Source organism: Glutamicibacter sp. NPDC087673, from assembly GCF_044743255.1.
Classification (GTDB): domain Bacteria; phylum Actinomycetota; class Actinomycetes; order Actinomycetales; family Micrococcaceae; genus Glutamicibacter.
Genome location: NZ_JBIUWB010000001.1, coordinates 113,414 through 341,003 on the forward strand (window position 1 = coordinate 113,414; position 227,590 = coordinate 341,003).

Consider the following 227,590-nt stretch of genomic DNA (forward strand, 5'->3'; position numbering starts at 1 on the left):
CCTTGGACGTCCTGATGGTTCGCGGCCTGTAAGGCTGGCGCAATAAGCTTTCGCGGCCGGTTCCCCCCTCCTAAACCTCCAGGGAACCGGCCGCGAGTGCATTTAAGTGTGCTGTCGGCTTCTTGCCCTAGCCGCCGGCAATAAAACCCTTCAGGTCCGCCTCTATTCGATCGCGCGCGGCAAAAAAGCGAAGCCGGCAGTCCAGCTTCGAACATTTCGCGGAAGCGCACCGGTGGCATGGAAACGCTCAAGCCCGCGATGACTTCCCTGGCTCCATCGTGACGGCAATCCGTTATGCTTCCCTTGCCTCGGATTTTCATCACCGGAGATATCTGGCGCACCCAGCCCGCCAATCCTGTCCAGGCTTGGACGTGTCCACGGCGCTGCCGCTGGACGCGACCGGTGAGTTGGGCGAATTCTTCGCTCAATTCATGACTGAATCACCGGTAACTGCCTAGCTGCCGATGCGTCATCTGCCCGTGGCAGCTGTCATCCAAAACAGCATCAGCGGGCAGATTCTGATTACATGGATAGGCAGGCGGAAGATTCTCACTTGAAGGGCCGGGATGGAGAAACAACAGGACCTTCGGATTTCGGTACGCACCATTCCCGATTCGGCTTTGCGCTTCGTCGGCTTCCTTTCCTTCTTCGACCGCTATGGCACCCCTCCCATGCTGGTCGCACTTTCGCTGGGTACCTCGCTCAGTTTCGCCCAAGCCGTCCAACTGGTAGCTTCCTATGCCTTGTTCTATGCCATAGGCCAGCCGATCTGGGGCGTGCTTAGCGATCGTTTCGGGCGTCTTGCGGTATTGCGCGCGGCGCTCATCGGCGCTTGCCTCGGCGCGGTCGCCAGCATCATGTTCACCGACTATTTGCCGCTACTCATTGCCCGCTCCGTCACCGGGTTCATGTTCGGCGCACTGTATCCAACCCTGATGACGCTCCTGGGCGATACCCGTACCGGGGTGGAACGCGCTCGCGGCTTATCTGATTTGCAGATCTATTCCTCGCTGGGCACCACCCTGGCGACATTAGCTTCAGGAGCATTGGCAACATACGCGAACTGGCGGCTGGTGTTCCTGTTGCCTGCACTGGGTTGCGTAGCGGCCCTGTATAGCTTGCGGAAGGCGGCAGAGCCCGAGCATTCGCGTTCCGGATTCAAATTCCGTGCAGCTTTGCGTCCCATGAATTTGGCCCTTTATGCCATCGTCTTCCTCGAAGGCGGGCTGCTCATGGGATTGCTGACCTATATCGTTCCCGCCTTGCAAGAATCCGGTGTCGCTATTGGCTTGGCAGGAGCGCTAGGTTGCGCTTTTGCCCTGGGAGTCATTCTGGGTGCACGCTTGATGCGCCGATTGGTGGCACGCATTGGACGAACGTGGCTTATTGGCGGTGGAGGCCTGCTGCTTTGCGCAGCTTTCCTCCCTTCGGCGTTCGCCCCCTCCCCTGCCTCTTACACCCTCACCGCGTTCTTCCTGGGTGCCGCGAACGCGATCATGCACTCATCAATGCAGGGGTGGGCGACCGATATCTCGCCTGACGCGCGGGCCACCACCGTTTCACTATTCGTTTTTGCCCTGTTCGCCGGGGCATCTGCGGCGACCTACCTAACTGCAGATCTAGCGCAGAATGGCCACTACGGACAGATCTTCGGGATCGGCTTGGCACTGAGCCTATTACTCGTGGCGTTGGCGACAGGCACTCATGCGCTGTGGCGCAGAATGCATCCTGCCAGCTGATGTCTCGCGCAGCTGCAAGGGATCCGCGCAAGAGTTCTTCTAGAGATTAGATGTTATTGCCGGTTGCATGTGAGAATCTTGAATTAAGCGAACGAGCCTCACAAGCGGAAAGCAGGTTGCCATGACCAGTCCAGGCGAAGAACCACGAAACCCTTATTCTTCAGGGCATCAGGGTCAGAACCGGCAGTACCAGCAGCCTGGTTCCTACGATCTCAACGGCGTCCCGCAACAGCCTTACTACAATCAACAGGCACATGGCGAACCGGGCCAGTATCCCCCGGGTAACTTCGGCTATCCGACAGCATCCCAATTTCAAGGCACCCAGCTGGCACAGACCTCGATGATTCTTGGCATTGTGTCAATCTTCGTAGCAGGCGTGATCCTTGGCCCGATTGCTATTTTCAAGGCCAATAAAGCCGAAAGGGAATTCAATACGGTATCCACGGTCGGCAAAGTGACCGGTTGGATCGGCACCATTTTGGGCGTGCTCTGGATCGTGTATGTCGCATTCCTTGTCATCGGTGCTATCGCATTTTCCGTGGACCCGTCGTTCACCGGGTCCTAGGCACGTTTTCCCTCGACTTTAACGACAAAGCCTCCAGCTCACTTTCGTGAGCCGGAGGCTTTGCCGGTATCGGCCCTTATCCCGTCATCCCCATGACGGACTTCGGGAAACTTTTACTCTGCGGTTGGCAGTACGAACGAAGCGTCGATTTCGATCTTGACCTTGTCGCTGACCAGAACGCCACCGGCTTCCAGTGCTGCGTTCCAGGTGATGCCGAATTCCTTGCGGGAGATGGTCGTGGATGCGAAGAAGCCAACGCGGGTTGCACCGAAAGCGTCTACAGCTTCGCCGCCGAGCTCTGCTTCGAATTCAACTTCCTTGCTCACGCCGCGGATGGTCAGATCGCCAACGAGAATGAACTCGCCAGCCTCGCCCTTGACCGCAGTGGACTTGAAGGTCATGGTTGGGAACTGCTCGGCGTTGAAGAAGTCCTCGCCCTTCAGGTGGCCGTCGCGGTTAGCGTCCTTGGTGTTGACCGATGCGATCTGGACGGTTGCCTCGACCGAGGAATCTGCCAGGGTTGCGCCGGTGGTCAGGGTTGCGTCGAATTCAGTGAAGCTGCCGCGAACCTTGGAGATGCCTGCGTGGCGAACCGAGAAGCCAATCTCGGAGTGCGATGCATCGAGGTTCCAGGTTCCGGTGGTCAGTGCAGATGCAGTCATGTCTAAATCCTTTCGTCGGGCCATCAAGTAGTTGACGCCTCAATTTGTTTTGTTGATACCAGTATGACACTAATGAAGTTGAAGCGTCAACCACTTTCCCTAAAAAAGTTTCATCTGACTCTTCAAGAGACCCTTATTTTGATACTGACTAGGAAAGTTTCCACTGAAGTAATTTTTCATGCACCCCTTTACTCCGACGTGTACATGGCTAGACTGAGGCCATGAACGCAAATGACCCAGTTCCCGATCATGCCCAAGAAGAAGCCGAGTTATCCGCAGAGCTAGAGGAAATTTGGCAGGAAGAATCCATCACTACCGCTGCCACGACCGAAATCGCCGATGAAGTCGAGGGCGAGCTAGGTACCCGGAATCAGCAATAGGTAGATGGCCTCCACCTATTTCCATCCTGCAAGCAAATCCATCCGAGAGAAACCAATCCCCAGTGAATCCTCGGCGACATTGAAATGGATCCCCGGCATCGCGATGCCGGGGATCCATTGCTTAATCCATGCAGTTTTCGTTGCCTCGGTTAGGGATTGGAGACCAAGCCTTGGCCAACCATCCATTCGAAGGCAACATCTGCCGGTTCACGGCCAACCACGTCCACCTGGTAATTCAGGTCCATCAAGACCTGATCAGTCAGCAACGGAGCGATCTTGTCCATGATCTGCTGGATTTCCGGGTGCTTTTCAAGGAATTCTCCGTTGAAAGCCGGGGCGGCGTTGTAGCTTGGGAAATACTTCCGGTCATCTTCCAGCACGGTCAAGTTAAGCGCCTTGATGCGCCCGTCAGTGGTGAAGACTTCACCGAAGTTGCACGCGCCATTAGCGGTTGCCTGGTAAATGGCACCCACGTCGTACAGACCGATATTGTCCTCAGCCACTTCTGAACCACGGTCGATATCGTAGTGTTCCAGCATTGGAGTCAGACCGTCTCGACGGGAATTGAATTCCGGGTCGACGCAGAACGTCAGATCTTCGGGGTCCAGCGTCTGCAGTTCGGAAAGCTTGGTGATACCCAGCCGCTTGGTCGTTTCTTCGTTCATCGCCAATGCGTAGGTGTTGTTCAACGGTGCCGGATTTCCCCAGATAATTCCATTGGCAACATCCTCATCGTGCACCGACTGCCACTGCTCTTCTTCACCCACAACAGGTGATTCGTGGCCCAAGTAGGTCAGCCACGCGGTACCGGTGTACTCCCAGAGCACGCTCGCGTCGCCGGAAAGCAGCAACTGACGTGCCGGCTGGGAGCCAGGAACATTGGTCAGGTCGGTGACGTCATAGCCGGCAGCCTTGAGCGCGATCACGGTGATCTTCCCCAGCAGCAGCTGCTCGGTAAAGGACTTGGACGTGACGGTCACGGTGGTGTCTTCAGCGTTTTCGACCAGCGGCTTGATCTCGGCGGGGCCGGCGTTGGGCACCGTCCCGGTCGATGGGCTAAGTCCGCACCCAGTCATTCCGATCAGCGCGGCCATGGATAGGACAGCTAAATTCAGTTTGCGGTTCACGAAAGTCCTCTCGGTCGTGCCACCTGTTCGACGACGCGGCCAAGCCAATCAATCGTCAAAGCCAGCAAGGCCACTAGCAACGAGCCGGCAATCAGCACCACATTCAGGTTCAGGTTCACTCCCGTAGTGATCAAGATGCCCAGCCCGCCGCCGTTGATAAAGGTTGCCAACGTCGCGGTGCCTACCAGCAGCACCAGGGCTGTGCGGATGCCCGATAGCATCACCGGGACGGCCAACGGCAGCTCGACCTTCAACAGCACGGACATCTGGCTCATGCCGATTCCCCGCCCGGCCTCCACCAGGCGTTCATCAACCTGCTGCAGGCCAACAATGGTGTTGGAGAGCACCGGAAGAATCGCATAGATCACCAGTGAGACAATGGCAGTTTTCGGGCCGAACCCCAACCAGAAGGCCAAGAGCACGATGACGCCAATGGCGGGTGCGGCTTGGCCGAAGTTGGCAATGGCGCGCACCGCCGGGGCTGCCTTGCGCAGTCCGGGGCGAGTGAGCAGCACGCCGAGCGGAATCGCGATCAGCAGAACGATGAGCGCCGAGATGACCGTGATCTTCAGGTGGTCGAGGGTGTAGCCCCAAATCGTTGCCGGATCCAGCGTTTGCTGTTCGGTCTCGGTCAGGTCGGCTGTCACCAGCCAACCCACCAAGATGGCGAAAGCAGCTGCGATTCCGGCGATCTGCCAAATCAAGCTGCGGGTTTCGGATCTCATGCCGATTCACCATCCTGCCCGGTGGCCGCACTGTCGATATTCACGACGTTGATGGCACCCGAGTTCAGGCCAACCGGCGCCTCGTGATTAGCATCCGTGGTGTTGTTCGCGGCCGCGATCGCCTCCATGACGGTCTGCACCGTGATGACACCCGTGAGCACATCACGGCGTCCCGTTACCAGGGCCGACTCGGAACTGGCCACCAGCATGGTGTCCAATGCGTCGTTCAAGGTGGCCTGCTCACCGACGACCGGCATGGATTCATCGTAGGTACCCTCGATGATCTGGGCACGCGACAGTTGCCGGCGGTCCATGCGGCGCAGCGGACGTCCCCGCGAATCAAGCACTACCGCGTATTTGCGTCCGGCGCCCTGCAGTTGCGAGAGCACCTCCGAAGCATTCTTGCCCGGTGTGGTGGTGATGGCTTCTCCCAGTTCCACTTCGTTCACCCGCGTCAGGGTCAGCTGCTTCAAGCCGGCACCCGAACCGATGAAATTCTCCACGAACTCGCTGGCCGGATTGGCCAGGATCCTTTCTGGGGAGTCGTACTGCTCCAGCTGCGCGCCTTCGTTGAAGATCGCAATCCAGTCGCCGAGCTTCACCGCTTCGTCGAAGTCGTGGGTCACGCACACGATCGTCTTCTGGACTTCAGACTGGATGTTCAGCAGCTCATCCTGCAGACGCTGGCGGGTAATGGGGTCAACTGCACCGAATGGCTCATCCATCAGCAAGACCGGTGGATCCGCTGCCAATGCACGGGCGACGCCCACACGCTGCTGCTGGCCTCCGGAGAGCTCCTTGGGGAAACGGGCCCGGTAAAGTTCCGGATCCAGCGAGACGAGTTCCAGCAGCTCGTCGACGCGGGCAGCGATCTTCTCCTTGGGCCAACCCAGCATCTTTGGAACCATGGCGATATTGGTCGCCACGGTCATATGCGGGAACAGGCCGCCAGCCTGGATCACATAGCCAATGCGGCGGCGCAGTTCATCACCGTTCATGCCGGTGACATCTTCGCCGTCAATGACGATCTTGCCGCTGGTCGGCTCGATCAGGCGATTAATCATCTTCAGGGTGGTCGTCTTGCCGCAGCCCGATGGCCCCACGAACATCACGATGGACCCGGCAGGGATCTCCAGGGTCAGGCCGCCTACGGCCGATTTCTTTTGTCCCGGGTAGGTCTTGGTTACTTCTTCAAGCATGATCGAAGCGCCGGTGACATTCTGGGCCACGGCATTTTCAGGGATCTTATGTTCAGACACGGATACCTCGCGGGGTAGTCAGTCGGCCAATGCCGAGCAAAATCAAATCAAGGATGAGCGCCAGGATCACGACGCCAACTACGCCCGTGATCACGGATTCCAGGGAGTTCGCGCCGCCCAGACGCGAGAGTCCTTGGAAGATGAACCCGCCGAGGCCAGGACCCAGGGCGTAGGAGACCACTGCGGCGACGCCCATCACCATCTGGGCTGAAATTCGTACGCCAGTCAGGATCACCGGCCAAGCTATGGGAATTTCTACTGATATCAGAGTCTTCAGCCGGCTCATGCCGATGCCGCGCGCTGACTCGATAATGGTTGGTTCGATGTTGTTCAGCCCAACGATCGCGTTGCGCAGAATTGGCAGGGCGGCGAAGAACGTCACCACGATGACTGCCGGAGTAACCCCGAAGCCCACGGGGACAATAAGCAAACCGATCAGGGCAAAGGACGGAATAGTCAGGCCGATGGCGCTAATGCCGTTAGCCAAGCCTGATAGGGGCTTGTTGCGGTATACCAATACGGCAATCAGCACAGCAATAATTGTCGCCAGGATCAAGCACTGCGCGACTAGCGAGAAGTGCTGCCACGAGGCGAAGAGGATATGGCGAGATCGCTCGCCAAAAAAGTCACCCACATTAAAACCTGCTTCACTTTAGTTTCGTATCTAGATCGTTATTTCAAGACTGGTCTCTGGGACCGTAGCTTGCCATGAGTTTATCCGGGTCAGCGGAGCATGGCCAAGCCACGTTTTCCAGATCAAAGCTCTGGCTCGGCCGTATTTAAGGCCAATTGCTATCAATTGCCGATCACGAAATATGGTGCACTTTCAGCGAAAAGTGTAGTGAGATAGATTCATGAAACTTGCAACGCTCCGCCTCGCCAGCGAACCAGGCCATACCACCGCTGCTGTCATTGAAGATGGCCGCGCCTACTACTTGGACAACCTCGATTCAGTGCAGCGTTTCCTGCGTCTTGATGACGCAACTCAGCAAGAAGTAGTTGCTCGCGCTTTGGTGGGTGATTCCATCGCCGAGGGCGAAGCCGACTACGCTCCGCTGATCCCCAAGCCGGAGAAAATCTACTGCATCGGGTTGAACTACAAGACGCATGCGGCCGAGGTCGGCGAAGACCTGCCGAAGTATCCGACGGTGTTCGCGAAGTTCGCTTCCACCCTATGCGGTGCCAAGGACACCATCGAAATTCCAGTGGAAGACCACCGGGTGGACTACGAAGCAGAGCTGGCTATCATTATCGGCAAGCCGGGTCGCCGCATCAGCCAGGAGGATGCTGCCGCGCATATTGCCGGCTACGCCGTGGCCAGCGATGTGTCGATGCGCGGCTACCAGGGCCGCACCCAAGAGTGGCTGCAGGGCAAGATCTGGGATCGTTCCACTCCCCTGGGCCCGTGGCTCGTGACCCCGGATGAGCTGGATCCCGCCGCCCGCATTACCAGCACGGTCAATGGCACCGTGGTGCAGGACGAACAGATCGATGATCTGATTTTCTCGGCTGACGCCTTGGTTTCCTACCTCTCGACATTCAATGAATTGCAGCCAGGCGACGTCATCCTGACGGGTACGCCCTCTGGTGTTGCGTTGGGCCGCCGCGACGAGAATGGGCGTCACCCGTGGCTCAAGCACGGCGATTCACTTGAAACTTCGATCGAAGGCCTGGGTACCTCTGCGGTAGTTTTCAACGCGCCGCAGAACTGATATTCCTTGTCGCTTCCGGGGGCCTGTCCGCATTGGCGGGCGGGCCCCCGAGACGTTAAGCCCCGTTCCCAATTTTGCTATTGAGACTCATTCTCATATAAGCTTGAACGCGTGAATCTCATCGTTCTCTCCGCACTTGATACTTCCAGCCGCGACTCCGGCCTCAGCCACCTGGGACACCACCATCCTGACGCCGTCATCTTGCGCTATGACTTCGTCGACGGCAATCGGCTGGTGCGCCACGTCTCCGGATCTGCAGCCGCAGAACATGCCGAAACCGTTCTTGGGCACCCCTGCATCGGCTGTGCCACGAAGTTCGAGATCCTGCCGACGATCCAACGCCTGGCCCCCGAAGATTCCGAGGCCACAATGATCCTGGCGTTGCCCGCCACATGGCATAGCGGAACAGTGCTGGACATGCTCGGGACAAAGCTCGAACCACTGGAAATCCGGATCAGCAGCATCGTCTTGTCCCTGGATCCCGCCGAATTGGAAAACCAGATGTGGGACCGGCACACCCTCTGGGAATCGGGATTCAACGCCATGGAACGCGATGCGAGGACGTCGGGAGAGTTCTTCTTCACCGAATTGATGCAGGCAGATACCCTCATTCCGGTCGAAGGCCTGGAAACCCAGCTGCTCGAAAGCGCCACCGGTCCACGACGCGCTGGCGGCGCCGACTATGAAGCCGGCCTAGAATTAGCTCGGCAGATGGCACCGCATGCGCATATCTGCGTGCACGAAGAAGGACTCGGCTCCTTCCACCCCGGAGCAGCGCGCCAACGCACCAGGGCCGGGCACCTGCCGCGAACAGCAACCAATGCCCGCACTGCGCCGATCCGCCTGCATGCCGAACGTCCGCTTCATCCCGAGCGCTTCCGCAAAGCCCTGCCGTCCCTGGCTGAATCCTGCACCTGCATCCGCGGAATCCTCTGGGTGGCTAGTGCCCTCAGCGAGCGCGTCGCCATCGGCGGAGCCGGTCCGCGCATCTGGATGGAAAACACCGGCGCGTGGAATTCGAATATCGCCGTCTCGGAATTGCTGCTCTACGGATCCGAACACGAAGCTTCGCAGATCGAGACGGTCTTCGAGCAATGCCAGGTCACCGAAGAAGAACTCAAGGACCTGTTCAGCTCCGCACATCATGAAGGAGGTGAATGGCATGAAAGTTAGGAATTCCATCCGCGCATTGAAGAAGGCGCCCGGCTCCCAGGTAGTCAGACGACGAGGTCGCGTCTTCGTGATCAACAAGCAAAATCCGCGCATGAAAGCGCGGCAAGGCTGAAGCCCGGAAATTGCCGGCGTCCACTTCGGTGGACGCCGGCAATGCAGCAGCCAGCCCGAGCCCCGGGCCTGATCGTGAAATAAAGTTAACAAACCGGACATGGCATCCGCCAGCGCGCTTTGTGACACAGTTCTCCCCTTGCCATATGATGGCACTCACATAAGGGGATCGGCTTCTCGCCTGAAACTCTTCATCATCAGTCACTCGCACATAAGGATATTGAGTCCATGGACGCTTTGGGCGATCTCTTCGGGGACATCTCCTCCGTCATTTGGGGACCGTTTGTCCTCATCCCGCTACTTTTGGGTACTGGCCTGTACCTGACCATCCGCTTGGGCGGCCTGCAATTCTTCAAGCTCGCTGCCGCATTGCGCCTGGGCCTGCTCAAGCGAAAGGATGCCGAGGCAGAAGGCGACATCTCGCAATTCCAGGCACTGACCACAGCGCTGGCCGCCACTGTCGGAACCGGTAACATCGTCGGTGTCGCAACCGCCATCGGCATCGGCGGCCCAGGTGCCCTGTTCTGGATGTGGGTCACCGGCCTGCTGGGCATGGCATCGAAGTACACCGAGGCCTATCTCGGCGTGCGTTACCGCGGCACCGACGCCGCAGGCGAAAAGTCCGGCGGTCCGCAGTACTACTTGGAACGCGGCGTCAAGGGTCCGTTGGGCAAGTTCTTGGCCCTGTTCTTCGCTATCGCTGCCACCCTGGCCAGCTTCGGCATCGGCAACATGACCCAGGGCAACTCGATTGCCGCCAACTTGGATAATTCCTTCCATGTGACCCCTTGGGTTACCGGCGTTATCCTGACCGTGCTGTCCATCGCCGTATTGGTTGGCGGCATCAAGTCCATCGGCCGCGTTACCGCTGGTTTCGTTCCAGTGATGATCGTCTTCTACGTAGCAGCATCGATCTACATCCTGATCGCCAATGTGGGCGGCATTCCTGCCGCCTTCGGCGAGATCTTCACCGATGCCTTCACCGGCACCTCGGCAGTGGGCGGCTTCGTCGGCTCGGCCATCATCATTGCTATCCAGTATGGTGTGGCCCGCGGCATCTTCTCCAACGAGTCCGGCATGGGTTCAGCAGCGATCGCCGCCGCTTCGGCACAGACCACCCACCCGGTTCGCCAGGGCCTGGTCTCCATGACCCAGACCTTCATCGACACCATCATCGTTGTTACTTGCACCGGCCTGGTCATCATCACGACAGGTACCTGGAAGATGCTCGATGGGGAAACCGGCGAGCAGATCTCCGCTGCACTGATGACCGGCCAGGCATTCACCAATGGCCTGCCCGGACAGTGGGGCCACTGGATTGTGACCGTCGGTCTGGTCATGTTCGCCTTCTCCACCATCCTGGGCTGGTGCTACTACGGCGAGCGGAACATCGAGCGCCTCTTCGGCCGCAAGCTCGTGATGCCGTTCCGCATCGTGTTCTCGCTGGTCGTCTACGTAGGCTGCACCACCGAGCTGACCGCCGTTTGGAACTTCTCGGACATGATGAACGGCCTGATGGCGCTGCCGAACCTGATCGGCCTGCTAATCCTCTCGGGCATGGTGGCCCGCGAAACCCGCTGGTACCTCAAGCATGACCCGAAGCTGGAAGCCAACAAGGCGCAGATCGAGGACTTCATGAATGAGCGTCCGGGTTGGGCTGAATGGAAGGCTGGCGACGTCGTCGGTTCCTCGCGCAACCGCGGTGCCCACGAGGCATAGGCTCCGCAAACAGCAAAGAACCCGTCCAGCATCTGACTGATTCCAGATGCTGGACGGGTTCTTTTCTATTGGAAGACAGCTAAAAGCTTAGGCGTTCCACAGGCCGTAGGAGTCGGCCAGGTCGGCAATCTTCTGGGCACGGGCCAGACGCGGCAGGTATGAGCCATCGCCCACCGAAGCGCCGGCAGCGTGCGCTTCGAGCAGTTCCATGGCCCAAGACAGCTCGTCTTCACTGGGTGCCAATGCGGCGTTGATGCCATCAACGTGATCGGTGGACAACGACAGCTTGCCGGTCATGCCCATGGAGGCGGTGATGCGAGTTTCCTCCGTCACCTTGGCGGCGTCGGCACCTGCCGGTGGAGGTCCGTCGATAGCGCCAGGCAGCTTGCCTACACGCGAAGCGATCACGAGCCGTCCGCGTGCGTAGGCCAATGCCATCGGGTCGTCGGAGACACCGGTGTCCTTGCGGAAGTCGTTGATGCCGAACGCTAGGCGGAAGGTACCCGGGGCCGAAGCGATCTGCGTAGCATTCTCGATACCCAAAGCGGTTTCGATCAAGGCCAGGACGGGAGTACCCGCGCGAAGCCGCATTGCGCTGTAGGTAACCTGTTCAGGCTGCTCGGTCATGGCCAGCATGATTCCACGCAGGCCGGGCGTTCCCGACAGCGCGGCAAGATCATCGGCCCAGAAATCAGTGTCAATGCCATTGACGCGTACCCACGCAGTCATGCCATTGGACAGTGCTCGCACTACGTTGTCGCGAGCCTGGATCTTCTGGTCGTCAGGAACGGCAGCTTCCATGTCAAAAATCACCGAGTCCGCTTCACAAGCCAGTGAAGGAGCGAAAGTTTCCTCCTTGGCCGCATTGACCAAGAGCCAGGAACGGGACAATTTTGCAGGAAGAGCCGCAGCTCGACGATTTCGGAATGCCATACGTCCTACACTACTCACTCGGCCCTCCAAGCTTCCACTGGCCATGTACAGTATTTGCTTCAAGTGAACCGAAAGGCGCGGAATGCAGCACTGGAGCAGTCCGGATGCACGGCACCAACCTGAACCGGGTAGCCTTCTGCGCAGTGGAGCTGAGCATGGATGCAGTGTTGCCTGCGGCGCTCCACGGGCTCCCGCGTTCTGCCATTTCCGAAATCCTACCGCAGGCTGGAAACGCGGGAATTGATCATCGGTGGTTCTGATTCTGCAGATCAACTGCCTCCCGCTAACTCCATTCGCCGGAACCGGAGGATTTCCTTCGCATAGTTTCCCGCGGCTTCATTCTCGGACACAGGCTGCCACCCGGAGGTCCAGCAGCAACCAAATGCCCCATTCAAGTGCAGGTTCAGCCCATCTGGCCACTGCGCGAAGCAGCGGACTACCTACCCGAATCCAGTGGCGTATAACCAACTTCACAACTGTTAAGCTTGCTCGCAGTCCAAGGTGACGAACAAATATAGCTGGTCAATATATCTGCGATAACCTCTTTCAGCGGTCTCGTTCTCCTTCGAAGCAGGCCGTCTCCTTCGAAAAACCGAAGGGATCTGCTCATGAAAGGTGCAGCCGTGGCGATCGATTCCACGCAACTGAAAACCGTTTCCGATGGAACGAATCTTGAGCGCGGACTGTCCAGCAGGCACATCCAGCTCATGGCGATCTCCGGAGCGGTCGGCACCGGATTGTTCATGGGCTCCGGCAAGACCATTTCCGCTGCTGGTCCGTCGGTCATCTTCGTATACATGATCATCGGCTTCATGCTCTTTTTCGTCATGCGTGCCATGGGCGAGATCCTGCTCAGCAACTTGAACTACAAGACCTTCGCAGATTTTGCCGGCGATCTCTTGGGACCTTGGGCTGCCTTCTTCACCGGCTGGACCTATTGGTTCTGCTGGGTCGTCACCGGCATTGCGGACGTAGTCGCGATCGCCCAGTATGTCGCCTACTGGTGGTCCGAGATCCCGCTATGGCTCCCGGCGCTATGCTGCATCCTGCTATTGGTCGGGCTGAACCTGCCCACCGTCAAGGCTTTTGGTGAAACCGAGTTCTGGTTCTCATTGGTGAAAATCGTTGCAATCCTGGCATTGATCGTTTGCGGCTTGGCAATGATTGCCACCGGATTCAGTTCTCCCGAGGGAGACACCGCTTCTTTCGCCCACTTGTGGGCGCACGGTGGCATGTTCCCCACTGGTTTCATGGGCTTCGTCGCAGGCTTCCAGATCGCCGTTTTCGCCTTCGTCGGCATTGAATTGGTAGGTACGGCCGCGGCTGAAACCAAGGATCCTGAAAAGAATCTCCCGAAGGCCATCAATTCCATTCCGCTGCGCGTGATCCTGTTCTACGTCGGTGCCTTGACCGTCCTGATGGCCGTCACCCCCTGGTACAAGTTCTCCGCGGATGCATCGCCATTCGTTAGCATGTTCTCGATGGCTGGTTTGGCCGCAGCTGCGGGTCTGGTCAACTTTGTCGTGCTGACGGCCGCCACTTCAAGTGCAAATTCCGGGATCTATTCAACATCGCGCATGCTGTACGCCCTGTCGCAAGACGGAGACGCTCCGCGGAAGTTCAGCAAGCTTTCTGCCACGCAGGTGCCACGCAATGCGTTGCTGTTCTCCTGCATTTTCCTTCTTGCTGCCGTCGTGCTGTTGTACGCGGGTGACTCCGTAGCCCAGGCCTTCACGTTGGTGACCACGGTGTCTGCCCTGTGCTTCATGTTCGTCTGGTCAATGATCCTTATCAGCTATTTGGCCTTCCGCAAGCGCCGCCCGCAGCTGCATGATGCCTCCAAGTTCAAGGTCCCCGGCGGCATGGGAGCCCCGTACATGGTCCTAGCTTTCTTCGTATTCGTCCTGTGGGCATTGACCACGCAGGCCGATACGCGTGCTGCGTTGCTGGCTACGCCCCTGTGGTTCCTGGTAGTTGGAATGTTCTACCTGAAGGTGCGCAAATCCGATGGCCATCAGGCTCTGCGCGCAGCACATCGGGCAAAAGTCCGCGCGGAGAACGAGGCCGCTGCAATCCATCGGCGAAGCTAGGCCCTTGGCAAAGGATGCCAAGGGCCTAATTGTGCCGGGCAACTACATATTCGTAAGGGATATCCCTGCCGACGAGTAGGACTTCTAGCAGCCCCAGGCTTTCTCCGTATCTCTGATAAGCCAAGGGCACCTGCTTGCGGATCCCGGTACTGATCTTGGAGAAGTACAACAGTGTTCCGTCCTTCCAGCGGCCGGTGTGCCCGTGGGCGAAAACCTCATTCCATTCCAGCACGGACGCAGAAAATCCGTTGAGCATCTGGATGCTGTCATCCATGTCCAGCCCTCGAACAAGGAATTCTGGGTGCCCGATGCGACTCAGGCCAACGGTGTAGGCAAGCGATGGGCTGATCCGGTCCGACTCAACAAAAATCACTTCATGTCCGTAGTCGCGGATCCGCTGGTCGATCAGGGCTTCCAGTTGCTTGCGTGTCATGTCATTGCACATATCGCACATGGTCAGGTTCCTCTCCTCGGCCTGCTCATCTTTTGACGATGCGGCGCGGTTCCTAGTGAGCAGACTGTTTCTGGATCACGGCGAAGTCCCTGGGTTCCCTGCAATGCAAGGTTCTTATCGGGGTGTCGCCAAGGATCAGACTGGTGAGTGGAAGAGTGTGCAGTTCCGCCTCTGGCTCCGAGAAAATGAGCTCGCTAAATAGCGATGTGTTGTGGGTACCCTCGGAAAAGACTTGTTCGTGCTCGACGACTTGTGACGCCAGATGCGCGAGAAGCCCGAAAACATCATCTTCGTCTCCACCGATACTGACGATTTCAGGATGCCCTCGTTTGGCCAATCCCAGTGTGTACCCCAGGACCTGTTGCTGCTTTGCCATAGTGCTGAGCACTACGACATACCCCTTCTCTGATATTTCGCGCAGCGCAACAAAGCCAAGTAGCTGCATTTCGGGCAACGAGCTGCGGACACTGAGATGGACGCCTTCAGGATTACTCATCGCATTCCTCCTTGGTTGATCTGATGCCAGCAAGTGTGGCGCGAATTCATCGCCCCGGCAGGAACTTTCTACGATTGTGGATATCCCAAGACAACGGCCTCAGAACAGCCCGGCGCATGAAAAAAGCACTGCCCGCAACGAGTCGTTGCAGGCAGTGCTTTTTCGCCAGCTTTTTCTACTTGGCCTTTTCTGCTTCCGCAGCCACAGCCGCGGCTACAGCAGGCATCACGCGGTCATCGGTTGCCGAAGGAATGATGTAATCCGCTGCCAGATCATCACCAACCAGGTTGGCAATGGCATGGGCCGCGGCGACTTTCATGCCCTCGGTGATCTTCTTGGCACCCGAGTCCAGGGCGCCGCGGAAGATGCCCGGGAAGGCCAGCACGTTATTGATCTGGTTCGGGAAGTCGCTGCGGCCAGTGGCCACCACGGCTGCATACTTCGCGGCAGCATCCGGCATGATTTCCGGGGTCGGGTTGGACAGCGCGAAGATGATGGCGTCCTTGTTCATCTTCGCCACGGCAGCTTCTTCGAAGGTCGATGAGGAAAGTCCCACTACGACATCCGCGCCGTCCAGTGCCTCAGCCAGGCCACCCATGACATCTTCACGGTTGGTGCGGCTGGCCAGGTCGGCCTTGACCGGATTAAGGTCGTCTCGTTCGCGGTGGATGGTGCCACGCGAGTCGAGCACGATGACGTCATCCACGCCGGCCGAAAGCAGCAGGTTGGTGACGGCGACGCCAGCCGAACCGGCACCGGAGATGACGACCTTCAACGAGCTGATGTCGCGCTTGGTCTGGCGGGCCGCGCCGATCAGAGCTGCCAGCACCACCACCGCGGTGCCGTGCTGGTCATCGTGCATAACAGGGATATCCAGCGCCTCGATCAGGCGCTTTTCGATTTCGAAGCAGCGCGGGGCGGAGATGTCTTCCAGGTTCACGGCGCCGAAGCTCGGACGCAGGCGAATGACGGTTTCGACGATTTCATCGACGTCGGTGGTGTCCAATACCAGCGGGATCGAATCCAGACCGCCGAATTCTTTGAACAGGGCGCTTTTGCCTTCCATGACCGGAAGCGAGGCAGCGGCGCCGATGTTGCCCAGGCCCAGCACCGCGGTGCCGTCCGAAACGACAGCGACCAGACGGGAGGCCCAGGTGTGGGTGGCGTGCTTGGCTGGATCATCTGCGATGGCCTGGGATACCTTGGCTACACCCGGCGTGTAGGCAATGGACAGGTCGCGCTTGGTGTTCAGCGGCATTTGCGATGAAACGGAAAGCTTGCCGCCAAGATGGGCGTCGAAAATCTCTTCGTCGGTGATGGTGGACAGGTCTTTAGTGGATTCAACAGACATTGAATAGCTCTTCTTTCAAGAAAGTTCTGATTGACGAAAACGCAGTACCCACGAAATTGGTGGCAGAGCGTAGGAACGCGCATGACCATTCATCCGACCGCAATGGAGCGTGACCCACAGGCAATTAAGGAGGGCGTCAGGCTTCCATGTACACAATTCCCAGAGGGGCTCCGCCGGGTGAGGCTGAAGGATCCGTCATGGTGTGCCGGAAGATGGCTGGTCAGTACTTTCTTTAGACCTACGTTTTCCACCATACGGGAACCGCTCACCGTGTGACAAGACCGCTTATCCCGGATATGGAACATGAACGGCGGAGCATGCAGCAATCGCCGACAGACCCCGCCGCCCTTAGAACACTTCTATTTACGCCGCGAATTCAGGCCTGACCTGATCTGAAGCTAGATTCACTAGTTGTTCGCCGAGCGCGGATTCCAGAGTCTGGAGCAGCTGCTGGCCCTGCTGTAACCCGGCGAGATTTTCTAATTCGTCATAATCGCAGCGGTGGTCATAAAGCTCGTAATCGCTGGTGCCGAAATACTTCGTTAGTCTTCCCTCTGCGGTGACCACCGAACGGATGCGCACAGGAGCGCGAAGTCCATCCAGAGAAAATGGCTGGTCTTCCTCAATCAGCAAGGCTCTATTCTCCTTCCCCAGCCCCAACTGGCCTTCTTCCACCAAGCTCTGGCCCTGGATGCCCCTGAAACCCGGGACCTGCGCGAGGTCCATGAAGGTCGGCGCCAAATCGGCACTGGATACGAGCTGATTGCTACGCCGTTCCGTGGCCTGTCGAGGCATGTGGATCAGCAAGGGCACGCGAGTTACTGCGCGGTAGTGGACGAAATGCTTGAGCATCAACCCATGATCACCGAAAAGGTCACCATGATCCGAGGTGAAGACCACGATGGTGTTTGCAGCTTGGCCGGTTTCTTCCAGGGTATCCAGCACTCGTCCGACCTGCTCGTCCATGAATTCGATCAGGCCGTATTGCGCCGCGGCCGCCAGACGGTACTGCTCCTCGGTCACCGCAAAAGACATAGTCGGGTCAGCGTTGGGCTCTCCCCGGCGCTCGAGCATTTTTTGGATATGCGCCGGCGAGCGCGAGTGGTCCTGGTCGAAGCCCACCGGCAATGAAAGGCTCGCAGGATCGTAACGGTGCGCGTATTCATGCGGCGGGGCAAATGGATGGTGCGGGTCCGGGAAGGATACGAACATGAAGAAGGGATCCTCCTGCTCCGCTGCCTGACGGATCCTGCCGGCGGCCTTGTCCCCGATATATCGGGTAGGGTGCACCTCAGCGGGAATCGAAGACGCGTACACCTGCTCCCAGCTTTCCAAGACCTTGCTGCCAGCCACAGGTCCCCCCAGCTGGTCAGGGTCGACACCGCGTTCGCGGGCCCAGTGCTCCCAGTGCCCGCCCGGCGCGTCTCCGTGCCCGATGACCAGATCGACATCCTGGTAGCCGTAATAGTCATCGGGCAGGGGCAGGAAGCCAGCTGCATGGCGCGCGCGGTTCTCCCATTGGTCCCAGCCTGCTTCGCGCCGGCGCGAATAGGCATCCGCGACGCCCGTGTCCATCAGCTTGGGTGCGCTGGCTTTGATCTGGTCAAGTTGCTCCGGTTCGAAATCCCAGCCCATGCTCTGGTGGTGCAGCTTGCCCACGGCCGACGTGCGGTAGCCGCAACGGGCCAGCTGGCGTACGAAAGTGGATGCTTCGGGGTCCACTGGGATCCCGTTGTACTGCGTGCCATGAGCACTGGGCCAGCGTCCGGTGAGCAAACTGGCGCGGTTGGGCATGCAGGTAGGGTTCGCCACGTGCGCGTTCTCGTACACCGTGGAGCTCTGCGCCAGACGATCCAAGTTCGGCGTGCGCACTTCACTGTTACCGTAGGCGCCCAGATGGTCGGCTCGCAGCTGATCGGCGATGAACACCAGGATGTTCGGGCGCGCAGCCCGCTCCGGGCTCATGCTGCGGACTTCCGGATAAGCGAGAGCACTTCGGTGCGCAAGCCGGAGAAGGCCGGTAAGGCCCGGGTGCCGATCTGGTCACGGGGTTGTGGCAGTTCAACCGGCAGAATTTCCAGGACGCGGGCCGGTTTGTTCCCGATGGCGACAATCCGATCGGAGAGGTACACCGCTTCGTCGATATCGTGCGTGACCAGCAGAATCGTCATGCCCAGCTCGTCTCGGATTTTCAGGCACAGGTCCTCGAGTTCGAAGCGGGTCTGCGCGTCCACCGAGGCGAAAGGCTCGTCCATGATCAGGATTTCCGGGCGATAGGCCAGGGCGCGGGCGATGGCTACGCGCTGCTGCATGCCGCCGGACAGCTGCCAGGGATATCGTTTGGCCGCGTGGGACAGGCCCACCTCGTCCAGCGCCTCCTTGGTCCTGGAGCGCATTTCCGCGGCCGGCAGATGCAGGTGGCGCAGGGGCAGCTGCAGGTTTTTCTCCACGGTCAGCCAAGGCATCAGGGATCGGGAATAATCCTGGAACACCAAGGCCATTTCAGGTGGCGGGCCGGAAACCTGGCGCCCGTCGATCTTCATAGTCCCGCCACTGGAGGGTTGCAGGCCGGCCAAGCATTTGAGCAGGGTCGTTTTGCCGACACCAGAGGGGCCGACGATGCAAACGACTTCACCGGCATTGACCGAAAAAGTCAGGTCCTCGATGACTTCAACGGCCTTCGGACCGGAGCCGTAGGTCTTTGCCAGTCCTTGGACTTCAAGCCGGGCGACGGCCGCTTCAGCGGATTCGGTTTGCGCTGGGGTGTGGATGGTGGAGTTCACGATACTTTCTCCATTTTCTTGGAACCGATATACCAGGCCAATGCCCGGTTCTTGACGAGGTCGAACAGGATGTTGCCCAGGAAGCCGACTAGCCCGAGCAGCAGGATCCCAGCCCACATGTCGGCGGCCATGAAGGTCTGCTGCGCCAGCAGGGTCATCGCTCCGATGCCCTGGGCGGTGCCCATCATTTCCGAGGCGATCATGACGATGAAGGCCACCAGCAAACTCACTTGCATGCCTGCGGCGATCTGCGGTCCGGCCGAGGGCAGATAGACGGAGAACAATCGGTCCTTGCGGTCCAGCTGGTAGACGGTGCATACATCCTTAAGCGATGAATCCACTGCCTTGATCCCGTCCATCGTGGCGATCAGCGTCGGGAATACCGCTGCGATCACAATCGACGAAATGCGCATCTGATCGGTGAAACCTACCAGCGTAATCAGGATCGGCACCAGCGCTACCGGCGGGATTCCGCGCAACAGGTGCAGCGAGGGTTCGAACAGGGCACGCAGCAACGGCACCGTGGCAAGCACGAAGCCGAGCACCACGCCCAGCACTGCGGCCAGCAGGAAGCCGAGCACCAAATTGCGCAGGCTCGGGACGATGTCGCTGGCGAAATGCTCGAAGAGCCATAAATCAGCAAAGTGGGCCAGAATCTCGCCAAGCGGCGGGAAGAACGGGCTGGTCGACTGGCTGGAGAGCTTGAACCAGGCCAGGATCAGCAGCAGCGGCGTCGCGATGGACAAGATGATATTGAACAGGTGGCGTTTCATTTCGCTTCCTTCCGGAACGCGGGGTGCCAATGCAGCACCCGCCGCTCGATCGCGCCGGACAGGTTCTGGGCCAGCAGACCGAGCACCCCGAGCACCAGCACCAGGGCGTAGGTCCGAGGGAAGTCCCCTGCGGCTTGGGACTGGTAGATGGCACTGCCAAGTCCCGGGGCACCACCCAGCAGGCCGGCGACCACGACAATAATCAGCGCTGCCGGAGCTCCGATGCGCACCGAGGTGCCGATATAGGGAGCAGCCGAAGGCAAGGTGATCCGCAGCAGCCGCTCGGCGCGGCCCATTCCGAAGGAACGCGCGGTATCCATGGCTACCGGGTCAGTGTCGTTGACTCCGGCGACAACCTGGATGGTGGTGGCCAAGACGGTGCCAATCATCACCAGCACCAGGGCCATGGTGCTGGTCGGCCCCCAAATCATCACGCACAGCGGCAGCACGACAATCGGCGGGATGGGCTTGAGGAATTCGGTCATTGCTCGGGAGGCATGGCGCAACCAGTCGACGGTGCCCAGCAGCAACCCGAGCAGGATCCCGGCGGCCAACGCGATCACCATGCCTAATGCGGCAAGCCAGATAGTTGTTGCCGTTTCTGCCCAGAATTCGGGATCACCGATCAAGCGGGCCAGCTCGCTGGCTGTGGCACCGACGCTGGGCAGGCCACTGCCGAAGGTCCCGCGTAGTGCAGCCAGTTGCCAAAGGCCCAGTAAAAGCAGCGCGCCGAGCAGCCCCAATCCGAGCTTGATTGGCGCCGACTCGTAGTCCAGCTGCCAGACCGCGGTGCGCGGGCTACTCTGATTCGAAGATAAGCGATTCATCGAGACCCACCTCCTGTTTCAGGTAGCCGAGCTTTGCCAGCTTCGCGTCGACGCGTTGCAAGTCGGCGATGTCCACCTCGGTTGGCCAGTAGGAATCGGCACCGTTCTTAATGGTTTCCAGATCGATGCCGGTGATCTCGGCCGCCTTGGACTTCATTTCTTCCATGTTCTCGTTGGCGTAGGCATTCGCCTTGTAGATGGCCCGCTGGAATGCGGCCATGCGTTCACCATCGCCGCTGACCTGCCCGGCTCCGGCTACCCAGAGGCCTACCGCGCCATCTTCGAAGAACTCGACTCCCGGGCTACCTAGCAGCTCCATGCCCTCGGACTTTGCGTTGTTGGTAAAAGGAGCTACCAGCCCGGCTGCGTCAACGCGGCCTTGCTGCAGGGACTGCAGGGAACTGGCCGGGTCCAGCACCATCCAATTAATGCTCTCTGGGTTTCCCCCGTCCTTTTCCACCATGTCGGCTACGGTAACCTCGATCTGAGCCTTGCGCGCCGGCACGGCGATCTTCTTGCCAGCCAGGTCCCGGGCCCGGGAAATGCCGCTGTCCGGCTGGATGTACAGCCCGGTGTCATCCACCGAATCGGACTCCATGGAATCAACGGCGCCTTCAGCGTAGCCATCCGCTGCGGCGATGACCGACAGCTTGACATCCTGCGACAGTGCATTGAGCAGCGGGATGGACGGAGTGTAGGCCACATCCAGTTGCCCGGATTGAGCCGCCGCGATTCCGGCAGGCGGATTGGCGACGACCGTGGTTTCTACTTCCAAGCCTTCTTCTTTGAAGTAGCCCTCGTCAATCGCGGTCTGGATAGCTGCATCGGAACTAATGCCGATGATGCCGATAGTGAGCTTCTCGTTGTTGTTGCCGCTGCCGCTATCAGCGGAGCAGGCAGCCAGGGAGGTAGTGATGGCGAGCAGGGCGGCTGCTGCCAGAGTTCGTTTTTTCATGTCATTTTCTCCGGATATTTCTCAGTTGGGCGAGTCGAGCCGATGCACTATGTCGCCATTGACGATGGTGTGGGTCGTGGGATTCTGATGTAGTTGGCGCACATCCTCGGACAAGGGGTCTCGCAAGATGCACAGGTCGGCGAGCTGGCCGACCGCAATCCGCCCCTTGTCGTTCTCTGCATGGTCCTGCCATGAGGGAGTCTGGGTCATCATAGCCAGCGCCTGGGCCAAATTGATCCGCTCAGCTTCTCCTGTGCCAGCGCCTGCACTCGTATCCCGGGTAACGGCCGCGATGACACTGTTGCGCCAATCCGGATCGGTAACCGGTGCATCCGAAGCCAGCGAGGCTGCGACGCCCAGCTCGGCCGCGGTTGCCAGCGGCTGCTGCTGGGCGAAGCGCTCCGGGCCGAGCAAGGCAAGTTGCAATGCCCCCGCATCTGCGCGGATCTTGGGATTGGTGCTGTACCCCATCCCCGCGCGCTGCACCCGTTGGAGCAGCTCCGGCTCGCGGAAGGCTCCGTGAATGATGTAGTGCCTGCGATCCCGGACCTGCCCTGCGTCGCCGAGATGCTCCACCGCCTCGATAAGCGCTTCTGTGGCAGCATCGCCAGTGACGTGCACACCCGCTTGCAGACCAGCCGCATCGATCTCGGCAATGATCTGGCGGAATTCGGCCACTTTCTGCTCGTCGTCTTCGCCCTGCAGGACCAGAGCGCCGTGCCCGTGCCCGCAAGGCAGCTGGTATTCGTCGTGGAACCAGGATGTACCCGAGCGCGGGATGCCGTCGGCGAAGACCTTGACCCCGGCAATGCGCAGGCGCAGCGGGTCGATGCCGTCGGTGGCAGTCGTCAATTTGCTGGCCAACCCCCGGCGCACCGCCTGCAACGATTCGCCACCGGTGCCGGTGAACAGCAGCAAGGCATTGATGCGCAAGCTCAGTTGCCCGTCCCGGGCCATGCTCGCCAGAATCTCCAGGGACTGGGTGCTGCAGCTGGCGGCCATCAATGTCTTGCCGCCCGGCCCGAGGCCCGGCTCGGTGAGCGAAGTGATCCCGCAGGCGTGCAGCTCCTGCTGGTGCTTGGCAAAGGCCTCGCGCAATTGCTCTTCTGCGAATTCCGGCAACCCGTTATTGACCAGTTGCATGGCGGCATCACCAAAGAGCCCACTAGGCGACCCATCGGGCAGCCGTCCGATAACGCCGCCGGGAACAGGTGCTGAGATGCGTTGGAGCCCTAGAATCCCAAGAGCCACGGCGTTGACCATCACCTGGTGCCCGGTCTTGTCGAAAGCGACGACCGGCCAGCGCTTGTTGGCCGCGAGGACGGCACTCGCTCCGTCGGAGCCCAGGCTGGCTTCATCCCAGTGCGCGGCCCTGATCCATCCGCTGGCGTCGGGTTCGGCATTCTCCAGGAGGTCGGCCACCTCGTCCCAGTCCGCGGCACCGGCCACCGAAAGGTGTGCGTGGCGGATCATCGCGCTGGCCGAGAAATGCAGGTGGCCGTCGTTCAGTCCTGGAAGGATGGCTCCGCCCTGCGCATCGATCACCATAGTTTCCGGGCCAGCCAGCTGGAGCAGCTGATCGTCGCCCACGGCGATAATCCGCCCGTCGCGAATTGCTACGGCCGTGGGACGCCCGACACGTTCGACTGCATCGCATTGTGCCGACAGCCCGATATCCGGGACGACTCCCGAATGGACTATCAGCTGGGCAACGTGATCGACCATGATTCCCTCTCCTTTGAAGACTGCGCCAGCATGTGACTTGCGCAACAACTTCAAGTAGTATGTCGTATGACTTAGTCATTTGACCAGCTTTGGCAACAAATTAATTTATTTGACTTCCACGAAGGGCTTAGGCCTATCGGCTAGAGTCCAAATGGAGAGTAGTTTTCGGGACGGGAATCATGGCGCGCATATCAGTAGAAGACCGCAGCAGGCAGTTCATCGAGGCGGCCGCACGCGTGATCGCTTCTGAAGGAATTGCTGCTGCCACTACCCGGCGCATTGCCACTGAAGCTGGCGCCCCATTGGCGGCCTTGCACTACTGCTTCCGCAGCAAGGATGAGCTGTTGGACGAGGTATACAACCACTTGAGCCGGGACTATGCACGCGAGCTCGATCCAATCCCGGAGAATGTCGGCTTAGCCGAAGCCGTAGACTTGCACATCCGCCGCGTTTGGCGGCGCATGCTCAACGCCCCGCACGAGCAGGTCACCACCTTCGAACTGTTGCTGCGAGCTACCCGGCTGGCCGATCCAGAAGAGATCGAGAAATCGAACAGGATCAACCGGTCGATGTACGACGCTTGGGTCTGCTCGACCAGCGCCGTTTTCCGGGACGCGGCCGAGCGTTCCCAACTCAAGGTCAAGACGGATCTGGACACCGTAGCGCGGATGCTGATCGCCAGCATCGACGGGATCAACCTCCAGCACATCTCCGATCCTGATCTGGAACGTTCCGCCCGGCTCATCGACCAGCTTTGCACGAGCATCAAGCACATGCTGATCCCTGCCAACCCAGAGCAGATAGCATGAGCGCCTGCTGCGCTCCGCAGCGGACTGGATCGCAGCCCGGAAACCACCCAGGGCCCACTGCCGAGGAATCCGGAACGGATACGGCGCCCCGATCCACTGGCCTTATCAGCCTTCCCGGCGGCGAGTTCATGATGGGCGACCATTTCGACGAAGGCTACGCGGCCGATGGCGAACTGCCCGTGCATCGGGTCAAGGTCGATGCATTTACCATGGATGCCACTCTTGTCACCAACGCCGAATTCGCCCGTTTCGCGGACGCCACCGGCTACCGCAGCGAATCCGAGCGGCTGGGCTACTCCGCGGTTTTCCACGCCTATCTTGCAGCACCCCGCCAAGACGTGCTCGGCCCAGCCGGAGGTGCGCCATGGTGGCTCGGTGTCCGCGGTGCCAGCTGGCGCAACCCCGCCGGCTCCCAGTCGAATTGGCAGGATATCCCCGAGCACCCGGTCGTGCAGGTTTCTTGGAACGATGCACAGGCCTATTGCAAATGGAGCAGGCGTTCCCTGCCAACGGAAGCGCAGTGGGAGTACGCCGCTCGTGGCCTGGTCCCCGGGCAACGCTATGCCTGGGGAAATGAGCTGGCTCCAGGGGCGGTGCACCAGTGCAATATCTGGCAGGGCAGTTTCCCCGAATCAAACACCTTGGAAGACGGCTATTTGGGTACTTCCCCGGTGGGCACCTATCCGCCAAACCCGGTGGGCCTGTTCGATATGGCAGGCAACGTCTGGGAGTGGTGCCAAGACTGGTTCCTGCCCAAGTACTACCGCAACAGCCCGGTGGGCAATCCCCAGGGGCCGACCATCGGTCAAGGCAGGGTCATGCGCGGAGGCTCGCACTTATGCCATGACTCGTACTGCAACCGGTACCGGGTTTCGGCGCGAAGCAGCAATACTGCCGATTCTGCTAGCAGCAACACCGGTTTCAGGACCGTTGGCTCGGGACCTTAGTCGCGCGTCTCGCCAAGATCGGCAGGTCTCAGGCAAAATGAAAGCATGGCATCACCAACTTCAGCACTGGGCAGGGTCCGCACCTTCGAGGCGTTAGATGAGAAGACCACCGCGCGGCTACGCCGCGCGCTGGACGAGTCGGATGACACGACCGTGTTCGTCAACGGCACCGCGTTGAAGTTGCCCAAAGAAGCGCACCAGGCGCTGATCGAGGTGCTTTCACGGTTTGCAGATGGCGAGTCCGTCAGCATCGGCACACCCGAGCTGCTCCTTAATACTTCCCAAGCAGCCCAAATGGCCGGGATTTCCAACAGCTACCTGCGCAAGCTGGCCGATGCGGGGATTATTCCGGTGGAATACCGTGGAACGCATCGCCGCATTCGCCCAAGCGCCATCCAGTCTTGGCTGGATTCCCGCACCGAAACCGAGAAGTGAGCCAACCAGCCGGCGAATACGCCAGCGGCCCGCAGGAAGTCGGGTGATGGGATCGCCTGCTGATCAGGGTCCCGGATTATTCCCTGTTCGCATGGATGGGCGCCTCCCGGTCTTGGGTATTTCCGGGCTTCGGCGGGCTGCGTCGATTTGCTGGTCCTCTTGGTCCGGCAGTGCTGGCTGGCCGGGAGCTAACCGCGAAACCTTTCCGAGAAACTTCACGGCCGCGTCAATGCGGCGTTGGGCCAGCTGAAGATTGAGGAACGCAACGCCTCGCCTGGAGCAAAGAATCACGTGGTTGAAAACTCAGCTCTTGCCAAGCCTTGAATTTCCTGCTGGAATACCAAAGTATTCTATTTGAAAACAATTCTTGTGCCGCACCCAGCGCAGGAACCCCGCTCCCCCGCCCCGGGAGCCTTGCCGAGGAGAACCATGACCACCGCATCAGAACCGCTGACCACTTCGCACGAATCCTTGCTATCCGAGCGCGCGGCCGGAATCAAGCAGTCCGCGGTGCGCGACGTATTCGAGCTCTCCTTGGACCCTTCCCTGGTCTCCCTGGCCGGAGGCAACCCCTACCTGCAGCTGCTCCCGCTGGAAAAGGTCGGTGAAATGGCCCGGCGCATCATCGTCGAGCAGGGCCCCGAAGCATTGCAATATGGCTCCGGACTTGGCACTCCTGAACTGCGTGCACAAATTATCGATGTCATGGCAGCTGAAGGCATCACGAACGTGGGGGTCGAAGATGTCGTGGTCACCAACGGCTCCCAGTCAGCACAGGACATGGCCTGCAAGGTCTTCTGCAATCCCGGAGACACTGTGCTCTGCGAAGATCCGACCTACGTCGGGGCCCTGAATACCTTCGAGGCCTACCAGGTGCCCGCCCGCCCCGTGGGCACCGATGCAAATGGCTTGATTCCTGATGCCTTGCGTGCGCGCATCGCCGAATTGCGCGCCGCCGGCGAGCGCATCAAATTCCTCTACACCATCCCGAACTTCAACAACCCATCAGGGATCACTCTGGCGGCCGAACGCCGCCAGGAAATCGTGGACATCTGCCGCGAAGCCGGCATCCTGATCCTGGAAGACAACCCGTACGGAATGCTGCGCTACGAAGGAGCCCCTGCGCCCACCCTGCGGAGCCTGGACCCGGAAAACGTCATCTACATGGGTTCCTTCTCCAAGATCTTCGCGCCCGGCCTGCGCATCGGCTGGGCCGCGGTCCCGACCCACCTTTTCCGCCGCTTCTACCTGGCCGGCGAGGCGGTAGCCCTGTGCCCACCGACCTTGAACCAGATGATCATCAGCGCCTACCTCAACGAGCATGACTGGAAGGGGCAGATCACCAAGTACAACGACCTGTACCGTTCCCGCCGCGACGCGATGCTCGAAGCATTGGCCAAGTACCTGCCGGCAGGTGTCACCCACACTCGTCCCGAAGGCGGCTTCTTCGTCTGGTTGACCTTGCCTGAAGGCATTGACACCTACGCGCTGCTGCAGCAGGGCGTGAAGGCCGGGGTCATTTTCATTCCAGGCGCGGCATTCAGCCCGAGCGGGCAGGCCGACAACAAGCTGCGCTTGGCTTTCTGCTCCGTTGACGAGAGGACCATCGACGAAGGCGTCCAGCGTCTGTCGGGCCTGCTCAAGAACGAGATCTCCAAACTCTAAGTCCGGAGGCTTGTACCGGGAGCTCACGGCCCGGTACAAATGGCCGCTCTTTCATCCTTGATGGGAAGCTTGCTGTCCGCCTCCTGGCCAAGTCCGCACAGATCCAAGCCGGGGCTGGATCTCCGGCTAGCCCTGCGCAATCCGTGATTCCACGGAAATCTCAAGCAGCTTCTGCTCGGTCGCTTTCAAGACACGGTGCGCAGGCCATATCGCCCGCAGCTCGCGCAACAGCGCCGGCCCATCAAACGGGATCTCGACGAGCAGCCCCTGCTCCAACTGGCTCTCTACCGCCAAATGGCTGAGCACAGCGGGCCCCATTCCGCGCGCCACGCACTGGCAAATCGTTGCGTTCGAGTTGAAGACAGCGACCGGATTCGGGCGTTCGGCATGGGCAATGTAATCCAAGAATGCCCGGGTGCCGGAGCCTTCCTCGCGTTCTATCAGCGCCGTGCTTTGCAATTCGTGCAGGCTCAGCGGTTCCTTCCGTTGTGCCCAAGCATGTGAAGGCGACGTGACCACGAGCATTTCATCGTGAAGTACCTGCCGGCTTTTCAGGCCCAGAGGAATGTGCGGGGTTTCCACGAATCCTAGTCCCAATTCCTCCTGCTGCACTGCACGAATAACGTCATGGGAATTCATGATCTTCATTCGAGGGATGACTCGTGGCAGGGCGCGATGCAGTAGTCCGATCCAATTTGGCGCCAAGAATTCTGCCACCGTCATGCTGGCTCCGAATTCCAGCTCTCCCTCTCCGGTTTCAGCCAGCGAGCGCGCGCCAGCGGCGAAGGCTTCCAGGCTGGACAGGACTTCACGAGCCCACTGGACAGTCAGCACTCCCTCTGCCGTCAAGCGCGATCCGGTGGTCTTGCGTGCCACAAGCTGGTATCCCAGCCGGCGCTCCAACGTTTTCAATGCGCGGGTCGCATTTGGCTGCGCCATCCCGGCCGCACGGGCACCGGCGCTCAGGCTCCCGTGATCGGCGATGCCGACCAGCAACTCCAATGAGGAGGGTTGAATCCAGCGGGCAATGTCTTCGAGAGATGACGAGCTGCTTTCCATATCATGATCATATGTCCGCGATAGCAAGAAGTGGTATACCGCAATTCGCCAAGCCGGAGAAGAATTATTTCCATGCACGACTCCACAAGTCCCGTCGAAGAATCTGCCATCTCCAAACCTGACCAGTCCGGACATCGAAAACCTGCTTCGCGTTTTGCTCCTGCTCTTCCGGGACTGCTCCTCTGCCTTGCCGCCGGCATCTTGTGCATGTTCGCCAGCCGCTACATCCATGGCCTGAGCGCCCTGCTGCTAGCTATCCTGCTCGGTGCGCTGTGGCGCAATCTTGCCCCGGTCCCGCAGGCTTTTGCCCCCGGCACGGCAATTGCCGGCAAGAAGCTGCTGCGCCTGGGCATTGTGCTGCTGGGCTTGCAGCTCTCGCTGGGCACCATCCTCGGCCTGGGCCCCGGGGTACTGCTGGTGGTGGCCCTCTCGGTTGGCATCACGTTCTTGGCCACCTTGTGGATCGGCAAGAAGCTCGGCATGGATCTGCCGCAGCGCCTGCTCATCGCCACCGGCTTCTCCATCTGCGGTGCCGCCGCGGTCGCAGGCGCAGAGAACGTCGTCAAGGCCAAGCAGGATCAGGTCGCCACCGCGATCGGGCTGGTAGTGCTCTTCGGGACATTGATGATTCCGCTCATGCCCGCGGTGGGCTTGCTGCTCGGGCTGGATGAACGCAGCATCGGCATGCTCATCGGCGCGTCCACCCATGAGGTCGCACAAGTCGTCGCCGCCGGCGGTTCGGTAGGTGCCGGCGCCTTGGCCGTGGCGGTGACCGTCAAGCTGGCCCGGGTGGTCCTGCTGGCTCCAATCATTGCCGGCGTCGGCGTCTACATGCGGCGGCGCCAATCGGTGCAAGGCGGCAAGAACCCGCCACTGGTGCCGCTGTTCGTGCTCGGGTTCCTGGCGGCAATGCTGCTGCGCACCACCGGGCTGGTTCCCGAGGCGTGGCTTGCAGTTGCGGCCAGCGCGCAGACGCTCCTGCTTGCCGCGGCCATGTTCGCCTTGGGGCTCGGGGTCCACCTGCGCAGCATCGCAAAAACCGGCGGACGTTCATTGCTGCTGGGGTTGCTGTCCACCGTGGTGATCATCGCCGTGTCGATCGGCGGAACCCTGCTGTTCCCGCCGGCCTAGGCATGGCAGCTAGGTGATCCCGCCGCACCTATTTCGCGCTCCAGCCGCCATCCATGGTGTAGGACGCTCCGGTCACCATGCCCGCGGCATCCGCACTGAGCCAGGCCGCCAGCGAAGCGACTTCCTCTGGCTCAACGAGGCGCTTGATGGCCGATTCGGCAAGCATGATCTCCTGGATGACATCCGACTCGTCAATGCCATGCGAATTCGCTTGATCGGTAATCTGCCGCTCCACCAACGGGGTACGCACATAGCCCGGGTTGATGCAGTTGCTGGTGATCCCGTAGTCGGCACCTTCCAATGCAGTGACCTTCGACAGTCCCTCCAACCCGTGCTTGGCCGCAACGTAGGCGCTCTTGAACGCACTGGCCCGGAGCCCGTGGATCGAAGAAATATTGATGACGCGGCCGAAGCCGCGCTCGCGCATGCCGGGCAGTGCTGCCCGGATCAACAGGAACGGCGACTCCAGCATGAGCCGATGAATCAGCCTCCAGGCTTCGGGGTCGTACTCATGGATTGGAGCCACCCTTTGCACGCCGGCGTTGTTAATCAGGATGTCGGTATCCACGCTGAGATCTTCCAGCGACGCGGTATCCGAAAGATCCACGGCCCATGCTTTTCCGCCAAGCTCGCGGGCCGCTTCTTCAGCGGCCTGTTCATTGAGGTCGGCAATCGTCACGGTGGCACCGGCGTCGGCCAATGCCCGGGCACTGGCCAGGCCTATGCCGGAGGCGCCACCGGTAACCAAAGCGCGGCGCCCCTTCAGCCCTTGGGGCCATGGGCCAATTTGTTCCGCCATTGCGCTCATCCTCTGCTCGGCTCCCCTGCGGCTTCCAGTTGCGATGCCCGCAGCTTCGCGCAGGTCTCTGTGATTCAAACTAGGCTCCGCCAGGAATCCGGTCAACGGCATTTGCTGTGCAGATTCCGCAGGTCAATGTGCAAGCATGCACAGCGGCTTCTGCCGGTTGCGCGTTTGCTGTGCGCTGGAAGCTAAGCTGGCTCTCGAAGGCTATTCTCACTTCCAAGAGCCAAGGACATGGTAGGCAATGACGACTTCCCCGATACCTGCGACTCCCGCCGAGGTCCCGATCCGCAAAGCGGCCAGTGTTTTGCTGCTGCGCGAGGCAGCTGGCGGGTTTGAGGTTTTCGTCCAGCATCGCGTGAACACCATGGACTTCGCAGCCGGCATGGTGGTTTATCCCGGCGGCCGAGTTGATGCCCAAGACGGCCAAGCGGTGGCGGCAGGAGAGCTGGATCCCGCCTTGCTCAGCGAGCACGCCCGGCAATGGGCGCGCACCTCGATCCTTGGGGAAGGACCAGATCGCGCGGAGCATCTGGCCGGGGAGATCCTGGCCGCAGCACGTCGTGAAGTCTTCGAGGAGACAGGGCTGCTGCTGGATCCTGGCCAACTGCGCCCCTGGGCCAATTGGGTCACCCCAGCCGGTTTCCCGCGGCGGTTCGATACGTACTTCTTTGTCGCGGCCTTGCGCCCCGGCCAGGAACCAGTCCACCAGACCACCGAAGCGGTGATCTCCACATGGATCAGTCCCCAGGAGCTCTTCGCTTCCCTGGAACGCGGCGAGATTAAAATGATGCGCCCCACCCAGCGCACCTTGCGGGATGCGATGGAGCAGGGCAGCATCGAGCAGATCATTTCCAGCGAGCCGGCCATCTCATCGGTTCATCCGGATCCCCGCGATTCCCTCTCGGGAAACGCTGTGCGGAATTCGGAAAAGCAGTTCAACGCCTGATTGCCACCGATCAGGATTCCAGCAGCGTGCGTCCGACGATGAGCGACATGATCTCGTTGGTGCCTTCCAGGATCTGGTGCACGCGCAGATCCCGGGTGATCTTCTCCATCCCGTAGTCCGCGAGGTAGCCGTAGCCACCGTGCAGCTGGATAGCGCTGTTGGCGGCGTTGAATCCGGCGTCCGTGGCCATCTTCTTGGCCATCGCGCAGAGGCGGACGCGGTCCGGGCTCTTCGCGTCCAGTGCGGCGGCGGCACGGCGCAGCAAGGAGCGGGCGGCTTCCAGCTCCATGTCCATTTCGGCCAGCTTGAAGACCAGCGCTTCCTGTCTGGTCAGCGGTCCGCCGAAGGCCTGGCGCTCCTTCAAATACAGCGCCGACTTCTCCAGCGCGCTCTGCCCGCCACCCAGCGAGCAGGCCCCGATGTTCAGGCGGCCGCCATTGAGTGCCTGCATGGCCATGGAGAATCCCTGGCCTTCCTCGCCCAGCAGGTTGGCGGCGGGAATGCGCACGCCTTCCATGATCACCTGGCGAGTGGGCTGCGCCTTCCAGCCCATCTTCTTTTCGTTCGGCCCGAAGCTCAGGCCCTCGGCATCCCCGGGAACAAGGAAGGCGCTGATGCCGCGCGAACCGGTATCAGCGGTACGGGCCATGACGATGTAGAGCGCCGAGCTTCCAGCTCCCGAGATGAATTGCTTGACGCCGCTGAGCACATACTCGTCACCGTCCTTGCGGGCACGGGTTGACAGGGCCGCCGCATCGGAGCCGACTCCGGGCTCGGTCAGGCAGTAGGAGCCCAGGTCGTCCATGGCGGTCATCGATGGCAGCCATTTGGCGCGCTGCGCGTCGTTGCCGAAGGTGTCGACCATCCACACGACCATGTTGTGGATGGAAATGTAGGCGGCCAAGGTCGGGTCGGCCTTGGCGAGTTCCTCGAAGACCAGCACCGCATCGCTGCGGCTCAGACCGGATCCGCCATGATCTTCAGAAACATAGATTCCGCCCATGCCCAGCTGTCCGGCTTCGGCCAGCACATCCACCGGGAAGTGCTGTTCCTGGTCCCACTTCAGGGCATTGGGAGCAATCCTGGTCTCGGCGAAATCATGGACCATCTCGATCAACGACTTCTGGTCTTCGCTTACTTCAAACAACACCGGCTCCTTTGCCTGCACCTTGCGTCTTTGACCTCAGTCTATGTGACGCAAGATACAACGAGGGCCAATAGGATGAGTTCCGAAGCATTCATTTCGAAAGAGTTGGGCTAACCGCATGCAAATCCGGACAAGCACCGCCGGGGATTGGCCTGGGATCTTCGGCTTCTACCGCAAAATCATGGATGAGGGACAGACCTACGCCTTCCCCCAAGGCCAAAACCTTGAAGAAGCCCGCCCCTGGTGGATGGAGACGCTACCAGGGCAAACGGTCGTTGCCGTGGCAGATGGCAGGATCATAGGCTCGGCCAAGATGGGGCCAAACAAGCCCGGACGGGGAGCCCACATCGCCACCGCGTCCTTCCTGGTCGATCCGGAATGCCGCAATCGCGGCGTGGGACGAGCACTGGGCGAATACGTGATCGACTGGGCCCGGCAGGAAAATTATCACGGCATCCAGTTCAATGCGGTCGTCGAGACCAATGAGGCTGCAGTGCGTCTATGGCAATCGCTGGGCTTCAAGATCCTGGGCACCATTCCGGGCGCCTTCAACCATCCGACCAAGGGGCTGGTGGGCCAGCACTTCATGTTCCTGCCGCTGCGTCCTGCTGCTCCACCTGGCCATTAGCCGCGCGCGTCGAACCGCTCACGGGCAGCGAGCACTTTGGGCACATGCTCCTCGGACCACAGGCGCAGGATTTCCATGGGTTCCAGGATCCCGCGTCCCAAATCAGTCAGCTCGTAGTCGACCCGCACCGGCACCTGGGCATATACGGTGCGCTGCACCAACCCGTCACGCTCCAGGTTGCGCAGGGTATTGGTGAGCACCTTCGGGGTGACCGCGCCGATGCGCTGGCGTAATGCAGAGAAACGTTGCGGGCCGCCAGCCAGGGACAAGAGGACCAGCGGAGTCCATTTATCGCCTAGGCGCTGCATGATTTCACGTGAAGGGCATTGCTGCACGAACACGTCAAAAGAGCCATGGCTATCCATGAGGAAACCTAGTTTCGTTGTAGTGGGCGGTATCTAAAAGATACCATTGTGCCGGACCCAATTTCCCAAGGAAAGAGAACACCATGAAGATTGCAGTTTACGGAGCTACCGGCATGGTCGGCTCGGAAGTCGTTGCCGAAGCCATTTCACGCGGCCATGAGGTCACCTCGGTCTCCCGTTCGGGCAAGGGAATCGACGGAAGCACCACCGTGGCCGCCGAGCTGGGCGACGGGGCAACCTACCGCGACCTGGGAAAGAACAACGACGTGCTCGTCATTGCCGTACCGCCATCGCGCACCGGTGGCGACCACCAGGAATACCTGGATGCCTTCGAGCAGATCACCGAAACCCTGGTCCCAGCCCGCCTGCTGGTTGTCGGCGGCGCCGGCGCTACCGAGGTAGACGGCGTCCGCCTGGTCGACACCCCGGGCTTCCCGGAGGAATACAAGGCCGAAGCCACCACCTGCGCCGAGGTCTACGACATGTTCACCTCGGTTTCCGGCATCACCTGGACCGTCGCGGCTCCAGCCCCGGTGATCATGCCTGCACGCCGCACCGGCAGCTACACCCTGGGCACCGATTCGCCAGCAGGCGACTTCGTTTCCTCCCAGGACTTCGCCGTGGCCATCCTCGATGAAATCGAAACCCCGGTCCACCAGAACCGCCGCATGACCGTGGCCAGCGAAAAGTAGATCCCTCGCGCAGTGCCGCTAGCCAGGTTTCGTCGGATCGGAGCGATTCGCTCCGATCTGACGAATGCGTTCCAGATGGCTAGAGTTGGTTTGGTCATCACCACTAGTTCATCGAGGTAAGCCCTTCCCCATGCAACGAAACTCGCGCGCGTCCAGGATCCTTGGCTGCGCTATCGCGCTCCCGCTCCTTGGATCCCTTCTAGCCAGCTGCTCGGCAGGTGCAGGACCCGATTCCCCCGCAGAGGAGGCGAAGCCGGTTGCCGGCGGCACCCTGGTCTATGCTTCGGGCGACGCCGAGCCGGCCTGCCTGGATCCGCATGTGGGCGGCAACTACCCGCAAGCCCTGGTAGCAAGCCAGTACCTCGAATCCCTGTTCACCAAGGATGCGGACGGGAAGATCATCCCGTGGCTGGCCGAAAGCACCGAAGTTTCCGAGGACGGCCTGACTCGCACCATCACCCTGCGCGATGGGATTTCCTTCACCGACGGCACGAAGCTCACCGCCAAAGCCATCGAAGCCAACATCGAGCACCTGAAGGATCCGAATACCGCGTCCTCCACCGGCTACCTGGCCGTGGGCAAGGTCGTGGATATCGAGATCGCCGATGAGCTCACCGCCAAGCTGACGCTCTCCGCCCCGGATAACGCGCTGCTGGAATCGCTGTCCATGCCATGGACCGCCATCGAATCCCCCAAGGCGCTGGAACGCGACCAGGCGACCAACTGCGCCTCACCGGTAGGCACCGGCCCGTTCAAGGTCGAATCCTGGGAGCACCAGAAGGCCGTGAACCTGGTCCGCAACGAAGACTACGTGCCGCCGGTCAAGAACACGGAGCGCTCCGATTCCAAGGCCTATCTGGAGGCCATCACCTGGCGCTTCATCCCTGAGGCCGCCACCCGCTACGCAGCCCTGGTCTCGGGCGAAGTCGATGTCATCGACAACGCGCAGCCGGACACCATCGCCACGGCAAAGCAGGACGGCTCGCTAGGCCATCTGGACGCCCCGCGCCCGGGTGCTTCCAACCGCCTGGAGCTGAACAGCTCCAAGGCGCCATTCGATGACCAGCGCGTGCGCGAGGCCTTCATCCGTTCCGTGGATGCCAGCGCCGGCGTCAAGGCCCTCTATTTCGGCACCACCGAGCGCAGCTACTCGCTGCTGTCGTCAGCCGAGCCGCTGGGCTACTCCGATGAATCGCTGTTCGGCACCGATGCGGCCAAGGCCAACGCGCTGCTCGATGAAGCAGGCTGGAGCGAACGCGACGCCGAAGGCTACCGCGTGAAGGACGGCAAGCGCCTGTCGCTGGACTTCCCGGTCTCCACCAACCAGTCGGTTCCTGCCGAGCAGTCCCTGTTCGAGCAGTTCCAGGCCCAGGCCAAGGCCGTGGGCTTCGAGGTGAAGATCCAGCTGCTGGACCTGTCCAGCTGGTACGGCGCCCTGGCCAAGCACGATTACAATCTGGTCTCGGCTCCCTACACCAAGGTCGGCCCGTCGGTGCTGCGCATCCTGTACCACTCCGACTCGACCGTCCCGGCGCCATCGGGCTACTTCGCCAACAACGCGCAGGTGAAGAACGAGAAGCTCGATGGGATCCTGGCCCAGGCCGAAGAGGCCAACGATGAAGCCCAGCGCGCTGCGCTGTACGAGCAGGCCCAGAAGCTGGTCCTGGAGGGCTACTACGTGCTGCCGCTCTACGACCAGCAGAACCACTTCCTCTACGGCAAGAACGTGCACGGCATCGGCGCCACCACCGCGGTGTCTTCGCCGGTCTACTACGACACCTTCATCACCAAGTAGCACCCCTTGGGCACGATTGCTTGGGCCGGGCGCAAGATCGGCGGCGCGCTGGTGGTGCTGTGGCTGGTGGCCACCGCCATCTTCATCGCCATCCGGCTGATCCCCGGCGACCCGGCCGAAGCAATCATGGGCGGCCCCGGTTCCCAGGCCTCGGCCGAAGCGCTGGCCGCGGCCCGCGCCGAGTACGGACTGGACCTGCCGCTCATCTCCCAGTACCTGATGTACCTGGGCAAGCTGGCCACCTTGGACTTCGGCACCTCGTATTCGCTCAAGCAGCCGGTCGCCGGCATCATGGGCGATCTCCTGCCCAATACCCTCTGGCTTGCGCTGCTGGCCCTGGCGGCCGCCTGGGTGCTGGCCTTGGGCTTCGCGGCATCGGCCATGCGGGCCAACCGCTTTGGCGCCTGGCTGGGAAATATCGTGGAGATCATTGCCGCCGCCGTGCCGCACTTCTGGCTCGGTGCGGTGCTGATCATGCTCTTCTCCTCGATGCTCGGCTGGCTGCCGGCAGTGGATAACGGCACCGCCCAGGGCCTGGTACTTCCCGTGCTGACCTTGGCATTGCCGCTGGCCGGGTTCCTCACCCAGCTGATGCGCGATTCGCTGAGCGCAGCCCTGGGCAGCCAGTTCGCGCTGGCCGCGCGTGCCCGTGGCGAAAGCCGGCTGGCGGTCTTCTGGCGCCATGGCTTGCGCCATGCCGCCTTGCCTGCCCTGGGCCTGACCGGCTGGGCTTTCTCCTCTCTGCTTTCCGGCGCGGTGGTGGTCGAGGCGATCTTCGCCCGACCGGGCCTGGGGCGCTCGCTGCTTTCTGCGGTGCTGGCCCGCGACATCCCGATGGTCACCGGCATCGCACTCTTCTCCGCACTGGTCTACATCGTGGTCATGGCGATCACCGAAGGCATCGAACGAGCCATCAATCCGGCAGGGGCGAGCTCATGAGCCGCACCGCAAAAATCTTCGCCGCCGCATTCATCGCCCTGTGGGTGCTCATCGCACTGGTTCCCTCGGTGCTGGCCCCGGGCGACCCATTGGCCATCAACCCGGCCGAGGCATTCAGCAAACCCGGCGCCGCGCATTTCTTCGGCACCGACGAATCGGGCCGCGACATCTATACCCGTGTCGTCCATGGTGCCCGCGACTCGTTGGCTATCGGCCTGGCGGCCACAGGATTGGGCATGGGATTGGCCATCGTCCTGGGCACAGTTGCGGCATTGTCCCCGCGCTGGCTCGACGAGATCATCCTGCGCGTGCTCGAAGCGCTCTACGCGATTCCATCCTTGCTGATGGCACTGCTGATCATTGCCTTCACCGGCCCCGGTGTCGGGCCGGCCATCGTCGCGGTGGGCCTGTCCACCGCACCGGGATATGCCCGGCTGGTGCGCAGCCAAATCCGCACGCTGAAGAGCTCGGAAATGCTGGAGGCAGCCACCGTGCTGGGCCGCGGCACGTGGCTGTTGGTCCGCAACCACTTGGTTCCCAACGCCCTCAAGCCACTGCTGGCACTGGTGACCCTGGGGATCGGCCAAGCCGTGATCTGGGCTGCTGCCCTGTCCTTCCTGGGCTTGGGCACTCCCCCGCCAGCTCCCGAATGGGGTGCCATGCTTTCGGCCGGGCGCACCTACCTGCACTTCGCGTGGTGGATGAGCTTGTTCCCCGGCTTGGCGATAGTTGTCGTGGCCGCAGGCGCCACGCTGATTGGCCGCGCGCTGGGCGGAAGGGCAAGGACTGCATGAACGAGCCAGCACTGATTACGGTCAAGGACCTTTCGGTCCGTTTCGGTTCCGCCGTGGCGGTGAAGAACATTTCCTTCACCGTCCAGGCCGGACGTTGCCTTGCATTGGTCGGCGAATCCGGGTCGGGCAAATCCGTCACCGCCCGCAGCCTGCTGGGACTGTCCGGAGGCATCGCGAAAGCCGACGAGCTGACTGTCTGCGGGCAGGACGCCTTGGAGCTCGCCGACCGCGGCTGGCAGCAGATCCGCGGGAATTCGGTGTCCATGATCTTGCAGGATGCGCTGATGGCGCTCGATCCGCTGCGCCCGGTGGGCCGGGAAATCGGTGATGCGCTCAAGGCGCACGGCAAGATGTCCAAATCCGAGCGCCAGCAGCGAGTGCTCCAGGTGCTGGAATCCGTGCGCATGCCCGAGCCCGGGCGCCGTGCCAAGCAGCGTTCCACCGAGCTCTCTGGCGGCATGCGCCAGCGTGCCCTGATTGCCCAGGCCCTGGCCGGCAACCCGCAGGTGGTCATCGCCGATGAGGCAACCACCGCCTTGGACTCTGCGCTGACAGCACTGGTCCTTTCGCAGCTGCGCGAGCTCAAGGAGCAGGGCCGCGGCGTGCTGATGATCAGCCACGATCTGGCCCAGGTAGCGCATTTGGCCGACGACATCGCGGTGATGCGCAACGGTGCAATCGTTGAGGCCGGCAGCACCGGGCAGATCCTGGGCGACCCGCAGCACGAGTACACCCGCCAATTGCTGCGGGCCGTGCCTTCGGGGATACCGCGCTTCGCCCCACTGTCGGCAGCCAGCAAGCAGTTAACGGCACCACCGCCAGAAGCACCCGCCACTACTGTCCCCGCGTTATCAGCCACGCAGCTGTCCAAAACGTTCGGCAAGCACCAGGCCGTGGATGCGATCAGTTTCGAACTGCCCCGGGGCAAGACCCTGGGCGTTGTCGGCGAATCCGGGTCCGGGAAGACCACCACCGCGCGCATGGTGCTGGGCTTGCAGAAGCCTGATGCAGGCAACGTCCAGCTGCTCGGCGAGCACTTTGCCCCGGCCCTCGAATCCCAGCGCCGAAAGCTGCGCGAACAAATGGGCGCGATCTACCAGAACCCGTTGGGGTCTTTCGATCCGCGCTATTCGGTGGGGCAGCTGCTGGCCGATGCGCTGAGCCGCGGCAAGTCCAAGCGCGCAGCCGAGTACCGCAAGCCGGTGGCTGAACTGCTCGAACAAGTGGAGCTGTCCACCGAATTGCTGGGCCGCAACCCGCGCGAGCTTTCCGGCGGGCAGCGCCAGCGCCTGGCGATTGCCCGTGCGCTAGCGCCCAAGCCGCAGGTGCTGGTCCTTGACGAGCCGGTCTCGGCCTTGGATGTATCAATCCAAGCCACGGTGCTGGACCTGCTGGATCGGATCCAGCTGGACACCGGAACCAGCTACCTGTTCATCAGCCATGACCTGTCGGTGATCGAGCACATGAGCGACTTGGTTGCGGTGATGCATGAAGGCAAGATCATCGAGCAGGGCTCTACTGACCAGGTCTTCGGCGCCCCGCAGCACGACTACACGAAACTGCTGCTTTCGGCGATGCCGCGGTTGCGCTAGACCAGATCCACCATCTGGTCCTTGACCTGCTTGCGCAGGATCTTGCCCAGCAGCGAGCGCGGCATCTCATCGATCTGCACGATGCGCTTAGGCACCTTGTAGGCGGCCAGCAGCTCGCGGCAGTGGGCGCGCAGCGCGTCCTCGTTCAGGCAGCAGCCCTCTTCGAGCTGCACTGCGGCAACCACCATTTCGCCGCCGCGGGCCAGCGGCTTTCCGAAGACCGCGGCATCGGCCACGTCAGCGTGCTGGCGCAGGGCGATCTCGACCTCGGTCGGTGAAACGTTGAAGCCGCCGGTGATGATCAGCTCCTTGGCGCGGTCCACCACCTGGGCGAAGCCGTCCTCGTCCACGGTGACCACATCGCCCGAACGCAGCCAGCCGTCCCCGGTCTTGGCCTTGGCCGTTTCCTCCGGGTTGTTCCAGTAGCCCTGGAACACCTGCGGGCCCTTGATCAGCAATTCGCCCGGTTCTCCCTGGGCCACTTCCCGGCTCGGGTCCTCCACGTCCACGACCTTCATCAGTGTCGAGGGGAAGGGCACGCCGATGGTGCCGGTGCGGCGGCTGGGGTGGAACGGGTTGCCCAAGGCCACCGGCGAGGACTCGGTCATGCCGTAGCCTTCCACCAGCAGGCCGCCGGACATCGATTCCCACAGCTCCACCACATGGTCGGGCAGGTTCATCGCCCCGGAGATGCAGTACTTGGCGCTCTTCAGCGAGACGCCGCGCTCCTTGGCCGCCAAGGCGGTGCGCTCGTAGATCGGCGGCACCGCGCAATACACGGTGGCCGGGGACTTCTTCCAGGCATCCAGGATCATCTGCGGATCGAACTTCGGGAAGAGCACCAGCAGGCCCTGCTTCTTCACACCGAAGGTCAGGTACAGGGTCATGCCGAAGGCATGGAACATCGGCAGGATCGCATAGAGGATTTCCTCGCGCTCCTGCGCCCCGAGCATCCAGGCCTCGCCCTGTAAGGCGTTGGAATAGAGGTTGAAGTGGGTGAGCATGGCGCCCTTGGGGTGGCCGGTGGTCCCCGAGGTGTACTGGATGACCGCCAGGTCATCGACATCCGGATGCGGGTGGTTCGCATCCAATTGCGCACCGGAGAGCAGGTCCTTCCATGCCACGGTGCCCGAGGTGCGCGCCGTGAGCGACGCCTTGGTCTCGCGCAGCTTCTTGACCGGCAGGTTCAGCGCCAGGCGCTTGACCGCAGGGAAGGCTTCCAGCAGGTTGACCGAGACGATCGAGTCCAGCTGCACGTCCTTGGGGAATTCCTGGACGTTGGCCACGACCTTGTCCCAGGCAATCGCGATGCGCGCCTGGTGGTCCTCGAACTGGTGGCGCAGTTCCCGCGAAGTGTACAGCGGGTTGTGCTCCACCACGACGGCGCCAAGGCGCAGGATCGCGTAGAAGGCGATCACGTGCTGCGGGCAGTTGGGCAGGATCAGCGCAACGCGGTCGCCGGCGCGCACGCCGAGCTTGCGCAGGCCCTCGGCGGCCTTGGCTACCTGCGCGCCCAGATCGGCGTAGCTGGTGCGGCGGCCGAAGAACTCGGTCGCCGGACTCTCGCCGGCTTCACGCACGGAGCGCTCGAACATGCGGCTGAGCGGTTCGGTGGGCAGCTCGATTTCGGCCGGGACTCCCGGCTGGTAATTTGCCACCCATGCGGGCGCAGCACTATTTTCCATACCTCCAATCATGCCCTGTTACGGGACATGGCGCGATTCCAGGTCTTCCCGGGTGCAAACGACGCGCTGCAGGTGGCGGATCCGCCCGCTGGCGTCAATGCCCCGGCACCGCACAGCTGGGATTTTCCTGCGAACACCCGGAGCAGGGCAGCGATCGGCGATAGCGTGTGCGTGATTGCACGGCTACGCAACTACCGGGAGGCATCCATGCCAGCACGCCGAAGCAAACGGCTTCCCATCACGCGCCGGCGCGCGGGAACCGGCTTCTTCTACCTGGAAGGGGCACGCACGGTGAAGGACCAGCACCTGCTGGATCGGATCAGGCAATTGTCGATCCCGCCGGCATGGAAACAGGTCCAGATCGCCGCCAGTGCGCGGGCCAAGGTCCAAGCTCGCGGAATCGATGCGGCAGGACGCACCCAGATGATCTACCACCCCGATTTCCGCGAGCGGCAGGATGCCGCCAAATTCGACCGGTTGCCGGCGTTCGGCCGCGCACTGCCCAATCTCCGCCGCCAGCTGCTGCGGGATCTGCGCCGGGGAAGAAACGACAAGGACAGGGTCACTGCGGCCGTGGTCCTGCTGCTGGATCTGCATCTGCTGCGCATCGGCACGCACGCCTACTCGCGTTCCAACCAATCGTTCGGGGCCGCTTCGCTGCGAGCCAAGCATCTGGAGGTCCAAGGGCATTGCGCCACCCTCGAGTTTCCCGGCAAGAGCGGCCAGCAGCAGCATGTGAAAATCAGGAGCCGGCGACTGGCACGGGTGCTGGTCCAATTGCGCGATCAGCCGGGCTACGAGCTTTTCCGCTACCTGGATGACGATGGGCACTCGCACCTGCTCCAGCCTGCGCAAATCAACCGGTACCTCGAGGAGCATCTGGGTAGCGGATTCACCGCCAAGGACTTCAGGACCTGGGGCGGCAGCTTAGCGGCTTTCAGGGCACTGATCGAGGCTCCCGCCTCGGCTATGGCTGCCGATGATGCCAGGAATCTGCGCAAGCTGGCCATCGAGCAGGCCGCCGGAAAACTGGGCAATACTCCCGAAATCGCGGCCGGCTCCTATATCGATCCCCGTGTGCTGGAGCTGGCGGACGATCCGGAAAAATTGGCGGCGCTGCGCCGTTCCAAACGGCAGCTGGGGACCAAGAACCATTTGGATCCGGCTTCGCGCTGCCTGCTGCGGTTCCTTGAAAGGGCCAGCTAGGTTCAGAATCTAGAAGTTCAGTCCGCGGGCCGCTACATCCCATACCTCGCTGGTGCCGTCCTCATGCACTGCCAGCACGTTGTCGACCAGGTTCACCGCGACGCAGACATGGTTCGGGATGACGTGGAGCTGCTCGCCGTGGGCCGGCAGGTCCAAGTGCTCGGGCCACAGCACGGTGGCGTGATGCTCCGATAGTGCGCTGATGCGGGCTTCAGGGCACTGGGCGATGCGCCCGTATCCGGTGGCCCAGGCCGGGCGGTCGCTTCCGAGCACCTTGCTGCCGGCGTCCAGCACGATGCGTCGGGGAATCTGCCCATCGCCTTCATGGCGGCTGATCACGGTGGAGGCGACGGTCAGGGAAATATCCTCCCAGCGCACGCGCCCCAGCTCGAACTGCTGCGCATCGCCGAAGACGTACACCCCTGGACGCACCTCGGTCAGCACCGAGTTGTCGCTCAGTTCGGCGGTCGGGGTGGAGCCCCCGCTGATGCGCTTGATGGCATGCCCGGCCTCGCGCAGCAGGCACGCCGCTTCGGCCAGGGCCTTGTGCTCATCGTTGAGTGCCGCGTCGATGCCGTCCGGCGAGTAGCTGTGGCCGGGGAAAGTGAAGATCCCATGCACGCGCATGCCTGCCGCACGGGCGGCATCGGCTATTTCCACCGCGCCTTGCGGGCTGGTGCCGCTTCGGTGATGGCCGCTGTCGATCTCGATGACGAGCTTGATCTTGGAGGCCTTCTCCCCCAGCATCCTGGCCATCTGCTGCACGGCCTGGACAGAGTCCGTGCCGATGCTCAGCTTGGCACGGCGCATCAGCTCCAGGATGCGTGCCGCCTGGGATTCATTGACCCACAATGGGTAGGCGATGAAGATCTTCGCGACCCCGTGCAGCGCAAACGCGAGGGCTTCGCCGACAGTTGCCACGGTGAGTCCGGCGGCACCGGCGTCCATCTGGCGTTCGGCGATTTCATGCATCTTGTGCGTCTTGGCATGCGGGCGCAGTTTCAGGCCCTGGCTCGCCACCCGGTGGGCCACCCGGTCAATGTTCTGCTGGAGCTTCGCTACGTCGACGATGACCTGCGGGGTGTTGATTCCGGCCGGGATAGTGCCCAAATTTTCCGTCCTTCTGCACTTGGCTGCGTCACGGGGAATCCTGGAAATAGGCATTCCCGCCGATCTGAAAGATTACCGCAGGAAGCTTTGTACAGGGGAAGGAAAAAACTAGCGTGGCAGCGTGCTTGACCGGGCCGACAGCTTGGTGGACAACTCATGCGCGTGGTGCAGCAGCAGGTTGCCCAGCTCTTCGCGGCGGTCCGCTTCAAAGCGCGTGTGGATCCCGGTCAGGCTCAGTGCCCAGGCAGGCTGTCCCGAGTTGTCGAAAACCGCAGCGCCCATGCCCCAGCTGCCCTCGACGATCAAGCCGGGGTTGACCGAATAGCCCAGCTGGCGGGTTTCGGCGACCTTTTTGCGCAGCTCTTCGCGCGAATGCGCCGGCCCATATCCTGGCTCTAGATCGGCATCGCGCAGGTAGCGCTCAATGCCCTGTTCAGGCAGGAAAGCAAGGATCGCGATTCCGGCCGAAGCGACTCCCAGCGGGAAGCGCCGTCCTTCATACAGCACGAACGAGCGGATGGGAAAGGCTCCATCCTGGCGCAGCAAGCACACGGTTTCGTCCCCTCGCCGCGCCGAGAGGAACGCACTTTCCCCGGTCGCCTCGGCCAGCGCGGCAACATGCTCGCGGGCCAATTCGCTGATGTCGTAGCGCTCGGCTGCCACCGCGCCCATGAGGTAGAGCTCGGGGCCAAGCAGCCAGCGGCCGGTGCGATGATCGTGGTCGCAGAATCCTTCGGTGGCCAACGCGCTGAGCAGGCGATGCACGGTGGGCCGGGCCAAACCGGTGCTCCGGGCGGTTTGCGTCGTGGTGATGCCCTCGGGCATTGCGGTGCTCACGGTGCGAAGCACGGCGGCCAGCCGCCCTACGACTTGGGTTCCAGCCGGGGAATTGCTCATGACCACATTATGGACGATCGGTTCCGGGCCGGATAATTCCCGCTTCATACTTTGTCGCCGTACCCCTGTTGCTATCGAGCTGGTCGGCGGATAATTCAGCACATGGAAAATACATGGCAAATCGTCATCGACTGCGCCCGCCCGCAAGCAATGGTCCGGTTCTGGGCCGAAGCCTTGCGCTACGTTCCCGAGCCCGCCCCGGACGGGCATCCCACGTGGCGCGCCTACTGGCAGTCCATGGGCGTGCCGGATGATGAATTGCCGCCCGGAACCGGTGATGAACCGGAGTCGCTGGTCGATCTGCAAGGTGGTGGGCCAAGGATTTGGTTCCAGCAGGTACCGGAGGCCAAGAGCATCAAGAATCGCCTGCATCTGGACTTGCTGGTCAGCGGCGGCCGCGGCGTTCGCTTCGAGGAACGCAGGCAAATCATCACCGACGAGGCAGAGCGCCTGGTGGCCCTGGGGGCCAAAGTCCGCACCGTTCACGACATGCCGGAGATGGGCCATTTCGCTATCTGCATGCTCGATATCGAAGGCAATGAGTTCGACATCGTCTAGCCCTCTCAGATGTGTCCATAATATGGACCGCTTGGCCATTCCTCCTCACCATCCGACCAGTTACCCGGCAATGCACCGGGTCTATTGCATGCTCACCTGCGACTACGTACGTTAGAGGATAAGCAGATCCGCGCTCCACATAGTGGACACATGGAGGAATCGATGACAACGAAGTTTCGGGATGACGCAGCCGCCGCCTTGGCTGCCGTCGTCAAGGATGGCATGACCATCGCAGTGGGCGGTTTCGGCCTCTCCGGCATCCCCAACCGCCTGATCACCGCACTGCGGGATTCGAAGGCAACCAACCTGACCATCGTGTCTAACAACATGGGCGTAGACGGCAAAGGGCTGGGCATCCTGCTGGAAAATAAGCAGGTCTCCAAGGTCCTGGCCTCCTACGTCGGGGAGAACAAGCTGTTCGCACAGCAGTTCCTCGATGGGGATCTGGAAGTTGAATTCTGCCCGCAGGGGACCTTGGCCGAGCGCTTGCGCGCTGGCGGGGTGGGCATTCCCGCCTTCTTCACCCCCACCGGCGTGGGAACTCCGATCGCCGAAGGCAAGGAAGTCATGGAATTCAACGGCAAGCCAGCGATCCTCGAGCGTGGAATCTTTGCCGATATCGCACTGGTCAAGGCGCACCAGGCCGACGCCGAAGGCAACCTGCGCTACCGGATGACCTCGAAGAACTTCAACCCGCTGGCTGCCATGTCCGGCCGCCATACCTTCGCCGAAGCCGAGGAAATTGTCGAGGGCTATCTGGATCCGTCGCTGGTGGAGAGCCCCGGCATCTTCGTGCAGACCCTGGTGCAGGCCGATGCGGTCAAGGACATTGAACAGCGCACCGTGCGCAGCCGAAAGGAGGCCTGAGCATGTGGACTCGCGATGAAATGGCGGCCATTGCCGCTAGCGAATTAACCGACGGCCAGTATGTGAATCTCGGTATTGGAATCCCCACGATGGTGGCCAACAACCTGCCGGAAGGCGTTTCGGTCAAGCTGCAAAGCGAAAACGGCCTGCTGGGCATGGGTCCCTTCCCCTATGAAGGTGAAGAAGATGCGGATCTGATCAATGCAGGCAAGCAGACCGTGACCATCCTGCCCGGCGGCAGCTTCTTCGATTCGGCGACCTCCTTCGGCATGATCCGCGGCGGCCACGTCCAGACCGCGATCCTCGGCGCCCTGCAAGTGGCCGCCAATGGCGATCTGGCCAATTGGACCATCCCGGGCAAGCTGGTCAAGGGCATGGGCGGAGCCATGGACCTGGTCGCCGGCACCCCGCGCGTGATCGTTCTGACTGATCACGTGGCCAAGGACGGGACGTCCAAGATTGTGGAGAAATGCGACTTGCCGCTCACCGGAGTCGGCGTGGTCAACCGCATCATCACCGACCGAGCAGTGTTTGATATAGAAAACTCGACCTTGACCCTGCGTGCAGTAGCCCCGGGTGAAAGCGTGGAAACCATCGAGGACATCACGGCAGCAGAATTTGCCGTGGATATTGTGGAGGATCTGAAAGCATGACCGCAAAGATTGTGGGCTACGCCCGTACCCCATTCGTGAAATTCAACGGCGCCTTCGCCGCTGTTCCAGCCACCGAGCTCGGCGCCCATGCCGGCAAGGCCGCGCTGGAACGTGCCGGAGTTGATCCCAGCGAGGTCCAGCAGGTCATCGCCGGCCAGGTGCTGCAAGGTGGCGCCGGCCAGAACCCGGCCCGTCAATCCGCCGTGGGTGCCGGCATTGCGCTGGACGTTCCGGCCATCGCCGTGAATGCCGTATGCCTCTCAGGTGCCGAGGCCGTTGTGGCAGGAGCCCGCCTGATCAATAGCGGCGAGGCAGACGTTGTCCTGGCTATCGGCCAGGAATCCATGTCGCTGGCTCCGCATGTGCAGCGCGCCCGTGCCGGAACCAAGTACGGTGCCATTGAACTGATTGACACCCTGGAATACGACGGCCTGACCGATGCTGCCGAGAAGCGTTCGATGGGCGCTTCCACCGAGGAGCACAATGCCAAGTTGTCGATGACCCGCGAGGCCCAGGATACGGTCTCGGCCGCATCCCACCAGCGCGCTGCCGCGGCCCGAGATTTCGCAGCCGGCGAGATTGAGCCATTTACCATTTCCAGCCGTCGCGGCGACACCACGATCAGCGAAGATGATGGCATCCGCGAAGCAACCACCGTGGAATCCTTGGGCAAGCTGCGTCCGGCCTTTGCCAAGGAAGGCACCATTACCGCGGGCAACTCCTCGCAGATCACCGACGGCGCAGCAGCCGTGGTGCTGGCCAGCGATGTGGCCATTGAGCGCCTGGGCCTGAAGCCGCTGGCCGAAATTCTCTCGCACGCTTTCGTTGCCGGCCCGGACCGCACCCTGCACGAGCAGCCATCCAATGCCATCAGCGCAGCCCTGGAGAAGGCCGGCGCCAAAGCCCAGGATCTGAAGGCCGTCGAAATCAATGAGGCATTCGCCGCTGTTTCGGTGCAGTCCACCAAGGCACTGGGTCTCGATGCCTCCATCGTGAATCCGCATGGTGGCGCGATTGCCCTGGGCCACCCGATTGGCGCTTCCGGTGCACGCATCATTGGCACGTTGGCCCGCCAGCTCCACGAGATGCCGGCCGGCTCGCTGGGCGCCATCGGCATCTGCGGTGGCGGCGGCCAGGGCACCGCAGTGGTGCTGCGTTCGCTGTAGCCGCTGTCCGATTAGCCGGTGCGGTTGGGTCTGTCGGGATCCAACCGCACCGGCTTTTCCTTTTACCGGTGAAGTGAAAGGCGGAACTCGCTCCTTAACCCGCCGCATGTTTCTTAACTGGACTTTGTTCTTCCACTTACTTGTTATGTAATTGGAAGGTCATATTCCAATTGTTCGACTTTAAGTTTCCAAGAACGCCCGGATGTGACGCCATCATCGCACCATGTGAGGACTCACCTTGGAAAATACGCAATTGCCTGATGATCCGAAGGTGCCACCGGCACCTTCGGATCCATTGCCAGCGCCGGCGGCACCGGCGAACCCGTTCCAGAATGCCGGGCAGAACCGGCAGGTCAGGAAATTCACCAACGCGGTCCTGGAACTGAAGTCCCGTGCCAGCCTGCAGCTTCTTGGATTCCAAGCCGGCGCCATTGCGGCCATTGGCATCGTCCTGGCTCTTTGCTACCTGATCCCCCTGGCCTCGATGGCCAAGGAGATCGGTGGCGGCAGCTCCGCTGAATTCAACGTGGCGTCCCAGCTCAATTCCTTCAAGGCCTTCATCATGGTCTTCGGTGCCGTCCTGGGCGGCGGGCTGAAGATCACCGGATCCGGAGGCGGATTCGGCATGTTCGGCGAGCTCAGCCTCGCATTCGCCCTCGTTTCGGTCACCTCCATCGTGGCAATCTGCGCCGCGAACTACCTGATCGTGCGCAAGCTGCGTCGTGGCGCACGCAACGGCGGTTGGAAGAGCGCTGCATTGGCCTCCGGACTGCACGCGCTGGTCCTGGCATTGGTCTTCCTGGTCATTGCGCTCTTCGGGAAGCTCAGCATCCAGGGTGGCGAATTCTTCTCCGCCGCGGTGTCCCCGCGATATGCAGGTGTCTTCTTCACGATTGCCTTGGCCGTTTTCTTCTCGCAGTTCCTTGCCACCGCACCCCAGCGCGCCAACGCCGGATCCCCATTGCTTACCGGCGTCCGCGAGGCCGTGGCCCTGGCCGTTTCGACCTTGGCGGCTTTCGCCTTGGTCGGCATCATTGCCGCATTCACCCAGCGTCCAGATGACATGCCCTGGAGCTTGGGCCTGATCCTGCTCCCGCTGCTGGGAACCATCGGTTCATATGTGGCAGCGTTGGGCTTCCTCGGGGCGCTGGCTCCGAATGTCTCCGGCATGGCCAGCTTCCTGGGCGAATACACCGCCGATGCCATGCCCGAATCCGTCCTGCGCATCTGGGATATCGCCGACGGCAAGGGTGCTTGGCTCCTGGTCCTGAGCGCCCTCCTCGTACTCCTGGCGGCTATCCGTATTGGCGTGCACCGTGGTCGGCTGGCCACTGGTTTCAACCTGCAGCGCGCTTGGCAGCTGCCAGTAGCGGCTTTGGTCCTGTGGATGATTCTTGCCGGGCTGACCAACATCTCCCTGGGTGGCGCCATCACCGCCAACGAGATGGGCAACATGAGCGGCAGCATGTCCTATGGCATCACCTGGTACTCGGTGATCTTCTTGGCACTCGGGGCCGCAGTTGTCTCGCTGCTGGCAGAAGTCCTGCCCCTGCAGGTCTATCGCTTCGCCCCATCCCTGCTGGCAGTGATTGCCGGCAAGGACGCCGCAGCGCGATGGATTTCCGGCCAGGCACCCGCCGTTGTTCCGGCTTCGCCGGTTGCAGCCGCACCCAGCCAGGCTGCTCCAGTTGCCGCCGCAGCCCAATCCACCCCTGCCGTGTCCGCCAACGGCCAGCCGATGGCTGGTGAACCGGCTCCGGCGCTGGCCCCGGCCTCGGAAGAATCCAAGAAGAAGGCCAAGGCCGTTGGCTTCTCGATTCTCGCGCTGGCAGTCATTGCCGGTCTGGGCTTCGGTGCCATCGCCTACCTGAACGGGCAGCGCAAGCCCGAAGCTGAAGTTGAGAAATACCTCGCGCTGCTTGCCGAGGGCCAGGCCGGCAAGGCGACCGAGATGGTCGACCCGGGGATCGACAACGCCTCGCGCGTCCTGCTCAGCGACGATGTCCTGGGCAACGCCAAGCAGCGCTTGGAACTCGTTGATGTCATCGAGGAATCCAAGGGCAAGGACTCGGCCCGTGTGCGAGCGATCTACTCCATCAACGGCGAGCGCCACGAACGCTCCTTCAATGTCGACGCGGGCGACAAGGACTTCGGCCTGCTCGATACCTGGGTGCTCAATGAAGCATTGATTGTTCCGGTGGAGATCACCTCCGATAAGAGCTCGGAAGTCACTGTCGGCAAGGCCAAGGTCAAGCTGCTTGAAAGCGAGGACTACTACGGCGAGGGACGTTCCTTCACCGGCAGCTTCTACGCCTACCCGGGCATCTATGATGTCTCAGCGCCTGGCAATGAATACCTGACGAGCGAAGCGCAGGAATTGCGCGTCAAGCATCCTGATTCGCAGCCGGCACAGGCGGCGCTGGTTACGACCACCACCGAGAAGCTCGACGAGCTGGTTCTGGATGAGGTCAAGAAGTTCGCTACTGCCTGCGTGACCGTTCCAACCAACCTCGATGACGGTTGCCCGAGCACCTTGCAGTCCAAGGACATCGCATCGTTCTCTGTGAAGTCGCATGCTGAAAGCGTGGCCATCGAGGAATCGGGCAGTTTCTCAAGCTCCGAGATCGTCTTCAAGTACAAGCTCAATGACACGGAGTTCATTGATTACGACGAAGAAGAGCTCACCCGCAGCTTCACGGGCAGCGTGGATTGGTACGGCGAGAAGCCCCAGGTCACCGTCGAAGGCGCATCCTGGTGGTAAGCCGCTGCTTCAGCTGTTGCTAGCCCGCCGCTGACTAGAACGCAAAGCCGCGTGCCGGCCATGATCCATGGCCGGCACGCGGCTTTGCTCTTTGCTTCCTAATGCCACAGCGGTTCGCGCGAGACGTGGTTGACCAGTAGCTGCGCATCCAGCTCGACATAGGTTCCATTGGCCATGCGCGGATTGCTTTCGCCGGTGAGCGCGGCGATTACCGAGCAGATCAAGGCGCTGTGGCTCACGACCATCACGTTCTGCCCGGGATGCTGATGGCAGATCTTGAACAATGCGTTCACTGCACGCCCCACCAGATGCTCTTCGGTTTCTCCGGTGCCAACCAGCAGTTGGCGCTGTTCGTCGGCGCCATCGGCCACCAGGGTGCCTTCGAGATCGCCGAAGTCCTGCTCCATCAGTTCCTGGTTTTCGTGCAGGGCACGGATGCCCAGGCTATTGGCGAGGATCTGCGCTGTTTGACGGGCACGGAACAACGGGGAGGAATACACTGCGTCCCAAGTGCCTTCGGGTGCCAGCTCGGTGGCCAGCTGCTGGGCTTGGCGGATGCCGGTATCGTTCAGTGGCAGGTCGCTGCGTCCATGCAGGCGTCCTGCCTTGTTCCATTCGGTCTGTCCGTGGCGGATCAGGATCAGTTTCTTTGCGCTCATCGTCTTCTTCTTTCTGGCATGCACCGAAGCAACAGGTGCCCGGTGCGAAGTAGTGTTCTGGAGTCAGTTGCCGGTCTGCGAACTCTTGACCGGCGCTGGCAGCGGGGTGCTCGCGTGCAGCGCGGCGTACTGGCCGCTGGATGCAGCGAACGCGTCGACCGATTTCGCCCCGACCTTGATGACATTGAATCCCGCTGCGGGCTCGTCAACGATCTGCGTCGGGGCAAATGGATTCATGTTGTAGGACACTGCAGGAGCCATGAACACCGGGGTGCTCAACAGCTGGCTGGTGGACGCCTGATGGTAGTGGCCGCAAAGGATTGCACGGATATCGCTTCCGGCGGCGATGGCCGCCAGCTCCATCGGGTTCTCCAGCCCGCGGCCGGCGCGGGCTTCATTGGCGGCTTCCACCGGAGGATGGTGCAGCAGAAGCAGGGATCCGCGCGGCGCCGGAACCGCCAGCAGCGAGGCAAGCCAATCGAGCTGCCGCTGTTCCAAGCGTCCCCGGGCCAACTGGAATCCCCCGCTGTCCAAGCCGATAATCCGAAGCCCCAGGACCTCGTGCACCGTGTCGGCTGGATGCGGACCGGTGGACAGACGCCTGGTGTTGAAGGATTCTCCAATCGCGCCCAACGGATCATGGTTGCCCGGAACGGTGATGACCGGGCAATCCAGTTCGCGCTGGGCCTGGTTGAAGATCCCTGCGGCCCGCTCATGGATGTCCGAACCGCGGTCTGCGATATCGCCGGTCACCACAATGGCATCCGGATCCAGGCACGCGGCTGCTTCCAGCGCCTGTTCTGTTCGTTGCCACGAATCAATGGATCCGTGAAGCAGCTGCCCTTCGGGACGCAGGTGGGTGTCGCTCAATTGGATTATCGTCAGAGGTTCCATTTTTTCCTCCTTCACGGCTGCTGCATTTCATCCCATTGAACGCCGGGGTTCTGGCCAGCAGGTGAACAGGGCGTCGACGCCATATGAAGTCCTGAAGAATCGGGGTTTTGCCGATAATCGGACAAATGGGCCATGGAAGGCAGGTAAAACTGGCTGACACATGCTTTCTGGCGCATATGAACGGCGAGTAGCATCCAAAACGACTAATCTTAGAAGAGAAGATTTGAATCCACCGAGGAGCTATATCCATGACCGGCAGCAAAGTCGTCGCCTTTGGCCACTTCCAGCCAGAGCGCATCGTCCCTAACACCGAGCTGGAAAAGTTGGTGGAAACCAGTGATGAATGGATCACCCGACGTGTCGGCATCGAAGAACGCCGCTGGGGAACCGGTGTTGAAACCGTAGACTCCATGGCCATCAAGGCCGCAGAGATGGCGCTGGGCAACGCAGCTGGCATCAAGGCAGCCGATATCGACATGATCATCGTCGCCACCTGCACCGCTACGGACCGTTCGCCGAACATGGCCGCACGCGTAGCTAACGCCCTGGGCATGGACCAAGGGCCGGCAGCGGTGGACGTGAACGTGGCTTGCGCAGGCTTTGCCCACGCAGTTGGCCTGGCCCAGGGCGCCATTGCCGCTGGCTCGGCGACGAATGCCTTGGTTATCGGCTCGGAGATGCTCACCGACTACACCGACTTCACCGATCGCACCACCTGCGTGCTGACCGCGGACGGCGCTGGCGCTTTCGTGATCACCGCATCGGAAGACAACGGCATCTCGCCGGTGGTCTGGGGTTCGGTTCCATCCCTGTCCGATGCAGTGCGCATCGAAGAGGAAAACAACATGAAGTTCGCGCAGAACGGCCAGAGCGTTTACCGCTGGACCGTCACGCAGCTGCCGAAGATCGCTTCGAAAATCATCGACCGTGCCGGCATGAAGCCTGAGGCGCTGGATGCCATTGTCCTGCACCAGGCCAACCTGCGCATCATCGAGCCATTGGCAGAGAAGATCGGCGCACCGAACGCGCGCGTGGCCACCGATGTGGTGTACTCGGGCAACACTTCGGCCGCTTCGGTTCCGCTGGCCCTTTCCAAGTTGATGGCTTCGGATGAGCCATTGCCTTCGGGTTCCAAGGCGTTGCTCTTCGCCTTCGGTGGCGGCCTGGCTTACGCCGGCCAGATCATCACGATCCCTTAAGTATTTTCGCCATGAGTGGGCGCTACGGCATTTTGCCGTGGCGCCCACTAGTGCTTTAACGGCGCCTTCCGCATCAGCCTAAAAAGCTGCTCCGAACCCCTTGCAACAACGCGTTAGTGACTGCTAACGTATTTTTCATGCTTGATCTACTGGAAGTCGCTTCCGAGCCAACGCGCAGGCGCTTGATTCAGTTGCTGGGTTCCGGGGAACGCACGGTGACGGAACTGGCCGCGAACTTCGCCGTCAGCCGCTCCGCCATCTCGCAACACCTGCTGCTGTTGATTGACGTAGGACTGCTGCAAGCCCGCAAGGATGGCCGCAGCCGCTACTACTCGCTGGACCCTGCAGGCATCACGAAGCTCAAGGCCCTCCTTGACTCGTTCTGGAATACCGAACTCGACCTGCTCGTTGCCGAGGCCGCCGAATTGGCGTCGTTCAATGGGCCACCGCACCAGCCACCAGGAGAAAAGCCATGAGCTTTGAACGAACAGTCATCCTCCCCGTTGACGCCGACACCGCCTTTGCACTGGTCACCAACCCGGAACGCCTTCGCCGCTGGCAAACCGTTGCCAACCGCGTTGACCTGCAGACCGGCGGCAGCTACCGCTTCACCATGGGTCCGGGCCACCAGGCCTCGGGCACTTTCACCGAAATCGAGCCCGGCAAGCGCCTGGTCTTCACCATGGGATGGGAAGGTTCGGATGCCGTTCCGCCCGGCGATTCGACGGTTTTCATCACCCTGGAACCGCTGGATCAGGGCACGGCCCTGACCTTGCGCCATGAGGGGCTGGACGCCGAGCAGTCCTCGGGCCACGCCGAGGGATGGAACCACTTCCTGGATCGGCTGAAGGAGTTTGCCGAAACCGGCGAAGCAGCCATCGACGAGTGGAACGCCGTGCCCGAGCCGCAGAATCCGATCGTTTCCGCCGAGGGCTCCGTGGCAGCCCTGCAGTTCATCCTGAACAACATCTGCGCAGCGGACCTGGCCAAAGCCACTCCCTGCTCCGAGTTCTCCGTGAGCGAGCTGCTGGATCACCTTGCGGGTTCGGTCTCGATGATCGGCGGTGCTCTGGGCGCTGCGGTATCCGATGACCCGGCCCTGGCGCCGGAAGCACGCATCGCCAACCTGGTGCAGCCGACCCTGGAGGCTTTTGCCGCTCGCGGCGTTGCCGGCGAGATTGATCTCGGATTCGCTGTCATGCCGGCTTCAGTGGTTGCCGGGATCCTGAATCTGGAACTGATGGTTCACGGGTGGGACTTCGCCCAGGCGACCGGCCAGGAGTTCGCGATCCATCCTGGCCACGCGGAATACGTACTGGGCTTGGCACGCAAGACTGTGGGACCGGCTCAGCGCACCTCCGGTTCCTTCGCGGAAGAAACCATGGTCGCCGAATCCGCCAGCAGCCTGGATCGCCTGATTGCGTTCACCGGCCGCGTTCCCGCAGGAGCCTGAGGACCTCCCATGGTTGACGTCTCCACGAGCATCGCTATCGACCGGCCACGTTCGGTGGTGGCCGGCTACGCGATGAACCCGCTGAACGCTCCAGCGTGGTACCGGAATATCCACTCGGTGCGCCGGCTGGATCCCCATGGCTTCGGCCTCGGATCACACACCGCCTTCGAAGCCAGGTTCCTTGGACGGAAGCTTTCCTACACCTACGAAGTCACCAGGTTCGCGGAGAACGAGGAACTGGTCATGGCCACCGCGCAGGGCCCGTTTCCCATGCGCACCACCTATCGCTTCGAAGCGATAGGGCCAACGGCGACCCGGGTCCACCTGCGCAATGACGGCGAGCCAACTGGCTTCGGCAAACTGGCCGGCCCGCTGATGGAAATGATGATGCGGCGAGCCAATATGGCTGATCTCCGGGCGCTGAAAAGCATCCTGGAGAAAGACTGAGGACCAGCGGCGAACACCGCGGATACCTTGCCTGTGGCATCGTGTCCGCGGTGTTCGCGCGTCACTGACCTGAGCATTCCCGATTGCTCCAGTTCTCGACTTGACGTTAAGTGGATCACACCCCAGACTGGTACACGTGAACCTGTCTGACAGCTGGACACCCGGACAGCAACCGATCGAACGACGATCCGCTGCCGAAGGCGTCTTCCATGCACTCCGCCTAGCCATTGAAGCCCAGGAAATCGCCATCGGCGCGAAACTGGGATCCGAAGCTGCCCTCGCGGCCGACTACGGCGTGAGCCGCTCGGTCATCCGCGAAGCGCTGCGCTCCTGCGCGGCCCTGGGCCTGACCCGCACCGAAACCGGGCGCGGCACCTTCGTGGTCTCCCACCGGCCCACCCGCGAGCTGAAACTGGGCACGTTCTCCTCCGACGACCTGCACGAAGCCCGTCCGCATATCGAGATCCCGGCTGCCACCCTCGCCGCCACCCGGCGCACCGCCGAGGACCTGGAGCGGATCAGCGGGCTGATCGAGGCGATGGAGCAGGAAGACGACCCGGCAGCCTGGGTCGAGCTGGACGCCGCCTTCCATGCCGCGATCGCCCAGGCCAGCGGCAACTCGGTGTTCTCCAAGGTCGTCGCGGACATCCGCGAGGCCATGGCCCGCCAGTCCGAGACCGTGAACCTGGTTGCCGGCCGCCGGTCGCCGTCGAACTCGGAGCACCAGGAAATCTACCAGGCCATCGCCGCCCAGGACCCGCAAGCGGCCAACAATGCGATGGCCAAGCACCTCAATGCGGTGCAGCAAGCAGTATCCACCATAGTCAGGAGCAAGAAGTGACCCCCGCCGATCCCCAGACCCTGCGCGCTTCGCTGGTCGTTGAGGCACTGCCGCAGCACGAACCGCTGGTCATCGCCACCCGCGGCGAGGCCGTGGAGTCCATCCACTACGGCTCGGCCGTGCTGCTGGATCCCGCCGGCTCCATCGCCGCCAGCCGCGGCGATGCCCAGGCCGCGTTCTACCCGCGCTCGGCGCTCAAGCCGCTGTTCGCCGTGGGCATGCTGCGCGCCGGACTGCAGCTCGACGACCAGCAGCTGGCCTTGGCCTCGGCCAGCCACTCCGGGAGCCCGCGCCACCTGCAGGTCGCCGAATCCACGCTGGCCGCCGCCGGCCTGGACCACACAGCGCTGCGCAATTCCACCGACCTGCCCTACGGCGTTGCCGAGCGCCAGGACTACCTGGCCGCTGGCGGCAAGGCCACCGCGCTCGCGCAGAACTGCTCGGGCAAGCACGCCGCACTGGCGGCCCTGTGCGAGCTCAAGGGCTGGGACACCGCCAACTACCTGCACGACGAGCGCCTCCTGCAGCTGCTGCAGGACACCGTGGAGGATCTTTCGGGCGAACAGATCTCCGGGGTGAGCACCGACGGCTGCGGCACCCCGGTCTACCGGATGACCCTGGCCGGATTGGCCCGCGCCTTCGGCAAGCTGGCCAGCGCCGCGCAAGGCACCGCCGAGGCACGCGTGGCCGCGGCAATGGCCGGCTACCCGGAACTGGTAGCCGGCGTTGGCCGCGATGTCACCGCCCTGATGCGCGCGGTGCCCGGCTCCGTGGCCAAGGACGGTTTCGAGGGCATCCAGGCCGTGGGCCTGCCCGATGGCAGCGCGCTGGCCGTGAAGATCGCCGACGGCTCGGACCGCGCCCGGATGCCGATCACCGCCAAGCTGCTCGCCGAGCACCTGGGCTCCGAGGCCGCATTGGCCCTTGAACCGCTGGCTACCAGCCCGGCCTTTGGCGGCGGTGCGCCCGTGGGCCTGCTGGCCGCACTGTAATTTTTTCCGTTCCAACCATTTCAACGAATCCTGGAGAAGAATCCACCATGCCTGAAACCTTGCTCAGCGGCCAGACCCGCAGCGAGCATGACCTGATCGGCGACCGCGATATCCCGGCGGATGCCTACTGGGGCGTGCACACGCTGCGCGCCAAGGAGAACTTCGACATCACCGGCACCGAGCTGTCCGGCAACCCGCACCTGATCCGCGCATTGGCGCGCGTGAAGCAGGCCGCGGCGCGTGCCAACCACGAGCTGGGGCTGCTGGACGCCCAGCGCGCGAACGCCATCGACCAGGCCTGCGAGGCCATCGCCGGCGGGGCGCTGCATGGGCAGTTCATCATCGACCCGATCCAGGGCGGGGCCGGCACCAGCACCAACATGAACGCCAACGAGGTCATCGCCAACCTGGCGCTGGAAATCCTGGGCCATGCCAAGGGCGAGTACCAGCACCTGCACCCCAACGACCACGTGAACCTCTCGCAGTCCACCAACGATGCCTACCCGACCGCGGTTAACATCGCCACGCACTTCGCCACCCAGCCGCTGCTGGCAGCCATCGAGGTGCTGCAGGATTCGTGCATCGCCAAGGCCGCCGAGTTCCGCACCGTGGTGAAGATGGGCCGCACCCAGCTGCAGGACGCCGTGCCGATGACCGTGGGCCAGGAGTTCCGCGGCTGGGCCGTGACCCTGGGCGAGGACCGGGCGCGGCTGGAAGAATCGCTGTGCCTGGTCACCGAGATCAACCTCGGCGCCACCGCCATCGGCACCGGGCTGAACGCCCCGGCCGGCTATGCCGAGGCCGCCTGCCGCCACCTGCGCGAGCTGACCGGCCTGCCGCTGACCACCAGCCCGGACCTGATCGAAGCCACTTCGGATGTGGGCGCGTTCGTGCACCTCTCGGGCGTGCTCAAGCGCGTGGCGCTGAAGATCTCCAAGATCTGCAACGACCTGCGCCTGCTCTCCTCCGGTCCGCGCGCTGGCCTGAACGACCTGCAGTTGCCGGCCGTGCAGTCCGGCTCCTCGATCATGCCCGGCAAGGTCAACCCGGTGATCCCGGAAGTGGTCAGCCAGATCGCCTACCAGGTGGTGGGCCACGACTTGACCGTGACCATGGCCGCCGAGGGCGGGCAGCTGCAGCTGAACGCCTTCGAGCCGGTGATCGTGCACTCCATCGGGCTCTCCCTTAAGCACCTGGCCAACGGCTGCCTGACCCTGGCGCACAAGTGCATCGACGGGATCACCGTGGACGAGCAGGCGCTGCGCCGCGAGGTGGAGAACTCCATCGGCCTGGTCACCGCGCTGAACCCGCGGCTGGGCTACGCGGCATCCACCTCGGTGGCCCTCGAAGCGCTGCACACCGGGCGCGGCGTGGCCGAGCTGGTGCTCGAACGCGGCCTGCTCTCGGCCGAAGACCTCAATGAGTTGCTCTCCCCCGAGCGCCTCGCCAACCTCACCGACTAGATCCGAGGAATCATATGGATAATTCCACTCCGCACGCCACCGCGGCGCACGTCCCCGATGCCGCGCTGACGGCCGGCGACAACGATTACCACAAGGGCCTGTCCTCCCGGCAGATGCAGATGATCGCCATTGGCGGCGCCATCGGCACCGGGCTGTTCATGGGTGCCGGCGGCCGGTTGGCCGAAGCCGGACCGGGCATTGTCATCAGCTACGCAGTCTGCGGCTTCTTCGCCTTCCTGATCCTGCGGGCGCTGGGCGAACTGGTCATGCACCGCCCGTCCACCGGTTCCTTCGTGTCCTACGCCCGCGAGTTCTACGGCGAGAAGGCGGCCTTCGCCACCGGCTGGCTGTACTGGTTGAACTGGGTAATGACCGCCATTGTCGATATCACCGCGGTGGCCCTGTACATGGGCTTCTTCGGCAAGTACGTGGGGTGGATCAGCTCGGTGCCCCAGTGGCTCTGGGCGCTGCTGGCGCTGGCCGTGGTGCTGGCCATGAACCTGATCTCGGTCAAGGCCTTCGGCGAGATGGAATTCTGGTTCGCACTGGTCAAGGTCGTGGCCCTGGTGGCCTTCCTGATCATTGGCTGCTACTTCGTCATCTTCGGCACGCCGCTGGCAGGACATGAGGTCGGCTTCTCGCTGCTCAGCTCCAATGGCGGGCTGCTGCCCAATGGCCTGCTGCCGGTGCTGGTGCTGATGCAGGGCGTGGTCTTCTCCTATGCTTCCATCGAGCTGATCGGCACCGCCGCGGGCGAAACGGAGAATCCGGAAAAGGTCATGCCCAAGGCGATCAACACCGTGATCATCCGCATCGCCGTATTCTACGTCGGCTCGCTGGTGCTGCTCTCGCTGCTGCTGCCCTACACCGCGTACAGCGCCGGGGAATCGCCGTTCGTGACCTTCTTCGGATCCATCGGCGTGCAGGGCATGGACGTGGTGATGAACCTGGTGGTGCTCACCGCGGCGCTGTCCTCGCTGAACGCCGGGCTCTACTCCACCGGGCGCATCATGCGCTCCATGTCATTGAACGGCTCGGCGCCGAAATTCGCCGGGCGGATGAACAAGGCCGGGGTTCCCTACGGCGGCATCGTGATCACCGCTGTGGTGGCCGTGTTCGGCGTGGTGCTCAACGCCGTGGTCCCGGCCAAGGCCTTCGAGATCGTGCTGAACTTCGCGGCCATCGGCATCATTGCCTCCTGGGGGATGATCGTGCTGTGCCAGATGGCGCTGGTGAAGTCCGCCAAGCGCGGCGAGCAGCAGCGCCCCGGCTTCCGGATGCCGCTGGCTCCGGTCTCCGGCTGGGTCACCCTGGGCTTCCTGGCCCTGGTGCTGGTGATGATGGCCTTCGATAATCCCATCGGCACCTGGACCATTGCCTCGCTGGTGGTCATCATCCCGTTGATCATCGGCGGCTGGTACTTGTGCCGCGGACGGATCAACGAGATCGCCAAGGCGCGGCTGCACAACGAGCAGCCGGCCAACCAGCGGTAGCAGGATCCCGGGACCGGCCCGGAAGCAGCCTCGAGCTGCTTCCGGGCCGGTCCTTTCTTGCGTGCCGGGCTTGGCCTAGCCCTTGGCCGGCTGGACGCTGAGCAGGATTTCGCGCACCAACGCATATTCCTGGGTATCCAGGAATTGCTGCGCCTGTTGCTTCACCGGGTCATCCGGGACGCCATGGTCTTCCAGATAGTCCTCTTCGACCCACATCATCGGCGACTGCTCGCCGACCTTGAAGAAGTTCAGATCCGGGTTCTCATTGCGCTGGGCGAGCACTTGGTCATCGACCAGGGCAATATCGAACCCGGAATCCTTCTCGCCATCCTCCTGGCTGGTCGATTCCCAGAACTCGGCAATGAAGCTGGCGGGATGGAAGCCGGTGCCAGCTCCGGGGTCCGGCAGCTCTTCGCGCTCCAGTAGCTCCCGCTCGTACAGCGACATGTCCCCATCCGGCGAGGTTGCCGTGGTGGGGATCAGCGTGAGCACATGCTTGCCCTGCGCGTCCTTGATCTCCCATTCATCCCATTCGGTGCATTCACCCTCGCAGTCATCCCCGGTGGCGGTCCACTGCTCCGGGGTCATGAACTGGATGCCATGCACTTCATGCTCCTGGCTCAGCTCGGGCGCCGCCGTGCTTGGCGCATCCGGGCTTTCGGCGCCTGGCGATGGGCTGGATTCGGGACTCGAAGCCTCCGGCGAGCTGGCACTTGCCGATGGCGATGCGCCGCTTGGCGCAGGTTCCTGGCTGGGTGTCGAGTCCGGCTGGGCTCCCTGGCAGGCAGCCAGCATCAGGGCTGCTGCGCACATCATCGGGAGCGCGCCGAGACGGGTTCTGGCACGGTTCATCTTTTCCAACTCCTTGATCCATGATCCGGTCATGCAGCTGACATCGCGAGCTCCCCCATTGAATTCATCCTCCACTCAATTGCAGGTTTTTCCAATGGCGGCGGCATCACGCCTTGGTTGCAAGTTGTCCCGATCTTGTTGCCGATGCCGGGTAATTTTCGATTTCCGGTAGTGCCCAGCCGCGAACAGTGGCAAGATATGTGAAGTGGAACACTCTAAGCATTCATTTCATAATTTAGATTCATTTATCGGCCTGGGCCGCCTCGGCGGCCTGGCGCTCTCCCCCGACGGCACCAAGCTCGTCACCACCCTCAGCGAACTTTCCGAGGACGGGACGAAATACGAAAGCGCCCTTTGGTCGCTGGATCCCAAAGGCGAAGCACCAGCACGCAGGCTGACGTTCGGCGAGCACGGCGAATCGCAACCGCAGTTCACCGCCAACGGCGACCTGCTCTTCGTGGCCAAGCGCTCGTCGAAGGAAGACGCCAAGGCCGAAGGCTGGATCCTGCCGGTAGCAGGAGGCGAAGCCCGCTCGGTGATTTCCCACCCTGCCGGGGTGCAGTCCTTGCGGATCTGCCAGCAGTCCCCGCAGACCATCGTGCTGCGCACCTCGGCTTTCTCCCGCGCCAAGGACCTGGACGCCGAAGCGGCACTGCGCACCGGCCGCAAGGACAAGAAGGTCTCGGCGATCCTGCACACCGGCTACCCGGTCCGCTACTGGGACGAAGATCTGGGCCCGTCCACCCCGCACTACTACACCGGGTCCCTGCCGGGCCTGCAGGACGCCACCAGTACCCAGCTCACCGACCTCACCCCGGGCATCGGCGCGAATCTGGAGGATACCTCCTACGACGTTGCTTCCAATGGCAGTTTCCTGGTCACCGAATGGCAGGTTCCCGAAGGCCGGGCTTCCTCAGCCCCGGGAGTGATGCGCATCGACCTGCACACCGGCGCCCACGAAATGCTGCTGGCCCCCGACGACACGTACGAATATACGCTGGGCAAGATCAGCCCGGATTCAACCCAGCTGGCCTACGCCCGCTGGGAGCGTTCCACCGCCGATACCGCCCCGGTCTTCGAGTTGTGGCTGATGGATCTGGCCGACGGCGCCACCCACCGGATCGCCGCCGGCTGGGACCGCTGGGTCAATGACCTGCAGTGGGTTCCCAACGGGCGCTCGCTGCTGCTGACCGCCGATGACAACGGCCACGCCCCGGTCTTCCATCTGAGCCTGTACAACGACAAGATCACCCGGCTCACCGATGACGGCGCGTACACCGATCTGGCCATCAGCAGCGACTCGCGTACCGCCTACGCGCTGCGTTCCAGCTACCTGTACCCGGCCGAACCGGTAGCCATCGACCTGGCGCATACCGGGGACCTGGAGCAGGGCGAATTCGCGGCCTTGACCGAACTGCGCTCCCCGGTCTCCCGCCCTACCCTGCCCGGAACGCTCACCGAGGTCTCAGCCACCGCCGAAGACGGGTCGAACATCCGCGCCTGGCTGGCCCTGCCCGCCACCGCTTCTGCCGCCGACAAGGCGCCGCTGCTGCTGTGGATCCACGGCGGGCCGCTGGGCTCGTGGAATGCCTGGAGCTGGCGCTGGAGCCCGTGGCTGCTGGTGGCCCAGGGCTATGCCGTGCTGCTGCCGGATCCGGCCCTGTCCACCGGCTACGGCCAGGAGTTCATCCAGCGCGGCTGGGGCCGCTGGGGCCAGGAACCGTACACGGACCTGCTGGCCATCACCGATGCCACCGAGGCGCGGCCGGACATCGATGAAACCCGCACCGCCGCCATGGGAGGCTCCTTCGGCGGCTACATGGCCAACTGGGTGGCTGGGCACACCGACCGCTTCAAGGCCATCGTCACCCACGCCAGCCTGTGGGCGCTGGAAGGCTTCGGCAAGACCACCGACGCCGCGTTCTACTGGACCCGCGAGATGAGCCCCGAAATGCGCGAGCAGAACTCGCCGCATCATTCGGTGGGCAGCATCGTCACCCCGATGCTGGTCATCCACGGCGACAAGGACTACCGGGTGCCCATCGGCGAGGGCCTGCGCCTGTGGTACGAGCTGCTAGCCGATTCGGGGCTGCCCCAGAAGGAAGACGGCAGCACCGAGCACCAGTTCCTGTACTTCCCGGATGAGAACCACTGGGTGCTGTCCCCGCAGCACGCCAAGATCTGGTACCAGGTAGTCACCGAGTTCCTCTCCCAGAAGGTGCTGGGCAACGCGCCGCAGGAACTGCCCGAGCTGCTGGGCTAGAACCGCGCAGTGCCGGACTGCCGGGGCGGAGTCATTGCCGCCCCGGCAGCTGGACTTCCGCCGGCGCATCCCCGCCGGCACCGCGGCTGGCCAGCACCAGCGCCTTGGCCCGCCGCGACACATCGGCATCGCGTTCGCCCAGCAGCGCTACCAGCCGGGCCAGATGCGCCGCACGCTGGGCATAGCCTGCGGCAAGCCGCTGGCCCAGGGTCATCGAGGATAACTCCTGGGCTTCGCGCCAAGCCATCATCAAGGCCCGCTCGAACAATCGCTGCCCTGCCTCGTCCGCATTCGGGGCCGCGGTCGCGCCGAGCACGGCCACCGCATTGATCTGCGAATCCTCCAAGCCCATGGCCAGCTCCTCCAGCTGCCGGCGCGAATGCTGGACGGACCGCGAGCCGCGGGAGAACCGGGTCAGCTGCGACGTCGCCCCGAGCAGGTACTGGAGGACCTGGACCACGTTGACCACCGTGAAGAACAGCATGAACACGAGCATCCAGTACAGCAGCGAGGTGCTGTAGTCCGGCTGCTCGTACCCGGCCTGCTTGAGCACCACGGCGAAGTCCTCGGCCGCGCTGGCAGCTTCCATGGCCGGATAGTTCGACTCGTAGATGCTTCCATGCTCCCACCCGCCGGTCGTGCCCCAGGAGGCGGTGCCGCTGATGACTGCCCCCGAGATCAGCCCGGGGACGATTCCCTTGCCCTCGTCGGTGATCAGCAGCGGGATGATCGTCAGGTCCTCGGGCAGCTCGCCGTTGGCCGGATCCGCGCGATCGGAGTATTCGTCCTTGATCCGCAAGATCGCTGTGCGCACGCTCTCGGGCGTCGAATCACGGTATTCCGAGCCGTCGAAGTGCTTGAGTTCCAGGTAAGCTTCGGCATCGCGCACCGCAACCAGGATCTGCTGCGGGGTGTCGAAGTCCTCTTCCATGTACCGGCGGATCTCGGCCTCGTCGACCAGCTTTCCCTGGTCATCGATGTCAAGTTCCATCCCCCGTCCGGACCCCTCATGGGTGCGCCCGGGCTCGTTGGCTACCGACGACACGATGAGCCCCGCGGCGATCAGGCTGCCCAGCAGCAGGGCAGAGAGCAGCCCCGCCGTCCACGCCCGGCGCAGCTTGGGCGGTTCATCGCCCTGGGTGCCCACGGTGCCGGCGAACTTGGCCAGCGCGCGCCGCCAAGCACCGGGCTCGCGCGGCATGCCGTCTGCCTCGTGGTCGGTCTGAAGCGTATCGCCGAGAATCCCGCGTGCCAGCGAGTTCGCCGTGGCGATCTGCGCCAGCGCACCCTGCTTGGATACCGGCGGCAAGCCCAGGCTGGAGCGCAGCTCATTGTGCTGGGCGCCGATCTGGGGCACCGGCTGCTGCAGGCCCCGCGGATACCGGCGCAGCCGGGCAGCGATCTTCCCGGCGAGCTTCGCCAGCCGCCGTTCGGCCTCGGCCCAGCGCTCGATGGCGGTGCGCTGGCTGGTATCGCCATGGGCGGCATTGAGCAGTTCGCCGAGGGCACTGCGGAAATCCGCCAGGTCCTTGCCGGCCACCATGGTGCCCGGGGCGGTGTCCAGCCGGATCAGCAGCGCCGTGGCCGCATCGTTGATCGGGCTGCTGAGCTTGTCGAAGGTGGATCCGGTGCCAGCCAGGTGCGCATGCACCGAGCCGGCGCCCATCAGCGAGTCGGCCAGTTCCGTCAGCTTGCGCGTGTCGGCCTCGAAGGCCGCCAGCTGCTGCCCGGTGCTCTGCTCCAGGCATTCAGCCCGGGTGAACAGCGAGCGCACCAAGGGCGCTTCGCGGCGGGCGGCATCCAGGGACAGGGATTCGAGCTGCCGCCACGCCTTGGTGAAGCCGGCAGGACGGCGCGATTGCTCGGTGGCCTGGTAGGTCGCTTCCAGTGCTTCGAGGTCAAGGAGCACGCGGGCCAGCTTGCGCTGCGCCGCGGCCAGCCGCCGGTGGCGCGATGCCCACCGCGAGCGGTAGCGCAGGGCGCTGGCCAGGAACGCGGCGGTGAGCATGGCGCTCGCACCCACGGCCGCGAACCAGAAGATCGCCGAGCTGCTGGGCGAATCGTCCAGCAGCACGGCGGCAGTATGCGCGGCGGCCACCGCCGCCTTGGGCCCATGGCCTACCGAAACGTTCTTGGTGAAGGCGTGCTCGATGTCGAAGCGCAGGTCGGTATGCGCGTCGTCGGATGCTGCAAGGCTGCGGTCCAGGCCCACCCCGGCGAAGCGCTGATCAGCGTCGCTTAGCCCGGGATCCCTGTTCTCCATCCTGGTCGAGACGATGATCTGGTTTTCCGGCACCTGCCCGCGCAACAGTTCATCACCCGTGAGCCAGCGGTCGGTGATGACCAGCTCCAGCGGGGCCGTGGCACGCACCGGGTGCCGGGCCAGCTCGGCGTCCACCGCCTGCTGGGTGATGTTGAAGCCGTTATCGCCGCGGACCACCACCTGGACCTCGTAGGGGTCCGGGACGTTGGCTGCCTGCACGGCCAGCACCGCGCGCACGCCCAGCGCGGTGGTCACCAGCGCCATGATGATGGCGGCGATGGCAGTCCAATGGAAGGGGCGGTGCAACCGCCGCCCGGTGGAATCGTGCATCAAGCGGGCCGGCATCAGCGGGTCCCGCTTCCTGGCGCGAAATTCCGGAGCACCGCGATGGGATCGTCCTCCATCGGATCGGTTTTCCGCTGCGCGCTTTCCATCGACTCGCCCAGGCCGTGGGGAATCTTCAGCCTCGCCTGGCCGGCTTGGGCCAGTGCATCGTGCAAGACGCCATCGAGTTCGTCGCGCAGTTCCCACAGCCTGTCCAGGATCCCCGGGGCCGTATCCGCGCCGCTACTCCTGCGGCTCAGGCGGGTGTGCAGCAGCTGCAGCTCATCGGTATGCGTGATGATCACGGTGCGCGCGGCCTGCGCGCAAGCCAGTTGCCCGGCACCGGGAAGATCGAGGAACAGCGCCAGGTCCTCCAGCCGCGCACGGTGGTATTCGAAAATCCGGTTCCAGGACTCGCGCGAATCCCGTGGCCGTGCCGTGAAGGCGTGGGCCAGCTGCACCGCTCCGCGCAGCAGCGAGAGCTCGTGCTCGCGGTCGCGCAGCTGGGCCAGCTGCGCTTCGGAGACCTGCTGCGGCTGCAGGGAATCCGGGGCCATACCCAATGCGCGCCAGGCCCCTGGCTGGGAGCCGGCCCGTTGCCTTTCAAGTTCTGCCATGACCTGCGCCAAGCGGCTCTCCCGCGTCAGGCCGGGATCGGGCACCGGATGGCGGTCCAGGTAAATGCTTGCCCGCTGGATCCGTGATTCGAGCAGCTCGGCCTGCTTGTTGCGATCGGCGGCGGCTGCCTGCCGGGCCTTGCGGCGCTTGGCACGCCAGGCCCATGCGAGCAGGAACGCAACGGCGGCGGCGAGCGCGCCCACGGCGATCACCTTGGCCAGTGTCCGGTCCGGCGGTGCCTGCAGCTGCTGGGTGGTGGCCAGCGCGACGGCGGTGATCCCCGCGGTGTAATCCCCGGCGGCGAACTCGCCCTGCCCTGCCTCCAGGATCCGCTGCTGGCTTCCCGGTGCGGTTTCGCGCACGTCGCGCCCGGGAACCACGGCGATTTCCACCGGATCCCCGGCTTTCTCGGGAAGCATCACGCCGATGGCGATCCAGCCTTCCCCGACATAGCCCAGGGTCTTTCCGTTCTCCAGCCAGTCATCGCTCAGCGCGTCGCTGTCGCCGAACATCAGCATCCCGCGCACCAGCTGCCCGGCGCCCTTGAGATTGTTGGGTTCCTGGTCCACCCCGAGCAGGATTTTCGCATCTTGGCCATCGACAGCCGCCCGGACCTGATCCATGATTCTTTCTGAATCCACATCATCGAGCGCCGCGTCGGTGACCGCCAGATAGAAGTTCCCCTCTTGGGAGCTCACCGAAGGAATGCGGACGGTGCCTTCGTCTTCGGAATCCCCGCCGGGTGTCGCCGAGGGGTAGACCGGTGCCGGCGATGGCGCCTCTAATTGGGCGGCTTGCGCGCTTGTCAAGGACGGGATGCTGCCCGCGCCGAGGCCAAGTCCGAGGCAGACCGCGAGCATGCTTGCCAGCAGGGCCCTGCGTGGTACCGGCGGTCCGAGGCGGCGGGGACGAGTCATGGAAACTACTGTATCAACAGGGGTTCGACTAATCTGGCTTCACGTGGAACAGCACGCATCTACCCGGTCAGCGGATCCCACCTGCTCCCCACCTGCCAGAGCTTGTCCGGATTCGAAACCTGCAAGATCGTTCGGATGGATCCCTCGGCCACTTCGATCGCGACCACGTCCTGCCGGTCCGCCAGCCTGAAGAGCAACGCAGGCTCCCCATTGACTCGGCCCATGAAGACGGTTCGCCCGGGATTCTTCCGCTCCACGCCCATCAGGAAGCGGGCGATGCGATGCGCTCCGATCACCGGGTTCAACGCGGCCCTGACCTTGCCGCCGCCATCGGAGTAGAGCACCGCGTCCTCGGCCAGCAAGCTGACCAGTTCCCCGGCATCAGCCGCGCGGATGGCCTCAACGATCTTCGAGAGCAGGGCTGACAATTGACCCGATTCCCTGCTTGGCGCCCGGGCCTGCCCGAGTTTCCGGCTGGCCCGGCTCAGCAGCTGCCGTGCCGCCGCAGGCGAGATCTCCAGAACCTCGGCAATGCGCACCGAGGTATACCCCAGCGCATGGTGCAGAACGTAGGCTGCTCGGGATGGGGCCGAGAGTTCTTCGAGCAGGAAGAGCACGCCCAGGCGCAGCATCGACGCGGTGACGGCTGCATCCTCGGGAAGCTCCTGCTGGTCCACCGGCTCGGGTAGCCATGAACCGGCATACTCTGTCCGCTGGTGCTGCGCCGAGCGCAGGACGTCAATGGCCCGGCGCGTGGTCAGCGTGGTGAGGTACGCCGGCCAATTGCGCACCTGCTGCGCGGCCGCTGGATCGAGCTTGAGCAGATTCTCGCCCACTTCGCTGACGACGTCTTCGGCCTGCGCCCAGGCTCCGAGCATGTTGTAGGCCAGGACCGTCAGCCGGCGCCGCTGCGAGTTCCACTGCCCGAGTGCGGCAGATTCCCTTGGTTCTTCCACGCGCCTGATTCTACCTGCGGGTCCTGGCACTATCAGCGCACCGGGGGTTCTAGCTGGGTGGTGATAGCGATGCGGTTCCAGACATTGATCGTGGCGATGGCCAGGATCAGGTTGCCCATCTCTTCTTCGCTGAATTCTTCAGCGGCGCTGTTCCACACCTCGTCACTCACCCCGTGCTGCGGGTCCAGCCGGGTGACCGCGTCGGTCAACCGCAGTGCGGCACGTTCGGCATCGCTGAATAATGGCGAATCGTTGTAGGCGGCCACGGCAAAGAGCTTCGCGGCGGAAATCCCCATCTCCAGTGCGTCATGGGAGTGCATGTCGGTGCAGAAGGAGCAGCCGTTGATGATCGAGGCGCGCAGCTTAACCAGTTCGTATAGTTCCTTGGGCAGCGATTGGCCGGCATAGGCTTCCAGTCCCAGTACCGCGGCGTAGCCCTTCTTGTGGGTCTTGCCCAAATTCATGCGCATGCTTTGCTCCAGTTTCTTCGTCGTTTCCCGGGCAGTGTGCTGCCCTTCAAAAGTACGTCGGATCCGGAGCTTAAACTGTGACACCCCAAGGAAAACTTTTTCAGGAGTTTTCCTTGGGGTGTCCGCCTCAGTCGCCTAGTCCAGCAGCATCGCCGGTTCCTGCAGGATCGACGCCACGTCGGCCATGAAGCGGGCCGAGAGGTCGCCATCCACCACGCGGTGGTCGAAGGAGCCGCCCAGGGTGGTGATCCAGCGCGGGACCACTTCGCCGTCGATGACCCATGGCTTCTGGCGGATCGTGCCGAATGCAACGATGGCTACTTCGCCCGGGTTGATGATCGGGGTACCCGTGTCGATTCCCAGCGCACCGATGTTGGTGATGCTCAGCGAGCCGTCGCGCATGTCCTCTGGACGGGTCTTGCCGGCACGAGCGGTGGTGGCCAGATCATTCAGGGCGATGGCCAGTTCCTTCATGTTCAGGTTCTGGGCGTCCTTGATATTCGGCACCAGCAGGCCACGCGGGGTGGCTGCGGCGATGCCCAGGTTCATGAAGCGCTTCTGGTGGATCTCGGCGCCGTTTGCGGTTTCCACCCAGCTGGCGTTCACCGAAGGGTTGCGGGCCGCCGCCCAGATCACGGCACGGGCCAGCACCAGCAGCGGCGAGACCTTGATGCCCTCGAAGTCGCGGGACTTCTTCAGGCGCTGCACGTATTCCATGGTTCGGCTGGCATCCACATCCACGAAGATCGAGACATGCGGTGCGGTGAAGGCCGAGTCGACCATGGCCTTGGCGGTGGCTTTGCGCACGCCGCGCACCGGGGTGCGTTCCACGCGGGCATCGGCCAGCTGGCCGTGGGCCCAATAGGTTGGCGCCGCTGCATGCTCGGCTTCGCGCTGGGCCTGGTAGCTATTGACGTCTTCGCGGGTGATCTCGCCCTGGTTGCCGGTGCCCACCACGTCGTTGATGTCGATGCCCAGCTCCTTGGCCAGCCGGCGTACCGGCGGCTTGGCCAGCACGCGGTCCACGAAGCTCGCCACCGCAGGCTTGCGGCGGTCGACTTCGCGGGTCACCGCGGTACCCAGGGACTGCGCGCGGCGCGAGATGGTCTCGGCCAAGGCGGAGCCGGAGGCGCGCACCGCTGCGGTTCGCGCACCGGCCGCCGAAGGAGCGGGGCGGGTGGTGCGTGCCCGGCGCACCGAGGCATCAGCGGTGGGGCCCGATCCGACCAGCGGGCCGGGTTCCTCCGAGGCCTGCGGTGCGGCGGTGCTCAGGGCTTCGGCTGCTTCGGGCACGCCGGTTGGAGGTGCCGCGTTGCCTTCTTCATCGATGGTGATCAGCGGGTTGTCCACGAGTACGGTATCGCCCTCGGCCGCGTGCAATGCGGTGACCACCCCGGCGAAGGGGCAGGGCAGCTCGACCAGCGACTTCGCGGTTTCGATTTCCACGAAAATCTGGTTGACCTCAACGGTGTCGCCCACCTTGACCTTCCAGGAGGCGATATCCGCTTCGGTCAGGCCTTCGCCCACATCGGGGAGATTAAAGACTGTCATTACTACTCCTTGGATTCCGCTTAGTAAGCGAAAGACCGGTCGAGGGCTTCAAGCAACTTGTCGATATCCGGCAGGTACTGGGACTCCACCTTGGAAATCGGGTAAGGCATGTGGAATCCGCCCACGCGCAGCACTGGGGCTTCCAGCGAGAGGAAGGCGCGCTCGGTGATGCGGGCCGCGATTTCGCCGCCCAGGCCGCCGAAGGTCGGCGCTTCGTGGGTGACAATCAGCCGGCCGGTCTTCTGCACCGATTCGGTAATGGTGTCGAAATCGATCGGCGACAGCGAGCGCAGGTCGATGACCTCGATGGACCGGCCATCTTCCAGCGCGGCATCAGCGGCAGCCAGGGCGATCGGCACCAGCGGGCCGTAGGCGACGATGGTCGCGTCGGTGCCCGGGCGGACCACCTGCGCCTTGAAGGCATCCAGCGCCGGGGTTTCGGTATCGACCTCGCCCTTGAGCCAGTAGCGGCGCTTGGGCTCGAAGAAGATCACCGGGTCCTGGCAGCTGGCTGCCTGCTGGATCATCCAGTAGGCGTCATGCGCGTTGGACGGGGTGATGATGCGCAGGCCCGCGGTGTGGGCGAACAGCGCCTCCGGGGATTCGGAGTGGTGCTCGATGGAGCCGATGCCGCCGCCGTAAGGGATGCGGATGACTACAGGCGTGGTCAGACGCCCCTCGGAGCGGGCGTGCATCTTGGCCAGCTGGGTGGTGATCTGGCTGAAAGCCGGGAAGACGAAGCCGTCGAACTGGATTTCCACCAGCGGGCTGAAGCCGCGCAGGGCCATGCCCACGGCGGTGCCGACGATGCCGGCCTCGCCCAGCGGCGAGTCGATGACGCGGTGCTCGCCATACTTGTCGATCAGCCCGTCGGTGATGCGGTAGACGCCACCGAGGCGCCCGATGTCCTCGCCCATCAGCAGAGACTTGCCATTGGACTCCAGCACCTTGTCCAGGCCGCTGGTAATGGCCTTGGCCAGGGTCATTGTGGTGGTCATTTAGTGCTCTCCCTCAGCCGCATCGGCGAATCCTGCTTCGTATTCCAGATGCCAGGCCAGTTCTTCCTGGATCAGTGGATGCGCTTCGGCGTAGACCTGCTCGAAGGACTTGGCCAGCGGCGGGACAGGGAAGGCCATGGCGTCTTCGCGGACCTTGGCAGCCATCGCATCAGCGTCGGCGGCCAGCTGCTCGAAGTAGGCGTCGTCAACCAGGTTGTTCTCGCGCAGGTAGGTTTCCAGGCGGATCAGCGGGTCCTTCGGGGCCCACTGGGCCTCTTCTTCGCTCATGCGGTATTTGGTTGGATCATCGGCGGTGGTATGCGCGCCGAGGCGGTAGGTGACGGCCTCGATGAGGACCGGGCCCTTGCCGCTGCGTGCGTGTTCCAGCGCCCAGCGGGTGACCGCCAGAACGGCCAGCACGTCGTTGCCATCCACGCGCACTCCCGGCATGCCGTAGCCTGCGGCGCGGTTGACCAGCGGCACCTTGGACTGGACCTCGAAAGGAACGGAGATCGCCCACTGGTTGTTCTGGCAGAAGTAGACCACCGGTGCGTTGAAGGAGCTGGCGAAGACCATGGACTCATGGGTTTCGCCCTCGGTGGAGGAGCCATCGCCGAAGTAGGCGACTACGGCGTTGCCCTCCTTGGCGCGACGGGCTTCATCCCAGCCGCGCTGTTCCATGTTCAAAGCCATTGCATAACCGGCGGCATGCGGCATCTGCGCTGCAAGCACCATGGTGTACATGTGGAAGTTGTTTTCCCGGGGATCCCAGCCGCCTCCGGAGATGCCGCGGAACAGGCGCAGCATTTCGGAGAAGGAGACATCGCGGGTCAGTGCCACACCGTGCTCGCGGTAGGTGGGGAAGATGTAGTCGCTTCGGCGGGTGGCACGGCCGGAACCGATCTGCGCCGCTTCCTGCCCGCGCAGCGGAACCCAGAGGCACAACTGGCCCTGGCGCTGCAATGCTGTGGCCTCTTGGTCGAATCGACGGGTCAATGCCATGTCGCGGTAGAAGCCGCGAAGCATGTCATCATCAACGTCACCCAGATACGCATCGTACGTTCCATGGGACTGACGCTGGCCGTCCGGAGTCAGGATCTGAATCAGATCCGGCTCCGTCGCCTCGGTCGCAGCACGCGTCATTTATCATCCTTCGGTCATAAATATGCCCCACACGGAATACATTCCGCATGGGACATATACGGCTTGTCTAATTTCTAAGCCTATAGGCACTGACCGCTAAAACGCGAGAAATCAGCACCAGTTGCCCCTATGCCAGGTCTAGTGATTCCTTGCACAGTTCAATAAAACGATCGTTTGCTTCAACTTCGCCGATGGAGACGCGCACTCCTTCGTTCGAGAAGCCGCGCACCGACAGCGCCACGGCGTTTGCCCGCTCGACGAACTCATCGGTATTTTCGCCCAGCGGAAGCCAGACGAAGTTCGCCTGGGTGGAAGGAATCTTCCAGCCCTGCCCGGACAGGGCCGAGGCAACTCGTTCGCGTTCCATGACCAAGCCCTCAACGCGCTCAAGCACCTGGTCGATGTGGGCCAGCGAAGCGACCGCGGCATCCTCGGCCACGCTGGAGACGGCAAACGGGGTGGCCACTACGCGGATGTTATCGGTGATCTCCGGGTGAGCCACCGAGTAGCCCACCCTGAGATTCGCCAGGCCGTGAGCCTTCGAGAAAGTGCGCAGGAGAACCACATTTTCGTTCTCGTTGTAGGTATGGATGCCATCCACCGATTTCTCGTCGCGGACGAACTCGGTGTAGGCCTCATCCAGGACAACCAGCACGTTCTTCGGAACCCGTGCCAGGAAGTCATCGACTTCGGCCTGGCTGAGTACCGGACCGGTGGGGTTATTCGGTGTGCACAGCAAGATGACTGAAGTATTCTCGTTCACCGCTGCGATCATGGATTCCAGATCGTGGCGCCCGTCTTCCAGCAACGGGATTTCAACGGGCAGCGCACCGGCAGTCTGCACGAGGATTGGGTAGGCCTCGAAGGAACGCCACGCATAGATGACTTCATCCTGGATGCCGTCTTCGTTCTGGCCCGCGAAGGCGTTCAGGATCTGCACCAACGCGCCAAGGGAACCGGCCCCGGTCACGATGTCTTCCGCAGGAACGTCCAAGTACTCGGAAAGTGCTTCGCGCAGCTTGGTCGATAGCGGATCAGGGTAGCGATTCAGGCTGGACTGCTCCACGACCGCCCGATGCACAGCGTCCAAGGGACCGAAGGGAATTTCATTCGATGACAGCTTGTAAGCTCTCGCGCCTTCAATAGGGGCAGGCGGCTTGCCCGCAGCGTATTTGGGCAAACGTGCAACTACAGAGCGTGGCTGCACCTGATCTTGGGTCACCGGGTTCTCAGTCATACCTCAAAGCCTAGCCCTCACTAAGGGTTTAGCGATATCTCCGGTTCATCCTAATCCCAGATTTCTATGCCAAAGTTAAGGCATGAGCTTTCTGATTCGAGTCATCGTCAATGCGCTTGCCCTCGCCGCCGCCGTCTGGATTGTGCCCGGCCTCAAGATCGTCGCGGCCGGCGAAGGTGCAGTAAGCACGGTCATCGCCTATTTGGCGGTTGGCGCAATCTTCGGATTGGTCAACGCCTTGGTCCGTCCGATCGTCAAGCTGTTCTCCTTGCCAATCACCTGCCTCACCTTGGGCTTGTTCACTATCGTGATTAACGCCCTGATGCTCCTGCTGACTTCATGGCTGACGACCTTCACCCCGATTGAACTGGTCATCGAGCAGTTCTGGTGGGATGCCATCGCCGGCACGATTATCATCTCCATCGTCTCTGCGGTCCTCGGATTGTTCGTCAAGAGCGAGAACGAGTAAGCGGTATTCGACGCAGTACAAGAAGAGGACGGCATCCGACAGGTGCCGTCCTCTTTCGTTAGTATCCGATTCGCCGCCCCCGATCAGCGTCCCATCTTCTGCCCTGATCCACAGCACCATTCATCAGCACGGTGATACCCGGTGATGCTGATCCGGCCGGCTGGTTGCAGTTCTTGAGCGCTTTAGTGGCGTGGTGCCATGTGCTTGAGCCGCTCCTTGTCTTCTTCCTTCAAGGGCGGACGTTCTTTTTGCTTGCGCTCCAGCTTGAACATGCGGATTTTCAGCGGGGATTCGGGAAGGTAGAACTGCTTCAGATGCTCTCTGATTTCCAGTTTCGGGTCCTCATCGAGTTCCAGGAGGTGGTCACCGTAATTCTTGAGATGATGCGACGGGCCAAAGAGCCCGTCTTCGGGCAAGATGTCCTGCATGTGCTCGCGCGGACCTGGGAAAGTGGTGGTGTAATGCTCGCCCTTGCGGGGATTGGGTCCGCCATCGGTGCCGGGCACCATATCTTTTCGGTCTTCTACGGATAGGCTGCGGATATCCTCTGGCAGATCAATAGTGCCGACGGGAGAACCAAGGGTCAGCACCTTGTTCAGCTTGTACTTGCGCTTCAAGAACTTGTTCTTCGTCAGCTGGGCTACGTGAATGCCTCCTTGCGAGTAGCCGGAGAGGATTACTTCATCGCCCTCTTTCGCTCCGCTGAGCCTTAATGCTTCATCGAGCGGTTCCACAAAATTCTCGGATTCCACCCCGAAGCCGTCAGCGATGCCTTCCGGGCCGAAAGGCGAAGGAACTTCGGCGTCATCCTGCGTCCCCGGAAAGAGCGCGATATAAGTATCATCGTCAGCTTCGACGATCATGATCTTTCCGTTGTTCTCCGTGCCTTCGCCCTCCAGCTTTTCGTGCAGCTGGAAATAGCTTCTCATCTTGCCATCCAGTTCAACCGTCTGAGCTGGATCTTGCCCTGCGAGCTCTATTTCGGTATTCCGGTTTGACCCCAGCAGCCGCATAATCCGCGACAGCGACTTGGCGGTACCTTCGATTTGCTCGGTCAAGGTCATATTCGGCGCCAAGGGCCAGTGCGGGATGTAGGACATCAGCAAGCGCAAAAAGGTCTCCATGCTTTCCCTCGGCGGACGCCAGCCGTTATCGCGGGTCTTGGATATGAAGTCCCCGACCAGTACTGCGCTGGTGCTTACGAGCATCATCCGTTCAACTGCGGCTTCGGCAACCTCATAATTCCGCATGGCCGCAGAGACCTTTCCGGTAAGTTCGAACGCTGTGATTTCGCCTTCCCTGGCCTGCTGATAGCTGTCTCTGATCAAATCGCCTAGATGCCCGATGCCATAGCCCCTGGCTTCAATGCCTGCCGCCATGCACTGCAGATTCAGGTCCCCCTGGCAACTGTCCGCAGCGTGCGCGGCCCTGAGTAAAGCGTCGGATATGCCATTGATGTCGCGAGCAACCCGCTGGCAGATTTCCCCTGCCTGGGCGTAATCCGGCTCGTTGTAATTGACTTCATATCCCATGGCTACGAGGCCATTCTCTGGTTCATGATTTGCGCTTCGAGGTTTTGGATCTCACGCATGGCAACCCCCAAGTACTCTTCAGCGTTGTTCAGCTCGCCATTGAGCATTTCCAGTCGCTGGCTCAGCTCCTCAACATTGTCTAGAAACGCCTTGCCAGCCTTTGAATTCCAAGTCAATGCCCGGATTGAACCCAACTGTGCGATGGCAAACTTAGTGGTTTTCTGGGCGTCATCGAGCTGACTTGCCACCGTCAGCAGCGTCGCTTGAAACATCATTTCCTTGCTCCGCATCCTTGAGAATTTGTCCACCATCATGGACAGCAACAATGGGGCACCAGCACGTTTGGCGACCGGTTGTGGAAACAGCAGTGAAGTAAAAGATGTGATGTAGCGCCGAGGATGGAAGAATATGAGTATGGCTGAGATTGCGCGCACTTCCCTTGCTAATGAACCACTGGCTTTGACTGCCCTCGACGGACGCTACCGCAGCGCCGTGGCACCGCTGGTCGACTACCTTTCCGAAGCGGCTTTGAACCGCGATCGCGTTCACGTTGAAATTGAATGGCTGATCCACTTGACCGATAACTCCGTTCTTCCAGGCACCTCCCCGCTTTCTGCGGAACAGAAGGCAGCACTGCGCAAGATCGTCACCGATTTCAACGCTGATTCCGTGAAGGAACTGGCAGAGATCGAAGCTGTCACCGTTCACGATGTGAAGGCTGTCGAGTACTACATCGCTAACCGCCTGGAAGCGATCGGCATTGGCAACCTCAAGCCGCTGGTGCATTTCGGTTGCACCTCTGAAGACATCAACAATCTGTCCTACGCTCTGGGCGTCCAGGGTGGCGTGCAGCAGGTATGGCTGCCGGCAGCCCGCGACCTGGTGGCACAGCTGGCCAAGATGGCCGAGGACTCCCGCGACGTGCCGATGCTCTCGCGCACCCACGGCCAGCCAGCCACCCCAACTACCTTGGGCAAGGAACTGGCAGTTCTGGCGTGGCGCCTGACCCGCCAGCTGGACCGCGTCGAGAAGACCGAGTACCTGGGCAAGATCAACGGCGCTACCGGCACCTATGCTGCCCACTACGCTTCGGTCCCTACCGCTGACTGGCAGCAGATCTCCAAGGGTTTCGTTGAGCACCTGGGCCTGACCTGGAACCCGCTGACCACCCAGATCGAATCCCACGACTGGCAGGCAGAGGTCTACGCAGACATTGCACGCTTCAACAGCATTCTGCACAACCTGTGCACCGATGTCTGGAGCTACATCTCCATCGGCTACTTCGCGCAGATCCCAGTGGCCGGCGCCACCGGATCCTCGACCATGCCGCACAAGGTCAACCCGATCCGCTTCGAGAACGCTGAAGCTAACCTGGAGATCTCCAACGGCCTGCTGAACACCCTGGGTTCCACCCTGGTCACCAGCCGCTGGCAGCGCGACCTGACCGACTCCTCTTCGCAGCGCAACATCGGTACCGCTATCGGCCACTCGGTTTTGGCGATCTCCAACGTTGCCAAGGGCTTGGATCGACTGTCTGTCGCCGAAGCCGTGCTGGCTGACGACTTGGACCACAACTGGGAGGTCCTTGCAGAGGCCATCCAGATGGTCATGCGCGCCGAGGCTATCGCCGGTGTCGAAGGCATGGATAACCCGTACGAGCGCCTGAAGGACCTGACCCGCGGCCACCGCGTGGATGCGGCCCGCCTGAAGGAATTCGTTGGCGAACTGGGCCTGTCGGCTGAAGCCGAAACCCGCCTGCAGTCGCTGACCCCGGGCAGCTACAATGGCATCGCTTCGCAGCTGGTTGACCACTTGAAGAAGTAATCCGGTGGCGCAAGCTTCCCGAACGACGGCTTAAACGAGTTCCGCCCCGGAGCAATCCGGGGCGGAACTTTTTAATACTGGGCATCCGTAGCAGCTTCAATTCGAATTTGCTTCTCAGCGCTGCAATTCCATGCCCCTGTATTAGCGAACGGGGGCACCCGGGCCCAACGGGATGCCCAGCGCCCACCATGCCAAGAAAAGTGCCAGCCAAACCACGAACATGATCACGGCGCAAGGCAGGGTAAAGGAGATCAATGTTCCTATGCCGGCCTTCTTGTTCAAGGTCTGCAGATACCCAACGCAGAGCACGAAACTGGTACTCATCGGAGTAATGGAATTGGTGCAGGAATCCGCAATCCGATAAAGCGCCATGGTCGTCGCCGGATTGGTGCCCAATAGCATCATCATGGGGACGATTACCGGTGCCACCAGTGCCCACAACGCTTGCCCTGAAGTAATCAGCAGGTTCAAGGTCGCAACGCCCAACACGACGATCAGGAACAGCCCGACCGTGTTGATCCCCAGCCCCTTGATCGTATCGGAGCCCATTACTGCGACCACGGTGCTGATTTTCGTGTACTTGAACAGGGCCAGGAATTGCGACACCGCGAAGAACAGGACAATCAATGGCGCGATGGCACGTACTCCGTCGGCCATGAACTGGGGAATGTCCGCATTGGACGCCAGCTGACCAGAGCTCTTGGCAAAAGCTGTCCCGATGGCCAGGAAGAACAAGGACAGGAAGAATGCTATTCCGTTCAAGAATGGCGACTCAAGGAACTCGCCGTTCTCGCCTCGCAGCGGTGACGCCGGAATCGCTACTGCCACAGCCAGCACGGCCACGAAAACCAATGCCACCACACCAGTGGTGCGAAGGCCACGACGCTCGGCCACATCGGTCAGGCGCAGTCCCGCTGCCCGGCTGTCGCCTGGCGGCACCTCGGTAGCTTCGACGATAAGCGTCCCTTCCCGCCGTTTCAGAATCAGCTCCGTAACCACGGTGACCGTGACCGCCAAGACCAAGGCCGAAACCGTGGTGAAGTACATATTATCCGTCGCACGAACAGTAGTTGCCGGGTCGATGATTTGTGCGGCTTCCGTTGCCACTTTGGCGAATACCACGTCGCCGGGTGCAATCAACGGATTGGCATCGCCGGCTGCATTAATCGATACGAACGCGACGATCATGCCAAGCATCGGAGAGCGGCCCACCGCTTTAAAAGCCACCGCACCCAAGGGAATCAGTACTACATAAGCGGAGTCCGAGAGGAACTTGGATAAGGCACCGCCTAATGCCACGGCGAAGACGACGTACCGCGGCGACACGTTACTCAATGCACGTCGTGCCATCACTTCGAAGAGTCCGGACCTGTCGGCAACAGCGACACCTAGCATCACGATCAGCACTGTGCCCAGCGGACCGAAGGTGACGAACGATTCTTCCGCGCCAGTTAGCAGATCCCGTATGGCACCTACCGACAACGCACTATTGACCCCCACCGTTTCGCCCGTCGCTGGGTCAACAACTTCGACCCCTGTACGGGAAAGTATCCAGCTGGCTACAGCCAGAACCGCGAACAGGATCCAAAACAGCCAAAACGGATGCGGCAGGGCGTTGCCCGCGCGTTCGAGTCGCGCCAGGAATCTGATTCCCAGCGGCTCTTTTCGGGTTATGGACTCAGTGATAGTCATGGTTCCTCCAGTAGCGGGTCCGTGCCAAGCTCCCATTGCGCTCGGTAACGATGGGGCGGATCGCCCACTAGTGATTTCTATTACAGATGTTGAGCTATATGAGGATGATTAACCAATTTCAGACAATCGTTAGCCGCCCTTTGGCCATGGCATTTTGCCCGGCCGCCGGTCACCGAGTCAGTGTGGACAAGAGATCCGGTCCAAGGCTGAGGACCGTCTTGGTGTCAATCCGGTGATACACAAGTTTCCCCTTGCGCTCCGAAACAACGAGGTCAGCCTCCCGCAGAACCCGCAAGGAACGGGAGATCTGCGCCGCGGGTTGTCCCATGCGCGATGCAAGTTCCGACGTCGTCATTGGTTCAGCCGAAATATGGCGGAACAATTCCATCCGGGAATCGGCGCTCAACGCTCGGAGCCGCTCGCGGACCTGCGTGATCTTGAGAATAGGATCCCTGTCCCGTTGCATCGGGAAGTGGACAATTACCGGGTAGCCGGGGTGATCCTTGACCGTAAGATGATTCCCAATCCATTTCGACGGGATCATCAGAAGTTCCCTGTGCGCCAAGGGCACGCTGCGTTGCTGGAGTTTATCGAAACGCACCTAAGCAACGCCAGGGAAAGCTTTCGCTGTGGCGCCTACTTCTGCAATCACAGAGGTCGGCTCAGAGCGCTTAAACTTCATTGTCAGTTGAGCGGCGGAACCACTTGCCTCCTGGTATAAGTTCTCCCACTCCGCCGCGAAGAAAGAGTTCCAGCATTCGATGCAGAACCGAATAATCCGGCTCCTGAATTTTTGCGGATCATTAACCAATTGTTCCGCCAGTTCAAAGCGGCTCGCAGAGCGTGACCGACAGGAATCCAGAAATTCCTGCTGGGCCTGGCTATCACTGAGCACATCGATGGCTATAGTTTGCACTTGGCTGAACCCCCTCAGCGCCTCAGCTGCCATTCCAGCGAAGGCACTCACCGGCATTGCTGCCAAAGCGGCTAGCTCGCGATCGAACAGGGAACCGGGCTGCAAACTCAGCGGGAAAAAGAATCGAGCCCTGAATCGTGCCCACAACGGTGAAAGCGCTTGGAATTCGCTGATCAGGGGTTCATCCGCGCCGCTGGCGAGGGCCTGGACAGCATCGGAGAATTCAAGGTGGTGATCGGGCTCGGCCCATACATGCAGCAGGGCCATCAACTCAGCCAGCGGTGAACTCGCCACTTTGAGGTCACTGGGGTTGAAGCCCGAAAACTGCAAGGCAATAGCCATTTTTCCCTCCCCAGACCCTGTACACAACAAACATTTGGCTAACTTGCGCCAATTGTCTCATGGACTACCTCGACGACGGATATCTTCGATTGTAGATAATTAGCCGCCGGTCAAGCCCGCAATTTTGATCGGCATTGAACGCGAAAAGAGTGAGCCTTGTCGATCCGAACTGGTGATATGACACCAATTCCAGAAGTTGCCGTGGAAATCCAGGAGTACATGGTGACTCTAAGCGATGGCGTCCAGCTGGCCACGGATGTTTACCGGAACAGCCAACATGAAGGGCCGCTCCCCGTGATTCTGGAACGCACCCCCTATGGCAAGCGAGCCATAAGGGATTCCGACCAGTCTGTTCGCCATAGCGCCGTTCCCATGCCGGAGGAGATTGCCGAATTTTTCATTAGCCGGGGCTACGTTGTAGTTCGACAGGATTGCCGCGGCAGAGGTCGTTCAGGCGGCGAATTCGTAAAGTACTTCAATGAGGGACGCGATGGTTTCGAGACCATTGCATGGATACGCGACCAGCCATGGTGCGATGGGCGTGTGCTCATGAATGGCGTTTCCTATTCTGCCCACGCGCAGACGGCAGTAGCGGCATTGTCTCCCGAATCGCTTGCAGGCATGTTCATGGACTCTGGCGGGTTCTCTTCAGCCTACGAAGTGGGCATGAGGATGGGCGGGGCCTTCGAACTGAAACAGGCTACTTGGGCGTTCCGCCACGCGGCCAGAAGTCCAGAGGCTGCCAGCAGCCCCGAGATCGCCGCGGGCCTGGCCAAGGTGGATCTAGCTGAATGGTTTGAACGGACCCCTTGGACCCCTGGCAAGTCCCCCCTGAGCCTGGCTCCCAGTTACGAAAGCTATCTGCTTGACCAGTGGTCCCGCGAGTCATTTGGGGAGTACTGGAGTCACCCGGCAATCTATGCTCGCGGGTATTATGATCGCTTTCCCGACGTGCCGTCTTTCCATATCTCCAGCTGGTACGATCCATATATTTCCTCAGCCATTGAGAACTTTCAGCAGTTATCTTCCATGAAAAGCAGTCCAGCGTATTTGCTCCTGGGCCCTTGGACCCATGGCAAGCGGTGCCAGAATTATGCCGGAGACGTGGATTTCGGAACCGGGGGCTACTTCGACGGTAACCTCGCACCGTCTTACCTGCACTTCCGGGCCGACTGGATGGATGAAGTGCTCGGCCGGGCTAGGAATGCAACTCCGCGCCACAAGGTCACGTACTTCATGATGGGAGGTGGTCCTGGGACGGCAACTGACGAAGGCCGCCTGTTGCACGGAGGACAGTGGAAGCACGCAACTACCTGGCCGCCAGAGACTTCGGCGAAGACAACCATGTACTTGCACCCGGACGGTGGCATGCGAGCGGACCCGTTCTCGGGCCAGGCCCATTCAACGCTGATTTTCGATCCTCATGATCCTGCACCGACCGTGGGCGGCCAAGTAACCAGCGGTGAGCCGCTCATGCGAGGCGGAGCATACGACCAAGTGGCACCGTCAGGAGCGCTCGACTCTGTCCCCGTCAGCCTGGCCGATCGTGCCGATGTCTTAGTATTCCGGTCGGCAGTGCTCGACACTGCCGTGAGTATCGCGGGCGACGTCACTGCCGAAATATACCTTTCGTCATCTGCACCTGATACCGACTTGACCATCAAGCTGATCGATGAGTACCCACCTAGCGCAGACTATCCGAACGGATTCGCGATGAATCTTACCGAGGGAATCATGCGGGTGCGTTACCGGGATTCGTACAAAGATCCGGAGTTGATGCAGCAAGGACAGGTCTACCGGGTAACGGTCGCTGCGCCGTCGACAGCAAACCTGTTCGCCGCTGGCCACCGTATTCGGTTGGACGTCTCGTCAAGCAATTTTCCCCGGTTCGACATCAATCCGAATACTGGAGGTTCCGCAGCCCGCGATAATCAAAAGCTCATCGCTGAAAATACTGTTCATTTCTCGACTGAGCACCCGACTTCGCTGTCGCTTCATATCCTGCCAAACGCCTGAAAACATACAACTCAGCTGCGTCGCAAGTGGGGTCTGGATCGTGCTGGCGGGTGAAGTTCAATGCATCGCGCCCAGATGCACCAGGAAAGTTCCATGGCCTGCCACATCCTGTGCACGTTGTCCGTGCCTGCGCTTGGAGAGCAATGGGCCGCAAGCCGTCGAGCGGGCGGGGTACCTGGCCCCGCCTCTCGCACCACCGGGCATGCGGGCCAGCATCCGGCGCTTCGCCACGTCACTGAATACGATCCCGAGCACGACTAAAGAACACCATGCCCAAAGCCTCCCAATACCCAGTTGGCAATTCACGAGGAACAACGGAAAATCGAATTACGCCAGTACTCGAGCGAACGTTTCCGACTGTTTATTTTCGTCCTTCGCAACACCAAACGGCGAAGGTCCGCCATCTGGGTCCGGGGACGCTTTCACACCATCCAAGGAATCTGACGCGACTGTCGCCTCACCCAGTCGTCAAGACCAGGGAACTTCCGGCTAATGCACATCCCCGCCGGTTGATAATGGAACAAATCTGGAGGAACTGGCTCCACAACCGCTTGCTGGCTTACCCCCGGTACGCATGCCGCTCATGAGATTCATATTCCTCAGCGCACAGTTCTGCCTCTGGCTTCCTCCCCACCCCCTAGCTGAGACGCAGTTGCCTTCATGCAGGAGTTGAACGCCCTCTTCCCTTGGGCATTTTCCCTGTAGCAAATGCCCACACTGGGCGTACACGAATAGAGGCGCCGCCACCCCGGACGAATTCCTGGGGAGGCGGCGCCTCTTGCACGTCATTTGGCGTAGCCGCTTGAATCAGAACTGAGTAGGTTTAGCCTCGAATGCGAGAGGGATGCCACGATTCTCGAATTGGTCTATTATCTTTTCGTAAAGGGCGCGGTACTCTACGGCAGGATAATGGCGGAGGGACACCTGAATATAGGGCTTTCCTTCCCTGAATTTTCCTGGTTGACCCTCCACGGGTTCGTGCAAATAAATCTCTAATGTCCGGTTCAGGTCCGCTCGATCCCATAGGACTTGGACCTTCGCATTGTTGACGTGCTCGACGCCCATGACCGAAGCAATCGAAGCCCAAGCGATCTTGTGCCCACCGCGAACTGTTAGGCCACTGGCCTTGACCTTCAGATCGATGGCATCGGCCGCTTTTCTACCGGCACCCTTCACTGCGCTGGCAAGTGCGACGGCGCCGAAGATCAGCAGTATGGAGCCCACTACGGTGGGGATACCCTGAAGGACAATTTGAGCAAGATAGCTTGAGGTTTCCGGCAAGTCGTTGGCAATCAGGTAGATGCCCATCAATAAGAGGATCATTCCAATAGCCAACAGGCTGAAGCCCTTGTCAATCCGCGGATAGAAATACAGCGAGGACGCCACGAATTCATTGTGCTCGGGCAATCTGGATCTAGAGGTCTTCATATGCTGCCTAATTCGCTTTCATGGTCAACGTTGTCGAAGATCACCGCATCGAAAAGATCGATCATCGGGTCCATCATGAAATTCAAAGTCGAGAGGTCGGAGTCGAACGCCTCGAGCAGGAAGAGCAGTCCATGTCCCCGCGCTACGGTTCTGACATGCCCGATGGCCGGCAGCACTGCTGATCCGTTTCCTTCCCGCTGCCCATCCAGCGCGATGACGGACGCCAATTGGATGATCTGTCCAAGTGACTCCGAGTGGTATTCGCTCATCTGGACCGGTGCCGCCGATTCGTAGTCCGGCTGGGCCAGTTCCTCCAAACTCAAGGCAGGGTCGTCATCCAGAACTATCAAATGGGCAGTGCCCAGTGCGTGTCCATCTTCAGGCGAATACCAGAGCGTATGCTCGGCTTCGGCTATTTGGTTGTTCGCCACGTCCAAAGCAAGCTGCTCATAGACCTTCCGCAGCTCAAGATCTTCCGGGATGGCCAATTCCGCAAGGTCCTGTGCCCATTGCTCTGCCGTATCCCAACTATCTTCAGGAAATGAGCGAGGTACCGGAATCCAAATTTCCAGATCCGGTTCAATCTCGTATGTTGTCACTGAATTGGCACCCACTTGAAAGTTCCCAGTATCGACAAGCCCAACGACTTTAATCCTTCGGAGAATGCCTCACCATTCTCCGACTCAACGTGCGCGTAGGAATAAAGCAGCCACAATCCGGCTTTTGGATCCGGATCGATGGTTCCATCTGGCAACGGACGAGGAACAACCATGTTCAGGCCATTGTTCTTGAGCTCTGGGGATTCGGCGGCTTGCTCTACGGAAGACCAGAGGTACCAGTCTGCTCCGTCGGCGTCTTCGATTTCGATCTGGTTGCCGCCTGCGGCCTTTCGCGCAGCTTCCAGCAGAGTGCCGGAGGATCCCACCTTGAGTGGGGTCATGATCACGGAAACCGGCATTCCCCCCTCGGCAAGTTTCTCTACCGGCATTGCGAAGCCAAGTGATCCGCGGCGCCTCAAGTACTCGAACGTCTGGTGCATTTGCCGTCGAAGCATCAATACCAGGTCTGCGCGTCCAAGTGCCTTGGGCTCTGCCGTCACCAGTTTCGTCAAAGCCTGCTCGTGCTCAACACTGGTGTTGAATTCGCGCCAACCTGCCGGATACAGCAAGCTGTATCCGATGCCTCGGGGACGCGCCTTCGACGCTGGTGGTGTTGCGCTCATCGTTTCTCCCGCAAATTCAATGTGTGGCTCGGATGTTCACTTTACGGATTGCTCCGCGCCGAAGCTACTTCTCGCGAGTCAGGTCCCAGAGGCTAGGAGGCGCGGTCACTATGACGTTGCCCCGGTCTTCCCAGTTCCCGTGCTTCGCAATCTTTTCCGCCCAGGCTCTGGCCTGAGGACCCATGTCGTCAGGGTTCTTCAGTATGTAGGCAGCCATTTCGCGATGCTTTGTTGCGCTTCCCTCCGAGATGTACTTCACGTATGTCTTCCAGTCGCCTTTGAATTCCTTGTTGAAGCCATCCAAATACTTGTTGGTCTTGCCGGAAACGGTCTGCTGGTACTTTTGCTCGATCTTGCGGTTATTTCGCCGGATCTTGGCTTTGGTCGGACGGTTTCCACGGATCGTAGTTTTCGGTGGGCGCTTGGTGCCCGACTTGATGGAAGACCTGACAATGCCGCGCCCCGTGCTGGAACGCGTTTTGCTAAAGGCCTTGATGATGTTCCGAGGTCCCGCTTTGGATCCTGCCTTGATCCCCGAGGGAAATGCCTTGCTTAAGCCGGAGAAGGCTTTTCCAGCAAAACGGCCGAAGGGGATAATTCCGACTACCGCTATCAGCAAACTGGTCCAGTCGCCATCGCCTTGGACCATCTTGATGACCTCGATTGCCACCACGGCAACGGCAGCGATCACCGCAATTGCTGATGCGATCGGTCCCCACACCGGCGAAGTGATGAACAAGGCCGCAATACCCACGCCCAAGGCAATCCAGCCTAGAACCGAACCCAGGGTGGAGAGGAACTTGTCATCGTTGTCCGCGGCTTTGAAGGCATCCTCGATTTCGCCGACTGCCTCATCGTAGGCATCTTCCCAATAGGAAACGCGACCGTCGAATTTGCCCCACAGCTCACGCAGTTCTTCTTCGGCTTCTTCGCGCGCAGCGGTTGCTTCTGTCAGGTCGCTTTTGGCTTCCGCTTTTTCCTCGTCGGTCCCTTCGCTGAAGCCGAGGAATCCGTCGGCATCATCTACCGCGCCTTCGGCGGTGTCTTCTTGGCTTCTCTTGGTTTGCACGCTCTGGTGCGCATCCTCGATGTCCGTGATCAGCGCGTTCAAGGTCGTGTACGAATCCACTCCGCCCTCAGCGGTGCACATTTGGAGCGCGCCTTGGACCCGGTCCAAAGCATAGGAATATTTCTTCAGGGCCTGGCCTGTGCCGTCGTATCGAATGGCCGCCTTGCGCAACTCGGGAAATACGTCTCCAGCGTTCTCACGCAGCTTGGCGATAGCTTCAGACTTCAGATCCGACGTCCCGTTACTGATGTCTTCCAGCCTGGCCGCAGAGCGTTCCATCTCCTCGCCCGAGGTGATCAAGTCCTTGGCGCTCCGGAGCAGGTCATCAGGATTTCCGTCGATGAGCTGCAGGGTTGTACCCTTTGGCGATTCCAAGGTCATGTCGTCAACTCTCTCAGTTTACTTAGCTTCTTTGGGGGCATCGGAAGCACGTGAATTCAAGAAGGCCTTCTTCGTTTCCAGATCCCACTCTTCGAATCCATCCTTGATGTCCTTCAACCCGGTATGCACTCCTTCAAGATTCTTGAGGAGGTCATCACGGGTATCGTTCCAGTTGTCTTCGAAGTCCTTGACTCGGTCTTTCAGATCGCCTTTGCCCATCGGGTCTCCCACTGAGCCGGCCATGCCCTTGGCAAAGTCAGACGCATTCTCGAAATCCTTAATACTATTGCCTAGCTCCGTGACAATTTCTTCCAGGCGCGCCAAATAGATTTCATCGGCCATAGTGCAAACGACTCCTCAGGTATCCAGCGACGACGCTGCAGGACAATTCGGTATTCAAGGATCAGGCGGTGCAAGAAAAATGTGGCCGCCCGTAATTTCCCAAGGCGGCCACATTACCCCGTAAAAAATGGTCCTACTTGCCAGCCATGGAACGGTCGGTGTCCTGGATCTGCTCCATCATGTCGCGCAGGGCGATGGCCATGTCATTAATGCCGTCGAAAGCCTTCTTCAAGCCATCGTTCAGGTCCTTGTAGCCTTCGCCGAACTGGCCCGAAGCGTGCTCGGTGGTGAAGTCTTCGCCCAGCAGCTTGTCCACGCCGGACTGCAGCTGCTCAAGAACGCCATCCAGGTCTTCGCGCCCGGTATCAAGCTTCGATGCCATGGCTTCCATTTCGCCGTAATTGGCCTTGAAATCAGTCACAACAATGCTCCTCAACTCGTCGACTGGCCCGCTTGCCGGGCCACTCTAGTTCGTTCACAGTCTAGAATAATGTGGCAGATGGCCTCCGTTCAATGGGGAGAACTCCCCGTGGCAGGCCAGCATTGAACTGAAGTAGAAAGGTCCCATGGACGTCGTTTCAGCAGCAGCCCTCGCCAAATCCTCCACCCTCGGAATGCGGCCGGCCGAAGCACGCCTGCGCATTTGGTCCTACCTTATCGACTACGCTATTTCGCTGGCTGCATTGCTGCCCGCCGGCATCGGCTACGTGATTTTCCGGGTGACTGGACAGTACTCCACCGTTCCGCTGGTCCTGTCCGCGGTCAGTGCCCTGCTATTGCTGGTCTACCTGATTGTCTTGCTCACGATGAACAGCCGCAAGGGCTCATCGCCCGGCAAGTCCGCGATGCGACTGCGCGCCACCGGACTGGGCCGCTTCGCCGCACCGGGTTTCCCCCGCGTTATGGTCGCGTCTTTCGCCTTCCTGCTCAGCCATCTCATCCCGCTCATCGGCCCCGTCCTGCTACTGGTCTCCTGCCTGTTCGACAAGGAGCACGGCCGCGGCTGGCTGGACAAGATTGCCCAGACCTATGTGGTCGATATCCGCAATGGACTGGACCCCACCAACCCGCGGGCGCTGGCCCGTGCCGAATACCTGCTCTCGCGCCCGGACCGGGACATTTCCGAGCATCTGCCGCCGCTGGGCACGATCGAAGATGACGCCGAGCGCGAAGAGGCCGCCGTGCCTTCGCGTGCCCGGTCCACCGCGGGCATTGTCGGGGCGCAAAACAGCGACTGGCATTCGCCTTCGGAGCAAGGTCTGGGAATCGTCCGCCGCGCGGCCTTCGCCTTCGACGACGGGTCCTACATCCCGGTTCCCGAATCCGGGCTGATCGGGCGTGCGCCCCAGGCCACCGCGGGCACCGGCAATGAACTGCTGGTCGCGCTGAAGGACCCGGAACGTCTGATGTCCAAAACGCACCTGGCCTTCGGCTGCGACGGGGCGAATGCCTGGATCATGGACCTGGGATCCAGCAATGGCACCCAGGTCATCGTCGCCTCCCGCGCCCCGCACAATGCACCGCCCCATGTCCGCCTGCATCTGAATGACGGTGACGTCGTCCAAGTCGGCAGCCGCACCTTCCGCATTACCTTCCAGGAGACCGCCAAGTGAAAATCAAGGCCACGCTCAGGCGACCGGACACCAGCACCGTGGACGTCATCCTGACCTGCGATGCGACCGCCACCGTGGGAGATGCCGCCCGCGCCTTGGCCGGGGAGCAGGTTCCCGAGCATCCCACGCTGCTGGCCACGGCCACCGGCACCGCGCCGGTGCAGCTCGATCCGCACACCCCGCTGGCCGAAGCGGAACTGGGTTCGGGCTTCACCATCGAAGTCGTGCCGACTACCGATGCCTTCGTCTCGGGCGGCTCGGCGGCCGCGGTGCTGCGAGTAGCCAACGGCCCGGATGCCGGCATGGCCTTCGCGCTGCCCGCCGGCACCTCCTATGTGGGGCGCTCGGAGAAGGCCACCGTGGTGCTCAACGACCGCATGGTCTCCACCCGGCATGCGCGCATCGAGGTGGGCAGCAAGATCGAGCTGGTGGACCTGAACTCCGCCAACGGCATCCTAGTGGATGGCGGGTTGGCCCAGCGCGTCTCGGTGATCCCCGGCCAGCTGATCACCCTGGGCGCCACGGATGTCTACTTCGAGCTGCTGCACGGGACCGCCACGGGGCAGTCCCCGGTCTACGAGATGGGCGGCTCGATCCTCTTCAACCGCTCCCCGCGGGTGGAGATCCGCTACCCCGGCGAGGAACTGCCTCGCCCGGCGATCCCGCAGGAAGCCAGCCCCAAGCTCTTCCCCTGGCCGATGATCTTCGCACCGCTGATCATGGGCTTGACCATTTTCTCGCTGACCCAGCGCGCGCTGTCGCTAATCGTGGTGCTGGTCTCGCCGCTGATGATGCTGGGCAACCTGATCGGCCAGCGCACCCAGAACAACAACAAGCTGCGCCTGGAAATCGAGACCTTCGAACGGCAATTCGAGGCATTGGAAGATGGCCTGCTGGCCGGGGAGGAAGCCGAACGCGCCCACCGGCGCAGCGAAGCCCCAGCCACCGCAACGGTCTTCGAGCAGGCCGAGTCCCTGGGCCAGCTGCTCTGGACCCGGCGCCCGGAGCACTGGAACTTCCTCTCCCTGCGGCTGGGCTCGGGAACCGCCCGCAGCCGCACCACCGTGGCCCCGCTGGCTGACCGGGCCGGGCTGCAGGAATACGTGGAACGGGTCGAAGAGCTCACCGAGCAATACCGGATGATCGACGATGTGCCGATCATCGAGCTGTTGCCCTCTGCCGGCGCCATCGGCATTGCCGGGCCCCGGCTGCAGTCCGCTGATGTCCTGCGTTCGCTGGCCGTGCAGCTTTTCGGCCTGCACGCCCCCAACGACCTGTGCACCGCCGCGATCATCGACCCGGCCTGGACCGGGGACCTGGAATGGTTCAAGTGGCTGCCGCACACCACCGGGCCGCGCTCCCCGCTGGCCCAGCTGGCGCTGGCCGATACGCAGACCTCGGGCACCGTGCTGCTCAACGCCCTGGAAGAGCTCATCGCCCGGCGCAACGACCCGGCTTCCTACCGGCTGGGCCCGCTGTCCACCCGCAATTCCTCCATGGAGCTGGGCAAGGAAGCCGGCGAGCAGAACACCAGCGTGCCGTTAGCCAAGGACCTCTCGCTGGTGCTGTTCGTCAGCAATGACGCCCCGGTGGACCGCGCTCGGCTCTCGCAGATCATCGAGCGGGGACCGGCCGTGGGCATCTACACGATTTTCGTGGCCCCCACCGTCCAGTCCCTGCCCGCGGCCTGCCGCACCTTCGTGGATGTCACCCGGGGCCTGGAGGATGCCCGCGTGGGCTGGGTGCGCGCCGGCGAAGAAGCCCGCCAGGTGACCGTGGAAGGAGTCTCGCGTGAGCATGCAGAGCACTTCGCCCGCCGGCTGGCTCCGATCGTTGACTCCAGCTCGCTGGTCCCGGACTCTTCGGATATCCCGGACTCGGTGTCGCTGCTGCGCATCCTGGGCACCGATCTGGCCGAAGCACCGGACGCGGTGCTCGAGCGCTGGAAGCAGAACAACTCGGTGATCGACCGCGCCTCCACCGGGCCCCGGCCGCGGCTCAAGCGCGCCGGAACCCTGCGCGCCTACATCGGCCAGAGCACCCCGGATGCGATGAGCCTGGATCTGCGCACCCAGGGCCCGCACGCCCTGGTAGGCGGCACCACCGGCTCGGGCAAGTCCGAATTCCTGCAGGCCTGGGTGCTGGCGATGGCCGCCGAATACAGCCCCGACCGGGTCACCTTCCTCTTCGTGGACTACAAGGGCGGCTCGGCCTTCGCCGACTGCGTGGAGCTGCCGCACTGCGTCGGGCTGGTCACCGATCTCTCCCCGCACCTGGTCCGCCGCGCGCTGACCAGCCTGCGTGCCGAGCTGCACCACCGCGAGAAGCTCTTCCACCGCAAGAAGGCCAAGGACCTGCTGGAGCTGGAAAAGCGCCAGGACCCGGAGACCCCTCCAGCGCTGGTCCTGGTGGTCGACGAGTTCGCCGCCCTGGCCGGGGAGGTCCCGGAATTCGTGGACGGCGTAGTGGACATCGCCCAGCGCGGCCGTTCATTGGGCATCCACCTGATCCTGGCCACCCAGCGCCCGGCCGGGGTGATCAAGGACAACCTGCGCGCCAACACCAACCTGCGCGTGGCCCTGCGCATGGCCGACGCCGCCGACTCCAATGACGTGGTGGAGGACCCCATCGCCGCCGGCTTCGATCCGTCGCTGCCCGGCCGCGGCATCGCCAAGACCGGCCCGGGCCGGCTGGTGCCCTTCCAGTCCGGCTACGCCGGAGGCTGGACCACCGATGAGCCCGAAGCGGCCGAAGTGCGGGTTGAGGACCTGCGCTTCGGCGGCGCGCGCGTCTGGGAGCAGCCTGATGCGGGGTCCGAGGAAATCGAGGAGAACAGCGGCCCGAACGACCAGAAGCGCCTGGTCTCCAGCTTCATCGCCGCATCCAACGGGGCCGGGATCCCGGCACCCCGCCGGCCCTGGCTCGATGACCTCTCGGCCACTGTGGACTTGCGCGAGCTCGCCCCGGATTCGGACTGCCGGATCCCGCTGGCCCTGGCCGACATCCCCGAGCACCAGGCCCAGGAAACTGCTTGGTTCGAACCCGATACCGACGGCCACCTGCTGGTCTACGGCACCTCCGGCGCGGGCAAATCGGCGGCCCTGCGCAGCATCGCGATCGCCGCGGGAGCCAACCCTTCGGCCGGCACCGCAGCGGTGTACGCACTGGAATTCGGCACCAGCTCGCTGCGGTCGCTCGATCCGCTGCCGCATGTCGGCGCGGTGATTGGCGGCGATGACGTGGAGCGCATCCAGCGCGTCTTCCGCATCCTGGCCGAGCACCTCGATGAGCGCTCGGCCCGGTACGCGGCCGCAAACGCCGCCTCTCTGAGCGAATACCGCCAGGTCACCGGGGACTTGTCCGAGCCGCGCATCTTCTTGCTGATCGACGGCTTCGGCCAGTTCCGCAGCGACTGGGAGCTGGGCCACGGCCGCGGCGAGTACTACCAGGTGTTCATGCGCATCGTGGGCGAAGGCCGCCCGCTGGGCGTGCACGTGGTCACCACCGCCGACCGCTTCGGCGCGGTGCCCACCGCGATCAGCGCGAACATCACCCAGCGCGTGGTGCTGCGCATGGCCGACGAGCAGGCCTACAACGTGCTGGGCGTGGCCAAGGATGTGCTGGGCGAACGCAGTGCCCCGGGTCGCGCCATCATCAAGGGCCACGAGGCGCAGATCGCCGTGCTGGGCGGCACCGCGAACGTGGCCGAGCAGACCGCGCTGACCACCAGCTGGGCCCAAGAGCTGGCAGCTTCCGGTGCCCCGCAGGCGGCCGGAGTCGAGTCGCTGCCGCAGGAATTCTCCGCGGCGGCGCTGCCCGACACGGTCAACGGGCAGCCGGCCATCGGCCTGTCGGATGCCACCCTCGCACCCTGCGGCTTCGAGCCCATCGGCACCTTCGTCATCGCCGGGCCGCCGCAAAGCGGGAAGACCAACACCATGCGCGCCATGGTCACCGCGCTGGAACGCGCCAACCCGGCCACCCAGTTCTTCCACATTGGCGGCCGGCGCGCCGAGCTGCGCGGCTGGCGGACTTGGAACGGCGCGGCCTCGGGCCCGGCCGAGACCCGGCAGTTCGCCAAGGACATGCTGGATCTGGTCGCCGACGATTCCATGCCGGGCAAGATCGTGTTCGTTGTGGAGAACTTCACCGAGTTCGCCGATTCGGATGCCGAGCGGCCGCTCAAGGAACTGCTCAAGGCCATCAACCGCTCCGACCACTTGTTGATCGCCGACGGAGACATCAACGCGTTCTCCTCCAGCTTCGGACTGCTCGGCGAACTGAAGTCCAACCGCCACGGCATCGCGCTCAAGCCCGACGCCTACGACGGGGACTCGCTGTTCAAGGTGCCCTTCCCGCGCGTCAAGCGCCACGAATTCCCGCCGGGCCGCGGATTCATGGTGCAAAACGGGCAACGCACCCTGGTCCACCTTCCACTCGTGGAACAGTAGGGCCGCAGGACTCTGCGCCGGTTCAGTTTCCCGCGAACGATCCCGCACTTTGGGCTTCACGCTGCGGGCTGAACACCCCAGCGCCATGGCGCCAGCGGTAATAGGCCAAGCAGGCAAGGGTGAACGGGACACCGAAGTACAGTGCTGGACGCTGCACTGGATCAAAAGCCACGCCCACCAGTGAAGCGCCAAGCAGCACCAAGGCGATGATCGGCAGAATCGGGAACAATGGTGCCCGATAGGGCAGGGAATCGGTGGATCCATGCAGGGCTACGTAGTGCCGGCGGAACGACAGATGCGATGCACAGATCACGATCCACACCGCTACTACCGCAAACCCGGCAATGGATACCAAAGCCATGAAGAGCGACTGCGCCGCGATGAAGCTGGAGAACAGCGATACCAGTCCGCCGAGGATCGACAGGCTCAGGGCCAGCATCGGAATGCCCCTGCTGTTGGTCTTGGACAGGGCTTTGGGCGCCTGGCCTGCGGCTCCCATGGAATGCAGCATGCGAGCGCATGAGTACAGTCCGGAGTTGCCTGCCGAGAGCAGGGCGGTGATGATCACGAAGTTCATGATGTCCGCACCGGCTGGCAGGCCGGCGACATCCAGGACCGTGACGAAGGGACTTTCATTCGCGCCCGCCTCGGCAAACGGGATGATTGCGGCTACGGCCACGATGGCACCGATGAAGAACACCGCCAGGCGAACCACGGCGGTGCGGATGGCCCGCGGAATGCTCAGCTGCGGGTTCTTCGCCTCGCCGGCAGCTACGCCGATCAGCTCGGTACCGCTGAATGCGTAGAACACCGAGAGGACGGTGACCAGTACTCCGGTAATCCCCGCAGGGAACAGTCCCCCTTCGGTGCTGAAATTGGACAGGCCAATCACGCCGGCGTCACTGGCCGGGTTGATGCCGATGATCGTGGCGGCGCCGACGACAATCACCAGCAGCACCGCCGCCACCTTGATCAGCGCAAACCAGAATTCGGTTTCTCCGAAGACTCGCGATGAAGTCGCATTCAGCGCAAACAGCAAAGCCGCGAAAACCAGTGAGAAGACCCAGACGGAAATCGAGGGGAACCAACGTTGCATCAGCAACCCGGCTGCGGTGAATTCGCTGGCCAGGGCTACCGCCCAGCACAGCCAGTAGAGCCACGCCGTGGCAAAACCCCACGCTGGTCCAAGATCACGGGTGGCGTGTGCATGGAATCCTCCTGCCACCGGATGCCGCGCCGACAGCTCTCCCAGCCCGCTCATCACCATGTAGGCCACCAAGGCTCCGACTGCATAGGCCAGCACTGCGCCCAGCGGTCCGGCTTGGGCAATGGTGTATCCGGAGGAAACGAACAGGCCCGAGCCGATCACCCCGCCCAAAGCGATCATCACCAGATGACGCGAGGTCATGGTTCTTAGCAGCCCGGAATCGGCTGGTGCAGTCTCGTTGGTGCTGACGATGCTCTCGGTCATGCGGCTCCTTGTGGAATGAATGCGCTTGCAGGATATCGAGCTTGGACGGCAGTCCCGGACGGGCATGTCATCTGTGGTCACACGGCGTCAAGGTCGGTCATCCAAGCACTCGGCGTGTACCCTCGATGACGTGCATATCCCAAACCACCCCAGCAATTTCCGTGACGCATTGCGCGCCGAAGGCAGCCCGCCAATCATCCTCGACGGCGGTCTCGGCACCCATCTGGCCGATCGCGGCAATGACGTGACCGGGCACCTGTGGTCAGCGCAGATCCTCATGGACCGCCCCGAAGAGGTCCGCGCGGCGCACCAGGACTTTTTCGCTGCCGGTGCCCAAGTTGCCACGACCTGCTCCTACCAGGTCAGCTATGACGGCCTGGCTCAGGTGGGCTCCGAGCAGAAGATGGAACAAATGCTGCGCACCAGCGTGCGCCTGGCGCGAGAAGCCTCCAGCGTTGGGAGCGCGGACGCAGCACGCTGGGTGGCCGCCTCGGTGGGTCCCTACGGTGCCGGACCGGGCGCCGGGACCGAATACGACGGCGCCTATCGCAAGACGGCCTCCGAGCTGGCCAACTGGCACCGCAAGCGCTTGGAAATCCTGGCTGACGCCGGTGCCGATCTGGTCATCTTTGAAACCGTGCCCAGCCTGGCAGAAGCAGAAGCATTGACCGTATTGGCTCGGGAGCTGCAGCTGCCGGCGTTGCTCAGCCTTGCGGTGCGCGCCGATGACCAAGGCCGAGTGGTTCTGGGCGATGGCACCGATCTTCGAGTCGTAGCCGGAATCGTTCAGGAATCCGGCGTGTGGGACGCAGTCGGCGTGAACTGCTGCCCGGTACCCCAAGCGGTGGCCGCGTTGCAGATTCTGGGAGAAGAAACCGGCTTGCCGCTGTCGGCCTACCCGAATAGCGGAGAAATTTGGGACCACGAAGCTCGTGTGTGGGTCCCAGGAACTGAAGGCAATGATTTGCCCGGAGCGGTTCCCGAACTCGTGGCCGCAGGCGCTCGCCTGATCGGCGGTTGCTGCCAGGTCACCCCGGGACAGATCACCCGGGTCCGCGAAGCCGTCCAGCTCGGCTAAAGCCCTTCCAGGCACTTCGGCTTCCGCTGAGCCAGCGGCTTGTCCGTAGCCCTGGACAGTGCGCGAAAAAGCCGGCAGCAACACGCAGTTGCTGCCAGCTTGAGACCAGTTACTAGAACTCGAAGTCGCCGAAGTCCCCACCGGCACCGCCGAGGAAGTCCCCGAACATGCCTTCGGCCTGGCCGCCCAGGCCTTCACCGGCCGCGGAGAGCTGTTCCCCGGCACCGGATACGGTATCGCCCAGGCCCTCGGCCATGGAACCGAACTCTTCGCCGATGCCGGCGAAACCATCAAGCAGCGGTCCAGCAATGGCGGTGCCGATGAACGCACCTGCCACGCCGCCGAGCAGGCCAACACCCAAGCCGCCGGCCGCGCCGGCAGCCATGCCCAAGCCCCGTCCCTTGCCGCCGGAACCCAAGATCTTGTCCATGAACCCGGGACGCGACATCTCCGCGCGGGTTGCCGAACGGGCCAGGTCCCTTGGGTCCTGGCTCATCGGGCGTTCTGCCGGCGGCAACTGCTCGGAGAGTTCATGATGCAGCAGTTCGCGTTGCTGCGGGGTCAGCCGGGCGAAAGCCTCGGCGTGGGCGCGTTCCATATCCTGCGGCGGAGCGGTACGGAGCATGTAGCGGTACTTCTCGATCGCGGCCTGATCCTCGCGCGACGGTGCCGAGGCCGGCTGGTTGCCGTAGCCGCGCTCGCCGTAGTTCTGCTGCTGGTAGCCGCCGGGATTCTGTTGGTAGCCGCGTTGCTGGTTATTGGAGCCGCGCTGATTGCTATTGGAGCCGCGCTGGTTGAGCTGTTCCCGGACGTACTCGCCGGCCATTTGCTTGCCCTTGCGCAGCAGCTTGTCGAACATGGACATGGAATTGGCCTCCTAGACGTTGCGGGCGCGGTGCACGAAGCACCGCTCTCCCCTGTTTAAACTCCCCGGCATTGCTCCTTGTTCCCCACGTTAGACAATTCTCATAATCGCCCGTCGGCCCCGCATCTAGGCGCTGCGCACCGGCTGCTTTGCCCCGGACGTGATCCTCGCCAGCAAGTCGGCAGCCACGGACACCGCAATCACCGCCGGCTGCTTGCCCCGCACCTGCTCGATCCCAATGGGGCACTGGATGGCCGCGATCTGTTCGTCGCTGAAGCCGCTGGCACGCAGATTCTTCTGGAAGCGGGCCCACTTGGCACTCGACCCGATCAATCCAATCGATCCCAAACCCGGGTGGCGCAACGCGGCATCGCACAGGTGGAAATCCTCGGCATGATCGTGCGTCATGATCAGCACATGCGTTCCCTCCGGCAGGCAGCTGAGCACCTGCTCCCCGAGCACCGCCACCGCCGAATGGATCCGCGCCACGCTCGGTTCTAGGACCGGCAGGTCCTCCAGGAATTCCGGGCGCGAATCAACCAGATGCAGCTCCAGGTCATGGCGGGCGAGAATGCGGGCCAATTCCATGCCCACATTTCCCACCCCGAAGATCGCCACCGTGGCAGGAACCGGCAAGGGCTCTAGCAGCACCGTGATCTCGCCGCCGCAGCATTGCCTGCCGTACTTGGCCGGGGCCTTGTCGCTGAGCTTCATGGTGATGCTCTGCGGCTGGTTCCCGCCCGCGCTGATCATCTGCCGGGCCCGTTCCATGGCCGCCATCTCCAGGTTGCCCCCGCCGATGGTTCCGAAGATCTCCTGGCTGGCAATCACCATTTTCGTGCCGGCCTCGCGCGGGGCATGCCCGCGCACCGCGGTGATGGTGGCCAGCACCGCGGGACGCCGTTCATTGCGCAGCGCGGTGACAGCTTCAATCCACGACAGCATGGCTACCTCTCCTCCCGCGCCGCTTCGATCGCCCAGAACACCGCTTCCGGAGTCGCCGGGGACGCCAGCGGCACCGAACGCCCGGAGCGGCCGAAGGAGGCAATGGCCTGACGCAGTGCCTCGCGCACCGAGAAGGCGAGCATCAGCGGCGGTTCTCCCACGGCCTTGGATCCGTAGACCGCGCCTTCCTCATGCGCCTTGTCCAGCAAGCTGACGTTGAAGACGTCGGGCATCTCGGAGAAGCTCGGGATCTTGTAGGTGCTCGCGGCTTGGGTGGCCACCCGTCCGCGGCCCGGGCCATCGGAGGTGTCCCAGCGCAAATCCTCCAGGGTCAGCCAGCCAGCCCCCTGCACGAACCCTCCCTCGATCTGCCCCAGATCCACCAGCGGCGAGAGGGAATCGCCCACATCATGGACGATATCCACGCGGCGCAGCACATAGGAGCCGTCAAAGCCGCTGACTTCCACCTCGCTGGCCGCCACCCCGTAGGAGAAGTACTTGAACGGGCTGCCCGTCATCCGCGACAGGTCCCAATGCAGCCCTTCGGTCCGGTAGAAGCCGGCGGCCGAAAGCTGGACCCGCTGGAAGTACGCGGCGTTGACCACGTCTTCCCACCCCAGCGATTCGCTCTTGCCCAGCGCGGTGACCCTGCCGCCGCTGAAGCGCAGGTCTTGCGCCGGAACCCCCAATTTTCCGGCGGCCACCTGCGCGAGCCGGCCGCGGATCTGCTCGCACGCATCCTTGACCGCGCCGCCATTCAGGTCGCTGCCCGAACTGGCTGCGGTGGCCGAGGTATTGGGCACCTTGTCGGTGCGCGTAGGGGCAATGCGCACCTTGGATAGCGGCACGCCCAAGGCGGTGGCGGCCACCTGCAGCATCTTGGTATGCAGGCCCTGTCCCATTTCGGTGCCGCCGTGGTTGACCAGCACCGAACCGTCCTTGTAGACCAGCACCAACGCGCCGCCCTGGTTGAAGGCGGTGAGGTTGAAGGAGATGCCGAATTTCACCGGCGTCATCGCCAGCGCCCTTTTGGCGTGCTCGTGCCCGGCATTGAATTCTGCGATCTGCTCCTCGCGCGCGGCGATATCTGCCGAGCCGAGCAGCTGGGTCCAAGCAGCCTCCAAGCGCTCGGGATGCCGGACCGGCTGGTAGTACGGGGTGTCCTGTCCCTGGGTGTAGAAATTGCGGCGGCGCAGTTCCCGGGCGTCCAATCCCAGCTGCGGGGCCACCCGGCCCAGGATGTCTTCCATGACCAGCATGCCCTGCGGACCGCCGAAGCCGCGGAACGCGGTCTGCGAGGTCTTATGGCATTTGGCGATGCGCCCGTTAACCCTGATATTCGGGATCCAATAGGAATTGTCGATATGGCACATCGCGCGGGTCAGCACCGGTTCGGACAGATCCAGGCTCCACCCGCCGTCAGCGGTCAGCTGGGCCTGCAGGGCCAGGATCTTGCCCTGATCGTCGAAGCCGATTTTCCAGGTTGCATGGAATCCGTGGCGCTTGCCGGTCATGGTCATGTCCAGGGTGCGGTCCAGCCGCACCCGCACCGGCCGTCCGGTGAGCACCGCACCGAGGGCCGCCACCGCGGCATAGCCATGGGGCTGCATTTCCTTGCCGCCGAAGCCTCCTCCCATGCGCAATACCTGCACGGTGACCTCGTGGGCACCAATGCCCAGCACATGCGAGACGATGTCCTGGGTTTCGGTGGGATGCTGGGTGGAGCAGTGGATCATGATCTGCCCGCTCTCATCCACCATGGCCAGCGAGTTCTGCGTTTCCAGATAAAAGTGCTCCTGGCCGGCGAACTCGAAATCGCCCTCGAAAACATGGGCCGCCTGCGCGAAGGCTGCCTCCGGATCTCCCTTGGAGATCTCGGGCTGGATGCCGTGGAAGCTGTTGGCCCCGATCGCGTCCTTGATGGTGACCAGCGAGTCCAGCGGTTCGTACTCCACGCGCACCGCCTTGGCCCCGGCCTTGGCAGCTTCCAGGTCTTCACCCAGGACCCACGCCACCGGCTGGCCGAAGAACATGACCTCGTGGACCGGGAGCAACGGCTCGTCGTGCTTGGCGCCCTGGTCATTGACCCCGGGGATGTCTTTCACGGTGATGACCCGGACCACCCCGGGTACCTGCTGCGCCGCGCTGGCATCCAGGCCCAGGATTTTTCCATGGGCGCAGGTGGACTGCACCGGGTAGGCATGCAGGACCCCGGCCAGGCGCGCAGCCAGGTCGTCGGTATACAGCGCGGTGCCGGTGACGTGCGCGGCCGCCGATTCGTGGCGGTGGCGCTGGCCGACTACCGGAGCGTCGGGGCGTTGGGATAGCTGGCTCATGAGTTCTGCTCCTGTCCTGCTTCAAAGCGGCGTTCAAGCTGCTGGGCATAGAACCGTTCAAGCGAGGAGGCCAGCATGGCCTTGCGGTAGTTGGCGCTGGCCCGATGGTCATCCATCGGGGTTCCTTCGGTGCCCATGGTGCGCGCGGCGGCCCGGATGGTTTCCAGGTTCCACGGCTGGCCTTCCAGCTCGGCTTCGGTGGCCACGGCGCGCAGCGGGGTGGCGGCCACGCCGCCCAGCCCGATCCTCGCCGTGGTAATCATGCCGTCCGACACCGTGAGCGCATAGCCGATGGCTACCGAGGAAATGTCATCGAAGCGCCGCTTGGAAATCTTCTGGAAGCTGGTCAGCGGTGCCAGCGGCAGCGGGATGCGGATCGCGGTGATCATCTCCCCCGGCTCGCGCACGGTCTGCCGGTAGCCGGTGAAGTAGCCCGAAAGCGCCACCATCCGGTTGCCGCGGATGCTGGAAAGCACCAGCTCGGCCTCCAGCGCCAGCAGCGCCGGCGGGGTGTCGCCAATGGGCGATCCGGTCCCCAGATTGCCGCCGATGGTTGCGCTATTGCGGATCAGCTTTGACGCGAACTGCCCGAAGAGCTGGGAGAGCAGCGGAACCTGCCCGGCGAGCTTGCGTTCCAGTTCGCTCAGGGTGCAGCCTGCACCCAATTCAAGGTACTGCTCGTTCCAGTGGATCTGGCGCAGCTCGGGCAGCCGGTCGATGGCCAGCACCGAGCGGGCGCGGGCGCCCTTGATGTTGACCTCCACGCCCCAGTCGGTGGCACCGGACACCAGTACGGTCTGCGGTTCGGTTGACAGGATCTGCAGTGCCTGGTCCAGGTCCGCCGGCCGGCGGAAGCGGCCCAGGTCCCCGGTAGGGGTATCGGCGCGCTGGATGTCGGTGGCCACCGGTGCCGGGGCCCGGTGCTGGGTCCGGGCAGTCAGCGGGTCATCCGGCTCAGGCTCGCCCAGCGCGTAGGCGGCGTCGCGGATCGGGCGGTATCCGGTGCAGCGGCAGAGATTGCCCGACAGCGCGTGCAGGTCGAATCCATTCGGTCCGCACTCGTGCTCCCCGCCATCACCCGCGCTGACTGCGGGATTGGCGGTCCGCTCGGGGCGGTAGTATTCGGCGGCCATGGAGCAGACGAATCCGGGGGTGCAATAACCGCACTGGGATCCGCCGCGGTTGGCCATCTCTTCCTGCACCGGATGCAGCGCCGCGACGCTGCCCAGCCCTTCGGAGGTGATGATTTCCTGGCCGTCGAGCGCCGCGGCCGGCAGCAGGCAGGCGTTGACCGCCGTCCACCTGCTGCCTTCCCCATCGCTGCGGGCCACCAGGATCGAGCAGGCGCCGCACTCGCCCTCGGCACAGCCTTCCTTGCATCCGATCAATTGCTGCCCGCGCAGGAAATCCAGCGCGTTGGTATGCGGCGGCCCGTCGAATTCCCGGACCTTTCCGTTGACCGTAACCTGGCATTTTGTCTCTTGCGTTGCCTCGGCGCTCATGCCGTTGACACCTCCTGCGCCCGGGTATCGCCCGGCGCACCATGAATGAATTGGATAATGGGTGGGATCTGGCGCCCTGCCGGAAGTTCCAGGCTCGTCCAGGGCGCCGCCGCGTGCTGCGGCGGGATCAGTTTCCGTGCGCTATCTGGCCCTTGGACCAGGCGAGGCATCCGCCCATGATTACCCTCCAGAATTCGGATCATTCACATCCATGCAAACCATCAAGGTGAGCCACCTCACCTCAGTGGATCCTTACTATAGCCCGTATCAGCTCAGGCCAGTAGGGCCGTGATCGGGCCCCGTGCGAAGTACACCAGGAAGCCCAGCGCCACCACCCACAGCAGCGGGTGGATCTTGGCGTACCGCCCGGCCGCGGTGTTCACCACCACCCAGGCGATGAACCCTGCGCCAATGCCATTGGCAATGGAGTAGGTCAGCGGCATGGTGATCAGGGTGAGGAACGCCGGCATGGCGCTGGAGAACCGCTTGAAGTTGATCTCGCGGATCTGCGCGCACATCAAGGTGCCCACCAGAACCAGTGCCGCGGCCGCCACCTCAATGGGAACCACCGAGGTCAGCGGCGTGAAGAACATCGAACCCAGGAACAGCACCCCGGTGATGACCGAAGCCAGCCCGGTGCGCGCCCCTTCCCCGATGCCGGCCGCCGAATCCACGTAGACGGTATTCGAGGAGGACGAGCCCATGCCTCCGGCCACCGCGCCCAGGCCCTCGACTACGAACGCGGCCTTCAGCCGCGGGAAGGTGCCGTCCTTGCGCGCCAGACCGGCATTCTTGGCCAGTCCGGTCATGGTGCCCATGGCGTCGAAGAAGTTCGTGAACACCAAGGTGAACACCAGCATCGTCGCCGCCAGCGCGCCGATCCGCCCGAAGGAGCCGAACAGGTCGAACTCCCCGGCCAGCGACAAATCCGGCAACGAAACGATATTTCCCTGCAGCACCGGCATGTTCAGGTGCCAGCCATGCGGGTTATCCGCGCCGGCTGGCCCGATCCTGAACACCAGCTCGGCGATCATCGCCAGCACCGTGGAGATCACGATGCCGATCAGGATCGCGCCCTGCACCCCGCGGGCCACCAGCGCGCCCATGATCAGCAACCCCACCACGAAGACCATGGTCGGGATCGAGACGATCGACCCGCCATCGCCCAGCTGGACCGGAGGCCCGGCGGCGGTACGGGTGACGAAGCCGGAGTCCACGAACCCGATGAAGGTGATGAATAGCCCGATGCCCACCGTAATGGCGGCCTTCAGGTCCTTGGGGATGGCCCGGAAGATCGCGGTGCGCACCCCGGTCATCCCGAACAGGACGATCAGCACGCCGTTGACCACCACCAGTCCCATGGCCTCGGGCCAGGTGACGTCCTGGATCACCGAGACGGCCAGGAAGGAGTTGATGCCCAGCCCGGCGGCCAGGCCGAAGGGCAGGTTGGCGATCAGCCCGAACAGGATGGTCATGGCCCCGGCGGTCAGCGAGGTCATGGCCCCGACCTGCGCGGCCGGAAGCCAGTTGCCGGCCACATCCACGGGTGCGGCCTCGGCGCTGAATCCGCCGAGGATCAGCGGGTTGAGGATCACGATGTAGGCCATCGTGAAGAAGGTGACGATCCCGCCGCGCAATTCCCGCGCCAGCGTGGACCCGCGTTCGGTGATGCTGAAGAACGCGTCCAGGATGCCGCCCGGCCCGCCCGGCCGGCGCGGCTTGCTGCCGCGCTGCGCGCCCTGGGGGCCAGCTGGCAAGCGACTTGTCGTGGTCATGGTCCTGGACCTTTAGTAGTCGGTCCGGGATTCTTGCGAATCCCATGCCTTGAACGGCAACAGGTGCTCGCCGCCTTCGGACTGGAAGCAGTTCACCGGCATCAGCGAGCGGTTGGATTTTGCTTCGAAATAGTCGTAGAACACCGCGTCGTCGAATCCGGCGGCAGCCGCATCATGCCTGTTGGCCGCGAAGAAGACCTTGCCGATGCGGGCCCACAGCGAGGTGGCCAGGCACATCGGGCAGGGTTCGCAGCTGCTGTAGAGCACGCAGCCGCTCAAGTCGAAGGTCCCCAAGGCGGCGGCCGCGGTGCGGATGGCCACCACTTCGGCGTGCGCCGATGGATCATTGTTGGCCGTGACGCGGTTGACCCCTTCGAAGACCTGGCCGTCGGGGGCGACCACGACGGCGCCGAAAGGCCCGCCGGCGTTGTGGACATTTGTGGTGGCAATATCGATGGCCATCGAAAGATAGTCTTGGCCAGTGGTAGTAACGCTCATCGCGTGGCTCCTCATGCTTTGGACAAGAGAACCGCAGCGCGCTGCTTGGCGCTAGCTACCGGTTGCGCTTGTCACCTGAAATCGATCAGTTGCATGCCCGGTAGATAGCGACCCATCAGGTGGGTGCCCGCCATAGACAGCTACGAGATTATCAGCGGATTGTGACGCACGCAACACTTCTTTTGAAATCTCTTTTTCGCATCATGAACAAAAACTTGCCGTCTTGCCGCTCATCCCCTCTCCCACTTGCAGCGATCCGACGGGACTGGCCCTCCCTCCAGCACCGCGACTCCCGAAGCTGGATCGTTGCCCCGGGGCTCGGGTTTCCAACACATTACAGCCGCCTATCGGCGCACCGATCCGGCGGGTGAATTTAAGTTCCCTTCGGCGCAACAACCTGAGCACCTAGGCGAAATACCTCTTTGAGAAGCTCAGATGCATCAAGTGCTAGAGAAGGGATCGGATAACGTGAGCGCACAGCTAGAAGCATCTGACACATCGCAGGCACTGCAAGTGCAACCGGGACGCTGGGTCAGCAATTGGACCCCGGAGGATCCAGAATTCTGGAAGCGCACCGGATCTGCGGTAGCCAGCCAAAACCTCAAGTGGTCCATCTTCGCCGAGTTCCTCGGATTCAGCGTTTGGCAGCTTTTCGCCATTGTCGTGGTCTATCTTCCAGTAGCGGGATTCAGCTACAGCACCACGCAGCTGTTCTGGCTGATCTCCATCCCGAGCCTCGTCGGTGCCACACTGCGCATCCCCTACACGTTCATGGTGGCCCGTTTCGGCGGGCGCAACTGGACGGTCATTTCCGCGCTGCTCCTGCTGATTCCGGCCGGCGGCATTTCCCTGGCCCTGGCTGATCCGTCCACGCCATTCTGGGTCATGCTCAGCCTTGCGGCGCTGACCGGCTTCGGCGGCGGAAATTTCGCTTCCTCGATGGCTAATATCACCTATTTCTACCCCGCTTCCCGCAAGGGATGGGCGTTGGGCCTCAACGCCGCCGGCGGCAACCTCGGCGCGGCGGTCGCCCAGCTGCTTGTACCGGTCATTGTCACGGTCTTCGCCGCCGGGGCGTTGCAGCTTCCGCTGGCAGGGATGCTCTGGATCCCGTTGATTCTGCTCTCCGCATGGGGTGCCTGGAAATACATGCACAACCTGTCGTCGGCCCGCTCAGATATCCGCGGCGCCATTGCCTGCCTGAAGGTAAAGCACCTGTGGATCATCTCCGCACTGTATGTGGGAACCTTCGGCTCCTTCATCGGATTCTCGGCAGTATTCCCCAAGCTGATCGTTGACACTTTCCCCGAATACGCGGCCTTGCCGTTGGGCACCGCAACCATCACCTTGGCCTTCCTTGGCCCGCTGGTCGCGTCCCTGGCCCGTCCATACGGAGGCAAGATCGCTGACAAGCTCGGCGGCGCACGCATCACCGTGGCGACTTTCGGAGCCATGGCCTTGATTACCGCTGCGCTAGTGCTCAGCCTGCCACGGGCCAACTTCTGGATGTTTCTATTCCTGTTCTTGCTGCTCTTCACCGCAAGCGGCATCGGCAATGGCTCGACCTACCGCATGATCCCGGCAGTCTTTGCCCTGAGCGACGAGGGAAAACAGGCAAGCCAGGTGGATTCTTCGCGCAAGGCGGCCGCCGCTCTCGGTTTGATCTCGGCCATTGGCGCCTACGGCGGCTTCCTGATTCCCCAGGCCTTGGGACTGTCCTTATCCAGCACCGGCGCCTACACCACGGCGTTCATCATCTTCATCGCGGTCTACCTGCTGCTCATGGCCACCGCATGGTTCGCCTATGCACGCTCAGGCACCCGTTTCGCCCAGCACGGAGTCTAGGATGACCGACACTCATTGCCCCTATTGCGCCCTGCAGTGCGGCATCACCTTGGAATCCAACCAGCAGGATCACGGCACCGAACCGGTGAGCCTGAGGGGACGGGACTTCGAGACCAATGGCGGGGCGCTGTGCCGCAAAGGCTATAGCGCCGCCACGCTGCTCGATCACCCAGAACGCCTGCAATCACCCCTGCTCCGCCAGCCCGATGGAAGCTTTGCCCCGGTTAGCTGGGAGCATGCGCTGGATCTGGTTGCCGAAAAGGCGCTGGGCATCCGGGCCGAATCCGGAGCCAACGCACTCGCGGTCTTCGGTTCCGGGTCGCTGACCAATGAAAAGGCCTACCAGCTGGGCAAGTTCGCGCGGCTTGCCCTGGGTACCTCGCGCATCGACTACAACGGACGGTTCTGCATGTCCTCGGCAGCCGCCGGCACCAACCGCGCCTTCGGCTTGGACCGGGGATTGCCTTTCCCGCTGGCTGATCTGGATTCGGCCGGGATGATCCTGATGCTCGGTTCCAACGTGGCCGATACGATGCCGCCCTTTGTCCGGCATCTGGCCGGAGCCCGTGAGAACGGCGGGCTGATCGTGGTTGATCCGCGCCGTTCAGCTACAGCCAAGCTCTGCGCCGATAATGCTGGCTGGCACCTGCAGCCGACCCCGGCCACCGACCTACCGCTGCTGCTGGGCTTGGCCCACGTGCTGGTGGCCGAGTCCCTGGCCGACACCAGCTACTTGGCCGCCCGCACTAACGGTTTCGATGCAGTGAAAGCCTCCTTGGCCAGCTGGTGGCCAGAACGCACCGCCCAGGTCACCGGCGTTCCTGCCGAGCAGATCCGGCACACCGCCCGGGCCCTGGCCCAGGCGGCCAGCGAAGCGAAGGCCGGCGGCAAGCCCGTCTACATCCTCACCGGCCGCGGCATCGAGCAGCATTCCAACGGCACCGATACTGTCACCGCCGCGATCAACCTCGCGCTGCTGCTCGGCTTGCCCGGAACCCTGGCCGGCGGCTACGGCACCATCACCGGCCAGGGCAACGGGCAGGGCGGTCGGGAACACGGGCAAAAGTGCGACCAGCTTCCCGGCTACCGCAAGATCACCGACCCGGAACACCGTGCGCAGGTAGCCCGCGTCTGGGGTGTTGACCCCGAAACCATTCCCGGTCCCGGGCTTCCCGCCGTTGAACTCCTCGACGCGCTAGGTACCCCCACCGGTCCGCGCATGCTGATGGTCCACGGGGCCAACCCGGTGATCTCCGCACCCGATGCGTCGCGCGTGATCCACGCACTGTCCAGGCTGGATTTCCTGGTGGTCTGCGACTTTTTCCTCTCGGAGACCGCAGCCCAAGCGGACCTGGTCTTGCCGGTGCTGCAATGGGCTGAAGAAGAAGGCAGCATGACCAACTTGGAGGGGCGGATCCTGCGCCGCCGCGCTGCCTTGGCGGCACCGGAACATGCGCGCGGCGAACTGTGGATCCTCGCCCAGCTCGCCCAGCGGCTGGATGCTCCCGGCCACTTCTCCCCCGATCCGCGGGAAGTTTTCGAAGAACTCAAATTGGCTTCGGCCGGTGGCCTGGCGGACTACTCGGGGGTGCGTTGGGATGACCTCGATGCCGGGGCGGCCATCTACTGGCCGTGCCCTGCAGGCACCGAAGTGAAGGCCGGGCGCGGCATCCGCAATGGAACCCCTCGGCTATTCCTTGACGGTTTTGCGCATGCGGATCGGCGTGCAGTGCTGGTGCCAGTTGCTTTCCAACCGGAACCCCGGAAGAACAACGCGGCCGTGTCCCTGGTGACCGGCCGGCTGCTGGAGCACTACCAGTCTGGCGCCCAGACGCGCCGGGTCCCCGAGCTGGCCCAGGCCGCTCCGGAACCGCTGCTGGAAATCCATCCGGCAACCGCCCTGGCCCACCAGATTGCCCAGGGGCAGAAGGTCGTGATCAGCAATGAACGCGGTGAAGTCACCGCCCGCGCGCTGCTGACCGCTGATGCCCGGCTGGACACGGTCTTCCTGCCCTTCCACTACCCGGATTCCGGTACCGCAAACCTGCTGACCGAGGCGAAGGTCGACCCGTACAGCAAGATGCCGGAATTCAAGCACGCCCATGTTTCGCTGAGCGCTGTGAAAGAGGAACAATGAACGAGCAACGCCCGCAACGCATTATCATCATCGGCTTCGGCCCCGTCGCCGCGTCCCTTGTCGAAGGGCTGCTCCCGGCAGCGGCGGCCGGCCACTGCGCCATCACCATCATCAGCGCCGAAGACCACCTGGCCTACAACCGTGTGCTGCTCGCTGAACTGGCAGTGGGAGCCGCCGAGTTCGGGCATTTGGGCATGGTGGATCCGCAACGCCTGGCCGATGCCGGAGTCGACGTGCGCTTGGGCGTGCAGGCTACCGGCATCGATCGCTCACGGCGCCGGATCCATCTGGGCGGCAATGACTATGTGTCCTACGACCGGCTTGTTTTCGCCACTGGCGCCCGAGCGGTGATCCCCACGCTCAACGGCCTGAATTTCGATCCGCACGCTGATGCTTCACTGCCAGCCGGAGTTTTCGCCCTGCGCACGGTGGATGACGCCCACCAGCTGCGCAAATCTATCGATCTTGGCCAGCGCATTTTGATTCTCGGCGGCGGTGTTCTGGGCATTGAGGCGGCGTTGGCCATTGCGCGTACCGGGGCGCAGGCGGTGCTGGTGCATCACGGTCCGGCCCCCTTGGGACGCGTCGTGGATGCGGATGGAGGGGCGCTGCTGACGCGTAATCTGCGTGAAGCAGGTGTCGAGGTGATCCCTGGTGCGAAGGCCAGTGGCATTCAGAAGGATGCACAGGGTTTCACCGGCCTGATGACTTCCGCCCACGGACTGATCCAGGCTGATGCCCTGCTCATTTCCACGGGTGTGAGAGCCAGAACAGAGCTGGCCTCGGGCTGCGGATTACCGGTGGGCCGCGGTATTAAGACTGATGAATTCCTTTGCGCCGATACCGAGCAGCGAATTTTCGCCCTCGGTGACTGTGCCGAAGTTGCAGGACAGCCACCGGTCGGATTGCTGGCCCCGGGCTGGGCCCAAGCCGCATGGTTGTCCCAGCAGTTGTTGCGGCTGGCTGGTTCCTCTGGCTCCGAGCCGCTTGCTGCCCCGGACTTCTCTGCTTCTGATGTATTGATGCTCAAGGGACAAGGCATCGAGCTGACTGCCGCCGGCGATATCAGCGCCGGTTATTGGGACGATACCGATCTGCAGGCAACCGTCTATGCAGATCCTGCGCGCGGACGGTACCTGAAGATCGTCACCCGGCAGGATACGGTCACCGGATTCCTGGCCATGGGATTGCCGCAAACCAGTGCCGAACTCGTGCTGGCCTATGAACGGGCCACCGCGTTGCCTGAAGACCGTTCGGCCCTCTTGCGGCTGGATGATCCGGCAACGGATCAAATCGCTGCTACCCCCAGCGATGATGATCAGCTGTGCCGCTGTTCGGGCGCTACCTACGGCCAGGTAGCCTATGCTGTAGGCGCTGGTTGCACCACCGTCGCCGAGGTCGGCGAGAACTGCCGTGCGGGCACCGGATGCGGCGGGTGCAAAGCGAAGATCGAAGAGTTGCTGGCCAAGGCGCCTGCCCTGGCGTAATGACTCCAATGGGCGGTCGGCTCCCAGCTAGCTGGCCGCCCTTGCCTATGCCCGGCCGGAACGCAAAATCGCAGGGACGAAAGCCGTGAGCTTTCGTCCCTGCGTTTGGATGATGATGCGAGTTGCCTTATTCTTGCACGCCACCGCTGGAAAATGCGATAGCCGGAGCTAGTTGGTTGCAAGCGAATCCGTCTCGTCGTTCAGTTCGTACCAGCCTTGCCAGGCCGAATGCTCGACGTTCAGGCTGCGATCTGATTTGATACTCATTTGCTCTGCTCCATCCATAGCTGTCCCTCGATTTCCATGAGCCGCTGCACTGGCAGCGGCAGCGAATCGGCGTTCAGGCATTCGCCGGTATCCAGTCGGTACACTTCCTTGTGCAGCGGGCAGGCAACGGTGGCCACGCTGGTTCCTTCGACCATGGTGTCGCCCAGAATGCCGCGGGCCATGACCTTCGCGCCGCTGTTCGGGCAGTGATGCGAGGTTGCGTAGAAGGCATCTTCTTCGGTACGGAACAGGGCTAGCTGTGTGGCCTCGAGCCACAGCGCTTCTCCCCATCCACGCTCCAGCTCTGCACTGCGGCAAAGCGGAGCCAAGCTCAAAGTAGCTTCACGGGTGTCTTCTGCAATTTGCGTGCTCATGAACGTAAGCCCTTCGTGGTTGGCATCTGCTGACATACCGAGCTTAGAAGCCGCATGTTTCGCCCGATGCTTCCAGCCGTTGCCAGTCCGTAAAGCATGCCTAACAGCAAAAATGGGCACCGTGAATCCTGGATTCTCCCGGAAATCCGCTGGTTTATCCTGTCCAATTGCCTTTGCGCAACGATTGCCCATTGCGAATGATTCGAATTTGTTTCAGCCGCTTCACCTGGCTTTCGTCTGATGGTGGAGAGAATTGCTCCGGCCGAAACACAAGGGTAATTGCGGCGCAAAGCATGCTTTCTACAGTGGACTCATCAGCCTGAAACTCACCGTTTCCCAGCGAAAGTCGAAATTGATCATGGGTACTCCACACAATGCACGCAACATCCTGGTTATCGGCGGCGGTCCCGCAGCCCACCGCTTCACCGAAGCCCTGGCCAGCCGCGCACCGCAGGATCTGAGCATCACGGTATTGACCGAAGAAACCCACCTTCCCTATGATCGCGTGGCGCTCTCCCAGGCGTTGACCAACCCCAGAGTCGATCTCACCCTCGGCGATCCGAAGCTCTGGGAAGCCGAGCATGTCACCTTGGAAACCAACGCCAAGGCCATCGCTATCGACAGCACCAAGCGCACGGTCACCACGGAAGACGGACGCATTTTCAGCTACGACGAATTGGTGCTGGCCACCGGTTCCAACGCGGCCACGTTGCCAATCGCCGGCAACGAGCACACCTTTGTGTACCGCACGCTGGAAGATGTCTGGTCCATCGCGCAGAAGGTCAAGGAACTTTCAGCTTCCCTGGGCCGCACCCCGGTGGTAGCTACCATCGGTGGCGGGCTGCTCGGTTTGGAAGCTGCCGCGGGTGCCCAAGCACTGGGTGCGGAGGCAGTGGTCATTGATGGCGGCAAATGGCTGATGGGCACCCAGCTGGATGAAGGCGCTGGCCAAGCCATGGGCCGGCTCATCGAGCAAACCGGATTCACCGTCCACAACGGCGTTTTCCCGCAGGAAATCCTGACCAGCCAGGAGTCCGGCAGCACGGCTGTCACCGGCGTGCTGATGGCTGATGAACGCACCATCGATGCGGATATGGTGGTCGTTTCGATCGGTGTTCGTCCCCGCGATGAACTGATCCGCAATTACAACGCGGCCCTTGACGAAGCAGGAAGCCCGGCACCCCGTTTCGGCATGGGCCCACGCGGCGGCGTGGTCATCGACGCGCATTGCGCCACCGATATCGAGCACATCTGGGCTATCGGCGAGGTCGCGAACTACGAGGGTTTCTGCATTGGCCTGGTCGCTCCGGCCAACGCCATGGCGGAAATCGTGGCCGAACAGCTGGCCGGGGGCGAAGCCGAATTCGCCGGCTTCGACACCGCCACCAAGCTCAAGCTCTCCGGTGTGGATGTGGCCAGCTTTGGCGATGGCTTCGCCCGCGCCGAGGGGGCGCTGGAAGTGGTCTATGCCGATGCCCCGCGCGGCCTGTACCAGAAGCTAGTGGTGTCCTCCGATGCCAAGACACTGCTCGGCGGCATTTTCGTTGGAGATGCCACCCCGTACCAGTCGCTGCGTCCTTTACTCGGACGGGAGCTGCCCGGCGAACCAGGCGCGTACCTCAGCGCCTTGGGCGGCGAAGCGCCGGAGGGCGAACTGCCCGATGATGCGGTGCTGTGCTCCTGCAATTCGGTCACCGCCGGCACCATCCGCGATGCCGTTTCCGGTTGCGGCTGCTTCGAGGGCGAAGCGCCGGTGACCACCGTTTCCGGGCTGAAGGGGTGCACCCGTGCCGGCACCCAGTGCGGGTCATGCGTGCCGATGCTCAAGAAGCTCATGGAAGCGCAGATGCTCAAGGACGGCGCGGAAGTTTCCACCGCCCTGTGCGAGCATATTTCCTTCTCCCGTCCGGAGCTCTACGAAGCCATCCGCGTGGCCGGGTTGCAGGCCTTCGGCGAGGTGATGGAACGCTTCGGCACCGGCCAGGGCTGCGATATCTGCAAGCCGGTGATCGCCAATATCCTCTCCTCGCAGACCAGCGCCCACCCGATGGATGCAGGTCTTGCCGGCGCCCAGGACACCAACGACCGCGTGCTGGCCAATATGCAGAAGGACGGCACCTACTCGGTGGTGCCGCGCATCCCGGGCGGGGAGATCACCCCCGAGAAGCTCGGCGTGATTGCAGCGGTGGCGCAGAAATACGGCCTGTACACCAAGCTCACCGGCGGCCTGCGCATCGATATGTTCGGCGCCCGCTTGGAGCAGCTGCCCGAGATCTGGCGCGAGCTGGTGGACGCCGGCTTCGAATCGGGCCAGGCCTACGGCAAGTCGCTGCGCAATGTGAAGACCTGCGTCGGTTCATCCTGGTGCCGATACGGCATGCTCGATTCCACCGCGCTGGGCATCGAAATGGAGCTGCGCTACCGGGGCCTGCGGGCACCGCACAAGCTGAAGATGGGCGTTTCGGGCTGTGCCCGCGAGTGCGCCGAGGCCCGCGCCAAGGACATCGGCGTGATCGCCACCACCGATGGCTGGAACCTGTATGTGGGCGGCAACGGCGGCGCCAACCCGGCCCATGCCCAACTGCTGGCCGGCGGGCTGGATGATCAAACGCTGTTCAAGTACATCGACCGCTACCTGATGTACTACATCCGCACCGCTGACAAGCTGCAGCGCACCGCGCATTGGCTGCAGGACCTGGATGGCGGATTGGAACGGGCCAAGCAGGTGGTGATCGAGGATTCGCTGGGCCTGGCCGACGAGTTGGAAGCGGCCATGGAAACCCACGTGGCCAACTACGAGGACGAGTGGGCCGCCACCTTGGCCGACCCGGTGAAGCTCAAGCGCTTCCGTTCCTTCGTGAACACCGCCGCACCGGATACCGAGCTGGAATATGTTTCCGAGCGCGGACAGCAGCGCCCCGCCGAGCCGGTGGCACTAGGTGCCAGCATCCCGGTCGGGGCGCCGCAAGGCTAGGAACGGCATCCCACCCGTGCTGCTACCAGCGCGGGTGGATCTGTTCGCGCAGCTTGGCGTCGTAGAGGTCGCGGACCGAGGTGTTGAAGCCCTCGGAGATCTGCAGCGAGCCGGCAGCCGCGTTGGCGCGGGCCTGCTGCGCATTGCGGGCTCCGGGGATGATGGTGCTCACCCCGTCCTGGGCGGCCAGCCAAGCCAAAGCCACCTGGGCACTGGTGGCTTCGGGCGCTTCTGCGGCAGCCAGCTTGGCGAACTCGCCAGCGGCTTGAAGACCGGTGGCGTAGTCCACGCCGGAGAAGGTCTCCCCGACGTCGAAGGAGGAGCCGTCGCGGTTGAAGTTGCGGTGGTCGTCCTTGGCGAACTCGGTCTGCAGGGTGTAGCGGTTAGTCAGCAATCCGCTGGCCAGCGGCACCCGGGCGATGATCCCCACCCCTGCCTCGCGGGCTGCCGGAAGCACGGTTTCCAGCGGCTTGTGGCGGAAGGCGTTGATGATGATCTGCACGGTGGCAATGTTCGGGCGGGCAATTGCCGCCAGCGCCTCATCCACGGTTTCCACCGAAACGCCGTAGTTGGCCATCCGGCCTTCATCCACCATGGTGTCCAGCGCATCGTAGATCGCATCGGTGGAGTACACCGGGGTTGGCGGGCAGTGCAGCTGGACCAGGTCCAGGGTGTCCACGCCCAGGTTCTTGCGGGAGCGGTCATTCCACGCGCGGAAGGCATCCAGGTTGTAGTTCTCCGGCAGCTGCTCGACACGGCGGCCCATTTTGGTGGCCACGGTGACCCCGGCATCCGGGTTGGCCTTCAGCCAAGTGCCGATCAGCTGCTCGCTGCGGCCATCGCCGTAGACATCGGCGGTGTCGAAGAAGTTCACCCCGGCTTCGTAGGCGGCATCGAGTACGGCTAGCGCGTCGGTCTCGTCTACCGAGCCCCAGTCAGCGCCTAGTTGCCAGGTGCCCAGGCCAATGGCCGACACGTTGCGGTGGGTACGTCCAAGTTCTCGTTTTTGCATGCCTCCGAGTCTAGTGCCCGCAGTGCATATTTCCGGTCGATGGCAGATCATTCTGCTGTGTTGCGGTGTCTGAATTTGTTCTCAATTATCTAAACGATAGAATATAAATTACCGTCACACCATCGAGGAGATCATGTTCCCCACTATTCTTGCGGTCATTTGCGCCGTCGTAGGATTGCTCGTCATGCTTGCCAGCAAATCCATGAAGCCAGAAAACAAGAACCGCTCTTCCACGCGCTTCACCGGAATCAGCATCTTCATCGTCTCGCTGATCGTGCTGGCCATCATGTCAACCACCATCGTGCAGCCACGCACTGTAGGCGTGAAGGTCGCGCTGGGCAAGCCGACCTCCGTGGTGAGCAACGGCTTCCACCTGAAGTGGCCATGGGAAAAGGTCGAGAAGCTGGATGGCTCGGTGCAGAACGACGTCTACTCCGCCAGCAGCGCCATCCCGGTTCGCCTGGGCAACAACGGCCGAGCCGACGTTGACGCCTCGATCCAGTGGCAGCTGAAGACCGACGATGCGATGGACGTGTTCCTGGATTACCGCACCTTCGAGGGCATCCAGTCCAACCTCGTCGACCGCAACTTCCGCGCCGCATTGAACGAGGTCATGGCCACCTATGATCCGCTGGAATACGGCGAACCGGCCAGCGGCGGCCAGGACTTGGAGGGCCTGGCGAAGTCCGTCCAGGAAAAGATGCAGGCCAAGGTCAAGACCCAGATCGAGATCCGCTCGGTTACCTTGCCGATCATCAATTTCGACGAGCCGACGCAGAACCGCATCAATGAACTGCAGGCGGAAACCGCCAAGACCCGCGTGGCCCAGCAGCGCAAGCAGACCAGCACCGCTGAAGCCGAAGCCAACAAGATCCTGGAACGCTCGCTGACTCCGGAAACCCTGACGTCCAAGTGCCTGGATATCGTCGCCGAATCCGGCCAGAGCCCTATCGGCTGCTTCCCGAATTCAGGGGTCCAGCCCATTACGATGACTGGCGAAAAAGACAGCAAATAGTCCCCCTTTGGTCATCGCCCCCGTCCACAGGACAGGGGCGATGACTAGCTTAATTTTGGACCTGCACTAATGAACTTCGTTGCGCTGGTGTTTACGGGGTGACTCGTGGGGAAAAGTTTTATGAATCGCTACTTGCTAATGAGATGAGCGGGTCAATTTTCTGAAACAGAGTCGTTGATGATCCCTAAATACTCTCAAGCCGCGAACCTGTCGGCGATGTCTGAGGCGTTTTCCACTGGCTGTTCAGCCGGGTCGTCTTAGAAGGTCATGTCGTGTTTTTCCGAGTCTCTTTCTATCAATTGGTTGGAAATCCTACACAGTTCATCTGACTGGCTTCGCGCGAGTGCAGGCATGGTTCAGATCCATCTCGAGTGAAAGCGCTGAAAGGGATCATCAAGACTGCACCATAGGAGAACACAGTATTTGATCTGGAGGAAGACCTGCTCTCCGCACGCCGGAGCAGGTGGCAGCCGATGAGGTCAATGAATTTGAGCACGCCCCAGCGCCAAGTTTCTACGACGCCGAAAATCGGCGTGACTCCTATGTGTTCGCATCTGAAACTGAAAGGTCAATAAGCGTGCGGGCGCGCTTCGAATTTGACTACACAAATGCTGCACTGATCTAGTCAGCTTCCAATAGGAGCAACAGAACCCCTAACCGTATTGGCTGGGGGATTCTGTTGTTCTCAACCACGTGATAGCCCAAGAAACCTTGGTCACACAACGGTCACTCGCAGCTTTGAGCTCGCCATTCGTAGCGGATATTTCCGACAGCAGAAAAGCTTTTCGACGATTTCAAATCTGTCTTATAAATGACCCGAAGCTGTGAAACTTCAGCGTTTTCCACACCATTCTTCACGGCACCCTCGAGACCTACCTGCACATTTTCCCCGGCAGGGACTTCGATGGGACTTTCTAAAGGTACTAATCTCTCAGCGATTTCTTTGAATTCTGCCTCTTTGAGGCTCTCATTAGTCCACGCCAACAAGCTAGTCTCACCTTCGGGTAGCAGTGCTGCCACGGATCGCTTTGATTCCCAGCCCGTGGCCTCTACAGCTTGCACGTCGGTGATCCATAGCGGATCCCCTGAGGTGCTGGATGCTACATCCCCGACGAAGTTCTGCTCGTGAAATATTCCGCACAAAGTGTTTTCGACGTCGCCTTCAGGAGCGCCTAGGGCCAATGCCCCAGTCTGCGTGGCTTGAACCCCGCCGCAAGCGGAAAGGGCACAAATAGTTGCTAAAGCAAGACAACCTGAATAGATCTTACGTATCATCATTTGAGCTAATGCTACCGGGATTCTGCGCCGGCCAATCGCGATGACCGCACGCGATTTATCTTTGATTAAAGTCATGTTCTTGTCGAATTTTAAACGTGGCTGAAATGTCCCACATTCTAGGCGAGCGCCAACGCGTCTGAAACCCTCAGAATCTACCAGAATCCGACCGATGAACGGCTTGAAAACTGTTCATACTCAAGGTCAGGATGAACGGCCATGCGCTCAATCCTCGATTCAGATTGGGCTCGGTAGACGAATACTTCCGCGGAGCTAGCCCTGCGGCATCGGACGATCACCGGCGTGGCCTGGCTGCTCCGAGATGACCTGGATTTCCAAGCCCTTGGAGTCGTACAGCTTGCCATCGATCAGGCGGTCGCCGTCTTCAAGGCCGGCCAGCTGGTACTTGTAGACGGTGCGCAGCGACGTTTCCTTCTTGCCCCAGTTCAGCTCGTTGAAGATGATGTTCAGCAGCACCGCCATGATGGTGGCCGAGGAGATGCTGGACTGGAAAATGGTGCCAACCCAGGCAGGGAATTCGGCGTAGAAGTCGGGCTTGACCATGGGAATGCAGCCGAAGGCCAGCGAGGTCGCTATGATCAGCATGTTCATGTTGTCATCCTTGGCCTTGGCCAAGGTGCGGATGCCTGCGGCCGCTACCGAGCCGAACAGCACCACGCCGGCGCCTCCCAGCACCGGGGAGGGGATGGAGGCGACCACGCGGCCAAGCACTGGCAGCAGGCCGAGGACCACCAGGATGCCGCCACCGGCGGCCACCACGAAGCGGCTCTTCACACCGGTAATGGCCACCAGCCCGACGTTCTGCGCGAAGGCCGACTGGGTGAAGGTGTTGAAGATCGGGGCGACGGTGGAGGAGAGCATGTCGGCGCGCAGGCCGTTGGCGATGCGCCGCGAATCCACCTTGGATCCGGTCACCTCGGCCACGGCGAGCATGTCTGCGGTGGTTTCGGTATAGGTCACCAGGATGACGATCATCATCGAGATGATGGCGCCGATCTCGAAGACCGGGGCGCCGAAGGCGAACGGAGTGGGAACCGCGAAAATGTCGCCGGTGAGCACCTGCGAGAAATCGGCCATGCCCATGAACACTGCCACCAGGGTGCCCAGCGCAATGGACAGCAGGATGGACAGCCGCGAGAGCGCAGGGATGCCGGACTTGGACAGCGCCAGCAGGATCAGCAGGGTAATGGCGGCCAGGGCGATGTTCTTGATCGAGCCATAGGAATCCCCTGCGCCCGCCCCGCCCATGGCCCAGTCGGCGGTGACCGGGAAGAGCGAGACGCCGATAATCGTGATCACCACGCCGGTGACCACCGGCGGGAAGAAGCGCAGCAGCTTGGCGAAGAACGGGGCAATGACGATGCCTATGGCGCCCGAGGCGAGCACCGCGCCGAAGACTGCCGGCATGCCTCCCCCGCCGTTGAGGATGGCGATCATGGTGGCCACCCCGGAGAAGGACGTGCCCTGGACCAGCGGCAGCTGGGCGCCGAAGAATGGCACGCCCAGGGTTTGCAGGATGGTGGCCAGGCCGCCGATGAACAGGCAGCTGGCGACGAGCACGCCCATTTCGGCCGTGTCCATTCCCGCAGCCCCGCCCATCACCAGCGGCGGAGCGATGATGCCGCCGTACATGGTCAGCACATGCTGGAAACCGTAGGCCACGGTTTTCGGCGCAGGCAGGCGTTCGTCTTCGGGTCTGATGCTCTCAGCGGATTGGCTGCGGGCAGCACTCATGGGGAATTTCCTCTTCGGTGGACTGCGGATTGGCGCACCCCATGCGTTCGGGATGCGCCCCGCCGTCAATTCTCCCGCAGAAGCCCGCCAGGTTGACAGCTGGTGAAGCGCAAATGGCTGCGAGGTGCATTACGTCAAGCGCTTAGCACTGCTCCAGGTCAGCTATCCAGCGTGCGTCCAGGCTGCTGGGTGTGCTCGACGAAACGCACCATCATCGCCTTGAAACCCGGGGTGTTGGACTCGCGGGCCACCAGATCGCGGTGCACCAGCGCGTTGGCCTCCGGGTAGTAGGCCGCCACGCAGCCCTTGGCCGTCGGATAGGACACCAGGCGGAAGCGGTTCGCGCGGCGCTCGGAGCCGGCGAAAGTGGAAATCACGTCCACCAGATCCCGGTCGCTGTACCCGGTCTCGGCCAGGTCCTCCGGGTTGATCAGGATGACGCGGCGGCCGTCCTTGATCCCGCGGTAGCGGTCATCCAGCCCGTAGAAGGTGGTGTTGTACTGGTCGTGGCTGCGCATGGTCTGCAGGATCAGGTGGCCCTCGGGAGCCTCCAGCGCTTCGAAGTCCGAGACGGTGAAGCGGCCCTTGCCGATGTCCGTGGCGAAGGAGCGGGTATCGCGCGGCGGATTGGGCAGCACGAAGCCGTTCTTCTCCCGCACCCGGGTGTTGAAGTCCTCGAAGCCGGGCAGCACCTTCTCGATGTGGTCGCGGATCACGTCGTAGTCCTCGGCCATGGCACGCCAGTTGACCGGGTGCCCATCGCCCAGGATGGCCTGGGCCATGCGGGCAACGATGACCGGCTCGGCCAGCAGGTGCTCGGAGACCGGGGTGAGCCGGCCGCGGGTGGACTTGATCACCGACATGGAGTCCTCCACCGAAAGGAACTGCGCACCGGTGGGGTGCTTGTCGTCCTTGTCGGTGCGGCCCAGGGTCGGCAGGATCAGCGAGGTCATGCCGTGCACCACATGCGAGCGGTTGGGCTTGGTGGAGATGTGCACGGTCAGCTTGGCACGCTGCATGCCCGCCTCCAGCGCGTCGGTGTCCGAGTTGGCCAGGGCGAAGTTGCCGCCCATGGAGACGAACACGTCCACTTCGTCCTTCTCGAAGGCATGCAGGGCCTCGGTGGAATCGTAGCCGTGGGCGCGCGGGGATTCGATGCCGAATTCGGCGTCCAGCGCTTCGAGCAGCTGCTCGCCGGGCTTCTCCCAGATGCCCATGGTGCGATCGCCCTGCACATTGGAGTGCCCGCGCACCGGGCAGGCGCCAGCACCTGGCTTGCCGAAGTTGCCCTGCAAAAGCAGCAGGTTGATGATTTCCTTCAGCGTCGGCACCGAGTGCGGCTGCTGGGTCAGGCCCAGCGCCCAGCAGATGATGGTGGCCTTGGACTTGGCCAGCAGCATCGCGATCTCGGTGATCTGGGTGCGGGTCAGTCCGGTGGCCTCCTCGGTAGCTTCCCAGTCCAAGGTGGCACGCGCGGCCTGGTAGGCCTCGAACCCGTCGGTGACCGCGGCGATGAACTCGTGGTCCACCACGGTGCCCGGATGCTTCTTCTCTTCTTCGAGCAGCAGGTGGCCGAAGGCCTGGAACAGGGCCAGGTCGCCGCCGACCTTGATCTGCAGGAAGTCGCTGGAAATCGGGTCGGCCTTGCCCAGCATGCCGCCCACGGTCTGCGGGTCCTTGAACCCGAAGAAGCCTGCCTCCGGCAGCGGGTTCACGGCAACGATGCGGGCGCCGCGCTTGCGCGCATCGGCCAGCGCGGAGAGCATGCGTGGATGGTTGGTGCCGGGGTTCTGGCCCACCACGAAGATCAGGTCCGCATGATCGAAGTCTTCCAATGACACGGTGCCCTTGCCGATGCCGATGGTCGGGTTCAGTGCGCTGCCCGAGGATTCGTGGCACATGTTCGAGCAGTCGGGCAGGTTGTTGGTGCCCAGCGAGCGGGCGAGCAGCTGGTACATGAACGCGGTCTCGTTCGCGGTGCGCCCGGAGGTGTAGAACACGCACTTGTCCGGGGTGGTCGCGTTCACGTGCTCGGCGATGGTCGAGAAGGCCTGCGCCCAACTGATCGGGGAGTAGTGGGTCTCCCCCTCGCGAATGATCATCGGAGCGGTGATCCGGCCCTGCGAGCCCAGCCAGTATTCGGTCTTGTCGCGCAGGTCCTCGATGGAGTGCTGCGCAAACCACTCCGGGGTGACGGTGCGGGCGCTGGCTTCCTCGGCGATGGCCTTGGCGCCGTTCTCGCAGAACTCGGCGGGCTTGCGCTTGCCGGTGATGGATTCAGGCCACGCGCAGCCCGGGCAGTCGAAGCCGTCGTGCTGGTTGACGCGCAGCATCGAACGCAGGGTACGCGACGGGCCGGCTTCGGCGAAGCCGCGCTCCATGGATACCATCACGGCCTTCAAGCCGGCGGCGGCGTGCTTGGGTTCGCTGACCTTCAGTTCATCTTCGTTGATGTCCTTTTTGGGTGCCGAACGATGCATGAGACCCTCCTATTGGTAGCGCGGCCGGTACTGATATCCAGCTCACATATTACAAGGCTACGCCCTGATCACCCGATCCGCATGTGTATAAATGTTCACGCTGTGCCTGCGGGAAAAAGCGGCCAGCGTCAGACCCGATTCCTCGGCCAGGTCAGCGGCCAGCGACGAGGGCGCGCTGACCGCTGCGAGCACCGGAATTCCGGCCATCGCGGCCTTCTGCACCAGTTCGAAGGAGGCGCGTCCGGAGACCTGCAGGACGGTGTCGCCCAGTGGCAGCAACCCGTCGCGCAGGGCCGCTCCGATGACCTTGTCCACCGCATTATGACGCCCGACGTCTTCGCGCAGGATCAGCAATTCCCCGGCGGTGGAGAACAATCCGGCCGCGTGCACTCCCCCGGTGGCGGAGAACAGCTGCTGCGATTCGCGCAAGGTGTCAGGCAGGCCCAGCAGCGTTTCCAGCCCAACCCGCCCCGATTCAGGGGAGGGTGCGAAGGCGGCTTTCTTGCGCACTTCGTCAATGGAGTTGGTGCCGCAGATCCCGCAGGCTGAACTGGTGACCACATTGCGGGCAGCCAGGAGATCAGGATGCTTCGCCCCCGCGCCCAGCTGCACCTCGATGACGTTATAGGTCTGGTTGCCTGCTTCAGCGGTGCCGGCGCAGTAGCGCAGGGAGGCCAGATGCTCGGGCGCGGAAATGATTCCCTCGCCCACCAGGAATCCGGTGACCATGTCGAAGTCGTCGCCCGGGGTGCGCATGGAGGTGGTGTAGGAGGTATGGCCGAAGCGGATCTCCAGCGGCTCCTCGCCAGCCAGCTTCTCCTCGCGGACGCGGGAGCCCTCCAGCGTTGCCCTGACCACGCGGCGGCGCACGATCTTGCGACCCATTTAAACGCTCCTTGTGCTACATCTTGCGGCTTCCGCCGCTTGCCGCATACTGCTAGAGGACACTCTACGTTTACAGACCCCGGCTCGGCCAACCCCCATGCTGGATTGAGGCAAATCCAAGGCTCCACCGGGGCCGCAATTCGCTGGGCCCAACTATTTCGCGGTGCTGCCTAGCCTGCTTCGTTGCCGTCTCCACTCGGCGCTGCAGCTTCCAGCAAAGGTGCCTGCAGGCGCGTGTCGCAGCGCAGCTCCCTCATAAGCGACATCCCCAGCAGCGTCACAATCACCGTGAACGGCACCGCCGAGAGGATGGCTGCCTGTTGCAGGGCCTCGAGCCCGCCCACCAGCAGCAACACGATCGCGCAGACGCCGGTGAGAAGTCCCCAGACCACTAGGACCGGCCTCTTGGGGTACATATTTCCGCCGGAGGTCAGCGTGCCCAGAACATAGGTATTGGAATCCGCGCCGGTAATGAAGATCAGCACCACGAGAATTACTGTGAATGCCGAGGTCACTTCCGGTATCGGCAGTTCGGCCAGCATCGCGAAGAAGGTGCTGTTGGTGTCTTCCAACGTTGCCTGGCCGATCCCAGAGCTGCCGGTCATCTCCTGGTGGATCGAGGTGCCACCGAAAATGCTGAACCAGATGCTGAAGACCAGAGACGGGACACCCATCACCGCAATAACGAATTCGCGAATGGTCCGGCCCTTGGAAATCCGCGCCAGGAAGATGCCGACGAAGGCGCCCCAGCTCAACCACCAGGCCATCATGAAGTACGTCCACCATTGCATCCACTGCAAGTCTTCGGCTCCAGAGGGAGTCAGCAGCGCCACGGCCGGGAACTCGCCCAGGAACTGCCCCATGGAACGGAAATAGATGTTGGAAATAAATCCGGTGGGACCGGAAACCAGGACGAAAACCCCGATGGCGGCGGCACCGATCATGGTGCCCTGGCTGAGCCATTTGATGCCCTTGCCAACGCCGGAAAGCGCCGAGAGAGTGAATACGATGGTAACGCCTGCAATGATCACGATCTTGACGAACAGATCCGTGGGAATCCCGAACAGGCTGTTCAGCCCCTCGGCGATTTGCGAAGCGCCCAAGCCCAGGGAAGTGGTCGTGCCGAAGAGGGTGGCCAGCACGGTGAACACGTCAATGGTCTTCCCGAGCCATCCGTCCATGGATTTTCCAAGAACTGGCCTGAGCATCACCGAGACGAGTCCCGAGTTGCCCCGGCGGTGCGTCGAGTAGGCAATGGCCAGGCCGAACACGCCGAACAAGGCCCAGGCGTTCGGACCCCAGTCGAAGTACGAGAACTGCAAGGCCAGCACTGCCGCATCCATGCTTTCCGGCTCCGCCCGTCCGTGCGGAGGGACCATGAAGTGGCTCATGGGTTCGGCCGCGCCATAGCTGATCAACCCGATGCCCATCACGGCACCGAGAATCATCGCGATCCAGGCCCATGTGGAGAACTCGGGCCGGTCCGCGTCCTTGCCCAGCCTGATGCCTCCGTAGCGCGAAAAGGCCAGGAACAGCATCAGCACGATGCAGCCGAGAGTCACCAACAGGTAGCTCCAGCCAATGTACTGCGCTGACCAGGTGGATGCCCCGGACATCAGTTCATTGAGCCGGCCCGGTGCAATAGCCGCCCAGAGCACGAACACCACGACCAGCGCCAGCGAAACGAAAAGGACACTGCCCGGACGCTGGAGTTGCTTGTAGACCTGTTTCGATTCGTTCTTGTCCGCGGCCCGGCGCAATTTGCCGCCGGTGAGCGTGGGCCCTCCGCGTGGCCCCTTGCCCTGCTTTTCGTTGGTTTCGGTTTTCATGGCTCTCACACTTCGTTGTATTGGAGGAATCTGCCGACGCCGGGCTATAGCGCGGTCAGTTCGGCGCCGTCGTAGAACCGGCCGGCCTTGTAGACCATCGGCTCAAGCTGGGCGACTTCGGAATGCTTTACCTTGGCGATGAACACGGTATGGGTCTTGGCTTGGAAGCGCTCCTTGATTTCTGCTTCGATGGAAGCGGCCGAGCCATCGATCAGCGGGCTGCCGTTCGGCCCCTGATGCCATTCGAGCTCGGCGAACTTGTCATCACCCTTGGAAGCGAAGGTGCCCACGGTGTCGCGCTGCCCGTTGCTCATGATGTTGATGCCCAGATGGGTGGACTTGAACAGCGATGCATAGGTGCTGGTGGTCTTCTGCACGCACACCAGCACCAGAGGCGGCTCGAGCGAAACTGACACATATGAATTTGCGGCTAGCCCGCGAGGCTTGCCATGTTCATCCATGGTGGTCACGACAGTCACGCCGGTAATGAATTGGCGGTTGAACCCCTTGAGCGCATCGAGATTCGGCACGCCGCTCAAATCGTCCACTACCACGCCATCATCCGTGGACTCGAAGGCGGACTTGAGCGATGGGACCCCCACGTCTTCGAGCAGCTCGCTCTGGTCCCAAGTCACCTGCTCCGAGATGATTTTCCCGTCCTGGACTTCCATCAGGTTGGAACCGCGGGTTTCCACGGTGTTGCCCGTGGCCGGCACACCCTGCAGATCGTTGGTGAACGTTCCGGTGGTGTGCCAGAAAATCGCGATGGACTGCTCCTGCTCATCCACGAGCAGATGGTCGATTTTTGTCACCAGATCAGGGAAGGCCTCCCGCACGGACAAAATCTCTTGCTTCAGCTCTCGGATGGTGGTGACGTTTTTGGATTTCTTGCTGATTCGCCGGAAGTCCGCGTGGAAGATCTCGTCCAGTGCATCGACCTGGCCCCGATCCCATGCCGCTTCCCAGGCGTTGACGAGTGATTCTTTGACAGGCTGGAGTGAATTTACAATTTGTTGCATGCAAGAAATGCTAGCAAAGGTTGTGACGGAGTCAACATGTTTCAGGAAATTCTCCTAAATTTAGCGGATTCAAGGCGATTCCTTGAATTTCTGTTGCATACAAGAGAATCTATGGATAGAGTTCTTGTATGCAAGAGAGTTCAAGCGTGGAATCAAAAACCAGGAGCACCCCGGAGACGCCGTTGCTGGGCCGGCTCCGTCAAATGATCGTCACTGGAGTTGTTCAACCCGGAGACCTATTGGCAGAGACAGCCCTGGCGCAAGACTTCGAGGTCAGCCGTACTCCAATTCGAGAAGCATTGAAGCAGCTGGAGCGCGAGGGCCTAGTTGAGGTGCGTTCGCGGGTTGGAACATTCGTCAGGAAGCCCACCCAGCGCGAAATTCACGAGATGTTTTCCCTGAAGGAGGCCTTCGAGGGACTAGCCGCTGGCCTGCTGGCCAGACGTGGAGCCGTACCTGAATTGGAGCAGCTCAAGGAAAACGTTGCACGCAGCCAACGGGCCGTCGAGCGCGGCGACGCGGAACTCTATTCGCAACTGGTCCATGAATTCCACAGCACGTTGGTTGCCGGGGCTGACAACAGGAAGCTCACCGAGCACTATGACCTGTTGATGAACCAGCTGGCCTACCATCGCATCGTTTCGCAGACCCTGAGCTTGCCCGGGCGCTTGCAGAATTCGAAGGACGAGCACCAGGCAATCATCGACGCCATCAGCTCCAAAGATCCGTTGGCCGCAGAACTTGTGATGCGCAGGCATGTTGCCGCATCAAGCCAGTCGGCGGCCCTGGCCGCAATGAAAGAAGAAGACGAAGAACAACCGGGTTAGCCCCAAAAAAGCCATGCAAAGGAATACCAGATGAATTCTCCACTGGCCCAGCCGCCTCAGCTCATTGATTTGAGCACCCGATCAACGCTCGAAGACTACCAGGATTTGGCCCAGGCCATTGGTTTGCGCAAAATCTCGTGCACGGTGGAAGAAGTTCCCCACCACGAATTAGGCAGCATCACCCGCGCGACCGCCACCGCAGTCATCCCCAATCCTTGGCTCGGCACTGGAACGTCGCAAGATTTATCCGAGCGGACCGAGGCCATCGCCCCATTGCTCGCCAAGCTGCTGTCGGATCGCCTGCTCAATGCCCTGGGCGGAGCCGAACAAGTTGAAGCTTTCGGCAAGGCCGCATTGGTTGGCAGCGACGGGGAATTGGAGCATGCCGGAGCGCTGATCCACACCCCGTTCTTCGGCAACCTGCTGCGCGAAGCCCTCGGCGGCACCTCGATCATCTGCTTTGTCGACGGCCGCGGCGTTCCTGGTGAATCCCTGCGAGTACCGATGTGGCATAAGACCGCAGCTGCCACCCGAACCCACTACCAGACCCTGGAGCTGTCCTTGCCCGATGCCCCGCATGCTGGCGAGATCGCGGTCATTGCCGCGGCATCAAGCGGCCCCCGGCCACATGCACGCATCGGCGATCGAACCACCGACCGAACGGTCACTTCCGAAATACTGAAGGGAATACAACTATGAACTACCGCAAACTGGTAACCATCGTCGAGGAAATTGCCACAGAGGGCGGACGCCCGGTGGATCCGGTAGCCCGCGTGGTCATTGTCGCCGCCGTATTCGACAACCCGTGGGCAGGGCAAGGATTCGTCGAGGACTTGAACCCGGGAATCGACTCGGTCGCCTCGGACCTCGGAGCGCTGCTGGCACCGCGGGTCATCGAAGCGCTGGGCGCCCCGCTCCAGGCCTATGGCAAGGCTGCAATCGTCGGCCTTGACGGTGAAGTCGAGCACGGCTCGGCCCTGATCCACACCCTGAAATTCGGCAACCACTTCCGCGACGCAGCCAAGGCCACCACCTTGCTGCCGGCCGTGGAAAAGCGCGGACAGGCCGGAGTGCAGTTCGACATCCCGCTCAAGCATTTCACCGATGCCACGATCCGCTCGCACCACCAGAGCGTCGAGGCCAGGATCGCCGATGCTCCGCATCCTGGCGAAATCCTGATCGCCCTGGCCGGCGCAACCCGTGGCCGGCCGCAGGAACGCCTGGCCCCGCTGTCCACCGAACAGTAGCAGAGCGCATCAGCCGGAACGGAGCGAAGCACGCATGACAAGCACGAAGCAGCCATTGGTTGTCCTCCTGCATGGAGTCGGATTGGACCGGACCATGTGGAAGCCGCTGCGCGAGCAGCTGGCGCACCAATCAGTGGCCCTGGACCTGCCTGGGCACGGGTTACGCCCGCCCCTGCGCAGCGAGCAGAATCTGGCGAGCTTGGCCGCCGATGTGCTCGAACGCCTTGAAACTCGCGAGCCTGTGCATCTTGTGGGATTCTCGCTCGGTGCCTTGGTTGCCCAGTACCTTGCGCGCTTCGCTCCCGGGCGCGTGCTGACCTTGTCTGCGGTGAACTCCGTATGCCGGCGCACCGCCGAAGAGTCGACCGCGGTGGAAGAGCGCCTGGCTACCGCCGGCACGAACTTCTCCCAGGGAGTGGACCGCGCCATCGAACGCTGGTTCCCGGCCGCGGCCACCACGGTGGACGCGCAGCTCATCGAGGCTACGCGCCAAACTATGGCGGGCAACGATCTCGAATCCTATCTGCACGCCTACGCGGTTTTCGCCCGCGGTGACCAGGAGATTGCCGGCGAACTCGATGCGATCAAGCAGCCGACACTGGCCATCACCGGCGAGCTGGATCCCGGATCGACCCCGGAAATGTCCCGCCGGCTGGTTGCCGCTGTGCCGCAGGGGCGGCTGCGCATCATCCCCGGAGCACGGCATATGCTTCCGGTCGAGAATCCGCTGGCCTTGGCCGCGGAATTGAACAGTTTTTTCAGCGATAACGAAGGGAAACAGGCATGAGCGAGCGTTACATGCATTTCATCAACGGAGAGCACATCGCTCCCAGCGAAGACCGTTTCTTCACCAGCTCCAACCCGGCAACCCTCGAAGATCTTTACGAGGCCGCGCGCGGCAATGCTGAAGATGTGGACCGTGCTGTCAAAGCCGCCCATAAGGCATTCTCCGCGCCCTCGTGGAGCGCCCTGAGCGCCACCGCCCGTGGACATCTGCTGCGCCGCCTAGGCGATCTAATCGGTGAGAATGCCGAGAAGTTGGCCCGCTACGAATCCTTGGACAACGGCAAGCTGCTGCGCGAAATGCGGGGCCAGCTGGCCACCCTGCCGGAGTACCTCTACTACTATGCCGGGCTGGCCGACAAAGTGCAGGGTTCCCAGATCCCAAGCATGAATCCGGCGATTCTAAACTACACCCAGCGCGAAGCGCTCGGCGTGGTCGGGGCTATCACCCCGTGGAACTCGCCTCTGACTTTGACCACTTCGAAGATCGCCCCTGCGCTGGCTGCCGGGAACACTGTGGTGATCAAGCCCAGCGAATACACCTCGCGCACGGTGCTGCTGCTGGCTGAGCTGGCTGAGCAGGCCGGATTCCCTCCGGGCGTCATCAACGTGGTCACCGGGTTCGGGGCCGAGGCCGGCGCGGCGCTAGTCAGCCACCCACTGCTGGCCAAGATCTCCTTCACTGGTTCTACGGCCACCGGCTCGAAGATCGCCGCCGAGGCGGCCGGCCGCTTCATCGGCTGCACCTTGGAGCTGGGTGGCAAGAGCCCGAACATCGTCTTCGACGACGCCAACGTCGCCAACGCGGCTATGGGCGTGGTGGCCGGCATCTACGCCGCGGCCGGCCAGACCTGCATTGCCGGCAGCCGGGTCTTCGCCCACAAGTCTGTCTACGACGAGCTGCTGGAACGGGTTACCGAACGTGCCAAGTCCATTGTCATCGGGGATCCGCTCTCCGATGCCACCGAGCTAGGCCCGCTGGCGTTCGCCGACCAATTGGAAAAGGTCGCTTCCTATGTGAAGATCGGCGCAGACGAGGGCGCCAAAGTACTGGCCGGCGGCACCCGCCCCGAAGGCCTGGACCTGCCGGGCTACTATTTCTCCCCCACCGTGCTCACCGACGTCAATAACGACATGCGCGTGGTCCGCGAGGAGATCTTCGGCCCGGTGGCTGCGATCATGCCCTTCGAGCACGAAGACGAGCTGCTGTCCATGGCCAATGACACCGAGTACGGGCTGGCCGCCGGCGTGTGGACGCAGAACCTTGCCCGCGCCCATCGCATGGCCCGGAGGCTGGAGGCCGGCACGATCTGGGTGAACACCTACCGCGCGATGTCCCCGATGTCCCCTCGCCAAGGCTTCAAGAACTCGGGCGTTGGCATCGAGCACGGCCTGGAATCCATGAACGAATACACCCGCCTCAAGAGCGTATGGATCAACACCGACGAGTCCCCCGCCGCAGATCCGTTTGTGATGCGCGGCTAAGGAAAGGGAACCCCATGCCACTGATCGATGTATCCATTGCCAAGGGCCGCAGCCCCCGGCAGCTGCGCGCCCTGATCGACGCCTTGCACCGGGCCGCCGAAGAAACCGTTGATGCGGCCCCCGAGAACATCACAGTCATCGTGCGCGAAGTCGACCATGAGCATTGGTCCCGGACCAACCAAACCATCGCCGAACGCAACCGCACCCAGGCAACTGCCTAAGGGCAGCAGAGCAACGAAAGAAGGACAGATATGCGCTTTTCACTGTTCATCCACATGGAACGCTATGACGACTCGATCAGCCACGCACGGCATTTCGAGAACCTCGTCGAACTGACTCAAATGGCCGAAGCCGGTGGCTTCTCCACAGTCTGGATCGGCGAACACCACTCGATGGAATACACCGTCTCCCCGAACCCGATCCCGCAGCTTGCTTACCTCGCGGCTCGGACCTCCACGATCCGGCTCGGAGCCGGCACCATCATCGCACCATTCTGGAACCCGATCCGAGCAGCCGGCGAACTCGCGCTGCTCGATGTCATCAGCAATGGCCGTGCCGAATTAGGCGTGGCACGCGGTGCCTACCAATTCGAATTCGATCGCATGACCGATGGCATGAAGGCCACCGACGGCGGAGCCTCCATGCAGGAGCTCATCCCGGCAGTCAAGAAGCTTTGGGAGGGCGATTACGCCCACGACGGAGAAGTCTGGCAGTTCCCGACGTCCACTTCGGTGCCCAAGCCCGCGCAAAAGCAGATCCCTGTCTGGGTTGCCGCCCGCAGCCCCGAGTCACACGAGTACGCTGTGGCCAACGGGTGCCACGTCATGGTGACCCCGCTGATGAAGGGCGACGAAGAAGTCGAATCATTGGTCCAGAAGTACGAAGCCGCCATTGCCGCCCACCCGGAGGTGCAACAGCGCCCCGACATCATGGTGCTTCGCCACACTTATCTGCACTCCGCCAACGAGCCAGAGGCCTGGCGCCCTGCTGCCGAAGGCATCAACAAGTTCTACCGCACCTTCGATGCGGTCTTCGGCAACAAGGTGGAGCCGGTCAACGGATTCATCGATCCCAGCCCGGAGGAGAAGTTCTCTGAACGCGAGGAGTTCACGCCTGAGTCCCTGCACCGCACAGCAATGATCGGCACGCCGGACGTGGTTGTTGAGCGCCTGCGCCGCTACGAAGATCTGGGCGTCAGCGAATACAGCTTCTGGAGCGACAACGCCCTGAGCCACGAGGAAAAGAAACGCTCGCTGAAGTTGTTCATTGACGAAGTTGTGCCGAATTTCGTGAAGTAGGCTGCGAAGGACCAGCCCGAACCGAGGCCGCCGTGCATCCGATTTTTCGGTGCCGGCGGCCTTTGCCGTCAGGCTTCAGATTCCTGTTTGCGCGACGGAGCGATGATCGCGAACTCTGCGCCGGTGACGTCGCTGAGCACGGCTATGCGGCCAAAGTAGGAATCATGGGGCTCATGGATGATCGTGCCGCCGAGCTTCTCGGCGAGCGCCACGGTCTGTTCGGCATCCGCCACCGCGAAGTAGGCGCGCCAACCGGCCTTGGAATCCGGATAGCTGGAGATGTCGAAGATTCCGGCCACCGCCTCGGAACCTTGGCCGTAGGTGTGGTAGCGGAATTCGTCCGTGTCCGAGACCGGGGACAGGCACCAGCCCAGTGCTACTCGGTAGAAGCGGGCCACCGCCTCGAAGTGCCTGGTGTGCAGCTCGTTCCAGATGCGGGTGCCCGGTGCGCGGCTGGCGGTTGTGTCTGCTGATTGGAATGCCTGGAAGAGTCCAACGCCGGTTCCCGCTGGGTCCCCGATGATGGCCATGGTTCCCTGGCCGGGAATGTCGATGGGCTTGAGATAGACCTTGCCGCCGTGCATCTTGGTGGCATAGGCGGCGGCGTGCACATCGGTCACATTCAGGTAGGTGGTCCAGGCATCTTGCACCTCGGAATCCGGGTCATTGGCAATGAAGCCGGTGGCCATTTCCCCGTTGAGGTAGACCTCGGCATATCCCTCGTCGCGGGTTTCCTCGTCATAGCGGACTTCCCAACCGAAAAGCTGCCCGTAGAACTGCGTGGAGCCCTCCATGTCGCTGGTGAGCAAATCGACCCAGCACGGCTCGGCTCGAGGATCCTTTGGTGCCGGCATCGCTTCCCCATTCCACAATTCATCCAGCTCGTTTGGGCTGAGTCTATGTCCTTTTTACCCAGATCAGCAACGGAAATTTTCCATTGTTCAAGATATTTCGAAACTCAATACCTCGTACTGAACCGCAGTTCCAATATGGTTTAATGTGACACAACACACAATGCACTGCTGGGCGACCCGAGGAGTTCACCATGAGCGTTTCCACATCCAATCTCACTGTTTCAGTGGCGGCCATCCTCGCAGAAGGGGCTGCCCGCTACGGCGAGCTGAACGCCATCACCGTCGATGGCCGCAGCACCACCTATGAGCAGCTGTGGGAGCAGGCCCGGCAATACGCCGGAGCTCTGCAAGCCCAAGGCATCGAGGCGGGCGACCGGGTGGCCTTGCTCATTCCCAACGTCACGGACTTCGCCCGCGCCTACTACGCGGTTCTGGCCCTGGGCGCCGTAGCGGTACCGGTCCACGCGCTGCTCAAGGCGCGCGAGATCTCCTACATCCTGGAGGATTCCGAAGCCAAGCTGATGATCTGCGCCGCACCCCTGCTCGCAGAAGGAGCAGCGGGGGCCGCCGCTTCCGGGGTGCCGGTGCTCAGCGTGCTGGCTCCGGAGGAATCGGGCGCCATCCGGTTGGAAGACCTGGCCCGGCACGCCGCGCCGATTGGCACCTACCTGCCGCGCCGCCCCGAAGACCTGGCCACGATCCTGTACACCTCGGGCACCACCGGCAAGCCCAAGGGTGCGCTGGGCACGCATCTGGCGTTAATCGAGCAGACCCACACCACATTGCTGAACACCATGGAATTGCGCCGCGGCGACAAGCTCTTCGGCGGGTTGCCGCTGTTCCACACCTTCGGCCAGACCTGCGTGCTCAATACCGGGCTGCGGGTGGGGGCCGAGGTCATGCTGCTGCCCAAATTCACCGCCGAAGGGGCCCTGGAACTGTTGCTGGAGGCTGGCATCGACGTCTTCTTCGGGGTGCCCACGATGTATGTGGCCCTGCTCGAAGCGGGCAAGCAGCGCGAAGGGATGCCGGAAAAACTGCGCTACGCCATTTCCGGAGGGGCCTCGCTTCCGGTATCCATCCTCACCGCCTTCGAGCAGCGCTTCGGCGCGCGGATCCACGAGGGCTACGGGCTGACCGAGACCTCGCCGGTGGCTTGCTTCAACCATGTGGGCGTCGACCCGCGGCCCGGGACCGTGGGCACCCCGGTTTGGGGCGTGGATGTGGAAATCGCCGATCCTGCCTGCCCCGATGAAATCCGGCTGCTGCCGCGCGGGGAGCTGGGCGAGCTGGTGGTGCGCGGGCACAACTTGTTCTCCGGCTACCTGAACCGGCCCGAGGCCACGGCCGAAGCGGTGGTTGATGGCTGGTTCCGCACCGGGGATCTGGGGACCAAGGACGAGGATGGCTACCTGCGCATCCTGGACCGGACCAAGGACATGATCCTGCGCAACGGCTACAACGTGTACCCGCGCGAAATCGAAGAGGTACTGGTTTCCCATCCGGAGATTTCCAATGCCGCCGTGTACGGGGTGCCGCACGAAACCCACGGACAGGAGATTGCCGCATCGGTGACCTTGGAGGCCGGCTCCACGCTGGGCGCGCAGGAGCTGGTGGCGTGGGCCAGCAAGCAGATGGCCGCGTACAAGTATCCGCGGCTGATCGAGATCGTCCAGGAATTTCCGCTGGGTCCCAGCGGGAAGATCCTCAAGCGCGAACTGGTTGCGCAGTTCATTGCCGAGCAGGACTAGCGAACACTACTGGGGCAGTCCACCGTAATCCGGTGTGCGGCGCGAGCAGAACGCGGATCTGCCTTCGGCCAGGTCCGCGTTCGCCCCGTTCTCTTCCCACATCGCTTCCCACCAGCCCTCGGTGGCTTCTCCCTGGCGCACCAAGTTGATTGCCTCATTGGTGCGCGCAATGGAATACGGCGAGTTCGCCGCCAGCTTGCCCAGCAATGCGGCCAGCTCTTCTTCGAGCTGCCCCTGGGCAATTACCCGGGTGAACATGCCCCAGCGCTCCGCCTCGGCAATGGAAATCTCCGCGCCGGAAAACAGCAGGTACTTGGCCCGGTGCTCCCCCACGGTACGCACCAGCCGTTCGATGCCCGGGCGCGGGAAAACCAATCCGATTCTTGCTGGGGTGATCGCCAGGCGCACGTTATCCGAGGCCAACTGGATATCGCAGGCCGAGGCCAGCTGCCAGGCCCCGCCAAAGCAATGGCCTTCCACCATCGCGATGGTGGTTTTCGGGCAGCCCACGATGATCTTGTCGAGCAGGTCGAAATGGTTGATCAGCTCCCCGTCCGCGTCCCGGTCGAAGAGCACCTGATCCATCTCGTCGATGGCAATTCCAGCGCAGAAGTTCCCCGCCGCGCCGCGAACCACAATGGAACTGACCTCGTCGTTGGTCGAAAGGCCGGCAAAGGCGCCCACCAGCTGCAGGCACATGTCCTTGGTGAGCGCGTTGAGTTGGCCCGGGTTATCCAGCAGCACCACGGCAGTGGACCCGGCTATTTCTACGCTGACCCGTGCTTCATTGTCCTTGCCCATCAGGTTCCTCCCAGTCGCGTGCAAGCCGCAGAAGTTTTAGAGGCAATAGCAATGCCCCCACTTCGCAATCTATCGCGAAATGGGGGCAAGCTGTTGTCCAGGCTGGAAACTATTACTTCCCGGTTCGTTGTACGCGAATTGGAGCTAGGTGGCTGGATACGACCCAGGGCCCGGTACGCTAATACCGGGCCCTGGGCCCTTCCCTTCCGGGCTTAATTTCGCCGCAAGGTAAGAATTCGTTGCAAGACCACGAAGATCAGCAACAAACCGCCGATCACGATCTTGGTCCACCAGGAACTCAAGGTTCCCTCGAAAGTGATGATGGTTTGGATCAGTCCCAGCACCATCACGCCAACCACCGAGCCGAGAATGAAGCCCATGCCGCCGACAAGCAGTGTTCCACCGATAACCACTGCGGCGATCGCGTCGAGTTCCATGCCCACACCGGTCAGCGCATAGCCCGAGCGCGAGAACATGGCGAAGAGGATTCCGCCCAGCGCCGCACAGGTGCCGGAGATGACGTAGACAACCACCTTGGTGCGTGCCACACGCAATCCCATCAAGGTGGCTGATTGCTCTCCGCCGCCCACCGCGTAAACGGTGCGGCCGAAACGGGTGCGGTGCAGCACCCACCAGGACCCGGCAATCACCAGCACGGCGATGACCACGGCGGCGGTCAACCGCCAGCGCCCCGCAGAAACGCCCCAGCTCGACAGCGCCACGAAACCCTCATTGCGGATCGGCACGGATTCCGGGGCGAAGATGAAGCACAGGCCGCGGGCCAAGAACATGCCGGCCAGGGTAGCCACGAAGGGCTGCACCTCGAAGTACTGGATCATCACTCCCATGCCCAGGCCGATGATCGATCCGCTGAGAATCGCGATAGGCAGCACCAGGGACAACGGGATCCCTGCATTGAGCATGGTTGCGGTGATGACCGAGGACAGCGCCAGCACCGCACCGACGGACAGGTCGATGCCGCCGGTGAGAATCACGAACGTCATTCCTGCTGCCAGCACGATCAGGTGGGCATTGTTGATGAACAGGTTGGACAGTACAGCGGGCGAAAGGAAATTCTCGTAGCGCACTCCGCCGATGACGAGCATCAGCCCGAAGACGACCACAGTGCCCAGAACCGGCAGGTAGCGCCGGTCCACATTCAATTTGGATACGGACTTGCGCGGAACACTGAGGATGCTCATGCTCCCACCTCCTGGTAGCGGCGGCGTTCGCGCAAGGAACCGAGCATGGCGCGCAGCCGGGTTGACATCATCAAGGTCACGGCAATGACCACGATGGCTTTGAATAGCGAAGTGACCAGCGGTGAAACGCCCAGGACGGTCACGGCCAGGCTCAGGGTGGTAATGATCAGCACGCCAATCATGGTGCCCGCGAGGTTGAACTTGCCGCCGGCCAGGGACGTGCCGCCAATAACCACGGCGAGAATGGCATCCAGCTCTATGAACAGTCCTGCATTGTTGGCATCAGCGGCCATGGTATTGCCGGCGAAGATCAGTCCAGCCAGGCCCGATAGCAGGCCGCACAACACATAGACGGTGAATACCAGAGTTCTTGATTTCACCCCTGAGAGCCGGCTGGCTTCCGGGTTGATGCCTACCGCTTCGAGCAGCATGCCCAGTGCAGTACGCCGTACCACGAGGGCCACCACCGCAAACACGCCGTAAGCGATGAGCGCGGCCACCGGCAGGCCCAGCACATAGCCCGAGGCCAGTTTGCTGAAAGGTGCGCTATTGACCGTGGTGATCTGGCCGTTGGTGATCAGCATGGCCACACCGCGGCCGGCGGTCATCAGGATCAGCGTGGCGACGATCGGCTGGATGCCGAAGTTCGCCACCAGCACGCCGTTGAATGCGCCGAGGATCAGGCACAACCCCAATGCCACGATGACGGCGCCGACGGCTGTACCTGCGGATCCTGGATTTGCCGAGCTGGCGATGAACGTCAGCGCCACGGCTCCGGAGATCGCGACGGTGGCACCCACTGACAGGTCGATGCCGCGGGTGGCGATCACCAGAGTCATGCCCAGGGCGACCAGCAGCAGCGGCGAGCTATTGCGCAGGATGTCTATGGGGGCGCCGAACAGGTGCCCGTCCAGCACGCTGATGCCCAGGATGTCCGGGCGCTTGATGGTGCAGGCTAGCAGCAGCGCGAGCAGCGCAATCGCTGGCCAAAACAGGCGATGCTTGTAAATACGGGTCATTTGTTTTCTTCCCCGGTGGCGATGATTTCGATCAGGCGTGGCACATCCACATCTGGAGTGCTTGGAATTTCGGCAACCTTGGCGTGATCGCGCATCACAACGATGCGATCCGAGAGGCGCAGGACTTCTTCTAGCTCAGCGGAGATGAAGACCACCGACATGCCCTGTTCAGCTAGTTCGGAGACCAGGTTCATGATTTCGGTCTTCGCGCCGATGTCGATTCCGCGGGTGGGCTCATCGAGGAGCAACAGCTTCGGAGCGGTGGCGAGCCAGCGGGCCAGCAGAACTTTCTGCTGATTCCCGCCCGAGAGGTTCTTGAGCAGGGCGTTCGGATTGGCCGGACGGACGCCCAGTGCCTTGATATAGGCGTCCACGATTTGGGTGGCTTTGGTCTTGGGCAGCAGGCGGATCCATCCGCGCGCTGCCTGCAGGCCGAGGATGATGTTCTCGGCCACGGTCAGCTCCCCCACAACCCCTTCACCCTTGCGGTCTTCGGATGTGTAGGCGATTTTGCGGCCCAGGGCCTGCCGGGGAGTTCGCAGCTTCACCGGTTTCCCGCCCAGCTTGATCACCCCGTCATCTGCCTTGTCCGCTCCGTAAAGCAGGCGCGCGAGTTCGGTACGGCCTGAGCCCAGCAGGCCGGCCAAGCCGATGACTTCCCCGGGATAGAGGTCCAGATCGAAAGGCTGCACCGCTCCCTTGCGCCCGAGTCCCACTGCCTGCAGCAACGGTTCGGCGTCGGCCGCGCGTTCGGTTGCGGCGGTGCGTTCATTGGCGCCGCCCACTTGGGCATCGGAGGTGCCAGCGATCATCAGCGAGACCAGTTCACGTTGCGGCAGCTGGTCCTTCTCTCGTTCTTCCACCAATTGCCCGTTGCGCAGCACGGTAATGCGGTCGGCAATGGCGTAGATCTGGTCCAGGAAGTGCGACACGAAGAGGATCGCCACACCATCATCACGCAACTTCCGCATGACTTCGAAGAGCTGGGCCACCTCGTCGGTATCCAGGCTCGAGGTCGGTTCATCGAGAATCAGCACCTTGGCGTCGACCACCATGGCGCGGCTGATGGCCACCAGCTGCTGGACGGCCAATGAATGGGACCCCAGCGAGCTGGCCGGGTCTATCTTCAGCCCCATCCGTTCCAGATAGGTTTTGGCCTGGCGCCGCATGGTTCGCCAGTCAAGACCACCGAAACGGCGAGGCTCGCTGCCGAGCATGATGTTTTCGGCCACGGTGAGATTGGTGCAGAGATTCACCTCTTGGTACACCGTAGAGATGCCGCGTTCGCGGGCATCGGCGGGGCCTGTGAAGCGGGTGTCGTTGCCGTTGACCGTGATGGTTCCGGAAGCGATCGGATTCACTCCAGTCAGAGCCTTGATCAGGGTAGACTTTCCAGCGCCGTTCTCCCCCATCAGGGCGTGGACTTCACCGGGAAAAAGCCGGAAGCCAACGTTGTCCAATGCTTTGACCCCGGGGAACTCCACGGAAATTCCAGCCATTTGAACGATGGGCTTCGTTGTAGGGGAATGCTGCACGGTGATTTCCTCAGTCCGTGACATGGGTGTTGAATCAATCATTAACTTGCCTCTGCGAGTTGCTTGTCCTGCCACCTGGTGGTGAACCGGCGGGCCAGCCTGTGGCCCGCCGGCTCGTGCTCTTGCCTGCGTCCCTAGTAGGTGCGATCGGCCAGGACCTCGGCCGCTTCATCCTGGGTGAAGGCGGCGTCTTCAACGACGATGCGCTTCTCTACAGATTCGCCGGCTACTACCTTCTTGGCGATTTCTGCCAAATCCTCACCTAGCAGCGGGTTGCATTCGACGATGTAGTTGATCTTGCCGTCAACCAATGCCTGCATGCCGTCCTTGACCGCATCAATGGTGACAATCTTGATGTCCTCGCCTGGCTTCTTGCCGGCTGCCTCGATGGCTTCAATGGCGCCCAAGCCCATGTCGTCGTTATGGGCGAAGACCAAATCGATATCGTCATGGGAGTTCAGGAAACCTTCCATGACCTGCTTGCCGCCTGCACGGGTGAAGTCACCGGTCTGCGAGTCGATAATCTCGATGTCCGTGCCCTCAATGGCCTTCCCGAAGCCTTCCTTGCGGTCGATGGCCGGTGCTGAGCCGGTGGTTCCCTGCAGTTCGACAACTTTCAGGTCCTTGTCCAGATTCTCCACAACCCAATCTCCGGCCCGCTGTCCTTCTTCAATGAAGTCGGAGCCGATGAACGAGGCAAAGAGCGTGTCATCGGTGGTGTCAACGGCGCGGTCGGTGAGGATCACGGGGATGTTGGCGCTCTTGGCTTCTTGCAGCACAGCATCCCAGCCCGTTTCTACCACTGGGGAAAAGGCCAGGACGTCAACGCCTTGCGCGATGTACGAACGCAGAGCCTGGATCTGATTCTCCTGCTTCTGCTGGGCATCAGAGAAGCTGAGCTTGAAGCCGTTTTCTTCGGTCAGGGTGTCTTGGATGTCCTTGGTATTTGCCGCGCGCCACCCGGACTCGGCGCCAACCTGCGAGAAACCGATGGTAATGGTCTCAGAACCCGAACCTCCTCCTTCGCTGCCACTGGAATCCGAGCCGGCGCATGCGCTCATGGCTGCCATAGCTGCGATGCTGAGCGTTGCCAAGCCAGTGCGCAAAAAGGTCTGTCGTTTCATCGTGAGTTCCTCCTCGTGGGTCCCCGCCGGATAATGGTGGAGTGAATGGTCTCCGGCACCAGAACAATGTGTCGATGGTCACAATGTTAGCGCTAACAATTTAGGGTGTGAAGAGCCTTCCGGCTTTTGATTTCTTTTTCCATTGCCAACGGGTGACGGTTTTCAATCTAAATCGATATCCGACTAGGTAAAAAGGAATCAATGAGAGAAGGGAAATTATCCGGATTTAATCAATTGTTTGTTCGTCAGCTGGGCAATTCGGCACAAATATCCCTGAATTCTTGTCCTGCTTGACGGTGCGCCTCATGTAAGGATGCAGTGTGCGAAACTGGGCATGTGGATGCACAAATTATTTACACGATCATCGCCGGGCTGCTGCTAGTTGTATCGGCATTAGGCACCATCTTCCCGGTGCTGCCCGGCTCGTTGCTGACGATCGGCACGCTCTTGGGCTGGGGCTGGCTGCTGGGTTCCGGCGCTTCCTGGTGGGCGGCCGGCCTGGGCATGGCGATCGCCCTGCTGGGCTGGTCCGCCTCTGCGATCCTGACCGGCAAGAAACTCAAGGAACATCAAATCCCCAAAGGTTCCATTCTCTTTGCGGTCGTGGGTGCCATCGCCGGTGCATTCCTCATTCCCGTGATCGGCATGTTCGTCGGTTTCGCAGTGGGCCTATTCGCCGGTGAAAGCGTGCGCCGGCGCGAAGTCTCCGGCGCGCTCGGCTCATCCTGGGCCGCGTTGAAGGCCATGGGCCTGGGCATCGTCGTGGAATTCGGCTGCGTGCTGCTGACCTCCTCCATTTGGGTCATCGGCCTGATTACCCACTTCGTAACGCGCTAGATCCAGCCCATCTCGCGGGCGTAGCGCGCGGCCTCGATGCGGTTGGCAGTGCTGGTTTTGCCGATCGCATTGGACAGGTGGTTGCGCACGGTTCCCACCGACAGGTGCACCGCCGAGGCAATCTGCGATACCGGCGAGCCGGAGGCGGCCAGTGAAAGGATCTCGCGCTCACGCCCGGTCAGCGGGTTGCTGCGGCTCTCCACGCTGAGCATGGCACGCTGCGGATCCACTACCTTGTCCCCGCAATAGACCCTGCGGATGGCGGCAATCAGCTCGGCCGGCGGAGAATCCTTGACCAGGAAGCCGTGCGCTCCGGCTTCGAAGGCCTGGCGGAAATATCCGGGACGGTCAAAGGTGGTCAGGATCAGCACCTTCACCCCGGCGTGGCTGGCCTTGAGTTCTGCTGCGGTGCGCAGCCCGTCGTGCCGCGGCATCTGCACATCCAGCAACGCGATGTCGGCGGGGTGCGCATCCAGTGCGGCGGCGACCTCGTCACCGTCGGCGCATTGCGCAACGACGTGGATGTCTTCTTCGAGGTTCAGCAAGGCTGCCAGCGCGCCCCGGACCAGGTGCTGGTCATCGGCGATGAGAATCCGGATCACGCTGCACTCCCCTCTGCCTCGAAGGCCACTTGCACGCTGGTTCCGCCCAGCCGCGATGCCCCTACTGTACAACTGGCACCGAATTGCTTGGCGCGTTCCTGCATTCCGCGGATGCCGTGGCCTGGCGTGCTGGCTTGCAGGCCATCCCCGTCGTCATCGACGCTGACTTTTCCGGGTTCCAGATGCAGCACGATGGTGCTGGCGTGCGCGTGGCGCAGCACATTGGTGACCGCTTCGCGCAGGATCCATGCCACATGCGAACGCAGCTGCATCGGGACTTGCTCGGCGGTTCCTGCCACGGTGAACTCGAGGTTGTTGTCGTCGCACGCCTGCTGCAGCTCGGCCAGTTCCCCGGCCAGGTCCTGGCGGCTGAGCCCCTGCACCGTCGTGCGCACGGAGTCCAGCGCGTCCACGGCCAGGGCGCTGAGTTGTTCCAGTTCCCCGCGGGCCTGGGCGTACTGTTCCTGGTCCATCAGGCGCAGGGCCAGCTGCGCCTTCAAATTCAATGCGGTCAGCGAATGCCCGATGCCATCATGCACGTCCCTGGCCACGCGTTCCTGCTCGGCGACCAGCAGGTAGTCGCTGCGGATCTTTTCTGCTGCGGCCGAGCGCCGAATGGCGGCCACGGTAATCGCGTACACCACCATCAGCACGAGGTTCAGGCCGATCAGGAAGATCGCGTCCATGAACTGCCCGTAGACGATCGGCAGCGCGAAACTGAGCACCAGCACCGCGGCGTAGGCCGCGATGGCCCACTTCCTGCTGAGCAAGAAGATCGCGAAGGAGGTGATGAAGGGGAAGAGCCCCATGGTGGTCAGCCCGATGACCGGGATGCCCAGGGCGATAATCGCGCAGAGGACCAGGAAGTTCGCATGCGCCCTGCGAGCGCTGGTTCCGCCTTGCCCGATGTTCTGGGAGAACTTGGCGTACGACTGCAGGTAGACGGCGGCGAAGAGGGCGATCAGCGCCAGGCCGATGATCCGGGTGGGCAGCGAGTAGTCTTCCACGAGAAGGTCCAACACCGGGAAGACCAGGAAGATCACCCAGACGCCGGCGATCAGCCAGCCTCGGCGATCCCAGAATTTCTGGTCCTCGTCGATTTCGCAGAGCGGATCGTCCGCTGGCGCGGCGCCGGGCAGGTTGCGGCTCACTGGCGTGCCTTGGCCTTCCTGGTGGCGAGTACCGCGAAGAGAACGAAGATGAGTGCCCATGCCACAAGGTTAGCGGTTGGGATCCATAATGCATCCGGCGCCATTTCGATTCCGGCAGGCATGTCCTTGAGCAACGGGTAGCGGGCCAGGGCTACGTAGCCGTACATCGGGGTGAAGCGCGCCGCGTCGAGCATGCCTCCTTCCAGGGGCATGAAGACGTTGCCGAAGAAGGCGAAGAACACCATCAGGCCCGAGGCCAGGCCCAGGGCCGATTCGGATTTGAACATCATGCCAACCCCGATGCCATAGCAGGCGAAGACCATGGCGCCGAGCAGGATGATCAGGTAGCTCGCTCCCCAGATCCACCCTTCTTGCACTTCGGCTCCAGTCGCGGCGCCCAGGGCGAAGACTACTGCTGCCGAGGCACCGGCTACGGTGGCCGCGACGATCATCTTGCTGCTGACGAACATGGCCGGCGGCATTTTGGTCAAGGCAATTTGCCTGCCCCAGCCCTGCATGGTTTCGGTGGCCACGGTCCCGGCGATTGCCACAGTGCTGACCGCCGCCCCGTAGGCTGCCATGGAAATCATCAGATAGAACTTCACGTTGCCGGCGCCCAGCTCGAACTCGGTGTAGCTGGGGATGTTGCCGAACAGGATGTACATGGCGGCGGGCAGCAGCAGGGCGAAGATCAGGTTGTACCCATCGCGGAAGTGCCGCGCGAATTCCACGCGGATGTAGGTGCTCATCATGATGCGTCCTTGGTCAGCTGGATGAAGGCCTCTTCCAGGCTCGGTGAGGAAATTTCCAGGTCGTAGCCCTGGTAGTCGGCGAGCAAAGCGGCCGCGAAGCGGTCGGAATCGGCGCTGTGGAAAGCGAAGCGCAATCCGTTGCGTTCGGCCACCTGCACCGAATTATCAAAAGCCCCGGCTCGTTCGGCATGCTCCGCCGAGGGGAAGGAAGCGCTGACGGTGCGTCCGGAGATGAGCTTGCGCAGCTCTTCGGTGGCGCCGTCGGCAACAATGCGGCCTTGGCTCATCAGCACAGTGCGTTCTGCGAAGTTCTGGGCTTCTTCCAGATAGTGCGTGGCGAAAATGACGGTGCGCCCTTCGGTAGCTTCTTCTCGCATCGTGGCCCAGAAATCCCGGCGGGCCATCACGTCCATTCCGGCAGTTGGCTCATCGAGGATCAGTACATCCGGGTCGGGCAGCAGAGCCAAAGCGAACTTGATGCGCTGCTGCTCGCCGCCAGAGCATTTGCCCACGCGCCGCTTGGCGATCTTATCCAGCCCCGTGCGTTCCATGACCGGACCAATGCGATCTGCTTGCTCATGCATGTGGGCGATGACTGACACCGTTTCCTTGACGGTCATATCGCGCAGCAACCCACCGGTTTGCAAGACGGCAGAGACCCGCCCAGCGGAGATGGCTTGGCGCGGATCCAAGCCGAGGATTTCCACCGACCCTCCGGTGGGTTGGGTCAGGCCCAGGATCATGTCCACGGTTGTCGTCTTGCCAGCTCCATTGGGTCCCAGGAAGGCCACGATCTGTCCGGTCTGGATCTGCAGGTCAATGCCCTTGACTGCTTCAACTTTGCTGCGCGGCGTTGAGAAGGTCTTCTTCAAGCCGCTGAGCGAAACGGCATTCGTTCTAATCAGCGTTTCCATGCTTCTTAGTCTTCCCCCTTTGCCGGGTGTGCAGAAGAGCAGAAAGTCATGCGTTGCCCATGACCGTTGTCATGGACCGAATCCAGGTGGCTCGATGCAACCTCGCCGACTTTTACGTCGAATCCCGCTGTGAGCTTGGCAACTTGCCGCTTCCCAATGTTCCCCCGGCTCTCGTTGCTGGCCCCGTGAAAAGCCATGATCACTACGGGTCAACGAACAACTTGGAGATTTTCGCCCTTGTGGCCGGGTTGTCCCCCACCAGAGATTACGGATGGCACTCTGGGAAACTCACAGCGTACTCACGTAGGATTTTTGCTGTGCTAGATCATTCTTCGTTTCTTTCCCTTGTGACCGATTATGCGGCTCCAACCATGGGCGCGGCTTTCCTGCCCGACTGGTTGAACCCAGTCGTCTTCCTGAACAACCCCGCGCTTGGCCCATGGGTCTTGCTGCTGGTTTGCGCCATTGTCTTCGCCGAGACCGGCTTGCTGGTGGGCTTCTTCCTGCCAGGCGACTCGATGCTCTTCACCGTTGGCATGCTCATTGCTACCGGCACCATCCAGATTCCGTTGTGGCTCTTCGCCGCGGCGATCTTTGTCTGCGCCTTCGCAGGTGACCAGACCGGCTACATCATTGGCAAGAAATCCGGACCTGCCATCTTCAAGAAACCGGATTCCCGCTTCTTCTCGCAGAAGAACGTTGAGCGAGCCCACGAGTTCTTCGAGAAGTTCGGCGGCCGCGCGGTGATCCTGGCACGCTTCGTTCCAGTGGTCCGCACCTTCGTCCCAGTAATCGCTGGCGTAGCGAAGATGAACCACAAGACCTTCATCCTCTACAACCTGATCGGTGCCGCCCTGTGGGGAATCGGCGTCACATTGCTGGGTTATTGGCTGGGCCAATTCACCTGGATCGAAGAGAACATCGACCTGATCTTCGTCCTGATCGTCCTCATCTCGGTGATCCCTATCGGTGTTGAACTGCTCAAGGCCCGCAAGCCGAAGAGCAAGACCCCGGAAAACTGATCTTCAAGCACTTCGGCGGCGGAACTGACCGCCGCCCCACTGTACGCCGCGGCGCATCAACCAATGTCCACATGGTTGAATTGTGCCGCGGCGTACTCCTTTGCAGACAAGATTTTCGTCATTATCCACGGCTTGAATCGCTTCACGCGTGATCGGGCGGATGGCATTGGCCAGCACTTCGCAGTCGCAGAATCCGCCCAGCAGCTGCATTTTCCGGTCAATCGCGGTAGCTCGCGGAGCGCTCGCATCGCGATAAGACAAGAGGAAGAGATGGGTCCCGTCGCATCCTTGCGCGCAGACCGCACGATACAAATAGCACGCAAGGCATTCATGTTCTACAGGTTCGAGTACTGCAGGCATTGGTGGCTCCTTGAAACAGTGGATGGCAGTAACGAAGCGTTACTGCCATCCACTGTCCATTTTGAAGCGCCGCGCGCAGCGCATTGCTCACCCAATGTGGAAAACTAGCTCCCTGCCAAGCTCTGCCGGAGGAAAGCCGCAACGCGTTCCAGCGCTTCTGCCACACGCTCATATCCGGCCGCGAAGGACAAGCGGATAAACAGGTGGCCTTCGAACGGATCAAAATCGCCGCCAGGGGTCAGCGCCACATGCGCATGCTCCAAAACCGCTTGGCAGTACTTGCCCGCAGAACCGAAATGCTCCAAGACTTCGGGGGCCAACCGGCCGTAGAGGTAGAAAGCCCCATCGGCGGGAGCTGCCTCGCTGATGCCCAAGCTGCTGAAGTGCTCCAACACGTGGGCTCGGGTGCGGGCGAACTCGGCCACGCGCTCATTGGCTTCATCGAGGCTCTGCTGTTCAAAGGCAGCCGCCACCGCGCGCTGTGCTGGCGCTGGAGCGCACAAGGCGAGGTTCGAAGCCAGTGCGTCCACCGTTGGCACTAGCTCATCGGGCACGATCATCCAGCCCAGGCGCCAGCCGGTCATCCCCCAGTATTTGGAGAAGGAGGAGACAACAATGGACGAGGGGGAGAACTCCCACGAGGTGTGTGCCTTGCGGTCTGGGACGAATTCAATGCCGTGATAGATTTCATCGCTAATCAGCCGCACATCATTGGCCTCGCACCAGGTGGCCAAGTCCGAGAGCTCGCCGGCGCTGAACATGGTTCCGGTGGGATTATTCGGCGACGCGACAACCAGCCCGTCAAGGCGTCCATGCTCGTTCTTGGCCGCCTCAAGCAGCTGCACGGTGGGCTGGTAACGCTGCGCTGCACCGGTGGGCAAGTCGACAACTTCCAGCCCGAGGGCACGCAGAATATTGGCGTAGGCCGGGTAGCCGGGACGGGCCAGCGCCACCACGTCTCCGGCATCGAAGGCTGCCAAGAACGAAAGCTGGAACGCACCGGATGAACCAGTGGTCATCACGAAGTTCTTTGCGGGAATCTGTAAGCCATAGGTATCGAGGTAGTGCTTCGATAAGGCCTGTCGGGTTTCGAGCAGTCCCGCAGTTGAGGTGTACCCGAAGTCGGCATGCTCGGCATGCAGCTTCGCGGCCAGGTCATTCACGGCCGCTGGAGCACCGCCGCCAGGTTCTCCCACGCACAACGAGATCACGTCGTGGCCGGAGGTCCGCATCGTGGCGACCTGATCAACAATTTGCATCACTTCAAAGGGAGCTACCTTGGAACGCTGGGAGGCTTGCACTGTTTGTCCTTCTTTTCGCAGGCTTGGAAAACCGAAGCGCCCTCGCTTTGGTCTTCTCAGCTATCTGCTTCAAGGCTATCGGCTCCAGCTTGGTATTAGTGCGCGAGACAGCCGGTGAGCAGGCTCACCGACCCAGTTCACCCTTCGTTTGCCTCATATCCACCCTTGGGGCACGCGCTCCGGGCATCCTCAAGGTACCCGCCTTTTGCAGGCGACACCTCGCACAGGAGAACGCACTATGAACAACAAGCCCCTCTCGGCCGCACTTGCCGCCGCTGTATTGATCCCGTTGGTCTTGGCGCCGGCAGCCAGCGCCGCTGCTCTGCCAGGAACCGCTGCTTCCGCGCTTCCAGCGGTAACGGCCTAGTCCCCAGAACCGGGTTTCCGCGTACTGCCCTACCTCCAAGCTCCTGCTGCCACGTCGATGACCATCAACTGGATCAGCGAAACCGATGAGCCGGGCACGATAAGCCTCTCGGGACCGGGACTGGGAAAGTCCGGGAAGCAGAGCAGCGCACCACAGTACCTGGATCTCATGGAATACACCCGGGCCGAACTTGATCAGCAGATCGAGGGCTTGGAACAGGGCTCGTGGTTGAAGTCGAATTCGAACTACAAGCACTCGGTGACCTTCCAGGGCCTGCTGCCCGGAAAGTCCTACAACTACACCGTGACCCAATCAGGAGAAACCCACAGCGCGGCTTTCAAAACAGCTCCCAAGGGCGGGGCGTGGAAAAACGTGCGCATCATTGCGTTCTCAGATTCTGAAACCGAACCACGCGGACGCACCGAACACCGCGAGTGGGAGCTCTCCCCGGTCAACGGCTACACCGCAGATTCCATCCAGCGTCCGGGCGCGGGGTCCAAATGGGACCAGCAGTTCGGCATGACCACCCGCAACGGCGAACCGACCCTGCGCTACCCGCTGGACCAGTCCACCGCATTCAACGAGAACCTCAAGCACATCGAAGCTGCCGATCCGGACCTGGTCATGATGGCAGGCGATCTCACCCAGGGTTCGGGATACCAGCCGGCGTGGGACGAGTTCTTCGGCCATGTGGCCGGCGAGCATTCGGACTTGGCCTCCAGCGTTCCGCTGCTTCCAGCTTTGGGCAATTGGGAAACCTATGCGGCGCTGAACGGCGGCTACGGCACGGAAACCGACCTTGACCCCGGTTCACATTTTCCCCCAGCAGGATTCGGAATACCAGTTGGAAAAGACCGAGCGACGCGCCTATGACGACGTCGTGAGCTTCGCGGTAGGCAAGGATGGCGTGCCGCTGGCGAAGTAGTGCCCACGGCAGCGACGACTTGTCGCCACGGCTGCACGTAGTGGAGTATTGAAGCAGACGGCAAGACGCTGGTCAGAGCATCGTAGAGAGTAAGGCAGCAGATGAGTGAGCAACGCGTTTTCAAGGCAGTAGTCGGCAAGGAAGGCGGCTGGTGGAACATCTGGGTTCCGGAATTGGACCATGTGACGTCCACCCGGAAATCACGCAAGATCGCCCTTTACACCCGCTCACTGATCGCTGCAGTTCTGGGGATTGACGAGTCTTCCTTCCGCGTGGAACGAGAAGTGGTCAGCGCCGAAGAATTCGAACGCCGCTACACCGAAGCCGTGCGCAAAGCCAACGCCTGAGTTGGTATTGGCCGCCGTTTCCCCTACCCGGGCAAACGGCGGCCTTTTGCTATTTGCCCGTCTTTTCCAGTTCGCGTTCCTTGACCGGGTGACGGGAAAGGATCGAAATCCGGTTGAAGGCGTTCATGGCGACGGCGATCCATTGGATGGCTGCCACTTGCTCCACGCTGAGCACCAGACGGGCCGATGCCACCGCGGCGATACGCTCTTCTGGCTTGGGCAGGTCGGTAGCGGCTTCAGCGATGGCTAGTGCTGCGCATTCTTCTTCGCTAAACAGGCCGCCGCATTCATCCCATGTGCTCAGCAGGTTGATGCGTTGCAGGCTCTCCCCTGCGTCCAGTGCCTTGCGGGCATGCAGGTCCAGGCAGTAGGCACATCCATTGATCTGCGAGACGCGCAGGTTGACCAGCTCGGCGGTGCGGTCGCTGATTCCGGCTGCGCGGTAGGACTTGGCGACATCTTTGGAAAATCTGCCAATCGAGTTCCATAGCTCTGGATTGGTCTTATCAAGGAAAAGCGGGTCTGAAACGGCCATATCAGAACCATACATGCAGGCGCAGCCCTCCTGCACGAAGAGGGCTCGTTAACGCATCGTGGAGACCAGCGAAAGCTGGTCTCCACGGTAAATGCTACTTGTCGCCGTCGGCTGCGAGCTGGCCGCAGGCGCCGTCGATTTCCTTGCCTCGGGTATCACGCAGTGTGGTTTGCACGCCGAGCTCATCGAGGCGGCGAACGAACTTGGATGTGATATCCGGTTCGCTGCGGGTCCAAATGGAGCCCGGCACCGGGTTCAGCGGAATCGGGTTCACGTGCACCCAGCCGCGGCCGCGCGCGTTCAGCTTCTTGGCCAGCATTTCTGCACGCCATTCGTGGTCGTTCATGTCCTTGATCAGCGCGTACTCGATGGAGACACGGCGACCGGTCTTCACGTAGTAGTCGTACGCGGCATCCAGTGCCTCGTCGACCTTCCAGCGCGAGTTGACCGGGATCAGCTCGTCGCGCAGCTCGTCATCCGGCGCATGCAGCGACAGCGCGAAGGTGACCTGGACATTCTCCTCGGTCAGCTTGCGGATCGCCGGAACCAGGCCAACGGTGGAGACGGTGATGCCGCGGGCGGCCATGCCCAAGCCCTCGGGGGCATCGGCGACCATGCGGTGCACGGCGTTCATCACGCGCTTGTAGTTGGCCAGCGGCTCGCCCATGCCCATGAACACGATGTTGCCCACGCGCTCCTCGGGGTGCTGGCGTCCGCCCAGTCCGCCTTCGGCGATCACGCGGTTGGCCTGGACGATCTGGTCCAGGATTTCAGCGGTGGACATGTTGCGGGTCAAGCCCGCCTGGCCGGTGGCGCAGAACGGGCAGTTCATGCCACAGCCGCACTGCGAGGAAATGCACAGGGTGATGCGGCCCGGATAGCGCATCAGCACGGACTCGACCAGCGAGCCGTCGAACAGGCGCCAGAGGAACTTGATGGTCTTGCCATCATCGGTTTCCAGGCGCTTGACCTCGGTGAGCAGCTTCGGGAACATGGCCTCGGCCAGTTCCGCACGGCGCTCCTTGGGAAGATCGCTCATCTTCTCCGGGTCGGTGGTGTAGTGCTGGAAGTAGTGCACGGAGAGCTGCTTGGCGCGGAAGGCCGGCAGTCCCAGTTCCTTCAGCTTGGCCTGGCGCTCGGCCAGGGACAGGTCAGCCAGGTGCGTTGGCGGCTGGGAGACACGGCGCTTGGTGGCGAACTGCAGCTCTGGACGACCATCGGCACCCATCTCCTGCTTCCAGCCTTCGGCGGTTGGAACGACCTGGGCGCGGCCTTCGGCTTCGGCTCGGGACTTGGAGATGCGCATCTGCTGGGCGCGCTGGGCCGCGGCCTGCTCATTGCGCAGTGCCTTGCGTTCTTCGGCGGAAAGTGGGGTGGAATCGATGGAAGTCATTGCTACCTATTGTTTCATGTATCCGCGAGTATTTGGCGGTGAGTTTGGGCACGCAAAAACAGTGCCGCACCGCCAATCTACCGGCGGCGCGGCACTGCTGCATTCGGGTGTTCAGTACTTGAAGGATTCCTTCAGGTGGCCGAGGTTGCCCACGGCACCGGCAAGGTCCATGTCCCCCAGATGCCCGCTGGTGGCAGAGGCCGGTCGGTCTTTGCTCCAGTGCCGGAATCCATCTTGATGCTCGCGGGTAACCACCGCATCACCGGTGCCGGCCATGACCGCCTCCAGCTGGAAGGTTTCGCCCCAGAGGGGCTCGCCATGGTCGGTTTCACCCAGGTAAACCCTGACTTCTCCGCTGACCGAGCCGTTGGCGAGCTGCTTGTCGATGTGCACTTCCAGCGCATCGCCGTACATTCCCACAGCGCCCAGCGTCTCGCAACCGCTGTCCGGATCCCATGACGGCATTTCTCCTGCCGGGCAGTCGAAGTTCACCACTGTCGCATCCCCTGAGCCGGTTGTGCGTGCGAAGAAGCTGATCAGGTGCGAGTTGCCGGCAAAACCGTCGAGGGTTCCGACATGGGCTACCTCGCCCATGAGCCAGGTGGTGTCGGTCTTTTCCGGGGGTGCCGCCGAAGCGGGGACAAGCGCGTTCAGCGCCAAAATCGCGGTGCCTGCGGCGCACAGCCCTGCACCAGTCTTCTTCTTCATGATAATGGGTCCTTTCCGCTTCGCATGCCTCGATGCACGCGCAAGTGATGCCGTCCAGTGTGCGACCACCACTCCGGTTAATTCAATAGATAGACATAAGAGTTATCCGGACGCAATGCACGCTGGCCGGCAGCGGGTCTGGCCGTGCTGTTGCGCTCCGGCCCTCATATGCACTCTCACCGCATCTGGGCGCCATCCGGATAGATGCTCCGTTCGCAACCAGTCATCGAAACGTTGCCCTTTCGTCACGCAACGGGAACCGAACGCTGCCCGGGACCGGTCATCGTGAAGTCTCGCGCCACCTTCCCCTGCAACCAGGCACTGGAAGCCAGCCGGGACATCGCCGAATCCCGCAGCGGGACAGCCCAGCGCGGCAGGGCCCGGCCCAACTGCATGTTCACCTGCGCACGCCGAGCCGCACTGCGCGCTGCCCCGAGCCGGCGATCATCCAGTGCTCCCATGGGCGCCCTGGCAGCAATGAGGTGCGCCACCGCCTGCGCATCAGCCAGCCCCAAGCTCAGCCCCTGCCCGCCGATCGGGCTGATCTGGTGGGCCGCATCGCCCAGCAGCACCACGCGCCCATGGACCATCGAGGGCACCATCCGGGTGGCAGTGCCGAAGTTGCTGGTCATCGTGCAGGCCTCGGCGTCAAGAAGGTATCCGGTGCGATCCAAGATGGCCTCGGCCAGCATGCCCGGCGAATCATCGACCTGGGTTTGCTCGATGCGCACCACCCAGCGCCGCCGTGCAGCCGGCAGCGGGAAGGACTCGACAATCCCCTGCTGATGCAGGAAAAGCGCCGCAGTGTGCGCCAGCCCAGTGGTCTCCGGGAAGTCCCCCATCAGGTAGCGGTCGCGATGTTCCCTTCCGGCAAAGCCCACGCCGAGATCCCTGCGGACCGCGGAGCGGACCCCGTCAGCTCCGGCCAGCCACCGGGCCCGGTGCGCCACGCCGCCAGCGGCAAATTCCACGGCTTGCTCCGATTGCCCAAGTACCTGCTCGAAAGCGCAGTCCATCATCAATGACCCCGGTGCCAGCTGCTCCAAGCGCTCGCGCAGCAATTGCTCGGTGTCCTGCTGCGGCAAGGACAGCACATAGGGATACTGGCCGCCAATAGTGGAGAAATCCATCGAAGCGATACTCCGCCCGCGCGAGATCCCCAGTCCGCCGCGGATCTGCACGCCGCCGCGCTGCACCGCCGGTCCCACGCCGAGCCGCGCCAGGACCTCTTGCGCTGGAGGATGCAGGCCGATGGCGCGCGAGTGGGCTACCGGTGCGCCGCGCTGCTCGAAAACCCGAACGGCATGCCCGCTGTGGGCGAGCTCTATGGCCAGCGCCAGGCCCACCGGCCCGGCGCCGATGATCGCGGCGTCATCCATGGCCGCCAGCTTCCCAGAGCAGCAGGTTGCGGTAGGGCCGCTGCGTGCGCACCTCCCAACCAGGGCGGAGCAATGGCCTCAGTTCCCCCGGCACGAAGCTGCGCCGAATGGAGGTCAGGCCATCGCGCCGGATCAGCGAACTGCCTGCCAGCGGCAGGGTCGCCAGCCCGAACAGGCCCAGCGCCACCGGGGAACGCCGGATATCGCTGTGCAACCCGATCCCGGTGCACAATTGCTCGGTCTCGTCCTGCAACTGGCGCAGCTGGTCCGTACCCAGATGGTGCAGCAGGTGGTTGGAGAGCACCAGGTCGAACTGCTCGCCGTCGGCCGCTAGCCGGGTGCTGGTTGTTTCCCGGAATTCCAGCACCCCGCGCGGCAGCTTGCAGCGTTGCAGCGCTTGCCGGGCGTAGGAGATGGCCGGGGGATCCGGGTCGATGCCGCACACTGCTACCTCGAACCCGTCGGCGAGCGCCCAGCGCGCCAGATTCGCCGCAATGTCTCCTCCCCCGCAGCCCACGTCCAGAATCCTGGCCCGGACCCGGCGCGCCAGCAACGGGCGGATGTACTGCACGTAATTGCCCCGCCAGCCGGCTACTACCCGGTTGACCAGAGGGAACTGGGCGTAGGTGCGGCGCAGCAGCACCGGGTCGCAATCCGGGCGGTCCATTTCCTCGATGGCTTCCGCTGCCCGCGCCAGCCGGAGCATTATCCTTGCCGGCATATGGTGAACAGCCCGGATTCCACCGTCAGCCCCGGACCGAATGCCATGGAGCAGACCCTTTCGCCCTCGTCCGTAGCGGCCGCTTCCAGGATTTCCTTGAGCACGAATAGCACCGTGGCGCTGGACATGTTCCCGTAGCGATCCAGGATCGCGCGGGCTGGCACCAACTGCTGGTCATCCAGGCCCAGCCGGTTTTGCACCCGGTCCAGGATGGCCCGGCCCCCGGGGTGCAGACCCCAATGCTGGATCCGGTCCACGGAGAGTTCCGGGTCGGCGTCCTTGGCCAAGAGCGGCTGCAGCGCCCCGGTGATGTGCTCGTCGATGATGTGCGGAACGTAGGTGCCCAGCACCATCTCGAATCCGTGGTCGCCGATATTCCAGGCCATGGCCTCCTCACCCACCGGGGTGAGCACGGTTTCGAAGCCGTCCATTTCCAGCAGCCCGCTGCCCTGCGCCGAGACGATCACCGCAGCGGCCCCGTCGGCGAAGATGGCCGAGCCCATGATGGTGTCCGGGTCATTGGAGCTGTGCACATGCAAGGTGCACAGCTCGGCGCAGACCACCAGCACGGTGGCTTGCGGATCGGCCAGGCAGAAGTCGCGGGCCGCGCGCAGGGCTGGGAACGCCGCGTAGCATCCCATGAAACCAAGGTGGTGGCGCACCGTGCTTGGTGCCAGCCCCAGTGCCCGTACGATCTGGTAGTCCGGGCCCGGGTTGTAGAACCCGGTGCAGGAGACGGTAATGACGTGGGTGATATCTTCCGGGGCAAGGTCCGGGCAGGCGTCGAGAGCCTTTTTCGCGGCGTTCGTGAACAGCGCGCTGGCCTGCTTCGCATAGATGCCGTTGCGTTCGGCGGTGCTCGGGGAGAGCAGCCGGCCTTCAACCCGGTCGTAGAACAGCGGAGTTTCGGGTTCGGGCAGGGAGAGGTCGAATTCATCGACACAGCTGTACCTGGTGCTGATCGCGGCGGAGTTGAACGAGGTGGCGATGAGCCGTTCACCCAGCCGGCTCAGGTTCGGCTGGCTGGCAAAGACATCGCGGATCTCTTCCTGGGCCAGGGTCGTCGCGGGAACTGCGGTTTGGATCGTGCGGATCTTCACTGACATGACCCGAGCCTAGGACCGATGCGGGGGAAGGTAAACAGCTTTGGCGAATTACCAGCAATAGCCCGGGTATTCTGTTCCGCCGTGCGCGTGGATTATCTATCCCCTGCGAAGAATATGATTATTGTTATTAACATCAGATTCAATCGATCACGCATGAAGAGGTCAGCTTGGCAAAGGCATCAGTTCATTCCCTGGAGGGTATCCGCCGAACCATCCTTGATGGCTTCTGGTCCCCCGGTGACCGCCTTCAGCCGACCACTTTGGCAGAGCAGTTCGAGACCAGCACCACCGTGATCCGCGAATCGCTGACCCGGCTAGCGGGGGAAAACCTGGTGGTCATCCGCCCAAACCGCGGTTTCTTCGTGCCGGATCTGAACCTGCGCGAACTGGCGGATATCACCGAACTGCGGTGTTCCACCGAGGCACTGGCCGCCCGCTTGGCGGTGGAGCGCGGAGATGTCGCGTGGGAATCGAACTTGATCGCAGCCCACCACAAGCTTTCGCGCACTCCGCGGCGTTTGCCGGAGGAACCTGGCACCGTCAACCCCGCATGGTCCGAGGCGCACCGCGAATTCCACCATGCATTGCTGGTACCGTGCGATTGCCAGCCGATGCTCAAGCTCTCTGCCGACCTTTCGAACTTCACCGAGCTGTACCGCCGCTGGGCTGCCCCGTCGAAGGCCGCAGGCAAGCGCAACGTTGAAAAGGAGCACCAGGAAATCCTGGATGCCGCCTTGGATCGTAATGCAGCCCTGCTCGGTGAACTGCTCAATAGCCATTACCGTTCCACTATCCAGGTGGTCATGGATGCGGGATTGAGCACCCTGCGCTGAATCATCGCGCAGTAGTCTTTCCTTTCGAGCGCCGTCCAGCTATTTTTTGCCAGGCGCGGGCGGAATGACGCGCTGGGTAACGATGGCGGCGTTCATCGCTGCTACTGCCCGTTGCGCGGAGTCGGCTGCTGGTGAATCCTGTGCGAGTTCCGCAATCCGGGACTGCGCTTGGCTTCCCGTCATGGGTGCGAGCTCTTCTTCCAGCACATCGTTCACCAGGCCTATCGCCTGCAAGATCGCGAGCACGGTGGTGTCGCTGGTTCCCGGGATCTTCTGCCCGTGCAGGGCGCCCTGCAAATCGGTCCGGATCTGGCGCTGGATCTGTTGGTTGATGATGCGGACCCGCTGTTTGCCCAAGCCCAGCAGTGTGCGTTCACCGTATTCGATGATCCCGCCCTTGGCCAAGGAATCGGTCAGCGAGCGGGCATCGCACAAGGAATTGATCTTCACCGCTTCGTCGAGGCTCAGATTGCCTCTCTTTTCCAGCTTTTCCAATGGCGCGGCGAGAACTGGATCCGGGCAAGGGCCGGCACCGATGAGTTGGATCTGCCGCTGCTGATCCTCGCTCAGCGCCACACGCCCAGCGATCATCAAGTCGGTGATGATGGCAGCATTCATGCCGTATCCCGTAGCTGATACAACTGTCTCCGGCTTTTCGGAGTCATCGGCCATTAGCAAGTAGAGCTTTTCTGCAATCAACATATTTTCAGGCTACCGGCCTGCGGAGGCGAAATTCTTCAGCCTTCCGACGGATATTCAGGCTCGGCCGCCCTAGGCCGCGGACTTCTTCGCCTTGGCTACTTCGGAAGGCGAATGGGTGGTGCGGGGTTCGGAACGGTCCTGGGTCATCGCCGACGTCGTGCGGATGAATACCGAGATCCAGCTGAACATGATGGCCACGACCGAAAGCTCGAAACCGGTCAGGTTGTAGTACGACCATTCGGTCCACAGCTGGAAGGCCGCCCAGATCGCGCCAATGGCTGCGTAGGAGAGCATATGGAATACCGCAGGGTAGCCAGGCAGCAGCACGATGGTGCCCAGCAGCAAGAAGATCATGGCCGCCGAGACCAGTTGCACGAAGGCCGAATGCACTTCCATCGACAGATCGAAGGGGACCAGGCCAATGCCGATAATGCCGACCGAGACAATCAGCAGGCACCAGCGCACGAGCCGCGGCCGGGGACGCACCATTCGTGCAATCCTGTACCTTTCCAGCGCCGGGCGGCAACGGTAGGACTGGGCCAGGCGGACCAGGTCGCGGGTCAGGAATTCGGTGAAGGCCGCCAGCACCAAGCCGGAAATCACCAGCGTGAGGTTGAAGGTCCAGAACGAGCCCATGCCGGCCTGCGTGGTTCCCAGCGAAGAGAACATGCTCTGCCACCAGCCCTGGTCTTCGGCCAGCAGCATGCTGATCAGCACCCCGGCGCTCATGAAGATGCCCAGCACCACGGAAAGTGATTCCGCGTTGATGCGCGCGGTTGCTTCCAGGGACAGGTAGGCGGAGATGCCCGTGGCGACGCTGACTGCCAGCGCGCCTGCAAGCACATCCAGATGCAGCCCGTAGAAGGCTTGCTGGAACAAATGGAAGACCACCAGCAGGATCATGACCGAACTGGCTACGTGCACCAATACGAGACCCAGGGCCGTGACGATCTGGCGCCATTTGGGAATCTTCTTCAGCCACGGTTCCCGTGCTCTCAGCATCGAACGGAAAGCATAGGCGCTGCTGGTTCCGGCCGAGACAGCACCGCAAACGGCGGAGACGATGCCCACGGACAGATCGCCAAAGAGCGGCGGACGTTCGCCGGCGAAGATAATGAGCCCCACAACCAACCCGAATAGGGAACAGAACAGGCCGGCCCACAGGGCACGGCGCTCAATGTCTAGCTCGCTGACTCGTTTGCTGAGAGTTACATCGGGATATTGGGAATGCACGGAGTACATTCTCTCATTTTCATTGAAAAACGTGTACCGCCCGCGGCGCCGCCGCGCACTGCGCAGCAGCGCACTGCGCTAGTTGGAGGCCAAGTCGACCAAGCCGCTGGCCATCAGGCTCACGGCACCGCCGAAGGCAATCAGTATCACGAATGCGCGACTGAATTTTTGCGGGATCCTCGGAGCCAGGTAATTGCCCAGCAAGATGCCCAGCACCATCGCGCCAAGGCAAGCACCCCACTGCTGCCAATCCAGCTGTGGCATGCCGCCCTTGGCGGCCAGGGACGTCAGCGACAGCACCAGGAAGTAGAGCTGCACGGAGATGGCGAATTGCGCCTGCGGCCAGCGGCTGGCCACGGCGTATCCCGCGATGGCCGGGCCGGAGACACCGGCGGTCACTGACATGAATCCGGAAACTGCCCCGGCGCCGATGGCCAATCCCTTACTTTGGGCCAGCGCGAGATTTCGAATCATGAAACTCGAAACCAGTGCCAGGATCACCATGAACGATATGCCGATGGAAAGCCATGGACCCTCCAGCGAGTTCGCCAGCCAAGCTCCGGGAACGGTCATGAGCATGGCCGGTATGAGCATGAAGGCGACCTTCCGGTACTCGACCTGACGGAAGACCTGCGCAAAGATCAGCAAACTGCTGCAGGCGCCGAGCAGGTTGACCAGCATGACCCCCTCATGGGGTCCCAAGACCATGACCAGGAAGGGCGAGGAGACCAGCGCGAACCCCATTCCGGAGATTCGTTGCGTGGAGGCGCCCACGAAAACTGCAGCTGCCAAGCCGATTACCGCCGCTAGTTGCACGCTTTGCTCCACGTTGCCTCCGCTTTCCCGATCGCCATCCTCTATTACGTTAGTCCACGGCCAATGAGTCAATTGAATGGAGCCCGCTTCAGTTGGAGTTTTACGCTGTAGAGGTGAGCAATGACGTAGATTTCCTGATTATCGGCGGCGGCGCGATGGGCTCGGCGGCCGCGTGGTCCCTAGCCTCTGGCGGGCACGAGGTCCTGCTGCTGGAACGCTTTGCTCCGGGCCATCTGGAGGGCGCCTCGCACGGAGCAACCCGCAACTTCAATCCTGCCTACACCGAACCGGAGTATCTTCGCCTGCTGCAGCGTTCCGACGCTTTGTGGGATTCGCTTTCCGAGCAAGCCGGCACCCGGCTGCTGGAGCGCACCGGATTGGTCAATCACGGAATCGTTGCCGAACAACGGGGAATGCACCAGGTCCTCGCCCACGCAGGATTCGGCAGCGAGCTGCTGAGCATCGCTGCGGCAGAAGAGCGTTTCGCGGGAATGAAGTTCGAGACCGAAGTCCTGCATATCCCCGCCGGCGGCCAGATCAATGCCGATCTTGCGGTGGCTTCGCTGCAGAAGCTGGCCGTAGCGCACGGAGCTGCCGTGGAATACGGGCACCGGGTGACCGCTCTGCAGGTGCTTGCCGATGACCGTGTCGCGGTGCAAGTCCAGCACCAGGGCACCATGTCGGCTATCCGGGCTCGCCATGCCATCGTCACCGCGGGGGCTTGGACCGCGCAGCTGCTGGGCGATGCGTTCAAGCTTCCTGCCATCCACGTCACCGAAGAGCACCCGGTGCATTTCGCGCAGAAGGACCTGCCGGCGCACTGGCCGGGGTTCAACCACACCCTGGATCCGGCACGGGATATCGGATCACGCGTCTTCGGGCCCATCTACGGCATGCGCACCCCGGGGGAAGGCATCAAGGTGGGCTGGCATGGTTCCGGACGGATCATCGATCCGGAGCGCCGGCCGCACCAGGCCAGCGACGAGCAGCTGCGCGGGCTGCAGGACTACGCGGCACGCTGGCTTCCGGGAGCGGATCCATCGCGCTACGAAACGGTGTCCTGCACCTACGCCAACACCGCAGACGAGCACTTCATCCTCGATTCGCTGGGGCCGGTCACCGTCGGCGCGGGATTCAGCGGCCACGGCTTCAAATTCGTGCCCGCCATCGGCGAATACCTGGCCGACCTGGCCCTGGGCCGGCGTGCGGCCGACCCCCTGTTTTCCGCGACTCGCACGGCGGCGAAACCGGTCTTCCTGGAACGCCGCCGCGCGGTCGGCTTGGGCTAGGGGCCTATCCCCGTTCAGTGGCGGGCAGCTGCTGGGTGATGCAGTGGATGCCGCCGCCGCGGGCGAACAGCTCGCGCGCATCCACGCTGGCCACTTCCCGTCCGGGATAGGCCGCAGCTAGGATGCTCGCGGCCTGGTGGTCGTTGGGATCATCGAAGCTGCAGGCGATGACCCCGCCGTTGGTCACCAGGTGGTTGATGTAGGAATAATCCACCCAGTCCTCGGCATCGCGCAGCACCGTCGGCGCCGGCACGGCAATGAGCTCCAGCGCCCGTCCCTGCGCGTCGGTTGACTGCTCCAGCCGTGCGCGCACCGCCTGCGAAATCGCGTAGTCCGGGTGCCGAGGATCCTGCTGGTCGTGGTAGAGCACCACGCCGGGCCGGGCGAAGCAGGCGACGATGTCCACGTGGCCGCGCGTGCCGAATTCCTCGTTGTCCCGGCTCAGCCCGCGATCGAGCCAAATGGTCTTCCCGGTCCCGAGCAGCCGGGCGAACTCGGCCTCGATGTCCTTCTCGGTCCTGCCCGGGTTGCGCCCCGGATCCAGCTGGACGCTGCGCGTGGCCAGTACCGTTCCCTCGCCGTCCACGTGGATCCCGCCGCCCTCATTGGTGATCGATGCCCGCACTTGAGCCGTGCCAGCCAGGCGCGCGACATGGCCCGCGACCAGGCGGTCCTTGTCCCAGGACGCCCAGCTCTGCGCGCCCCAGCCGTTGAAGTTCCAGTTCACCGCCTTGAGTTGTCCGTCCGGGGTGCGCACGAAGCTCGGACCGGAATCGCGCATCCAGGCATCGTCCAGCTCGTGCAGGGAGTAGCTGACCGAATCTCCCAGATGGCGCCGGGCCTCGGCTTCGCTGGCCGGGTCCACCACCATCGTGACCGGGGTGAATGCGCTGATCGCGCGGGCCACGGCGCTCCAGGCTGCACGGGCCGCTTCGGCCTGCGCCTCGGTCTCTCCCAGCGTGTAGCCGCCGGAGGGGAAGGCCATGAAGATGCGCTCATGGGCTTCGGTTTCGGCCGGCATGCGCAACTCAGGCATGGGACTGGCTCCGTTCTCCCAGCTGCGCGTCTTCGCGCGGCACCGCCAGCGCCGCGTAGGTATCGGGCCGGCGGGTGCGCAGGAAGGGGAAGAGCGTCAGCCAGTCGCGCCGGGCATCCAGATCCAAGGTGGCCACGAGCACCGCTGAGGCATCGCGCGGGGCGCGGGCCAGGATGCGGCCGTAGGGGTCCGAGATGAATGACGAACCGTAGAAGTCCAGTGCTCCCTCGTCGCCCCACCGGTTGGGGACAACCATGAACAGCCCGTTGGCAATGCCGTTGCCGATGATGGTCTGGCGCCACAGCGGCTCGGTGTCGAAGTCCGGGTGGTCCGGCTCGGAACCGATTGCGGTGGGATAGGCCAGCAGGTCCGCTCCGGCCAGCGAATAGATGCGCGGCGGCTCGCTGAACCATTCATCCCAGCAGGTGGGCAGGCCCATGGCCAGGTCCCCGAGCGCCGCGATGCGGTGCACCGGATAGGGTTCGTCATTGGGCCCTTCGCGGAAGTACTTGTCCTCGTAGTAGCCTGCGGTCCGCGGAATATGCAGCTTGTTGGTCAGCGCGACGATCCGGCCCTGCGGGGAAAGAACCACTGCGGTGTTCAATCCCAACCCGTCGGCGGCCGGAGCCTTGCGGAACAGCGAGATGTGCACGTGCAGGTTGTACTTCGCGGCCATCTCGCGGGCGAAGGCCACGGTCGGCCCGTTCTCCAGATCCTCGGCGGTCTCGTCCGCGGCGTCGGCGTCCGGGATCTCGAAGGCCGGATATTTGCCCAGGGTCAATTCCGGGAGGAAGACGATGCGCGCGCCATGCTTGGCCGCGCGGGCAATGCCGTCCTCCAGTTCCCCGCGCAGTTCCCGCGGGTCTTCACGCCAGCGGTGCTGCACCAGCGCAATGGTGATCTCGCCGCGCGACTTGGCTTCGGCACGCGCTGGGGAAACGGGTGGCTCAAGGGCCAGGATCTCTTGCATTGGGCTCCCCTTCGGATATTAAACGAATGGTATTCGTTTACAGATTAGGTCCAGCAAACCCCTCGACGCAAGAGATTTAACGAATGACTTTCGTTTATTTGTGTAAGCTCTACCCAGAACCTTCAACAACGGGAGAATTCATGGCCAGGCCTTCCAAGCCGAAGCTCAGCACCGCCGCAATCGCCGATGCCGCACTCAAGCTCATCGACGCCCATGGCGAGTTCACGCTTCCGCAATTGGCCAAGGCCCTCTCGGTCTCCGCTTCGTCCCTGTACAACCACGTGTCCGGCAAGGATGAGATCATCGAGCTGATGAGAGGCCGGGCCATGTCGGCGATCAGCCTGCCAGATAGCGTTTCCAGCGACTGGCAGGAGATCGTACGGCAAATTGCAACGTCCTACTGGGAGTCATATTCAAGGCACCCACGGCTGATCCCACTGCTCACCAGCTACACAGTCCGCGACAGCACCACGCTGCGCGTCTACGATGCACTGGCCGAGGCCTTCGCTATGGCCGGGTTCGAACCGAAGCGGCGGCTGCAGGCCATCACGATCGTCGACTCCTTTGTGCTCGGATCCGCCTTGGATGCGGCGGCACCTGAGAATGTATGGGAAATCGACGGAGAGTCGACACGCGCTTTCAGCGAGTCACTGGCCACTGCCCTGGGCGACGAGGACCGGGCGTCAAATACCTTTGCGGTGGGCCTTGATCTGATTATCAATGGTCTATATTCGCTGCCAGACTAGTGCGGTTGGCAGGTTAAACGCTTGTTGCTGCCCAGAAGTCCAGCGCTGCCATGAATTTGAGTAAAGCTCACCGGGGCTGAACTCCATGATCCGTAATTCGCCCTGATCGCCACCGTGAATTTTCTGTCGAAGCCTACGAGCAAATCCAGCAGGGCACCCAGTAGACCCTGGCTCGAAGACAGGGATGTCGTGTAGCTTCGCGTGTTGCCAGCAAGCGACTCTGTCTTTACCGTCGAGCTGCCATTGAGTTGTCCGGTGATGGTATAGGACGTTGGTTCTGGTCCGGAAACCGACCAATCGAATCGGATGGTCTGCTGGTCCCCGACATTGCCTGTGCATTTAGCGTTGGCTGGGGGCAGAGCCGTGAGCGCAGTAGCCGTGGCGGAAGCCGCCGCTTGGCTGGAGAACGCTGCCTGGGTTTGTTCGATTTGAATCGGCAAAAGGCACAACGTGAGCATTGAAAACATGCCAGCCATCTGAATCAGGGTCCGTCGCCGAGATCGTTGCGACATGGATTCCCGACTAGCTCCGGATACCCGAAATTCAGTGGCTTGATGCTCGCGACCAGCAAAAGGGCCTGGGTCCATTTCGGCCTCATTCATGCCCTGCCCGGATGAAAGTCGGCCGCTTCCACCAGCCCTCTTGATGAACGCGACATAGAGCAGGTAGGCGCACAGCAGTCCGCCGAGAAAATAGGCCCATGGCTGGGACAGCCACGATACGACGTAGCCCAGGACCGGTACACTGGCCAGCAGTTTGTCGACGCTGTCCACCGCATACGGTTGCAGGTCCGCGACGGGATTGGCATCACCCTTGAGGACCAGCCCCGCGTCCGTCTTTTCGACAACCCGGTGCGTCACCCGCACTTCGTCACTGACCACCACCGAAACCACGTCGCCCACGGCGACGTCCTCTACCGCGGTCGGAACAGCCAGCCCCAGGGAACCGGTGGGGATGCCCGGTCCCATTGATCCCGAGGCGAAAACCAGGGGCTTGATCCCGAAAGCCAACGCCAGCACCGCCATGACCAGGCACAGGGTCCCGGCCGCGGCGCAGGCGTTCAGCACGAGGCGCTGGAACAGCGTCAGCGAAGATCCTGTGCGGGGTCCAGTTCGATTCAACTTCATCTCATGAACCCACCGTCGAGGTGAAGTCCAAGGTGATTGCCGTCGTGGCGCCCTGCAGGGTATTGGCCGCGGTTACTGGCAGCGAGTACTGCACGCACAGGGTTTCGCTGCTGCCGGCGGCCAAGGGCCTGGCGGCCGAGGCACTGCCGAACTGGGATCCAGCGTTCTTCGACAGCAGCGTGGTTCCGCCCGAGCAAGTAACGCTGGAGCCGGTGCCGCTGACCGTGGCGCCTGTTTTTACAACGATATTGAGTGCCGCCCCCAGCGCAGCGTTGCCCGATTCGGTGATTCTTCCGCCGAAAACATAGGGCGCCGAGATGGAACCGGTGTTCTTCACTGTCACGACGGATGCCGATGTCGAGCCCGGAAACAGGTTATTGCCGCTGATGGGCATCTGGTAGCTGGCCGAGGTTGCGCTGGTCGCAGTAGCTCCAACTCCCAGGGCAACGGTGGCCGTGCTGACGTTCGAGGTAGCTGTCGCTTGTCCGGTCCATGAGGCCAGCGTCGAGACGGTGCCGAATCCTACGAGGATGCCCAAGGACAGAATTGCCTTGATGCGCATTGAACGGTCGCTCATTCTTCCACTCCGTCCGTTTCAAGTTCCTTTTGTTTCCTGCGTTGCGCAGCAAGCAACGATAATCCCCCGATGCCCGCGATGCCTGCCGCCGCAAGCAGCGCCGCACCGCGGAACCCGGTATCTCCGAGCCCATCATGCCGCTCGGGAGGATCCGATTGGGGCAGCTCTTCCCTCGGCGCATCACTGTCGGGCGAATCCCCTTCGTCAGGCGGCCGCGAAGAATCCGGAGCTTGCCCATCTCCGCCTGCTAATTCGACGGCGTCGATGCGCACCTGCAACGAAGGCACCTGCTGGTCCTCCGACTCATTTTTCGCCGACCAGGGCAGTCCGACCCTCAGTCCGAATTCCGCGGCTTTGTCAGGTTCCAACCGGACTACCGAGGCTCCGGCTGTTTCGAAATAGATCCGGGTTGACGCAGCGGGCTCGATCGTCCGGATGCGGACTTCGATATCCGACTCCCGGTCATTGCGAATCCACAAGGATCCTGTGGATTCAACGCCAGGCGCCAAGACCGGACCTCCTCCAAATACCTGCGGTGGGGCATCGGAATAGACCCGGCCGTCCAAGCTGTAGCTTAGGCCCTGGTCAGTTTCCGCGGCTGATGCGGGCAGTGCCAGGCCGAGCGCTGCGCAGGGAATCACGGCCGTCATGGCCGCGCTGGCTGCAAGAAAACGGAGCTTCATCGCTGCCCTTTCCCCTGCCGTTCACGCCATGCCCCGCCGAACATCACCAGCGAATACACGATCAATCCGCTCGCTGCGATCCAGGTCAGCCACGTTCTCTGCTGGAGTGACAGAGCGCTGTTCACGTATCCCAGGAGCGGGACGGAATACCAGAGCTCGCCCCGGATCTGTTCGGGTTGCACCGGCTCGTCATCGGTATTGTTTGCATCCCCGCGGAAAATGAATTGTTCTTCCCCGCCCAGGCTCGCGCCGATAGCGGAAACACGGTGCGTAACGACTTCAGGCTCACCTGATTCCAGCTGGTAGGTGGCAACCTCGCCAATGCGAAGGTGCTCCGGGTCAATCGGCTTCACCACCACCAAAGTACCGGGCGGCAAATGCGGCCGCATGGATCCGGTGAGCACGGTATACGCCGTCGCCCCGCCCAATTTCGGAACCACGATCATGACGGCAATCAGGGCAAGGACGATGAACAGCACGAGCCAGGAAAGCACCTGCCCGCACCACCACCGGATCCCTGTGCGTTCCTGCTGTTCCCTGCGCCGGACGCGATTCCCAATTGTCATCGTTGCTGCCCCGCGAACCCCAGCTTGAGCGCCACTTTCCCGCCGGAAGCCGTTTGAGGTGCCCCGGAGGGAACCGAAACACGAATGCACAAGGCCTCATTCGCCATCGCCGGCGCGGCGCGCAGCACCCTGGCAGCTGCGAAGGAGGCGGTGGATCCCAGCGGCCCGGCGTACAGCCGTTCCCCGGCCAACGGCTGGTCGGCTTCGCAGGCCGCTTGGTCCATGCCGGAATAGATGCTCAGTTGCAAAGCGCTGGACAGGGCACGATCAGCGGCAGTCGGCGAAGCGGTCGCATTGACCGCCCCATCCAGCTGATAGGTCAAGTCCACAGTGCCAGCATTGGTGATCAACAGTGGTGCTTGCGTAAACGCCCCGGGGATCAGCTCGCTGCCGGACAGCTTCGCGAACTGGTGCTCGGTTTCGCCACCGGCCAGCAATGCCAGCGAACCGGTTTTCAAGGCTGGAGGATCCACCGTGCTTTCGGCGCGCCAAGTTGCGGCCGTGCCTTGCGCGCTGATACCCAGCAGCAAGAGCACAACCGCGACTATGGCGAACTTCAAGGGTTTGGGCATGCACCAGCCAATCCACGTTCCATGACTAAGCGCGGACTTGGTCCAAGGTCAGCGTCAGCGCTTCAAGATCCAGCGGCTGGTCGTAGGTCGACGGCGGGGTGTCCCCTACCGCTCCTTCGGCAAAGGTGACGGTGATCAGGAATGGAACTGAATAGGTGCCCGGATCGGCAAAGCTCAGTGTGCCGTCAGCTTCCTCCGTAATCCCCGGCGCCGATGCGTCGACCTGCAGAGCGACGGTCACGTATCCTTCCAACGCTCCCAGCGCCGTAGCCGCCTGGTCGACGCTCAGGGATCCAGCAATGTTCTTGCCTTCGGCATCGATGGTGGCGGTCTGGCTGAACGCAACGACGTCGCCGGGAACGAGCTGCTGGGTTGCCGGGTCGAACGGCTCGGGCGCTTCCGGATTGCTGATGTCCTGCCAGTTGCCCTCCCCGTTGGTCGTCAAGTTCAGGTGGCCGGTTTCCACGGTGCCCGCGTCAATAGTCTGCTGCGCCTGCCAGCGCGCGATCGTTCCAGCGCCGCCGAGCAACAGCGCTCCGGCTGCAACAGCAGCAATGGTTGCCTTGGTTACTTTCTTCATGAATTACGCATCCTCAAAGTTTCGGTGCCCCCAGTGACACACACTTTAAGTAAAGCTTGTTTAGTAGGTTTTACAACCCCCGGACGTCACATGACGATGCCGCCGGCTTGCACCGCTAAAGGAAACAAGACAACCGCCGTGAAAACGTATTCTCATGGCGTCGAAGGTTTTGGCTAACCAGTAGCTGATCAGTACCTTTGCATGGTGCTTCCAACTCTCGAAACGATCCGGCGCCGGATGGCGAAAGATGGACGGCAAAGGCCATCCACCTGTCCATAAAAGTCTAGCTAGTTAGCGAATCAATCCGCCTTTTGGATAATGCGTGAAACGCCCGGGATCAGCTTTCCCGATCTGGCGCCGACGCAAACAGATTCAGGCCCATGGCACGCGAAAGCTGCCCGATGGCCAGCTGCGCGCGCACCGAGTTCCCGGCCATGTCCAAGGGCGGCGAGAACGCGCCAATGGCGCCCTTGCCCGGAGCTACCGCGACAATGCCGCCAGAAACCCCGGACTTAGCCGGAATCCCGATCTCGAACAGCCACTCGCCAGAACGCTCGTACAAGCCGTTGGAGGCCACGGTCGCCAGGGTATCGCGGCAAACGTCTGCATCGACGACGCGCTTTCCGGTCACCGGGTTCACTCCGCCATCGGCCAGCGTCGCGCCCATGACGGCAAGATCATGCGCGCTGATATTCAGCGAGCACTGCTTGGTGTACACATCAACAGCATCCGCAGGTTCGTTCTCCAGCCGCCCATAGCTCTTGAGCAAATGCCCCAAGGCCTTGTTGCGCTCGTTGGCCAGCGATTCTGAGTGGTAGACCTCGTCATCCAGGCTCAGCGCCCGGCCGGCAAAGGCGGATAGCCCTTCCCGGACGTTCTCCCACTTCTTGGCAGCGGTCTTGCCGGGCATCATTGCTGTCGTGGCGATGGCGCCGGCATTGACCATGGGGTTCATCGGCAAGCCGTTGTTCAATTCGACGGCCATCACAGAGTTGAAGGACATGCCCGTATTGTTCACGCCGATGCGTTCGCGAACGACCTCGCGCCCATGCTTCTGCACCACCAGCGCATAGACGAACATCTTGGAGATCGACTGGATCGAGAACAGGTGATCGCAATCGCCAACCATGTGGACAGAGCCGCCGACGTGGGACATGGCGATGCCAAAGAGATTGGGGTCCGCTTGGCCCAAGATCGGAATGTAGTGGGCAAGGAGCCCGTCATCTGCATCCGCGTATCGCTCATGGGCTTCCTTGAGCAGGGAATCGATGCGATCATGTTCCAGCTCACCGGTAGAAACTTGCTGAACGACGTCGTCGAAATCGGTGGGAATAGTTTCGTTATTCCCTTCCGAAGGATAGGTCATTTTCACCTGCCTTTTAGTCCTGGGTCCGTTGATTCATGCTGCTTGATTTGACCTTATCAACAGCATTGCCGCTTAGCACCTTGGATACAGCCATCAACAGGCAGGAAGCATTGGGCCAGTTCTCCCGGCGCCCGCTCCAATCATGTGTCCACTTGGTGCTCAATGCATGAATCGCATGTGTTTTCCCCTACATTGTGGAGCAACTTACAGCGCAATGCACCCGATCTGACTTAGCATTTTGTGTATGGCTAAGGGTATTACTTTTCATACGCGCAAGTGGGTTCGCCCAGAAGACTTGAACGCAAACGGCACGCTGTTCGGCGGCAGCCTGTTGCGCTGGATCGACGAAGAAGCTGCGATCTACTCGATCATCCAGCTGGGCAACAAGCACGTTGTCACCAAGTTCATGTCCGAGATCAACTTCATCGCCTCCGCAAAGGAAGGCGACCTGATCGAGATGGGCCTGACCGCTATCGACTTCGGCCGGACTTCGGTCACCCTGCGCGCAGAGGTGCGCAACATCTTCACCCAGGAATCGATCCTGACCATCGAGAAGATCGTCTTCGTGAACATCGGCGAAGATGGCAAGCCGGCACCGCACGGCTACGACCACATCACCTACACCCGCGATCGCATCCCGCTGGAAATCACCAAGGCACTGATCTAGTCCCCGTTTGAATGCCCGAAGCCCTCAAGAATTCAAGGGTTTGATTCAAGGCTCCGCTCGGCCGCGCTTAACTGCGTGCTCTAGCGGGGCCTTGTTTCATTTCAAGGTTAATCCCGCATAGCTCTTGCGCTCGGTTCATGCGTCCAGCAAAGTTGTTTTTGCACTGAGGAATTCCCCCGACGCAGAAGCGAGAAACCCATGGGCCAGATGATTTTCGTCAACCTACCGACCGCCGATCTAGCCAGAGCCGACAAGTTCTACGAGGCCATGGGCTTCACCAAGAACACGACGTTCTCCGATGAAAATGCCACCTCATGGATCATCGCCGAGAACATTCTCGTAATGGTCCTGCGCCAGGAGTTCTTCGCAAGCTTCCTGGTCAACGGCGATAAGCCGGCGCTCGGAAGCGGCCTGCGCGAAACCCTCAATGCCCTCTCGGCAGAAACCCGCGAAGGCGTCGACGACTTCGTTGCGCGGGCCGAGGCCGGTGGCGGCAGCGTCTACCGCCCGGCAGATGAGCCATTCCCGGGCATGTACCAGGCAGCCGTTCAGGACCCGGATGGCCACGTCTGGGAAATCGCGTGGATGAGTCCAGAAGCAATGGAAAACCCAGGCAGCTAGGCTGCTAGCCGACCTCGGAATTCCGTAGGTGCCGCAGCTCTTCTGCTTTGCGGCGCTTGCGGAACTGCTTCTTCATCCCCTTGGCCGGATGCATCGGCTCCGGCCAGCGGGGACGCAACTGGTCCCCAAGGGTAATGCCGCGCATGCGCCGCCCGAACATCGGCAGCACCCACTGCCTCAGCCATTCCACGTCGCGCTGCGTGGCCTGCCAGAATCCGACCCGGTCCGCGGCGCCAAAGGGATCGAAAACCAGCTGGTGCGGATACCCGAGGATCTCCAGGATCCTGATGGCCATGTAGCGATGGCCGGCACGATTCATGTGCAGCTTGTCGATATCCCACATGCGCTTATCCCGGTAGGCCTCCCAATTCCAGTAGTCAACGAGCACTACTGAGTCCGGATAGCGTTCAGCGAGCCGGCGCACGTGGTCATTGAAGCGCCAGTTGCGCCGCTTGAACGGGGCGAGCACCGGGTGCACGGGGATATCGAACCCGGTGAACAGCAGGACCTTGGCACCCGTGGAAACAAGGGCTTCGACGGCTTGCGAGTATCGGGCAAGGAATTCCTTCATGTCCTTGCGGAATTCCAGGATGTCGTTGCCGCCGGCATAAAAGGTGATCACCTCCGGCCTGAGTTCCAGGGCTACGGGGATCTGCTCGTCGATAATCGACTGGAGCCGTCGGCTGCGGATTCCCAGGTTCACGTACTGCCACTCGGGATCCGCTTTGGATAGCTGCTTGGCCACGCGATCGGCCCATCCGCGTACCCCGTTGGGCAGCCTCGGTTCCCAGTCCCCCACGCCTTCGGTAAAGGAATCCCCGATCGCCATAAACAGCCGTCCCATGATTGGCTAATCTACAAGGAACAGTTGACTAAGCAATGACGGGAAAACGAACCCCACCACACTTTTAGATGACAACGGCGTGCAGTCGGTCTATTGGCAGAAGCTCATCGTGCCGCAGACAAGCTCTTCATCACCGATAGACCCGGAACCATAACGAAATCCTCGGATACAAGCCGAGCAATATCGTCTGCAATGCCAGAGGTGCCCTTCCCCATGTTCGGTCCGGCTAGTTCGGGAAGCTCGCGCACCACGCTGACGGCAGCAGATTCAATGGCCATTGCGGCCCGCTCTTCTCCTAGATGCGCGAGCATCATCGCACCAGACAGGATCGCACCGACAGGATTGGCCCAGCCCTTTCCGGCAATGTCGGGAGCCGAGCCGTGGATGGCTTCGAACATGCTAGGTGAGTTTCCATCCAGATTGAGATTCGCGCTTGCTGCGACGCCCAGGCCGCCCTGGATGACAGCTCCAAGGTCCGTGATGATATCTCCGAAGAGATTATCGGTAACTACTACATCGAATCTTTCCGGGGCAACAGGGAGATGGAAACACATGGCATCGACATGAACGTAGTCGACTTCAACTTCGGGATAGCGCCCAGAAACGTGGTCCACGACTTCCTGCCAAAGCTTCCCAGCTTCGATAAGTATGTTCTTCTTATGGCACAAGGTAAGTTTCTTACGCCGGCTCATAGCCAGCTTGAAGGAATACTCCACTACTCGCGAGATCCCCTGCCGGGTGTTGACCGATTCCTGGAGCGCCACAGTGTGAGGTGTATTTGCGTGGACTGTCGAACCTTGGCCAATGTAGGCACCTTCGGTATTCTCACGGACGATCACCAGATCGCAACGTTCCGGTGTCAGCCCGGCAATGGGGGTGGCGACGCCCGGGTAGAGCTTGACCGGGCGCAGGTTCACCGCCTGCTCGAATTCCTGGCGCATCGCTAGGATAAATCCGCGCTCAAGTATGCCTGGCTGCACTGCTGGATCCCCCATCGCGCCGAAGAGTATGGCATCATGGCCCCGCAGCTTTCGAGTCAACTGCGGGTTCCATAGCTCGCCGGTCTGCAGATAATGCTTAGCACCTGCGTCATAAGTAGTCATATCCAGCGCGAAGCCGAATTTCTTCTCAGCTGCAGCCAAAACGTCAAGTGTTCCGCCCATGACTTCCGGGCCGATCCCGTCTCCGGGGATGACGGCAACGCTGTAGGTTTTCATTGGATAGGCCTTTCACTAGCGGCTAGGTGGTTTTGAAGTTCGTTGAAGTATTCGCGTACTCGGCGTTGTGCAGCCTTACCGTCTGATTCGGCTAAACACTCCAGGATGCCTACCTGGAGGTTCCGCAGTTTTCCGGTATTCGTCGGGAACCACGCGGTAGCTGGCAAATGCACTTCCTCGGTTATCCGCACAAGGGTCGAGAATCCTTGAAGATAGCGATTGCCCGATGATCCCAGCAGCAATAGGTGCACCTTGGAAGCATTATGTGGCGTGGCGGTTCCCGAGTTGCGCAACGCTTGAAGCATGTCGGCGAGCAAGGGCCTCGATATCTTATCGACTGCCATGCCGCAGGCTGCCGATTCCAATAGTTCGCGGAATTTCAGTGCTTCACGCAGATTCGTTATGTCCATCTTCGTAACCGTGGCTCGCCCGTAGGAATCGAGCTGAACCACGCCTTCATGCTCTAGCAAGGCAAAGGCTTCACGCAAGGGTGTCCGACTGACGCCAAGCTCTTCGGAGAGCCGCTGCTGCGCCAAGACTTGTCCTGGCGCATACCGTCCCAAGAAGACTCGCTCACTGATGACGCCAGCAGTTTCCCGAGCCAGCGAAACGTTGCTCCTCCAGTCAAAAGCCACCGCCACCGCCTGTACTCGCACATCCGAATTTCTCGGTATCCCGAAGTGGAATTGTGAGCATTACTGTTCCCGGAGTTTCGCTTAATGTCAATGAATTCAACGTTTTAGAAGTGTGAAAGGGTCATTTTCCTCAAACCCGTTGACTGCGAGCTAGATCACTGATTAGCTTTGGTCATCTACTGGTCAGACCAGTAGGACTTCCATGGCGCCAATTCGAAAGTAGGAACGATGACTTCTCACTCAGATGCTTACCCTGCGGGATTGCCCATCGGCGATCGGTGGGTGCACTGCGCGGAAACAGTCCCCGTTATTTTCCCCTTCGATGGTTCAGTAGTTGCGCACGCGCCTGTAGGCTCTGCGGCACTAGCCAGCCAGGCATTGGACGCCGCCCAAGGCGTCGCCAAGGAAGTCGAGAGGCTGAGCACCGGCACCAAGCGGTCAATCCTCTTGGCGGTCCATCACAAGATTTCCGAGCACCGCGAAGAGCTCGAGAATCTCCTGGTCCTCGAAACCGGCAAACCCCTGGTGGACTGCCGGGTAGAAGTTGCGCGCACCCTGACCACATGGGCCGCGGCAGCCGAAGAAGTTGCGAACCTGCGCGGCGAAACAGTACCCCTGGATCTGCAGGCCAGCGGCGATGGCATGATCGGGTACTGGACCCGTAAACCGGCAGGACTCGTGATCGGCATCGCCGGTTTCAATTACCCTTTGCTCTTGGCCAGCCATAAGCTTGCGCCAGCGCTGGCGGCTGGGTGCCCGATCATCATCAAGCCAGCACCGAATACTCCTCTGTCCACGTTGTGGGCTGTGCACTTGATCCGCGAAGCCCTCGCCGCCCATCAGGTCAGCACCGCAGCGGTGCAGCTGGTTACCGGCGGCATTGACGTTGGCGAGACATTGGTCGCAGACCCTCGCTCAGCGGTGGTTTCCTTCACCGGGTCCGCGGCCGTCGGCCACCAGATCGCCAAGAATGCGGCACCACGCAAGGCAGTGCTGGAGCTGGGGTCTAACACCGGTTTCATTGTCGCCGAGGACGCCGACATCCATGCAGCAGTCGATGCCGTGCTACGCGGGGGGTTCTATGCCAACGGGCAAGCCTGCATCTCTGTTCAGCGCGTTCTGCTCGATGAGAAAATCGCTGGCGACTTCCAGCGGGAGCTGCTGGCGCGCATCGGCGAAATAGCGGTTGGCGACCCCCGCTCGGAACAGACCCGGGTGGCTCCGCTGATCAATAAGGCATCCACCGGACGCGTGCTGTCATGGATCGAGAAGGCAAAAGAACGCGGAGCACAGGTGCTGACCGGCGGAGGCTTGCTAGGAGAATCCATCCAGCCCACGATTCTGAGCGGCGTCCCGTCCGATGCAGAACTATGGTGCGAGGAAATATTCGGTCCTGTCATCTGCTTGCGCACGGTGCCTGACCTCGATGCAGCTTTTGAGCTGGTGAACGATTCACGGTACGGACTGCAGGCAGCCATTTACAGCAAGTCGCTGAAGACGGCCTTCCGCGCCATCGATGAACTGGAAGTTGGCGGTGTCGTAGTGAATGAAATCCCGGGATTCCGGTCAGACATCATGCCCTATGGAGGAGTCAAGGACTCCGGGATCGGCCGTGAAGGCCCCCGCTTCGCAATGGAAGAATTCACTGTCACCCGGATGGCCATCATCCGCCCGTAGCCCGAGGCAACATAAACGAAGGACAACACAATGGATTACACGCAGCTCTTCCAATTTGCCGGCCAGCGCGTCATGGTCATCGGTGCAGGCAGCGGCATTGGCCGTGAAGCGGCTCTGGCCCTCGACGCCCACGGCGCCCACGTGATTTGCGCCGACCGCGATGCCGAAACCGCGCAGGAGACCGCCGACATGCTCAGCAGCGGTTCCACGGTTATCGAGCTCGACGTTCTGGATATTCAATCTGTTCAGGCCGCTTCCAATGAATTCAATGACATCGCTGCCCTGGTGTTCACCGCTGCCACGAATGTCCGAAAGCGCATCGTCGACTACACGATGGAAGAATTCGACCGCGTGGTGAATTTGAACCTGAGGGCTTCATTCGGACTGATCCAGGCCTTCGCACCTCGGCTGGCAGCCAATGGCGGCGGATCCATCATTGGCATCTCGTCCATTCGCGCATCAGTTGTCGAGCCCGGGCAAAGTGTCTATGCGGCCACCAAGGCTGCACTGGTCCAGCTGGCCCGTACCGCGGCCGCCGAATTCGGCCCGCAGGGTGTCAGGGTCAATGTTGTTGCCCCAGGGGTTGTTGAAACCCCTCTGACCGCACAGATCAAGGCCAACCCCGGCTGGTACAACGCCTACGCCCAGAAGAGCGCCTTGGGCCGCTGGGCCAGGCCAGAGGAAATGGCTGGAGCCATTGTCTATCTTGCATCGCCGGCATCGAGCTTCGTGACTGGTTCGGTGCTCACCGTCGATGGCGGTTGGACCGCCATCGATGGTCGTTTCACCCCACCGAACTAGGCGGTGCTGCCAAGGATTCTTCAGACAGACCACCACGAAAGCGACTTAAGATGTCACAGACACCAGAGGTGCCAGCTGCAACTAAGACGCGCGCATTTGAAGCCATCGTCAGTTCCATTGAAAGCCAGGTACTTAGCGGCGAACTGAAAATCGGGGATCATCTGCCCGGAGAGCGCGAACTTGTAACCCAGTTTGAGGTGAGTCGTTCATCGGTGCGTGAAGCGATGCGGGTCTTGGAAAGCAACGGGATAGTTGCCTCTAGGCCGGGTGATCCGCGCGGAGCGGTTGTCCTCTCTCCCACGTCAGCGCCTTTGCGCAAAATGATAAGCCGTTTGGCCACGACCTCTTCGTCGAGCCTCGCGGATCTGCTCATTTATCGCATGACCATGGAATCTTCGGCCAATTCGCTGGCCGCAACGCGACGTTCCGATGCGGACTTATTGAAGCTCGAGAAGGCGATGGCGCGGATGCGGGCGGCGCGTTCGCAGAGCCAAAGCGCTTTCAGCCAGGCAGACCTCGATTTCCATGACGTGATCGCGCAGGCCAGCGGCCATGCACTGCTGCAGATTACCGGCGAAGCAGTCCGCCAGTCCATCGAGCAGCTCATCACGTCCAGCATTGAACAAAGTTCCGATGACGAGGCTTTGATGCAACGCACCCTCGACCATCATCACGAGGTCTTCATGGCCATCCAGAAGCAAGATGCGCATCTGGCTGAGCATCTTGCCCGCAGCAGCCTGTTCGAATACTACGGTCATCTGGTACCTGCCGATGACCGGACAGCTCTTGCCGCGCTGGCGTCCTTCGGACAGGCCACGCAAACCAGCTGATTTCCCGATACTGCAGATCAGAACAACAAGCAGGGCACAGCAACTGCGGTGGTTGCTGTGCCCTGCTTGTACGGGATTTTCAGTCCAAGTTCGACCACTGCGGTTTGGCGCTATCTGGCCGAGCTGCCTCATACCAGCTGGCTGCGCGAAGCACATCGTCATCGGTTCCAACTGCTCCGGCCAGCTGCACGCCAATGGGCTTGCCCTCGGACGTGAAACCGCAATTGACGGTAGCCGCTGGCTGACCGGACATGTTGTACGGGACGGTGAAGGCAATATGGCCCATGGTGGCGTCAGGATCCACCACTGGCATCGGTTGTTCCGCAGGAAAAGCAGCCATCGGGGAGACCGGAGAGATGATGAGGTCATACCCGGCGGTAGCCGCGATGGTCACCTTCTGCATCTGGTCGATCGCACCGAAATTCCTGATCGTGTCGGCGCCATCGAACTTGGCTCCTCCTTCGCACCAGCGCACGATGTAATCCAGGACCTTCGCCTGCTCGCTTTCGCTCAGTTCACGGAAATCGGCCCAGGACCGGGTACGCCAAAAGCGGTCAAGCTGGTCAAGCATGCCTTGGTCGATGAAGGGCGGCAACTCTTCCACCCTGGCACCGTCCTGCGCAAAAGTGTCCGCTACCGACTGCACCGCCGATCGGATTTCGGGGTCGACAGCGACCCCAGCGTTAGCTTCAAGCTGCAACCCGATTCTCATCCCGCGGACGCTGCCAAGCTTTGACTGCCATTGCATGGCCGGATAGGCCCGTGCCGAATAGTCACGGATATCTGGTTGTCCGAGCACTGACATGAAAAGGGCAATGTCATCCACGGTACGTCCCATGGGGCCGGCCGCCCGGCCAATGTACGGGACATCCAGGGGAATCAATCCTGCACTGGGTTTCAGTGTTGCCAACCCCTGCCAGCCGCCGGGCAGGCGAATGGATCCACCGATGTCGGTGCCGACATGCAGTGGCCCGTATCCAGCAGCAGCCGCCGATCCCGCACCCGCACTGGAGCCACCGGTGGTCCATCCAGGGTTCCAAGCGCTACGCGATATTCCGTGAAGGCTGGAAACACCCGAAGAGAGCATGCCCCAGTCCGGCATCGTAGTCGAGCCAGCCAGGATGCCGCCGGCTTCAAGAATTCGATCGGTGATCGGCGCGTTCTGCGTGGGCACCTTGGGGTTGGATAGGGCCGTTCCCGAAGGCATCGGGATGCCCTTGCGTGCTATGTTCTCCTTGACCGTTGCCGGCACCCCGTCTAGTGGACCGAGCGGTGTTCTGCTGGCCCAGCGTTGCTCGCTTTCGCGGGCCTGGCTCAGCACGTCTTCCGGATCGAACTGGTACATCGCGTTGAGTACCGGTTCACGTTCCTGAACCCGTTTGATGACCGACTCTGCTACATCCACCGGCGAGATGTCCTTCGCAGCATAGGACGCGTGAAGTTCCTGCGCGGACAGCTGGTGCAGTGCGGTGGTGTGTTCAGAAAGCTGGGACATGATGGCCTCTCAAGGAAAATGAGCATTACTAGCGCAGGGCCAGTTCGTTGCGCAGGGACATGGATGAATTCACCAAAGTCCGCGTATACGCATGCTGCGGACTGTCATAGATCTGTTCGGTTGTTCCGCTTTCGACGATCCGCCCTTCATTCATCACCACGACGTTGTCGCAGATATGCCGCACCACGCCAAGATCGTGGGAGACGAAGACGAGGGTCAGTTGGTAGTCGTCGACCAAGTCCGAAAGCAGGTTCAGTACTTGGGCCCGGACGGAGACATCCAGAGCGCTGACCGGTTCATCAGCCACCAGCACCCGAGGCTCGCAGATCAGCGCACGAGCAATGGAGATTCGCTGGCGCTGTCCACCGGAGAATTGATGCGGGAAGCGTTCCGCGGCATCGGCCGGCAGTCCCACCGATCCGAGCATCTCTGCGACCATCTTCCGGTGCTTGGCGCTATCCACCTTTTGCCCCGGAACAAGCAAAGGCTCAGCGATAATGTCGCGGACACGCATCCGCGGATCCAGCGATCCCATGGGATCCTGGAAAACGATCTGCAGCTGCTGGCGCAATTGGACCAGATCCCTCTCCTTGGCCCCTGCAACCTCGCTTCCTGCCACACGAACACTGCCTGAGGTGGGTTGGTCCAGACCTGCCAAGATGCGCAAGAGGGTGGATTTTCCGGAACCGGATTCACCGACCACACCGAAACGTTGCCCGGCAGCAACGTCAAAGGAGACGCCTTTCAACGCATGCACCTCCGAACGCTTCCCGAAGAGCGACGAGCGTCCGACAGGATAGAATCGCGTCAGGTCCTTGACACTGATCAACGAGGGTACTTCGGGAGCAATGTCCCCCGCGGCCTGATCGTGTTCCCGGAGATCGCTTATTTCCGCGTTTGCTGCTTCCACGACTGGCTGCGCTTCGGCCAAAGGCGGAATGTAGGAAGCGGCCGAAGCCACGGTGAATAACCTGCCGTCGGCATCTGTGGCATTCAGGTCCGAGGCGGCCAGCAGTCCTCGGGTGTAAGGGTGTTGCGGATTGCTGAATACCTCTCCAGTATCGCCTTCTTCAACCACTTGGCCGTTGTTCATCACCAGCACCCGGTCGCAGACGTTGGCGACCACCGAAAGGTCATGGGTGATGAACAACAACCCGGTGCCGCGTTCTTGGACCGATTCCAAGATCAGATCCAGAACCTGGCGTTGAACCGTAACGTCCAAAGCCGTGGTCGGTTCATCGCAGAGCAAGAGACCCGGGTTATTCGCCAAGGCCATCGCCAGCATGGCGCGCTGTCGCTGGCCTCCAGAAAGCTGGTGCGGATAAGAGCGGGCGGCCCGTGCCGGATCCGGGAGCTTAACCGATCCGAGCAGTTCCACCGCACGAGCCTGAGCCGCTGATTTTGAAGCAACGGTCTTATGACTGGTCATAATTTCCGCGACCTGCGGACCGACTTTCATCAGCGGATTCAATGCGGTCAGCGGCTCCTGGAAGACCATGCTCATATCATTGCCACGGATTTTCTGCAGTTCCCTGTCAGTTGCCTCGACCAGATTCCGTGGGTGACCCGCAAGCTGGATGGAGCCACTGGCGCTGACACCTTCCGGGAGCAACCCCATAAGGGCGGATGTGGTCATGGACTTTCCGGAACCAGATTCGCCAATCAGCCCTACACGATCCCCCGGATTCATGCGCAGATTAAAGTTCGAGACAAGCGTGCGGTGCTTGGTGCTGATTGTCAGGCCCCTGACATCTATCAGAGCGCCGGTAGTTGTTTTCTTATCCATGGATTACCGATCTCCATTCAGTTTCGGATCGAACCGATCACGCAGACCGTCACCAAGCAAGGTGAAGCCCAACACTGCAACGGCAATGGCGGCGCCCGGCCAAACGGCGAGCATCGGGAAGGTCCCCAGGAATTGCTGGGATTCTTGCAGCATGCGGCCCCAGGATGGGACTGGTGGTGGAGTGCCCAAGCCAAGGAAGGACAGCGCTGCTTCGGCAAGTACCGCAATTGCGAACGATACCGAGCACTGCACCACGACCATGCCGATGATATTGGGCAGCACATGGCGCCGGGCGATACGCCAGCTGCTCTGGCTGGATGCCTTGGCAGCCATGATGTATTCGGTGCTCATCACCTGCAGGGTGCCGCTTCGCGCAACACGCGCAAAGCCGGGTATCGAGCCAATGCCGATTGCAAGCATGGCCGTGAATGTGCTGGCTCCAAATACGGCGCCAAACATGATCGCTACCAGCAACGCGGGAAAAGCGAGGAGAATATCAGCGCCACGCATGGTAACTTCCTCGGTGATGCCGCCTCGCATGCCAGCCAGAATACCTAGCGGCGTCCCAATGATCAGGGCGATACCTACCGCAACCAAACCCACCAGCAAGGTAATGCGCGCTCCGTACAGGATTCCCGAAAAGACGTCGCGTCCGTACCTGTCGGTACCCATCAGATGGGTGACGCTGGATCCTTGCAAGCGATCCTGGGGAACTGCTTGTACCGGATCGAAGGGGGTCCAGACAAAGGAGACGAGTGCAGCGAGCACCACGAGAGCTACGAGGATGCTGCCTACCAGCAGCGTCACGGAGAGTTTTCGACGGGTGCTTGAAGCGGTAACTGGTTCTGCAGACATTACGCGCCCTTTCGAATGCGTGGATCCAGGATTGTGTAGAGAACGTCCACGACCAAGTTGATGATCAAGGTAATCGCGACGAGCACCATGACCACCGATTGCACGGTAAGAAGATCGCGGTTGCCCACCGCGTCGAGCAGCATGGACCCAAGGCCTGGGATCACAAACACCCGTTCAATGACCACCGCGCCAATGATCAATGCCGCTAACTGCACGCTGGTAACTGTCAGAACTGGGATGGAGGCGTTGCGCAGACCATGCTTGATCAGCGATTCAAGCTTCCCGAGGCCCTTGGACCGTGCGGTCCGCAAGTAATCCTCGCTCATCACTTCCATCACCGCCGAACGGACATAGCGAGTCAGGATAGCTCCCTGCACGGATGCCAGAGCGAGCACTGGCAGGACGACGCGGGAAATGAAATCTCCGAAGTCCTCGCCGGGCGGTGTCCACCCGTTGGCCGGAAGCCAACCCAGGCCCACGGCAAAGACGACCACCAGCAGAATGCCGGCGAGAAAGTTGGGAATGGCCACGCCTACCTGGCTGATTCCGCTGACAATGATGCCGCTCGGATTGCGGTGCTTGACCGCCGCGTAGGTGCCGAAGGGAATCGCAATCGCCAAGGCGAGGACCATTGCCAGCAGTACCAGGATCAGGCTGACTTGCACCCGGTCGACAATCAGCGGACTGATATCTTGCCGCGTGACGTAGGATGTGCCGAAGTTGCCGGTGGGCAACCCCAGCGCCCAGTCAAAGTACTGGACGATCAGCGGCCGATCGGTCCCGAACTCGGCTCGCGTTTTGGCCAATAGCTCCGGGGTGGCGTTCACACCCAGGGCAATCTGGGCAGGATCTCCGGGAATTGCTCGCATGAAAAGGAACACTGCAACCGTTGCAATCACATAAGTGACAACGAATCTTGCCAAGTTGATCAGTAATCTAATACCCACGTGATTTTCCCTTTGTCGGTGCGGCTATGGAAGCTATTTCCAGCCGATATTGGTCATATCCAATGCTTCGGTCACGGAGTTGGCCGGAATGCCGGTCACCTCTGCCCTGGCTACCACGATGTTCGGGAAGATGAACAGGGTATCTGCAGCTGCATCATCAACGATGGTGCGAACCACCTTTTTCATGCCATCCACGTATCCGGCTTCGTCGGCAGCATCGGCTTTTGCGGCAAGCTCCTCAATGCCTGAATTGTCGTAGCCCAGGTAGTAGTCCGGGTTGTTGAACATTGCCAAAACATCTCGGCTCTCCACTGCCAGGACGACCGACATCTGGTAATCGTGCTTGGTGAAGACCTCGTCGAGCCAGACCGCGGGGAATTCGGAGGACTCGATCTTAGCGTCGATTCCGACATCAGCCAGTTGAGAGACGACTATTTCAGAGACTGCGGTTGCGTAAGGGCGAGTTGGAACCTTGAAAGTGATCTGCAGGTTCTCGGCTCCAGCTTCCTTGAGTAACGCCTTGGCCTTCTCCGGGTCGTACGGGTAGATATCGTTCAGATCCTCGTAGTACGGGTCGGTGGTCGGAACCGGTCCGCCCACCACCGTGCCGTAGCCGTTCCATGCGGTGTCGACTACAGCTTGGCGGTCGATGGCATACATGACGGCTTGGCGCACGCGCTTGTCATCGAACGGAGCTTTTTTGTTATTCATGGACAAGACGATCTCGCCATTGGAGGTGCCGTCAAGGACCTGGTACTTGTCGTTTGATTCGAAACCGGACAGCAGTTCCGGGGACTGCATGTTGTAGACGACATCCACGTCGCCGGATTGAAGTGCATTGGTCGTGGCTACCGCATCGGCGAAGTAGCGCAGTGAGACCTTTTCAACCTGCGGTTTCTCGCCCCAGTAGTCATCGCGTGTCGCGAGTTCGATGGACTGCCCGCGGTTCCACGCATCAATTTCGTATGGCCCAGTCCCAATGGCGGTCGAAGCTAGTTCGTCAACGCCGCTTGGATCGAACATGGCTCCGACCAAGGTGCCCATGTCGAAAAGCCAGGCATTACTCGGCTGCTTCAGGGTAATGGCGACTTCGGAATCACTGAGGACATCGACAGAGTCCACGATTTCCATTTTCGTCTTCAAGCTAGAGACCCAGTCATCGGATTGGACTCGTTCGATACTGAATTTGACGTCATCGGCAGTGAACGCTTCGCCATTGGAAAAGGTTGCGCCTTCGCGAAGCTTGAACGTATAAGTCTTGTTCCCGTTGCTCAGCTCCCACGATTCGGCGAGCAACGGCTGGATCTTTCCTTCTTGGTCGATCTCGACCAATCCTTCATAGACATTGGACATGAGCGCTTGCGGAATAGCAGCGCCTGCAGTCGTGGTGAAGTCCAGATTGACCGGTTCACCAGTTAGCGCGACGGTCACTGAAGTGTTTTCGGCCGAGCCTTCCGACGAAGTCCCGCCTGATCCTGCAGAGCACGCGGTTAGCGCCAGAGAGCCAACCAGCACTGTCGCCGCAAGCCGACTGTAGTTCTTTTTCTCTTTCATGGGATCTCCATCGGTCAACATGTCCATTGAGTGATGTGATCCATACAACACCATATATGCTGATATTTCTACTAAGTTTTCTGGTCTTACCAGTTGTCGAAATATTTGGCTGGGGCGGTGCCGCCCCGGAGAACTGCAATACCTTGTCCGCTAACCGTTTCCACTCGCAGCTAAAGGAAGGCCCCAATTGAGCAAGCTAACTTTCACGCCGGCCGTGCCAACATTGACCTACGAGCGAGTAGTGCAACAGATAGAGGAAGCGATTCTGTCCAAGGAAATTGAACCTGGCCAGCACCTTCCCAGTGAACGCGAGCTCATGGTGCAGTTCTCCGTCAGCCGGCCAACGGTCCGCGAGGCATTGCGAGTATTACAGAGCCAAGGCCTCATTGCGTCGCGTCCCGGTAGCCGCAGCGGTCCAGTTGTCTTGCCGGTTTCCACGGATAATCTGGGCAGATCCTTTGCCAATATGGCGCGCATAGCTACCCTCTCACTCTCGGAATTGGTTCAATTCAGAATCGTTCTGGAGAGTTCCGCCTGCCAGCTAGCGGCCGTAATGCATAGTTCCGAGCAATTATCGGTCATGCGCGATGCAGTTGAACGCATGGAATCTGAGGCGGCTGCGGGCTCCGGATCCTTCAACCGAGCCGACCTCGATTTCCACGCGGCCGTATGGGAAGCCAGCCACAACAGCCTGTTGCGGATCTGTGGCGAGGCGGTATCCGGTGCCATCTTGAGCGTCATGAATGACCAGATGAGCCACGCGGACAACGAGTCCCTAGAAATGAAAAAAGTGGTGGCATTGGACCGAGCTATCTTCGATGCAATTGAAGCCAGAGAGCCAGTCACCGCCGGAAACGCAGCCAAGACGGCCATTTCCACGTATTTCAAACCTCGTCTGGATGATGAAGGGGTGCGCGGCGTTGAAGCGCTGACGGAACCTCGCTAATTCACGCCGGTTCCTTATCCCGGTGCCAAAGCGGAGCAAATGCAACACAGCGTCACCGGGTCAGAGCAGTTTGCGCATGATCAGCCGGGGCATCCTGCTGGCCTGGGCGTCGCTGACCCCGACGACCTCGAACCCGGCCTGCTCGAACATCTTCCTGGTTCCGACGAAGGCCATGGTCAGGTCCATCCGCCCTGCCGGATCCACGGGGTAGGCTTCGACCGCTGGCGCCCCGAGGTCCCGCGCATACTGCACTGCGCCTTGGACCATTTCCCGATTCACGCCTTGGCGGCGGTAGCCGCTGCGCACCACCATGCAGGTGATGCTCCAAGCCTCCAGATCATCCACGGACCTGATGAGCTTGGACTTTTCCAGCAGTGGGATCCTCGATCGCGGAGCGATGCTGCACCAGCCCACCGGTTCCCCTGCGCGATAGGCGATCACTCCCGGGGCAATCGGCTCGGTGCTCAGTGAGCGCATGGCGGCGAACCGGTCCCCTGCGCCTCGTTCCCTGATCTCGACGGCACCGATCCGGTGCGACAAGCACCAGCAATGCTTCTGCCTCCGGCTCGGATTCACTACCGTCGCGAAGTCGTCCATGCGTTCTTCGGCCAGCGGCCTGATCTCGATGGGCGCTGTTCCTGCCGCCTGCGGATCCTGGTTCGTGTCCATCTGTCCATCCTGCGCTCCGAAAAGCCCAAAGGGCACCCTGGGAGGCAAATTCTTCGGGTTTTCCATAATGAAGAACTCCGGTTCCCTCGGTGTTGGCGCTGACCTGCGCGCTCTAGTGTTGAGGTATGACTTCGACACCTAAGGTTCTACCGGGCACCGCACCTGCCCGTCCCCCGCTGAGATTGGGCATGACGCTGCTGCATGTGGCATTGTTCGGGTCTGCCGGCCTGATCCTGTTTTCGCTGCTGCTGGCCTGGCTCTCGGTAGGCGTCGCGCTGACCCCGATCCTCGGTTTGGGCCTGGTCGTCTTGGCCGGATTGGTCTATGCGCTCTTCGGCCTGGCCCGCTTCGAGCTGACTCGAATCAGCAACCTCTACGACATGGACGTCGCTCCGCTGACCTGGCGGCCACGCCGCCGTGAAGGCTTTGGCGAATACGTCCGTTCGCTCGGACGCAATGTGTCCAACGGACGCATGTGGGCGCTGCTGGGAAGCTTGCTCTTCTCCTGCCTGGCCGGCTCGCTGATGCTCACTGCCCTGCAAATGGCCGTGCGTTCGTCCATCGTTGCCTTCGCCCCGGTCTTGCAGGCAGATAGTGCCGACCCGCTGGGAACCGTTCCCGGGCTGTGGGGCTTCCAGACTCCAGTAAGCCAGGCACCTTGGCTGGTGCTGGCGGCGCTGCTGGGAATAGCAGTGGTTATCGGCTTGGTTTTCTTGCACCGGATGGTCACCGTGGGAATCGTCGGTTCTATTGCCCGCGAGAGTGCACTGGTCGAACGCGTGCGCACCACCGCGGTGCAGCGTGAAGGAGCGGTGCGCGCCGCAGAGGTGGAGCGCACCCGCATCGAACGCGACCTGCACGATGGGGTCCAGCCCCGGCTGGTCTCCGTGGCCATGACCTTGGGGCTTGCGCACCAGCAGATCGACAGCGATCCGCGCCAGGCCAAGGAACTGGTGGCCGAGGCCCATGCTTCAACCAAGTCCGCGATTACCGAACTGCGCCAGCTCACCCGCGGAATCTACGCGTCGGTACTCGATGACCGCGGACTGGATGCGGCGCTCTCGGCTATCGCAGGCCGCTCGCATATCCCGGTGGGCCTGGATATCCAGCTCAATGGGCGCTATCCGCGCGTGGCCGAAGCGGCGGTGTACTTCGCCATTGCCGAGGCGCTGACCAATGCTGCCAAGCATTCGCGGGCCCAGCGCTGCCAGATCACCGTGAGGGTCCGGGAGCATGAGGGCCAGCAAAGCCTGTGGGCCCGCATCGAGGACAACGGCACCGGCGGGGCGCGCATCACCCCCGGCGGCGGCCTGGATGGAATCAATAATCGGGTGCTCGCCGCCGGCGGCACCTTTAGCCTGGACAGCCCCCAGGGCGGGCCAACTGCAGTGGAGGTGAACGTGCCATGCGCGTACTGATTTGCGAGGATTCGGTCCTGCTGCGTGAAGGGCTGGTCAGGTTGCTGGCCCACAGCGGCCACCATGTTGTCGCGGATTTGCCCGAAACCAGCGGGCTGATGGATTTCCTGGACAACTCGTCCGCCGATGATTTCCCGCAGATCTGCATCCTGGATGTCCGTCTCCCGCCGACCTACACGGATGAAGGCATCCGTGCGGCGCTGGAACTGCGCAAGAAGTATCCGGATCTGCCGGTGCTGGTGCTCTCCCAGTACGTCGAGGAGCGCTACGCCTCGGAACTGATTTCCACCCAGTCCGGAGCGATCGGCTACCTGCTCAAGGACCGTGTTGCGGATGTCAGCGAGTTCATTGCTTCGCTGGAGCAGATTGCAGGTGGTGGAACCGTCTTGGACCAGGAAGTGGTGGCACAGCTGTTGACTCGACGCAATCACGATGACCGCATGCAGAAACTGACCGACCGGGAACGCACAGTCCTGGCCGCACTGGCCGAAGGAAAATCCAACCAGGCGATCGCCGCGCTGCTCTTCCTCTCGGAGGCCAGCGTAGAAAAGTACATCACTTCCATCTTCCAGAAACTCGGCTTGGAAGCCGACGGAACGGGCAACCGGCGCGTGCTGGCAGCCCTGGCTCATATTGAAACCCTGGGCACCAACCGCACAGACAGGACAGGATCATGACTACCACGCAAACCATGCCGCTACCGCCAAACCCACCGGCGCCACCCAACAACGGCAAGCCGCTGAATATCATCCTCGCGGTGCTCGGCGGGCTGGTCATTCTCACCTTGGTCATCGCCACGGCACGCAGCGCCTTTGCTTCGGTCTCCCGGGAGCATTCGGTCCACGAAGCAGAGGTCTCCGGGGTGACCGCCTTGGAAGTTTCGGCGAGCTCGGGACGCTTCGATCTGGTCTTTGCGGACACCGACAAGGCAACACTTGAAGTCAAAAGCGCCAAGTCCGCGAGCTGGAAGCTGCATCGGGAGCGCGATCGGCTCATCGTCGAAGCCCCGAATGCCTGGGACAACTTCTGCTTCTTCGGCTGCGGATTCGACGACAACGAGGCAACGCTGGTGCTTCCGCAATCCATGGACAACGGAAGGCTGGATGCGGACTTCGAGCTGTCCGCCGGATCCTTCAACGCAGTCGGCGCCTACAAGGACCTGGTGGTTGAAGTCGGTGCCGGGGAGCTGAACCTCACCGGCAGCGCGCACACCGCCGATATCGACTTGGGCGCAGGGGAAGCAACGGTGCGCCTGGACAATGTCCGAAGCGCCCGGTTTGATATCTCGGCCGGCGAACTCATTGGCGAACTCTCGGGCACGGCGCCCAAGAGCATCGAGGGCAGTGTCAGCGCCGGCTCGCTGGAGCTGGAACTGCCCGAGGCCACCTACGACCTGCGGCAGAATACGGCCGCCGGATCCGTCGAGAACCTGCTCGCCACCGATCCGAACTCCCCTAACAAGATCACGATCGATGTCTCCGCAGGCAGTGCCACCTTGCATCCAGCAGGCACCGCCCAGGAATCGGTCGGCCGCTAGACCCGGTTCCCACGAAAAAGGCAAAGCGTCCCTTCCCGGATCAGTAGTGATCCGGGAAGGGACGCTTTGGCGCTTGTGGCTAGGACCTAGGCCTGGTTCTTCTTCAAGGCAGCCAGGCGTGCTTCGATCTCGGAAACCTGCGGTGCGCCGGCTTCGATCTGCGCTGCGCCGTCGGCTTCCTCGAGGATGTCCTGTGGGGCGTTGCTGGCCTTCAAGGCTGCCAAGCGCGCATCAACTTCGGTCTCGGCACCGAGGTCTTCCAGCTGCGCGAACTGCGCATCCAGGGAAGAGGCCGCCAGTTCCTGCGCACCGCGGACCTTGGCTTCGTCCTGGCGGATCTGCTGCTCGAAGCGGCTGATCTCGCTGGTCGGGTCGTTGATGTCCAGGGCCTTGAGGGTGTCCATCATCTGGTTCTGGGTCTTGGCATTGCGCGCGCGGGCCACCAGCTCATCGCGCTTGGCCACCAGGTCCTGGCGCTTGGTCTGCATGGTGTTCAGACCGGTCTTCAGCTTGGCCACGACATCACGCTGGGTGGCGATCGTGGATCCCAGGTTCTTGGCGCGCTTCTCGGCGTCCATCTGGCGCTGGATGGCCACCGTGGCCAGCTGGTTGAACTTCTGCTGGTTGGTGCTGTCACCGGCGGCGGAATATTCGTCAGCCTTGTTCGACGCGGCCAGCGCCTTGTTGCCCCAGTCCTTGGCTTCCTGCTGGAACTTGGCGTGGTCGTCCTCGGCCATGCGCAGGTTGCCGATGGTCTGGGCAACCGCCTGCTCGGCCTGGGCAATGTTGTTGGTGTATTCGCGAACCGACTGGTCCAGCATCTTCTTCGGATCCTCCAGAGCATCCAAAGCGGCGTTGGCGTTAGCCTTGCCGATACCGAACATTCGAGCCCAAATTGAGCGCTTCTTGGCCATAGTGCGTCCCTTCGTCTTCCGTTGCTTAAAGCTTAGGGGAATTAGCAGCGCCGCTCTAACCGAAGACCACGCTGCGTTGGCAATCTAGTCATTGAAATGGCGCAGGTACCGTCCCGGGGCATCCAGGAAAAGCCGCCAGTTCCGCACCATGTCCAACTCGTCGTAGTCCGATTCGCGGATGCCCCACTCCCCGATTTCATAGATTCGCGCCTCCGGCAAGGAAGCAAGAATTGGCGAGTGGGTGGAGAGAATTACCTGGGAACCGGAACGCAGCAGATCTGCAATATGCGAGAGCAGCATGAGGCAGCCATTGAAGGACAGCGCTGACTCGGCTTCGTCGAAGACCCACAACCCATTGACATACGAGCGCTCGGTGAAGAACTCGACGAAGGATTCGCCATGGCTCTGGAAATTGTGCTTTCCGCGCGAGCCGATGGAGCCCAGATAGGCGAAGTGCCCGTGCATGGTTTCTGCGCGCAAGAACACTCCGGCCTTGGACGCACCGGCTCCGCGTTCCAATTGCAGGTGCGAGGACAACCCGGATTCGGTGGGCTGGGTATGGTGCATGCTGTTGCGGGTTCCGCCCTCGGCATTCAGTCCAAAGGCCGCTGCAATCGCCTCGACAAGAGTTGATTTTCCCGCGCCGTTCTCACCCACCAGCACAGTCAGCTGGCCCAGCTCAAGGCCCTCGTCAAGCAGTTGCTGCACCGCCGGGATCTGGGCGGCCCAGTCGGAACGATCCATGGGTGCCTTGGGATGTTCGGTGATGCGGCGAACCGGCAGAGTGTCGAAAAGTGCGCTCATGCACCCGAGGCTACCAGCAGCGCGCGACAGCTTGGCGGCCGTTATGCAGGCTTGGCCCCTTGGCCGCACCCATGGTTCAGCAGGGTGCGGCCAAAGAGCCACTAGGGTTTGCTAGCCGTTGGCCGGAAGCATGTTCCCGGCGAAGAACCCGGCAATCTCCTCACGCGCATCCAGCGGGAAGATCCCGGCGACGTACTGATCCGGGCGAACCACCACGATGGCGCCGTTCTTGCTGATTTCGCGGTCGCGGAAGATGTCGCGGCCGTGGCCGGCTGCGAATACCTGGTTGATGTCGTGCAGGCCGTACGGGACCTTCAGCGGCTGGAAGGCCTTGGGCACATCATGCAGCTCGACCTGCGTATAGTCCTGCTGGTAGATGGCCTTGGTATCGAAAACGGCATCCTCGTCCCTGCCTGCCGGGGTGTACAGGTTGCGCGGCGATGCCGGATCGGCGCTCCACCAAGCGGCGAAGTCGGCCATTGCGGTGCCCTCCAGTGCCGGTGCTGCCACATCGGCGAAGGCGTAGATGCGCCAGCGTCCGTCAGCCTCGTGGAAGTGGCCCAAGTGGCGCCAGCGATTATCCGAACGGCGGATGACCTCGGCGGACTTGAAGCGCTTGCCCACCGGGAAGCCCGGGGCCAGATCCTGGTGCTCCAGGCCGGCGGTGATCGGCGATTGGGTGTACTGCGTCATGAACCCGGCAGGGAATTCCTGGGTCTTGGTGTAGTACTTCTCCAGCTCGTCAGGGTCTTCCCAATCGTCCACCGACTTGGCCATCAGGGTGGACCATTCCTTGTCGAAGTCGATCAGGTTCTGCGCGATGACCTTGCGTTCCCCGGCGTAGGTATCCAGCAGCGCATCCGGGGCGCGGCCTTCGAGCACGGCGGCCAGCTTCCAGCCCAGGTTGAAGCCGTCCTGGATGGACACGTTCATGCCCTGCCCGGCCTTGGCCGAGTGGGTGTGGCAGGCATCGCCCATGATGAAGGCGCGCGCGCAACGGGTGCCGCGCTCCTCATCGGAAACGTCGTCGAAGCCGTCGGTGATCCGGTGGGCCACCTCGTAGACCGAGAACCAGGCGACGTTCTTCACGTCCATGGTGTACGGGTGGATGATGCGGTTGGCCGTGGCCACGATTTCCTCGACAGGGGTGTTGCGGATGGCCCCGGCATCCTCGGCGGTCAGCTCGCCCAGGTCCACGTAGAAGCGGACGAGGTAGCCGCCCTCGCGCGGGATGAGCAGGATATTGCCCGCGTCGTGGGACTGGATGGAGCATTTGACCTGGATGTCCGGGAAGTCGGTGTTGACCATGACGTCCATGACGCCCCAGGCATGCAGGGCCGCATCGCCGTGCAGCTTGTGGCCCAGCGAGCGGCGCACCTGGCTGCGCGCGCCGTCGCCGCCAACCAGGTACTTGGCCTTCACGGTGCGCTCTTCGCCAGTACGCGGCCCCGCCACGTACTTGATGCGCGCGGACACCGGGTATTCGGCGTCCGGGTCGATCTCGCAGCCGAGGTATTCCACGCCGTAGTCCGGGGTGATTTTGCCCGGCGCGCGTTCGGCGTCACGCAGGAAGTAGTCCAGGATGCGCGACTGGTTCACGTAGATGTGCGGGAACTCGCTCATTCCGGTGGAGTCGTCGGCAGCACGCGAATGGCGCTTGATGTTCGCCGGGTTCTCTGGGTCCGGGGTCCAGAAGCACATTTCGACATTGCGGTAGGCCTCTTCGACAACCTCGTTGGCGAAGCCGAAAGCCTGGAAGGTTTCCACCGAGCGGGCCTGGATGCCGTCGGCCTGGCCGACGTCGAGCCGGCCCGGGCGCATCTCGATGGCGCGGGCGTTGATGCTCGGGAAGCGCGAGAGCTGCGCGGTCACCACGGCGGCCGCCGGACCGGTTCCAACGATCAGCACATCCATTTCATCGGGAATTTGCTCGGCGCGGTCGATGCCGTAGCCGGCCGCTTCCTTGACCCGTGGATCCCCGGAAACGTATCCCCTGTGGTGAATCTGCATAATGTGGCTCCCCTATCGCTGTGCCGCCGAACTTCATTGTCTCGATAATTGCGACACTGTTCTAACTATAGAAACAATCGTAGCTTTCACGTAGGCTGTAGGCAAGACGTGGATCACACCCGGAACAGCGCGGCAGGCATCTGCGCAGGCCAGATGGAATGATTGGAACATGAGCAAAACCACCGAAGGCGGTTCGCAGACCCTGGGCCGCGGGCTAGAGGCACTGACCCTGATCGGGGAATCCGAGACGCCGCTGAGCGTCTCGGAACTCGGCGGACTGCTGGGCGTGCACCGCTCCATGGCCTACCGGCTGGTCAAGACCTTCGAGCAGTACGGTTTCGTGGAACGCAATCCTGCAGGCGAGCTCGAATTGGGAGCCCGCCTGGGCGCGCTGGCGCGCAACGTCGCCAAGTCCCTGCAGGCCGCGGCCGCACCGCATCTGGCCACTGTCTCCGATGAGCTGCAGATGACGGCGCTGCTTGTCGTCTTCGATGGCGAGGCAGCCGTTACCCTGAGCACCGCAGAACCCCGGCTCGCCGATGCCACCGTGGCCCAGCGCCCGGGCACCCGCCATCCGATCGACAACGGCGCACCGGGACGGGTCATCCGTTCCATGCTCAATCCCCAGGAGCACCCGGCCAAGGACTTCGAATTCAGCCATGACGAAGTGATCCCGGGACTAACCTCGATTGCCGTTCCGCTGGTGCTCCCGCAGGGCAAGCCCGCGGCCATCGCAGTCATCTACCCGCCGCTGGAACGCGATCGCAACCACATTGCAGCCGTGCTCACGGCCGCCTCGGCACGCATCTCGGCAAGCCTGGGCATCCGCTCGTGAGCGGTACCTGCCCGCACGCTGCGCTAGCTAGGCGGTGCAGGCCTCATTGGAGCACCCCGCATCACGCGGACGGTAGGTCTGGGTTCCTTCGACCTTCTCCCACACTATGTGGCGGTGCTGCCCGCAGCGATCGCATGAAGGAGCCAGGTACGTGGCCCGCTCTTCCATGGTGTATGCACGAAAATCACCCATCACAACCTCCGATGACCAGCCGCGAAGCGAAGTTCGCGGGCCTGCTGGACCTGCTTGGTGCCTTCACTCTACGCGCGGTTTGCACAACCGGCTAGGGTCCACTGGCGGCAGTTACCCACAGCCCCTCAAGCAGGGCTCTGCACCTCGTGGCAAACTAATGCAGAGAACCGGATATGACCGCTTCGCCACCGCCGGACCGCTAGCAAGGAAGAAGCCATGAGCACCTCTGAGCAAAAGCTGCAACGCTTGAAAGAACGCATTGCCCTATTGCTGAACAAGGCCGAGAACACCACTTTTCCGCACGAAGCGCAGGCATTCCAGGAACATGCCGAACGGCTCATGGTGCGCTATGGCATCGGCCGTGCGGAACTGGATGCCGACTCGGCCCACCGGGGCAAGAAGAAGGAAGCCATTATCGAGGAGCACTTCGATATGCGCGGCGTCTACCGCCTGGGACAGCGCGATGGCCTGTCCGCTGTGGGCCGGGCCTTCCGCACGGTGTCCATGCTGCAAAGCAACTACTCGACCTCGTGCAGGCTGTACATCATCGGCCATGAATCGGATGTAGCTACCGTCAAGAATCTCTTCGCCTCCTTGGTTGTCCAGGCGACTGCTGCCATGGCCCACTGGTGGGCACAGGAGGGCAAGCTCTACGCGAACTGGTACACCGATTCCGAGAAAACCATTGAACGCCGCGAATTCCAGCGCAGCTTCTACCTGCAAGTCGCTTCGCGCATCGCCATCCTCTACCAGGAAGAAAGCGTGCACAGCGGCAGCGGGACCGAACTGGTCCTGGCTAGCCGCAAGGAACAGGTCGACGAATTCGTCAGCAACCAATATCCGTTCCTGCGCCGCAGCAGGAACCGCGCCGCAGCCGGAAGCGCCAATGCCTCATTGGCCGGACGGGTCGCAGGAAGCCAGGCAGATCTCGGTTTCGACAAGCACGTCGACTCAGCCGCGACCGGCGAAGTCGCCAGCTAGCGCACTTGCTCTAGTTGCGTATCCTCGATGTAGCGCGGACGCCCGGCCATGATGCCGACCAGGGTCTGGAAAACGATCAAGCCGGCAATAAGCCACATTGGCGCAACCCATGAACCCGAAGTTTCGTGCAGCACCCCGACCAGGAACGGACCGGGGAACGCCAGCAGATAGCCCGCAGACTGGCCGAAGGTGGAGAGCTTCGAGACACCCGCGGCGGTGCGGGCCTTCAAGCCGATCATGGTCAAGGCCAGCGGGAAGTTCGACCCGCAAATGCCCAGCAGCACCGCCCACAGCACCGCTCCCTGGACCGGAGCAAGCAGCATGCCGATGATCGCGATGATGCCCACGGCACCGTTGAAGATCACCAGTGGCGCCTGGTTCGAGAATTTGGCAGCGAGCGCCGGCATCACGAAGGACAAAGGCACGCCCACACCCAGCAGGATCGCCAGCAGGGATCCAGCGAATGCCGGCGAGACTCCCAAGTCGATGAAGATCTTGGGCAGCCACCCCATGAAGATATAAGCCACGGCGGACTGCCCGCCGAAGAACAACGCCACCCACCATGCGGTGGCGTTCTTGCTCATCGGCCCGATGCCGGCCGCATCATTTGAGTTACTGGCAAGATGCTGCTGCTGGGCTGCGATTTGGTTGCGCATCCCGAAGTACACCAAAAGCCACAGCACCAGCGCCAGCAAGGCCAGAATTGCCCAGAATCCCAAGCCCACGCGCCAGTTTCCGCCGAGCATCTGATTCACCGGCACGGCGACCCCCGCAACTCCGGAAGCACCCAAGGCAACCGCCGTAGTGTAGGCGCCGGTGACAATCCCGATCTTTCCCGGGAACCAGCGCTTGACCAGTACCGGCATGAGAATGTTGCCCACCGCGATGCCCGCAAGGGCCAATGCGGTGCACAGCAGGAAGAATCCGGTCCCCGGAGCCACCGCGCGCAGGGCAATGCCCAACAGGACAGCACCCATGGCTGAGGCCACCACTAGTTCCGGTCCGCGCTTCCCGGCCAGCCGCGGCGCCAAGGGACCCAGCAGCGCGAAGCACAGTGGAGGGATGCCGGTGATCATTCCGGCCACGAAGCCATTCATCTGCAGGTCGCCAATCACCAGATCAAGCAGGGACCCCAAGGAGGTGACGGCAGGACGCAGGTTCAGCGAGGCCAGGATGATGGCAAGGATCAGCAGTGCGCCAGAGCCCTTGGACAGGGTGGCGCGGTTTTTCGGGAAGTCAGGCATGGTATCCACAGACTATCTGCTTCAACACCCGGATCCCATCCCCGTTGCCTGGACTACGGCAACGGGCCGCCCCAAAAGTGGGACGGCCCGTGCCGAATGAAAAGTCCAGAGTTGGCTAGCCCAGTTTGGCGCGCACCATCTGGGAGACAGCCTTGCCATCGAAGCGGCCAGCGATTTCGGCGCCGACCAGCTTCATGGCCTGGCCCATGTCCTTCATGGTCAGGTCGTGATCGGCTGCAAGTTCGGCCATGATCCTCTCGACAATGTCCTGGGCTTGCGCTTCGTCAAGCATCTTGGGCAGGTACGTGGAGATGAAGGCGGCTTCGGCCAATTCGCGTTCAGCCAATTCGGTGCGGCCGTCCTTGGCGGCCAGGCCAGCAGTTTCCTCGCGGTTGCCGACTTCCTTGCGAAGCAGGTTCTCGACATCCTGGTCGTTGAGCTCGCTGGGGTTCTTTCCGGACTTTTCCTTGGTGCCGATGGCACTGAGGATATTGCGCAGGGTCGTCTTCTCCAGCTCGTTGCCGGCCTTCAGATGGGCGATGCTGTCATCGCGCAGGCGATCTTTCAAACTCATGGGAACTCGCTTTCAATACGTGTGCTTGAAATTTTACTCGCATTATCCGGTTACCGTTTTCCGGAGTACCAGCGGTCAAGCATGAGGTCGCATTTGATACAGTAGCCAGATGAATTCACTGCGCGCTGGAGCTAGCGTCATCGCACTGGCTCTTATCGCAGCCATCCTGGTGATCTGGCAGCCATGGAATTCCTGCGACGCGCCCGATGAAGTTTGCGATTTCGTTGCAGCCGTCGAGGACCGGGACGGGGTCCTTGGCGTCCAGATGTCCTCCGAGGTCATGGATCACGATGCCTTGGCCGCACCGGATCTGTCAGTTGACCTGCAATTCGTGCTATCGGATCAGCTCGATCACGCACAAGCGGAAGTAATCGTGCGGGAGATGGCACAACAGATCCAGGCTGGGGCCCATGCCCTGAGCTTGCGGAACATCGACCTGGCCTTTGTCGCCGGTGAACCCCAGAATATTCCAGGCTCAAAGACGAAAACCTACCCACTGGAAGTCTCCGACAATTTTTCGCACTTTGGAGGCGAAGAGCAAGCGAAGCCTGGTCTTCTCGGTGAGAGGGCTTCATTCGCATTCCGCCTACGCGAGCTCGGCGCGGCAAGTGCGGCTAACTACTCGGCCACGGCGTTTAATTTGGAGCAGCTGCTGGCGCTGGGAAAATTCGCTGCACAGGCCAAGCACCCCACCGATTTGGCACTAGCAGATCGATCCGTGCGCTATTCGCCCGCGAAACGCACTGATATTCCCGAGCTCCAGCTTCTTATCGAGGCGGCCAAGCGAGGTGTCTTCGAGAGCGCCAGCATTGATCATTCCGGATTGAACCTGGTCCTCGGCAACGAGGCGCCAGCAGAGGCGGAAAAGGAAACCCGCTTATGGCTGGAGCGGCATGGTCCCTTTGGCGAGCCCATGCCCTACAAGCTGGCATCGCCTCGATACGAGGTCCTTGCTGAAGGCTGGGTTGGAAACAAGAAACCACAATGGCTGATCCCCAAGCCTGTGGTTCTTCCCGACAAGGTCAAAAGCTGGCCAGCGAATCAGCCAGCTCCGTTGTGCGCAGAGGGGGACTTGGAAATAGCCCTCGGCGCACCCGATGCAGCTGCCGGTTCACGGTACATGGCGGTCTACGCCAAGAACATTTCTGCTCGCTCGTGCGCGTTGCAGTCCTACCCGCAGATCGATTTCCTCAACGCGGCCGGCGATGCCCAGCCGGATATCGAGCTGCAGCCCGAACCGGATATCCTCCTTGAACGCGTTGCCATCCCTTCCGGCGAAGCGGTGATTTCGACGCTGGATTGGAATGCCATGTCAACGTCCCAGGATCCGGATGAAACCGTTGCCCTGGTCATCGCCGCAGCCAAGGGGATGAAACCGGTCCAGCTCGCACCCCAATACGATGGCCAGCCGACGTCCCTTGACATCCTGGACGGGGCGCAGATCGCCCAAAGCCCCTGGGTCCAGGCGCGCGACGGGTGGGCAATTCCTGGAGACGCCTTCAAACCGCAACCACCGGCCACTCCTAGGCCCTAGGCCTGGGCAAGCCTACTGGGTGCGCGGCGGGAACGCCTTGAACTTGCGGTAGTGGTTGGCCGCATTCAACAGCAGATAGAGCTTGCGGCGAGGGTTCTTCTCGGCTGCGAACTTCAACGGGTTCGAGACCTTGCCTGCCTTGAGCAGTGCTTCTGCCTTGCGGCCGGTTCCGCTGTCCAGGAAGCGGCGCAGCAAGTGGTGCGGCAGCACGGTGAATAGCCGCTGGCGCGACAGCTGCAAGACACCTGTGCCGGTGTCCACCACCGCGTCGGTTTCCGGGTTCGACTGATCGAACTGCGCGCCGAGGAACTCGGTGACATAGAAACGGGCCGGGTTCACCCCGGCTGCGGTCAGGTAGAAGTGGTTGCGGCCCAGGCGCGGGTTGATCTCGAAGAATTTGATCTGGCCATCGCGGTGATCGTATTTGGCATCGATCATGGCAATTCCGCGCCAGCCCAGTTCTTCGAGCATGCGCGCGCCATCGGCGGCCATCGCATCGTTGCGACCGGTGACAATGGCGGCCGAATTGCCCAGCACCAGCGGGGCATGCTCCTCGATCACCACTTCGCCGTAGCCGGCGAAGATGACCTTTTCTTCCTGGGTGGCGAAGTAGGTGCACAGGCGCATCGCGTCATCTCCACCCGGAATGTACTCCTGGAAGATGTACCCCGAGTCGTAGCCGCTGCCATCGATTCTGGAAATCAGGGCTTCGAGGTCGGCACGGCTGTCGATGGTGTGGATCTTCTGCTTGCCCTCGAACTTGGCGGCGATCCAATCCGCGGAGCTCGATGGCTTGCCGATGACCGGGTAGTCGAAGGAACCAACCAGCGAATCCAGCGGGGTTCCCGGGTAATACACGGCGGTGCGCGGGTGGGCGATGCCCAATTTTTCGGCGAGCGCGTAGAAGTTCTCTTTCAGTGCCGCACCCTCGATGGTTTCCAGCTGGGGGTACGGGATGACGTACTGTTCCTCAAGCTGCTCACGGTTCTTGGCGATCAGCATGATGTGGAAGTCCAGGGAGCCGAAAAGCATCAGCGGCCGATCCGCCGCGGCCTTCAGCTCATCGGCCAGCTCGACCAGGGCCGCGACTACGCGTCCCTCGTCGGCCATGGAGCCGATGGGGCGCAGTTCGATGGCTACCGAGTGCTCGATGACGCCGTTGCCGGCAGCCGGCAGAACCACCGAGCGCACCCCGTAGGCCTCGTAGAATTCGCGCGCCAAGGTGTAGGTGCCGATGTCCCCGCCGAGGATGACCGGGACAAATGGCTGGGTTGGATCGATTGCCAAAGTGGTGTTTTCCCTACTTCTTGCGCCAGTTCATGTATTTTTCGAAGGCCCACGCCAGGGGCTTGTTCAGCGCCAGGTCCCACTCGCCGTTGGTCTGCACGATGTCGCAGCCGGTGTTGGTCTTGAACTTGGTCAGCCCCGAGAGGTGGTGCTCCTTGTCCAGGGTCGCGCTCACGCCGCCCTGGTCCAGATAGCGGCAACCTGCCTCGATGGAATCGATGACCATGTGCTGCATGATCGCCTTCGGCGCGAACAGCTTGCGCTGCTCCGAGGAGGAAGCGCCGTACAGGTACCAGGCCAGGTTCGAGGAACGGATGACAATGGATGCGGCCAGGTCCACGCCTTCGTTGCTGGCGATGTATAGGGTGCAGGAGCCCGGCACCGCTTCGTTGAGCACGGTGTGCATCTTCTCGAAGTAGCCCAGCGGGCGGCCGGTGAAGTCCTGGCGGTCCGCGGTGTGGTTGTACAGGGCATGGAAGCGGGCCATGTCCTTGGTCTGGCCAACTTCGATTTCCAGGGTGCTTTTCAGCGCCTTGCGGGTCTCGTTGCGGGTGGTCGCCGAGTAGCTGGCCATGACCTGGTCCACGTCCAGCTGGTTGCCGTCATCATCTTGCAACGCCACGCGGGCCACGAATTCGGGCTGGCCCGCAGCGAAGTCCAGTCCCACATCTTCTTTGGAGAAGCCCATTTCCAGCAAGGCGTCATTCAGCGCTAGCGCGGTGCCTGAGGTGCTCTGGGTTTCAAGGTCAGCGAGCTGGGTGAACCCTTCCTTGCCCAGGTTCTTGCGCACCGCGGCGGCACCCCAGGTGCGCACGGCCAGTCCCGGGCCCATCTTCAGCTGGAATGCGCCACGATTCTTCAGGTAGGCGGCCAGCGGCTGGATTACCTGTTCAGGAGCATAGGTGCCGAAGTCGATGACCGGGCCATCGGGGATGTAGGCGAGGGTCTTCTTGATGACCGGGGCTGCGCGATGCAGCACCAGTGCGGCGCCTACCAGCTCGTCTTCCTCGAACCAGCCGAGGGATTCACCGCGCCAGCCGCCCTTGACCTGGGCCCATTCGGGACGCTGCAGGAAGCTGACGTCTTGGGCGGTCTCAAGGAATGATGAGTGCTCGGTGCCGGAAATCGGACGCACATGAAGTTCGTTGTGGCTCACGGGTGAAATCCTACCGTGCTTCCCTCTCCGGCTGGGGGATGCTGGATACCCCTAGGGGGTACTTGACTTAATACCCCTAGGGGGTATAATCGAAATATGGATACCAACCACACGCCACATGAAACAGCTGAGCACCACGGCTATCACGCGGATAAAAGCGCGTTGGAACGACGCCTGAAGCGCATTGAAGGCCAGGTGCGCGGAGTGGCCAAGATGGTCGATGAAGACAAGTACTGCATCGACATCCTGACCCAGATCTCCGCTATCAACGCGGCATTGCACAAGGTCAGCGTGCAGCTGATCGATGACCATATCGGCCATTGCGTGGTTGATGCGGCCAAGTCATCCATCGAGACGGGTGATCCATCCATCGTGCAAGACAAAATCGCCGAGGCCACGGCCGCCATCTCCCGTTTGGTGCGCTGAGCGCGCCCCAACGGACCCATTTCCAATTCACACAGAATTCATCGAAAGAGAGCAAGATCATGAGCCACAACTGCAATTGCGGATGCTCCTCGGAAAAGAACTCCAACCAGGGCCTGCAGATCATTCCCCGCGAGCAGAGCACCCCGCTGACTAGCCATGTGGAAATCAAGATCTCCGGCATGACCTGCGGCCACTGCGTATCCTCTGTCACCGAGGAGCTCAAGGAGCTTGACGGGGTGCAAGAGGTCGAAGTGTTCCTCGATGCGAAGGGCGTGTCCACCGCCAACGTCACCACCAGCGCAACCGTAAGCGAAGAAAGCATTCGCAATGCCATCGACGAGGCTGGTTACACCGTCGAAGCAATTAACGCCTAGCCGCAAAAAGCCAGGCACCAAGCCACAACGGCAAGAAAGTGCAAGGTCGTAAATCATGACTTCCCATGCCCCGCATGAAACAATCCCCGAATTGCGCACCGTCGATCTGGACATCCAGGGAATGACCTGCGCCTCGTGCGTGAATCGGGTGGAACGCAAACTCGGCAAGCTGCCCGGTGTCAGCGCGACGGTGAACCTGCCCCTGGAAACCGCCAAGGTCCAGGTCCCAGCCGATGTCACCGATGAAGCACTGATCGATACGGTGCAAGCCGCCGGCTATACCGCTTCCCTCAAGCACCCGCCCAAACCTGCGGGTTCGGATCACCAGGGAGATGGTGAGCATGAGCACGGCGGGCACGAGCACCTGGTGCCCAACCACCTGCTGCGCCGCCTGCTGGTCTCCGCGATCTTCACCATCCCGCTGTTCATCATTTCCATGATTCCCGCAGCGCAGTTCCCGCACTGGGGTTGGGTCGCCTTCGCGCTGGCCACTCCCGTGGTCTTCTACGGCGCCTGGCCTTTCCACAAGGCAGCGGCCGTCAACGCACGGCACCTGGCCTCGACCATGGACACCCTGGTTTCCCTCGGTGTGCTCGCGGCCTACTTCTTCTCTGCAGTGCAGCTGATCCTCGATCCGCAGCTGACTGCCCATGTCGGCATGTCCATGTCCGAGCATGCGCTCTACTTTGAAACGGCCGGCGTCGTGGCCACCTTGCTGCTGCTAGGCCGCTTCCTGGAGCACCGCGCCAAGTCCTCGGCATCCGATGCGCTGAAGTCCCTGCTGAACCTGGGCGCCAAGGATGCAGTGGTGCTTCGCGACGGCACGGAAGTGAAGATCCCTGCCGGGCAGGTGCAGGTCGGGGACCATTTCGTGGTGCGCCCAGGCGAGAAGATCGCCACCGACGGCGTGGTCATTGACGGCGCCAGCGCGGTAGACACCTCGCTGCTGACCGGTGAATCGGTACCGCAGAGAGTTGCGCCCGGCGATGAAGTCACCGGCGCGACCCTGAACGCGTCGGGCCGGCTGGTGATTGAAGCTACCCGCGTTGGCGCGGACACCACCTTGGCCCAGATGGGCAAGCTGGTCTCCGAAGCCCAGTCGGGCAAGGCGCCCATTGCCCGCCTGGCTGACCGGATTTCCTCCGTCTTCGTGCCGATCGTACTGGCCATTGCGCTGCTCACGTTCATGATCTGGTTCTTTGCCAGCGGCGATCCCTACCAGGCGTTCACCGCTGCGGTCGCCGTGCTGGTCATCGCCTGCCCCTGCGCATTGGGACTGGCGACCCCGATCGGCTTGCTGGTCGGTACCGGACGCGGCGCGCAGCTGGGCATCCTGATCCGCGGCCCGCAGGTCCTGGAAGATACCCGCAAGCTGGACACCATCGTGCTGGACAAGACCGGCACCGTGACCACCGGGATCATGACCCATCAAGGCACCAAGGCCATCGACGGGGTCGATCCCAATGAGGTCCTGGCCTTGGCCGGTGCCGTGGAACACCATTCCGAGCATCCGATCGCCCAGGCCATCGCCAAGGCCGCAGCCGACTTGGGCCCGCTGCCCGAAGCCAGCGACTTCGATTCCGATCCGGGCGGCGGCGTGGTCGGCACGGTCAACGGGCATCGCGTTGCCGTAGGCCGCTTCAGCTGGCTCGAAGCCCAGGGCGCGTCCTTGGATGACTCCGCCAAGGCCATGCTCGCGGAAGCCGAGCAGGCCGGCGCGACCGCCATCCTGGTCGCGGTGGACCAGCAGTTCCAGGCAGTGATCTCGGTGGCGGACAAGATCAAGGACAGCTCCGCAAAAGCTATTGCCGAACTCCAGGAGCGCGGCCTGCGCGTGGTGCTGCTGACCGGCGACAACCAGTCGGTGGCTACCGAGGTTGCCGCCCAGGTAGGTATCAAGGCCGAGGACGTATTCGCCGGGGTCTTCCCTGCCGGCAAGGCCCAGGCGATCACCTCATTGCAAGAGCAGGGCAAGGTCGTGGCCATGGTGGGCGATGGCGTGAATGACGCGCCAGCACTGGCGCAGGCCGACCTCGGCATCGCCATGGGCTCGGGCACCGATGTGGCCATCGAAGCCGCGGACATCACCCTGATGGGTAACGACCTGCATCAGGTCACGCAGGCCATCGACCTTTCGGCCCGAACCCTGTCCACCATCAAGATGAACCTGTTCTGGGCTTTCGCCTACAACACTGCCGGCATTCCGATTGCGGCCCTGGGCTTGCTGAACCCGATGATCGCCGGAGCGGCCATGGCAGCCAGCTCGGTGCTGGTGGTACTGAACTCGCTGCGGCTGCGACGGTTCGGGAAGTAGCCCTCCGTACCTCCCCACGCGGGGCATCGGTTGAACCGATGCCCCGCTTTGCCGCATCCATGCCCTTGCTTCCCGAATCATTACGAAGCGGAGAATCCCCCATTTCGCCAGCCACTTTCCACGATTGGCGTGGCCAAGCGGTTATCCGGGGCCCGAAGTGTGAAATTGCGACTTGCACCACGTTCATTTTTCTGCGCATACTGTGATGGCAATCACCACATATGCCGTTGATGCGTGGCGGGAGAGATCCGCTCACACCATGGGCGGGCGCCGTAGGAGCAATTTCCTCCCCGGGAAACTCTCAGGCACCTGTACCGCTACGAACAGGCACCTCTGGAAAGCAGCCCAGGTTCGTCCGGGCTCACCGAAGGAGCAAGCTTCACCCAGTATTCGGGTGGAAGTGAAAACTCTCAGGTTGTAATACAGATTGGGGAGGGACCAAGAACAGTGCCGCACCGAGCGCACCAGTTTCGAGGGACTCCCCGTGGCATTCGCAGCAACTGCTCTGAGCGCAGCATGCCGCGCAATGCCCAGCTGGAATCCTTCCTAGTCGGATGCGTTCTTCAAAGCGAGCAGCTGCTCTCCAAGCCTTCAGGGCTTGGGGGCAGGAGCGCTTCGAGGCGTCACACCACACTCCTGGAAGGCAATCAGCATGAGTACCACCAGTTCTGGCCCCGCACTCGAACGAGGGCTCTCCAATCGTCACATCCAGCTGATCGCCATTGGCGGCGCCATCGGCACCGGCTTGTTCATGGGCTCCGGCAAGACCATCTCGGTAGCCGGCCCGTCGGTCATCTTCGTCTACATGATCATTGGCTTCATGCTGTTCTTCGTCATGCGCGCCATGGGCGAACTGCTGTTGAGCAACCTGAACTACAAGAGCTTCGCCGACTTCGCCGGCGACCTGCTAGGCCCTTGGGCCGCATTCTTTACCGGCTGGACCTACTGGTTCTGCTGGATTGTTACCGGCATCGCCGACGTCGTGGCCATCGCCCATTATGTCGCCTTCTGGTGGGGCGATTTGCCGCTATGGATCCCGGCACTGGCCTGTATCGTACTGCTGCTGGTTCTGAACCTGGCGACAGTGAAGGCTTTTGGCGAAACCGAATTCTGGTTCTCGCTGATCAAGATCGTCGCCATCGGCGCACTGATCGTGGTTGGCCTGGTTATGGTGATCACCGGTTTCGAGCACAACGGTGCTTCTTCATCCTTCGCTAACCTGTGGAACGACGGCGGCATGTTCCCGACCGGCTTCATGGGCTTCGTAGCCGGTTTCCAGATCGCGGTCTTCGCCTTCGTTGGCATTGAGCTGGTTGGCACCACCGCGGCGGAAACCAAGGACCCCGAAAAGACCCTGCCCAAGGCAATCAACTCGATTCCTGTCCGCATCCTGTTCTTCTACGTTGGCGCGCTGATCATCCTGATGGCCGTGACCCCCTGGGATCTGTTCTCCGCTGCGCAATCGCCATTCGTGGGCATGTTCGCCCTGGCCGGTCTGGCTGGCGCCGCTGGCATCATCAACTTCGTGGTGCTCACCTCCGCGACCTCCAGCGCCAACTCGGGTATCTACTCGACCTCCCGCATGCTCCGTGGCCTGTCCATGGAAGGCGATGCACCGAAGACGTTCACCAAGCTGTCAGGCCGCAAGGTTCCGCGCAACGCCCTGATGTTCTCCTGCATGTTCCTGCTGGCCGGCGTCGCACTGCTCTACGGCGGCGATTCGGTCATGGGAGCATTTACACTGGTCACCACCGTCTCGGCCCTGTGCTTCATGTTCGTCTGGACCATCATCCTGCTCAGCTACCTGGTCTTCCGTGCTCGTCGCCCGCACCTGCACGACGCATCGAAGTTCAAGGTCCCTGGCGGCAGCTTCATGCCATATGTTGTGCTGGCATTCTTCGGCTTCATCTTGTGGGCCCTGACCACCCAGACCGATACCCTCATGGCTATGGCTATTACCCCGATCTGGTTCCTGATCCTGGCTGCAGGCTACCTGGTCATCCGCCGCAACCCCCAGCACCAGGCGCTGCGCGCCGCGCACCTGGCCAAGGTGGCGCACGAACGCTATGAGGCCTCCGCCTACCGTGATGCGGAATCCTTCGCCAAGCGCGAAGCGGAAACCGCGGAGCAGGTTTCCGAGGATATCCACCAGTAGCCCGAGCACCTGACAGGTCTCTCGATCAGGCCCCGGCATCACCAGATGCCGGGGCCAAACTGCATAGTCGCTGGGATCGCTACCGCGATCGCCGGGGTCGATGCGATCATGGCGGCAGGCAGCAACCACTTGCACAGTCCGACCCGCTGCCGCTTGGAGGAGAGAACCATGGCATCAACCGGTCCGTTACCGCGCTTCGAATTCGATCAGAGGCTGGGTGCCTTGCCTGATTGGAAGCGTGATGACCTGGGTTTGCGGGCCGCTTACCGTTTCGATTGCGCGAGCACGGCCTTGCAGTTCATCGTCCAGGTAGGCCTGCGCGCCGAGCAGGACAACCGGCATCCGCACCTGGAGTGGCGGGTTTCCATCGTCGAGCTGCGCCTAGCGCATAACCAGCCCGAGCATCTGGGAGCACTGGATCTGGAATTAGCCCGCCATATCTCCATCGAGGCCGGCAAGCTCGAAGCGCAGGTGGTCACCGAACACTGGTAGCCCCCGGCGTTCGGCCTTGGCGCCGGCGGGCCACCAGCAGCGAGATGGCGATGCTCTGCACCGCACCCACCAAGGCGCCCAGCGCCGTCATGGAGATGCGGTCGATGAGCAGGGACGCGGCCGGTTCAGGGCTGACCAGGTGGACCATGAGCAGTGCGGTGACCGTCATGAAGACCATCCCCACCGCATAGTTGCGCAGGATCACCAGCTCGATGACGAACTGCGAGGCCAGCGCAGCGGCCAGGATCACCCAGACCGGGGAATCGAAGGCGAAAACTATTGCGGTCAGCGCTACGCCAATGCAGGTGCCTGCGCAGCGCTGCAGCCCGCGGGCTACCCGCGCATAGGCATCAGCGCCGGTGACCGCGGCGATCGCGCCGAGACTGGCCCAGTACCAGTGGCCGTCGCTGAGCAGATGCCCTGCGATGCCCGCCAGCAGCACGCCCGAGCCCATTTGGAGCGACTGGGCCATGGCCAGGGGCGAGGGCGCCCAGGCATATCCGGAGCGCAGGGTATGGAGCAGGTTGGCTTTGCGCATCGACAGGCCAAGCATCAGCAGCATGCTGAAGGCCATTGTTCCGCCGCCGGCCAGCAGCACCCCGGTGAAGCTTTGCGAACTGGCCGGGATGCCCAGGCAGGCGCCGCCGGCGAAGACCGCGAAGACCGGTCCCGGCGGCATCCAGCGCGCGGCATGGGAGACGTAGTTGGCGCCAAAACCAATAAATGCCAGCACTAGCACACGTACCGGGAACGGTGCCTCGATAAGCGAAAAACAGGTGCCCAGCAGCATTGCGGCCAGCTGCACGATGCCTGCCGAGAACTGCTGCCAGAAACGCGGCGCGTACGCGTCGAAACGGCCGAAGACCGCGCAGAAGGCGCCGAACGCTGCATACATTGCCCAGTCAAGGCGGCCAAGGCCGGCCAACAGGATCAGCGGCGCGGCCAGGCTGACCGTCGCCTTGGCTGCCGGGATGAGCGACGGGCGGTGTGGGGCCACGACGACGCTGCGCTGCACTATTTCTTCCAGGTGGCGCTTCACTGGCGTGCCTCGCCGTCCTGCGTAGCGACCAGCTGCAGCAAGGCGCGCAGCTGCTCCCGCTGCGGCTCATCCAAGGCGCCGAAGACCTTAGCTTCGTTATGCGAGGCAGCCTCCATTGCCCGGGCAGCGAATTTCCGGCCCTCGGGAGTCAGTGTGATGACGTTGCGGCGGCGGTCCTCCGGATCAACTTCGCGTTCCAGGATCCCACGGCTCGACAGCTGATCGAGGTAGGCCACCAGATGGCCGCGGTTCACATTCGAGCGATCTGCCAAGTCGTTCTGGGAGATGCCGCCGAACTCCTCCAGCGCGCAGATGATGGTGAAATGATGCCGGGACAAGGACCCGGATTCCATCAGCTCGGTGAGCTCCTGGGTGCCGATGCGTCCGGCTCGGGCGGTGAGATAGCTCAGCGAGTTCCATTGGAACTGCGGAATCCGGTATTCGTTCATCCCTTCAAAATATCATTTCGGCTTGAAACGATTTCGCCATGAAGCAGTTTATTCGATGAATCTCACACGCAGCTGGCGCGCGTTCCATCGCCAGCTGCGGTCCACGGAATCATCGTCTCTTGGAAGGTGAGGGCTTGTTCTCCTTGGCCGCCGCCATAGTGCGCCGCCTGTCAGAGCCGAAGATCAGCCAAGAGGAATTTGGCGCCCAGTTCGCCGATGAGGATGGCCGGGGCATTGGTGTTTCCGGTGGTGATCTTGGGCATGATCGAGGCATCGATGACGCGCAGCCCTTCCAAGCCGCGTACCCGCAGCTGCGGATCCACCACGGCCTGCGCATCCGTGCCCATGCGGCAGGTACCCACCTGGTGGTGGTAGGTCACGACGTTGTTCCGAATGTAATCCTCCAGCTGCTCATCGCCGCGTATTTTTTCGCCCGGGTAGATTTCCCTCGCTCCCCAGTCCCCGGCCAAGGCATCTTGCTCCACCATCGCGCGGCATTGCTTCATCGATACCAGGAATGCCTGCATATCCCGCGGATCATCCAGCGCATTCAAATCGATGTTCACCGGGTCATCCAGGCCAGGCCCGCCCAGGGTGATTTCACCGCGGCTGTGCGGGGTGACGATCCCGGAGTGCAAGGTGAACGCAGTGCCGCCGACCGGTTCCATGCCCGGGGAATACATGGGCACGGCGAAGAAGATCGGCTGGGTGTCCGGGCGATCCAGGCCCTCGCGGGATCGGGTGAACATGTGCGATTGCGAAACGGAGACCCCGGCACGCGGGGCGGGAATCGCCCGGGTGGTGGTTTCGGCAATCACCGGCGCCAGCAGGTGGTCATGCAGGTTCTTTCCCACCTGGTCCAGCTCATGCAGCGGCATGACGCCCGCGGCTTCGAGCTCGGCCGCCGGGCCGATGCCTGAGCGCAACAGGATTTGCGGGGATCCCAGGGCACCGGCGCTGAGCACCACCTCATCCGCGCGCAGCTCCTGCAGCTGCCCGCCGATCCGATAGCGCACGCCTACAGCGGATCCGGATTCGAGGATCACCGAATGCACCTCGGCGTCCGTGATGATTTCCATGCGCTCGCGCACCGGCTTCAGATAGGCCTTCCAGGTGTTGATGCGTTCGCCGCCAGCAACGTTGATCTGCTCCTTGGAAACGCCTTCCAGCTGCTCGCCGTTGTAGTCGGGATTGAACCGGATTCCGGACTGCACCGCGGCGTCAATAATCGACTGGTGGATCTCATCCAGCTCGTAGTCGTTGTCCACCGGCACCAGCCCATCGCTGCCGTGGAATTCGCTGGCGCCGCCAGAGAAATTCTCGATTTCCTTGTAGATCGGCAGGACATTCTTCCAGGCCCACTGCTCGCCGCAGTCCTTGGCCCAGTCATCGAAATCTTGCGGGGCGCAGCGCACCCAGATGGTCGCATTCAGCGCGTGGGAACCGCCGAGCACCTTGCCCCGTGGCAGGTGCATCGGCTTGTTCGCTGCCCCGGCCATCGGGACGGTGTGGTAATCCCAGTCGTCCTTGCTATGCCACAGCTCGCCCATGCGCGAGAGGTCGTGGATGGCAGGGTTGGTGTCCTCGGAGCCAGCTTCGAACAAGGTCACCCGCGCCCCGGCATCCACGAGCCGGCGCGCGACCACCGAGCCAGCCGAACCTGCGCCTACGACTATGACCGACTTGCTGCCCATGGGTTTTCCTCCAGTTAGGATGCCTGCGAAACTTGTTTCTCCCAGCCTGTACAGGCCAGCGGGTTTTCCCTTGGCATCCGGCGCACAACAATTGGCATCGCGTGCGCGTTTTTACCCTACGGGCCGCTTAGATTCCCTTGCGTGCCGCACGCAGTTCATCGACACGCACCAGCACCACGCCGCACACAATCAGCAGGCCGCCGAACAGCTGCACCGCACCAGGCAGTTCGGAGAGCAGCAGCCAAGCCCACAGCACCGCGAAAAGCACCTCGGTCAACGAGATGAAGCTGGCCACCTTGGACCCCAGTTCCCGGGCGGCCATCACACCGGTGGTGTAGGAGAACACGGTGGCGATCAGGATCAGCCCGGTCAAGGCCAACCACCACGGGGTTTCATATCCAGCAAATGATCCGCTGCCGGCGGCCCACTGCATTGGAAGGATTCCCAAGCCGCCAACCAGCAGCATGGTTAGCGCGCCAACGGCCATGCCACCGGCCGACAGCATGATGGGTGGCAGCGCGCCATCGACCTTGGCGCTAATGAAGAAGTAGACCGTCAGGCCCACCGCTGCCCCCAAGCCCCAGAGCACGCCGATAGGATCAATCCGCGTGGCGCCGGTCAGATCCAGCACCGCCACCAGGCCCGCCAATGACAATAGGGTGCCAGCGATCGTTGCCGCCGACGGGCGCTTCTGGTGCTTGGCCCAGAGCACCAGCACGATGAGCACCGGAGCCAGATACTCCAGCAGCAAAGCCACCCCGACATCCAAGCGCTGCACCGCCAAGAAATAGCACAGCTGGCAGGCTCCCACTCCAAACAATCCGAAGAGCACAATCGACACCCAGTTGGTGCGCAGCAACGTCCAGCGGCCGCGCATCGCCAGGACCGCAGGGATCGCCAGGACCAGCGCGGCGCCGGCCATGCGTGCGGCCACGGCCGCGTTGGGACTCCACCCTGCTTCGAAAAGCCCCTTGGCGAAGGAGCCGGAAATCCCGAAGGCCGCGGAGGATGCCAGCGCAATCCAGATCCCCCGGGACTGGCTTTGACGCAGTACTGGACTGCCGGCAGTGGCGGCCGGAAGGCCGGAATCAGACAGGTCGCTCATGAGGATCTTTGAAGTCTTTCGCGGAGAATTTCATGCCGCCGTTCAGGGGCAAATGGGGGTATGAGCATGACGATACGGTTAGGCTTGAGTGGCAGTCAATCTACCCAGCTTCCAGGAACGAATTATGACCTTTGCCCTAGATATCGAAGCTTCATTGAAGTCCGTGGTGAACCTTCTGAATACCGAGGTGCAAATCGTGGATATGCTCTCCACCGTCGCTGATCTCGATGAGTTCCTTGATGCCGAGAATTTCGAAGGCTCCCGCGCGCACAACCAGGCAGAGCTTCGCTCCATTCGCCAGTTGCGTTCCCAGCTGAAGAACATCTGGATAGGTACCGAAGAAGAATCCGTCTTCCGGGTCAATGCGATCCTGCGCAACGCCAACGCCCAGCCTCAATTGATCAAGAGCGAATCGCTGGGTTACCACCTGCACGCCACCACCAACAGCACCCCGCTCTACGACCGCATGGCCGTGGACGCCGCGATGGCACTGGCGGAAGTGATCCGCTCCGGCGGATTGCAGCGTCTGCGGATCTGCGCCTCGGAGGACTGCGAGGCGGCCCTGCTGGATCTGTCGCGCAACCGCTCCAAGCAGTACTGCGATACCGGCAACTGCGCCAACCGCGAGCACGTGCGCGCCTACCGTGCGCGCAAAGCCGGAAAACGTATCGACTAGCCAGAACCCCGACACTGAGCACACCAAGTCTAGTTTCGTCCGTGATCGGCCAGCGCCCCTGCGCACTTCATCGCCGCAGCGTGGCCGAGTAGCTCGCTGTAGCCTCGGGCCCACCGCCCATGCCCGTGACCAGCGGCCAGCACGTGGCCAAACTGTCGCTGGGCGATGTCCCTCGCCTTTTACCTTGCCCGGGCCATATGATGAACACACAACCGGGGATACCGGCAGTTGCAGTAGTGGAAGGGGCAGGTCATGACTCAGGAAACCCACGCTTCGGATGATTACGAAGCACGGATAGAAGCAGCTGAGAGCGGACCATTGAAAGCCGCGGCCCGCTGGGTTGTAGCTCTGGCTTCTGCCACGCTGGGCGATGCAGAGTACGAAGCGAACGAGCCCCAGGTAGTCGTGCATTCCCGCCAAGATGATTCGGTGCTTCTGCGCATGACAACCTCCAGCCTCGAAGAAGCTGAGCGGCTAATCGTCCAGATCCGCGCGGACTTGGAGGCTTTGGGCACCGAGGAATTCAAGGCGGAGTGGGAAGGCGCAGGCGACAAGCCCTAGCTAGATGGGCTAGCGGCTAGTTCTCGACAAGAATCCCGTCGATATCCGCGTACACCATCGCGCCCGGCCGGACCTTCACATCCCCGATACTGATCACTTCATCCACCGAACCGTGCGAACGCTTGACGGTTTTGCGCGGGTTGCTGCCTAGTGCCTTGATCCCGAGTTCCATTTCAGCCAGTGCCGCACGGTCGCGTACGGCGCCGCTGATGATGACCCCGGCCCAGCCATTGGCTTCGGCATTCGCGGCAATCATGTCACCCATCAGGGCGTAACGCAGGGATGCTCCCCCATCGACCACGAGCACTGCGCCATTGCCCGGGAAGCTCAGGATCTCCTTGACCAGGCCGTTGTCCTCATGGCACTTCACGGTACGTGCCGGCCCGTGGAAGGACAGCCGCCCGCCGAAGTCCTGGAATTGAGCCGAGACGGACTGCAGTGCATCCCCATGCTGGTCGTAGAGGTCGGCGGTGCTGATCGGTTCCTGGTGCATGGTGTTTCCTTCATGAGCTGCGATAGTGGTCCACCACACAGCTTAGCCCGCAGTGCCCGCAACCCCAGCGCATGACGAAAGTGTCAGAGATTCAGTTCCGCTTCATAGGCCTTGGCGTCCAAGGCGCCGAGGCGCGAATTGCGGCGGCCGAAGCCCAGATAGATCGCAGCTCCCACAGCCATCCAGATGGCGAAGACCAGCCAGGTGATGCCAGCCAGGTTGAACATCAGGAACAGGCAGGCAGCGATGCCCAGAATCGGGGTCACCGGATACAGCGGGACGCGGAAGGTCCGCGGGGTATCCGGCTGGGTTTTGCGCAGGTACATTACCGAGACACCTACCAACGAGAAGGCGAACAGGGTGCCGATGCTGGTCGCTTCGGCCAGCTGGCCCAGAGGAATCAGCGAGGCGGCAATGGCCACGACCGCGCCGGTGACGTAGGTGCCGATGACCGGGGTGCGGGTGCTGGGCGAAACCTTGGCGAAGAAGCGCGGGATCAGGCCGTCGCGGCCCATGGAGAGCAGGATGCGCGTCTGCCCGTACAGGGTGGTCAGCACCACCGAGACGATCGCGATCACCGAAGCCAGGGCGAAGGCCAAGACCATCCACTTCTGTCCGGTGATCTCGGAAACGATCTGCACCAGGGCGGCTTCTGATTCGGCGAACCAGTTCCACTCCCGGGCGCCAATGGCGGCTACAGCAACCAGCACGTAAATGGTGGTTACCAGCACCATGGCGATCATGATTGCCCGCGGCAGGTCCTTCTGCGGATTCTTGGCTTCCTCGCCGGCGGTCGAGGCCGCGTCGAAGCCGATGTAGGAGAAGAAGACCATGGACGCTGCCCCGGTCACGCCCGCGGCACCCATGGGCAGCAGCGGAGCGAAGTTCCCGGCATTGAAAGCGGTGAAGGCGACCACCACGAAGAAGACGAGGATGGCGATCTTCACGATCACCATGACGGTGTTGGCCAGGGCCGATTCGCGGGCACCGCGAACCAGCAGCAGGGTCGCCAAGATGACCACGATCAATGCCGAGAGGTTGATGACGCCGACGTCGCCCGGGCCGGCGGCCAGGGCCTGGGGCAAAGCCAGGCCGAAGATCTCCAGCGTCTGGTTCACGTAGGCGCCGGCACCCACCGCCACCGCTGCCGCGGAAACTGCGTATTCCAAGACCAGGCACCAACCGCACACCCAGGCCATGCCTTCGCCCAGCGTGGCGTAGGAATAGGAATAGCTGGAGCCGGAGACCGGGACCATGCCCGCCATTTCGGCATAGGAGACCGCCGAAAGCAGCGCGGTGATGCCGGCAAGCACGAAGGCGATCCAGATCGCCGGTCCGGCGACCGGAACGGCAGATCCGAGGATCACCAGGATGCCGGTGCCCAGGGTGGCTCCGACGGAGATCATGACTAGCTGGGTGACGCCCAGCGAGCGCTTGAGCGTCCCGAGCCCGGCGTTGTTCGCGGCGTCGTTGGCCATCGCCTGGATGGACTTGCGCCGTCGCAGCTGCTTGCCCAGTGGGGTGCGGCCATGCTGATCAGAGATACTCGTGCTACTCACTTGAAATCCTTGGTGCGTGCTCGAGGCGTCCTGCCTCGATCAATTGGCCCGGCAAACGACAACGCGCTGGGACTATCTGTGGATGGACAGTCCCAGCGCGTCATGCCGCGTGGCTAAGCTTTATTATCAGTCTTCAAACTTCTTGTCCGGGTTGGATGAGGATCGGTTTACCCCGGTCCCCTTTCCCAGGTCAGGATCATTGTCCTTGGCGGCCATGGTCATCACCGAGATGACCAGCAGGCTTGCGACAAAGGCGATGCCGAAACAGGCCAAACCGATATCGAAGCGCAAGGGATTCTGCGATCCGCCGGTGGAGCTAACCAGGCCGACCACGCCGGCGACGATGGCCAGGATCAGCGAGAAGCTCAGTGGGCCCTTGATTGACTGGCTCCACGGTTGCTTCTTCTTGTTGTTTCCCACCAGGAACTCCGTTTCTACTTTTACTGCAGACCTAAAGACTAGTTGCTTTCCTGGTCCGGCGAATTGATCGTGGTCGGGGCGGCTGCCTTCGTTTCATGGCGATGGCCGAAGGCGGCAATCAGCGCGAAAACGGCCAGAACGATAGTTCCGCCGCCAATCAGGCCGAACAATGCGTGCGCATCCATGCCACCGCTGAAGCACAGCGAAATGGCCAAGATCACGCCCACCGCGCCGGTAACCAGCTGGTTCCTGAACGGCGGGAAGGCCTCGCGATGCTTGGCAAAGACGATGAGCTCGGCAATGCCTCCGGCCAGGAATGCAAAGGCACCCACATAGCCGACCCAGGCAATCGAGCTGACGAAGATGGTGGCGATACCAGCCAGAAGCATCAGTCCCGCACCCAGCGCGTAGGGGGCGCGCGACTTCTCCGGCGCGCTTTCCACAGATACGTACTGCCACATGAACACGCCAGTGACAACGAGGAACGCTGCCGTGGAGTAAGTGACAACCTTGTCATCTGCGCCGATCCAGAAAATCGACATCAGGGCATAGGCCAGGGCTGTCAGGCCGCGCAGGAATACTGGGCGGAAAACTTCTGAAGCTTGAACTGGGGTGGTTTTTGGTGCAGGCACAATTTCTATTCTACCGCTCATAGAACTAACCGCCACTTCGCCCGGGGTTAATCACATCAGCCACGGCGGCGAATCAGCGACTGGTCCAGATCCCCGATGCTCGCCGCGCCCATCAGCTGCATAGTCACTTCCACTTCCTTGGCCAGCAATTCGATGGCACGGCTTACGCCTTCCTCTCCCCCAGCCATCAGGCCGTAGAGGTAGGCGCGGCCAATCAGCACGAAGTCCGCTCCGGCGCACAGCGCGGCGACAATGTCCGCGCCGGACATGATGCCCGAATCCATGATGATTTCCATGTCCTCACCGACTTCGGCACGCACTTCGCCCAAGGCCTCGAAGGCGATCGGCGCGCGGTCCAGCTGCCGGCCGCCATGATTGGAGACCACCAGTCCGTCAGCACCGGCGGCCTGGGCCTGGGCAGCGTCTTCGCTGGTGAGCACGCCCTTGACGAAAAGCTGGCCCTTCCACAGCTCGCGGATCCATTTCAGATCCTCGAAGTCCAGGGAGGAATCGAACATGGAGTTGATGATCGTTGGCAGGTCTGCCGACGTATCCGACAGCGATGCGAACTTCAGCGAATCGGTGGTCAAGAAGTTGTACCACCATTCGGGTCGGTACGACGCATCGAGCACGGTCTTCACGGTCAATTCCGGCGGGATCTTCATGCCGTTGCGGGTATCGCGGTGGCGTTGGCCGGCCACCGGGGTGTCCACGGTGACCAGCAAGGTGTCATAGCCCGCTGCAGCGGCACGTTCCACCAGCGCCCTGGACTTCTCCCGGTCCTTCCACAGATAGAGCTGGAACCGTTTGCGGCCCTCGGGGGCCGCCTCGGCGACCTCCTCGATGGATCGGGTGCCCATGGTGGACAGGCTGAAGGGAATCCCTGCTTCTCGGGCAGCCCGCGAGCCGCCGATTTCGCCCTCGGAGTGCATGAAACGGGTGAAGCCGGTGGGGGCGATGCCGAAGGGCAATGCCGATGGGGCACCGGCAATGGTGGTGGAAAGATCCGACTGCGCGGTTCCGTGCAGGATTCGCGGCAACAGCTCAACGTTATCGAACACCGCTCGGGCGCGGGTCGCGGTGATTTCTCGCCCGGCAGCGCCATCTACATAGTCGAAGGCCGCGGCGGGGGTGCGGCGCTTGGCGATCTTGCGCAGATCCCAGATGTCGGCGGCACCGGCCAGCCGGGCGGCGCGAGGGCTAGTGCTGGGGAGTTTGAACTTCATCAGGCTGACCAGTTCGGCCACGTCGGGCAGTTGGCGCTTGAGATTACCCATGGGTTGTTCCTTTACTTCGGTGGAAATTGCCGGTCTAGTACAGGGTGCGCGAGCTTGCGCGGGTGCCGATGAAGATTGCAATGGCCGAGGACAGGCAGCACAGCGCCAGGTATCCCGCTGGCATCGCGATGGAGCCGTTGCCCGCCTGCAAGAGCGCAGCGGCAATCAGCGGCGAGAGCCCAGCGACGATGGCGCCGTTCAGTTCGCGCGCGATGGCAATCCCGGAGAAGCGCACCGAGACGGGGAACAGCTCGGTGAGGAAGGCCCCTTGGGCACCGGAAGTGCACGGGATCACCAGCGCGTAGCCGGCGGCGATGCCCAGGAACCCGAAGGCGAACTCGCCAGTGGAGATCAGTGCGAAGATCGGGAAAGCCAGGATCAAACCTGAAATGTTTCCCGCCGCCAGCACCTTGGAAGCGCCGAACCGATCGGCGAGCCAGCCGCCCACCGGCGTGAGCAATACGGAGACCAAGGAGCCCAGGGTGACCGCCAGCAGCGCATGGCTGCGTTCCATGCCGCTGGTGACCATCAGGCTCAGCGCGAAGACCGCAAGGATGTAGTTCACCGCGTTGTGTCCGGTGATGGCCAGGAAGCCCAGGGCCACGCGGCGCCAGTGCGCGGCGAAAACCTGCACGATGGGGAGCTTGGCCTGCTGCTGCTCGGCACGGGCCGAGGCCATGGCGGCGGCATAGTCAGGGGTCTCTTCCAGCTTGTTGCGGATGTAGATGGCCACGAAGAACAGCAGTGCCGAGACCAGGAATGGGATGCGCCAGGCCCACCCGAGCAGTACCTCGTCACCGGCCAGCGAGACCAGGAAGAAGCACACGGTGGCCAGCGCGATGCCAAGCGGCGGGGTGGACAACACCAGCGAGGTGTAGAACCCGCGTTTTCTCGGCTCCACGTATTCGGCCACCAGCGTCATGGCACCGGTCAGTTCCGCGCCAGCGCCGAATCCCTGGATCAGGCGCAGCAGCACCAGCAGGCCCACGGACCACACGCCCCAGGTCTGCGCGGTCGGCAGCAGGCCGATGCCCACGGTGGCGATGCCCATCAGGATGACCGAGAGCAGCATGGCCGGGCGGCGCCCGAACCGGTCCCCCAGGTGGCCGATGAGCACACCGCCCAGCGGGCGGGCCACGAAGCCCACCGCGAAGGTCGCAAAGGACGCGATCGAGGCCGCCGCTTCTCCGGCTCCGGCGAAGAACAGCGGACCGATCACCACCGATGCGGCCGCGCCATACAGCGCGTAGTCGTACCATTCAATGGCCGTGCCGAAGACAGAGGCGAACAGGGCCCGGCGCCGGTTGCGCGCTTGCTGCGTGCTGGCAGAGTTCTGGGTGATCGGCACAGTCGTAGTCCTTGCGATAAAGTGGTGTTCCGTAAGATACCTGAAATATATTTCACCTCAGACTAGAGTGTTGCCCAGAGCGATAGCTAGATCAGGTCGCCAAGTTACGCCCCTTAGGAATCGGAAAACCATGGCCAGCTCGCTCTCCGAACAGCTCACGCTCACCTTGCGCGAACGCATCAACCGCGGGGAACTTGCCCCGGGAAGCCTGATCATCGAACCGGCACTGGCCCAGGAGTTCGAGGTCTCCAAGACCCCGGTGCGCGAGTCCCTGCGCCAGCTCACCAGCGAGGGCCTGCTGCAGGTGCTGCCCAAGAAGGGCTATCTGGTTCGCGCCATCTCGATGAATGATGTCTATGAAGTCCTGGAACTGCGCAGCTTGCTCGAACCGCATGTGGCGGGGCAGGTAGCCAGCATGCATTCGGCAGCGCTTGTAGTTTCCCTGGCCGGGCACCTTGAAGCCCAGCAAAAGCTGGCGGTCTCCGACCCCATTGCCTCCATGCATGCCGCCCAGTGCTTCCATAGCGAACTGGCCGCGGCATCGCGCAACTCCCGCATTGTGGACAGCCTGGAGAACTGCTTCACGCAAACCGCCCGAGCCCACTACGTCTTGCCTTCCATGCAGCCATACATGTCCCAATCGGACGAGCTGGCCGAGCACCAGTCGATCTTTGCCGCCATACAGAATTCAGATCCTTCAGCGGCCGCCGAGGCCATGACGCTGCATCTGGAATCCATCCGCCGAGCCATGCTGGGACATCACTAGCGGCCAACCACTGGTGCATCATGGGCAAGGCACACAGCATCGCCGTGCTTGCCGGCGCTGGCGTCAGCACCGATGCCAGGCCAGAAGGCCTGCGCTGACTGAACGAGTCCGCTGACGACTTTCTGGTTCAAGCTGGATCCAACGCCAAGCACAGGCAGATGATGCCCGATAACCGGATTGAGCGGCTTGGCGTGCATGACTCGCTCTTCTCCTGCGCCGTGGGCAGCCTGCTGCAATTCCGCCAGCCAGGGGACGTGGACTTCTTCGTGGTCCGCGAGAACATCTTCGAAGGCATCGAACGCCGTCATCCGGAAAACGGTAGCGTCCTGTACCGGTATCGGCCACGCCCTCGAATACGCATTGGAGCTCGCGCAAACCGGTAGCGCCAAGCACCTGACCAGCCCAGCGCAACAGCTCGTTGCCCAGCCCGGATCCGGGTGCCGGGGCACCACCAGCTCACTGGACCATGCGGTCACCCATGAGATTGCCGCCCAGGCAATGGAGCTCCAGGAGTAATCGGTGGCGAGCGGCCCGGTGGCCTGGGTTCAGCTGCCCAACCGCATCCAAGCGCTGTTCCTGGCACGCAGGGACAGGCTCACGCCGCGAGCTGCCATGTAGCCGATGGCGAAAGCAACCCAGATCCACAAAATCGCTGACGTGGAATCCTTGGCAAAGACCTGAACCGCCCAGAGCATCGGCACGTAGAGAACAAGGTTCGCTACGCCTACCAACCCGAGATAGCGGGCATCCCCCGCACCGATGAGCACGCCGTCCAGCACGAACACCAAACCGCACAACGGCTGGGACAATGCCAGCACCCATAGCCCAACGGTGGTCAGCTGGCGGATCTGCTCATCCGGGGTGAAGATCATCGGGAAGACCCACGAGGTGGCAAGCAGCAGGATCCCGGTGACCACGCCGAAGCAGATGCCCCAGCGGCTCATGATCCCGGTGAGCTTGCGGACCTGCTCTGCATCCCCGCGGCCCAGCTCCTGGCCAATCATGGCCTGGGCCGCAATAGCCAACGCATCCAGTGCAAAGGCCAGGAAACTGAAGATCGTGAAGACCAGCTGGTGCGCTGCCAGTGTCTGGGTGCCGGCGTTGGTGGCGACAAGAACCGTGAGGAGCAACGCCGCGCGCATGCTCAGGTTGCGCAGCATCAACCAGGAACCGACTTGCCCGGTGGAAATGAACCCGGACCAGCTCGGCGCCATGGAAATTCCTTGCTTGCGGATTCTTGGCAAGATCATCCACAAATACACCACCGCCATCATCCACTGGGCGATCGATGTGCCAAGCGCGGCACCGGCTACGGACATATCGGCCCAGTAGACCAGCACGAAGTTCAGGACGATATTCAATCCGAAGCCAGCGGTGGCCACGATCAACGGTGTTTTCGTGTCCTGCATGCCACGCAGCACGCCGGTGGCTGCCAGGACCAGCAGCATCGCGGTCAGGCCAGGCATCGAGTACCTGATGTAGTCGACGGCGAATCCAGCGGTTTCCCCTTCGCCGCCCATCAAGCCCACAAGCCGATCGGCACTGAAGTATCCGAGCAGCGAAAGCGCCACCCCGAGGACTACGGCAAACCACATGCCATCACGGCCCGCCGCCATGGCCTTGCCGGGGTTGCCAGCGCCCAGGGCTCTGGCTACAGCTGGCGTGGTGGCATAGGCCAAGAAGATCATCAACCCCACCGCAGTGTGCAGCACCGTGGTGCCCAGTGCGGCACCGGCCAGCTCGGCCACACCAAGGTGGCCCACGATGGCCGAATCGGCCATCAAGAACAGCGGCTCGGCGATCAAAGCACCCAAGGCGGGAACTGCCAAGGCAAGGATCTGCCGGGCCAAGCTCCGCGGGGATTCGGTGGGGGTTGAAGGATTCACAACCTCAACTCTACGAAGCAGAGTGGACTTTCACCATTTGCTTGCGCGCAGGAGGATTCCCGGTGCAGTCCTCTTTCCTGCGTCCGGAGCGAGTACTAGGTTTGGAAGCAAGCAGGGCACAGCCAGCACCGCCACCAGAAAACAGGTTTCCCATGGGACAAGAACATATTGGCCATTGGCAATGCGCGGGCTGCGCCGTGGAGTTCCCGCCGGGCCCGCAACCCACCGGCACCTGCCCCATCTGCGCCGATGAACGCCAGTACATTCCGGGCGGAATCCAGCGTTGGGTGCGCACCGAAGACCTGGCAGCAGCCGGCCACCAGCTGACGATCACTTCGCTGGAGCCGGGACTGAATGCGATTGCTTCTCCCGAAATCGGCATAGGCCAAAGCTCCTTGCTCGTGGAGACCACCGCGGGCAACCTGCTCTTCGACGTGCCCGGGCTGATTACCGGAGAAATCATTGATTGGCTGGATAGCCGCGGAAAGCTGGCGGCCATTGTGGCGAGCCATCCGCACATGTACGGGGTGCAGCAGCAATACAGCCAGGCGCTGGGTGATGCGCCGATCCTCGTCGCCGAGAAAGATGCGCAGTGGGTCCAGTATTCCTCAGCCGCCGTCAGGACCTGGTCCCAGCCTTTTGAGGTGCTGCCCGGGATCAGGCTGATGCAGCTCGGCGGCCACTTCCCGGGCAGCACTGCGGCTGTTTGGGAAGCAGGGGCCGATGGCCGCGGAGTCCTGCTGGCTGGCGACGCGATTTTCCCCGTGGCCGATGGCAATGCGACCTTCTTGCGCAGCTACCCCAACCGCATCCCGCTCTCGGCTGCCGTGGTGCGGCGCATGGCCAAGGATCTGGAGCCGGTGAAGTTCGACCGCCTCTACAACAACTTCGCCGCCTGCATCCAGGCCGATGCCCACCGGGTGGTCCAGTTCTCTGCGGAACGCTATGCCAGGTGGGTATCAGGAGAATTCGACGATCTGACCTGATATTTCGCGCAAAGTTGAGTATTCCGAATGCGGCATATGAATTATCCGCGAAGGGATGGGTCCCTTTTGGAGAGCAAGGAAGCCATGATCAGGGCAACCACCTGCAACGCGCCAACGCAGAGCACGACGCTGGCCCAGCCGTAGTGCATGAAGGGGATGCCGATGAGCCAGCCAAGCAGTGACGAGCCCACGTAGTAGAACAAGTTGTACAGGCTGGAGGCCTGCGCCCTGGCTCCGGTGGCCAGCACCGGCACCCACCCGCTGGCGACCGCGTGGGCCGCGAAGAAGCCAGCGGTGAAGATCAGCAACCCGCTGATGATCACGACCAGGTTCCCAGCCAGCGTCAGCAGCAAGCCCAGGGCGCTGGTGAGAATGCTGATGCGCAGGGTATTTCGCCGTCCAGCCTTAGCGACGAGTTTGCTGCTGGCCACCGAGGTGTAGGTTCCAGAGAGGTAGGCCAGGAAGACCAGTGCCGCCCACGAAGCCGGAATCAGGTACGGCGGTGCTTCCAGCCGGAAAGCCAGATAGTTGTAGACGGCCACGAATCCGCCCATGAGCAGGAATCCCTGGGCATAGACCAGTGCCATTTTGCCATGCAATGCATGTGCGAACTTCCTGGCGATGCTGCGCAGGTTCTGGCCGTGGATGGGGTCGAAGCCCTGGGCGCTGGGCGCCTTGAAAAGGAAGAAGAGCGTTGCCAAGCCGGCCATGATGCTCACTGCCGCGACCCCCCAGCGCCAGCCGGCGGGGTCTGCGACAAAGCTGGCGACCAAGCGTCCGGCCAGCCCGCCAAGGGTGGTGCCGGAGATATAGGTGCCGCTGGCCACGGCAACGGCTCGCGGATTGACCTCGTCAACGAGGAAGGCCAGTGCAGAGCCGGGAACACCTGCCAAGGCAATTCCCTCGAAGAACCGGATCGCCACCAGGAACTCGAAGCTTGGCGACAGGCAGCTGAGCAGTCCCAGGGCAACCGAGGAGATCAGGGCGATGCTGATGACCTTGCGGCGCCCGACGCGGTCGGAAATGATGGCCCATGGAGTCACGGCCAACGCCAGCCCCAGGGTCGCTGATGAAACGGCAAGTGCCGTGTGCGAAGAGGTGATGTGGAAATAGCCGGCGATCACCGGCAGCAGCCCCTGCACCGCATAGAGCTGGGAGAACGTGGCAACGCCGCCGGCAAAAAGCGCCAGCAGCATGCCCCGATAGGCGGGGGTGTTCGGTTCGAGTCCGGTAAATGCCACTGCCTAGCCTCCCACAGGAAGCAGCGGGTAGATCAGGTACACCACCAGCAGCGCTACTGCATTGTTAATGACATGCAGCATGTAGGAGTAGGCCAGCGACTTGCCGCTGAGGATGTAGGCAACACCCATCATGACGCCCAGCATGAAGTACGGCACGACTTCCAGCCACGAGCCGATGCCCGCGCCAATGAAGTGGATGCTGGCGAACAGCACCGTGGAGATCAGTGCGCAAATCCAGACGTTGAGCTTGCGTGAAAGCTTGCCGATGAGCAGATGGCGGAACAGGTATTCCTCGACGAATGGGCCGAAGAGCGCAGTGACCACCAGCATGACCGGCAGCGGCACCGTTCCGGCCATGGATTCCAGGGCCGCCTGGTTCTCGCTGGTGGCCGCTTGGCCCGTCAAGGCGGCGATGATCCCGTTGGCCATGATGGTCAGGAACCAGCCACCGGGCAGCATCAGCCATTTGGCCCAGGGGTGGTAGCGCATGGTCTTGAACGACTCGAAGAACTGCGGACCGCACTGGATCATCGCGAGAATGAAGAAGGTGACATACAGGATCAGGTTGATCCCGAACAGCGCCTGTTCCTGGGTGGAGAAGGCGCCCATGTAGCCAGGGATCAAGCCGATGAGGCCTGCTGCGCCCCCGACAAAGAAGACGAGGTAGGCAAGAACTGTCCAGAAGTCGCCCTTGGTGAATTGCCCGGCGTTGAAGACGCGTTGCTTGGGCCGCGGAGCCGAATAGGGGTTCATGTACTCTGGCCGTTGTTGCATATGACAAGCCTAATCGCCTTCCATGTGGATTTCCCAAGTTCATCGTTCCACGTGAAAGGACGAACCCAGTCCAGCCGACGTCGAAGTCTGCTGGACTGGGTTCAGCGAGCTGCGGTAACCGCGAGCTCCCATCATCTGCTAGTTCTTGTCGAAACCTTCGCGACCCTTGTCCACGAAGGCCGGGAAGAGCACCTTGTAGCTGACACCGGCAATGGCCGCACCGATAACCGGTGCCAGGATAAACAGCCATACCTGGCCCAAGGCTTCAGGGCCGGCGAACCATGCGACGCCCAGGGAACGTGCCGGGTTGACCGAGGTATTGGTGATGGGAATGGACACCAGGTGGATCAGGGTCAATGACAGGCCGATAGCGATCGGCGCGAAACCCTGCGGCGCGCGCTTGTCGGTGGAGCCGAGGATCACGTACAGGAAGATCGCAGTCAAAACGATCTCTGCGACCAGTGCCGCAACCAGCGAATAGCCATCTGGTGATCGCTCCCCATAGCCATTGGAAGCGAAACCGGATTCGACTGCGTTGAATCCGTCCTTGCCCGAAGCGATCCAGAACAGCACGGCACCCGCCACCGAAGCAGCGACGATCTGCGTGACGATGTACGGGAGGACATCCTTCCACGGGGTGCGCCCGGCAAAGGCCGTGCCCAGGGTGACGGCAGGGTTGAAATGGCCGCCGGAGATATGCCCTACTGCGTACGCCATGACCAGCACAGTGAAACCGAAAGCCAGAGCTACGCCCAGGAATCCGATGCCCATGTTCACGGTTTCATCTGCGATGACCTTGGCTGCGAAGATCGCTGAACCACAGCCACCGAAGACCAGCACGAATGTGCCCAAGAATTCTGCCGATAGTTTTGCGCCAACAGTTGGCACAGCTGCATCTGACATGCTTTTTCCTTATCCTCGATGAATTATGCGAGTTCAAGGCCAGCTTATGTCCTGCCGATGGGGCTGCGGTAGGCCTGCGGCTACTTAATAGATCTCGTTCGTCTTATTTTTCTTCTGGGTTCATGCTTCTGATCTGCCGCGCCGCAGTTGCGGCGTTTCTAGATCGTGGTTCGGGGCTGCCGTTCGAAAATTGAAGCGGCCGCAATGCCGACAACGACACCGAGAAGATTTCCCATAGCGCAGTCCCACACCATCTGGGATCCGCTCTTCGGATTAGCCAGCTGAAGCATCAGGATAATCAGCGGCGTGAAAAAGCTGAGGGCAAGGCCGTAGTTCCGGACCATATAGGCCTCGGTTGGGAACATCAGCAAGATGATGCAGCAGCCGATCATCAGTTCGCTGGGAGTCAGGGCCGTGATCCCAAACAACACGCCTATACCGGCCAGGGTTCCCCCGATGCGGTGAGCCCCACGTCGCAACCGTCCCCGGGCATTGCCGACGGCAAGCGGAACGGCCGCCCCGGCCATGGTCCATTGGAGATGCTCGACCTGCAGAGTAATCCCGACAGCTCCAGCTAGGAAGACAACTATCAGGTAGGTGCATGCCCTGCGCAGGATGCGGGGCCATGGAATCGCGAGGCCTTCCGAGCCGCACTCTTCCACTCGTCCGAAGCGTGCGGCTTGGCCGAGCAGGATGCTGAACAGAGCGGTGGCGACGAACGCGGCCAGGCCTTCAAGGGCGGGAAGCTCCCCCACCGGCAAAGTTCCCAACGCACCAAACGCAAAGAGCGGAAAGAAGGCACCGCCGGGCTTGAGCCCATATCGATCAGCGATCAATGAGCTGAAGGCCGCCCAGAACATTCCTCCGGCAAGCAGCGTCCACCCGCGCATACCCAAGGGGGCCATGGCGATCCCGCAAATTCCCGCACACAGCATCAGTGCAGCTCCGAGCACCTGGTCCTTCAGTCGCTGCGAGCGATGCGGATTTCGGCCGTACATCCCGACAATGGAGCCGAAAACAGCGTAGGCAAGGAGGTCCGTTCTGCCAATCAGCAGCAGTGCAATCCCCGGAAGTCCCAATCCGAGGCCTACGCGCAGGGCCGGGCGGATCTCTGGGCTGTGCGAAATGGCGAAGAGCTGCCAATTCACGAGCGAACCGCGCGTGAATTTGAACTTACCAATGGCTGTGGAGACCGGAGCTGCTCTGCCTGCCGTCAGCATGGAATCCCGAGTCGTCCTGGCAATTATCTGATTGCTTGCATCCCTCGGATCCCATGGTGCCTCAAGATGGTCAGGTTCCACTGTTCTCTCCGCTCCCAGTTGCACGGCCCAATTCCTAAGCGACTTGGGGTCTGGTTCTAGGTTCAGGGATTACCATTGATCAGATCCAATAATTAGATCCGATGATTCAGTAAGTGCTACTTATGATTCCTGCTGAGATGCATATCGACCGCAGGGAATGTGCTAGAAATTATCTTTTCGAGCGCCTGCGACATCAGGGTTAATGGACTGCTGTCTTCCATTACAAGAGAAATTTGCGAGGTAACTTGCGGATCATCCAGCCTGTAAAGCTCAATACCAGGCAGAGCTCCCAAGGGTGGCAACCACTGGCGCGGAACTATGCTGGCCCAGTTCCCGGTGGACACATGCGCGAGCAACGTGACTATCGAGTCGCATTCGATTCGCGGCGAGACTACCAGATCGTGCCGGCTGAGCGTCTGGTCGAGGACCTGGCGCCCTCGAAGAGATGAGTCGAGGAGGCATAAGGGCAACTCCAACGCCGTCGCCCAAGCCGTCGTTGCGCCCTCGGGGAGCATCCCCGGCGCAGTGAGCAGCACATGTTCCTCGGCATAGAGCGGATAGACCAGCAGTCCAGCTAGGTCCTGCGGCTCCGCGTAGATAAGGCCCGCGTCAAGCTCGTAGTTCCTGATCTGACGGACGATGTCCGCCGAATGGAGACTCGCCTGGACGTTGATGCCCACTTGCGGATGCGCACGGGCAAACTTGTCGGTGAGGGTTGCAACAGTTGAAGAGGCAGCAGGAACCGTTCCCAATCGAAGTGTTCCATTCAGGCCGTTCTCGTAATGGGAGATTTCCTGTCTCAGCGAGGCATGGTCTTTCAGGATTTTCCGAGCCCATTTGAGAACCGTCTCGCCTTCAACGGTCAGTCCTTGGAAGGCATGGCCCCGGCGGACCAATGGCGCGCCCAGTTCCTTTTCGAGTTTTCTAATGCCCTCTGATAATGCTGGCTGGGAGACCGCGCATTCTTCAGCTGCCCGGGCAAAATGTCCCTCATTGGCCAGTGCCACCAGATATTCCAACTGTCTAAGCATCATGTTCATATTGCATCATTTCCTGCAGGAACAAGTGCGATCGATGGCCTGGAGGCGTGCCGCAGCGGTTCGATCAGAAGCAGGCCTGGCAATGCAAAAAGACCCCGGCACCGGCAGTGAAAATCTGCCAGATGCCGGGGTCTTCGCGACTCAAGGTCCTACTCGGTTTCTTCCTTTGCTTCCGGTGCCATGTCACTGGCCACCGTGGCTCCGGCCGCTACCGCGGGCACCGCAGCCGTATCCGGATTCGCATCCACGTCCTCGGCCGGGCCGGCGAACTGCGACTGGTACAGCCGGTAGTAGGCTCCCTGGGTCCCCAGCAGGTGCTCGTGGTTGCCCTGCTCCACGATCCGGCCGGACTCCATCACCAAGATGGTGTCCGCGTCGCGGATCGTGGACAGCCGGTGGGCAATCACGAAGCTGGTGCGGTCGCTGCGCAGCGCAGCCATCGCCTGCTGCACCAGCAATTCGGTACGGGTATCCACCGAGCTGGTCGCCTCGTCCAGGATCAGCAGCGACGGGTTGGCCACGAACGCGCGGGCGATGGTGATCAGCTGCTTCTCGCCGGCCGACACGTTGGTGCCTTCCTCGTCGATGATGGTGTCGTAGCCATCGGGCAGCGCGCGCACGAAACGGTCCACGAAGGTCGCCTTCGCGGCCGCGATCACTTCCTCATCGGTGGCATCCAGCCGGCCGTAGCGGATGTTCTCCATGATGCTTCCGCCGAAGAGCCATGCGTCCTGCAGCACCATGCCCACCTTCGAGCGCAGGTCGGCGCGGGAAAGGTCGGTGATATCGCGGTTATCGAGCATGATCTTCCCGGAATTCAGCTCGTAGAAGCGCATTACCAGGTTCACCAGCGTGGTCTTGCCTGCGCCGGTCGGGCCGACAATCGCCACCGTGTGCCCCGGATCCGCATCGAAGGACAGGTCCTCAATCAGCGGCTTGTCCGGGGAGTAGGAGAAGGACACATTCTTGAAGGAGACATGCCCGTCGGCGCGGGCAGGAAGGCTGTCCTGCGCGTGATCCGGTTCCTGTTCCTCGGCGTCCAGCAGCTCGAAGGTGCGTTCAGCCGAAGCCACGCCGGACTGCAGCATGTTCGCCACGCCGGCAATCTGGCCCAGCGGCTGGGTGAACTCGCGGCTGTACTGGATGAACGCGGTCGCGTCGCCCAGGCTCATCGTGCCCGAAGCCACGCGCAGCCCGCCCACCACGGCGATGCCCACGTAGGCCAGGTAGGACACGAAGTTCATCACCGGCATGATCATGCCCGAGACGAACTGGGCGCCGAAGCTGGCCTTGTACAGTTCCTCGTTGCGCGCGGTGAAGCGGTCCACCATGTCCGCTTCGCGGCCGAAGACCTTCATCAGCTCGTGGCCGGAGAAGGATTCCTCGATCTGCCCGTTCAGCGCCCCGGTGTTCTTCCACTGCGCGGTGAACAGCTTCTGCGCCCGGGTGCCGATGATGCCCGCGGCAGCTGCCGAAAGCGGCAGGGCCACCAGCGCGATCAGCGCCATTTGCCAGGAGACCACGAACATCATGATCACGATGCCGATAACGGTCATGGCCGAGGAGACCAGCTGGCTCAGCGCCTGTTGCAGCGCGTTCTGGATGTTGTCCACGTCGTTGGTCACGCGCGAGAGCAGATCGCCGCGCTGGCGCGTGTCGAAGTAGTTCAGCGGCAGCTTGTTGATCTTGTCCTCGACGTCCTTGCGCAGGTTGTAGACCACGCGCATGACCAGCTTGTTCAGCAGCCAGCCCGAGGCCCACGAGAAGAGCGAGGCGACGAAGTACATGGAGAGCACTATCAGGATGTACTGCGAAAGCTGGGTGAAGTCGATGCCCTGCCCGGGGACGAAGTCCACCTTGGAGAGCATGTCGGCCTGGGTTCCCTGCCCGGAGTCGCGCAGCTGCTGGATCACCAGCTCCGCGGGCGTGCCGGCCGGGATGTTCTTGCCGATCAGCCCGGCGAAGATCACGTCCATGGCCTTGCCCAGGATCCGCGGTGCGATCACCGAGAGCACCACGTACACGGTGATCAGCGCGAACACCAGGACCATGCCCAGCTTGTACGGGGACATCAACCCGACCAGGCGCTTGGCCGATGGCCAGAAATGCTCGGCCTTGCGCACCGGGGCGCCGCCGCTCCAGTCGTCGGCTCCCGCCGCGGCATCGAATTCATTGACGTCCGCGAGCTCGCTTTCGAGCTGTTCCGGATCGATATTCTTCTGCTTCTTCGCCATTTAGGCCACCTCCTCCACGCTCAGCTGGGATGCCACGATTTCCTGATAGGTTTCCGAGGTTTCGAGCAGTTGCTCGTGGGTACCCCGGGCCACGATTTCGCCATGGTCCAGGACCAGGATCTGGTCCGCACCGGTAATGGTCGATACGCGCTGGGCCACGATGATCACCGCGGCGTCCTTGGTCGGTTCGGCCAGGGCCGCACGCAGCCTGGCATCGGTGTTCACATCCAGTGCCGAGAACGAATCATCGAACAGGTAAGTGTTCGGCTTCGCGGCCAGGGCCCTGGCAATGCACAGGCGCTGGCGCTGTCCGCCGGACACGTTGGTGCCGCCCTGGGAGATCTTCGAATCCAGCTGGCCTTCGCGTTCGGCGACGAAGCCGTCGGCCTGGGCCACCTTCAGCGCATCCCACAGGTCATCCTCGGTAGCGTCCTGGGCGCCGAAGCGCAGGTTGCTGGCGATGGTCCCGGAGAACAGGTAGGGGCGCTGCGGCACCGCGGAGATGTTCCGCGAAATGGTGTCGCGTCCCAGTTCCCTCAGCGGCGCCCCGCCGATCAGGATTTCGCCTTCGGTGGCGTCGTAGAGCCGCGGGATCAGGTTCAGCAAGGTGGTCTTGCCCGCACCGGTGGAACCGATGATGGCAGTGGTCTGCCCCGGCTTGGCGGTGAAGGAGATATCGTTGAGCACCGGCGCCTCGGCGCCGGGGTATCCGAAGCTGACGTTCTTGAATTCCACGGTGCCCGGGGTGGGCAGCGCGAGCTGCCGTTCGGCGGCGTCGAGCATGCTCGGCTCGCTGTCCAGCACCTCGGAAATGCGGTCGGCCGAAACCATGGCACGGGGAATCATCATGGCCATGAAGGTACCCATCATGACCGCCATCAGGATCTGCAGCAGGTACTGCAGGAAGGCGGTCAGCGCGCCGACCTCGACCTGGTTGTTATCCACCCGGTGCCCGCCGAACCACAGCACGGCGGCGGTGGACAGGTGCAGGATCATGGTGATCGCCGGGAACATCAGCACGAACAGGTTGCCGACCTTGACACCGAGGTCGGTCAGCTTCTGGTTGGCGTCTGCATAGCGCTGCGTCTCATGCTCTTCGCGCACAAAGGCGCGCACCACGCGGATGCCGGTGATCTGCTCGCGCAGCACGCCGTTGATCCCGTCGATGCGGGTCTGCATATCGCGGAACAGCGGCATGAGCTTGATGACCAGCAGGCCCACGACTATGAGCACCAGCGGTACCGAAACCCAAACGAGCCAGGACAGTCCGGGATCTTCGCGGATCGCCATGATCACGCCGCCGATGGACATGATCGGCGCGGTGATCATGAAGTTCAACGCCATCAAGGTGAGCATCTGGATCTGCTGCACGTCGTTGGTGCCGCGGGTGATCAAGGTGGCGGCGCCGAATTTGTTGACGTCCTGTGCCGAGAAGGTCGAGACCTTCTCGAAGACCGACTGGCGGATGTCGCGGCCCACGCTCATGGAGGTCTTGGCCCCGAAATAGACGGCGGCCACCGCGGTGGCTACCTGGATGAGGGCCACCACCAGCATCAGTCCGCCGGTACGCCAGATGTAGTCGATATCGGCTTTGACCACGCCGACGTCGATGATCCTGGCGTTCAGGCTAGGGAGATAAAGAGTGGCCACGGTGGTGGCCAGCTGCAAAATGACTACGGCAATGATCCACCCCGTGTACGGCTTGGAGTGTTTCAAGATGAGCTTGAGAAGCATGTGGAAAATCCTCGCTGGCATCAAGCTCTCCGGCATGCTGGACCTTCGGATTAAGGGCAGCGTGATTGAAGAGCGATTGCCAGTCTAGCGCTCGCCTTGGACACTTTGAATCATCCTTGCGATTGATTTTTATCAATCACTGGAAAGCACCCGCATTGCCGCAGGATCCCGGGCATGGTGGCGTTAATCATAAACCGTGTACTTACCGGCAGGACAGGTGCCGGTTACTTGCCACCAGCTCCTCTTGCGGTGGACATCACCGTTCTGCCTAGTCCCGTGCCCCGCGGCCCAGATAGGCCAAGGCAGCTACCACCTGGGCACGGGTTCCGGTTTCCAGGGTCGGATGGATCACCGGGGCGAAGAATGGCGAGTGGTTCGCCGGGATCTTCGAGGCAACGGCGCCCTCGGCGACCGCCGCCCGGTAGGTGTCCGGATCCGCGCAGCCCACCGTCCAGTAGGTGTACGGGATGCCGAAGGCATCCGGGATGATGCTGAAGTCCTCCGAGGCGGTGGCCGGATCGGCCTGGTAGACCTGGCCCTGGTCGAAGTGGGCTTCGAAGGCCTTGGTGATCCGGTCGTTGGCCACCGCGTCATTGCTGGTCAGCGGGAACTGGTCGTAGAACTCGAAGTCCGGTTCCCGCGGCGAGCCGGCGGCGGCGCATTCGCCGCGCACAATGCGCTGGATGGAGTCGATGACGCGCTGGCGCAGCTGGAGATCATAGGTGCGGATATTCAGCAGCAGTTGGGACCGGTCCGGGATGATGTTCGCGGCACTGCCGGCATTCAACGCGCCGACGGTCAATACGGCGAACTGCCCGGGCCGGGTTTCACGCGAAACAATGGTCTGCAGCTTGAGCACGATGGACGAAGCCATAACCACCGGGTCCACCGAATTATGCGGCATCGAGCCGTGGGCCCCGCGCCCGTAGACGGTAATGCGCAGGCTGTCGCCGGCGGAAAGGACCGGCCCGGCGGTAGTCCCGATCATTCCGGCTTCCGCCGGCATCACGTGCTGGGCCAGCGCCACATCGGGCTTCGGGATCCTCTCCACCAGCCCGTCGGCCACCATGGCCTTGGCGCCTGCGGCGGTTTCCTCGGCCGGCTGGAACAACGCCAGATAGGTGCCGGACCAGCTCTTCTGGTTCCCGGCCAGGAACTTGGCGGCGCCGAGCAGGGTGGCCATATGCATGTCATGGCCGCAGGCGTGCATGGCACCCGGGACCGTGGAGGAATATTCCAGCCCGGTGTCCTCGGCGACCGGCAGGGCATCCATGTCGGCCCGGGCCAGTACCGCCGGCCCGTCGCCATTGCGCAGGACCCCGACGATTCCGGTGCCTCCGATCAGGCAGGTTTCATAGCCCAGATCCTCGAGTTCCTCGCAGATTCGCGCCGAGGTCTCGTGCTCGGCCAGGCCCAGCTCCGGATGCCGGTGGAAATGCTTGTAGAGCTCCTCCTGCCAGGGCAGCTGCTCCAAGATCGAGGCGGTGATTTCCTGTGCAGTGCCCATCGGGTTCCTTCCATCGCGCCCAGCTGCGCTGAGCCCCAGGGCCCCGCTGGCTAATTCGTTTTCAATCTATCCCCTGGCCGGCAGGACAGTCCAGAATCCGGCCGATTGCAACGGGAGCCAGATCCGGCGAGCGCTGGTGCCGCTAGCGGTCCCGTTCGGTGCAGATGCAGAACCTGTTGCCCTGCCGGTCCGTGGCCACAGTGAAGCTCGGCGCATACTGGGCATCGAGGCCGGCGCTTTCGCTGCCCAGCGCCTCGAGGACCGGCTCGCTTTCGGAGAACGGGACCCACACATCCAGATGCAGGCGGTTTGGGTTCGGGTCCGGTGTTTCCTGGAACCAGATGCCCGGCAACCTGCCCGCTGGATCGGCAAGGCTGCCGTCGGCCTGCTCGCGGTAGCCCAGTCCAGCGGCCCACTGCCCGGATATGGCTTGGGCGTCGTCGGTGTCGATGCCGATTTCCACCATCTTGATCAAATCCAGTCGCGCTTTGGCATGCAAGGCGGCGGCCCGCTGCGAGATTTCCGAGGCCAGCGCGAGGTCCCGTTCGGTGATGTCGCCACCGGCGTCGTGGGACACTGTCGAAACGAACAAGAGGTTGTAGCGCCAGTCCACATCCGGATGGTGGTTGGCCATCTGCGCTGCGGCAGCGATATCGCTGAACAATTCGATGGCCTCTGCCGAGCTCTTGGCCTCATACACGGTGCAGAGCTTGCCGGCCAGCTTCCGCCACTGCGGCAAAGCCTCCAGCCGGGAGGCCAATTCGGTGCTTTCAATGCGGTCATTCACGGTCATGTTCTCCTCCTTTTGGTGCAACTGTGGCACCACTTCCCGGCCGGCTCAAGCGATCGCCCGCAATGCACAGGTTAGCGCCAGCGCCAGCTGCTGCGAACTGGATGCCGCCTGTGAACCGGAACTCGGCTGGTCCTGGCGCGGGCGAATCGGCTTAGCCTCGATAGGAATAGCGCAAGGAGGGCAGAATGCCATGCTGAACATCTTCCAGGCCAAGATCAGCGACTCGACGCTGGATGACATCACCTCGGAGGACAGCAATCGCAGACGCCGGCTGCTGAGCCTCGCCGCCCTGCTCGTGATTGCAGCCTTCGTACTGGCGGCTCTGCTCGGCGCATTCGACCAGAAGAAGAGCATGGAACAACAGGCCGACGGCTTCGCGGTCCAGCTGCAGTATCCCGCGGTGGTCCGTGCCGGCAATGAAATCCAGCTGAGGGTTGAGATCACCTCTGCCAACCCCTTGCCCGAGACCATCACGCTGGACCTGAGCGAGGACTATCTCATGCTCTTCGAGGACTTCTCGGCCTTTCCCGAACCCGAGTCCGAGTCGAGCCGAGCTGATGGAACCATTGAATTC

The 227,590-nt window shown here is 62.0% G+C and carries 213 protein-coding genes and 1 riboswitch (2 of these 214 cut by a window edge); of the genes, 86 read left to right on the forward strand and 127 right to left on the reverse strand.

Annotated features, from left to right (window positions below):
- From ACIOTL_RS00545 to ACIOTL_RS00555, 3 genes are all read left to right on the forward strand, one after another.
- A protein-coding gene (locus ACIOTL_RS00545; RefSeq protein WP_332489138.1) for an LUD domain-containing protein crosses the window boundary here: on the forward strand, positions 1-32 show its final stretch. The gene continues 601 nt to the left of window position 1, outside the view; the window shows 32 of its 633 coding nt (coding positions 602-633); its start codon lies beyond the left edge, outside the window; it ends in the stop codon at positions 30-32.
- A 534-nt stretch (positions 33-566) separates the two neighbouring features.
- A complete protein-coding gene (locus ACIOTL_RS00550; RefSeq protein ID WP_400341257.1) occupies positions 567-1,739 on the forward strand; it encodes an MFS transporter in 1,173 nt (390 codons plus the stop codon).
- A 121-nt stretch (positions 1,740-1,860) separates the two neighbouring features.
- Positions 1,861-2,304 carry a DUF4190 domain-containing protein gene (locus ACIOTL_RS00555; protein ID WP_332489141.1) on the forward strand — a complete coding sequence of 148 codons (444 nt, stop codon included), beginning with the start codon at positions 1,861-1,863 and terminating at the stop codon, positions 2,302-2,304.
- Between the two features lie 113 nt (positions 2,305-2,417).
- Here ACIOTL_RS00555 and ACIOTL_RS00560 read toward each other — a convergent pair whose 3' ends face one another.
- Positions 2,418-2,966, reverse strand: a complete 549-nt coding sequence (locus tag ACIOTL_RS00560) for a YceI family protein (protein ID WP_105656264.1) — start codon at positions 2,964-2,966, stop codon at positions 2,418-2,420.
- 221 nt (positions 2,967-3,187) lie between these two features.
- On the opposite strand from ACIOTL_RS00560, the gene ACIOTL_RS00565 reads away from it, so the two are divergent.
- Positions 3,188-3,346, forward strand: coding sequence for a hypothetical protein (locus ACIOTL_RS00565; protein ID WP_332489142.1), 159 nt, complete (start codon positions 3,188-3,190; stop codon positions 3,344-3,346).
- Between the two features lie 149 nt (positions 3,347-3,495).
- Here the strand turns inward: ACIOTL_RS00565 and ACIOTL_RS00570 are convergent, their stop codons facing one another.
- From ACIOTL_RS00570 to ACIOTL_RS00585, 4 genes are read right to left on the reverse strand one after another with little or no spacing between them, the layout of a single operon-like run.
- A complete protein-coding gene (locus tag ACIOTL_RS00570; RefSeq protein ID WP_219844107.1) occupies positions 3,496-4,473 on the reverse strand; it encodes a glycine betaine ABC transporter substrate-binding protein in 978 nt (325 codons plus the stop codon).
- Positions 4,470-5,198, reverse strand: coding sequence for an ABC transporter permease (locus ACIOTL_RS00575; RefSeq protein ID WP_105661999.1), 729 nt, complete (start codon positions 5,196-5,198; stop codon positions 4,470-4,472). Before ACIOTL_RS00575 ends, ACIOTL_RS00570 begins: the two co-directional genes overlap by 4 nt.
- Positions 5,195-6,457, reverse strand: coding sequence for a betaine/proline/choline family ABC transporter ATP-binding protein (locus ACIOTL_RS00580; protein ID WP_332728116.1), 1,263 nt, complete (start codon positions 6,455-6,457; stop codon positions 5,195-5,197). Before ACIOTL_RS00580 ends, ACIOTL_RS00575 begins: the two co-directional genes overlap by 4 nt.
- Entirely contained in the window at positions 6,450-7,091 is a 642-nt protein-coding gene (locus ACIOTL_RS00585; RefSeq protein WP_105656261.1) for an ABC transporter permease, read from the reverse strand. The genes ACIOTL_RS00580 and ACIOTL_RS00585 overlap by 8 nt, the downstream gene beginning before the upstream one ends.
- Before the next feature lie 220 nt (positions 7,092-7,311).
- Here ACIOTL_RS00585 and ACIOTL_RS00590 point away from each other — a divergent pair, with 220 nt between their 5' ends.
- The 4 genes from ACIOTL_RS00590 (at position 7,312) to ACIOTL_RS00605 (ending at position 11,172) form a co-directional block, all read left to right on the forward strand.
- Positions 7,312-8,169 (forward strand): fumarylacetoacetate hydrolase family protein, encoded by an 858-nt coding sequence (locus ACIOTL_RS00590; protein WP_105656260.1) that lies wholly within the window; start codon positions 7,312-7,314, stop codon positions 8,167-8,169.
- 111 nt (positions 8,170-8,280) lie between these two features.
- A complete protein-coding gene (locus ACIOTL_RS00595; protein ID WP_332728115.1) occupies positions 8,281-9,342 on the forward strand; it encodes a GTP-binding protein in 1,062 nt (353 codons plus the stop codon).
- Positions 9,332-9,454 (forward strand): type B 50S ribosomal protein L36, encoded by a 123-nt coding sequence (gene ykgO / locus ACIOTL_RS00600; RefSeq protein ID WP_081461171.1) that lies wholly within the window; start codon positions 9,332-9,334, stop codon positions 9,452-9,454. Before ACIOTL_RS00595 ends, ykgO begins: the two co-directional genes overlap by 11 nt.
- A 227-nt stretch (positions 9,455-9,681) precedes the next feature.
- The gene (locus tag ACIOTL_RS00605; RefSeq protein ID WP_400341260.1) at positions 9,682-11,172 is read left to right on the forward strand and encodes an alanine/glycine:cation symporter family protein; all 1,491 of its coding nucleotides are present in this window, start codon (positions 9,682-9,684) and stop codon (positions 11,170-11,172) included.
- Positions 11,173-11,259: 87 nt separating this feature from the next.
- On the opposite strand, the gene ACIOTL_RS00610 is transcribed toward ACIOTL_RS00605, so the two are convergent.
- Entirely contained in the window at positions 11,260-12,105 is an 846-nt protein-coding gene (locus tag ACIOTL_RS00610) for a CoA ester lyase (protein WP_105656257.1), read from the reverse strand.
- Between the two features lie 608 nt (positions 12,106-12,713).
- On the opposite strand from ACIOTL_RS00610, the gene ACIOTL_RS00615 reads away from it, so the two are divergent.
- Positions 12,714-14,195 (forward strand): amino acid permease, encoded by a 1,482-nt coding sequence (locus tag ACIOTL_RS00615; protein ID WP_400341261.1) that lies wholly within the window; start codon positions 12,714-12,716, stop codon positions 14,193-14,195.
- A gap of 25 nt (positions 14,196-14,220) precedes the next feature.
- On the opposite strand, the gene ACIOTL_RS00620 is transcribed toward ACIOTL_RS00615, so the two are convergent.
- From ACIOTL_RS00620 to ACIOTL_RS00660, 9 genes are all read right to left on the reverse strand, one after another.
- The gene (locus ACIOTL_RS00620; protein ID WP_181148764.1) at positions 14,221-14,628 is read right to left on the reverse strand and encodes a DUF4262 domain-containing protein; all 408 of its coding nucleotides are present in this window, start codon (positions 14,626-14,628) and stop codon (positions 14,221-14,223) included.
- Between the two features lie 73 nt (positions 14,629-14,701).
- Positions 14,702-15,145, reverse strand: coding sequence for a DUF4262 domain-containing protein (locus ACIOTL_RS00625; RefSeq protein WP_400341262.1), 444 nt, complete (start codon positions 15,143-15,145; stop codon positions 14,702-14,704).
- 175 nt (positions 15,146-15,320) lie between these two features.
- Entirely contained in the window at positions 15,321-16,496 is a 1,176-nt protein-coding gene (locus ACIOTL_RS00630) for an NADP-dependent malic enzyme (RefSeq protein WP_332489147.1), read from the reverse strand.
- 363 nt (positions 16,497-16,859) lie between these two features.
- Positions 16,860-18,461, reverse strand: coding sequence for a sulfatase-like hydrolase/transferase (locus tag ACIOTL_RS00635; protein WP_332499325.1), 1,602 nt, complete (start codon positions 18,459-18,461; stop codon positions 16,860-16,862).
- Positions 18,458-19,279, reverse strand: coding sequence for an ABC transporter ATP-binding protein (locus ACIOTL_RS00640; RefSeq protein WP_332499324.1), 822 nt, complete (start codon positions 19,277-19,279; stop codon positions 18,458-18,460). Before ACIOTL_RS00640 ends, ACIOTL_RS00635 begins: the two co-directional genes overlap by 4 nt.
- Positions 19,276-20,052 (reverse strand): ABC transporter permease subunit, encoded by a 777-nt coding sequence (locus tag ACIOTL_RS00645; RefSeq protein ID WP_359185401.1) that lies wholly within the window; start codon positions 20,050-20,052, stop codon positions 19,276-19,278. Before ACIOTL_RS00645 ends, ACIOTL_RS00640 begins: the two co-directional genes overlap by 4 nt.
- The gene (locus ACIOTL_RS00650) at positions 20,049-20,879 is read right to left on the reverse strand and encodes an ABC transporter permease subunit (protein WP_332499320.1); all 831 of its coding nucleotides are present in this window, start codon (positions 20,877-20,879) and stop codon (positions 20,049-20,051) included. The genes ACIOTL_RS00645 and ACIOTL_RS00650 overlap by 4 nt, the downstream gene beginning before the upstream one ends.
- Complete coding sequence (locus tag ACIOTL_RS00655) at positions 20,851-21,834, reverse strand: ABC transporter substrate-binding protein (protein WP_359185397.1); 984 nt, start codon at positions 21,832-21,834, stop codon at positions 20,851-20,853. The genes ACIOTL_RS00650 and ACIOTL_RS00655 overlap by 29 nt, the downstream gene beginning before the upstream one ends.
- A gap of 21 nt (positions 21,835-21,855) precedes the next feature.
- The gene (locus ACIOTL_RS00660; RefSeq protein WP_332499318.1) at positions 21,856-23,559 is read right to left on the reverse strand and encodes an amidohydrolase; all 1,704 of its coding nucleotides are present in this window, start codon (positions 23,557-23,559) and stop codon (positions 21,856-21,858) included.
- Between the two features lie 179 nt (positions 23,560-23,738).
- Here ACIOTL_RS00660 and ACIOTL_RS00665 point away from each other — a divergent pair, with 179 nt between their 5' ends.
- From ACIOTL_RS00665 to ACIOTL_RS00680, 4 genes are all read left to right on the forward strand, one after another.
- Complete coding sequence (locus ACIOTL_RS00665) at positions 23,739-24,368, forward strand: TetR family transcriptional regulator (protein ID WP_332499316.1); 630 nt, start codon at positions 23,739-23,741, stop codon at positions 24,366-24,368.
- Positions 24,365-25,315 carry a formylglycine-generating enzyme family protein gene (locus tag ACIOTL_RS00670; RefSeq protein ID WP_359185392.1) on the forward strand — a complete coding sequence of 317 codons (951 nt, stop codon included), beginning with the start codon at positions 24,365-24,367 and terminating at the stop codon, positions 25,313-25,315. Before ACIOTL_RS00665 ends, ACIOTL_RS00670 begins: the two co-directional genes overlap by 4 nt.
- 45 nt (positions 25,316-25,360) lie before the next feature.
- Positions 25,361-25,750 carry a helix-turn-helix domain-containing protein gene (locus ACIOTL_RS00675; protein WP_105662004.1) on the forward strand — a complete coding sequence of 130 codons (390 nt, stop codon included), beginning with the start codon at positions 25,361-25,363 and terminating at the stop codon, positions 25,748-25,750.
- Positions 25,751-26,179: 429 nt separating this feature from the next.
- Positions 26,180-27,415, forward strand: coding sequence for a PLP-dependent aminotransferase family protein (locus tag ACIOTL_RS00680; protein WP_400341267.1), 1,236 nt, complete (start codon positions 26,180-26,182; stop codon positions 27,413-27,415).
- A gap of 126 nt (positions 27,416-27,541) precedes the next feature.
- Here ACIOTL_RS00680 and ACIOTL_RS00685 read toward each other — a convergent pair whose 3' ends face one another.
- Complete coding sequence (locus ACIOTL_RS00685) at positions 27,542-28,474, reverse strand: LysR family transcriptional regulator (RefSeq protein WP_332498846.1); 933 nt, start codon at positions 28,472-28,474, stop codon at positions 27,542-27,544.
- A gap of 72 nt (positions 28,475-28,546) precedes the next feature.
- On the opposite strand from ACIOTL_RS00685, the gene ACIOTL_RS00690 reads away from it, so the two are divergent.
- Positions 28,547-29,605, forward strand: coding sequence for a YeiH family protein (locus ACIOTL_RS00690; RefSeq protein WP_388023266.1), 1,059 nt, complete (start codon positions 28,547-28,549; stop codon positions 29,603-29,605).
- 28 nt (positions 29,606-29,633) lie between these two features.
- Here ACIOTL_RS00690 and ACIOTL_RS00695 read toward each other — a convergent pair whose 3' ends face one another.
- Positions 29,634-30,404, reverse strand: coding sequence for a 3-hydroxybutyrate dehydrogenase (locus tag ACIOTL_RS00695; RefSeq protein WP_400341269.1), 771 nt, complete (start codon positions 30,402-30,404; stop codon positions 29,634-29,636).
- A gap of 247 nt (positions 30,405-30,651) precedes the next feature.
- Between ACIOTL_RS00695 and ACIOTL_RS00700 the strand changes: the two genes are divergently transcribed.
- Positions 30,652-31,356 (forward strand): NUDIX domain-containing protein, encoded by a 705-nt coding sequence (locus ACIOTL_RS00700; RefSeq protein ID WP_332488883.1) that lies wholly within the window; start codon positions 30,652-30,654, stop codon positions 31,354-31,356.
- 10 nt (positions 31,357-31,366) lie between these two features.
- Here ACIOTL_RS00700 and ACIOTL_RS00705 read toward each other — a convergent pair whose 3' ends face one another.
- A complete protein-coding gene (locus ACIOTL_RS00705; protein WP_332488881.1) occupies positions 31,367-32,503 on the reverse strand; it encodes an acyl-CoA dehydrogenase family protein in 1,137 nt (378 codons plus the stop codon).
- Between the two features lie 118 nt (positions 32,504-32,621).
- Between ACIOTL_RS00705 and ACIOTL_RS00710 the strand changes: the two genes are divergently transcribed.
- Positions 32,622-33,131 (forward strand): GNAT family N-acetyltransferase, encoded by a 510-nt coding sequence (locus ACIOTL_RS00710; protein WP_400341271.1) that lies wholly within the window; start codon positions 32,622-32,624, stop codon positions 33,129-33,131.
- Here ACIOTL_RS00710 and ACIOTL_RS00715 read toward each other — a convergent pair.
- Positions 33,128-33,496, reverse strand: coding sequence for a helix-turn-helix domain-containing protein (locus ACIOTL_RS00715; protein WP_105656244.1), 369 nt, complete (start codon positions 33,494-33,496; stop codon positions 33,128-33,130). The two genes, ACIOTL_RS00710 and ACIOTL_RS00715, sit on opposite strands and share 4 nt — an antisense overlap.
- 83 nt (positions 33,497-33,579) lie before the next feature.
- On the opposite strand from ACIOTL_RS00715, the gene ACIOTL_RS00720 reads away from it, so the two are divergent.
- The 5 genes from ACIOTL_RS00720 to ACIOTL_RS00740 all read left to right on the forward strand — a co-directional run bounded on the left by ACIOTL_RS00720 (position 33,580) and on the right by ACIOTL_RS00740 (position 39,308).
- Complete coding sequence (locus tag ACIOTL_RS00720) at positions 33,580-34,188, forward strand: NAD(P)H-binding protein (protein ID WP_332488877.1); 609 nt, start codon at positions 33,580-33,582, stop codon at positions 34,186-34,188.
- A 130-nt stretch (positions 34,189-34,318) separates the two neighbouring features.
- On the forward strand, positions 34,319-35,983 hold the full coding sequence (locus tag ACIOTL_RS00725; RefSeq protein WP_332488875.1) for an ABC transporter substrate-binding protein: 1,665 nt from the start codon (positions 34,319-34,321) through the stop codon (positions 35,981-35,983).
- 6 nt (positions 35,984-35,989) lie between these two features.
- Complete coding sequence (locus ACIOTL_RS00730; RefSeq protein ID WP_105656241.1) at positions 35,990-36,922, forward strand: ABC transporter permease; 933 nt, start codon at positions 35,990-35,992, stop codon at positions 36,920-36,922.
- The gene (locus ACIOTL_RS00735; RefSeq protein ID WP_332488873.1) at positions 36,919-37,716 is read left to right on the forward strand and encodes an ABC transporter permease; all 798 of its coding nucleotides are present in this window, start codon (positions 36,919-36,921) and stop codon (positions 37,714-37,716) included. Before ACIOTL_RS00730 ends, ACIOTL_RS00735 begins: the two co-directional genes overlap by 4 nt.
- Complete coding sequence (locus ACIOTL_RS00740; protein ID WP_400341274.1) at positions 37,713-39,308, forward strand: dipeptide ABC transporter ATP-binding protein; 1,596 nt, start codon at positions 37,713-37,715, stop codon at positions 39,306-39,308. Before ACIOTL_RS00735 ends, ACIOTL_RS00740 begins: the two co-directional genes overlap by 4 nt.
- On the opposite strand, the gene ACIOTL_RS00745 is transcribed toward ACIOTL_RS00740, so the two are convergent.
- On the reverse strand, positions 39,305-40,993 hold the full coding sequence (locus tag ACIOTL_RS00745) for a long-chain-fatty-acid--CoA ligase (RefSeq protein WP_400341276.1): 1,689 nt from the start codon (positions 40,991-40,993) through the stop codon (positions 39,305-39,307). The two genes, ACIOTL_RS00740 and ACIOTL_RS00745, sit on opposite strands and share 4 nt — an antisense overlap.
- A gap of 27 nt (positions 40,994-41,020) precedes the next feature.
- On the opposite strand from ACIOTL_RS00745, the gene ACIOTL_RS00750 reads away from it, so the two are divergent.
- Positions 41,021-42,199: a DNA topoisomerase IB gene (locus ACIOTL_RS00750; RefSeq protein ID WP_105656237.1), complete on the forward strand. Its 1,179-nt coding sequence runs from the start codon at positions 41,021-41,023 to the stop codon at positions 42,197-42,199.
- Positions 42,200-42,208: 9 nt separating this feature from the next.
- On the opposite strand, the gene ACIOTL_RS00755 is transcribed toward ACIOTL_RS00750, so the two are convergent.
- Positions 42,209-43,309 carry an alanine racemase gene (locus tag ACIOTL_RS00755; RefSeq protein WP_105656383.1) on the reverse strand — a complete coding sequence of 367 codons (1,101 nt, stop codon included), beginning with the start codon at positions 43,307-43,309 and terminating at the stop codon, positions 42,209-42,211.
- Between the two features lie 108 nt (positions 43,310-43,417).
- Positions 43,418-44,206 carry an IclR family transcriptional regulator gene (locus ACIOTL_RS00760; protein ID WP_105656236.1) on the reverse strand — a complete coding sequence of 263 codons (789 nt, stop codon included), beginning with the start codon at positions 44,204-44,206 and terminating at the stop codon, positions 43,418-43,420.
- 102 nt (positions 44,207-44,308) lie between these two features.
- On the opposite strand from ACIOTL_RS00760, the gene ACIOTL_RS00765 reads away from it, so the two are divergent.
- From ACIOTL_RS00765 to ACIOTL_RS00785, 5 genes are all read left to right on the forward strand, one after another.
- On the forward strand, positions 44,309-44,764 hold the full coding sequence (locus ACIOTL_RS00765; RefSeq protein WP_400341278.1) for a VOC family protein: 456 nt from the start codon (positions 44,309-44,311) through the stop codon (positions 44,762-44,764).
- Positions 44,765-44,926: 162 nt separating this feature from the next.
- A complete protein-coding gene (locus tag ACIOTL_RS00770) occupies positions 44,927-45,631 on the forward strand; it encodes a CoA transferase subunit A (RefSeq protein WP_400341279.1) in 705 nt (234 codons plus the stop codon).
- A gap of 2 nt (positions 45,632-45,633) precedes the next feature.
- Positions 45,634-46,284: a 3-oxoacid CoA-transferase subunit B gene (locus ACIOTL_RS00775; RefSeq protein WP_400341281.1), complete on the forward strand. Its 651-nt coding sequence runs from the start codon at positions 45,634-45,636 to the stop codon at positions 46,282-46,284.
- Positions 46,281-47,450, forward strand: a complete 1,170-nt coding sequence (locus ACIOTL_RS00780; RefSeq protein ID WP_400341282.1) for an acetyl-CoA C-acyltransferase — start codon at positions 46,281-46,283, stop codon at positions 47,448-47,450. The genes ACIOTL_RS00775 and ACIOTL_RS00780 overlap by 4 nt, the downstream gene beginning before the upstream one ends.
- A gap of 238 nt (positions 47,451-47,688) precedes the next feature.
- Positions 47,689-50,211, forward strand: a complete 2,523-nt coding sequence (locus ACIOTL_RS00785; RefSeq protein WP_400341283.1) for a hypothetical protein — start codon at positions 47,689-47,691, stop codon at positions 50,209-50,211.
- A gap of 98 nt (positions 50,212-50,309) precedes the next feature.
- Here ACIOTL_RS00785 and ACIOTL_RS00790 read toward each other — a convergent pair whose 3' ends face one another.
- Both ACIOTL_RS00790 and ACIOTL_RS00795 read right to left on the reverse strand, forming a co-directional pair.
- Entirely contained in the window at positions 50,310-50,870 is a 561-nt protein-coding gene (locus ACIOTL_RS00790; RefSeq protein ID WP_332488856.1) for a histidine phosphatase family protein, read from the reverse strand.
- A gap of 63 nt (positions 50,871-50,933) precedes the next feature.
- Positions 50,934-51,764, reverse strand: coding sequence for a metallophosphoesterase (locus ACIOTL_RS00795; RefSeq protein ID WP_332498835.1), 831 nt, complete (start codon positions 51,762-51,764; stop codon positions 50,934-50,936).
- A gap of 248 nt (positions 51,765-52,012) precedes the next feature.
- Between ACIOTL_RS00795 and ACIOTL_RS00800 the strand changes: the two genes are divergently transcribed.
- From ACIOTL_RS00800 to ACIOTL_RS00835, 8 genes are all read left to right on the forward strand, one after another.
- On the forward strand, positions 52,013-52,963 hold the full coding sequence (locus ACIOTL_RS00800; RefSeq protein ID WP_332498834.1) for a beta-ketoacyl-ACP synthase III: 951 nt from the start codon (positions 52,013-52,015) through the stop codon (positions 52,961-52,963).
- 137 nt (positions 52,964-53,100) lie between these two features.
- Entirely contained in the window at positions 53,101-53,439 is a 339-nt protein-coding gene (locus ACIOTL_RS00805) for a helix-turn-helix transcriptional regulator (protein ID WP_105656228.1), read from the forward strand.
- A complete protein-coding gene (locus ACIOTL_RS00810; RefSeq protein WP_105656227.1) occupies positions 53,436-54,416 on the forward strand; it encodes a TIGR03086 family metal-binding protein in 981 nt (326 codons plus the stop codon). Before ACIOTL_RS00805 ends, ACIOTL_RS00810 begins: the two co-directional genes overlap by 4 nt.
- Before the next feature lie 9 nt (positions 54,417-54,425).
- On the forward strand, positions 54,426-54,863 hold the full coding sequence (locus ACIOTL_RS00815) for an SRPBCC family protein (protein ID WP_332594985.1): 438 nt from the start codon (positions 54,426-54,428) through the stop codon (positions 54,861-54,863).
- A gap of 136 nt (positions 54,864-54,999) precedes the next feature.
- Positions 55,000-55,704 carry a FadR/GntR family transcriptional regulator gene (locus ACIOTL_RS00820; RefSeq protein WP_105656225.1) on the forward strand — a complete coding sequence of 235 codons (705 nt, stop codon included), beginning with the start codon at positions 55,000-55,002 and terminating at the stop codon, positions 55,702-55,704.
- Positions 55,701-56,696, forward strand: a complete 996-nt coding sequence (locus tag ACIOTL_RS00825) for an asparaginase (protein WP_286172202.1) — start codon at positions 55,701-55,703, stop codon at positions 56,694-56,696. Before ACIOTL_RS00820 ends, ACIOTL_RS00825 begins: the two co-directional genes overlap by 4 nt.
- A gap of 47 nt (positions 56,697-56,743) precedes the next feature.
- A complete protein-coding gene (locus tag ACIOTL_RS00830; RefSeq protein WP_388023305.1) occupies positions 56,744-58,159 on the forward strand; it encodes an aspartate ammonia-lyase in 1,416 nt (471 codons plus the stop codon).
- A gap of 14 nt (positions 58,160-58,173) precedes the next feature.
- A complete protein-coding gene (locus ACIOTL_RS00835) occupies positions 58,174-59,652 on the forward strand; it encodes an amino acid permease (protein ID WP_105656223.1) in 1,479 nt (492 codons plus the stop codon).
- Positions 59,653-59,727: 75 nt separating this feature from the next.
- Here ACIOTL_RS00835 and ACIOTL_RS00840 read toward each other — a convergent pair whose 3' ends face one another.
- Complete coding sequence (locus ACIOTL_RS00840) at positions 59,728-60,504, reverse strand: hypothetical protein (protein ID WP_388023308.1); 777 nt, start codon at positions 60,502-60,504, stop codon at positions 59,728-59,730.
- A gap of 205 nt (positions 60,505-60,709) precedes the next feature.
- Here ACIOTL_RS00840 and ACIOTL_RS00845 point away from each other — a divergent pair, with 205 nt between their 5' ends.
- Positions 60,710-62,767 (forward strand): S9 family peptidase, encoded by a 2,058-nt coding sequence (locus ACIOTL_RS00845; protein ID WP_388023310.1) that lies wholly within the window; start codon positions 60,710-60,712, stop codon positions 62,765-62,767.
- Positions 62,768-62,798: 31 nt separating this feature from the next.
- Here the strand turns inward: ACIOTL_RS00845 and ACIOTL_RS00850 are convergent, their stop codons facing one another.
- The 8 genes from ACIOTL_RS00850 to ACIOTL_RS00885 form a co-directional block, all read right to left on the reverse strand.
- The gene (locus ACIOTL_RS00850; protein WP_400341284.1) at positions 62,799-65,375 is read right to left on the reverse strand and encodes a hypothetical protein; all 2,577 of its coding nucleotides are present in this window, start codon (positions 65,373-65,375) and stop codon (positions 62,799-62,801) included.
- Positions 65,375-66,889 carry a hypothetical protein gene (locus ACIOTL_RS00855; RefSeq protein ID WP_400341285.1) on the reverse strand — a complete coding sequence of 505 codons (1,515 nt, stop codon included), beginning with the start codon at positions 66,887-66,889 and terminating at the stop codon, positions 65,375-65,377. Before ACIOTL_RS00855 ends, ACIOTL_RS00850 begins: the two co-directional genes overlap by 1 nt.
- 59 nt (positions 66,890-66,948) lie before the next feature.
- Positions 66,949-67,845, reverse strand: coding sequence for a sigma-70 family RNA polymerase sigma factor (locus ACIOTL_RS00860; protein WP_400341286.1), 897 nt, complete (start codon positions 67,843-67,845; stop codon positions 66,949-66,951).
- A 32-nt stretch (positions 67,846-67,877) separates the two neighbouring features.
- On the reverse strand, positions 67,878-68,315 hold the full coding sequence (locus ACIOTL_RS00865) for a carboxymuconolactone decarboxylase family protein (protein ID WP_400341287.1): 438 nt from the start codon (positions 68,313-68,315) through the stop codon (positions 67,878-67,880).
- A gap of 135 nt (positions 68,316-68,450) precedes the next feature.
- Positions 68,451-69,866, reverse strand: coding sequence for a dihydrolipoamide acetyltransferase family protein (locus ACIOTL_RS00870; RefSeq protein ID WP_332489306.1), 1,416 nt, complete (start codon positions 69,864-69,866; stop codon positions 68,451-68,453).
- A 20-nt stretch (positions 69,867-69,886) separates the two neighbouring features.
- Positions 69,887-70,864, reverse strand: coding sequence for an alpha-ketoacid dehydrogenase subunit beta (locus ACIOTL_RS00875; protein WP_133834092.1), 978 nt, complete (start codon positions 70,862-70,864; stop codon positions 69,887-69,889).
- A complete protein-coding gene (gene pdhA / locus ACIOTL_RS00880; RefSeq protein ID WP_105656216.1) occupies positions 70,865-72,007 on the reverse strand; it encodes a pyruvate dehydrogenase (acetyl-transferring) E1 component subunit alpha in 1,143 nt (380 codons plus the stop codon). It abuts the gene before it with no gap.
- A gap of 127 nt (positions 72,008-72,134) precedes the next feature.
- Entirely contained in the window at positions 72,135-73,244 is a 1,110-nt protein-coding gene (locus ACIOTL_RS00885; protein ID WP_332489307.1) for a histidinol-phosphate transaminase, read from the reverse strand.
- An 82-nt stretch (positions 73,245-73,326) separates the two neighbouring features.
- On the opposite strand from ACIOTL_RS00885, the gene ACIOTL_RS00890 reads away from it, so the two are divergent.
- Positions 73,327-73,713 carry a phage holin family protein gene (locus ACIOTL_RS00890; protein ID WP_105656214.1) on the forward strand — a complete coding sequence of 129 codons (387 nt, stop codon included), beginning with the start codon at positions 73,327-73,329 and terminating at the stop codon, positions 73,711-73,713.
- A 182-nt stretch (positions 73,714-73,895) separates the two neighbouring features.
- Here ACIOTL_RS00890 and ACIOTL_RS00895 read toward each other — a convergent pair whose 3' ends face one another.
- The gene (locus ACIOTL_RS00895) at positions 73,896-75,245 is read right to left on the reverse strand and encodes a hypothetical protein (protein WP_400341288.1); all 1,350 of its coding nucleotides are present in this window, start codon (positions 75,243-75,245) and stop codon (positions 73,896-73,898) included.
- Positions 75,246-75,247: 2 nt separating this feature from the next.
- Entirely contained in the window at positions 75,248-75,679 is a 432-nt protein-coding gene (locus ACIOTL_RS00900; protein WP_133834095.1) for a hypothetical protein, read from the reverse strand.
- Here ACIOTL_RS00900 and purB point away from each other — a divergent pair.
- Positions 75,660-77,069, forward strand: coding sequence for an adenylosuccinate lyase (purB, locus tag ACIOTL_RS00905; RefSeq protein ID WP_388023327.1), 1,410 nt, complete (start codon positions 75,660-75,662; stop codon positions 77,067-77,069). The genes ACIOTL_RS00900 and purB overlap by 20 nt on opposite strands.
- A 141-nt stretch (positions 77,070-77,210) precedes the next feature.
- Here purB and ACIOTL_RS00910 read toward each other — a convergent pair whose 3' ends face one another.
- The 3 genes from ACIOTL_RS00910 to ACIOTL_RS00920 form a co-directional block, all read right to left on the reverse strand.
- On the reverse strand, positions 77,211-78,761 hold the full coding sequence (locus ACIOTL_RS00910) for an AbgT family transporter (RefSeq protein ID WP_388023330.1): 1,551 nt from the start codon (positions 78,759-78,761) through the stop codon (positions 77,211-77,213).
- A gap of 169 nt (positions 78,762-78,930) precedes the next feature.
- On the reverse strand, positions 78,931-79,305 hold the full coding sequence (locus ACIOTL_RS00915) for an ArsR/SmtB family transcription factor (RefSeq protein ID WP_400341289.1): 375 nt from the start codon (positions 79,303-79,305) through the stop codon (positions 78,931-78,933).
- Positions 79,306-79,362: 57 nt separating this feature from the next.
- Positions 79,363-80,019, reverse strand: coding sequence for a DUF5937 family protein (locus ACIOTL_RS00920; RefSeq protein WP_400341290.1), 657 nt, complete (start codon positions 80,017-80,019; stop codon positions 79,363-79,365).
- Between the two features lie 156 nt (positions 80,020-80,175).
- Between ACIOTL_RS00920 and ACIOTL_RS00925 the strand changes: the two genes are divergently transcribed.
- Positions 80,176-82,035 carry a CocE/NonD family hydrolase gene (locus tag ACIOTL_RS00925; RefSeq protein ID WP_388023336.1) on the forward strand — a complete coding sequence of 620 codons (1,860 nt, stop codon included), beginning with the start codon at positions 80,176-80,178 and terminating at the stop codon, positions 82,033-82,035.
- Positions 82,036-82,842: 807 nt separating this feature from the next.
- Here the strand turns inward: ACIOTL_RS00925 and ACIOTL_RS00930 are convergent.
- From ACIOTL_RS00930 to ACIOTL_RS00955, 6 genes are all read right to left on the reverse strand, one after another.
- Complete coding sequence (locus ACIOTL_RS00930) at positions 82,843-83,421, reverse strand: hypothetical protein (protein WP_388023338.1); 579 nt, start codon at positions 83,419-83,421, stop codon at positions 82,843-82,845.
- Positions 83,422-83,459: 38 nt separating this feature from the next.
- Positions 83,460-84,062, reverse strand: a complete 603-nt coding sequence (locus ACIOTL_RS00935) for a hypothetical protein (RefSeq protein WP_388023341.1) — start codon at positions 84,060-84,062, stop codon at positions 83,460-83,462.
- A complete protein-coding gene (locus ACIOTL_RS00940) occupies positions 84,059-84,685 on the reverse strand; it encodes a hypothetical protein (protein WP_388023343.1) in 627 nt (208 codons plus the stop codon). The genes ACIOTL_RS00935 and ACIOTL_RS00940 overlap by 4 nt, the downstream gene beginning before the upstream one ends.
- 64 nt (positions 84,686-84,749) lie before the next feature.
- Entirely contained in the window at positions 84,750-86,135 is a 1,386-nt protein-coding gene (locus ACIOTL_RS00945; RefSeq protein WP_332498720.1) for a hypothetical protein, read from the reverse strand.
- A gap of 18 nt (positions 86,136-86,153) precedes the next feature.
- Positions 86,154-86,477: a hypothetical protein gene (locus tag ACIOTL_RS00950; RefSeq protein ID WP_105656206.1), complete on the reverse strand. Its 324-nt coding sequence runs from the start codon at positions 86,475-86,477 to the stop codon at positions 86,154-86,156.
- Positions 86,478-86,610: 133 nt separating this feature from the next.
- Positions 86,611-86,898 carry a WXG100 family type VII secretion target gene (locus tag ACIOTL_RS00955; protein WP_066141890.1) on the reverse strand — a complete coding sequence of 96 codons (288 nt, stop codon included), beginning with the start codon at positions 86,896-86,898 and terminating at the stop codon, positions 86,611-86,613.
- A 145-nt stretch (positions 86,899-87,043) separates the two neighbouring features.
- On the opposite strand from ACIOTL_RS00955, the gene ACIOTL_RS00960 reads away from it, so the two are divergent.
- The gene (locus ACIOTL_RS00960; protein WP_388023348.1) at positions 87,044-88,090 is read left to right on the forward strand and encodes an RDD family protein; all 1,047 of its coding nucleotides are present in this window, start codon (positions 87,044-87,046) and stop codon (positions 88,088-88,090) included.
- Positions 88,087-92,541, forward strand: a complete 4,455-nt coding sequence (locus ACIOTL_RS00965; RefSeq protein WP_400341291.1) for an FtsK/SpoIIIE domain-containing protein — start codon at positions 88,087-88,089, stop codon at positions 92,539-92,541. Before ACIOTL_RS00960 ends, ACIOTL_RS00965 begins: the two co-directional genes overlap by 4 nt.
- Positions 92,542-92,563: 22 nt before the next feature.
- Here the strand turns inward: ACIOTL_RS00965 and ACIOTL_RS00970 are convergent, their stop codons facing one another.
- A complete protein-coding gene (locus ACIOTL_RS00970) occupies positions 92,564-94,012 on the reverse strand; it encodes an amino acid permease (RefSeq protein WP_365942727.1) in 1,449 nt (482 codons plus the stop codon).
- Positions 94,013-94,142: 130 nt separating this feature from the next.
- On the opposite strand from ACIOTL_RS00970, the gene mmuM reads away from it, so the two are divergent.
- A complete protein-coding gene (gene mmuM, locus ACIOTL_RS00975) occupies positions 94,143-95,090 on the forward strand; it encodes a homocysteine S-methyltransferase (RefSeq protein ID WP_365942728.1) in 948 nt (315 codons plus the stop codon).
- 112 nt (positions 95,091-95,202) lie between these two features.
- On the opposite strand, the gene ACIOTL_RS00980 is transcribed toward mmuM, so the two are convergent.
- The 6 genes from ACIOTL_RS00980 to ACIOTL_RS01005 form a co-directional block, all read right to left on the reverse strand.
- Positions 95,203-95,955, reverse strand: coding sequence for a hypothetical protein (locus ACIOTL_RS00980; protein WP_365942729.1), 753 nt, complete (start codon positions 95,953-95,955; stop codon positions 95,203-95,205).
- Between the two features lie 126 nt (positions 95,956-96,081).
- Positions 96,082-96,900, reverse strand: a complete 819-nt coding sequence (xdhC, locus tag ACIOTL_RS00985) for a xanthine dehydrogenase accessory protein XdhC (RefSeq protein ID WP_400341292.1) — start codon at positions 96,898-96,900, stop codon at positions 96,082-96,084.
- A 2-nt stretch (positions 96,901-96,902) separates the two neighbouring features.
- Complete coding sequence (gene xdhB, locus ACIOTL_RS00990; RefSeq protein WP_365942731.1) at positions 96,903-99,236, reverse strand: xanthine dehydrogenase molybdopterin binding subunit; 2,334 nt, start codon at positions 99,234-99,236, stop codon at positions 96,903-96,905.
- On the reverse strand, positions 99,233-100,738 hold the full coding sequence (locus ACIOTL_RS00995) for an FAD binding domain-containing protein (protein WP_365942732.1): 1,506 nt from the start codon (positions 100,736-100,738) through the stop codon (positions 99,233-99,235). The genes xdhB and ACIOTL_RS00995 overlap by 4 nt, the downstream gene beginning before the upstream one ends.
- Before the next feature lie 272 nt (positions 100,739-101,010).
- Entirely contained in the window at positions 101,011-102,513 is a 1,503-nt protein-coding gene (locus ACIOTL_RS01000; protein WP_105662034.1) for an NCS2 family permease, read from the reverse strand.
- Between the two features lie 12 nt (positions 102,514-102,525).
- Complete coding sequence (locus ACIOTL_RS01005; RefSeq protein ID WP_105656196.1) at positions 102,526-103,011, reverse strand: nucleoside deaminase; 486 nt, start codon at positions 103,009-103,011, stop codon at positions 102,526-102,528.
- A gap of 435 nt (positions 103,012-103,446) precedes the next feature.
- Between ACIOTL_RS01005 and ACIOTL_RS01010 the strand changes: the two genes are divergently transcribed.
- From ACIOTL_RS01010 to ACIOTL_RS01020, 3 genes are read left to right on the forward strand one after another with little or no spacing between them, the layout of a single operon-like run.
- On the forward strand, positions 103,447-104,856 hold the full coding sequence (locus ACIOTL_RS01010; RefSeq protein ID WP_105656195.1) for an MFS transporter: 1,410 nt from the start codon (positions 103,447-103,449) through the stop codon (positions 104,854-104,856).
- A gap of 1 nt (position 104,857) precedes the next feature.
- Positions 104,858-106,993 carry a molybdopterin oxidoreductase family protein gene (locus ACIOTL_RS01015; protein WP_400341293.1) on the forward strand — a complete coding sequence of 712 codons (2,136 nt, stop codon included), beginning with the start codon at positions 104,858-104,860 and terminating at the stop codon, positions 106,991-106,993.
- Positions 106,990-108,480: an FAD-dependent oxidoreductase gene (locus ACIOTL_RS01020; protein WP_400341294.1), complete on the forward strand. Its 1,491-nt coding sequence runs from the start codon at positions 106,990-106,992 to the stop codon at positions 108,478-108,480. The genes ACIOTL_RS01015 and ACIOTL_RS01020 overlap by 4 nt, the downstream gene beginning before the upstream one ends.
- A gap of 263 nt (positions 108,481-108,743) precedes the next feature.
- Here ACIOTL_RS01020 and nirD read toward each other — a convergent pair whose 3' ends face one another.
- Positions 108,744-109,121, reverse strand: a complete 378-nt coding sequence (gene nirD / locus ACIOTL_RS01025) for a nitrite reductase small subunit NirD (protein ID WP_105662151.1) — start codon at positions 109,119-109,121, stop codon at positions 108,744-108,746.
- A 358-nt stretch (positions 109,122-109,479) separates the two neighbouring features.
- Between nirD and nirB the strand changes: the two genes are divergently transcribed.
- Positions 109,480-112,095 (forward strand): nitrite reductase large subunit NirB, encoded by a 2,616-nt coding sequence (gene nirB / locus ACIOTL_RS01030; protein ID WP_400341296.1) that lies wholly within the window; start codon positions 109,480-109,482, stop codon positions 112,093-112,095.
- Positions 112,096-112,117: 22 nt separating this feature from the next.
- Here nirB and ACIOTL_RS01035 read toward each other — a convergent pair whose 3' ends face one another.
- The gene (locus ACIOTL_RS01035) at positions 112,118-113,107 is read right to left on the reverse strand and encodes an aldo/keto reductase (RefSeq protein ID WP_332727552.1); all 990 of its coding nucleotides are present in this window, start codon (positions 113,105-113,107) and stop codon (positions 112,118-112,120) included.
- Positions 113,108-113,240: 133 nt separating this feature from the next.
- On the opposite strand from ACIOTL_RS01035, the gene ACIOTL_RS01040 reads away from it, so the two are divergent.
- A complete protein-coding gene (locus ACIOTL_RS01040; RefSeq protein WP_133834112.1) occupies positions 113,241-114,122 on the forward strand; it encodes an SPFH domain-containing protein in 882 nt (293 codons plus the stop codon).
- A 726-nt stretch (positions 114,123-114,848) separates the two neighbouring features.
- Here the strand turns inward: ACIOTL_RS01040 and ACIOTL_RS01045 are convergent.
- From ACIOTL_RS01045 to ACIOTL_RS01070, 6 genes are all read right to left on the reverse strand, one after another.
- The gene (locus tag ACIOTL_RS01045) at positions 114,849-115,475 is read right to left on the reverse strand and encodes a hypothetical protein (protein ID WP_332488581.1); all 627 of its coding nucleotides are present in this window, start codon (positions 115,473-115,475) and stop codon (positions 114,849-114,851) included.
- A 195-nt stretch (positions 115,476-115,670) separates the two neighbouring features.
- On the reverse strand, positions 115,671-117,152 hold the full coding sequence (locus tag ACIOTL_RS01050) for a nucleobase:cation symporter-2 family protein (protein WP_105656189.1): 1,482 nt from the start codon (positions 117,150-117,152) through the stop codon (positions 115,671-115,673).
- Between the two features lie 158 nt (positions 117,153-117,310).
- Positions 117,311-119,632, reverse strand: a complete 2,322-nt coding sequence (locus ACIOTL_RS01055) for an FdhF/YdeP family oxidoreductase (protein ID WP_400341299.1) — start codon at positions 119,630-119,632, stop codon at positions 117,311-117,313.
- A gap of 57 nt (positions 119,633-119,689) precedes the next feature.
- Positions 119,690-120,517: a formate dehydrogenase accessory sulfurtransferase FdhD gene (gene fdhD, locus ACIOTL_RS01060; RefSeq protein ID WP_400341300.1), complete on the reverse strand. Its 828-nt coding sequence runs from the start codon at positions 120,515-120,517 to the stop codon at positions 119,690-119,692.
- 170 nt (positions 120,518-120,687) lie between these two features.
- On the reverse strand, positions 120,688-122,346 hold the full coding sequence (locus ACIOTL_RS01065; protein WP_400341302.1) for a BCCT family transporter: 1,659 nt from the start codon (positions 122,344-122,346) through the stop codon (positions 120,688-120,690).
- A gap of 44 nt (positions 122,347-122,390) precedes the next feature.
- Entirely contained in the window at positions 122,391-123,365 is a 975-nt protein-coding gene (locus tag ACIOTL_RS01070) for a flavin reductase (RefSeq protein ID WP_105656185.1), read from the reverse strand.
- A 146-nt stretch (positions 123,366-123,511) separates the two neighbouring features.
- Here ACIOTL_RS01070 and ACIOTL_RS01075 point away from each other — a divergent pair, with 146 nt between their 5' ends.
- From ACIOTL_RS01075 to ACIOTL_RS01105, 7 genes are read left to right on the forward strand one after another with little or no spacing between them, the layout of a single operon-like run.
- Positions 123,512-124,192, forward strand: coding sequence for a GntR family transcriptional regulator (locus ACIOTL_RS01075; RefSeq protein WP_286134632.1), 681 nt, complete (start codon positions 123,512-123,514; stop codon positions 124,190-124,192).
- Between the two features lie 30 nt (positions 124,193-124,222).
- On the forward strand, positions 124,223-124,891 hold the full coding sequence (locus tag ACIOTL_RS01080; protein ID WP_105656183.1) for an amino acid synthesis family protein: 669 nt from the start codon (positions 124,223-124,225) through the stop codon (positions 124,889-124,891).
- Positions 124,888-125,439 (forward strand): amino acid synthesis family protein, encoded by a 552-nt coding sequence (locus ACIOTL_RS01085; RefSeq protein ID WP_133834116.1) that lies wholly within the window; start codon positions 124,888-124,890, stop codon positions 125,437-125,439. The genes ACIOTL_RS01080 and ACIOTL_RS01085 overlap by 4 nt, the downstream gene beginning before the upstream one ends.
- Positions 125,440-125,473: 34 nt before the next feature.
- A complete protein-coding gene (locus ACIOTL_RS01090; protein ID WP_133834117.1) occupies positions 125,474-126,226 on the forward strand; it encodes an alpha/beta fold hydrolase in 753 nt (250 codons plus the stop codon).
- On the forward strand, positions 126,223-127,707 hold the full coding sequence (locus tag ACIOTL_RS01095; protein ID WP_400341304.1) for an aldehyde dehydrogenase: 1,485 nt from the start codon (positions 126,223-126,225) through the stop codon (positions 127,705-127,707). Before ACIOTL_RS01090 ends, ACIOTL_RS01095 begins: the two co-directional genes overlap by 4 nt.
- 14 nt (positions 127,708-127,721) lie before the next feature.
- Positions 127,722-127,928, forward strand: coding sequence for a tautomerase family protein (locus ACIOTL_RS01100; protein WP_286134045.1), 207 nt, complete (start codon positions 127,722-127,724; stop codon positions 127,926-127,928).
- A gap of 30 nt (positions 127,929-127,958) precedes the next feature.
- On the forward strand, positions 127,959-129,005 hold the full coding sequence (locus tag ACIOTL_RS01105) for an LLM class flavin-dependent oxidoreductase (protein ID WP_400341306.1): 1,047 nt from the start codon (positions 127,959-127,961) through the stop codon (positions 129,003-129,005).
- Between the two features lie 68 nt (positions 129,006-129,073).
- Here the strand turns inward: ACIOTL_RS01105 and ACIOTL_RS01110 are convergent, their stop codons facing one another.
- A complete protein-coding gene (locus tag ACIOTL_RS01110; RefSeq protein ID WP_400341308.1) occupies positions 129,074-129,859 on the reverse strand; it encodes a VOC family protein in 786 nt (261 codons plus the stop codon).
- Between the two features lie 191 nt (positions 129,860-130,050).
- On the opposite strand from ACIOTL_RS01110, the gene ACIOTL_RS01115 reads away from it, so the two are divergent.
- Positions 130,051-131,610 (forward strand): long-chain fatty acid--CoA ligase, encoded by a 1,560-nt coding sequence (locus tag ACIOTL_RS01115; RefSeq protein ID WP_400341309.1) that lies wholly within the window; start codon positions 130,051-130,053, stop codon positions 131,608-131,610.
- Positions 131,611-131,616: 6 nt separating this feature from the next.
- On the opposite strand, the gene ACIOTL_RS01120 is transcribed toward ACIOTL_RS01115, so the two are convergent.
- The 5 genes from ACIOTL_RS01120 to ACIOTL_RS01140 all read right to left on the reverse strand — a co-directional run bounded on the left by ACIOTL_RS01120 (position 131,617) and on the right by ACIOTL_RS01140 (position 137,291).
- A complete protein-coding gene (locus ACIOTL_RS01120; RefSeq protein ID WP_400341311.1) occupies positions 131,617-132,411 on the reverse strand; it encodes an enoyl-CoA hydratase/isomerase family protein in 795 nt (264 codons plus the stop codon).
- Positions 132,412-132,623: 212 nt separating this feature from the next.
- Entirely contained in the window at positions 132,624-133,613 is a 990-nt protein-coding gene (gene yjfF, locus ACIOTL_RS01125; RefSeq protein WP_400341313.1) for a galactofuranose ABC transporter, permease protein YjfF, read from the reverse strand.
- Entirely contained in the window at positions 133,610-134,632 is a 1,023-nt protein-coding gene (locus ACIOTL_RS01130) for an ABC transporter permease (RefSeq protein WP_332489087.1), read from the reverse strand. Before ACIOTL_RS01130 ends, yjfF begins: the two co-directional genes overlap by 4 nt.
- A complete protein-coding gene (locus ACIOTL_RS01135; RefSeq protein WP_400341315.1) occupies positions 134,629-136,191 on the reverse strand; it encodes a sugar ABC transporter ATP-binding protein in 1,563 nt (520 codons plus the stop codon). The genes ACIOTL_RS01130 and ACIOTL_RS01135 overlap by 4 nt, the downstream gene beginning before the upstream one ends.
- A 110-nt stretch (positions 136,192-136,301) precedes the next feature.
- The gene (locus ACIOTL_RS01140; protein WP_105656171.1) at positions 136,302-137,291 is read right to left on the reverse strand and encodes an ABC transporter substrate-binding protein; all 990 of its coding nucleotides are present in this window, start codon (positions 137,289-137,291) and stop codon (positions 136,302-136,304) included.
- A 336-nt stretch (positions 137,292-137,627) separates the two neighbouring features.
- On the opposite strand from ACIOTL_RS01140, the gene ACIOTL_RS01145 reads away from it, so the two are divergent.
- Positions 137,628-138,128 (forward strand): DUF456 domain-containing protein, encoded by a 501-nt coding sequence (locus ACIOTL_RS01145; RefSeq protein ID WP_400341316.1) that lies wholly within the window; start codon positions 137,628-137,630, stop codon positions 138,126-138,128.
- On the opposite strand, the gene ACIOTL_RS01150 is transcribed toward ACIOTL_RS01145, so the two are convergent.
- The 4 genes from ACIOTL_RS01150 to ACIOTL_RS01165 are packed head-to-tail and all read right to left on the reverse strand — an operon-like array spanning position 138,125 to position 141,547.
- Complete coding sequence (locus ACIOTL_RS01150; protein WP_133834127.1) at positions 138,125-138,730, reverse strand: response regulator transcription factor; 606 nt, start codon at positions 138,728-138,730, stop codon at positions 138,125-138,127. The genes ACIOTL_RS01145 and ACIOTL_RS01150 overlap by 4 nt on opposite strands.
- Positions 138,727-139,881 carry a sensor histidine kinase gene (locus ACIOTL_RS01155; protein WP_400341318.1) on the reverse strand — a complete coding sequence of 385 codons (1,155 nt, stop codon included), beginning with the start codon at positions 139,879-139,881 and terminating at the stop codon, positions 138,727-138,729. Before ACIOTL_RS01155 ends, ACIOTL_RS01150 begins: the two co-directional genes overlap by 4 nt.
- Positions 139,878-140,633, reverse strand: a complete 756-nt coding sequence (locus ACIOTL_RS01160) for an ABC transporter permease (RefSeq protein WP_400341319.1) — start codon at positions 140,631-140,633, stop codon at positions 139,878-139,880. Before ACIOTL_RS01160 ends, ACIOTL_RS01155 begins: the two co-directional genes overlap by 4 nt.
- On the reverse strand, positions 140,630-141,547 hold the full coding sequence (locus ACIOTL_RS01165) for an ABC transporter ATP-binding protein (RefSeq protein ID WP_332728559.1): 918 nt from the start codon (positions 141,545-141,547) through the stop codon (positions 140,630-140,632). The genes ACIOTL_RS01160 and ACIOTL_RS01165 overlap by 4 nt, the downstream gene beginning before the upstream one ends.
- Positions 141,548-141,894: 347 nt before the next feature.
- On the opposite strand from ACIOTL_RS01165, the gene ACIOTL_RS01170 reads away from it, so the two are divergent.
- The gene (locus ACIOTL_RS01170) at positions 141,895-142,569 is read left to right on the forward strand and encodes a DedA family protein (protein WP_400341321.1); all 675 of its coding nucleotides are present in this window, start codon (positions 141,895-141,897) and stop codon (positions 142,567-142,569) included.
- Between the two features lie 3 nt (positions 142,570-142,572).
- Here ACIOTL_RS01170 and ACIOTL_RS01175 read toward each other — a convergent pair whose 3' ends face one another.
- Both ACIOTL_RS01175 and ACIOTL_RS01180 read right to left on the reverse strand, forming a co-directional pair.
- Complete coding sequence (locus ACIOTL_RS01175; protein ID WP_365942751.1) at positions 142,573-142,929, reverse strand: DUF2695 domain-containing protein; 357 nt, start codon at positions 142,927-142,929, stop codon at positions 142,573-142,575.
- Between the two features lie 104 nt (positions 142,930-143,033).
- The gene (locus tag ACIOTL_RS01180) at positions 143,034-144,230 is read right to left on the reverse strand and encodes a pyridoxal phosphate-dependent aminotransferase (RefSeq protein ID WP_400341323.1); all 1,197 of its coding nucleotides are present in this window, start codon (positions 144,228-144,230) and stop codon (positions 143,034-143,036) included.
- 238 nt (positions 144,231-144,468) lie between these two features.
- On the opposite strand from ACIOTL_RS01180, the gene ACIOTL_RS01185 reads away from it, so the two are divergent.
- The 3 genes from ACIOTL_RS01185 to ACIOTL_RS01195 all read left to right on the forward strand — a co-directional run bounded on the left by ACIOTL_RS01185 (position 144,469) and on the right by ACIOTL_RS01195 (position 145,869).
- Positions 144,469-144,597, forward strand: coding sequence for a hypothetical protein (locus tag ACIOTL_RS01185; protein ID WP_286134044.1), 129 nt, complete (start codon positions 144,469-144,471; stop codon positions 144,595-144,597).
- 24 nt (positions 144,598-144,621) lie between these two features.
- On the forward strand, positions 144,622-145,470 hold the full coding sequence (locus ACIOTL_RS01190) for a fibronectin type III domain-containing protein (RefSeq protein WP_388023800.1): 849 nt from the start codon (positions 144,622-144,624) through the stop codon (positions 145,468-145,470).
- Positions 145,471-145,623: 153 nt separating this feature from the next.
- Entirely contained in the window at positions 145,624-145,869 is a 246-nt protein-coding gene (locus ACIOTL_RS01195; protein WP_105656161.1) for a hypothetical protein, read from the forward strand.
- A gap of 49 nt (positions 145,870-145,918) precedes the next feature.
- On the opposite strand, the gene ACIOTL_RS01200 is transcribed toward ACIOTL_RS01195, so the two are convergent.
- The 6 genes from ACIOTL_RS01200 to ACIOTL_RS01225 form a co-directional block, all read right to left on the reverse strand.
- On the reverse strand, positions 145,919-146,404 hold the full coding sequence (locus ACIOTL_RS01200) for a carboxymuconolactone decarboxylase family protein (protein WP_400341325.1): 486 nt from the start codon (positions 146,402-146,404) through the stop codon (positions 145,919-145,921).
- Between the two features lie 94 nt (positions 146,405-146,498).
- Entirely contained in the window at positions 146,499-147,710 is a 1,212-nt protein-coding gene (rlmN, locus tag ACIOTL_RS01205) for a 23S rRNA (adenine(2503)-C(2))-methyltransferase RlmN (protein ID WP_400341898.1), read from the reverse strand.
- Positions 147,711-147,908: 198 nt separating this feature from the next.
- A complete protein-coding gene (locus ACIOTL_RS01210; RefSeq protein WP_332489082.1) occupies positions 147,909-148,505 on the reverse strand; it encodes a hypothetical protein in 597 nt (198 codons plus the stop codon).
- Positions 148,506-148,750: 245 nt separating this feature from the next.
- Complete coding sequence (locus ACIOTL_RS01215) at positions 148,751-149,884, reverse strand: FAD-dependent oxidoreductase (RefSeq protein WP_400341327.1); 1,134 nt, start codon at positions 149,882-149,884, stop codon at positions 148,751-148,753.
- The gene (locus ACIOTL_RS01220; protein WP_400341329.1) at positions 149,877-150,590 is read right to left on the reverse strand and encodes a methyltransferase domain-containing protein; all 714 of its coding nucleotides are present in this window, start codon (positions 150,588-150,590) and stop codon (positions 149,877-149,879) included. The genes ACIOTL_RS01215 and ACIOTL_RS01220 overlap by 8 nt, the downstream gene beginning before the upstream one ends.
- The gene (locus ACIOTL_RS01225) at positions 150,590-151,711 is read right to left on the reverse strand and encodes a type III polyketide synthase (protein WP_400341331.1); all 1,122 of its coding nucleotides are present in this window, start codon (positions 151,709-151,711) and stop codon (positions 150,590-150,592) included. The genes ACIOTL_RS01220 and ACIOTL_RS01225 overlap by 1 nt, the downstream gene beginning before the upstream one ends.
- Before the next feature lie 167 nt (positions 151,712-151,878).
- Here ACIOTL_RS01225 and ACIOTL_RS01230 point away from each other — a divergent pair, with 167 nt between their 5' ends.
- On the forward strand, positions 151,879-152,544 hold the full coding sequence (locus tag ACIOTL_RS01230) for a GntR family transcriptional regulator (RefSeq protein ID WP_105656154.1): 666 nt from the start codon (positions 151,879-151,881) through the stop codon (positions 152,542-152,544).
- 39 nt (positions 152,545-152,583) lie between these two features.
- Here the strand turns inward: ACIOTL_RS01230 and ACIOTL_RS01235 are convergent, their stop codons facing one another.
- The 3 genes from ACIOTL_RS01235 to ACIOTL_RS01245 all read right to left on the reverse strand — a co-directional run bounded on the left by ACIOTL_RS01235 (position 152,584) and on the right by ACIOTL_RS01245 (position 155,295).
- Entirely contained in the window at positions 152,584-153,246 is a 663-nt protein-coding gene (locus ACIOTL_RS01235; protein WP_133834139.1) for a GPP34 family phosphoprotein, read from the reverse strand.
- A gap of 69 nt (positions 153,247-153,315) precedes the next feature.
- Positions 153,316-154,479 carry a hypothetical protein gene (locus ACIOTL_RS01240; protein ID WP_332489078.1) on the reverse strand — a complete coding sequence of 388 codons (1,164 nt, stop codon included), beginning with the start codon at positions 154,477-154,479 and terminating at the stop codon, positions 153,316-153,318.
- A gap of 78 nt (positions 154,480-154,557) precedes the next feature.
- A complete protein-coding gene (locus ACIOTL_RS01245) occupies positions 154,558-155,295 on the reverse strand; it encodes a sulfite exporter TauE/SafE family protein (protein WP_133834141.1) in 738 nt (245 codons plus the stop codon).
- A gap of 113 nt (positions 155,296-155,408) precedes the next feature.
- On the opposite strand from ACIOTL_RS01245, the gene ACIOTL_RS01250 reads away from it, so the two are divergent.
- Complete coding sequence (locus ACIOTL_RS01250; RefSeq protein WP_400341334.1) at positions 155,409-156,584, forward strand: FAD-dependent oxidoreductase; 1,176 nt, start codon at positions 155,409-155,411, stop codon at positions 156,582-156,584.
- A 4-nt stretch (positions 156,585-156,588) separates the two neighbouring features.
- Here ACIOTL_RS01250 and ACIOTL_RS01255 read toward each other — a convergent pair whose 3' ends face one another.
- Positions 156,589-157,620: an agmatine/peptidylarginine deiminase gene (locus tag ACIOTL_RS01255; RefSeq protein ID WP_400341336.1), complete on the reverse strand. Its 1,032-nt coding sequence runs from the start codon at positions 157,618-157,620 to the stop codon at positions 156,589-156,591.
- Positions 157,613-158,590 (reverse strand): nitrilase-related carbon-nitrogen hydrolase, encoded by a 978-nt coding sequence (locus ACIOTL_RS01260; protein WP_400341338.1) that lies wholly within the window; start codon positions 158,588-158,590, stop codon positions 157,613-157,615. Before ACIOTL_RS01260 ends, ACIOTL_RS01255 begins: the two co-directional genes overlap by 8 nt.
- 140 nt (positions 158,591-158,730) lie before the next feature.
- Between ACIOTL_RS01260 and ACIOTL_RS01265 the strand changes: the two genes are divergently transcribed.
- The gene (locus ACIOTL_RS01265; protein ID WP_400341339.1) at positions 158,731-159,336 is read left to right on the forward strand and encodes a TetR/AcrR family transcriptional regulator; all 606 of its coding nucleotides are present in this window, start codon (positions 158,731-158,733) and stop codon (positions 159,334-159,336) included.
- Here the strand turns inward: ACIOTL_RS01265 and ACIOTL_RS01270 are convergent.
- The 7 genes from ACIOTL_RS01270 to glsA form a co-directional block, all read right to left on the reverse strand.
- Positions 159,333-160,463 carry a signal peptidase I gene (locus ACIOTL_RS01270; RefSeq protein WP_400341341.1) on the reverse strand — a complete coding sequence of 377 codons (1,131 nt, stop codon included), beginning with the start codon at positions 160,461-160,463 and terminating at the stop codon, positions 159,333-159,335. The genes ACIOTL_RS01265 and ACIOTL_RS01270 overlap by 4 nt on opposite strands.
- Before the next feature lies 1 nt (position 160,464).
- On the reverse strand, positions 160,465-161,040 hold the full coding sequence (locus tag ACIOTL_RS01275) for a hypothetical protein (protein WP_332489202.1): 576 nt from the start codon (positions 161,038-161,040) through the stop codon (positions 160,465-160,467).
- On the reverse strand, positions 161,037-161,723 hold the full coding sequence (locus ACIOTL_RS01280; protein WP_400341343.1) for a hypothetical protein: 687 nt from the start codon (positions 161,721-161,723) through the stop codon (positions 161,037-161,039). The genes ACIOTL_RS01275 and ACIOTL_RS01280 overlap by 4 nt, the downstream gene beginning before the upstream one ends.
- The gene (locus tag ACIOTL_RS01285; RefSeq protein WP_400341344.1) at positions 161,720-162,289 is read right to left on the reverse strand and encodes a signal peptidase I; all 570 of its coding nucleotides are present in this window, start codon (positions 162,287-162,289) and stop codon (positions 161,720-161,722) included. Before ACIOTL_RS01285 ends, ACIOTL_RS01280 begins: the two co-directional genes overlap by 4 nt.
- A complete protein-coding gene (locus tag ACIOTL_RS01290; protein WP_400341346.1) occupies positions 162,286-162,861 on the reverse strand; it encodes a hypothetical protein in 576 nt (191 codons plus the stop codon). The genes ACIOTL_RS01285 and ACIOTL_RS01290 overlap by 4 nt, the downstream gene beginning before the upstream one ends.
- Before the next feature lie 25 nt (positions 162,862-162,886).
- On the reverse strand, positions 162,887-163,441 hold the full coding sequence (locus ACIOTL_RS01295) for an alternate-type signal peptide domain-containing protein (RefSeq protein ID WP_105656142.1): 555 nt from the start codon (positions 163,439-163,441) through the stop codon (positions 162,887-162,889).
- A gap of 337 nt (positions 163,442-163,778) precedes the next feature.
- Complete coding sequence (glsA, locus tag ACIOTL_RS01300) at positions 163,779-164,807, reverse strand: glutaminase A (protein ID WP_400341349.1); 1,029 nt, start codon at positions 164,805-164,807, stop codon at positions 163,779-163,781.
- A 244-nt stretch (positions 164,808-165,051) separates the two neighbouring features.
- Between glsA and ACIOTL_RS01305 the strand changes: the two genes are divergently transcribed.
- Together ACIOTL_RS01305 and ACIOTL_RS01310 are read left to right on the forward strand one after the other, a co-directional pair.
- Positions 165,052-165,474, forward strand: coding sequence for an acyl-CoA thioesterase (locus ACIOTL_RS01305; RefSeq protein ID WP_105656140.1), 423 nt, complete (start codon positions 165,052-165,054; stop codon positions 165,472-165,474).
- A 198-nt stretch (positions 165,475-165,672) separates the two neighbouring features.
- Complete coding sequence (locus tag ACIOTL_RS01310; RefSeq protein WP_332489207.1) at positions 165,673-166,095, forward strand: VOC family protein; 423 nt, start codon at positions 165,673-165,675, stop codon at positions 166,093-166,095.
- Between the two features lie 4 nt (positions 166,096-166,099).
- Here the strand turns inward: ACIOTL_RS01310 and ACIOTL_RS01315 are convergent, their stop codons facing one another.
- From ACIOTL_RS01315 to ACIOTL_RS01325, 3 genes are all read right to left on the reverse strand, one after another.
- Positions 166,100-166,939, reverse strand: a complete 840-nt coding sequence (locus ACIOTL_RS01315; protein WP_400341351.1) for an SGNH/GDSL hydrolase family protein — start codon at positions 166,937-166,939, stop codon at positions 166,100-166,102.
- 104 nt (positions 166,940-167,043) lie between these two features.
- Positions 167,044-168,156, reverse strand: a complete 1,113-nt coding sequence (locus ACIOTL_RS01320; RefSeq protein WP_400341354.1) for a 3-isopropylmalate dehydrogenase — start codon at positions 168,154-168,156, stop codon at positions 167,044-167,046.
- Positions 168,153-168,812 (reverse strand): GntR family transcriptional regulator, encoded by a 660-nt coding sequence (locus tag ACIOTL_RS01325; protein WP_400341356.1) that lies wholly within the window; start codon positions 168,810-168,812, stop codon positions 168,153-168,155. Before ACIOTL_RS01325 ends, ACIOTL_RS01320 begins: the two co-directional genes overlap by 4 nt.
- A 207-nt stretch (positions 168,813-169,019) precedes the next feature.
- On the opposite strand from ACIOTL_RS01325, the gene ACIOTL_RS01330 reads away from it, so the two are divergent.
- The 3 genes from ACIOTL_RS01330 to ACIOTL_RS01340 are packed head-to-tail and all read left to right on the forward strand — an operon-like array spanning position 169,020 to position 172,099.
- Entirely contained in the window at positions 169,020-170,468 is a 1,449-nt protein-coding gene (locus ACIOTL_RS01330; RefSeq protein WP_400341358.1) for an aldehyde dehydrogenase family protein, read from the forward strand.
- A gap of 30 nt (positions 170,469-170,498) precedes the next feature.
- Positions 170,499-171,269, forward strand: coding sequence for an SDR family NAD(P)-dependent oxidoreductase (locus ACIOTL_RS01335; RefSeq protein WP_400341360.1), 771 nt, complete (start codon positions 170,499-170,501; stop codon positions 171,267-171,269).
- 50 nt (positions 171,270-171,319) lie between these two features.
- The gene (locus tag ACIOTL_RS01340; RefSeq protein WP_105656133.1) at positions 171,320-172,099 is read left to right on the forward strand and encodes a FadR/GntR family transcriptional regulator; all 780 of its coding nucleotides are present in this window, start codon (positions 171,320-171,322) and stop codon (positions 172,097-172,099) included.
- A gap of 79 nt (positions 172,100-172,178) precedes the next feature.
- Here the strand turns inward: ACIOTL_RS01340 and ACIOTL_RS01345 are convergent, their stop codons facing one another.
- From ACIOTL_RS01345 to ACIOTL_RS01365, 5 genes are read right to left on the reverse strand one after another with little or no spacing between them, the layout of a single operon-like run.
- Entirely contained in the window at positions 172,179-173,594 is a 1,416-nt protein-coding gene (locus ACIOTL_RS01345; protein ID WP_400341363.1) for an amidase, read from the reverse strand.
- Between the two features lie 28 nt (positions 173,595-173,622).
- Positions 173,623-175,380: a dipeptide ABC transporter ATP-binding protein gene (locus tag ACIOTL_RS01350; protein ID WP_388023493.1), complete on the reverse strand. Its 1,758-nt coding sequence runs from the start codon at positions 175,378-175,380 to the stop codon at positions 173,623-173,625.
- A gap of 3 nt (positions 175,381-175,383) precedes the next feature.
- Positions 175,384-176,235, reverse strand: a complete 852-nt coding sequence (locus tag ACIOTL_RS01355; protein WP_105656130.1) for an ABC transporter permease — start codon at positions 176,233-176,235, stop codon at positions 175,384-175,386.
- Entirely contained in the window at positions 176,235-177,182 is a 948-nt protein-coding gene (locus ACIOTL_RS01360) for an ABC transporter permease (RefSeq protein ID WP_133834157.1), read from the reverse strand. Before ACIOTL_RS01360 ends, ACIOTL_RS01355 begins: the two co-directional genes overlap by 1 nt.
- A gap of 33 nt (positions 177,183-177,215) precedes the next feature.
- Positions 177,216-178,736: an ABC transporter substrate-binding protein gene (locus tag ACIOTL_RS01365; protein WP_388023496.1), complete on the reverse strand. Its 1,521-nt coding sequence runs from the start codon at positions 178,734-178,736 to the stop codon at positions 177,216-177,218.
- A gap of 187 nt (positions 178,737-178,923) precedes the next feature.
- On the opposite strand from ACIOTL_RS01365, the gene ACIOTL_RS01370 reads away from it, so the two are divergent.
- Positions 178,924-179,682: a FadR/GntR family transcriptional regulator gene (locus ACIOTL_RS01370; RefSeq protein WP_105656128.1), complete on the forward strand. Its 759-nt coding sequence runs from the start codon at positions 178,924-178,926 to the stop codon at positions 179,680-179,682.
- Positions 179,683-179,742: 60 nt separating this feature from the next.
- Here the strand turns inward: ACIOTL_RS01370 and ACIOTL_RS01375 are convergent, their stop codons facing one another.
- Positions 179,743-180,351 (reverse strand): GNAT family N-acetyltransferase, encoded by a 609-nt coding sequence (locus tag ACIOTL_RS01375; protein ID WP_388023499.1) that lies wholly within the window; start codon positions 180,349-180,351, stop codon positions 179,743-179,745.
- 125 nt (positions 180,352-180,476) lie between these two features.
- Between ACIOTL_RS01375 and ACIOTL_RS01380 the strand changes: the two genes are divergently transcribed.
- The 3 genes from ACIOTL_RS01380 to ACIOTL_RS01390 are packed head-to-tail and all read left to right on the forward strand — an operon-like array spanning position 180,477 to position 183,306.
- Positions 180,477-181,769, forward strand: a complete 1,293-nt coding sequence (locus tag ACIOTL_RS01380) for a sensor histidine kinase (RefSeq protein ID WP_400341366.1) — start codon at positions 180,477-180,479, stop codon at positions 181,767-181,769.
- The gene (locus ACIOTL_RS01385; RefSeq protein ID WP_332727922.1) at positions 181,757-182,446 is read left to right on the forward strand and encodes a response regulator transcription factor; all 690 of its coding nucleotides are present in this window, start codon (positions 181,757-181,759) and stop codon (positions 182,444-182,446) included. Before ACIOTL_RS01380 ends, ACIOTL_RS01385 begins: the two co-directional genes overlap by 13 nt.
- Positions 182,443-183,306, forward strand: coding sequence for a hypothetical protein (locus ACIOTL_RS01390; RefSeq protein ID WP_400341368.1), 864 nt, complete (start codon positions 182,443-182,445; stop codon positions 183,304-183,306). Before ACIOTL_RS01385 ends, ACIOTL_RS01390 begins: the two co-directional genes overlap by 4 nt.
- A gap of 86 nt (positions 183,307-183,392) precedes the next feature.
- Here the strand turns inward: ACIOTL_RS01390 and ACIOTL_RS01395 are convergent, their stop codons facing one another.
- The 3 genes from ACIOTL_RS01395 to ACIOTL_RS01405 form a co-directional block, all read right to left on the reverse strand.
- On the reverse strand, positions 183,393-184,220 hold the full coding sequence (locus ACIOTL_RS01395) for a PspA/IM30 family protein (protein WP_400341370.1): 828 nt from the start codon (positions 184,218-184,220) through the stop codon (positions 183,393-183,395).
- Between the two features lie 84 nt (positions 184,221-184,304).
- Entirely contained in the window at positions 184,305-185,024 is a 720-nt protein-coding gene (locus tag ACIOTL_RS01400; RefSeq protein ID WP_359185163.1) for an AAA family ATPase, read from the reverse strand.
- A 111-nt stretch (positions 185,025-185,135) separates the two neighbouring features.
- Positions 185,136-187,034, reverse strand: a complete 1,899-nt coding sequence (locus ACIOTL_RS01405; protein WP_400341373.1) for an FAD-dependent monooxygenase — start codon at positions 187,032-187,034, stop codon at positions 185,136-185,138.
- 169 nt (positions 187,035-187,203) lie between these two features.
- Here ACIOTL_RS01405 and ACIOTL_RS01410 point away from each other — a divergent pair, with 169 nt between their 5' ends.
- Positions 187,204-187,869: an IclR family transcriptional regulator gene (locus ACIOTL_RS01410; RefSeq protein WP_400341375.1), complete on the forward strand. Its 666-nt coding sequence runs from the start codon at positions 187,204-187,206 to the stop codon at positions 187,867-187,869.
- Between the two features lie 27 nt (positions 187,870-187,896).
- Here ACIOTL_RS01410 and ACIOTL_RS01415 read toward each other — a convergent pair whose 3' ends face one another.
- Positions 187,897-188,061 carry a hypothetical protein gene (locus ACIOTL_RS01415; protein ID WP_400341377.1) on the reverse strand — a complete coding sequence of 55 codons (165 nt, stop codon included), beginning with the start codon at positions 188,059-188,061 and terminating at the stop codon, positions 187,897-187,899.
- Between the two features lie 216 nt (positions 188,062-188,277).
- Between ACIOTL_RS01415 and ACIOTL_RS01420 the strand changes: the two genes are divergently transcribed.
- A complete protein-coding gene (locus ACIOTL_RS01420; RefSeq protein WP_105662055.1) occupies positions 188,278-189,042 on the forward strand; it encodes a DUF2786 domain-containing protein in 765 nt (254 codons plus the stop codon).
- Here the strand turns inward: ACIOTL_RS01420 and ACIOTL_RS01425 are convergent.
- Both ACIOTL_RS01425 and ACIOTL_RS01430 read right to left on the reverse strand, forming a co-directional pair.
- Positions 189,039-190,286: an MFS transporter gene (locus ACIOTL_RS01425; RefSeq protein ID WP_286134065.1), complete on the reverse strand. Its 1,248-nt coding sequence runs from the start codon at positions 190,284-190,286 to the stop codon at positions 189,039-189,041. The genes ACIOTL_RS01420 and ACIOTL_RS01425 overlap by 4 nt on opposite strands.
- A 115-nt stretch (positions 190,287-190,401) precedes the next feature.
- Positions 190,402-190,860, reverse strand: coding sequence for a GatB/YqeY domain-containing protein (locus ACIOTL_RS01430; RefSeq protein WP_105662056.1), 459 nt, complete (start codon positions 190,858-190,860; stop codon positions 190,402-190,404).
- A gap of 109 nt (positions 190,861-190,969) precedes the next feature.
- Between ACIOTL_RS01430 and ACIOTL_RS01435 the strand changes: the two genes are divergently transcribed.
- Positions 190,970-192,394 (forward strand): DUF4232 domain-containing protein, encoded by a 1,425-nt coding sequence (locus tag ACIOTL_RS01435; protein ID WP_400341380.1) that lies wholly within the window; start codon positions 190,970-190,972, stop codon positions 192,392-192,394.
- Between the two features lie 12 nt (positions 192,395-192,406).
- Here ACIOTL_RS01435 and ACIOTL_RS01440 read toward each other — a convergent pair whose 3' ends face one another.
- Both ACIOTL_RS01440 and ACIOTL_RS01445 read right to left on the reverse strand, forming a co-directional pair.
- Positions 192,407-193,681: a hypothetical protein gene (locus ACIOTL_RS01440; protein WP_359185154.1), complete on the reverse strand. Its 1,275-nt coding sequence runs from the start codon at positions 193,679-193,681 to the stop codon at positions 192,407-192,409.
- Positions 193,682-193,694: 13 nt separating this feature from the next.
- Positions 193,695-194,837 carry a peptidoglycan bridge formation glycyltransferase FemA/FemB family protein gene (locus ACIOTL_RS01445; RefSeq protein WP_359185152.1) on the reverse strand — a complete coding sequence of 381 codons (1,143 nt, stop codon included), beginning with the start codon at positions 194,835-194,837 and terminating at the stop codon, positions 193,695-193,697.
- A 96-nt stretch (positions 194,838-194,933) separates the two neighbouring features.
- Between ACIOTL_RS01445 and ACIOTL_RS01450 the strand changes: the two genes are divergently transcribed.
- From ACIOTL_RS01450 to ACIOTL_RS01470, 5 genes are all read left to right on the forward strand, one after another.
- Positions 194,934-195,263, forward strand: coding sequence for a metal-sensitive transcriptional regulator (locus ACIOTL_RS01450; protein WP_105656113.1), 330 nt, complete (start codon positions 194,934-194,936; stop codon positions 195,261-195,263).
- Between the two features lie 59 nt (positions 195,264-195,322).
- Positions 195,323-195,637, forward strand: coding sequence for a heavy-metal-associated domain-containing protein (locus ACIOTL_RS01455; protein ID WP_105656112.1), 315 nt, complete (start codon positions 195,323-195,325; stop codon positions 195,635-195,637).
- Between the two features lie 55 nt (positions 195,638-195,692).
- Positions 195,693-197,951, forward strand: coding sequence for a heavy metal translocating P-type ATPase (locus ACIOTL_RS01460; RefSeq protein WP_400341383.1), 2,259 nt, complete (start codon positions 195,693-195,695; stop codon positions 197,949-197,951).
- A 228-nt stretch (positions 197,952-198,179) separates the two neighbouring features.
- A riboswitch (glycine riboswitch) is annotated at positions 198,180-198,278 on the forward strand.
- Positions 198,279-198,603: 325 nt separating this feature from the next.
- Positions 198,604-200,106, forward strand: coding sequence for a D-serine/D-alanine/glycine transporter (cycA, locus tag ACIOTL_RS01465; RefSeq protein ID WP_400341385.1), 1,503 nt, complete (start codon positions 198,604-198,606; stop codon positions 200,104-200,106).
- 168 nt (positions 200,107-200,274) lie between these two features.
- The gene (locus ACIOTL_RS01470; protein ID WP_365942785.1) at positions 200,275-200,598 is read left to right on the forward strand and encodes a 4a-hydroxytetrahydrobiopterin dehydratase; all 324 of its coding nucleotides are present in this window, start codon (positions 200,275-200,277) and stop codon (positions 200,596-200,598) included.
- Here ACIOTL_RS01470 and ACIOTL_RS01475 read toward each other — a convergent pair.
- The 4 genes from ACIOTL_RS01475 to ACIOTL_RS01490 form a co-directional block, all read right to left on the reverse strand.
- Positions 200,582-201,637, reverse strand: a complete 1,056-nt coding sequence (locus ACIOTL_RS01475; protein ID WP_400341387.1) for an FUSC family protein — start codon at positions 201,635-201,637, stop codon at positions 200,582-200,584. The genes ACIOTL_RS01470 and ACIOTL_RS01475 overlap by 17 nt on opposite strands.
- A complete protein-coding gene (locus ACIOTL_RS01480) occupies positions 201,634-202,086 on the reverse strand; it encodes a MarR family winged helix-turn-helix transcriptional regulator (RefSeq protein ID WP_400341389.1) in 453 nt (150 codons plus the stop codon). The genes ACIOTL_RS01475 and ACIOTL_RS01480 overlap by 4 nt, the downstream gene beginning before the upstream one ends.
- 170 nt (positions 202,087-202,256) lie before the next feature.
- Entirely contained in the window at positions 202,257-203,780 is a 1,524-nt protein-coding gene (locus ACIOTL_RS01485; protein ID WP_400341391.1) for a GMC family oxidoreductase, read from the reverse strand.
- Between the two features lie 127 nt (positions 203,781-203,907).
- Entirely contained in the window at positions 203,908-204,885 is a 978-nt protein-coding gene (locus tag ACIOTL_RS01490; protein WP_400341392.1) for an EamA family transporter, read from the reverse strand.
- A 124-nt stretch (positions 204,886-205,009) separates the two neighbouring features.
- Here ACIOTL_RS01490 and ACIOTL_RS01495 point away from each other — a divergent pair, with 124 nt between their 5' ends.
- Both ACIOTL_RS01495 and ACIOTL_RS01500 read left to right on the forward strand, forming a co-directional pair.
- Positions 205,010-205,561 carry a CGNR zinc finger domain-containing protein gene (locus ACIOTL_RS01495; RefSeq protein ID WP_400341394.1) on the forward strand — a complete coding sequence of 184 codons (552 nt, stop codon included), beginning with the start codon at positions 205,010-205,012 and terminating at the stop codon, positions 205,559-205,561.
- Positions 205,562-205,813: 252 nt separating this feature from the next.
- The gene (locus ACIOTL_RS01500; protein WP_105656103.1) at positions 205,814-206,122 is read left to right on the forward strand and encodes a hypothetical protein; all 309 of its coding nucleotides are present in this window, start codon (positions 205,814-205,816) and stop codon (positions 206,120-206,122) included.
- 16 nt (positions 206,123-206,138) lie between these two features.
- Here the strand turns inward: ACIOTL_RS01500 and rraA are convergent, their stop codons facing one another.
- From rraA to ACIOTL_RS01530, 6 genes are all read right to left on the reverse strand, one after another.
- On the reverse strand, positions 206,139-206,615 hold the full coding sequence (rraA, locus tag ACIOTL_RS01505; RefSeq protein ID WP_105656102.1) for a ribonuclease E activity regulator RraA: 477 nt from the start codon (positions 206,613-206,615) through the stop codon (positions 206,139-206,141).
- Positions 206,616-206,698: 83 nt separating this feature from the next.
- On the reverse strand, positions 206,699-208,093 hold the full coding sequence (locus ACIOTL_RS01510) for an amino acid permease (RefSeq protein WP_400341900.1): 1,395 nt from the start codon (positions 208,091-208,093) through the stop codon (positions 206,699-206,701).
- A 207-nt stretch (positions 208,094-208,300) separates the two neighbouring features.
- A complete protein-coding gene (locus ACIOTL_RS01515) occupies positions 208,301-208,594 on the reverse strand; it encodes a hypothetical protein (protein ID WP_286134039.1) in 294 nt (97 codons plus the stop codon).
- A 38-nt stretch (positions 208,595-208,632) separates the two neighbouring features.
- The gene (locus ACIOTL_RS01520) at positions 208,633-209,226 is read right to left on the reverse strand and encodes a DUF308 domain-containing protein (RefSeq protein ID WP_332499084.1); all 594 of its coding nucleotides are present in this window, start codon (positions 209,224-209,226) and stop codon (positions 208,633-208,635) included.
- A gap of 56 nt (positions 209,227-209,282) precedes the next feature.
- Positions 209,283-210,503 carry an alpha-hydroxy acid oxidase gene (locus tag ACIOTL_RS01525; protein ID WP_400341396.1) on the reverse strand — a complete coding sequence of 407 codons (1,221 nt, stop codon included), beginning with the start codon at positions 210,501-210,503 and terminating at the stop codon, positions 209,283-209,285.
- A gap of 34 nt (positions 210,504-210,537) precedes the next feature.
- Entirely contained in the window at positions 210,538-211,851 is a 1,314-nt protein-coding gene (locus tag ACIOTL_RS01530) for an MFS transporter (protein WP_400341398.1), read from the reverse strand.
- 130 nt (positions 211,852-211,981) lie between these two features.
- Between ACIOTL_RS01530 and ACIOTL_RS01535 the strand changes: the two genes are divergently transcribed.
- Positions 211,982-212,617 carry a GntR family transcriptional regulator gene (locus ACIOTL_RS01535; protein WP_105656097.1) on the forward strand — a complete coding sequence of 212 codons (636 nt, stop codon included), beginning with the start codon at positions 211,982-211,984 and terminating at the stop codon, positions 212,615-212,617.
- On the opposite strand, the gene ACIOTL_RS01540 is transcribed toward ACIOTL_RS01535, so the two are convergent.
- Positions 212,614-212,925 carry a hypothetical protein gene (locus ACIOTL_RS01540; RefSeq protein WP_400341401.1) on the reverse strand — a complete coding sequence of 104 codons (312 nt, stop codon included), beginning with the start codon at positions 212,923-212,925 and terminating at the stop codon, positions 212,614-212,616. The two genes, ACIOTL_RS01535 and ACIOTL_RS01540, sit on opposite strands and share 4 nt — an antisense overlap.
- Positions 212,926-212,977: 52 nt before the next feature.
- Between ACIOTL_RS01540 and ACIOTL_RS01545 the strand changes: the two genes are divergently transcribed.
- Positions 212,978-213,133 (forward strand): hypothetical protein, encoded by a 156-nt coding sequence (locus ACIOTL_RS01545; protein WP_166650859.1) that lies wholly within the window; start codon positions 212,978-212,980, stop codon positions 213,131-213,133.
- A gap of 29 nt (positions 213,134-213,162) precedes the next feature.
- On the opposite strand, the gene ACIOTL_RS01550 is transcribed toward ACIOTL_RS01545, so the two are convergent.
- Positions 213,163-214,503 (reverse strand): MATE family efflux transporter, encoded by a 1,341-nt coding sequence (locus tag ACIOTL_RS01550; RefSeq protein ID WP_105662068.1) that lies wholly within the window; start codon positions 214,501-214,503, stop codon positions 213,163-213,165.
- A 152-nt stretch (positions 214,504-214,655) separates the two neighbouring features.
- Between ACIOTL_RS01550 and ACIOTL_RS01555 the strand changes: the two genes are divergently transcribed.
- Positions 214,656-215,489 carry a hydrolase gene (locus ACIOTL_RS01555; protein WP_286134037.1) on the forward strand — a complete coding sequence of 278 codons (834 nt, stop codon included), beginning with the start codon at positions 214,656-214,658 and terminating at the stop codon, positions 215,487-215,489.
- 41 nt (positions 215,490-215,530) lie between these two features.
- Here ACIOTL_RS01555 and ACIOTL_RS01560 read toward each other — a convergent pair whose 3' ends face one another.
- The 9 genes from ACIOTL_RS01560 to ACIOTL_RS01600 form a co-directional block, all read right to left on the reverse strand.
- The gene (locus ACIOTL_RS01560; protein ID WP_400341404.1) at positions 215,531-216,730 is read right to left on the reverse strand and encodes an MFS transporter; all 1,200 of its coding nucleotides are present in this window, start codon (positions 216,728-216,730) and stop codon (positions 215,531-215,533) included.
- A 3-nt stretch (positions 216,731-216,733) separates the two neighbouring features.
- Positions 216,734-217,504, reverse strand: coding sequence for a lysostaphin resistance A-like protein (locus ACIOTL_RS01565; RefSeq protein WP_400341406.1), 771 nt, complete (start codon positions 217,502-217,504; stop codon positions 216,734-216,736).
- A 138-nt stretch (positions 217,505-217,642) separates the two neighbouring features.
- Positions 217,643-218,407 carry an aquaporin Z gene (gene aqpZ, locus ACIOTL_RS01570; protein ID WP_133834819.1) on the reverse strand — a complete coding sequence of 255 codons (765 nt, stop codon included), beginning with the start codon at positions 218,405-218,407 and terminating at the stop codon, positions 217,643-217,645.
- A 158-nt stretch (positions 218,408-218,565) separates the two neighbouring features.
- Positions 218,566-219,555 carry an FUSC family protein gene (locus ACIOTL_RS01575; RefSeq protein ID WP_400341409.1) on the reverse strand — a complete coding sequence of 330 codons (990 nt, stop codon included), beginning with the start codon at positions 219,553-219,555 and terminating at the stop codon, positions 218,566-218,568.
- Positions 219,556-219,824: 269 nt separating this feature from the next.
- Positions 219,825-220,748, reverse strand: a complete 924-nt coding sequence (locus tag ACIOTL_RS01580; RefSeq protein WP_208294295.1) for a LysR family transcriptional regulator — start codon at positions 220,746-220,748, stop codon at positions 219,825-219,827.
- Positions 220,749-220,897: 149 nt separating this feature from the next.
- On the reverse strand, positions 220,898-222,982 hold the full coding sequence (locus ACIOTL_RS01585) for an ABC transporter ATP-binding protein (protein WP_359185116.1): 2,085 nt from the start codon (positions 222,980-222,982) through the stop codon (positions 220,898-220,900).
- Positions 222,983-224,716 carry an ABC transporter ATP-binding protein gene (locus ACIOTL_RS01590; protein WP_332499078.1) on the reverse strand — a complete coding sequence of 578 codons (1,734 nt, stop codon included), beginning with the start codon at positions 224,714-224,716 and terminating at the stop codon, positions 222,983-222,985. It abuts the gene before it with no gap.
- 268 nt (positions 224,717-224,984) lie between these two features.
- Entirely contained in the window at positions 224,985-226,223 is a 1,239-nt protein-coding gene (locus ACIOTL_RS01595; RefSeq protein ID WP_400341412.1) for a M20 family metallopeptidase, read from the reverse strand.
- Positions 226,224-226,365: 142 nt separating this feature from the next.
- A complete protein-coding gene (locus tag ACIOTL_RS01600) occupies positions 226,366-227,016 on the reverse strand; it encodes a 4a-hydroxytetrahydrobiopterin dehydratase (RefSeq protein WP_400341414.1) in 651 nt (216 codons plus the stop codon).
- Between the two features lie 190 nt (positions 227,017-227,206).
- On the opposite strand from ACIOTL_RS01600, the gene ACIOTL_RS01605 reads away from it, so the two are divergent.
- Positions 227,207-227,590, forward strand: the 5' portion of a protein-coding gene (locus ACIOTL_RS01605; protein ID WP_400341415.1) for a hypothetical protein. The gene runs 153 nt beyond the window's last position; only the first 384 of its 537 coding nucleotides appear in the window; its start codon is at positions 227,207-227,209; its stop codon lies beyond the right edge, outside the window.

Bases quoted from the DNA above. Each gene is read 5' to 3' on its own strand.
- ACIOTL_RS00550 (WP_400341257.1), top strand. From the start codon at position 567: ATGGAGAAACAACAGGACCTTCGGATTTCGGTACGCACCATTCCCGAT.
- ACIOTL_RS00555 (WP_332489141.1), top strand. From the start codon at position 1,861: ATGACCAGTCCAGGCGAAGAACCACGAAACCCTTATTCTTCAGGGCAT.
- ACIOTL_RS00560 (WP_105656264.1), bottom strand. From the start codon at position 2,966: ATGACTGCATCTGCACTGACCACCGGAACCTGGAACCTCGATGCATCG.
- ACIOTL_RS00565 (WP_332489142.1), top strand. From the start codon at position 3,188: ATGAACGCAAATGACCCAGTTCCCGATCATGCCCAAGAAGAAGCCGAG.
- ACIOTL_RS00575 (WP_105661999.1), bottom strand. From the start codon at position 5,198: ATGAGATCCGAAACCCGCAGCTTGATTTGGCAGATCGCCGGAATCGCA.
- ACIOTL_RS00590 (WP_105656260.1), top strand. From the start codon at position 7,312: ATGAAACTTGCAACGCTCCGCCTCGCCAGCGAACCAGGCCATACCACC.
- ykgO (WP_081461171.1), top strand. From the start codon at position 9,332: ATGAAAGTTAGGAATTCCATCCGCGCATTGAAGAAGGCGCCCGGCTCC.
- ACIOTL_RS00605 (WP_400341260.1), top strand. From the start codon at position 9,682: ATGGACGCTTTGGGCGATCTCTTCGGGGACATCTCCTCCGTCATTTGG.
- ACIOTL_RS00610 (WP_105656257.1), bottom strand. From the start codon at position 12,105: ATGGCATTCCGAAATCGTCGAGCTGCGGCTCTTCCTGCAAAATTGTCC.
- ACIOTL_RS00615 (WP_400341261.1), top strand. From the start codon at position 12,714: ATGAAAGGTGCAGCCGTGGCGATCGATTCCACGCAACTGAAAACCGTT.
- ACIOTL_RS00620 (WP_181148764.1), bottom strand. From the start codon at position 14,628: ATGACACGCAAGCAACTGGAAGCCCTGATCGACCAGCGGATCCGCGAC.
- ACIOTL_RS00625 (WP_400341262.1), bottom strand. From the start codon at position 15,145: ATGAGTAATCCTGAAGGCGTCCATCTCAGTGTCCGCAGCTCGTTGCCC.
- ACIOTL_RS00630 (WP_332489147.1), bottom strand. From the start codon at position 16,496: ATGTCTGTTGAATCCACTAAAGACCTGTCCACCATCACCGACGAAGAG.
- ACIOTL_RS00635 (WP_332499325.1), bottom strand. From the start codon at position 18,461: ATGAGCCCGGAGCGGGCTGCGCGCCCGAACATCCTGGTGTTCATCGCC.
- ACIOTL_RS00645 (WP_359185401.1), bottom strand. From the start codon at position 20,052: ATGAAACGCCACCTGTTCAATATCATCTTGTCCATCGCGACGCCGCTG.
- ACIOTL_RS00650 (WP_332499320.1), bottom strand. From the start codon at position 20,879: ATGAATCGCTTATCTTCGAATCAGAGTAGCCCGCGCACCGCGGTCTGG.
- ACIOTL_RS00655 (WP_359185397.1), bottom strand. From the start codon at position 21,834: ATGAAAAAACGAACTCTGGCAGCAGCCGCCCTGCTCGCCATCACTACC.
- ACIOTL_RS00660 (WP_332499318.1), bottom strand. From the start codon at position 23,559: ATGGTCGATCACGTTGCCCAGCTGATAGTCCATTCGGGAGTCGTCCCG.
- ACIOTL_RS00665 (WP_332499316.1), top strand. From the start codon at position 23,739: ATGGCGCGCATATCAGTAGAAGACCGCAGCAGGCAGTTCATCGAGGCG.
- ACIOTL_RS00670 (WP_359185392.1), top strand. From the start codon at position 24,365: ATGAGCGCCTGCTGCGCTCCGCAGCGGACTGGATCGCAGCCCGGAAAC.
- ACIOTL_RS00675 (WP_105662004.1), top strand. From the start codon at position 25,361: ATGGCATCACCAACTTCAGCACTGGGCAGGGTCCGCACCTTCGAGGCG.
- ACIOTL_RS00680 (WP_400341267.1), top strand. From the start codon at position 26,180: ATGACCACCGCATCAGAACCGCTGACCACTTCGCACGAATCCTTGCTA.
- ACIOTL_RS00685 (WP_332498846.1), bottom strand. From the start codon at position 28,474: ATGGAAAGCAGCTCGTCATCTCTCGAAGACATTGCCCGCTGGATTCAA.
- ACIOTL_RS00690 (WP_388023266.1), top strand. From the start codon at position 28,547: ATGCACGACTCCACAAGTCCCGTCGAAGAATCTGCCATCTCCAAACCT.
- ACIOTL_RS00695 (WP_400341269.1), bottom strand. From the start codon at position 30,404: ATGGCGGAACAAATTGGCCCATGGCCCCAAGGGCTGAAGGGGCGCCGC.
- ACIOTL_RS00700 (WP_332488883.1), top strand. From the start codon at position 30,652: ATGACGACTTCCCCGATACCTGCGACTCCCGCCGAGGTCCCGATCCGC.
- ACIOTL_RS00710 (WP_400341271.1), top strand. From the start codon at position 32,622: ATGCAAATCCGGACAAGCACCGCCGGGGATTGGCCTGGGATCTTCGGC.
- ACIOTL_RS00715 (WP_105656244.1), bottom strand. From the start codon at position 33,496: ATGGATAGCCATGGCTCTTTTGACGTGTTCGTGCAGCAATGCCCTTCA.
- ACIOTL_RS00720 (WP_332488877.1), top strand. From the start codon at position 33,580: ATGAAGATTGCAGTTTACGGAGCTACCGGCATGGTCGGCTCGGAAGTC.
- ACIOTL_RS00725 (WP_332488875.1), top strand. From the start codon at position 34,319: ATGCAACGAAACTCGCGCGCGTCCAGGATCCTTGGCTGCGCTATCGCG.
- ACIOTL_RS00735 (WP_332488873.1), top strand. From the start codon at position 36,919: ATGAGCCGCACCGCAAAAATCTTCGCCGCCGCATTCATCGCCCTGTGG.
- ACIOTL_RS00740 (WP_400341274.1), top strand. From the start codon at position 37,713: ATGAACGAGCCAGCACTGATTACGGTCAAGGACCTTTCGGTCCGTTTC.
- ACIOTL_RS00745 (WP_400341276.1), bottom strand. From the start codon at position 40,993: ATGGAAAATAGTGCTGCGCCCGCATGGGTGGCAAATTACCAGCCGGGA.
- ACIOTL_RS00750 (WP_105656237.1), top strand. From the start codon at position 41,021: ATGGCGCGATTCCAGGTCTTCCCGGGTGCAAACGACGCGCTGCAGGTG.
- ACIOTL_RS00760 (WP_105656236.1), bottom strand. From the start codon at position 44,206: ATGAGCAATTCCCCGGCTGGAACCCAAGTCGTAGGGCGGCTGGCCGCC.
- ACIOTL_RS00765 (WP_400341278.1), top strand. From the start codon at position 44,309: ATGGAAAATACATGGCAAATCGTCATCGACTGCGCCCGCCCGCAAGCA.
- ACIOTL_RS00770 (WP_400341279.1), top strand. From the start codon at position 44,927: ATGACAACGAAGTTTCGGGATGACGCAGCCGCCGCCTTGGCTGCCGTC.
- ACIOTL_RS00775 (WP_400341281.1), top strand. From the start codon at position 45,634: ATGTGGACTCGCGATGAAATGGCGGCCATTGCCGCTAGCGAATTAACC.
- ACIOTL_RS00780 (WP_400341282.1), top strand. From the start codon at position 46,281: ATGACCGCAAAGATTGTGGGCTACGCCCGTACCCCATTCGTGAAATTC.
- ACIOTL_RS00790 (WP_332488856.1), bottom strand. From the start codon at position 50,870: ATGAGCGCAAAGAAACTGATCCTGATCCGCCACGGACAGACCGAATGG.
- ACIOTL_RS00795 (WP_332498835.1), bottom strand. From the start codon at position 51,764: ATGGAACCTCTGACGATAATCCAATTGAGCGACACCCACCTGCGTCCC.
- ACIOTL_RS00800 (WP_332498834.1), top strand. From the start codon at position 52,013: ATGACCGGCAGCAAAGTCGTCGCCTTTGGCCACTTCCAGCCAGAGCGC.
- ACIOTL_RS00805 (WP_105656228.1), top strand. From the start codon at position 53,101: ATGCTTGATCTACTGGAAGTCGCTTCCGAGCCAACGCGCAGGCGCTTG.
- ACIOTL_RS00810 (WP_105656227.1), top strand. From the start codon at position 53,436: ATGAGCTTTGAACGAACAGTCATCCTCCCCGTTGACGCCGACACCGCC.
- ACIOTL_RS00815 (WP_332594985.1), top strand. From the start codon at position 54,426: ATGGTTGACGTCTCCACGAGCATCGCTATCGACCGGCCACGTTCGGTG.
- ACIOTL_RS00830 (WP_388023305.1), top strand. From the start codon at position 56,744: ATGCCTGAAACCTTGCTCAGCGGCCAGACCCGCAGCGAGCATGACCTG.
- ACIOTL_RS00835 (WP_105656223.1), top strand. From the start codon at position 58,174: ATGGATAATTCCACTCCGCACGCCACCGCGGCGCACGTCCCCGATGCC.
- ACIOTL_RS00840 (WP_388023308.1), bottom strand. From the start codon at position 60,504: ATGAACCGTGCCAGAACCCGTCTCGGCGCGCTCCCGATGATGTGCGCA.
- ACIOTL_RS00850 (WP_400341284.1), bottom strand. From the start codon at position 65,375: ATGCCGGCCCGCTTGATGCACGATTCCACCGGGCGGCGGTTGCACCGC.
- ACIOTL_RS00855 (WP_400341285.1), bottom strand. From the start codon at position 66,889: ATGACTCGTCCCCGCCGCCTCGGACCGCCGGTACCACGCAGGGCCCTG.
- ACIOTL_RS00865 (WP_400341287.1), bottom strand. From the start codon at position 68,315: ATGCGCATGAATTTGGGCAAGACCCACAAGAAGGGCTACGCCGCGGTA.
- ACIOTL_RS00870 (WP_332489306.1), bottom strand. From the start codon at position 69,866: ATGACAGTCTTTAATCTCCCCGATGTGGGCGAAGGCCTGACCGAAGCG.
- ACIOTL_RS00875 (WP_133834092.1), bottom strand. From the start codon at position 70,864: ATGACCACCACAATGACCCTGGCCAAGGCCATTACCAGCGGCCTGGAC.
- pdhA (WP_105656216.1), bottom strand. From the start codon at position 72,007: ATGACGCGTGCTGCGACCGAGGCGACGGAGCCGGATCTGATTCAGATC.
- ACIOTL_RS00885 (WP_332489307.1), bottom strand. From the start codon at position 73,244: ATGACTGAGAACCCGGTGACCCAAGATCAGGTGCAGCCACGCTCTGTA.
- ACIOTL_RS00890 (WP_105656214.1), top strand. From the start codon at position 73,327: ATGAGCTTTCTGATTCGAGTCATCGTCAATGCGCTTGCCCTCGCCGCC.
- ACIOTL_RS00895 (WP_400341288.1), bottom strand. From the start codon at position 75,245: ATGGGATATGAAGTCAATTACAACGAGCCGGATTACGCCCAGGCAGGG.
- purB (WP_388023327.1), top strand. From the start codon at position 75,660: ATGGCTGAGATTGCGCGCACTTCCCTTGCTAATGAACCACTGGCTTTG.
- ACIOTL_RS00910 (WP_388023330.1), bottom strand. From the start codon at position 78,761: ATGACTATCACTGAGTCCATAACCCGAAAAGAGCCGCTGGGAATCAGA.
- ACIOTL_RS00915 (WP_400341289.1), bottom strand. From the start codon at position 79,305: ATGATCCCGTCGAAATGGATTGGGAATCATCTTACGGTCAAGGATCAC.
- ACIOTL_RS00920 (WP_400341290.1), bottom strand. From the start codon at position 80,019: ATGGCTATTGCCTTGCAGTTTTCGGGCTTCAACCCCAGTGACCTCAAA.
- ACIOTL_RS00940 (WP_388023343.1), bottom strand. From the start codon at position 84,685: ATGAGCGCAACACCACCAGCGTCGAAGGCGCGTCCCCGAGGCATCGGA.
- ACIOTL_RS00945 (WP_332498720.1), bottom strand. From the start codon at position 86,135: ATGACCTTGGAATCGCCAAAGGGTACAACCCTGCAGCTCATCGACGGA.
- ACIOTL_RS00950 (WP_105656206.1), bottom strand. From the start codon at position 86,477: ATGGCCGATGAAATCTATTTGGCGCGCCTGGAAGAAATTGTCACGGAG.
- ACIOTL_RS00960 (WP_388023348.1), top strand. From the start codon at position 87,044: ATGGACGTCGTTTCAGCAGCAGCCCTCGCCAAATCCTCCACCCTCGGA.
- ACIOTL_RS00970 (WP_365942727.1), bottom strand. From the start codon at position 94,012: ATGACCGAGAGCATCGTCAGCACCAACGAGACTGCACCAGCCGATTCC.
- ACIOTL_RS00980 (WP_365942729.1), bottom strand. From the start codon at position 95,955: ATGTCCATGTTCGACAAGCTGCTGCGCAAGGGCAAGCAAATGGCCGGC.
- xdhC (WP_400341292.1), bottom strand. From the start codon at position 96,900: ATGCTGTCGTGGATTGAAGCTGTCACCGCGCTGCGCAATGAACGGCGT.
- xdhB (WP_365942731.1), bottom strand. From the start codon at position 99,236: ATGAGCCAGCTATCCCAACGCCCCGACGCTCCGGTAGTCGGCCAGCGC.
- ACIOTL_RS00995 (WP_365942732.1), bottom strand. From the start codon at position 100,738: ATGAGCGCCGAGGCAACGCAAGAGACAAAATGCCAGGTTACGGTCAAC.
- ACIOTL_RS01000 (WP_105662034.1), bottom strand. From the start codon at position 102,513: ATGACCACGACAAGTCGCTTGCCAGCTGGCCCCCAGGGCGCGCAGCGC.
- ACIOTL_RS01005 (WP_105656196.1), bottom strand. From the start codon at position 103,011: ATGAGCGTTACTACCACTGGCCAAGACTATCTTTCGATGGCCATCGAT.
- ACIOTL_RS01010 (WP_105656195.1), top strand. From the start codon at position 103,447: ATGCATCAAGTGCTAGAGAAGGGATCGGATAACGTGAGCGCACAGCTA.
- ACIOTL_RS01015 (WP_400341293.1), top strand. From the start codon at position 104,858: ATGACCGACACTCATTGCCCCTATTGCGCCCTGCAGTGCGGCATCACC.
- ACIOTL_RS01020 (WP_400341294.1), top strand. From the start codon at position 106,990: ATGAACGAGCAACGCCCGCAACGCATTATCATCATCGGCTTCGGCCCC.
- nirD (WP_105662151.1), bottom strand. From the start codon at position 109,121: ATGAGCACGCAAATTGCAGAAGACACCCGTGAAGCTACTTTGAGCTTG.
- nirB (WP_400341296.1), top strand. From the start codon at position 109,480: ATGGGTACTCCACACAATGCACGCAACATCCTGGTTATCGGCGGCGGT.
- ACIOTL_RS01035 (WP_332727552.1), bottom strand. From the start codon at position 113,107: ATGCAAAAACGAGAACTTGGACGTACCCACCGCAACGTGTCGGCCATT.
- ACIOTL_RS01040 (WP_133834112.1), top strand. From the start codon at position 113,241: ATGTTCCCCACTATTCTTGCGGTCATTTGCGCCGTCGTAGGATTGCTC.
- ACIOTL_RS01045 (WP_332488581.1), bottom strand. From the start codon at position 115,475: ATGACTTTAATCAAAGATAAATCGCGTGCGGTCATCGCGATTGGCCGG.
- ACIOTL_RS01050 (WP_105656189.1), bottom strand. From the start codon at position 117,152: ATGAGTGCTGCCCGCAGCCAATCCGCTGAGAGCATCAGACCCGAAGAC.
- ACIOTL_RS01055 (WP_400341299.1), bottom strand. From the start codon at position 119,632: ATGCATCGTTCGGCACCCAAAAAGGACATCAACGAAGATGAACTGAAG.
- fdhD (WP_400341300.1), bottom strand. From the start codon at position 120,517: ATGGGTCGCAAGATCGTGCGCCGCCGCGTGGTCAGGGCAACGCTGGAG.
- ACIOTL_RS01065 (WP_400341302.1), bottom strand. From the start codon at position 122,346: ATGAAAACCGAAACCAACGAAAAGCAGGGCAAGGGGCCACGCGGAGGG.
- ACIOTL_RS01070 (WP_105656185.1), bottom strand. From the start codon at position 123,365: ATGCAACAAATTGTAAATTCACTCCAGCCTGTCAAAGAATCACTCGTC.
- ACIOTL_RS01080 (WP_105656183.1), top strand. From the start codon at position 124,223: ATGAATTCTCCACTGGCCCAGCCGCCTCAGCTCATTGATTTGAGCACC.
- ACIOTL_RS01085 (WP_133834116.1), top strand. From the start codon at position 124,888: ATGAACTACCGCAAACTGGTAACCATCGTCGAGGAAATTGCCACAGAG.
- ACIOTL_RS01090 (WP_133834117.1), top strand. From the start codon at position 125,474: ATGACAAGCACGAAGCAGCCATTGGTTGTCCTCCTGCATGGAGTCGGA.
- ACIOTL_RS01095 (WP_400341304.1), top strand. From the start codon at position 126,223: ATGAGCGAGCGTTACATGCATTTCATCAACGGAGAGCACATCGCTCCC.
- ACIOTL_RS01100 (WP_286134045.1), top strand. From the start codon at position 127,722: ATGCCACTGATCGATGTATCCATTGCCAAGGGCCGCAGCCCCCGGCAG.
- ACIOTL_RS01105 (WP_400341306.1), top strand. From the start codon at position 127,959: ATGCGCTTTTCACTGTTCATCCACATGGAACGCTATGACGACTCGATC.
- ACIOTL_RS01110 (WP_400341308.1), bottom strand. From the start codon at position 129,859: ATGCCGGCACCAAAGGATCCTCGAGCCGAGCCGTGCTGGGTCGATTTG.
- ACIOTL_RS01115 (WP_400341309.1), top strand. From the start codon at position 130,051: ATGAGCGTTTCCACATCCAATCTCACTGTTTCAGTGGCGGCCATCCTC.
- ACIOTL_RS01120 (WP_400341311.1), bottom strand. From the start codon at position 132,411: ATGGGCAAGGACAATGAAGCACGGGTCAGCGTAGAAATAGCCGGGTCC.
- yjfF (WP_400341313.1), bottom strand. From the start codon at position 133,613: ATGAGCATCCTCAGTGTTCCGCGCAAGTCCGTATCCAAATTGAATGTG.
- ACIOTL_RS01130 (WP_332489087.1), bottom strand. From the start codon at position 134,632: ATGACCCGTATTTACAAGCATCGCCTGTTTTGGCCAGCGATTGCGCTG.
- ACIOTL_RS01135 (WP_400341315.1), bottom strand. From the start codon at position 136,191: ATGTCACGGACTGAGGAAATCACCGTGCAGCATTCCCCTACAACGAAG.
- ACIOTL_RS01140 (WP_105656171.1), bottom strand. From the start codon at position 137,291: ATGAAACGACAGACCTTTTTGCGCACTGGCTTGGCAACGCTCAGCATC.
- ACIOTL_RS01160 (WP_400341319.1), bottom strand. From the start codon at position 140,633: ATGATGAGCACCTACATCCGCGTGGAATTCGCGCGGCACTTCCGCGAT.
- ACIOTL_RS01165 (WP_332728559.1), bottom strand. From the start codon at position 141,547: ATGGAAACGCTGATTAGAACGAATGCCGTTTCGCTCAGCGGCTTGAAG.
- ACIOTL_RS01175 (WP_365942751.1), bottom strand. From the start codon at position 142,929: ATGCCTGCAGTACTCGAACCTGTAGAACATGAATGCCTTGCGTGCTAT.
- ACIOTL_RS01185 (WP_286134044.1), top strand. From the start codon at position 144,469: ATGAACAACAAGCCCCTCTCGGCCGCACTTGCCGCCGCTGTATTGATC.
- ACIOTL_RS01195 (WP_105656161.1), top strand. From the start codon at position 145,624: ATGAGTGAGCAACGCGTTTTCAAGGCAGTAGTCGGCAAGGAAGGCGGC.
- ACIOTL_RS01200 (WP_400341325.1), bottom strand. From the start codon at position 146,404: ATGGCCGTTTCAGACCCGCTTTTCCTTGATAAGACCAATCCAGAGCTA.
- rlmN (WP_400341898.1), bottom strand. From the start codon at position 147,710: ATGCGCATCTCCAAGTCCCGAGCCGAAGCCGAAGGCCGCGCCCAGGTC.
- ACIOTL_RS01210 (WP_332489082.1), bottom strand. From the start codon at position 148,505: ATGAAGAAGAAGACTGGTGCAGGGCTGTGCGCCGCAGGCACCGCGATT.
- ACIOTL_RS01215 (WP_400341327.1), bottom strand. From the start codon at position 149,884: ATGGATGACGCCGCGATCATCGGCGCCGGGCCGGTGGGCCTGGCGCTG.
- ACIOTL_RS01220 (WP_400341329.1), bottom strand. From the start codon at position 150,590: ATGCTCCGGCTGGCGCGGGCAGCGGAAGCCATCGAGGAAATGGACCGC.
- ACIOTL_RS01225 (WP_400341331.1), bottom strand. From the start codon at position 151,711: ATGTCAGTGAAGATCCGCACGATCCAAACCGCAGTTCCCGCGACGACC.
- ACIOTL_RS01235 (WP_133834139.1), bottom strand. From the start codon at position 153,246: ATGTTGATTGCAGAAAAGCTCTACTTGCTAATGGCCGATGACTCCGAA.
- ACIOTL_RS01255 (WP_400341336.1), bottom strand. From the start codon at position 157,620: ATGCCTGAGTTGCGCATGCCGGCCGAAACCGAAGCCCATGAGCGCATC.
- ACIOTL_RS01260 (WP_400341338.1), bottom strand. From the start codon at position 158,590: ATGCAAGAGATCCTGGCCCTTGAGCCACCCGTTTCCCCAGCGCGTGCC.
- ACIOTL_RS01265 (WP_400341339.1), top strand. From the start codon at position 158,731: ATGGCCAGGCCTTCCAAGCCGAAGCTCAGCACCGCCGCAATCGCCGAT.
- ACIOTL_RS01270 (WP_400341341.1), bottom strand. From the start codon at position 160,463: ATGAAGTTGAATCGAACTGGACCCCGCACAGGATCTTCGCTGACGCTG.
- ACIOTL_RS01275 (WP_332489202.1), bottom strand. From the start codon at position 161,040: ATGAGCGACCGTTCAATGCGCATCAAGGCAATTCTGTCCTTGGGCATC.
- ACIOTL_RS01280 (WP_400341343.1), bottom strand. From the start codon at position 161,723: ATGAAGCTCCGTTTTCTTGCAGCCAGCGCGGCCATGACGGCCGTGATT.
- ACIOTL_RS01285 (WP_400341344.1), bottom strand. From the start codon at position 162,289: ATGACAATTGGGAATCGCGTCCGGCGCAGGGAACAGCAGGAACGCACA.
- ACIOTL_RS01290 (WP_400341346.1), bottom strand. From the start codon at position 162,861: ATGCCCAAACCCTTGAAGTTCGCCATAGTCGCGGTTGTGCTCTTGCTG.
- ACIOTL_RS01295 (WP_105656142.1), bottom strand. From the start codon at position 163,441: ATGAAGAAAGTAACCAAGGCAACCATTGCTGCTGTTGCAGCCGGAGCG.
- glsA (WP_400341349.1), bottom strand. From the start codon at position 164,807: ATGACCTATCCTTCGGAAGGGAATAACGAAACTATTCCCACCGATTTC.
- ACIOTL_RS01305 (WP_105656140.1), top strand. From the start codon at position 165,052: ATGGCTAAGGGTATTACTTTTCATACGCGCAAGTGGGTTCGCCCAGAA.
- ACIOTL_RS01310 (WP_332489207.1), top strand. From the start codon at position 165,673: ATGGGCCAGATGATTTTCGTCAACCTACCGACCGCCGATCTAGCCAGA.
- ACIOTL_RS01315 (WP_400341351.1), bottom strand. From the start codon at position 166,939: ATGGGACGGCTGTTTATGGCGATCGGGGATTCCTTTACCGAAGGCGTG.
- ACIOTL_RS01320 (WP_400341354.1), bottom strand. From the start codon at position 168,156: ATGAAAACCTACAGCGTTGCCGTCATCCCCGGAGACGGGATCGGCCCG.
- ACIOTL_RS01330 (WP_400341358.1), top strand. From the start codon at position 169,020: ATGACTTCTCACTCAGATGCTTACCCTGCGGGATTGCCCATCGGCGAT.
- ACIOTL_RS01335 (WP_400341360.1), top strand. From the start codon at position 170,499: ATGGATTACACGCAGCTCTTCCAATTTGCCGGCCAGCGCGTCATGGTC.
- ACIOTL_RS01340 (WP_105656133.1), top strand. From the start codon at position 171,320: ATGTCACAGACACCAGAGGTGCCAGCTGCAACTAAGACGCGCGCATTT.
- ACIOTL_RS01345 (WP_400341363.1), bottom strand. From the start codon at position 173,594: ATGTCCCAGCTTTCTGAACACACCACCGCACTGCACCAGCTGTCCGCG.
- ACIOTL_RS01350 (WP_388023493.1), bottom strand. From the start codon at position 175,380: ATGGATAAGAAAACAACTACCGGCGCTCTGATAGATGTCAGGGGCCTG.
- ACIOTL_RS01355 (WP_105656130.1), bottom strand. From the start codon at position 176,235: ATGTCTGCAGAACCAGTTACCGCTTCAAGCACCCGTCGAAAACTCTCC.
- ACIOTL_RS01365 (WP_388023496.1), bottom strand. From the start codon at position 178,736: ATGAAAGAGAAAAAGAACTACAGTCGGCTTGCGGCGACAGTGCTGGTT.
- ACIOTL_RS01375 (WP_388023499.1), bottom strand. From the start codon at position 180,351: ATGGACACGAACCAGGATCCGCAGGCGGCAGGAACAGCGCCCATCGAG.
- ACIOTL_RS01380 (WP_400341366.1), top strand. From the start codon at position 180,477: ATGACTTCGACACCTAAGGTTCTACCGGGCACCGCACCTGCCCGTCCC.
- ACIOTL_RS01385 (WP_332727922.1), top strand. From the start codon at position 181,757: ATGCGCGTACTGATTTGCGAGGATTCGGTCCTGCTGCGTGAAGGGCTG.
- ACIOTL_RS01390 (WP_400341368.1), top strand. From the start codon at position 182,443: ATGACTACCACGCAAACCATGCCGCTACCGCCAAACCCACCGGCGCCA.
- ACIOTL_RS01395 (WP_400341370.1), bottom strand. From the start codon at position 184,220: ATGGCCAAGAAGCGCTCAATTTGGGCTCGAATGTTCGGTATCGGCAAG.
- ACIOTL_RS01400 (WP_359185163.1), bottom strand. From the start codon at position 185,024: ATGAGCGCACTTTTCGACACTCTGCCGGTTCGCCGCATCACCGAACAT.
- ACIOTL_RS01405 (WP_400341373.1), bottom strand. From the start codon at position 187,034: ATGCAGATTCACCACAGGGGATACGTTTCCGGGGATCCACGGGTCAAG.
- ACIOTL_RS01410 (WP_400341375.1), top strand. From the start codon at position 187,204: ATGAGCAAAACCACCGAAGGCGGTTCGCAGACCCTGGGCCGCGGGCTA.
- ACIOTL_RS01415 (WP_400341377.1), bottom strand. From the start codon at position 188,061: ATGGGTGATTTTCGTGCATACACCATGGAAGAGCGGGCCACGTACCTG.
- ACIOTL_RS01420 (WP_105662055.1), top strand. From the start codon at position 188,278: ATGAGCACCTCTGAGCAAAAGCTGCAACGCTTGAAAGAACGCATTGCC.
- ACIOTL_RS01425 (WP_286134065.1), bottom strand. From the start codon at position 190,286: ATGCCTGACTTCCCGAAAAACCGCGCCACCCTGTCCAAGGGCTCTGGC.
- ACIOTL_RS01430 (WP_105662056.1), bottom strand. From the start codon at position 190,860: ATGAGTTTGAAAGATCGCCTGCGCGATGACAGCATCGCCCATCTGAAG.
- ACIOTL_RS01435 (WP_400341380.1), top strand. From the start codon at position 190,970: ATGAATTCACTGCGCGCTGGAGCTAGCGTCATCGCACTGGCTCTTATC.
- ACIOTL_RS01450 (WP_105656113.1), top strand. From the start codon at position 194,934: ATGGATACCAACCACACGCCACATGAAACAGCTGAGCACCACGGCTAT.
- ACIOTL_RS01455 (WP_105656112.1), top strand. From the start codon at position 195,323: ATGAGCCACAACTGCAATTGCGGATGCTCCTCGGAAAAGAACTCCAAC.
- ACIOTL_RS01460 (WP_400341383.1), top strand. From the start codon at position 195,693: ATGACTTCCCATGCCCCGCATGAAACAATCCCCGAATTGCGCACCGTC.
- cycA (WP_400341385.1), top strand. From the start codon at position 198,604: ATGAGTACCACCAGTTCTGGCCCCGCACTCGAACGAGGGCTCTCCAAT.
- ACIOTL_RS01470 (WP_365942785.1), top strand. From the start codon at position 200,275: ATGGCATCAACCGGTCCGTTACCGCGCTTCGAATTCGATCAGAGGCTG.
- ACIOTL_RS01480 (WP_400341389.1), bottom strand. From the start codon at position 202,086: ATGAACGAATACCGGATTCCGCAGTTCCAATGGAACTCGCTGAGCTAT.
- ACIOTL_RS01485 (WP_400341391.1), bottom strand. From the start codon at position 203,780: ATGGGCAGCAAGTCGGTCATAGTCGTAGGCGCAGGTTCGGCTGGCTCG.
- ACIOTL_RS01490 (WP_400341392.1), bottom strand. From the start codon at position 204,885: ATGAGCGACCTGTCTGATTCCGGCCTTCCGGCCGCCACTGCCGGCAGT.
- ACIOTL_RS01495 (WP_400341394.1), top strand. From the start codon at position 205,010: ATGACCTTTGCCCTAGATATCGAAGCTTCATTGAAGTCCGTGGTGAAC.
- ACIOTL_RS01500 (WP_105656103.1), top strand. From the start codon at position 205,814: ATGACTCAGGAAACCCACGCTTCGGATGATTACGAAGCACGGATAGAA.
- rraA (WP_105656102.1), bottom strand. From the start codon at position 206,615: ATGCACCAGGAACCGATCAGCACCGCCGACCTCTACGACCAGCATGGG.
- ACIOTL_RS01510 (WP_400341900.1), bottom strand. From the start codon at position 208,093: ATGGCCAACGACGCCGCGAACAACGCCGGGCTCGGGACGCTCAAGCGC.
- ACIOTL_RS01525 (WP_400341396.1), bottom strand. From the start codon at position 210,503: ATGGGTAATCTCAAGCGCCAACTGCCCGACGTGGCCGAACTGGTCAGC.
- ACIOTL_RS01535 (WP_105656097.1), top strand. From the start codon at position 211,982: ATGGCCAGCTCGCTCTCCGAACAGCTCACGCTCACCTTGCGCGAACGC.
- ACIOTL_RS01540 (WP_400341401.1), bottom strand. From the start codon at position 212,925: ATGACGGCGTTCGATGCCTTCGAAGATGTTCTCGCGGACCACGAAGAA.
- ACIOTL_RS01555 (WP_286134037.1), top strand. From the start codon at position 214,656: ATGGGACAAGAACATATTGGCCATTGGCAATGCGCGGGCTGCGCCGTG.
- ACIOTL_RS01565 (WP_400341406.1), bottom strand. From the start codon at position 217,504: ATGCAACAACGGCCAGAGTACATGAACCCCTATTCGGCTCCGCGGCCC.
- aqpZ (WP_133834819.1), bottom strand. From the start codon at position 218,407: ATGTCAGATGCAGCTGTGCCAACTGTTGGCGCAAAACTATCGGCAGAA.
- ACIOTL_RS01580 (WP_208294295.1), bottom strand. From the start codon at position 220,748: ATGAACATGATGCTTAGACAGTTGGAATATCTGGTGGCACTGGCCAAT.
- ACIOTL_RS01585 (WP_359185116.1), bottom strand. From the start codon at position 222,982: ATGGCGAAGAAGCAGAAGAATATCGATCCGGAACAGCTCGAAAGCGAG.
- ACIOTL_RS01590 (WP_332499078.1), bottom strand. From the start codon at position 224,716: ATGCTTCTCAAGCTCATCTTGAAACACTCCAAGCCGTACACGGGGTGG.
- ACIOTL_RS01595 (WP_400341412.1), bottom strand. From the start codon at position 226,223: ATGGGCACTGCACAGGAAATCACCGCCTCGATCTTGGAGCAGCTGCCC.
- ACIOTL_RS01600 (WP_400341414.1), bottom strand. From the start codon at position 227,016: ATGACCGTGAATGACCGCATTGAAAGCACCGAATTGGCCTCCCGGCTG.